The organism is Limnobaculum xujianqingii (assembly GCF_013394855.1).
Classification (GTDB): Bacteria; Pseudomonadota; Gammaproteobacteria; order Enterobacterales; family Enterobacteriaceae; genus Limnobaculum; species Limnobaculum xujianqingii.
Window position 1 is genome coordinate 1 of the sequence record NZ_JABMLK010000001.1, and the last position, 230,686, is coordinate 230,686.

Sequence of the window (230,686 nt, forward strand, 5' to 3'; positions counted from 1 at the left end):
AAAACAAAGAAGTTCGTTGTAAGCGGTAGAGGAAAAAGCGTTAACATCGTTTATATTTCTCTACCTTTGTTATTGATTTTTTGTTCGAGTGGAGTTCGCCGTGTCACTTTCTCTTTGGCAGCAGTGCCTTGCCCGACTGCAAGATGAATTACCTGCCACCGAATTCAGTATGTGGATTCGTCCGTTACAGGCGGAACTGAGTGACGATACACTCGCCCTTTACGCACCTAACCGATTTGTTCTGGATTGGGTTCGCGATAAATACCTAAATAATATTAATGCATTACTGAATGACTTCTGTGGTAGTGATGTGCCTCAGTTGCGTTTTGAAGTGGGCACTAAACCACTGGCTCAGATCGATCGTCCGGCAAAAGTGAATACTAACGGAAACGGGCAGACAGGTGCCGCTCGCCCTGCTGCAGTGCGCCCAAGCTGGGAAAGCACGTCGGCACAGCCGGAGCTTTCTTATCGTTCAGGTGTGAATCCTAAACATCAGTTTGATAATTTCGTTGAGGGTAAATCTAACCAACTGGCGCGGGCTGCTGCTCGTCAGGTTGCAGATAATCCGGGCGGCGCTTATAACCCACTATTTCTGTATGGTGGAACCGGGCTGGGTAAAACTCACCTGTTACACGCGGTAGGCAACGGTATTATTGAGCGCAAGCCGAATGCCAAAGTGGTCTATATGCACTCTGAGCGCTTTGTTCAGGATATGGTAAAAGCATTACAAAACAACGCGATTGAAGAGTTTAAACGTTACTATCGTTCTGTTGATGCATTACTGATTGATGATATTCAATTTTTTGCTAATAAAGAGCGTTCACAGGAAGAATTCTTTCATACCTTTAATGCGTTACTGGAAGGTAACCAACAAATTATTCTTACCTCTGACCGTTACCCGAAAGAGATTAATGGCGTAGAAGATCGTCTGAAATCTCGCTTCGGCTGGGGGTTGACGGTGGCTATTGAGCCTCCGGAGCTGGAAACTCGAGTCGCTATATTAATGAAGAAGGCGGATGAGAACGATATTCGACTGCCAGCAGAAGTCGCTTTCTTTATTGCTAAGCGTTTGCGTTCTAATGTCCGGGAACTGGAAGGGGCATTAAACCGAGTGATTGCCAATGCTAATTTCACCGGGCGCGCCATTACCATTGACTTTGTGCGTGAGGCCCTGCGGGATTTATTGGCGCTGCAAGAAAAGCTGGTTACTATAGATAATATCCAAAAAACAGTAGCGGAATATTACAAAATTAAGATCGCTGATTTGTTGTCTAAACGGCGTTCCCGTTCCGTTGCCCGCCCGCGCCAGATGGCGATGGCATTGGCTAAAGAGTTGACCAACCACAGCTTACCGGAAATCGGTGATGCGTTTGGCGGCCGGGACCACACCACCGTGCTGCACGCCTGTCGTAAAATAGAACAGTTACGAGAGGAAAGCCACGACATCAAAGAAGATTTCTCTAACTTAATCAGAACATTATCATCATAACGCTTATGAAATTTATCATTGACCGTGAACATTTAATTAAGCCGCTGCAGCAAGTCAGCAGCCCGCTGGGTGGCCGCCCAACGCTGCCTATTCTTGGTAACCTTCTGATTCAAGTTACAGACGGTTATCTGTTACTTACCGGTACCGATCTTGAAATGGAGATGGTAGCCCGCATTACCTTGACTCAGCCTCATGAGCCGGGTGCGATTACTGTTCCAGCACGTAAATTCCTTGATATTTGTCGTGGGTTGCCCGACGGTGCTGAAATCAGCATCACTCAGGAAAACGATCGCATTCTGGTGCGCTCAGGCCGTAGTCGTTTCTCCCTTTCTACTCTGCCAGCGTCAGATTATCCGAATCTGGATGACTGGAAGAGTGAAGTGGAATTTACCCTGCCTCAGGCAACGCTGAAGCGCCTGATTGAAGCCACCCAATTTTCTATGGCACATCAGGATGTACGTTACTACCTGAACGGCATGATGTTTGAAACCGAAGGTGAAGAGTTGCGTACTGTCGCTACTGACGGCCATCGTCTGGCTGTGTGTTCAATGTCAGTAGGTCAGAAGCTACCACCTCACGATGTGATTGTGCCGCGTAAAGGGGTACTGGAGTTAGTTCGCCTGCTGGATAACAACAATGGCGATCTGCGTCTGCAAATTGGCAGCAATAACATTCGTGCTCACGTTGGTGACTATATTTTCACCTCCAAGTTGGTTGATGGTCGCTTTCCTGACTATCGCCGCGTGCTGCCAAAGAATCCGGATAAAACACTGGAAGCTAACTGTGATGAGCTTAAGCAGGCATTTTCTCGTGCAGCGATCCTCTCTAACGAGAAGTTCCGTGGCGTGCGTCTGCACCTGAATCAGAATCAACTGAAAATCACAGCCAATAACCCGGAGCAGGAAGAAGCAGAAGAGATTCTGGACGTGGTGTATGGCGGTACCGATCTGGAAATCGGTTTTAACGTCAGCTATGTATTGGATGTGCTGAATGCGCTTAAGTGCGAAGACGTGCGTTTATTGCTAACCGACTCAGTATCCAGCGTACAAATAGAGGACTGTGCTAATACCAGCGCAGCCTATGTTGTTATGCCAATGCGTCTGTAAACGGAGCTACTGTACCACTGAATGGCTTTAACCCGTTTACTGATAAATGACTTCCGCAATATCGAATCGGCGGATCTCGCACCGTCCGCCGGCTTCAATTTTTTTGTCGGCCCTAACGGCAGCGGCAAGACCAGCGTACTGGAAGCAGTATATACGCTCGGTCATGGTCGCGCTTTTCGCAGCCTGCAAACCGGACGAGTTGTTCGTCATGAGCAGCAAGAATTCGTATTACATGGTAGAATAGCCGGTAATGAACGGGAGTTATCGGTTGGGTTACGTAAAAGCCGTCTTGGTGATACCAAAGTTCGCATTGATGGCAGTGATGACCATAAAGTCTCTGAGCTGGCCCAACTCTTACCCATTCAGTTAATTACGCCGGAAGGGTTCACTTTACTCAACGGCGGCCCTAAATATCGGCGAGCATTTTTAGACTGGGGCTGTTTTCATAGTGAACCACACTTTTTTCATGGCTGGAGCAATCTCAGACGATTGCTGAAACAGCGAAACGCAGCGCTGCGTCAAACCCATCGCTATTCACAAATTCGCCCGTGGGATCAGGAACTCATTCCACTGGCGATGCGTATTAGTGAATGGCGAGCAGCGTATGCCGAAGCTATCGCACAGGATATTACCGCAACCTGTGCTGAGTTTTTACCGGAGTTCAACCTGTCATTCTCCTTCCAGCGCGGTTGGGATAAAGAGAGTGACTATGGTGAGCTTCTTGAGCGGCAGTTTGAGCGTGACCGGGCTTTGACCTATACGTCAGCGGGCCCACATAAAGCAGATTTTCGTATTCGTGCAGATGGAACGCCGGTGGAAGATTTGTTGTCGCGCGGCCAGCTCAAATTATTGATGTGTGCACTGCGTTTAGCTCAGGGGGAGTTTTTAACTCGTCAGAGCGGACGTCGTTGCCTCTATCTTATCGATGATTTTGCTTCCGAGCTTGATGTCCATCGCCGCAAATTGCTGGCGGATCGTTTAAAAGCTACCGGCGCTCAGGTTTTTGTTAGCGCCGTCAGCGCTGAACAGATCGCTGATATGATGGACAAAAAGGGCAAGATGTTCTCTGTAGAACATGGCAAAATAGAGCATCAACCACAGGATTAATAGTGAGCGAGAAACGCTAATGTCGAATACATATGATTCCTCAAGTATCAAGGTTTTAAAAGGTCTGGATGCGGTACGTAAACGCCCGGGCATGTATATCGGTGATACCGACGATGGTACCGGTCTGCACCACATGGTATTTGAGGTTGTCGATAACGCAATCGACGAAGCGCTGGCTGGCTACTGTAAAGACATCGTTGTAACCATTCACAGTGATAACTCCGTTTCCGTACAGGATGATGGCCGTGGTATTCCTACCGGCATTCACGAAGAGGAAGGTGTTTCTGCTGCAGAGGTTATCATGACCGTACTGCACGCAGGCGGTAAGTTTGATGATAACTCCTATAAAGTTTCCGGTGGTTTGCACGGCGTGGGTGTTTCAGTAGTCAATGCGCTGTCGGACAAACTGGAACTGGTTATCGATCGTGATGGTAAAACCCATAAGCAAATCTACCGCAGCGGTGTGCCGGAAGCGCCTCTGAAAGTGGTGAGTGATGCTGACAGAAGTGGTACTCGTATTCGTTTCTGGCCAAGCCCGGACACCTTTACCACTAACCTTGAGTTTCAATACGATATTCTGGCTAAACGTCTGCGTGAACTGTCGTTCCTGAACTCCGGCGTATCCATCAAATTAAATGATGAGCGTGACGATAAGCATGACCACTTCCATTATGAAGGTGGTATTAAGGCGTTCGTAGAATATCTGAACCGTAATAAAACCCCGATTCATCCATCGGTATTCTATTTCACGCATCAGAATGAAAAAGACGGTATCAATGTAGAAGTTTCTCTGCAGTGGAACGATGGCTTCCAGGAGAATATCTACTGTTTTACTAATAACATTCCACAGCGTGACGGTGGTACTCACCTGGCCGGTTTCCGCGCTGCAATGACCCGTACCCTGAATAACTATATGGAAAAAGAGGGTTACAGCAAAAAAGCTAAAGTCAGCGCCACCGGCGATGATGCTCGTGAAGGTTTGATTGCAGTAGTTTCAGTTAAAGTGCCGGATCCTAAATTCTCTTCACAGACTAAAGATAAGCTGGTTTCTTCAGAGGTTAAATCTGCCGTTGAATCCATCATGGCGGAAAAACTGTCTGAATACCTGCTGGAAAATCCGAGCGATGCCAAAATCGTAGTGGGCAAAATCATCGATGCGGCTCGTGCTCGTGAAGCGGCACGTAAAGCGCGTGAAATGACTCGCCGTAAAGGGGCTTTAGACTTAGGTGGCCTGCCGGGTAAACTGGCGGACTGCCAGGAACGTGACCCTGCGCTGTCTGAACTCTACTTAGTGGAAGGGGACTCAGCGGGCGGCTCTGCTAAGCAGGGGCGTAACCGTAAGAATCAGGCGATTCTGCCGTTGAAAGGAAAAATCCTCAACGTGGAGAAAGCGCGCTTCGACAAGATGCTATCTTCTCAGGAAGTAGCGACCCTGATCACCGCATTAGGTTGTGGTATCGGCCGCGATGAATACAACCCGGACAAACTGCGTTATCACAGTATCATTATCATGACCGATGCTGACGTGGATGGTTCGCACATCCGTACTCTGTTGCTGACTTTCTTTTACCGTCAAATGCCGGAAGTTATTGAGCGTGGCTATATCTATATTGCTCAGCCACCGCTGTATAAAGTGAAAAAAGGTAAGCAAGAGCAGTACATCAAAGATGATGAAGCGATGGATCAGTACCAGATCACCACAGCGTTAGACGGTGCATCACTGTTTGTGAACCCACAGGCACCGGCGCTGGCGGGTGAACCTCTGGAGCGTTTAGTCGCAGAGTTTTATAGCGTGCAGAAGATGCTCAAACGTATGGAGCGTCGTACTCCTCTGGCTCTGCTTAATCAGTTAGTCTATCAGTCAACGCTGACTGAAGAGATTCTGTCTGATAAAACTAAAACTCAGGAGTGGGTTGAATCACTGGTTAATACGCTTAATGAAAAAGAGCAGCATGGCAGTACTTATATTGCTCTGGTTCAGGAAAACAGCGAGCGTGCTATTTTCGAGCCGCAGATTCGCGTTCGTACCCATGGTGTTGATACTGATTACAACCTGAATATTGATTTTGTATTGGGCAGTGAATATCGCAAGATGTGTCATCTGGGTGAGCAACTGCGTGGTCTGATTGAAGATGAAGCCTTTATTGAGCGCGGCGAACGTCGTCAGCCAGTAGCCACCTTCGAACAGGCTCTTGACTGGTTAGTTAAAGAATCACGCCGTGGATTATCTATTCAGCGCTATAAAGGTCTGGGAGAGATGAACCCGGAGCAGCTGTGGGAAACTACTATGGATCCGGAAGGACGTCGTATGTTGCAGGTAACTATTAAAGATGCGATTGCCGCCGATCAGCTATTCACTACGCTGATGGGGGATGAAGTTGAACCTCGTCGTGCCTTTATCGAACAAAATGCGCTGAAGGTTGCTAATCTGGACGTGTAGTAACCTGAAATGTCGGATCTAGTCTAAAGTGAGATGAAATCCAGCAAAGATGAGATGACGTCTAATTAGAAATGAGATAGAGGGAGCCAATTGGCTCCTTCTATTTTTTTGGCTTTAAGTTCAGCGGCGATTTTCTTTTCATTTCTGTAAAAATTTTTTGAGCAGCCTCATGAGAAACTGATGGTCGACTATCTTCAATACTTTTGATAACACTCTCTTCTAACCATTTTCTATACTTATTGGCAGACTCTTGGGTAATTTCGGGTTCCTGCATAGAAATATCTACAAATTTTTTATTACAGTTATTTTTCATATTAATTCCAATGCTAAAAATATATTTTTAATTAAAACAAAACCTAATCTAATATTTAATTTCGTATGCAATCTATTATACGAAAAATAAAGAATAGAATATTAAACTTGATGACTCCAATCCATGAAATTAATATTTTAGTCATGATTAAAAAATGATAATTTATTATATGCAATCAATTTTTATTCCATTTAGTATCACGAAAATATAAAAATGACACCATTTAGTCACTTTTTAGAACAGATTAGAAGAGATAGAAAGCTGAGCCAAAAACAGCTTGCATATGCGCTTGATATCAATCCCAGCTATGTAAGTGCATTAGAAACAGGCAAGAAGAGCCCACCCACAGAAGTGATTTTACAAAAACTGATATCGAGCCTATCACTTGATAAGCAAGAACAAGATACGTTACGGGATGTTGTTGAGTTATCACAAACAACAAGGAAAGTACCTAATCGTGTTACATGTGATGAGTTAGTGTTTATTCGTCAATTATGGCAACACCTGGGAACATTAAGCCCAGAACAATTAGCAATCATGAATAACACGTTAAAACTCAGTAAATATATTAATGATGGTAATAAATAAAATAGGAAAACTAATTATGTAAAAAACAAAACGGGACACAGTGATTAGCTGGCCCCGAAATGTGATAAATAATACTTTGATTCGCAGTTAAAGTATCACTCTTCATATTTCATCCGTCAAGCCAGCCATATCAATACCTACTCAGAATGTAATAAATATTACCTATTTTGGTAAGGGATTTTTATGACTTTAAAAAAGGTTGTCGGAGATAAAATCCTGACACAAAGGGCACACTCATGCCTAAATTTAGCCCCCAAAGAAATACATCATCGGGTTCGAGAGCCGATTACCCGCTCTCGAGGCAAAGTGAGGGGCCAGTTCCCATCTCATAAAATGGGCAGAATGATAGCGTGGGAATCACAGCTTGAACGTCGAGCTTGTTACCTGTTTGAGTTCTCATCGGCGATTCAGAAATACCATGAGCAACCTGCTAGATTTGATATTCCTTATGAAGGAAAGATACGACGCTATACACCAGATTTTGAACTTTTATTTTATTCAGGCGAGGTCTGGTATGTCGAAATAAAACCATTCACGATCCTTTTTCAGCCCGAAAACTCCAGGTTTTACTCCGCAGTATCAGGAACATTAAACAATGGCGACTATCCATTCATTGTTATTACCAATAATGAGCTGCTGAATCCAGTTAAAGAACGCAATCTAACGCTGCTTCGTACCTACCAACGCGTAAACCTAACACCACAACTAATTCTCAGAGCCCAACAAGGGCGCTTTATCACATTAGAACAACTTATAGAGGATATAGATTCCCTAGCTCATGCGTATGGACTCATTGCTCAGGGTTATCTCTATATCGATTTAGAACAGCCAATTACCAACAATTCACTTATTCATAAGGATAACCACAATGAAGACATCTTATTTACATACCGGACTGCGCCTGACTTTAGATAATGAGCAATACCGTATTATCCGAATAATCGAAAATGGGATAGTCACTTTAGAACGAAGTAATGATCTGGCATTAATACAACGAACAAAAACTGAGCTTTTAAGCCTTTTAACTACAGGAAAATTATCCTTTATTGATGGAAGCTCTCACCCCAACAATAAACAGAAAGAAACAATCTCAGGGGGATTACTTAGGTTCTCGGAGAAAGAACAATCATTAATTCTTAAACGATACCACTATATCCAGCATGTGATCAGCCAACTTGGAGATAAACCAACCAGAAAAAACCTGAAAGAAGCTATTAGTCAATTACCGGAAGCCGTTCACCAGGGTAAGCCGCCTTCTGATATGACGCTCTACCGATGGTGGAAAAGATGGGTTGATTCAGGAAATGATATAAATTCACTGGCACTACGCAATCATTCTCCCGACAGAATAAAAATATCAAAATTTGGTCCATCATTTGAAAAATTATATCTTCAAGTTATTGATAATATTTATCTCACTCGTGAAGGTAACAGCATTCAAAATACCTATGATGAGCTATGTAGCCAAATAACACGCTTCAATCAAATTAACCTTGAACAGATAAACATTCCTTGTCGGGCAACGTTTTATGCAATGTTACGTCAGTTTGATCAATATGAAGTTATGTCAGCTAGAGAAGGAAAGAGAGCGGCGGAAAATCACTTTCGAGCGGTTGGTAACGGTGTTATCACAAAATTCATATTAGAAAGAGCTGAAATAGACCATACAATCCTAGACATTATGGTCATTAATGAAAAGACCGGACTTGCTGAAGGGCGCCCTACACTAACATTTATACTGGATGTTCAGTCGCGAATGCCACTAGGTGTTTATATCGGTTTTGAGCCCCCGTCAGAACTCTCGGTTATGAGAGCCCTTCGTAGTGCTATATTGCCAAAAGACTTTATTAAACAGGATTATCCCGACATCGAAAATGGCTGGCCAGCTTATGGAATACCGTCAACATTGGTTTGTGATAACGGTCTTGAGTTTCACTCCAAGCAGCTACGTCGTATGTGCGCTGAATTAAATATTGAACTGATATTCTGTCCCAAACAACAACCCCACTATAAAGGACATGTTGAGCGCTTTTTTGGTACTTTAAACAGACAAGTCTGTCATCGTCTCTCGGGAACGACCTTCTCTAACATACGTGCCAGAGGCGATTATGAATCAGAAAAATTAGCCAGCATTACGCTGACGGAATTACAAGGAATTATCTATCACTGGCTTATTGATATTTATTGTCAGTCACCACACAAAGGGTTAGAAAGTATCCCCGCCATAGAATGGCAAAATGGTTTAAAGCAAATCGAACCGTTACTCCCTGAAAGTAAAAAAATCTTGATATCATTCTGACGCGAGAATACGAGCGAACATTAAGCCATGAAGGCATTCAGTTCAAAAATCTCTTCTATAACTCCCCAGAAATCAGGTTATTAAGAATACGGCAAGGTAATCGGACAACGGCAAGTATTAGGGTTGATTTAGAAGATTTAAGTCATATTTGGCTATACAACCAACATAGCCATGCTTACGTTAAAATCCCCTGCGTACAGTCTGAATATGCCGCTAATCTATCATTACGCCAACATGAGAAAATTATCGCCTTGCTTAAGGAAAAGAAAAAACTCTTAATAAATACACATTCCCTTCTCGAAGCCAAAAGTAAATTGCAGGTATTAATATCGAAAGCTAACCACAATAAATCACTACGTAAAAGGACTAAAGCCGCCAGAATTAGCGATATCAAAAACACTCCCAAAGGACCATTATTACCGCCAATCCTGACTGATATATCCTTTGATGAATTAGATGAAATTCCTGTTTTTAAAGTGAGCAACAAAGATGAAAAGTAGAGACCTAATCTTTGCCACTACAGCTCGCCTGAAAGACTTAATTATTCATCATCCTCAGTTTGATATAGCCTATCAACGCATTATTGATGCCTATGAAATGAAGAGGCTGGCTGATGTTGCACAAAACCTGATTTGTGTCAGTGAGTCAGGAACGGGTAAATCAACCCTTAATGCTGCGTTAGCGCGTAATTTTCCGGCTTATGATGCCGATGAGAGGAGGATTATTCCTGTTCTTGTCGTCAGTACACCGCCCTTTCCGACGATAAAAAATATGGCCGAAGAAGTATTGGTCAAATTAGGTGACCCTTTGTTCTACAAGGGGTCTGCCGTTGAGAAAACCAATCGAATACTCACCTATCTTATAAAATGTGATGTTAAATTAGTCATTTTTGATGAGCTTCAGCACTTTATCGACCAGGGAAAGCACTCTTCTCCTCTTCAGGTTTCAGACTGGTTAAAGACCATTATTGATAAAGCCAACATTGCTACTGTCTTAATGGGGCTGGAACGAAGTGAACAAATTCTGCAAATTAATGAGCAGCTACGCCGTCGTTTTAGTCACCGGATAGATTTAAAAGCCTTTTCCCTTGCTTCAAAAGAGGAATATACAAGTTTTTTAAGCGTGTTGTGTACATTACAAGATGCCTTAAGGCTACCGGTTTTAATGAATTTAAAAAATGAAACAGTAATTCAACGGTTTCACTTCGCCACTAATGGCATTATCGACTACATGGTCAAGTTGTTTATTGGTGCCTACGAAATAGCTATCAATAACCAACTTAGCTCACTCAACATGGAATGTCTGGAAGAAGCATTTACCCAATATATTTGGAACAATGCTATTGGTGACTTAAATCCATTTAATAATAAATTCAGATGGATAAGGTTAGACAAAGAAGGTATGCCATTTCATCGGTTCTATTTCGTCAGGAGCTCATTGAATGCCCATTCAAGATAACGAACGGATGAAGCTCTGCAAACCGCTGATATACCCTAAAGCCTATTCTGATGAATCACCACTGGGTTATCTCAACAGATTAGCCTACCTCAACCATTATGCGTCAGTAAATTGGCTGATAAGAAACAATAAACAATCAATTTATCCTCGAAAAATAACCCATATGTTGGCTTATGATCTGGTTACCGAACAACCCTGGAGTAGCTTTTCATTGCTAGATAATTGGACTAAAACGATTAGCGTATTACCTCAACAATACTTGTTAGTGAAACACGCCCGAGTTTGCCCGCAATGCTTAGGCGAAAATAAGTATTATCGTAGGTGGTGGGGTTTAAAGATTACCGCGATTTGCTTAAAGCATAAGGTATGGCTGCAGGATATATGCCCTCAGTGCAACACCCCACTTAATACATTATTCGCGTTATCTGGTACTTGTAATTGCGGGGCTGCGATTAAGTTTTTACCAGCAGAGCCAGTATCAAAACCTGCTTATAATGTTCAGCTATTTATACAAGGATTGTGGCCATCATGTAGCGAGAAACAGTTAAATCCATTATCTATCTATGCTCTACAAGAGCGCCTTAGCGTCTTAAAGTTCCTAACCCAAAAACAACGTATTCTTTTGAATAATAATAAAAAATCCATACAGCTAATAGATATGGCTGATTTAAAACCATTTGTAGAATCAATAGGTAAAACATTTTTCTCAGGGAAAAAGGGGTTCATTCATTTTTTAGAGCAGATACATAAACCAGATAACTCAACTGGGGATTTGATGTTGTTCTATCGTGAGTTCCATAGACACATTAGAAGCCCCCTTTTTTCAGAATATCGACGTCTTTTAGAAGATTACATTAAAGAAAACTGGAAGAGACCAATCACTGGAAAAAATACGCTGTTCTCTCAAGCGGTCATACTTGAGCATCGTTGGATCCCTTTTACTCAAGCAAGCAAAGAGTATGCTCTATCAGAATCAATACTAAAAAAGGCAGTTAGCCAGGGCCTGATTAAAGCAGAAAGAAAATTTGTAGGGCAGCGAACATTCACGCTCCTGTACAGAACTGACATTGAAAATAACTTACTAATACTGAAGGATATCATAAGCTTTCTTGATGTAACCAAACTGCTTGGAGTAACAAAATCTCAGCTTAAGCAACTCGTGGACGGACAACAATTTAACTATGTGATAAGCCCTGAGCAGGTATATCAAAATAGCTCTTATCATGCAGAACAGAAGTCCGGCAGCTCGTGGCAGTTTTTACGCGCTGAAGTTAATAATTATCTATCCAATATTTTAAACAAACAGGCTAAAAGTAAGAACGAATGCATTCCTATTCCGAACCTTTTAAAAATGGTAAATAATCGAATTGAAACGCCCCTTTTAGCCGTTATAAATGCCATTATTAACGATGAGCTTACTGTAGTCCTTCCAAATGGTAGTGAGCCTAAAATCCGCTCTTTAAGGATTCCTATCAGTGAATTTATGAGTTGGTTAAACAGAAAGATACCGACAGTTAATTACATGACAATACCGGAGGCAGCGAAGAACTTAAAAATCAATCAAGAGTTTGCCTACCAGTTGGTTAATTATGGTTTTCTATCTCACACTACTTTGGAAAGTTCAGCGACACGGTGGATAACCGCGGAGGATTTAGAGGCATTTAATGAAAGGTATCTGTTGCTTTCAAGGCTTTCAGAACGATTGGGGATTAACTCAAGGACATTGGCTCGACAGTTAGCGGAGAAAGGGCTTTTTTCTGTCGACTATCGAACAGAATTTAAATTACGTCAGAAGTTATATGAGATTTCTATACTGAACCTGAATATTGAATGATTACGTATTACCTTTGATTTTACTGTGTTTTTATTAATATACCTTTTTGATTAAGTACATAGAGAATTGAGGTTATTATCGAAGTAAAACAATATTATTTACCAACTATCCAGGTCATCGTCTAAGCCAGTAAGGTGTTCACACCAGTAGAAGGTTTCGACTGTTAATTTTACCAGCTTACATTGCAGGATTGCTAAGTTTAATATTGCTGTAGTAAAAAACTCAACTGTGATCAATGTCCTAAATTAGTTTTCCTTATTAAATGAATACTAATGAATATGATAACGTTTGAAAGCTAAACAATATATGTTAATAACTACATGTAATATGAGGTATCTATGTCAGGCTCTGGTGGGGGTAGTTATGGCGGCCAGTTCGGCCAAGCTGATTTTGAAGTTACCTGTGAAAAACTTACGATTGATACTCAATTGAGCTCACCGGACCCACAGGTCGTGACTCAGTTAACAGTCGGCGACATCCTGAATATTGCTCAAATCAATTCTCAGGGTTCTTTGCTTACAGTCGCGATATATAACGGTAAACAAGCCGGTGGTATTGCGTCACCCTATATTCAGCGCCTGCGTGACTGCATTATCCACGGGACAACCTACGTTGCTAGGGTGACAGCCATCAATGGTGGCCAGGTCAGGGTCAGCGTGTATGCGGTATGAGTAACAATCAAATGTTAACTGAGAATACCATTACGATTGCAGGGGGGACTTATCATGAGATCTGCCTCCATCCGGGAAATCACCAGGTTTATGGTTCTGCCGGAAGAGCTGCATCAGCATTAGCAACGCTTAGTGTAAGCGTCGATCTTCATACCTATGCTGATGATGTTGTCAGTTCAGTACTTCGGGATCGCGCTCATTTTGAAAACCTCACATTAAATACTCATCTGGTACAGGAATCAGTCATGTTTCACTACGAACATGGCCTGGTAGAACCTCGCATATTCAACTATCCAGATACACCTTACCCATCAATGACAGTAACAGCGCCCTTTGCTCTGCGTTATGGAATGCTTGAAGGCTCTGCTATCGTCGATGCTGATTATGCAGTATATGATCCCCAGAATGTGGTCAATCCAGAGCCATTCACAGCTAATGGATCCAAAGCGAAGCATCTAGCGCTGATACTGAATCGCTATGAAGCAAAAGCGCTTAGCGGTCAGAACGAGTTATCCGACCAACAGCAGGCGGAATTTCTTTATAATAACGGTCATGCTGAAGTTATTATCATTAAACAGGGGCCAGCCGGAGCACTCATTTGCGATAACGGTAATATCTCATATGTTCCTGCATATGAGACAAGCTTTGTGCACAAGATTGGCTCAGGTGATGCGTTCGTTGCTTATTTTGCCTATGAATGGATGCTTAATAAAAAAACAGCTCATGACGCAGCAAACCAAGCCTCGCTTGCCACCGCTTGCTATTGCGAAAGTGGGCTTTTTCCATCATCCGAAGGGCTGGCAGCTTTCCATCCCAACCCCATAAGGCTCTCACAAAAATTCATCGATGGTGGCAATAGAAAGGTTTATCTGGCTGGCCCTTTTTTTACACTTGCACAGCTGTGGCTTGTTGAGCAGGTACAACGTAACTTGAGTGATCTGGGACTGGACGTTTTTTCTCCCTATCACAGGATTGGCCACGGAACCGCAGAAGAAGTGGTTAAAAAAGATCTTGACGCGATACGGCAGGCTGACATTGTTTTTGCGATAGGTGATGCACTGGATTCTGGCACAATCTATGAGGTCGGTTACGCTCGAGCAAGGGACATTCCAGTGGTATTTTATGCAGAGAACGAATCGGAAGAAGACCTAAAAATGATGGAGGGATCGGGATGTATTCTCTGTACTGATTACGTCACCGCAATCTATAAAACACTCTGGGTGGCAGCTCAAAAATGAAAACCGCACTTTTGCTTTCTGGTGGAATGGACTCTATTGCCATCGCATGGTGGAAACGTCCAGATATCGCTCTGACTCTCGACTATGGTCAGCATGCTGCTGAGGCTGAAATCAAAGCGGCTTCTGTCACCTGCCAGACACTCGGGATTGAGCATCACGTAATCCGTATTGATTGTCGTTCTCTGGGGTCAGGGGATATGGCTGGTACCGAAGCGGATCCGAATGCGCCATCCAGTGACTGGTGGCCGTACCGTAACCAGATGCTTATCTCACTGGCGGCCATGAAGGCTATCACTCTTGGCGTTACCCATCTGTGGATAGGCACAGTAAAATCGGATGAAACTCATCTTGATGGCACTTCGGGCTTTGTCAGCAGAATAAGTGATCTTATGGCGTTCCAGGAAAGCGGTATGGTTGTAGAAGCTCCGGCAATTGAGTTATCAACATCTGAGCTTATCAGGATTTCAGATGTCACGCCGGGCGGGCTAGCTTGGGCACACAATTGCCATAAGGCAAACATCCCGTGCGGCAGCTGTCGGGGATGCAATAAGTATTTTCAAGTTCTGGATGATATTGGATATGATCTGGACCGATCTCGGTAGTCCCGTGCCTCGGGAACAGTCGCTCAGTTATCAGCCCGTCAGTTGGCCTGTTGGAGAACCATTTTTTCTGACATCACCTCCTGAAATTGTAGCACTGCCCGTACTAAGTGATGTGATCGAAGGCCGCAGAACCCGGCGTAGTTTCGGCCATGTCAGTCTGGCCCAATTATCTCAATGGCTCTGGCTGACCGGCAGGGTCATGGCTGTAGGGCATTCAAATTACGGGTTTCCGCTTACACAACGCCCCGTGCCTTCTGCCGGAGCCATACATCCCATTCATATCGTTCTTTCCAGGTCTGATCAGGATGGCTGGCAACTTTACCTGCCTGATATGCACGCGTTGACGCCGCTGCTTATTCCGGAACAGACTCGGTCTGAAGTTCGTGACGAGTTATTACCGGTTATTGATATTCAGAACGGTATTGTTGTCAGGTTTATCGCCGAGCAGGGAAAAACGTCGGCGAAATATGTGAATGCAGATAGCCTAATCTGGCGGGATGTCGGTGCCCTAGTTGGTCAGATGGCGCTTGTTGCTGAAGCGCTAGCCTGTAATTTCTGCCCGATGGGCATTACTGGTCATGACTGGTGTGCCAGATTAAAATTGGAAGGTCGTCTGGTGGGTACGGGGCTGGCGGTCTTTGGCTCGCGATGAGCGGGGGCGTAGTTTAGCAAGAGGCTGATGACGCAGGTTTTCGATCAGGCTGAATACGGTACTGGAAGAGGCCTGCATTTCGTACCAGATCAGTGCATCCAATTCTGACGCTTTAACGCCCATTGCTTCACTGAACTCAAGGAAGAGCTGCTCCAGCTTAAGGTAATCACGCTCAACCGTCAGATTACTTGGGAAAAATCCGGCCAGCAGTCCAGCCCGCAGAATATGAATATCCAGAATGGCTACATCATCGGCACTGAGCCAGTTGCGTGCCACCCATGAAGCCGTTTTATGTCCGATGCCAGGTATTGAGATCAGCCAATCTCGAAGAACGCGCCCTGAATCCGTTGGAGGTACTTCCACGTTGAGTTTGTTCAGCGCTGCCGAGAGATAGCGGGATTTCTGTCTGGCAAAGCGGTAATGCACTGATTTACTGCCGGTTTTAATTGGTTGTGAAAGCCATTCATAAATAAGTTCTTCTGGTGGAGGCTCAGCGTTGAACACACCATAATCTTTTAGCTTATTGAATGCGGCAAGACCTACTGCAGCCGGAATACCATGTCCGCCCAGCAGACATGCACCCACTTCTTCTTTGAGCGTTCGTCCGAGCTTGTAATTAACAGCATTAACCTTCAGGCGGCGGGCCAGCACCTGATAGGCCCAGTAGGCCGGGGATGGGAATGCCTCAATTCTACCCCACGAAACGCCCGGGAGAATATCCTGTTCTGGAGCTGGAAAATCCAAATTGATAACTGCAGGTCCAATGAAGACCGCTCCCCGCTGTGTCATACTACCTCCAGACCATATTTGGCATTCAGCCAGTGGATAAGTTCGTTACGCTCTGTAAGTTCCATTCGTTCGATGCGCTCATAAAGTCGGGTGCGGCGACGGATCAGCGTCTGCCTTTCTCGGTAGTTGCTACCCATGTAGCGGGCATCATGCAACCTATCAGGTATATCAAAATTCATCCAGACACATTCTTCGCGAACACCCGTATGCGTCTTGGCGTTGAACCGCTCACAACGCCAGCTGTTGAGTATTTCGTTATAAATTGAATTTTCATAACCGGATACCATTACCATGCAGGGCAGCGTGACGAGCAGTTGCAGCAACTGGCGATGGTTGTCATCTGTATATTCATGACGATAAATCTTGCTGCGTTTACGTGTGCTCTGAACATAGGGCGGATCGGCGTAAATCAGCTCATTGCCTTGGTAAGGGAATGAGCTGAGATAGGCCACGGCGTCATCTTGGATAAGTTCGCAGGAAACCTCATTGTTGCCATGCCAGAGGTTAATAACCTGCTGATCAAGATCAATACCAATATTACGGTTTGCGGGCAGCTTGTTGCGCATTACAGCCCCCCCGCCAAGGTGGGTTTCAATATATGTTTCGTGCACTGGCATCAGGTTGATGAGTCGCTGATAGCACTTGCCTTTACCACCGGGATATCTCATATACTCATCATCGTCATTTTTGACGATGATGTCAATTCCAATCAATACCGAATATGTCAGAACTTATTTCAAATCACATAAACAATCAGCGAGTAGTTTACGTTTAATAAACACAATTACAATATTTCTGCTTTACTAACATGGTAATGAGATGATTTTATATAATAAAAATGTTTGCCTTGTTATGGGAATAGATGCGATAGATAATGGATACGAACTTTCATGAAACATGTGAAAACGCATAAAAGCATTGTGTAGATGTTTATCGAAGGGATACCCGGTGAGGTTATGTTGTTCAAGCATCCGTCCACGAAAGATATGAAACATGCGGGCTTTCCAGTAATCCGGAATATCTTTAAAAAAGTTGACGTGAAAGCCAGCATGTAACCATGCATCCATCGTTTACCGAACGCCGGTGTCATTCTTATTCCACGTTTGAAATTAAGCAGGCAGGCCATACTCTGCAAATAGGGGATGCTATGACACACTTCACCAAAAGGATCTGGTCTGAACGTCTGGGTAACAATAACAGGCGGCCTAATGAAATAAGATCTGAATATGATCGTGACCTTTCCCGGCTGATCCATTCCTCTGCCTTCAGGCGTTTGCAGTCAAAGACGCAGGTGCTGGGTCTGGGGGAGAGCGACTTCTATCGGACACGATTGACCCATTCGATGGAGGTCGCGCAGATTGGTGCAGGGATCTTGTCGCAGTTAAATAAACGCTATGAAAGCGGTAAAACGGTTGAGTCTGAATTTCTGCCCGAACAGAGCCTGATACAGGCTATCTGTCTTGCACACGATATCGGCCATCCACCCTTCGGACATGGTGGAGAGGTTGCGCTAAACTACTGTATGAGGGCACATGGTGGATTTGAAGGTAACGGGCAGACGTTGCGAATTCTTACCCGACTTGATAAATATACTGAGTCCAATGGACTGGATCCCACTCGACGACTTATCTTAGGCGTGCTGAAATACCCAGTGAGCTACTCTGAGGCTGTTAACGAAAATATTTACGGTCAGTCACAAGCAGACAGCCGTGAATGGCTGTTCAAGTCATCCCAATATAAGCCTCCCAAATGCTATTTCGATTCCGAAACGGACATTGTCGGTTTTGCTCTCAGCCCCTTTGATGGCAAAGACACGGCGCTATTGAAATCCTTTAGTGAAACCAAGGGGCCGGGCAAGCACAAAAAAACGGAATACAAGGCGTTGGATACAACGATCATGGATTTAGCAGATGAGGTTTCTTATTCACTCCATGACCTTGAAGATGCGATATCACTGAGAATGATCGACAGAAACATGTGGATGGAGCATTTTAGTGACAAGGCTCATCTATTTGAAGACTGCCATTGCAGTTCGTTTGATCTGACAGTTGATGTCGTGGCTGATAAACTGTTCGGCAAGAGCTACCTTCGCAAGGAGTGTATTGGAACACTAGTCCATCTGATGATCACTAGCGTCACGCTCCAGGTGCAGCATCAAAATTTTAAATGTGGGGTGCTTCGCTACAAAGTGGCTTTACCTAAAGAAGTGAATGCCCTACGCAAGGCAATCTTTAAACTGGTCGAAGATAAAGTTATCCGGCATGAAAACGTTCAGCTATTGGAGTTTAAAGGGCAGAAGCTGATTGTGGAACTGTTTAATGTGCTAGCAAATGATCCTGAGCGTTTTCTTCCGTCACAGACCCGCAGCACCTATATAAAAGAAGCTGAAAAAGGCGATGACCAAAAAATGAGGGTCATCAGCGATTATGTTTCAGGTATGACGGATGATTATGCTACTCGCCTGTATGAAAAGATCTTTGTTCCGCGCAAAGGCTCTATTTTTGACAGGCTCTGATTTTTATCTCAGAGTAGAAAAGGTGTTTCGAATGAAAATCAAATTCTGGTACATCGTATAACCGTGAACCAGTTCAACTGACGGCGGATATTTACCAACGCTTCTATTAAGTCGCACTAAAGAGGTGTCGGCTTAATAGGGGTGTTAGTTTTCAAGCTGTGAGTCATCAATAGTAATATTGAAGTCCTTTCCAGAAATATTCAGGGTAACATTATCTCCGTTAACTGATATAAAATCTGCATAGTTAGATAAAAGACACTCCTCAGAATCCCTTGCTCCCTTAATTGTTCCGTAGGCTGTATTGAAGGCAAATCCCTCAGCGATTGAGTATGAGTACCCATCATAGCCCTGTTCGTATAGCCCATCAGTCCCTTTTGGGTAGTTTAAATAAAGCTGTTTGTTGTACTTGGGTTTGAATGCATTAATAACAGCTTTCTCCGCGTCGGCTATTATCCTGTGATAATCAAAAGAGAAATTGAGATCTTCATCGTCTAGCTCACCTGTCCCGCTAAAAGATGTTAGGATGAGTGGCTCTACTTCAAATAGAAGCAGGTAAGTCTCATCGCTAACCCTAGCACCAGGTGAACGTTGATCCTCTGCGGCTAAAATATCCATGCGTGCTTTATGGCCTTTTTCTATTAACCTACTGTAGCTATCCTGATTTTTCTTAGCGATTCCAACGTAAAGCAAGTCGAATGTCATCATTTCACGATAGTTATCAAATCCAGTGACTAGGCTCTGCTTCCTTCCGCGCCTCATTAGCAAGCCATCGGGCGTAGCCTTGAATACCTGATCTCTTTCAAGATATACATACAAGGAGTCTTTATTGGCTTGAACCTGAAGTTTGAACTCATCCGGTGCACGCTTAAAGAAGTCCATTCTTTCGATATGAAGGAAACCACTAGATGATGCGCCTGAGTCAAGTTTGATTTCAATCTCAAGTAACCCTTCCTTCGATTCTTCAATTTTGCTAAAGCTAGCTTTGGGTCTACCGCAAATCATATAGAAATGACTGCGTCGCAATCTATCAATGACATTTTGGTCGTCGTCAGTAATGCCTGCCGCTTGAGTATTTGAGATTGGCGGAGCTACGAGCACAAGATGTGCACTGCATGCTTTTCTATCGTGGGTTGCCATAGAATTTCCCTAAAGATAAGTAGCTAATAGCCAAAGTCTGAGAGTGCGGTTTATTTCCAGTCTTGAACACTATCTCAATGATCTATAGATATATTATAGCCTCTTAGTATTGTTAGTAAACTGGCGTAGACTGAATCCAGCACTCACACAAGTCACATAACATTTACTTCATGATACAAAAAGTGCAATAATTAAAAAAATGAATCAAATTGAAATCAAATAGAGGTCAAATTAAAGGTGGCAAAAATTCAGGTTAGAAATTTTCCAGACGAGATCTATTCTCGTATCGAAGCAGCTGCTGGCCGTGCTGAACGGTCAATTGAATCAGAGTGTCGGTTGGCTTTGCTAGAACGTTACCGCCCGGAGCTTGAGAAAGTACTATCACAGCGTGAAACCTGGCAGAAAGAATCCGGCCAACGGCTGCAATGGCTTTTCAATCGCTTAGAGAGTGATCGTTTCTTTAGAGATGGGTATAAGCCTGAAACATTTAGTATGACTCGTTTGGCTCGTATGCTGGGTGAAATATCTCCCAGTAGGCTTATGGAATGCATTGAGGGGCAGCAGGAAATAACATTTGATTTAGCTGACCGCATTGCAGGGAAATTTGACGCTAGCGCAGACTGGTTGCTGTCCGGCGAAGGTTCTCCATTTCCTGTTATACGGATAGGTAATAAGGGCTATAAAGACTTTTTCTTACCGACAGATGGTCAAACTGGTTATACATTTGAGTTAATTAGGATCAGCCATGGGCGCCATGAAGGAACCTTGATCTGTTTACGCTATCACCCTGACACACACCGCTATGTATTAGGCGTTGTAACAGAAGCATTCCATCTAGCTAGTGGTATGGGAAGTGGTGGCCATTCGGAGCTGAAAAAATTTCTGATTTTTCTCAAAACTGAATGTGCCTCTTTGCCTCTCAATACTTATGAATGGGAACCACAAAATGGGGAGGATAATTTCTGGGAAATCTTTGGCCAGCACCATCCAGTGTATTTTCAAAATCCTAATTGCCGCACCACAGCTCGTTGGCTTCAACAACTACTTCAAGGTGAAGATCCTGAAGACTGGTTTAATGGCTGGTCATCAACTCTGCAAGAAATAAAGGATACACCTTTTGGTGGTTGATATCATTTCTAACTAGATTTCTTACATTTGATATCATCAATCATTGGATTTTTGCTTCATTCTAAAATCCAATGATCAATATAACCAATTGATATTGTAAGAAGCCTAATTTCACTGAACGCTGGATCCGACATGAAATGTCGGATCCTGTCATTGAGTAAATGGCGTCCAACATTAGAAAAATACATCCAGTGATTGAAGAAATAAAAGGAGCCAATTGGCTCCTTTTATTTTTCCATTTGGCTATTTTAGCCGAACGTCCCGGCTACCATCTTTTGTCGGAACGGTGAGCTAAGCTAAGTCCGCTATTTACAATTCAAGGCTAAACCTACACCTACACCTACACCTACACCACCAGCCACACCAGCCAGGTAAACGCGAACCCGCACAGCCCGAGTATCGTCGTCAGTACGGTCCAGGTTTTCAGGCCGTCGGAGACAGAAAGGCCCAGATACTTAGTGACAATCCAGAATCCGGAATCGTTGACGTGGGACAGGCCCAGTCCTCCGAAGCACATAGACAGAGTGACCAATACCAGCTGAAGGCTGCTTAATCCCACGGCGGCTTCAGACAGCAGCCCGCCAGTCGTCAGAATAGCTACCGTCGCCGAGCCCTGTGACGCGCGCAACGCCAGAGAAATGATAAAGGCGGCGGGAACTAACGGTAGCCCGATAGTCATCAGCACGTCGGCCAATGCCTTGCCCACGCCGGATTCCACCAGCACTTTGCCAAATACGCCACCTGCACCGGTAACCATAATAACCATAGCCACTGTTGGCAGCGCACCGCCCATGACATCACTGGTATGCTGTAGGGTCCAGCCGCGGCGAATCGCCAGGAAGTAGAACGCCAGCACCAGCGCAATCATCAGCGCTATGCCCGGAGAGCCCAGCAGAGAAAACAGATCTCTGACAGGCGAACCGGCCTCCATCACCGTGGCGGACACCGTACCCATCATGATGATAGCGATAGGAATGATGATCAGGGCTGAAATAAGAAACGCGCTGGGAGGATTCATACGATCGGTCAGCGGCACCCTGTCCGCTGGTGCGGGTTCCGGCTTGGCCAACTGAAGCTGTTCCAAAACGTCTATCGACATCATGTAATTTCTGCGGTTAAGACTCCGGGCAACGAAGTAGCCGATCACGCCCACAGGAATAGAAATCAGCAGCCCGATAATCGTAAGCCAACCCACGTCAGCATTCAAAAGCCCTGCGGCGGCGACCGGCCCCGGATGCGGCGGTAGTGCAACGTGTACGGTTAACATCACACCGGCCATCGGCAAACCAAACTTAATTGGTGATACTTTAGCTACCTTAGCAAAGCCATAAATAATCGGTACCAGAATGATAAATCCAACGTCAAAAAATACCGGAATACCGAGAATAAAAGCGGCGATAGTTAATGCAGCCACAGTTCGCGTTGGCCCCAGCTTTTTACTAAATGATTCTGCCAGAGATTCCGCGCCACCAGAGTGTTCAATCATCCTGCCAAACATCGCACCCAGGCCAATAATGATGGTAACCGAGCCAAGAACGCTGCCCATACCAGCAGTCATGACTTTCATGACGTCACCGGTCGGAATGCCGCTGGCCAGTGCCACAAACAGGCTGGCTATCAGTAGTGCCACAAACGGCTGAACTTTCGCTTTTATCACCAGCAACAGGAGCAATAACACGCCCAAGGCCGCTATCGTTAACAGTGCAAATGTCGACATGGTTAGACCCTTTAATAGGTAAAAGTAGGGTACCGCATCGATAATTACATCGACGCGGTTGGTTTATTTTTTTTATAAATTCGTTTCTATACCGTCTTTACGAACTTTATTTCAGTGCTACATTTCGGTACTACTATTGGGTACTATAAATAGGGTTTCACCCAGCCAAGCCCCGCCGTCGTTTCACCGCGTGGCTTATACTCACAGCCCACCCATCCCTGGTAGCCAATTTCATCCAACTTGTTGAAAATCCAGTCATAGTCAAGCTCTCCGCTGTCCGGTTCATGACGTTCGGGTACGGAGGCTATCTGGATGTGTGCATAGCGTCCCGCCATTGACTGAATAATGTTGGTCACGTTGCCATCCACCAACTGGGCGTGAAAAAAGTCCAACTGAACAAAAGCGTTGGGCTTATTTATTTCCTCAATTAATGCCAGCGCCTGATGCTGGCTGCTGAATAAATAGTTGGGTTTAATCGGCGGGCTAAGTGCTTCAATCAGCACCTTAATGCCGTGTGGTGCAAAGCGATCCGCCGCGTAGCGAATGTTTTCAATAAATGTTTGACGACAAGCCTGGCGATCGGCTCCTTCGGGAATCACGCCCGCCATCACGTGCACGTTAGGGCAGTCGAGCGCAATGGCGTATTCCAGCGCCCTGTCGATATCCTCACGCGCTTCGCGCTCACGACCGGGCAGCGCGGTTAATCCCCACTCTCCCGCGGCAACGTTGCCGGGAGCTGTATTGAACAGCACCTGCTTTAGCCCGTTTTGCTTAAGCTTTTCGGCAAGTTGGTCCGCCGGATACTCATAGGGAAACAGAAACTCGACCGCCTTGAAACCGGCCTTGGCCGCCGCTTCAAATCTTTCCAGAAACGGCCATTCGTTAAACATCATTGATAAATTGGCAGCAAACTTCGGCATAGTTTATCTCCGTAACTCAGCAAGTTGCTCTTCAGACAAATAGCGGATGCGACGATCGCCCAGCGTAAATATCAGCTTTGCCGTCTCTTCCAGCTCTTCATAGTTATCTGAGGCGTCGCGCAGTGAGCGCCCCAGCGTGACCGCACCGTGGTTGGCTAACAGGAAGGCCCTGTTGCCGTTGGCAAGTTTGGCGAGATCTTCACCGATCCGCCGGTCGCCGGGGCGGTAGTAAGGAACCACGGGGACTTTTCCCATCCTCATCACTACATAGGGGGTAAACGGACGGATCGCGTTTTCCATATTGAGATCTTCCAGGCAGGAAAGCGCCGTCAAATAGGTGCTGTGCAAGTGGACGACTGCTTTACACTCTGGATTGTTGTGATACAGCGACAGGTGAAAGCTGACCTCTTTTGACGGCTTGTCGCCGGAAATCAGCTCACCGTCCAGACCCACCTTAGAAAGTCGCTCGGCGTCAAGCTCGCCCAGGCAGGAGCCGGTCGGCGTCGCCAGCAGTGTGTCATCAGGCAGTAGCAGAGAAAGATTGCCAGCAGAACCCGTCGCGTAGCCGCGCTGAAACAAGGAGGCGCCCAGGCGAACCATCGCTTCACGTGCCTCAAGTTCCGCCTGAACTAACGTCTTTTCAGTCATACAGGAAACTCCGACTGTGCTCTGGCAAAGAAGTTTTCATCACCGAAATTGCCTGACTTAAGCGCCAGAGAGACAGGCCGCTCTGTCGCTCGCACCCACGGCACTCCGGGGGAAATGCAGGGGCCGATGTGAAAACCGTGAATGTCTAACGATTGGGTGATGACCCCCGACGTTTCTCCGCCAGCCACGATAAAGCGGTTAAAGCCAGCTTTGTGAAGCAAAGAGACAACTTCGGAGAACAGGCGCTCAACCGCGTGGCTCGACGTCTGCGAGCCATATTTCTGTTGGATAAGCTTGAGCGTCTCTGGTTCAGCCGTGGCGTAGAGCATCGGCGCAAGGCCGTCGCCGGCATTTTCTTCTACCCAGCGGGCCAGCTCTGCGGCATAGGCTGCGTGCTCGGAATCGGATGCAACACAGCGTTCCACGTCAATCGCTTTTGACGCAGCCTGCTGACGATAGCGCTCTACTTGAAGGTTGGTCATGGTTGAGCAGGAGCCGGAAAGTACCACGGCTTTTTTCCCCTGCGGTGCGCCGGCAAGCTTGGCGTTGTTTTTGCTCTGTCCTGACTCTTGATCCACAACGGCCCACTGCCTGGCGATACCGATAGCCAGGCCGGATCCACCTGTCACCAACTTCATCGACTTGACCGCTTCGCCCTGCACCAACAGGTGCTGCTCGCTCAGGGCGTCCAGCACCACATAGCGTTTTCCTTCTTTAGCAAGCGCGGACAGCTTCTGCTTTACTGCCTGAGCACCGAGATCGAGTTCTGACGCAGTAACTAAACCACATTTCCCTTCCGCCTGTGCTTCCATCAGACGCAGCAGGCTGCTGTCAGTCATTGGCGTTACCGGATGGTTACGCATGCCGGATTCCGATAGCAGTTGCCCCATCACGAACAGGTAACCCTGGTACACGGTACGCCCGTTAACCGGCAGCGCGGGAGAAATAACGGTCTGTGATTCGCCCAGTGCGTTCAGCAGCGCGTCCGTCACCGGTCCAATGTTGCCTTTCGGCGTACTGTCGAAGGTTGAACAATATTTGAAGTAAAACTGACGGCAACCCTGACGCTGAAGCCACGACAGCGCGGCCAGCGATTGCTCCTTAGCCTCTTCTACCGGGCAGGACCGGGACTTCAGGCTGATAACGACCGCCTGCGTGTTGACGATAATGTCGTCAGCGGGAACGCCGTTTAGCTGAACGGTGGAAAGGCCATTTTCCACCAGGAAGCTGGCGATGTCAGTTGCCCCCGTAAAGTCGTCTGCAATAACGCCTAGCAACATTATGTGTTCTCCTTACCCTTCGGCAGCTCGATACCGGAGAAAATCTTGATAACCGCGCTGTCGTCTTCTCTGCCAAAACCGGCGTTGCTGGCCTCTGTAAACATGTTCAGTGCGGTGGATGCTAAAGGAAGTGGGAAATGAAGGGACTTGGCTGTATCCGCCACCAGACCCAGATCTTTAACAAAAATGTCTACCGCCGACTTGGGCGTATAGTCACCGTCGACCACGTGACGCATGCGGTTCTCAAACATCCAGGAGTTACCGGCGGCGTTAGTGACCACATCGTACATAACGTCCAGCGGAATGCCCGCCCGTGCGGCCAGCGCCATCGCTTCAGCACCAGCAGCGATGTGAACTCCGGCCAACAGTTGGTGAACGATTTTCACCGTAGCACCGAGGCCAATTTCTTTACCGATGCGATAAACCTTGCCCGCAACGGCGTCTAACACCGGAGCCAACTGGCTGAAAGTATGTTCGCTACCGGACGCCATCACGGTCATTTCGCCCGCAGCGGCCTTCACCGCACCACCGGAAACCGGTGCATCCAGCATATTCAGACTGAATTCGGCCAGGCCCTTCTCTATTTCCTTTGCGTCGGCAGCGGAAATCGTGGAAGACACCATGACTGGCGTACCGGCCTTCAGGTGCTGAGCCAGTCCGCTTTCACCAAACAGGATCTTTTTCACCTGTATAGCGTTAACCACCAGCAGCAGTACCGCATCCAGCTTATCGGCAAACGCCTGGGCACTGGTCGCCGTTTCTTTCGCACCCTGCTGCTTCAGCGACGCCAGCGCGGTTGGGTTAATATCGGCGCCGTACGTCGTCAGCCCCGCGCGAGTACAGGACTGCGCCGCGCCCATACCCATTGAGCCCAGCCCTACGATGCAAACGGAATAGTCTTTCTTCTGCATACCTGTCTCCAAGTTCAAATTGTAATGTTAAAATTAGTTAATCTTTGTTCTCTTGTGTTAATTATAGGGAATCGTAAAAACAATATCGCGATCGAATTCACAAATGTTAACATTTATCTTCGTTTCAACATTTGCATGAAAATCATAGTGATTTTATTTTTTCATTTATTTTTAATAAGTTATATCATCATTAAGATGCTTCACACTTCATGGCTCACTGTGATAACTTATAACAAAAATTAACGCCATATTGTTCACCCATAGCGAGAAGCATTGTGATACCCGTAGAACGACATCAACAGATATTGGAACTGGTTGCCGAGCGCGGCGTTGTCAGTATTGCCGAGCTGACGGAGCGCTTCGGCGTGTCCCATATGACTATTCGAAGGGATCTCCATAAGCTTGAGCAGCAGGGTACCGTTATTCCAGTATCAGGAGGCGTTCAGGCGCAGGAAAGGCTTATTAGCGAGCCTTCGCATATGGATAAAGAAACGATGTTCAGCCAGCAGAAGGCCAGCATTGGCCAGCTGGCTGCGGACATCATTCCCCCCGACAGTTGCATTTATCTGGACGCAGGTACCACTACGCTGGCGCTGGCCAGGAAAATTGGCGAGCGCAGCGATCTGACCGTCGTTACTAATGATTTCGTCATCGCCAGCTACCTGATTGAATTCGGCCTATGTGAACTTATTCACACCGGCGGCACTGTCTGTCGGGAAAACCGCTCCTGTGTAGGAGAAGCCGCCGCTCACGCCCTGCGTAATCTGCTTATCGATATCGCGTTTATCTCCGCATCATCATGGAGCATGCGCGGACTGTCGACCCCCAGTGAAAATAAGGTTTCGGTAAAAAGGGCTATCGTTGACGCCAGCCACCGCTGCATTCTCCTGAGTGACACCTCAAAGTACGGCAAAATAGCCACTTACATGGCGCTGCCCATCTCGGTATTCGATACCATCATTACTGATAGCGCTCTGCCGGAAGCGGCTAAAGAGGCCATTCGTCTGGCGGAAATCAAGCTGATGCTGGCTAACGCCGAGGCATAAAAAAGTCCCGGCGTTTACGTCAGAATTCGGCGCTGAAAAATTGCTGATTTTTCTAAAAACTGAAAAAGATGAAATAAGAGGAGCCGTTTGGCTCCTCTTATTTTTTGTCTGAAACACCTGTCATTCCACTAAGTTATGTTCGATGCAAAAGTACTCATCGTTTTACTTACCGCTCAGATAATCGATGGCATAAGGTTTTGTCAGGACGCAGTACCATAATCAGACAGATCGATAGTCACAATATTGATAATATAATTTGATAAAATTACCTCATTAAATGACCGGCCAAATCAAAAAAGGATTTTCTGTGAAAACTCGGTATTTATCAGGCTCTCTGATGTGGGTCTTATTAGTTGGAAGTGCATGGTCCGGAGAGCAAGTAACGACTGCGGAAAAAAAAGAAAGCTGTCTGGAAGTAAACGGGCAGTGGAGTGTGGAGAATCAGGCAACTTTGCGTGATGGCTGGTTACTGGAAATTGCTAATGCTAATCGCTGCAAGCGCACAGGTGAAATGACCAGTGCGATGGATGCCGCGATGCGTGCACTGTCCATTGCAAAATCAACTAAAGACTTTTCCACTGACGAGTTAGATACCAGTGCGCGGCTGGTTGCCCGGTTGTTACAGGAGCAGAACAATTTTTCCCAACTGAGCCAGTTTGCCAGTCAAATGGTAAAAGAAGAAGGAAGCAAGCTGTCTGAAAGCGATATCAAAGCGTGGAAGATGAGGGCTATTCATAGCGCCAGTTTGGCAAAAAATCCCGATATGGTGGCTAACCTTCAGCAGGCTCTTTTTTCTGATGCAAAACCGTATGGCAAACTCTGGTCTCTGGATCTGGCTCATAATCAACTTCATTACGACCTGGCATCACTCAATTTTCCTTTGGTTTCCGGCAACTGGGTACTGGCTGGATTTATTCCCGCCGCAGCTCGCGGAGAGGCTGCTGAAATCATTTATGTCACCGGGGATACGCCAGAAAAGTCGATCGAACTGACATTTAAGGTCACCTATAGTGAACCGGATATCATGATGTCATTAGATAAAACTGTGAAGATTTCCCCTGAGCAGGCCCACATCGATAAGTGGTTAAATCGTCTACCAGTAAGGCGCGATCTGCCTTTGCCACCAGGAAAATTGCCAGATTTTGATTTTACTCAGGCAAAATCGGCGAATTTTATGGAAACAAAAGAGGTTTATCAGTTAGGTATGAAGGAACTGATAACGCATGCCAACTGGGTAGTTGCGAAAGGTGACTGGGTTATTGAGGTACAAACCCATTTTAATCAACAAATGCAAAAAGAGAGCGGAGATGCTGTTGCCTCGCTGTTTTCTGCTATTACATGGCCAGTTGCACCAAATCTATATCAGACAAAAATGATGAGCTCTCAGCTTTTCAGCGTAGAGACAAAGTTTAATGACTATCGTGATTATTCTCAGGTAATGAAACTTGCTGACGATGCGCTGAAAGATGCAGTATTTCCACATGAACTGTCAGAGCTGTATGCCGCTATGGGAATGGCGCAATATCATCTGAATAATCGATCTGAGGCGAAAAAATTGCTGCATCAGGCAATAGTACTGGATGCATTCGGTGGTTCTTCACGCAATAGTCTATATAGTCAGGCAATACAATATATGGCCGATATCGCCTGGCATGAAGGACGTATTGCAGAGGGAGAGAAATTGAATCAACGCGTGCTCCTTGCCCGACCTTTGCCCGATAAATGGGCAATAAGCAGTGATGGTAAGGATGTTATAAGTCAGGAATACGATATCGTTTTACCTGTTCGATTAGATGATTATTATCTGGAGTCTGCACAAAAAGGTCGTTTGAACGGTGCATGGTTTGATTATCACAATATCAATACCCGACGTAAAATCACGCTTTATATACTGAAAGCTGCCGACTTCCCTGCTGAAGAACGGGAAAAAATGTTTAGCTATGTTTTTGCCGAAGAGGGAAGTGCAAGGCTGGATAATGCGACGCACTCAACGATTACCTATGCTGATACATCAAAGGTGAAAGAAGGAACGATATGGCGCTTTAATGCATTCCCCGAGTTTGATGAAACTGATGAAGTGGTTCTATCAACAGCAGTAAGCAATGATAATTTGATGGTTTTTTACACCCGAGTACATAAAGACAATCAGCAAGAAATGAAGGAAGTTGACACCTTTATGCGCAAGTTTATCTGGAAGACCCCATCAGAATTGCAGAAAAAGGGAAATAATAGATAGATACCTGAGAGCGGGAATGCCAGTAGAGATTAGCCATTAATATATTATTGGGAGTGTATGAGGTAATAAAAATAACACCATAGTTTTTCACCTGAATAAATAATACTTAGCTCTTTTTTTTGGCTGATAATGTCATCGTATACAAGCAGAGATAATCATATGATTATCTCTGCTTTTTTTATCTATTTATGATTCCTGCGATTAAGGAAGGATATCTTCTTTCCTGCCTGATGGTTACTCACTGGTGATTTATTGGCATCCATCGTTGTCGTTGTTTTGCGGAAATGTAGATTTTTTGTTTTCATTTGTTGTTTTTAATTAATTCAATAAATATTGAATATAAATATTGAAAGTTTATATAAAATCTGACTGTTGTAAATAATGTGGTTCATTACTCAATGATATCCGGGTAGTACTCTCTTTATTACGATTAAACTGTGGATTATCAGAAAAGAATGCATATGCCAAAGAAATGATTAAAAAGTTATTTTCACGGGGCATAATCCTAATGATGATTAATTTATTGATTTTATTTACTAATTTATTGTTCTTTATTTATTGGAATAGGATTCAGGTTAGCAACTCAATATCTGGTGATATGCCTGGAGTTTGCTGTGGATAAGCTGAGAGTAAATTCTGATATGATAAAAAATGACGGATACATTTTGTTACTTAATCCATTTATCTAAATTATCCTTTCTCTTATATACCTTCTCGATATTTCTTTGATTTATTTATCTTTGTTTTTTAATTTTGAAAATGTTTTTAATAATGAAAAAAGCGTTGGTGCAACGCTTTTTTTTGGTTTATTAATTTTTTTTAAGTTAATGCCTATTACTAATAAGCTGAATCACTATGGTCAATTCAGTCTTTTTGACCAATTCATTGTGATTTATTCAGAATAAAAATCTGATTCATGTTCGTTGTTACATTACTTAGTTCGCATAGTCCTTTTCTTATAGGTTAATATGTAAGTTGCTTATTCACTGTGCCATATTTTCTAAAATGTGGCCTTAAATAACAGAAATTCAGCGTACTAAAGGGTCGTTATTACGCAGGAATGCTTATTTTTAATTTAAAAAATTAGCAATACTTAAGGATATTAAAGGAGCTATTCAAGTATGAATACGAATGCCAGCTTATTGGTTAATTCAGGAAGTGGTGCCTCTCAGGTTGTTTCCATTGACTCAGGCAAACCTATTAAAATTAAAATCCAGCCCGGTAGTAAATATCTTCTTAAAAATAATGATAATAATTTTGCACCAGAGAACGTAACACTTTTACGTAATGGTGACGATTTGTGCATTATTCTGGAAGGTGATTCAACACCTGCTGTCATTATTGAAGATTATTATGTCTCCGGTAATAGCGAACCATTACTGGGGATGGCAGAGGATGGTCAGCTTTATGCCTATATGGTGACTGACGGTTCTGTATTGGGTGAAGGCTATCTGCTTGAAAATGGTGCATTCGCTCCGGCAGCATTGGGTGGAATGCCATTAGGTGATGGCGCCTATCTATTTGAAAATACTGATCATGATATGGGCCTGCTTGCTCTGTGGCCATGGTTCCTGGGCGCTGCGGCTGTGGCTGGTATTATCGGAAATGCTATTTATGAGCATAACAAGGATGATGACCATCATTCTGATCCTATTCCGGCTCCAACACCAAAAGTTGCGTCAATACCAACATTAGATGGAGCTATGGATGCGACCGGCAGTATCACTGGCCCTATCGCTTATGGTTCTTCTACTGACGAAAAGAACCCAATTATTTATGGTACTGGCGATGCGGGTAATACCATCACCATTTATGACAATGGTCAGGTAATTGGTTCTGCTACTGTTGATGCTAATGGTCAGTGGAGCTTTAAGCCAGAAACTTCACTAAACGATGGTTCTCATAGCATTACAATTACTCAAACTAACTCAGACGGCTCTACAAGTAAGCAGTCTGACGATTTATCATTTATCGTTGATACTGTTGCTCCGACCAGACCGCTGTTTGGTGACATTATTGATAATGTTGGTCTGGTTACCGGTCCTATTGCTAATGGTGCGACCACCGATGATGCGCGCCCTGAAGTAACAGGTACCGGTGAAGCGGGCAACACGATTACTATTTATGTCAATGGTGTGGAAGCAGGTAAAGCGATTATCGATAGTACCGGGCACTGGACCTGGACACCGGAAACAGATTTAGCTGATGGTCATTATCAGCTAATTATTACTGAAACGGATAAAGCGGGTAACATTAGTCCACAATCGCCAACGTTTGACTTTAATGTGGATACTGCTGGTCCGGTTAAACCAGCCGTACCAGAAATTATTGATAATGAGGGCGATATTACGGGTCCGCTGAAGCCGGGCGATCAGACCGATGATACTACTCCAACCTTTAACGGCGGCGGTGAGCCAGGTGACACCATCATCATCAAAGATGGTGATGACATTATTGGTTCAACCGTGGTTGATGATGATGGTAAGTGGGACTGGACGCCAACCGATCCACTACCGGATGGCCCACACGATATTACTATTATTGAAGTTGATCCTGATGGTAAAGAAAGCGAACCATCCGATCCAATCAATATTATTATTGATACTATTCCACCGACTAAACCTGTTGTACCAGAGGTCATTGATAATGTGGGAGATATTACTGGTCCGCTGAAGCCAGGCGATCAGACCGATGACTCTACTCCAACCTTTAACGGTGGTGGTGAACCGGGTGATACCATCATTATCAAAGACGGTGATGACATTATTGGTTCAACCGTGGTTAATGATGACGGTGAGTGGGCGTGGACTCCGACCGAGCCACTGCCAGATGGGCCACACGATATTACCATTATTGAAGTTGATCCTGCTGGCAACGAGAGTGAGCCATCCGATCCGATCAATATTATTATTGATACTATTCCACCAACGACACCAATAGCTCCAACCATTAATGACAACGTAGGTGATAAAACCAGCGCTATTAATCCGGGCGACCAGACTGATGATACTAAACCGGAATTCAGCGGTGAAGGTGAACCAGGCGACGTGATTAAGATCATCGATAATGGCGAAGTGATTGGTTCAGTCACCATTGGTGACGACGGCAAGTGGGACTGGACGCCGGAAGAACCGATGGCGGAAGGTGACCACAGCATTACTATTATCGAAGTCGATCCGGCAGGCAATGAAAGTACGCCGACCGCTCCAATCGAATTTGAAATTGATATCACTCCACCGGTAAAACCGGAAGTACCAACTGCCACCGATAATACTGGTGATAAAACCGGCGCCATTAATCCTGGCGATCAGACTGACGAAACCAAACCGGAATTCAACGGTGAAGGTACGCCAGGCGACACCATCATCATCAAAGATGGTGATGAAATCATCGGTTCAGTAGTTATTCCTGAAGACGGTAAGTGGGACTGGACGCCGGAAGAATCACTGGCAGACGGTGACCACAGCATTACTATTATTGAAGTTGATCCGGCAGGTAACGAGAGTGAGCCATCCGATCCGATTGAGTTTGTGGTGGATACCACGGCACCGGATGCACCGACCAGCCCAACCATTACCGATAATACCGGTGATAAAACCGGCGCCATCAATCCGGGCGATCAGACTGATGAAACCAAACCGGAATTCAGCGGCGAAGGTGAACCGGGCGATGTGATTAACATCATCGATAACGGTGAAGTGATTGGCTCAGTCACCATTGGTGATGACGGCAAGTGGGACTGGACGCCGGAAGAATCACTGGCAGACGGTGACCACAGCATTACCATCACCGAAACCGATCCGGCTGGCAACGAAAGCCAGCCATCTGCACCAATTGAGTTTGTGGTGGATACCACGGCACCGGATGCACCGGCCGTGCCGTCCATTATGGATAATACCGGTGATAAAACCGGGGCCATCAATCCGGGTGACCAGACCGATGAAACCAAACCGGAATTCAGCGGTGAAGGTGAACCGGGCGACGTGATTAAGATCATCGATAACGGCGAAGTGATTGGCTCAGTCACCATTGGTGATGACGGCAAGTGGGACTGGACGCCGGAAGAATCACTGGCGGAAGGGGATCACAGCATCACCATCACTGAAACCGATCCGGCTGGCAACGAAAGTGTGCCATCCGCACCAATTGAGTTTGTGGTGGATACCACGGCACCGGATGCACCGACCAGTCCAACCATTACCGATAATACCGGCGCCAAAACCGGCGCCATTAATCCGGGCGACCAGACCGACGAAACCAAACCGGAATTCAGCGGTGAAGGCGAACCGGGCGACGTGATTAACATCATCGATAACGGTGAAGTGATTGGCTCAGTCACCATTGGTGACGACGGTAAGTGGGACTGGACGCCGGAAGAATCACTGGCGGAAGGGGATCACAGCATTACCATCACTGAAACCGATCCGGCAGGCAACGAAAGCCAGCCATCTGCACCAATTGAGTTTGTGGTGGATACCACGGCACCGGATGCACCGGCCGTGCCGTCCATTATGGATAATACCGGTGATAAAACCGGGGCCATCAATCCGGGCGACCAGACTGATGAAACCAAACCGGAATTCAGCGGCGAAGGCGAACCGGGCGATGTGATTAACATCATCGATAATGGTGAAGTGATTGGTTCAGTCACCATTGGTGATGACGGCAAGTGGGACTGGGTACCGGAAGAGCCACTGGCAGACGGTGACCACAGCATTACCATCACCGAAACCGATCCGGCAGGTAACGAAAGTGCGCCATCCGCGCCAATTGAGTTTGTGGTGGATACCACGGCACCGGATGCACCGGCAGTACCGTCCATTATGGATAATACCGGTGATAAAACCGGGGCCATCAATCCGGGCGACCAGACCGATGAAACTAAACCGGAATTCAGCGGTGAAGGCGAACCGGGCGACGTGATTAACATCATCGATAACGGTGAAGTGATTGGCTCAGTCACCATTGGTGATGATGGCAAGTGGGACTGGACGCCGGAAACTGAGTTGGCGGAAGGTGATCACAGCATTACCATCACCGAAACCGATCCGGCGGGTAATGAAAGCCAGCCATCCACACCAATTGAGTTTGTAGTGGATACCACGGCACCGGATGTACCGGTAGTGCCGTCCATTATGGATAATACCGGTGATAAAACCGGCCCTATTAATGCCGGGGATTCTACTGACGAGACTAAACCGGAATTCAGCGGAGAAGGTACCGCGGGCGACGTTATCAAGATTATTGATAATGGTACGGTGATTGGTTCCACCACCATCGGTGAAGATGGTAAGTGGGACTGGACGCCAGAAACCGCCTTACCAGAAGGTCCGCACAGTATTACCATCACCGAAACCGACCCGGCAGGTAATGAAAGTGCACCAACGGCACCAATTGCATTTGACGTAGACACCACAGCACCAGCTACTCCGGCAGTACCGGCCATTATGGATAATACCGGTGATAAAACCGGCCCTATTAATGCCGGGGATTCTACTGACGAAACCAAACCGGAGTTCAGCGGAGAAGGTACCGCGGGCGACGTTATCAAGATTATTGATAATGGTACGGTGATTGGTTCCACCACCATCGGTGAAGATGGTAAGTGGGACTGGACGCCGGAAACCGCCTTACCAGAAGGTCCGCACAGTATTACCATCACCGAAACCGACCCGGCAGGTAATGAAAGTGCACCAACGGCACCAATTGCATTTGACGTAGACACCACAGCACCAGCTACTCCGGCAGTACCGGCCATTATGGATAATACCGGTGATAAAACCGGCCCTATTAATGCCGGGGATTCTACTGACGAAACCAAACCGGAGTTCAGCGGAGAAGGTACCGAGGGCGACGTTATCAAGATCATTGATAACGGCACGGTGATTGGTTCCACCACCATTGGTGAAGATGGCAAGTGGGACTGGACGCCGGAAACGGCGTTACCGGAAGGTCCACACAGTATCACCATTACCGAAACCGATCCGGCAGGTAATGAAAGTGCACCAACGGCACCAATTGCATTTGACGTAGACACCACCGCTCCGGCTACTCCGGCTGTTCCGGTGATCACCGATAATACTGGCAGTGTTACTGGTCCAATCAATGCGGGTGACTATACTGACGAAACCAAACCGGAATTCAGCGGTGAAGGTACGGCGGGTGATGTTATCAAGATCATTGATAACGGTGCGGTAATTGGTTCCACCACCATTGGTGAAGATGGCAAGTGGGACTGGACGCCGGAAACGGCGTTACCGGAAGGTCCACACAGTATTACCATTACTGAAACCGATCCGGCTGGCAATGAAAGCGCGCCAACTGCGCCAGTTGCGTTTGACGTGGATACTACTGCACCAGCTAAGCCTGAAATCGGATCTATCACCGATAATACCGGCAGCATAACGGGTGAAATTAAACCGGATGGTGTAACCGACGAAACCAAACCTGAATTTAAAGGCGACGCTGAACCAGGCAGTACTATTACCGTTAAAGATGGCGATAATGTGATTGGTTCTGTGGTTGTCGGTGATGATGGTAAGTGGTCATTTACACCGGATACTCCGTTAGCTGAAGGCGAACACAGTATTACGATTACTGAAACCGACAAAGCAGGTAACACCAGTGTGCCATCTGACGCGGTTAAGTTTGAGGTAGATACCACAGCACCAAATAAACCTGCGATAGATTCAGTTATCGATAATGAAGGCTTGATTACCGGCCCTATTGTTAACGGTGGTCAAACTGACGATACGACTCCAACCTTCTCCGGCGAAGGTGCACCGGGCGATGTCATCAAGTTTACTGACAATGGCAAAGTTATTGGTAGTGTAACTGTTGATGAAAACGGTAGCTGGACATTTACACCAGAAACCGCATTGGTTGAAGGCGACCATAGTATTACCATTACTGAAACCGATCCGGCTGGTAATGAGAGTGAAGCATCTACACCGTTTGAGTTTAAAGTAGATACTACTGCACCGAATCAAGCCAATCTGGCTATTACCAGTGTTAACGATAACGTTGGTGAAATCACGGGTAATATCACGAATGGTGGTTCAACCGATGATGCCAGCCCAACCATTAGTGGTACTGGTACTAAAGGCGACACCATTATTGTGTACGCAAAAGATGGTACAGGTAACCACGAAATTGGCCGCGCTACTGTAGGTGATGATGGTAAATGGAGCATGGATCCAACGACGCCATTACTGCCTGGTAGCAACGTATTAACCGCGGTTGAAATGGATCCGGCAGGTAATGCAACTGAACCAAGCGCTTCTTATACCATTACGCTGGATATCTCTAAGCCAACAGAGCCAGTCATTGTTAACGTACTGGATGATGCCGGCCCTATTACTGGCGCATTGCAAAAAGGTGATGTGACAGACGATAACAAGCCAATTATTACCGGCACGGCAGAAGCGGGTTATACCGTACGTGTTTATGATGGAGCAACATTATTAGGTTCTGTTACTACTGATAGTAAAGGTGTATGGACATTTACGCCAACCACCGCTTTAGCTGATGGTCAACACAATATTACCGCTACAGCGACCAGCACTATTGGCCAAACCAGTAAGCCAACCGGTATCTTCAACTTTGAAGTAGATACCAAGGCACCACTGGCGGCAGATAGCTTGAAGATCACCGACGATGTAGGTGCTTATCAGGGGCCGCTGAAAGATGGCGATACTACTGATGATGCAACCCCGACCTTCAGCGGTAAGGCAGAAGCGAACAGTACCGTAACTATCTATAACGGTGAGGACATACTTGGTACGGCGAAAGTTGATGCCAACGGTAACTGGTCATTTACACCAAATACGGCACTGGCAGACGGCGACTATGCATTCAGCACCGTTGTGACGGATAAAGCTGGTAACTCAAGTCCTGCAACACCAGACGTTCATATTTCTATTGATACCAGCAATGTAGTAATCAGCATTACTCACCTGGTAGACGATGTGGGCGCGATCACTGGTGATATTACTCCAAATGGCGTAACCGACGATACTAAACCAGAAATTATTGGTACCGGTAAAGCTGGTAGTACCGTTAAGATTTATGATGGTCTGGTTAAGCTAGGTGAAACAACGGTTAAGGCCAATGGCACCTGGAGCTTTACACCAACAACTGCCTTAATTGAAGGTAAACATAGTATCACAGCAACGGCAACAGATAAGGCGGGCAACACTAGTCCGGCAACGTCTGCGTTTGAATTTACTGTTGATACTTCCGCACCATCTATTCCAACCATTGATTCAGCAAAAGACGATGTGGGTACCATTCAGGGATTACTACCTAGCGGTGGTTTGACGGATGACTCCACGCCAACGCTGATTGGTAAAGCAGAGAAAGGCAGTATTGTCACCGTGTATGACGGAAGCGCAGTTCTGGGCTCTGCAATTGCGGATAGCAATGGTGACTGGAACTTTACGCCGGCTACACCAATTCTGGAGGGGGAACATAAGTTCCACGTCACGGCAACGGATGCGGCCGGTAATGTAAGCCAGCCATCGGTTGACTTTGTGCTGACTACTGACTACAGCGCACCGGATGCCAGCAAACTGGCTATTACCGGGGTGGACGATCAGGTCGGTGGACTGACCGGTAACGTGGTGTCCGGTGGCCAGACTGATGACAGTCGTCCGACCATCAGTGGTACCGGAACTAAGGGCGACCTGGTAACGGTATACAGCAAAGACAGTACTGGTAACCATGTGATTGGTTCGGCGATAGTGGATGCGAACGGCAAGTGGTCCATGCAACCGGCTTCACCATTGCTGGGTGGCTTAAACGAGCTGACCGCAGTGGAATCAGATCCGGTAGGTAACACCACCAGCCCGAGTACGGCTTACAGCATTACGTTGTTAACCAGTGGTCCGGCGGTCCCGGTGATTGTCAGCGTGGTGGATGATGTAGGTATCGTCACCGGTACGCTGCAAAAAGGCGAAGTGACCGATGACAGCAAACCAACTCTGAACGGTACGGCGGATAAAGGCAGCACCGTGAAAGTGTACGACGGCGCGACTCTGTTAGGCTCCGTCATTGCGAATACCGACGGAGAGTGGAGCTTTACGCCGGCGATAGCGCTGACAGACGGCACTCATAACCTGACGGCTACGGCTACCGATGCCATCGGCCAGACCAGTAAGCCAACGGGTATCTTCGATATCATCGTGGACACCACCGCTCCGGGCAAGGTAAGCAATCTGGTGGTGACGGATGATGTGGGAGCGGTCACCGGCCCACTGAAGAGCGGGGATATTACTGATGACAGTATGCCAACCTTCAGCGGTAAGGCGGAAGCCAACAGTAAAGTCACCATCTATGATGGCAGCACCGTAATTGGTACCGCCACGGCTAACGCCAGTGGTGACTGGGTCTTCACACCGGCCACCGTATTGCCGGATGGTTCACACGCGTTCACTATCACGGTAACGGATAAGGCGGGTAATGAGGGAGAGTCTACGGCCTTTAACCTGACCATTGATACATCCAGCGTGACCGTATCGATTACGGCGCTGATTGATGATGTGGGTACTGTTACTGGCAATATTGCTCAAAATGGCGTGACCGATGATACACGTCCGGAAATTACCGGTACGGGTAAGGAAGGTAGCACCATTAAGCTGTATGACGGTGCAATCTTATTGGGTAGCACCACGGTAGGCAGCGACGGTAAGTGGAGCTTTCCGCCAGTTGTAGATATGGGACAGGGAGCGCACAGTATTACCGCCACCGCTACCGATTTGACGGGTAACACCAGTCCGGCTACTTCAGCATTCGTGTTCAGCATTGATACAGTAGCACCATCAGTTCCGACTATTGATAAAGCTATTGATGATGTAGGCGCTATTCAGGGCGATCTGGCAAGCGGTGCGATGACCGATGACTCCACGCCAACGCTGGTCGGTAAGGCCGAAGCAGGTAGCCTGGTGAAAGTGTATGACGGCTCCGTCCTGCTGGGCTCAGTGACGGCGGCGGCAGATGGCAAGTGGTCCTATACGCCAACCACCGCCATTTCAGAAGGTGAGCACAAGTTCCATGTTACTGCCACCGATGCGGCCGGTAATGTCAGTGTCCCATCAGCGGACTTCGTGCTGACCACTGATTACACCGCACCGGATGCCAGTAAACTGGCTATTACCGGGGTGGACGATCAGGTAGGTGGACTGACCGGTAATGTGGTGTCTGGTGGTACTACAGACGACAGCCGTCCGACCATCAGCGGTACCGGTACTAAGGGCGACCTGGTAACGGTATACAGCAAAGACAGCTCCGGTAACCATGTGATTGGTTCCGCGGTGGTGGATGCGAACGGCAAATGGTCCATGCAGCCGGCTTCACCATTGCTGGGTGGCTTAAACGAGCTGACCGCAGTGGAATCGGATCTGGTCGGTAACACTACCAGTCCGAGTGCCGCGTATAACATCACCCTGTCAACCAGTGGTCCTGCGGCCCCGGTGATTGTCAGCGTGGTGGACGATGTGGGTATCGTCACCGGTACACTGCAAAAAGGTGATGTAACCGATGACAGCAAACCAACCCTGAACGGGACGGCAGACAAGAACAGCATCGTTAAGGTATATGACGGCGCGACTCTGTTAGGCTCGGTTGTGGCAGATAGTCAGGGTGAGTGGAGCTTTACGCCGGCAACAGCGCTGACGGATGGCACGCATAACCTGACGGCTACGGCTACCGATACCATCGGCCAAACCAGTAAGCCAACAGGTATCTTCGATATCATCGTGGACACCACGGCTCCGGGCAAGGTAAGCAATCTGGTGGTGACGGATGACGTGGGAGCAGTAACTGGTCCACTGACCAGCGGTGCTACCACAGATGACGCCACGCCAACCTTCAGCGGTAAGGCAGAAGCCAACAGTAAAGTCACCATCTATGATGGCAGCACAGTGATTGGTACCGCTACGGCTAACGCAACTGGTGACTGGGTCTTCACACCGGCCACGGCGCTGCCGGAGGGTTCTCATTCATTCACTATCACGGCAACAGATAAGGCAGGTAATGAAGGTGAGGCCACGGCCTTTAACCTGATCATTGACACTTCAACCGTGACCGTGTCCATTACGGCACTGATTGATGATGTAGGCACCATCACCGGTAATATTGCCCAGAATGGTGTGACCGATGATACCAAACCGGAAATTACCGGTAAGGGTAAGGAAGGTAGCACTATTAAGGTGTATGACGGTGCGACCCTGTTAGGTAGTACCACCGTGGATAGCAGCGGCAAGTGGAGCTTTACACCGGCCACGGCACTGACTAATGGTGAACACAGTATTACTGCCACCGCTACCGATTTGACGGGTAACACCAGTCCGGCTACTTCAGCATTCGTGTTCAGCATTGATACTGTGGCACCGTCTGTTCCGACTATTGATAAAGCTATTGATGACGTAGGCGCTATTCAGGGCGATTTGGCAAGCGGGGCGATGACCGATGACTCCACGCCAACACTGGTTGGTAAGGCTGAAGCTGGCAGTCTGGTTATTATCTATGATGGCAGTGTGGCGCTGGGCTCGGTAATGACGGCGGCGGACGGCAAGTGGTCCTACACGCCATCCACTGCAATTTCAGAAGGTGAGCATAAGTTCCACGTGACCGCTACCGATAAGGCGGGCAACGCCAGCCTGCCATCCGCAGACTTCGTACTGACCACTGACTACACCGCACCGGATGCCAGCAAGCTGGCTATCACCGGGGTGAATGATGCGGTAGGTGAAATCACCGGCAACGTCACTTCCGGCGGCACTACCGACGATACCCGTCCGACCATCAGCGGTACCGGCACCAAGGGCGATCTGATCACCGTGTACAGTGAAGACGGCGCCAGCAAGCATGTGATTGGTACGGCAATAGTGGATGCGAACGGTAAGTGGTCATTACAACCGGCGTCTCCGCTGATGGATGGTGAGAATAAACTGACGGCAGTGGAATCGGATGCGGTGGGCAATGCCACCAGCCCGAGTGCAGCTTACACCATTACCGTGACGACCAGTGGACCGGCTGCACCGGTGATTGTGACCGTGGTGGACGATGTGGGAACCGTGACCGGCACGCTGCAAAAAGGTGACGTGACCGATGACAGCAAACCGACTCTGAACGGGACGGCAGATAAGGGCTGTACGGTGAAAGTGTATGACGGCGCGACCCTGCTGGGCAGCACTACGGCAGACAGCGACGGCAAGTGGACCTTTACCCCGACCACGGCACTGACAGACGGCACCCATAACCTGACGGCCACGGCGACTGACACCATCGGTCAGACCAGCCCGTCAACGGGTATCTTCAATATTATTGTGGATACCACGGCACCGGGTAAGGTGAGCAATCTGGTGGTGACGGATGATGTGGGCACGGTCACCGGCCCGCTGAGCAGCGGTGCTACCACTGATGACGCCACGCCAACCTTCAGCGGTAAGGCGGAAGCCAACAGTAAGATCACCATTTATGACGGCAGCACAGTGGTAGGCACCGCCACCACCAATGCCAGCGGTGACTGGACATTCACACCGGCAGCTGAGCTGGATGACGGCGCACATGCATTTACCATCACCGCCACCGATAAGGCGGGCAATGAGGGTGAGGCGACCGCCTTTAATCTGACCATTGATACTTCAACCGTGACCGTATCGATTACGGCGCTGATTGACGACGTAGGAGCCATCACGGGCAATATTGCCCAGAATGGCGTGACCGACGATACCAAACCGGAAATCACCGGTAAGGGTAAAGAAGGCAGCGTGGTGAAAGTGTACGACGGCGCCACTCTGCTGGGCAGCGCGACGGTGGGCAGCGACGGTAAGTGGACGTTTACCCCGGCGACAGCACTGGCGGAAGGCGAGCACAGCATCACCGCCACGGCGACGGATAAGGCGGGTAATACCAGCCCGGCCACCTCGGCGTTCGTGTTTACCGTGGATATCACGGCACCAACAGTACCGACCATTGAGAAGGCGGTTGATGATGTGGGCACTATCCAGGGCGACCTGGCAAGCGGGGCACTGACGGATGACTCCACGCCGACGCTGGTTGGTAAGGCGGAAGCGAACAGTGTGGTGATGGTATATGACGGTTCAGTACTTCTGGGCTCAGTGACGGCAGCGGCGGACGGTAAATGGTCCTACACGCCAACCACGGCGATTTCGGAAGGAGAGCACAAGTTCCACGTGACCGCTACCGATAAGGCGGGCAACATCAGCCTGCCATCAGCGGACTTCGTACTGACCACTGATTACACGGCACCGGACTTCAGCAAGCTGGCTATCACTGGGGTGAATGATGCAGTAGGAGTAGTCACTGGCAATGTGACCTCCGGCGGTACCACTGACGATAATCGCCCAACTATCAGTGGTACTGGTACTAAGGGTGACATTATTACCGTGTCTACTGAAGACAGTACCGGTAAACATGTGATTGGCAGCACTATCGTCGATGCTGACGGTAAGTGGAGCCTGCAACCTGCAACGGCATTGAATTCAGGTGAGAATAAATTCACTGCGGTTGAATCGGATCCGGTAGGTAATGCGACCAGTCCAAGTGCACCATATACCGTTACATTGGTTACTGATGTACCAAATGCACCTGTGATTGAGAAAGCTGTAGATGATGTGGGTTCTGTCACCGGAGATATCACTAAAGGTGGTGTAACCGATGATAATAAACCGGCCATCTCTGGTACGGCTGCGGCTAACGGCACAGTTACTATCTATGATAACGATGTGAAGATTGGTACCGCTAAGGTAGATGCTGACGGTAAGTGGACGTTCACTCCGACAACAGCACTGTCTGAAGGCGCGCATACAATCACTGCAGATGTTACTACTACGGTAGGCCAGGTCAGCGGTAAGAGCGATATCTTTAACTTTAGTGTTGATACTATCGCACCTTCGGCGGTGACCAATTTGGTGATCACCGATGATGTAGGCTCTTCTCAAGGCCCACTGAAGAATAATGATACTACCGATGATAATAAGCCAACCTTTACTGGTGATGCGGAAACCAACGGTATTGTCACTATTTATAATGATGGTACTGCTATTGGCTCAACTACTGCGGGTGCAGACGGTAAGTGGTCATTCACTCCTGCTACAGCATGGGAAGATGGTGATTACAAATTTACCACTACAGTGACGGATAAAGCAGGTAACACAGGCGTAGCAACGCCAGTAGTGAATATCACCATTGATACCAAGGCAGTTACAATTAGCATTACTGAACTGCTGGATAATGTGGGCACTATCACTGGCCCTATTACGGCAAATGGTGTAACTGACGATACCACGCCAGAAATTATTGGTACCGGTAAGTCAGGCAGCATTATCAAGGTGTATGACGGTGTTACTTTGTTAGGTTCAACTACTGTTGATACCAATGGTGACTGGACATTTACACCAACTGCATTGTCTCAGGGCGATCACAGTATTACTGCGACCGCCACCGATAAAGCAGGTACAACAAGTGCTCCTACAAGTGCGTTTAAGTTTACCGTTGACAATGTGCCTCCAGCTAAACCGACGATTGAATCAGCTGAAGATAATGTGGGCTCTATTACTGGTCCTCTGGCCAGTGGAGCTTCTACAGATGATCCAACGCCAACGCTGACGGGTAAGGCCGAAAAAGGTAGTACTGTTAGTGTGTATGACGGTGAGACCTTGCTGGGTACAGCGATCGCAAATAATGACGGTGAATGGACTTTCACTACCGCAACGATGTCCGAAGCAACACACACGTTCCATATTACGGCGACCGATACGGCAGGTAACCTCAGTCCGAAATCAGATAATTTTGTGCTGACTATGGACTTTACTAAACCTGATATCAGCAAGTTAGCTATTACTGGTGTGAACGATCAGGTTGGTATTGTCACGGGGAATGTGGCGTCTGGCGGAACTACCGATGATAAGCGTCCAACCATTAGTGGTACGGGTACTAAGGGTGACGTTATTACAGTATCTACGACTGACAGTACTGGTAAACATGTGATTGGTAGTACTACCGTTGGTGATGATGGTAAGTGGAGCATGAAACCAGCAGCCGATCTGGCTGAGGGTGAAAACAAGTTTACCGCCGTGGAAACGGATTCCGTGGGCAATTCAACCGACCCAAGTACTCCGTATATCATTACCTTAGACACCTATGTCTCAGATGCGAAGATCGCGATTACAGCAATTACTGATGATACTGGCACCTCCAGTACTGACTTTATCACCAACGATAATACGTTGTTGATTAGCGGTACTCTGGATAAGGCTCTGCAATCTGATGAGACCGTAGAAGTAAGTCTGGATAACGGTACGACCTGGACACGTGCAGCAACCATAACAGCTACAAGCTGGACTGTTGATCTGCAAAGTAAGGTACTGGCTGATGGTGACTACACTATCAAAGCCCGCGTGGTGGATACTGCCGGTAATATTGGTAGCACTGACTCTCATGCACTGACTATTCTCACAGAAGGTCGTGATATGGAAGGTCTGAGTACTACCGCGAAGATCACCACCGATACCAGCAATGGTTTAGTGGCTGGTGACTTGTTCAGCCACAGTGCAACACTGACTAACACCGATATGGTCACCCGTGACCGTCACGTGACGGTCACGGGTACCCTGAGTGCGGCGCTGCTAGCTGGTGAAAAACTACAGATTTCACTGGATGATGGTGCAACCTGGAAGTCGCTCACTATGAGCGGAAATAACTGGAGCTATGTATTACCTGAAGTTTCAGCGGACACTACCTATAAGTTCAAGCTGCAGGTAGTAGATAATGCGGGCAATACCGGTAGAAACACTACATTCGATGATGTCTACAAGGTAGTGATCGATCTGACAGTACCGAATGCGCTTGAAACTGCTCCGGATATTGCTACGCATGTTAGCACTAAAGACTCGTTCACCTTCGACAGCAGCCGTTATGGTGCGGTAGAAGCAGGGACCATTGTAGCGCTGGTCAGCGATGAAAATGGTAACGGTAACTACCAGGAGGGGCTGGATCAGGTGCTGGGCTTTGCTACGGCGAATGCGGACGGTTCCTGGAGTCTGACGACTAAGCTGCCAGCAGGAGCACACAACCTGGCATTTATGGTATGGGATGCGGCGGGTAACCATTCAAGCATGGGTGCTTCTACTAGCGTAGGGGTAACTGACGGTGAAGGTAGTTTGTTAGTTACGCAGACGTGGGGAGGAACTACTGATGGCGAGGGTCTTGGCCTTAACTCGGCAGCAGTAACCATTAGTCAAAATGGTTCATGGTCGTTCTTCCAGAGCGTACGTGGTACTTCCGGTAGTAACACTGCTAACGCCGGTCGCGTATATACCGCTACCGATCGTGAAACTTATGAGTCTACCTATCTGGCTCAGCCGTCCACTTCTAACGGTGCCGCTTATAACCTTGATAGTTCAGCTTATGGCCGTTATGTGAACTCTGCAGTGTTTGCGGATATTAACCGCGATGGTTACACCGATGTAATGTCGCAAATCAGTGCATACCAGAACGATGGTCGAACTGCTTACTGGATGCAAAATGCCGATGGCACCTTCTCACCGAAGGTGGTGAATCAGGGAACGCTGAATCACCTGGGAGGTGTGATCGCCTATGACCGTGAAGGTGATGGTTATCTGGACTTCGTTCTGGCTGACTCTGAGTCAGACTCCATCTCATTCCTTAAGAATGCTAATGGCGTACTGTCTTACGAGCAGGCATCTGGTTTCCCTGCAGGCCATCCGGGAGGCGCTATTCCATCGGCGCTGAGTATCATGCATGAAGTAGGTGCGGTGGATATCGATAACAACGGTACTGTGGATATTACTGCGCACATTGACTACAACGGCGCAGGTAGTTATGTCGGTAACGCTTCTCGTGGCTTTGGTATTCTGTATAACCAGACGACTGGCACATCGAAGACTAACTTTGGCAGTGTCAGTTACTATGCCAACGTGTTCAGAGATGACGGCCATGTAGATTATGGCAACCTGTCTATCTCCATGACCTATGCCGACTACAATGGCGATGGCTGGCTGGATCTGTTCCTGAGCCGCGGTTCGAAGAGCGGTTCTAACAGTAATGAAAGCCGTATTTATCTGAACGATGGTACAGGTAAATTGTTGGCGACGGATGGTGCAGCCCTATGGTTTGGTGACACTCTGGATGGCGGGACATCACTGGCTGTGGACTGGAACCATGACGGTAAGGTAGACATTATCGAAGTTCCACGCTCCGATGTGGCTGGTAGCCCTATGTTGTATACCAACACAGGTACTAATACCTGGGGCACGAATGCCGTCAAACTGACCAGCCAGACGTTCAACAACCTTACCGGTGCGGTGGCTCTGGACTACGACTGGGATGGTTCGATGGACCTGGTGTTGTATCGTTCCGGCAGTGATGGTGACGTGGTTTCTAAGGTCGATTCCGCCCCGACGTTGTTGGTGAAAAATACCAATATCGCAGCAGATGGTACCAGCCTGCAGATCCGTATTGTTGACGGTAACGGCATCAATACCTTCTACAGTAATACCGTTAAGTTATATAACTCTGCCGGTGTTTGTGTGGCGACACAGTTAATTAACCCGCAAGCGTCTGGTTCCAGCAACAGTATGGGCCTGGTCAGCTTCTTCGGATTAGATCCTAATGAAGTGTATTCGGTACAAATGCTACGTATTACTAACGGCGTAGTAGACCATGTGGGAGCGACTTCCAGTATCGGCGGTTATACCAACAATACCGTTAATGTTAACTGGGGTGGGTTGACTACTAGTAAATCACATGATGCTTATGTCTTGACGGCTGAAAGCACGGATGCTGTCAACAATACCACAGGGGCTGGGGGTATTATCGGTACCGGTTATAACGATACCTTCTTCGGCTCCGCCGGGGATGATACCTACACTGGTGGTGGTGGCTGGAACTTGATCATGAGTGGTCAGCAAGTCTGGAGTGAAACGGCAGGTCTGGATATTGTTGACTACAGCCGTTCTGCTTCCGCTATTACGGCCAACCTGGCTACCGGTATTGCAACCGGTCAGGGTAATGACAAATTGGTCAGCATCGAAGGTCTGATTGGTTCTGCTCAGGGTGATACTTTCACGGATAACGCCGCCAATAACCTGTTCGAAGGTCGCGGTGGCAATGACTCTTTCTATCTGACAAATGGTGGTAACGATGTACTGATGTACAAAGTGTTGCCAGGTAAGAGTAGTGATGCAACTGGTGGTAACGGTCATGACACGGTATATGGTTTCACCGTGGGTAACCTGCTGACCAATGCCAATGCCAATGCCAATGCTGATCTGATCGATCTGAGCGATCTGCTGGATTACTCCGGTCCGTTATCCTGCTTTATGGATGAAGGCAAGATGACGCTGGACTTTGCTTCTCAGGGTATCTTGAAATTCCTGAAAGTTGAGCAGTCAGGTAGCGACACTATCATCAGTATTGACCGTGATGGTACAGGCGGTGCGTATGGCTTCCAGGAACTGATAACGCTGAAAGGGGTAAGTACCGATCTGGTGACATTACTGTCTAACAATCAGATAGAAGTCGGTGATGACAGCCTGATGCATAAGGCTGCTGGTACACAAACGCTGTTATCGACAACACATGAGTCATTGTTATCGATTTCTCAAATGTTTACCGCCGGTGATGACATTCTGTTCGGAACGGATAAGGCAGACATCCTGATGGGTGGTCTGGGCAATGATACCTTTATCCACATCGGCACAGGGGATCAGGTCATGGGTGGCGCGGGTAACGATGTTATCAAGCTGGCCTCAACAGACTTCGACTTTATTTCTGGTGATGAAGGTATTGATACCTTAATTCTGGAAGGCAAAAACGAGCTGTTAGATCTGGGAGCGTTGAAAGACAAGCTGGAATCAATCGAGATATTCGACATGGGTGATGGTAACAACACCATGAAGGTTTCTCTGGATGATGTTCTGCGTCTGGGTTCAGAAGAACTGGCAATTAAGAGTGGTGATAAAGCGATTATTGTTAATGGTGAAGAGGGCAGCACCCTGCAGTTAGAAAGTGGTGATGGCCAATGGACCATGTCGCAAAGCAATTACCAACATGACGGTAATACTTATAACGTCTGGACTGTTAGTACCTCAGGTATTGAAGTCCTGGTCGAGAATACAGTGAACCCGATCATTATGTAATTGAGTGACTGAAGCGACCGTCAGTATTGGCGGTCGCCTTCAGGACACACTGTTTGATTTACCAGTAACGAAATAACTCAGGAGTAAATATGTTTAGGGAAAATAAGAGGTCTGAAGTGAATAAACTGTCAGCATGGTTACATACATCTGCAATTGGGGTGATTCCGGCATTGTTGGCTTTCAACGTCGCGGCCAAAGATATGTCTGGCAATGATGTTATGGAAATTAATCCGGTGAATGATGCGGAAGATACCTCAGTGGTAATCACGCCAGGACCGGCAGTAACCATGACTCATACCGGTACGCAGTATGTACCAGTAGGCCGTATTAGTGACTCATTGTCTCAGGTAGTTTTTTATAATCCTAAGAAAGCGGGTGATAACACTACAGGCGTTGCCAATATCTATGTGGATCGTGAATTTCAGGGAGCATTGAAGAGCGGCGAGTTTAGTGTGTTCTGTGTAGAACCGGGTAAACATACTATTGAAGCCTATCAGAATGATGCGCCTAACTACGCTAACAAAGCTGTACCAAGAACCATGGCTAAATTGGTTGGCGGGAAAACTTACTTTGTTGAAACGAACTCAGACCAAAGTGTGGGTACGCCAGTATCAGTAAACCGTACTCAGGCTGAAAATCAACTGTTTGGTTATAACAGTAGTGCCACCATTAACCGCGCTTCAGCAGTGAAAGCCTGTGAATACGTAGGCGGTATGTCACAACTGGGTAACGTGTTGTTCAGCTTTGCCGGTCATAAGGTATCGGATGTTGAAACCGGCGGTAAAGAAATCGCTAAAAACATGGCTGACTATATCAAGGGGCAACCTCAGATTCAGCGTGTAGACATTGTTGGTCATGCGGACCCGGTAGGTAATGCAGCATTTAACCAGAAACTATCTGTGCAACGTGCAGAAACAGTTAAGAAAATGCTGATTTCTTATGGCGTCCCCGCCTCACTCTTGTTTACCAGTGGTGAAGGTGCCAATAATCCAACGGTAGATTGCAGTGATATGTCAGGTAAAGAACGTAATTTCTGTAACCGCGCTAATCGTCGTGTGGATGCGTTGATCCAGACAAACAGTAGCGCTGAATAATCGCATGTTGTAATCAGTAAACAGCCGGCCTGACTAACAGGCCGGTTAATGATACCGCCAGTGGGTTTACAGCAAGCCTGCTGACGGTATCAACCGTTCTGCAGCAAGAAAGTTGCTATACGTTATATTTAATGCAGCATGTAATTATTAATACAGGAATAACTATGAGTCAGGATTTTAATCCTAAAGCTGATGCCCAACAGGACAGTTTGCTATGGTCTGTCCAATGGTTAGCGTCTTATTACAATAAGCCGGCCAGTGCAGCAGTTTTGTATGCAGGATTGCCGAGAGAAAGGAAACTCACTCCCCAGTTAGCGTTACGTATGCTCGATCAGATAGGTATGGGAGTTGGCTGGGTTGAAAGAGACTTAAATCAGTTATTTTCTTATTTGTTTCCGGTAGCGATAACACGTAAAGATGGTACTCACTGTATTGTCACCGAACGAACGGGTAAAGGAGCAAATACCTCATATCGAGTCGTACTGCCGGAGAACGGTGGTGGGGAAGTGACACTTTCTGCCAACGCATTACAGGAGGTTTATTCCGGATTTGCCTTGTTATGTAACCCCAAACCAAAGTTGGATGAGCGCAGTAACGACTGTCTGCCAGAGCCAAACAAAGAAGGCCATTGGCTGTTTTCTACCTTATGGCGCTATCGCCACTATTTTGCCAGTGCGGCATTAGCTGCTCTGCTGGCAAACGTTCTGACGCTGGCTTCTACCTTTTTCACCATGAACGTTTACGATCGGGTGGTTCCAACTCAGGCCTATGTGACTTTATGGTCTTTAGCAATAGGTGTTGGTATAGCGATTATCTTTGAGTTTATCTCACGGTTGGTGAGGGCTCACTTAATTGATATTGCAGGTAAAAAAGCTGATTTGCTTCTGGGCACCATGTTGTTTCGTCAGGTGATGTCCATTCGTATGGAGAATAAACCGCAGTCATCGGGTTCTTTTGCCAACCAGTTACGTGAGTTTGAATCCGTTCGGGATTTCGTCACTTCAGCTACGCTATCAACGCTATCCGACCTGCCATTCTGTCTTTTGTTTCTATTTATTATTTATTTGGTTGCCGGGCCGCTAGCGCTGGTTACGTTGGGTGCGATCCCGGTCATTCTGATTGTCAGTATTTACATTCAGTGGCCATTGTCAAAAAACATGAAAGAAAATATGAGAGAAATTTCTCTCAAACAGGGATTGCTGATTGAAACCATTGATGGAATGGAATCTCTGAAAGCGGCTCGTGGTGAAGGCGTTATGCAAAAACGCTGGGAAGATTTCAGTGCATTAGCTGCTGCGTCTTCTATGAAATCAAAAGCGCTATCGAGCTTTATGACTACTTTCGTTTCTTTTGTTCAGCAACTGACAACTGTGGTGCTAGTGGTATGGGGTGTTTATCTGATTCATGCCGGTGAGTTAACCATGGGCTCAATGATCGGTGCGGTGATCCTGTCCGGGCGCACATTGTCGCCATTGGGTTCTGTGGTTGGTTTAGCGATTCATTTCCAGCAGGCTAAGGCGGCACTGGGCTCGCTGAACCAACTGATGAAAATGCCAAGAGAGCGGGATGAAAAAATTAACTACCTGTCAGCACCAAGTTTCACCGGCAATTTACGTTTAAGAAACGTTAACTTCAGCTATCCAAGCAGCAACATGATGATGGCAGCACCAGTGGTGCTACAGAAAATTAACTTCGCTATTCGCCAGGGTGAGCGGGTTGCTATTCTTGGCAGTATCGGCAGCGGTAAATCAACATTATTGAAAGTGATGGCGAGACTATTCCAGCCAAGCAATGGGCAATTGATGATTGATAATGTGGATGCGACTCAGGTGGATCCGGCGGACTGGCGTACCTCGGTGGGCTATGTGGGGCAAGACAGCCGGTTATTCTTTGGCACCTTGAGAGAAAACGTGGTTATCGGCAACCCATCGGCAACCACCGAAGAAATTCTGGCGGTAGCCCGTATGACAGGATTAGACAAAGTCGCTTCCCGTCACCCATTAGGTTTTGAAATGCCAATTGGTGAGATGGGACAGGGTATTTCAGGCGGTCAGAAACAGTTGGTCTCACTGGCCCGTTGTCTGTTGTTAAAGCCAAAAATCTTGTTGATGGACGAGCCTACCAGTTCCATGGATGCCATGACCGAACTGCAATTTATTCAGCAGCTAAAAGCGGCTGTTAGCGAACAAACGTTGATATTGGTGACACATCGTTTCTCTCTGCTGGAACTGGTCGATCGTCTGATTGTGCTGGATGAGGGCAAGGTCGTGGCTGATGGACCAAAAGAGGAAGTCATTGCTGCTCTAAAAGCCAATGGTAAAGCACAGTAGCGGGTAGTTTTCAGGCTGTTTCGGGCATCAAGTTATATAGAAATTAACGGAGCCGAAAGTGACAGATAGCAATAACGGTGTGGGGAAGCAGGTTCCATGACAGACAAAAAACCAAAAGTGAGTGGGGGATTACCTTCACCAACAGGCAAAGTGAAATCAGGTGATTTGCCTTATATGCGCGATCTACAGGAAGCGTTGATCGAACAAAAAACGCCGTTCAGTATGATCATGCTCTATTTAATTGCTGCCGTATTGGTAGTGGCTATTGTTTGGGCAAAATTTGCCCGGGTAGAAGAGGTCACTCTGGGAGAAGGACGAATTATTCCAGCCAGCCGTGAGCAGGTTATTCAGAGTCTGGAAGGTGGGATTCTGGAAGAACTGAATGTGCATGAAGGAGACATTGTAGAAAAAGGTCAGGTACTACTTAAAATTGACCCAACGCGGGTAGGTGCAGTGTACCGTGAAGGTGTTTCCAAAGTGATTGGTTTGAAAGCAGCTATTGCCCGGCTGCGTGCTGAGGCCTACGGTACTCCATTGGAATTCCCGCCAGATGTGATGGCAGTGCCGTCGGTAGTAAAAGATGAAACTCAGGCTTATAACGCCCGTAAACAAACGCTGGATGAGAGTGTTAAAACGCTGAAAACCAGTCTGCAATTGGCCCAGAGTGAGATTAATCTGTCTGAGCCACTGATGAAAAAAGGGCTGATGTCAGAAGTAGAACTATTAAGAATGCGCCGTCAGGCCAATGAATTTAGTCTGCAAATTGCCGAGAGACAAAACCGATTCCGTTCTGAAGCTAACGCCGAACTTACCAAGTTTGAAAGTGAACTGGCCCAGACCATTGAAAACGTAGCGGCGCGGGAGGATGTCATGAATCGCACCACCATTGTTGCACCGGTACGGGGTACGGTAAATAACATCAGGGTGACAACAGTTGGTGGGGTTATTCAACAGGGAGCGGAAATCATGGCGATTATTCCGCTGGAAGACCAGTTGTTGGTGGAGGCTAAAATTAAACCTTCCGATGTAGCGTTTTTACACCCGGGCCTTCGCGCAACGGTAAAAATTACCGCTTATGACTATTCCATTTATGGTGGACTCAGCGGCACGCTGGAGCATATCAGTCCGGATACCCTGAAAGATGAAGATAAAATGCGTCAGGGTCGTGGTGATAGTACCTATTACCGGGTGCTGGTACGTACTGATAAGGCGGCGTTGACGGCTAAGGATAAAGTCTTCCCTATTATGCCAGGGATGATAGCGACGGTAGAAATCAGAACAGGAGAAAAAACCATACTGGATTACATCCTGAAGCCTGTCTTGAAAGCCAGAGAAGCGTTCCGGGAACGGTAAGGTTATATTATGAAAATCAAACAACTTGCCCTGCTAACGTTATCGTTGTCAGTGTCTTTAACCACAGCGACATCAGCCCGGGTAGATGACAGCCTGATGCAGTCACTGCAGCCGGGTCGCCGGGCGGGGGTAGTTAACCCGCCACCACCGGCAATGAAAAAGTCTGTAGAGCCATCAGTAGTAGTGGAACAGGCCAGTTCATCAGAACCAGTAATTATTATGCCGACACCGGTTTCTGCCACTCCAGCTCGTTCAGTTCAGCCCGCAATCGAGGTGCCTCCGCCAGTGCCTCCGCCAGTGGCGGTTGCAACCATTGGTCGGGATGGTAAAGGGTGGGTAGCCGATCCACCAAAGGCTCAACCAACTATTCAACCGGAGCCAGTTAGCCACCCCTCACCCACAACGGCGACAGCCAGTCATGATAACCAGGTGCTGGAGCTGATGGACATTGATACGGTACAGGCTCCTGTGGAACCAGTAGTTAAAAGTGTTAATACACCGGTTATGGAACCCCAGCCAGTCAGTACAGTACAAAATGCGGTATCAACCGCGCCAATTACCACCGTTGGTCGTGATGGTAAGCAATGGCAGGTAACCAATACGCCAGTTAAGTCTGGTTCAGCAGTCGCTTCATCCCATGATTCTCAGGCGATAGAATTTGTTGCCATTGAAAATACAGAAAATGCACCAGAAAAGGCATCAGAAAAAGTAGAAAACACCCTATTGTCTAATGAACCGGAGCCAAAACGGAGTTCACAAAATCCGGCACCGGTTGTGGCAATGGCACCTGCATCTAAAATCGAAAGTCCGGTTGATGTGGCTTCGCAGAATATCAATCAGACGGTTACACCAACACCAGTAACAGTTTCTCCTCCGTCTACCGTTGCCAGTAAAGGTCATGATACAGAGCAGTTAAGTTTTACTGAGCTGGCATTGGAATCTAATGAGCCAATGACGGAATCTATGCCAATCGCATCTCAAGCGACGTCAGGTAGTTCAGTAACGACGTTGACCCGGCCTGCTATTCAACCAGCATCCGGCAAAAGTAAGACAGTACAAAATAATGATGTTGTGGATACCTCAGCAATGCCACCTAAGGCAGATCGAGGGGTTCAGCAGGATATTCTGAACTGGACAGTTACTGACACCTCATTGGCACCGGTGAGTACTACCAGCAGTGCTGATTTATATAAGTCAGCGCCAAAGCTTTCGTCTTCCGGTAGTAATAAAGCCTCGGTTGATTTTATTAAGAATACTGTACGTCAGGCTTTGGTATTTAGTCCTGAAATTCGTAATGCTGAAGCATCATCAACGGCATCCAGATATGACATTGATGAAATTAAAGGAAAGCGCTGGCCTCAAGTGAAAGTGGGTGCTAACTCGCCAATATCCAATTTTGGTGGGGGGAAAAGCGTTAATAACTCAACGGATGTCAGTGATACCAGTGGTTCGGTTTCTATGACTACCACGGTTTATGATTTTGGTAAAACCAGTAGCGGTATTCAGAGCGCAGAAGAAACCTCTAAGGCATCGCTGGAATTGGAAAAGCTGACCCGTAATCAGATCGCTTTCCAGACTATATCCGGTTTACTGGAACTGGATAAATATCAGAAAGATATCAAAGTTGCCAAGTTGTATCAGAGCCGAATGTCCGATCTGGTAAAAATGCTGTCGCAAATTACTGAAACGGATAAGGGCCGGGGAAGCGAATTGGTTCAGGCGCGTTCCAAACTGCTACAGGCTCAAACTAACGTTCAGCAGTTGGAAAGCAAATGGCGGGAAACCCAAATCAAAATGACCCGACTGGTTGGTCATGAAGTGGAGGTACCGGAAAACCTGAAGTGGGAAGGTTCCGATCTGTCTACTCAAACCATATTGACTGCGTTGGATCACCATCCGCAGATCCTTAAGGCGAAGGCAGAAGTGCAGGCCAGTTTGCACAAAGCTGATGCTATCAAGTCATCCAGCTATCCAAATATCAACTGGGTGGTATCTAAAAGCAGCGCCAAGGATATTAACGGTGATGAGCAAGCCTGGTATACCGGAGTAAACGTTGAGTGGGATCTGTTTACTGGTGGTTCAGCGTCGGCATCACAGCAGGCTGCCGTTCAACGGGCTCAGGCGACCCAAATGCAGTTTGAAACCACGGTGCTGGAGCTAAAGTACAAGATTCGCAGCATGATCCAGACCAAGGATTCCTCATTCGAACGGGCACAAGAGTATCGTAATTTATCAGCCGATACTGACAGGGTAAGAACCATGTTCTATGAGCAGTGGTATTACCTGGGTAAGCGTTCATTGCTGGATGTTCTTACTGCGGAAAACGATCATTTCAACAACCAAATTTCAGCCATTAACAATCAGTATGACGGTTATACCGCAAATGTCAGCATTATGTCGGAGTCATCTATGCTACTGAATTGGTTAGGAATGCCGGTTTATTAATCCGCTATTAAATCCAGAGCATAGCAGTCGTTATTGTATCAATAACGATTGTTATGCTGCATAGCGCCGCTCAGGGTTGTTGTAATGGACTACAGTGGTAATTTTCATGGAGGATTTGCAGTGAAAAAGGATGTACCCATTTGCCATCACTGTGATGAAAGCAGTGGAATAAAAAAGCATGGTATTACTGCGGCGGGGTTTCAACGTTATTTTTGTATGTTGTGTAAACGGTCGTTTCAAACGGGCTACACCTATAAAGGGCGAGAACAACACATTGCCGGGCAGATTGAAAGACTGTTGCTTGATGGTTTAACCCCTGAACAAATTAGTGAAGAAATTCAGGTTGAATTTAATACCGTAAAACAACACGTTAAGAAATTATCACTCCTGGCAGATTGATTAGTATTTTATTGATTTATATGAATTATTATTAAGGCCACTATTCGCGTAGTGGCTTTTTTTATAGGTGTTTGTTCCTGCCATTATTCCCCTTTTAATCACCATATATAGTAATTTCGTGGTCAATTATCCATTAATTGTGTTGTTTTTTTTATAGCGATCGTGTTGTTATTATTTATTAGCGTTACTATTTTCACTGGATTTATTTTATTAATCTGTTCGCTTTGTCGCTTGTTTTCTTATTGATGGATAGGACTGTTTTATATTGTTTATTTCAAATGTGGGGATTTAAATAGACACCTTTTGTTCAATAAATGGTCCTTTTGTTGTTTTTTATAAGATTGGCTATTTTAAATGTTAATGTAACAGATGTTATTATTTTTTATTGCACTGTTTTTTATGTTTTCAATTGGGTTGTTTATTTATATTTAATTGATAAATAACTCATGGTCATAAGATTTTTGTCTTGTTGTTTTGTTTGTTCAATCATTTGATTGTAAAGAGTATTTAAGTTTTCTATCTGTGTTGTTTTTAAATTGCGTTGCTTTTTAAAATATTCTATTAAACTATCATTGGTTTACGTGTTGATTTTATCTTGATTAAGTGGATTTTTTTATTCAAATAATAATATGAATATTTATTGATTATATGAAATTCATTTGTTTTTTTTATTCAATATAACCTTTAAATAAAACTGCTCAGAATTGCCCATTCAGATTTCCTGCCTGAAAAACACACCAGCAAAAGAATAAAGAACTGAAATATGTTTTATAAAAAAATCATTCGATCGCGCAATGTGTTGCAGGTGGGGTAATATAACGCGTGAATGTGTGTTATTTGTGCAGACTTAATGTGTGGATTTTGTTTTAGTGTTTAGCGCGGAACGCGAGAGACTTTCAGGAAATATGTAAGGATAAAGGAGTTATTCTAGTATGAATACGAATGCCAGTTTATTGGTAAACACAGGAAGCGGCCCTTCTCAGGTAGTATCCCTCAACTCAGGTAAGCCCATCAAGATTAAGATTCAGCCGGGCAATAAATACCTTCTCAAGAATCAAGATGATAACTATGCGCCAGAGAACGTAACTCTGCAGCGTAATGGTGACGATCTGTACGTGATTCTGGAAGGGGATTCAGCTCCTGCAATCGTTATTGAGGATTACTATGTATCCGGCGATAACACGCCGTTACTGGGTATGGCAGAGGATGGCCAGGTTTATGCCTATGTAATCACGGATGGTTCGGGTTTGGGTGATGGCTACCTGTTTAACGACGGTAGCTTTGCACCCGCTGCCCTTGGCGGAATGCCAATGGGTGACGGTACTTATCTGTTTGAAAATACAGAAAGCAATGACTTTGGACTACTGGCTTTATGGCCTTGGTTTCTGGGCGCAGCCGTTATCGGTGGTATTGTCGGCAATGCCATTTACGAGCACAACAAAGATGATGGTTCCTCCCCGGCACCAACCCCGGCTTCTGTACCAACGCTGAGCGGCGCAACGGATGCGACCGGCGATATTACAGGGCCAATTTCTTATGGCTCCTCCACGGATGAAACTAAACCAACCCTTTTTGGTACCGGTGACGCAGGTAACACCATTACCATTTACGACAATGGCAAAGCCATTGGTTCTGCCGTTGTTGGTGCGGATGGTAACTGGAGTTTCACACCAGAAACCGCGTTAAGTGAAGGTTCTCATAAAATTACCATCACCCAGACCAATCCTGAGGGCCAAACCAGCAGCGAGTCTGACGATTTTACTTTTATCGTTGATACCGTAGCGCCGAACAAGCCAATGTTTGAAGCGCTGGATGATGTGGGCGCCATTCAGGGCCCAATCGCCAACGGTGCAACTACCGATGACGCCCGTCCTGAATTCACTGGCAAAGGCGAAGCGGGTAGCACCATCACGATTTATATCGATGGCAAAGAAGCGGGTAAAACCACCATTGGTTCAGATGGCACCTGGAGCTGGACACCAACTGAAGATCTGGCAGATGGTCACTATCAGGTTACCGTAACGGAAACCGACACCGCCGGTAATACCAGCGCAACCTCTCCAACCTTTGATTTTAATGTCGACACCACTGCACCAGATAAGCCACCGCGCATGGAAGCCTACGATGATGTGGGTGATAAAACCGGGCTTATTGAAAACGGTGATATTACCGATGATGCTCAACCTGAGCTGAAAGGCTGGGGTGAAGCCGGTAACACCGTTATTATTTATGATAATGGCAATGAAATTGGGCGTGCCACCATTGGTGACGACGGTACCTGGAGCTTTACGCCAGAAACGGCATTAAGTGAAGGCAGCCACAGCATTACTTATACCCAAACGGACAAAGCCGGTAACGTCAGTGAACCTTCTGACTCCCGCGATTTCACCGTTGATACTTCAGGCGTTAATGCGCCAGATTCTATCACCATCATGGATAACACCGGCGACATTACCGGTCCAATCAAATCTGGTGATAAGACGGATGAAACAACACCAGAATTCTCTGGTAAAGGCACTCCGGGCGGCATCATCACCATTTATGACAATGATGAGCCTATCGGCAGCGTAGTGATTGATGAAGATGGCACCTGGAGCCTGATCCCGGATGTTGCTCTGGAAGAGGGTAGTCACAGTATTACTACCACTGAAACCAGCAAATCCGGTAACGAAAGTGAGCCTTCCGCACCAATCGATTTTGTGGTGGATACGACCCCTCCTGCTAAACCTGAAATTGGTGGCGTGATCGATAACACCGGAGATAAGACCGGCCCAATCACCTCTGGTGAACCAACGGATGAAAAACAGCCGGAGTTCAGCGGTGAAGGCGAACCGGGCAGCACCATTGTTATCAAAGACAAAGATGGCGAAATCATCGGTAGCTCTATCGTCGACGAAGATGGCAACTGGACCGTGAAGCCAGAGCAGCCGCTGGAAGAAGGTTCTAACGAACTGGTGATCGTGGAGATCGACGAAGCGGGCAACGAAAGTGATCCATCCGATCCGTTTGAAGTGGTGGTGGATACCACACCTCCAGCCAAACCAGAAATCGGTGGTGTGACGGATAACACCGGAGATAAGACCGGCCCTATCACCTCCGGTGAACCAACGGATGAAAAACAGCCGGAGTTCAGCGGCGAAGGCGAACCGGGCAGCACCATCGTTATCAAAGACAAAGATGGTGAAATCATCGGTAGTTCCATTGTTGATGAAGACGGCAACTGGACCGTGAAGCCAGAGCAACCGCTGGAAGAAGGTTCTAACGAACTGGTGATCGTAGAAATCGACGAAGCCGGTAACGAAAGTGACCCGTCCGATCCGTTTGAAGTGGTGGTGGATACGACCCCTCCTGCTAAACCTGAAATTGGTGGCGTGATCGATAACACCGGAGATAAGACCGGCCCAATCACCTCTGGTGAACCAACGGATGAAAAACAGCCGGAGTTCAGCGGTGAAGGCGAACCGGGCAGCACCATTGTTATCAAAGACAAAGATGGCGAAATCATCGGTAGCTCTATCGTCGACGAAGATGGCAACTGGACCGTGAAGCCAGAGCAGCCGCTGGAAGAAGGTTCTAACGAACTGGTGATCGTTGAGATCGACGAAGCGGGCAACGAAAGTGATCCATCCGATCCGTTTGAAGTGGTGGTGGATACGACCCCTCCAGCCAAACCAGAAATCGGTGGTGTCATCGATAACACCGGTGATAAGACCGGCCCAATCACCTCTGGTGAACCAACGGATGAAAAACAGCCGGAGTTCAACGGTGAAGGCGAACCGGGCAGCACCATCGTTATCAAAGACAAAGATGGCGAAATCATCGGTAGCTCTATCGTTGATGAAGACGGCAACTGGACAGTAAAACCAGACCAGCCGTTGGAAGAAGGTTCTAACGAACTGGTGATCGTAGAAATCGACACTGCGGGCAACGAAAGTGATCCATCTGACGTGTTTGACGTGGTGGTGGATACCATTGCACCAGAAAAACCAACCATTGGTGGCGTAACGGATAACACCGGTAGCATCACTGGCCCAATTAATTCAGGCGACGTGACTGATGAAACCCGTCCTGAATTCAATGGTAAAGGTGAACCTGGCAGCACTATCACTATCAAAGATGCAGAAACTGGCGAAGTGCTGGGAACTGCAACCGTTGATGAAGATGGCAACTGGACCGTTCAGCCAGAAACCGACCTGGGTGAAGGCAATCATAGCCTGGTGGTTACTGAAACTGACAAAGCGGGTAACGAAAGTGAGCCGTCCGATCCAATCGAGTTTGAAGTGGATACCACTGCGCCAGCTAAGCCGGAGCTAGGTGGTGTATACGATAACGAAGGTGATATCACCGGTATGATTAAACCGGGTGATGAAACCGACGATAAGACCCCAACCTTCACCGGTGAAGGCGAGCCGGGTAACACTATTACCGTTAAGGACGGCGATAAGGTTATTGGTACCGCTATCGTTGATGAAAACGGTGCCTGGACTTATACCCCTGAAACTGAGCTGGGTGATGGACCGCACAGCATTACTGTGACCGAAACCGATAAAGCGGGTAACGAAAGCGATCCGTCTGACAGCTTTGATTTTGTGGTGGACACTACACCTCCAGACGCAAAAGATCTGTCTATTACTGGTGTAATGGATAACTACGGTGAAATTACCGGTAATATCACCAATGGTGGTGCTACCGACGACAGCCGCCCGGTTATCAGCGGTACCGGTACCGCTGGCGATACCATCATCCTGTATGTGAACGATGGCACCGGCAACCATGAAATTGGTCGCGGTACTGTGGGTTCTGACGGCAAGTGGAGCATTCAACCAGAAGCGCCATTACTGCCGGGCAGCAACCAGTTCACTGCGGTTGAAATGGATACTGCAGGCAACAAAACTGATCCAAGTAATCAGTACACCGTGACGCTGGACGTTTCCCGTCCAAGCGAGCCGGTAATTGTTAACGTGCTGGATAACGCGGGTGATATTGTGGGTCCATTGCAGAAAGGCGATGTGACTGATGATAACCAACCAACCATCACCGGTACTGCTGAAGCAGGCTACACCATCCGTATTTATGATGGTGCTACCCTGTTAGGTACAGCGACGGCTGACAGCAAAGGCGTCTGGACATTTATTCCGGATACCGTACTGGCTGACGGCAAGCACAATATCACAGCGACTGCCACCAGTCCGGTTGGTCAAACCAGCGATAAGACCGGTATCTTCAACTTTGAAGTGGATACCAAAGCGCCAGATGCAGTTGAAAATCTGGTGGTGAGCGATAACGTTGGTGATTATCAGGATCCACTGAAAGATGGTGATACCACTGATGACAACACCCCAACCTTCAGCGGTAAAGCGGAAGCGGGCAGCACGGTAACTATCTATGCGGATGGTAAAGTGCTGGGTACAGCTAAAGTTGATGGCGAAGGTAAGTGGACGTTTACACCAGACTCCAAACTGGAAGATGGTACTTATAACTTCACCACCACCGTGACCGACAAAGCGGGTAACATCAATCCGGATGGCCCGGGCCTGTCCCTGACGGTTGATACCTCAACCGATCCGGTCAGCATTACTGCATTGATCGATGATGTAGGTACCGTGACCGGCAATATCACTGCCAATGGTGTGACTGACGATACCAAACCGGAAATTACCGGTGAAGGTAAGCCAGGGGCGACCATCAAGGTCTATGACGGTACAACCCTGCTGGGTGAAACCACGGTGAAAGCCAACGGTAGCTGGAGCTTCACGCCATCCACTGAACTGAAAGAAGGTGCTCACAGCATTACGGTCACTATGACTGATAAAGCGGGCAACCTGACTGGTCCAACGGCGGCGTTTGACTTCACTGTTGATACCACTGCACCAACAGTACCAACTATTGAGTTTGCAGACGATGACGTGGGTAGCAAACAAGGTTTGTTAACCAGCGGCAGCATGACCGATGACTCCACGCCAACCCTGAAAGGTACGGCAGAGAAAGGCAGCCTGGTCACCATTTATGACAATGGTCAGTTCCTGGGCACCGCAACAGCCGATGAGACTACCGGCGAGTGGAGCTTCACGCCATCGACCCCAATCAGTGAAGGCGAGCACAAGTTCCATGTGACCGCGACTGATGCTGCGGGTAACGTGAGTGATCCTTCTACAGACTTCCTGTTGACGACCGACTATACCGGTCCGGATGCAGCTAATCTGAAGATCACCGGCGTGGCTGATAACTACGGTGAAATTACCGGCAATATCGAAAACGGTAAAGCCACCGATGACAGCCGTCCAACCATTCAGGGTACCGGTACTGCTGGCGATACCATCATTGTGTACGCAGAAGATGCCACCGGTAAGCATGAAATCGGTAGCACCACTGTCGGTTCTGACGGTAAGTGGAGCCTGCAACCTGAAGCGCCATTACTGCCGGGTGAGAACAAGTTCACTGCGGTAGAAATCGATCCAGTGGGTAACTTCACCGATCCAAGCGCTGAGTACGTCATCACGCTGGATATGTCACGTCCAACCGAGCCAGTAATTGTTAACGTGCTGGATAACGAAGGTTCAGTGACCGGTCCATTACAAAAAGGTGATGTGACGGATGATACCAAACCGGTTATCACAGGTACCTCCGAAGCAGGTTATCTGGTACGCATCTATGACGGTGCAACGCTGATTGGTTCCACCACCGCTGATAGCAAAGGCGTCTGGACATTTACTCCAGATACCGCGCTGGCGGACGGTAAACACAACATCACCGCAACGGCGACCAGCCCGCTGGGACAAACCAGTAACCCAACCGGTATCTTCAACTTTGAAGTCGATACCAAGGCTCCGGACTCGGTTGAAAACCTGCAAGTGTTCGATAACGTGGGTGACAAGCAGGGTTACATTCTGGATGGTGATACCACCGATGACGCTACGCCAACCTTTAGTGGTAAAGCAGAACCGGGCAGTACGGTCACTATCTATGATAACGGTAATGCCATTGGTACTGCCAAAGTCGATAGTGAAGGTAACTGGTCATATACGCCGGACAGCAACCTGCCGGACGGTGAGCATATCTTTACCACTTCTGTCACCGATAAAGCCGGTAATATCAATACCGATGGCCCATCGCTGACTATTACTATCGATACCAGCGGTGTTGAAGTTAGCATTAGCGCGTTGGTTGATAACGTCGGCGATATTACCGGCAATATCACACCAAACGGCGTGACTGACGATACTAAACCGGAAATCACCGGTGAAGGTAAAGCGGGCAGCACCATCACTATTTATGATGGCTCAACCAAACTGGGTGAAACCACGGTGAAAGCCGATGGTACCTGGAGCTTTACGCCAGAAACTGCGCTGAAAGAAGGCTCACACAGCATCACTGTCATTGCTCAGGATAAAGCGGGTAATACCAGCGATCGCTCTTCTGCGTTTGAATTCACCGTAGATACCACTGCACCAACGGTACCAACTATTGAGTTTGCAGACGATGATGTGGGTAGTAAACAAGGGTTGTTAACCAGCGGCAGTATGACCGATGACTCTACGCCAACCCTGAAAGGTACAGCAGAGAAAGGCAGCCTGGTCACCATTTATGACAATGGTCAGTTCCTGGGCACTGCAACTGCTGATGAAACTACCGGCGAGTGGAGCTTCACGCCATCTACCCCAATCAGTGAAGGCGAGCACAAGTTCCATGTGACCGCGACTGATGCCGCGGGTAACGTGAGTGATCCTTCTACAGACTTCCTGTTGACGACCGACTATACCGGTCCGGATGCAGCTAATCTGAAGATCACCGGCGTGGAAGATAATTACGGTCTGGTGACCGGAAATATCGAAAACGGTAAAGCCACCGATGACAGCCGTCCAACCATTCACGGTACCGGTACTGCTGGCGATACCATCATCGTGTACGCAGAAGATGCGACAGGTAAACATGAAATCGGCAGCACCACTGTTGGCGCTGACGGTAAGTGGAGCCTGGAACCAACTGCGCCATTACTGCCGGGTGAGAACAAGTTCACTGCGGTAGAAATTGACCCGGTAGGTAACTTCACCGATCCAAGCGCTGAGTACGTCATCACGCTGGATATGTCACGTCCAACTGAGCCAGTGATTGTAAACATTCTGGATAATGAAGGTTCAGTGACCGGTCCATTACAAAAAGGTGATGTGACTGACGACACCAAACCAGTTATTACCGGTACCTCTGAAGCAGGCTATCTGGTTCGTATTTACGACAACGGTAAAGAAATTGGTTCTGTCACTGCGAATGACAAAGGCGTCTGGACGTTTGAGCCATCAACAGCATTAGCTGAAGGTAAGCACAACATCACCGCAACGGCGACCAGTCCGCTGGGACAAGTCAGTGAACCAACCGGTATCTTCAACTTTGAAGTGGATACCAAGGCACCGAACTCGGTTGAAAACCTGCAAATCTACGATAACGTGGGTGATAAACAGGGTTACATCCTGGATGGTGATACCACCGATGACGCTACGCCAACCTTCAGCGGCAAAGCGGAAGCAGGCAGCACGGTTACTATCTATGACAACGGTAATGCCATTGGTTCTGCCAAGGCAGACAGTAACGGTAACTGGTCATTTACTCCGGACAGCAATCTGCCGGACGGTGAGCATATCTTCACTTCTTCCGTGACAGATAAAGCGGGTAACGTCAGCACGGATAACCCATCTCTGACTATCACTATTGATACCAGCGGTGTTGAAGTTAGTATTAGTGCATTGGTTGATAACGTCGGCGATATTACCGACAATATCACACCAAACGGCGTGACCGACGATACTAAACCGGAAATTACCGGTGAAGGTAAAGCGGGCAGCACCATCACTATTTATGATGGTTCTGTAAAACTGGGTGAAACCACGGTGAAAGCCGACGGTACCTGGAGCTTTACGCCAGAAACTGCGCTGAAAGAAGGCTCTCACAGCATTACCGTGATTGCTAAAGATAAAGCGGGTAATACCAGCGATCGCACCTCTGCGTTTGAATTCACTGTGGATACTACCGCACCAACCAGGCCAACTATTGACTGGGCTGACGATGATGTGGGCAGTAAAAAGGGTGAGTTACTCACGGGTAGCATGACTGATGACTCTACACCAACTCTGCACGGTACTGCTGAAGCAAACAGCACTGTGACCATTTACGATAATAAACAGTATCTGGGTACAGCGATCACCGACAGCGAAGGTAAGTGGAGCTATACGCCATCCACCCCAATTGAGGAAGGTGCGCATAACTTCCATGTGACGGCAACGGATAAGGCGGGTAACGTTAGTACTCCTTCAGCCGATTTCGTGCTGACTACTGACTATACTGCACCAAATGCTGATGCACTGAAAATCACCGGTGTTGAAGATAACTTTGGTTTAGTCACCGGTAATATCGAAGCCGGTAAAGTGACTGACGATCAGCGTCCAACTATCCACGGTACCGGTACTGCCGGTGACACCATTGTGGTTTCTGTGAAAGATGCACAGGGTGAGCGTGAGTTGGGTACTGCCATTGTTAAAGACGACGGCACCTGGAGCCTGCGTCCGGATACTATTCTGAACAGCGGTAATAATGAGTTTACTGCGGTGGAATACGACCCGGTAGGCAACAACGTTGGTCCAAGCAACAGTTATGACATCAACGTATCTGTGACTCCACCACAGCCGCCAACCATTGTTAACATCGTTGACAATGAAGGTCCGTACACCGGCCCGTTACAGAAAGGCGATGTGATTGATGATAACCAGCCAGTCATCACCGGTACTGCGGTGCCAAATGGTAAAGTCACCATCTATAACAACGGTAAAGTGCTGGGTACTGCTGACGTTGATAACGAAGGTAACTGGACATTTATTCCAGAGCCACCGCTGGCTGACGGTAAGTACAATATTACTGCTGATGCGACCAACACTATCGGTCAGGTGAGTAACCCAACCGGTATCTGGAACTTTGAAGTGGATACCACGCCTCCGGATGCCATCAAAGATCTGGTTATTCTGGATAACGTGGGCCAGGTACAGGATCCGCTGACCGACGGTATGACTACCGATGATGATACGCCAACCTTCAGCGGTACTGCTGAATCGGCAGGCAGTCTGGTCACCATCTACGACGACGGCGTAGCCATTGGCTCCGTGGTTGCCGGTGAAGGCGGCAAGTGGTCCTACACCCCAAGCACTCCGCTGGATAATGGTGATTATAAGTTTAGCACCACGGTAACCGATAAAGCAGGTAACACCGGCGATCACAGCCCGGTCGTTAACATCACCATTGATACCACTAACGTACCGGTATCACTGGACAAGATTGTTGATGACTACGGTAACGAAGGCAACCTGCCGGAAAATATCAGCAAAGGTGGCGTGACCAACGACACCCAGCCTGAGTTTATCGGTCGCGGTAAGCCGGACAGCACTATCTCTATCTTTAACGGTAGCGAGAAGCTGGGCGAAACCACGGTGAAAGCTGATGGTAGCTGGACCTTTACACCTTCCACGCCGTTGCCGGAAGGCACCTACAACATCGTTGTTTACCAGAAAGATCCGGCGGGTAATGATGCAGATACCGGTGCAGCATGGCAGTTCACGGTAGATACCACCCCACCAGCCAAGCCAACCATTGAGTGGGCGGAAGATGATGTGGGCGATGTCACCGCACCTCTGTATAACAACGGCGCTACCGATGACCAGACGCCAACCCTGCACGGTAAAGCCGAGCCGGGCAGCATCGTTAAGATTTATCTGGACGGTAATGTCTATCTGGGTGATGCCAAGATGGAAAGCGACGGTAGCTGGAGCTTTACACCGACCACGCAAATTCCTGAAGGTCAGCATCAGTTCCATGTCACGGCTACCGATGCAGCCGGTAACGTCAGTGAACCTTCAGACAACTTCAATCTGGAAGTGGATATCACTCCTCCGGATGCGGATGCGCTGAAGATCACCGGTGTGGAAGATAACTACGGCTCTGTCACCGGTAATATCGAAGCCGGTAAAGACACCGACGACCAGCGTCCAACCATTCACGGTACCGGTACTGCCGGTGACAAGATTGTGGTGACGGTAAAAGATGCACAGGGCGAGCGTACCCTGGGTACCGCCATTGTTAAAGACGACGGCACCTGGAGCCTGCGTCCGGAGACGGTGCTGAACAGCGGTAACAATGAGTTTACTGCTACAGAATACGATCCGGTCGGCAACAAGGTTGGCCCAAGCAATGCCTATGATGTGAACGTGTCGGTGACACCGCCACAGCCGCCAACCATTGTTAATATCGTTGATAATGAAGGCCCGTACACCGGCCCGTTACAGAAAGGCGATGTGATTGATGATAACCAGCCAGTCATCACCGGTACTGCGGTGGCGAACGGTAAAGTGACCATCTATAACAACGGTAAAGTATTGGGTACGGCGGACGTTGACAGCAAAGGTAACTGGACATTTATTCCGGAGCCACCGCTGGCTGACGGCAAGTACAACATTACGGCGGATGCCACCAACACTATTGGTCAGGTCAGTAGTCCAACCGGTATCTGGAACTTTGAAGTGGATACCACGCCTCCGGCCGCCATCGACGACCTGTTGATCCTGGATAACGTAGGTAAGGTACAGGATCCACTGACCGACGGCATGACCACCGATGACGACACGCCAACCTTCAGCGGCACCGCTGAATCGGCAGGTTGTCTGGTGACCATCTATAACGACGGCGTAGCCATTGGCTCCGTGGTTGCCGGTGAAGACGGTAAGTGGTCCTACACCCCAAGTACACCGCTGGATGATGGCGACTATAAGTTTAGCACCACGGTAAGGGATAAAGCGGGTAACACCGGCGATCACAGCCCGGTTGTTAACATCACCATCGATACCAAAGAAGTGCCGGTATCACTGGACAAGATTGTTGATGACTACGGTAACGAAGGCAATCTGCCGGAAAACATCAGCAAAGGTGGCGTGACCAACGACACCCAGCCTGAGTTTATCGGTCGCGGTAAGCCGGACAGCACTATCTCTATCTTTAACGGTAGTGAGAAACTGGGTGAAACCACGGTGAAAGCCGACGGTAGCTGGAGCTTTACGCCATCCACACCACTGCCGGAAGGTACCTACAATATTGTTGTCTACCAGAAAGACCCGGCAGGTAACGAAGATGATACCGGTACCGCATGGCAGTTTACGGTAGATACCACCCCACCAGCCAAGCCAACCATTGACTGGGCAGAAGACGATGTGGGCGATGTCACCGATCCGCTGTATAACAACGGCGCCACCGATGACCAGACGCCAACCCTGCACGGTAAAGCCGAGCCGGGCAGCATCGTTAAAGTCTATGTGGATGGTGGCTATCTGGGTACCGCCAAGATGGAAAGCGATGGTAACTGGACCTTCACGCCAAGCACTCAGTTGCCGGAAGGTCAGCATTACTTCCATGTCACGGCCACCGATGCAGCCGGTAACACCAGTCTGCCTTCAGACAACTTCAATCTGGAAGTGGATATCACCCCTCCGGATGCGGATGCGCTGAAGATCACCGGTGTGGAAGATAACTTCGGTTCAGTCACCGGTAATATCGAGTCCGGTAAAGTGACCGATGATACCCGTCCGACCATTCACGGTACCGGTACTGCCGGTGACAAGATTGTGGTGACGGTGAAAGATGCGCTGGGTGAGCGTACGCTGGGTACTGCCATTGTTCAGGAAGATGGCACCTGGAGCCTGCGTCCGGAAGGTGTTCTGAGCAGCGGTAACAATGAGTTTACTGCGACAGAATATGACCCGGTAGGCAACAAAGTTGGCCCAAGCAATGCCTATGAGGTAACGGTCTCTACTACACCACCGCAACAACCAACTATCGAACGTGTAGTTGATAACGAAGGTGATGGTAAAACATCGTTTACCGGCGCACTGCAAAAAGGTGACCTGACCGATGACAGCACACCAACTATTGAGGGTACTGCTGAGCCGCACACCACGGTAACCATCTATAACAATGGTCAGGAAATTGGTACGGCGATCACCGATGAAAACGGTAAGTGGACGTTTACACCAGAAAGCGCACTGCCGGACGGTAAGTACAACATTACCGCCGATGCCACCAACGCTATCGGTCAAACCAGTGAGAAGACTGGTATCTGGAACTTTGAAATTGATACCAAAGCACCGGATGCCGTGAAGAACCTGGAGATCATTGATAACGAGGGTGCTGTCACCGGACCATTGAAAAATGGCGATACCACCGATGACTCAACGCCAACCTTCAACGGTACGGCAGAGTCTGAAGGTTGTCTGGTTATCGTTTATGACGATGGCAAGGTAATTGGTTCTGTGGTTGCTGGTGAAAACGGCAAGTGGTCTTATACCCCGTCTTCATTACCGGATGGTAGCTATAAGTTCACCACCACGGTAACCGACCCGGCGGGTAATACCAGTGAGCACAGCCCGGTAGTAAACATCATCATCGATACTTCAAAAGTAGAGGTGAAGATTGAATACCTGTACGACGATCAGGGCACGATCACCGGTAAGATCGCTGAAGGCGGCTTCACCGACGATACTCGTCCGGATATTCACGGTACCGGTAAAGCGGGCAGCACTATTGTCATCTATGACGGTGAAAATGAGCTGGGCAGAACTACCGTGAAAACGGATGGTACCTGGACTTATACACCGGGTAGTGATTTAGGACAGGGCAAACACGCTATCAGCGTAGAAGCTATCGATAAGGCGGGTAACACCTCCGATCGTACTGCTGCGTTTGAGTTCAGTGTTGATACTGTTCCTCCTGGCCGTCCGACCATTGACTGGGCTGACGATGACGTGGGCACGGTGACCGATCCGTTATATCACGGCAGCAAAACCGATGACCCAACGCCAACCCTGCATGGCACCGCCGATAAGGGCAGTATCGTCCATGTCTATATGGATAATGATACCTACTTAGGTACGGCGAAGATGGATAACACTGCCGGTACCTGGAGCTTCACGCCGTCTTCTAACCTGGAAGAAGGTAGCCATACCTTCTACGTGATTGCAAAAGATACTGCGGGTAACGAAAGTAACCGCTCCACCAACTTTACGCTGGAACTGGATCTGACGCCGCCGGATATTACCAAGCTGAAGATCACCGAAGTTATCGACAATGTCGGTGTTACCATTGGTGATGTAGGCGACGGTAATTTCACCGATGACAGCCGTCCAACCATTAAGGGTACCGGTACTGCCGGCGACACCATCTATGTTTATGTCTCCTATGAAGGAGGCAAAGAAACACTGGTGGGAACCGCAACCGTTGACACCAATGGCAACTGGAGTCTGCGTCCGGATGAAGCCCATGCACTGTTGGAAGGTAACAACGTTCTGACCGCGAAAGAGCGCGATCCGGTAGGTAACGAAGTGGGACCAAATGGCTCGTACACCATTATTCTGGACGGTACGCCAATTACCCCACCAGTACTGGAAAGAGTTCTGGATGATGTGGGTACAGTGACAGCCGATCTGAAGAGCGGTGACTCTACCGATGATACCCAACCGGTATTTGAAGGTAAGGCAGCGGCCAACAGCATCGTTAAGATGTATGACGGTACCACTCTGCTGGGTAGTGCGAAGGCCGATGCTTCCGGTAACTGGAGCCTGACGCCGGATCAGCCAATGAAGAACGGTGAAAGTTATAATCTGACCTTTACTGCGACTTCAACCATTGGTCAGGTGAGTGAACCTACCAGTCCGGCATTTGTGCTGAACATCGATACCACAGCACCAGCGCCGGTGGAAAACCTGCTGATTACCGATAACGTCGGCGATTATCAGGGTCCGTTGAAAAATGGTGATACCACCGATGACGCAACGCCAACCTTCGAAGGTAAGGCTGAGCCGGGTAGCGTGGTAACCATCTACAATGATGGCGTAGCGATTGGCTCGGCTAAAGTGGGCGATAACGGAACCTGGGCATTTACACCAGAGACCGATTTACCGGATGGTAAATACAAGTTCACTACCACCGTTACCGACAAAGCCGGCAACATGGGCGATGCAACTCCGGTAGTCAATATCACCATTGATACCAGTACTCTGAGCGTCAAGATTGACAAGTTGATTGATGATGTGGGTGCGGTAACAGGCGATATTCAGGCCAATGGCTTTACTGACGATCTGCGTCCGGAAATCGTGGGTACCGTCAGCAAACCTGGCAGCACCGTAACGGTTTACATCGATGGTGTGGATCAGGGTACCGCAACGGTTGATGCTGATGGCAATTGGAGCTATACGCCAACCACCGATCTGGGTCAGGGTGAGCATAAGGTAACGGTTATTGCCAAAGATCCATCTGGCAATGTCACCGATATGAGTCCGGAATTTATCTTCACTATCGATAATATTCCACCGGCTCTGCCAACCATTGAGAAAGCCGTGGATAACGTCGGCGATATCACTGGCGATATGAAGTCTGGTGCGTTTACTGATGACAGCACGCCAACGCTGGAAGGTACAGCAGAGAAAGGCAGTACTGTTACTGTTTACGATAAAAACACCGGCTTGCCGATCGGTAGCGTAGTCGCCAACGATCAAGGTCAGTGGAGCTACGAATTACCAGAGCAGGCTGATGGTCGTCACGACTACTATGTCATTGCCTCTGATAAAGCGGGCAACACCAGTCAGCCAACCCCTGACTTTACGTTGAATATCGATACGCAAGGTCCGGTAGGCGATAACCTGAAGTTGCTTCATGTCATTGATAACGTAGGTAACATTACCGGTGAACTGACTTCCGGCAGTGGTACAGACGATAGTCGTCCTGAGCTGAAAGGTACGGCTAACGAAGTGGGTAACACCATTATCATCTATGCAACGGATGAAAGTGGCGTCACTCGCGAAGTGGGTCGCACTACGGTAGACGTGAATCGTGAATGGTCTCATGAGTTAGTGAATGCGCTGGCTGACGGTAGCTACAAGCTGAAAGTTGTTGAGATGGATGCAGCCGGTAACAAGACTGCGCCAACACCAGACTTTGAGCTGCTTATCGACACCACGATCCCGACGGCCATAGCGACCATCAATAATATGACCGATGACGTGGGACCGATTACCGGTAACCTGCCAACCGACTCTTATACTGATGACAGCACGCCTCGCCTGAACGGTTCTATTGCCGGAACGTTGGGTGCTAACGATAAGGTGACGATTTACGAGAAAGCGACTAATGGTGTACTGACCGAGATCGGTACTGCCACCATGCTTGACAGTAACCGTTGGCAGTTCGACATTCCACCGGGAACATTAGTGGGTGGTAACAAGCACACTTATGTTGCTGCAGTGACTAACAAAGTCGGTACATCCAGTACGCCATCGTCTGACTTTGTGATGACCAGCGTTGTGGAAATCAACAGTGATACCACGCTGGATACCACACCGGTTATCAGTGGTCGTATTCCGTACGCGCTGGAGTCTGGTTCATAAATGACAGTGACCGTTAACGGTAAGACCTACAGCTCCTTAACCGGCGCAGTCGTAGTGGATGCGGTTAACCTGACCTGGTATGTGCAGATCCCTGACAGCGATGCACTGGCAGTGAAGACCTATGATGTTGACGCACGCATTATCAGTGAGCTGGGCGGTACTACCGATAAGACCAGCGGTGAACTGACAATTGCCCCAACGCCACCAGTAATTATCGAAGTTGACGGTGTTGACGGTAACAACAAAGGTACTTCCTACACCATGAACAACCAGGGTGGGTGGCAGCTGTTCACCAACCAGGCTGTACTGGATAGTAGTGCGACCGATAACAGTACCATTGGTCAGTTTGATAAGACTATTCTGACGCCTAACACCGGTGGTGCAGGTAACGGGTCTGGCAGTATGAACATGGTGCAGAACTCCACGTTCGTTGACTTTAACCGTGATGGTTATATGGATATTCTGGGTATTGATAGCCGTTATTCCAACGGTCAGCAGATGTTCATTAACAACGGTGATGGTACCTATACCGCTAAACAGATGGCTGATAGTTACGCCCCTGGTGATGACCTGGCTAACACCTATAGCTGGTTCGGTGGTATTGCCGCTATCGACCTGATGGGTGATGGTTATGTTGACGTCATTATTGGTGACCAGACACCAAACGATGCTAACGCAACGGGTGGTTATAACTCACAAATCGTTCTGAACAACGGTGGTGTGTTTATTAAAGATGACTGGTACACCGATTCTCGTTCAAACGGTGGCAAGAACACTGGTAACGCCACGTTTGGTCAGGAACTGTCAGGTGTCGACCTGGATAACAACGGTACAATTGACGTTGTATTCCACGAAAGGGCTGGTAGTAACAAGCTGGGTGCGGCAGATGGTAGCGGTACAACTAACAGTAGTAATAACCGTTTAGTTGTGGCGAAGAACGACGGAGACGGCAAACTGTGGACTTCACAGATGGTTACTGATGTCTTCCGCGACAATGGTGCTACTCCGAACCTTGCTAACGAACCGTCTATGACCTGGGCCGATTTCAACGGTGATGGTTATATGGACTTGTTCCTTGGCTCGGTAATGGGTAACTCGACAACATCTGTTAACAATACTATCTACTTTAACGATGGTAAGGGTAATCTGAGCTCAACCAACCCTACTGGCATTGGTACTTCTACTGGAACCTATCAGTTTAATGACAAGGTAATGGGTGGTGCTTCTGTAGCGGTGGACTGGAACGGCGACGGTAAGATGGACATCATCGAAGCGCCGCAAATTGGTGATGGAACGTCAAACTCCAGCCAGGTGTCCGGTACCGTTAATATGTACACCAATACTACGTCTGGTAGCTCGGTAAGCTTTGGTACTACCTATATGCAGGTGGACTCTAGCAACAACGGTAAGTTTGTTGCCAATGAATCTGCCGGCACGGTGTTCAAAGGCGGTATCGGCTCTACTGGTACCGTAGCAGGTAACCCAATTACCGGTATGATCAGTGTCGATCTGGACTACGATGGTGTGAAAGATCTGCTGGTCTTCACCTCGAAAGGTCAGACTACCTATGTCCATAACGATAACAAGGTTGCTCACGGAACCAGTCTGCATCTGCGCATTGTGGATGCTCAGGGCCTAACCATCTTCTACGGCAACACCGTACAGTTGGTTGACTCAAGCGGTAAGGTTGTAGCGACCCAGATAATCAACCCGCAGTCCGGTGGACAGACCAACGACAGTTCCAGCGTGGTGGACTTCTACGGCCTGAATCCAAACGAAACCTATAGCGTTGTGCTGTTACGCAATGTAATGGGCGTTTCTCAGGATGTGGGGGGTATTGCTCAGGTTGGTACTAACGTGATTGAGAACGTTAACCTGGGTTGGGCCAACATCAAGGCTGGCGCATCTAACGAAGCGCTAATCCTGACTGCTGAGTCCGGCACTAACTCTGCCGACACACTGAGTAGTGGCATTGTAGGTACCGGCTATAACGATACCTTTATCGCCACTCAGGGCACCAAAACCTATGAAGGTGGTGGTGGTACTACCGAAATGTCCAACTATAAGACCTGGACAGATACTGGTGGTATGGACATCGTTGACTTCAAACTGGCAGGAAGCACAGCTCTGAACATCAATATGATGAATAAGAGCTCGCAATTCACCGGCTGGAACTATGTCACGCTGAAAAACATTGAAGGCCTTGCTGGCGGTGCTGGTAATGACACCTTCACTGATGACGCAGGTGACAACGTGTTTGAAGGTCGCGGCGGCAACGACACCTTTAACTTGCTTAACGGTGGTCGTGACACCCTGCTGTATAAACCACAAGTAGGTTCTAACGGTGATAACCGTGGCGGCAACGGCACTGACGTGGTGAACGGCTTTACGCTGGGCGCCTGGGAAGCAACGCCGGATGCTGACCGTATCGACGTTAGCGAAATGCTGGTGGGTTATACCTTCGGTGGCGGTGCCAAGTGGATCAACGGCGTGGCAACCATGGAGTCAGGCGAAACCATCGGCGAATACCTGAAGGTGGTGATTTCTGGTAGCGATACCCTGATCTACATTGACCGTGATGGTAATGGAGGTGCTTACGGCTCCGAACTGTTACTAACGCTGAAAGATGTACAGACCGATCTGATAACGCTACTGGCTAACCATCAGTTAGAAGTGGATAACAGCGACACCGTCGGTATGTCTGCGACGACCAGCGAATTCCAGGCTCTTACGCAAATGTTTACTGCGGGTAACGACATTCTGTTCGGTACTGAGCAGGAAGACGTTCTGCTGGGCGGTCTGGGCAACGACACCTTTATCAATATCGGTAAAGGGGATCAGGTATCCGGTGGTGACGGTAACGACATCATCAAGATTATCTCTACAGACTTCGCTTCCATTTCCGGTGATGAGGGAATCGACACCCTGATCCTGGATACCACTGGCGAACTGTTAGACCTGAGTGCGTTGAAAGACAAGCTGAGCTCAGTGGAGATCTTCGATATGGGTAATGGTAACAACACCATGAACGTATCGCTGGAAGATGTCCTGCGCCTGGGATCAGAAGAACTGGCAATTAACAGTGGTAACAAAGCGATCGTGGTTAATGGTGAAGCTGGCAGTACCCTGCAGTTAGACGGTACTGACGGTCAGTGGACCATGTCGCAAAGCAATTACCAGTATCAAGGCAACACCTATAACGTCTGGACTTCAGGTACCTCAGGTATCGAAGTACTGGTCGAGAATACGGTGAACCCGGTCATCCTGTAATGGCTTAACCGAAGGACTGCCGTAAGGCAGTCCTTTCGGGACACTGCTTAATTTACCAATAACTGAATAACCCAGGAGTAAACATGTTTAGGGAAAACAAGAGGTCTGAAGTGAATAAGCTGACAACGCTATTACGCGTATCTGCTGCGAGTGTGGTGCCTGCATTACTGGCGTTTAACGTCATGGCTAACGCCAACGATGTTATGGAAATCAGCTCAACGGAAGAAGCCGCTACTGCTGCTGCACCGGTAGTACTGACTCATACCGGCACTCAGTACGTACCGGTAGCCAGAGTGAGTGAGAATCTGGCGCAGGTCGTGTTCTACCGTACAACGGGTGGTGCAGACGTAGGTGTATCTAACGTTTACATCGACCGTGAATTTCAGGGCGCATTAAGAAACGGTGAGTTCACCGTATTCTGCGTGGAGCCTGGCAAACACATTATCGAAGCCTACGCGGACGATGCACCGAACTACGGCGGTAAAGAAACGCCAAAATCGATTGCTCGTTTAAATGGTGGCAAGACTTACTTTATCGAAGCCAGTCAGGTACCGGGCGCGGGCACACCAATCGCAGTGACCCGTAGTCAGGCGGAAAGCAAACTGTTTGGCTATAAAGGTGGTGCGACCATTAACCGCGCTTCCGCAGTACGCGCCTGTGACTACGTGGGTGGTTCACAGTTAGGTAACGTACTGTTCAGCTTCGCCGGTAAAAAAGTATCGGATATCGAAGCAGGCGGCGTGGAAATCGTACAAAACATGGCAAACCACATCAACGGATTACCAAACGTAACCCGCGTAAATCTGGTTGGTCATGCAGACCCGGTAGGTAATGCCACCTTTAACCAGAAGCTGTCAGTACAACGTGCAGAAACCGTGAAGAAAATGCTGGTCTCCTACGGCGTATCACCATCAGTACTGTTCACCAGCGGTCAGGGCGCCAACAACCCAACGGTTGATTGCACCGGCCTGCCAAACAACGAACGCAACTTCTGTAACCGAGCTAACCGCCGCGTCGACACCATGATCCAAACCGACGCAGGTTATTAATAGTAATAAAGCAAACCAAACCGGTTTGGTATCTGAATTTGTACCAACCGGTTTGATAGTTAAAAAGAAATAGTTTCAACGTTAGTAAAACGAATGGTCTTGAATTTTGAAGTTATCAAAGCCAATCGGAGGGAGAGATTGCCGTTGGGGTCGACTTGGCGCAAGCCAACGAAGCGCCCCTAGGGAATCCAGGCCCGACGCCCACAAGGGCTAAGAACAACCGGTCTTCCGGCCGAATATAAAGGCGATATAAGCACATTGCCTTTACGGCCGGAATATCCAAAAAAGCCGAATGGTTTTGAATTTTGAACTAACCAAAGCCAATCGGAGGGAGAGGCCGCCGTTGGGGTCGACTTGGCGTAAGCCAACGAAGTGCCCCTAGGCGGACTAGGCCCGACGCCCACAAGGGCTAAGTACAGCGGTCTTCCGGCCGAATATAAAGGCGATATAAGCACATTACCTTTACGGCCGGAATATCCACAAAAGCTAATTTAATAATTTAAAACAACACATTAACCCAATGATACGGCCAGCAGATTCCAGCGAGTCTGCTACCCATATCAACAGATAAAAGTAACAACAACAGGAATAACCAAAACTATGAGTCAGGATTTCGCCCCCGCAACGGACGCTCAACAAGACAGTTTGCTCTGGTCCGTTCAGTGGCTGGCCGCATACTACAATAAACCGGCCAGCGCAGCGGTATTGTATGCCGGGCTGCCTAAAGAGCCGAAACTCACCTCCCAGCTTGCCCTGCGCATGCTGGACCAGATAGGTATGGGCGTTGCCTGGGTGGAGCGGGATTTAGATCAGCTATTCTCCTATCTGTTCCCGGTGGTGCTAACTCGCAAAGACGGCAGCCACTGCATCGTCACCGAACGCAGCAGCGGCAAGGGTGCCGGTTCATCTTACCGCGTGATCCTGCCGGAAAACGGCGGTGAAGTGACGCTGTCGGCCCGCGCGCTGGAAGAGATGTACTCCGGTTACGCCCTGTTGTGTAACCCCAAGCCGAAACTGGATGAACGCAGCAACGACTGTCTGCCGGAGCCAAATAAAGAAGGTCACTGGCTGTTTTCTACTCTGTGGCGCTACCGCCACTATTTTGCCAGTGCGGCAATGGCGGCACTGCTGGCTAACATCCTGACACTGGCCTCCACCTTCTTCACCATGAACGTGTATGACCGGGTGGTGCCAACCCAGGCTTATGTCACCTTATGGTCACTGGGTATTGGCGTGTTCATCGCCATCATCTTCGAGTTTGTCTCCCGGTTAGTCAGGGCTCACCTGTTTGATATTGCGGGTAAAAAAGCCGACTTACTATTGGGTACCATGCTGTTCAGACAGGTACTGGGGATCCGCATGGAGAGCAAACCGCAGTCCTCCGGGGCTTTTGCTAACCAGCTGCGTGAATTTGAATCGGTGCGTGATTTCGTCACCTCGGCAACCCTGTCGACCCTGTCGGATCTGCCGTTCTGTGCCCTGTTTCTGTTCATTATCTATCTGGAAGACCAACTGCTGGTAGAAGCGAAGATTAAACCGTCCGATGTGGCATTCCTGCATCCCGGTCTGAAGGCTACCGTCAAAATTACCGCTTATGACTACGCCATTTACGGTGGATTAAGCGGTACGCTGGAACATATCAGTGCCGATACCCTGAAAGATGAAGACAAGATGCGTCAGGGTCGTGGTGATACAACCTACTACCGGGTGTTAGTACGTACGGACAAAGCGGCGTTAACCGCTAAAGACAAGGTGTTCCCGATTATGCCGGGCATGATAGCCACGGTAGAAATCAGAACGGGGGAGAAAACCATACTGGATTACATCCTGAAACCAGTCTTGAAAGCCAGAGAAGCGTTCCGGGAGCGTTAATAAATATATGAAGATGAAACAACTGGCCCTGCTGACATTATCTTTGTCCGTAACGGTGACAACCGCCATGTCAGCACAGGTGGACGATAAATTATTGCAGGCGTTACAGCCGGGGCGTCGTGCAGGTGCGGTAAATCAGCCCCCTCCACCGGCGGTAAAACCGAAAGCGGTTGCCATGCCTGTGGCACAGACTGAACCGGTGATTATCACGCCAACACCGGTTTCTGCAACGGCTGCCCGTGAGGTGACTCCGGCGATTATTGTGCCACCACCCGCACCGGTATCTACGGTAGGTCGCGATGGTAATCGTTGGTCTGTGACAGAGAAACCAACAACCAACCAACAAGGTTGGGTAGAGGAAGCCCCGATCCAGTCCAGGCCGGAACCCGTACGTCAGCCAACAGTATCTATAGCTAAATCAGATCATGATGATCGAGCTGATGGACATTGAATCTGCGGATACCATGCCCGAAGCTGCTACCAGTAGCGCACCTGTTGCTATCGCAGAACCGCAACCGGTCAGAACCGCACAAAATCCGGCACCGATTGTCCCAATAGTCACTGCACCGATCGCTACGGTAGGGCGTGATGGTAAAAGTTGGGTGGTAAAAGACAGTTCATCTCAACAGGTTAAACCATCAACAGCAGTGGTGTCAGCGTCAGATAATGATGCGCTGGAGTTTACCGCTATTGATGCAGCGGATAACAAAGTAGAAACCATCGCCAATACCACACCAGTTCAGGTAACGGAGCCTGAACCAAAGCGTAATGCACGGAACCCTGCGCCTATCGCAGCCAGTCAGCCGTCCAGTGTTAAAACTACGGTGGCAACGGCCAGCAGTCATGATACGGAGCAACTTGCCTTTAGCGATCTGGCATCGGATAGCGAACCGATGACGGTATCCACGCCGGTGAAACCGGATGAAAGCAAACAGGCGACGTTACTGGCAGATACCCGGCCGCTGGTTCAGCCAGCAGCAGCTAATAATAGCGACTTTACTAAAACAGATGACAAGGTTCAGCAGGATATTCTGAACTGGGTGGTTACGGATACTTCACTGACCCCACCAGATAATAGTCAAAATACGGGTATTACGGTGAAATCCTCCGGTTACGCAACTAAGCCACCGGTGGCTGGCAAGGGTATTCCCTCTATTGAGTTTGTGAAAACCACCGTGCGTCAGGCATTGAACTTCAGCCCGGAAATTCGTAATGCCCAGGCTGCATTTACCGCCGCTAAATATGATGTGGATGAAATCAAAGGTACCCGCTGGCCGCAGGTAAAAGTAGGCGCTAACTCGCCTGTTTCTAACTTTGGTAGCGGTACCCGCAACAATAACTCTTCCGATGTGAGTGATACCAGTGGTTCAGTCTCGGTAACCACAACGGTGTTTGATTTTGGCAAAACTGGCAGCGGTATTCAGAGTGCGGAAGAACTGTCTAAGTCATCGTTACAGGCGGTGAAGTTAACCCGTAACCAGATTGCCTATCAGACCATTGAGGGCCTGTTAACGTTGGATAAGTTTCAAAAAGACATCAAAGTGGCAAAGGCTTACGAAAAGCGAATGTCGGATCTGGTGAATATGCTGTCACAAATTACCCAGACCGACAAAGGCCGCGGCAGCGAACTGGTACAGGCCCGCGCCAAACTATTGCAAGCCCAGACTAACGTGCAGCAGCTGGAAAGCAGCTGGCGCGATACCCAGATTAAGATGACCCGTCTGCTGGGGCGTGAAGCTCAGTTGCCAGAAAATCTGGCGTGGGATGAGTCTAATATCAGTTCGGGCAGCATTTTAGCCTCGCTGGATAACCATCCACAAATCCAACGGGCGAAAGCGGAAGTTCAGGCCAGCCTGCATAAAGCGGATGCCATCAAATCCTCTGCTTATCCTAATATCAATTGGGTGGTGTCAAAAAGCACCGCCAAAGACACCTACGGTGACGAACAATCCTGGTATACGGGCATCAATGTGGAGTGGGATCTGTTTACCGGTGGTTCAGCGTCAGCATCTCAGGCTGCAGCAGTACAACGTGCACAGGCCACCCAGATGCAGTTTGAAACCACAGTATTGGAACTGAAATACAAAATCCGCAGCATGATCCAGGTGCGTGATTCCGCTTTTGAAAGGGCGAAAGAGTATCGGGCACTGTCGTCGGAAACCGATCGGGTCAGAACCATGTTCTATGAGCAGTGGTACTACCTGGGTAAGCGCTCACTGCTAGATGTGCTTACCGCAGAGAACGACCACTTTAATAACCAGATTTCAGCCATCAATAATGAGTTCGATGGTTATACCGCCAACATCAACATCATGGCGGAGTCCGCCATGTTATTGGGTTGGTTGAATATGCCGGTTTACTGAACGGCCAAACTCGTGCAGTTCGTGTAGATGTAGCCGGGTTTAAATCAATAAAAGTTATTTATATCAATGTATTACAAGGAGGTATCTTATGTTGGCCAGTTTGGAGCAGAGTATGAATATTAACTTAAAAAGAACAACACCCATATGCCATTACTGTGGCAGAGGTGATTGTACCAAGAGGCATGGAACCGGTAGAACGGGTCTTCAACGTTATTACTGTATGAATTGCCGTAGAACTTTTCAGACCACTTATGTGTATAAGGGCAAAGAACAGAATATAGCTGCTCAAATAGAACGTTTGTGGGCACAAAATCACACCCCGGAGCAGATAAGTTTTGAAATGCAGGTCCGTTTAGCAACAGTGCAGGCTCATATCAAGTTACTGGAGGGTATCTGACAAATAAATTTTCACTAAAATATCTTTATCTTATTAATTATATTGAAAAAAGAGCAGCCGGGTGGTTGCTCTTTTTACGTTTAAGTAGACAGTGATTCTGTCACAACGCTTTTCTTACACCCTGGTCATATTGTTCGGCCTGTTCGGGTATTCAGGTCAGTTGTTATCGGTTTGAGAGCGTAAGATAAGCATTGTTAGCCGTTACCCCAAAACACCACTCCCTATTTTATAGCGTAGTATCATTGCTCAATATCAATAAATGGTGAGCACAAGAATCCCCCCTTTCAGCACCTTTAAAAGCCCTTGCAGCCCCACAATGAGAGGTGTAAGAGTTCATATCGAACGTTACTATCTTTTTTTGAAAGGCCTTTCAGTAACGCATTCGAAGTGTGATTTATACCGTGATGTTATTTTCAAAACATTAACGTGTTGTTGCTATTTATGTTTGTCTAATTAAGTGGTAATGGTTTTTGTTTTCTTTATTTTATCCATATAAAATAAAGAATTATATTTAATTTGATAATTTTTATTATAAATAATCTAACTATTCATTTTTGAACAAATGTTAATTAACTTGTTGTTATTTTATTTTATTTTATTTTATTTTATTTTATTTTATTTTAATTAAATATTTATGTTGCTTTTTTGTTATTTTTATTTTAATTTAATTACGTTGTTAATTTTAATTAAAGTGTTTTTTTGTGATTCTGTATTTATTATTTTCTTTATCTAATTCTGTGTCTTTAATATTGGTATGGTAGTCTACTTGTTGGGTTAGTTAATGTGTGCGAATTAAAATATCTACTTGATTTTTATTATTTTTATGTTTTGATGTGCGGATTGAAATTAGAACTTGTTTGAAATATATCTAATATGTGTTTGCGAATTAAATTACTATGTGTAATTATTGCGTCTGTAAATAGTTACCCTGATTTGTAATTTATTGATTTTTGTTTATATATCATTGTTTTTAAATGATTTATTTTTTGTTGTCTGATTTTTTGTTTACTTTAAGGTGTTGTTATCATTATTAATAACAACACCTTAAAAATGTGTATTGCGTCAATTGATTTATTAGAAATTATTACATTATGTCTTTTTTTCTTTATTTTGGTTTCAGTTTGTCTGCCATTCATACACATTTTGGAATTTATTGCCAAAATCTCAAAAATTAACAGAACATAACTTCTATATTAATCATATTGCAGATCATTAGATCGCATATATTTTGCGATCTGGGTTAATATGTTGCATAAGTCGAATATTGTTTCACCTGTCAAAGGTGTTGTGTTCGCTTTTTGAGAAGGTTCGGTTAAGGGTAATAAATATGCCTGGCTGAGTGCTTCTTTTGGGAATAGTTATAAGGATAAAGGAGTTATTCTAGTATGAATACGAATGCCAGTTTATTGGTTAATTCAGGAAGTGGCGCCTCTCAAGTGGTTGCTGTTAGTTCAGGCAAGCCCATCAAAATAAAAATCCAACCGGGTAATAAGTATCTCCTAAAGAATAAAGATGACAACTATGCGCCAGAGAACGTAACTCTGCAGCGCAATGGTGACGATCTGTACGTTATTCTGGAAGGGGATTCAGCTCCCGCAATCGTTATTGAAGATTACTATGTATCCGGCGATAACACGCCGTTACTGGGTATGGCAGAGGATGGCCAGGTTTACGCCTATGTAATCACCGATGGTTCGGCTTTGGGCGATGGCTACCTGTTTAACGATGGTAGCTTTGCACCTGCTGCTCTTGGTGGTATGCCAATGGGTGACGGTGCTTATCTGTTTGAAAATACCGAAAACAATGACTTTGGACTGCTGGCTTTATGGCCATGGTTCCTGGGTGCAGCCGTTATCGGTGGTATTGTCGGTAATGCCATTTATGAGCATAACAAAGACGATGGCTCTTCTCCGGGACCAACTCCGGCTTCTGTACCAACGCTGAGCGGCGCAACGGATGCGACCGGCGATATTACCGGACCAATCTCTTACGGTTCAACCACCGATGAAACCAAACCGACTATTTTCGGTACTGGTGACGCGGGTAACATCATTACTATTTACGATAACGGCAAAGTCATTGGTTCTGCCGTTGTTGGCGCGGATGGTAACTGGAGCTTTACACCAGAGACGGCGTTAAGCGAAGGTGCTCATAAAATCATCATCACGCAAACTAATCCTGAAGGTCAGATCAGCAGCCCGTCTGATGACTTTATTTTCGTTGTTGATACCGTAGCGCCAAACAAACCAATGTTTGAAGCGCTGGATGATGTGGGAGCGATCCAAGGCCCAATCGCCAACGGTGCAACCACCGATGATGCTCGCCCTGAATTCACCGGCAAAGGTGAAACCGGTAGCACCATCACGATTTATATCGATGGCAAAGAAGCAGGTAAAACTACTGTTGGTTCCGATGGCACCTGGAGCTGGACGCCAACCGCCGATCTGGCAGATGGTCACTATCAGGTTACCGTAACGGAAACCGACACCGCCGGTAATACCAGCGAAACCTCTCCAACCTTTGATTTTAACGTTGATACTACTGCGCCAGAAAAACCAACCATTGGCGGCGTAACGGATAACACTGGCAGCATCACTGGCCCAATTAATTCAGGCGACGTAACCGATGAAACTCGTCCGGAGTTCAGCGGTGAAGGCGAACCGGGCAGCACCATTACTCTGAAAGACGAAGACGGTAATGTACTGGGCACCGCAACCGTGGACGAAGACGGTAAGTGGACCGTTCAACCAGAACAGCCGTTAGGTGAAGGTGAACACAGTTTAGTGGTCACCGAAACCGATAAAGCGGGTAATGAAAGCGATCCGTCTGATCCAATCGACTTTGAAGTGGATACTACCGCACCGGCCAAACCGGAGTTAGGTAGTGTCATTGATAACGAAGGTGATATCACCGGCGCTATCAAACCGGGTGATGAAACTGACGATAAGACCCCAACCTTCACTGGTGAAGGCGAGCCGGGTAACACCATCACGGTTAAAGACGGCGAGAACGTTATTGGTACTGCTATCGTTGATGAAAACGGTGCATGGAGCTTCACACCAGAAGAAGATCTGGTTGATGGTCCGCACAGCATTACTGTGACCGAAACCGATAAAGCGGGTAATGAAAGCGATCCGTCTGATCCAATCGACTTTGAAGTGGATACTACCGCACCGGCCAAACCGGAGTTAGGTAGTGTCATTGATAACGAAGGTGATATCACCGGCGCTATCAAACCGGGTGATGAAACTGACGATAAGACCCCAACCTTCACTGGTGAAGGCGAGCCGGGTAACACCATCACGGTTAAAGACGGCGAGAACGTTATTGGTACTGCTATTGTTGATGAAAACGGTGCATGGAGCTTCACACCAGAAGAAGATCTGGTTGATGGTCCGCACAGCATTACTGTGACCGAAACCGATAAAGCGGGTAATGAAAGCGATCCGTCTGATCCAATCGACTTTGAAGTGGATACTACCGCACCGGCCAAACCGGAGTTAGGTAGTGTCATTGATAACGAAGGTGATATCACCGGCGCTATCAAACCGGGTGATGAAACTGACGATAAGACCCCAACCTTCACTGGTGAAGGCGAGCCGGGTAACACCATCACGGTTAAAGACGGCGAGAACGTTATTGGTACTGCTATCGTTGATGAAAACGGTGCATGGAGCTTCACACCAGAAGAAGATCTGGTTGATGGTCCGCACAGCATTACTGTGACCGAAACCGATAAAGCGGGTAATGAAAGCGATCCGTCTGATCCAATCGACTTTGAAGTGGATACTACCGCACCGGCCAAACCGGAGTTAGGTAGTGTCATTGATAACGAAGGTGATATCACCGGCGCTATCAAACCGGGTGATGAAACTGACGATAAGACCCCAACCTTCACTGGTGAAGGCGAGCCGGGTAACACCATCACGGTTAAAGACGGCGAGAACGTTATTGGTACTGCTATCGTTGATGAAAACGGTGCATGGAGCTTCACACCAGAAGAAGATCTGGTTGATGGTCCGCACAGCATTACTGTGACCGAAACCGATAAAGCGGGTAATGAAAGCGATCCGTCTGATCCAATCGACTTTGAAGTGGATACTACCGCACCGGCCAAACCGGAGTTAGGTAGTGTCATTGATAACGAAGGTGATATCACCGGCGCTATCAAACCGGGTGATGAAACTGACGATAAGACCCCAACCTTCACTGGTGAAGGCGAGCCGGGTAACACCATCACGGTTAAAGACGGCGAGAACGTTATTGGTACTGCTATCGTTGATGAAAACGGTGCATGGAGCTTCACACCAGAAGAAGATCTGGTTGATGGTCCGCACAGCATTACTGTGACCGAAACCGATAAAGCGGGTAACGAAAGCGATCCGTCTGACAGTTTCGATTTCGTGGTAGATACCACTCCACCAAATCCAGCCAACCTGTCTATCACTGGCGTGATGGATAACTACGGTGAAATCACTGGCAACATCACCAATGGTGGTGCTACCGATGACAGCCGTCCGGTTATCAGCGGTACAGGTACTACTGGCGATACCATCATCCTGTATGTGAACGATGGCACCGGCAACCATGAAATTGGTCGCGGCACTGTGGGTTCTGACGGTAAGTGGAGCATTCAGCCAGAAACCCCATTACTGCCGGGCAGCAACCAGTTTACAGCGGTTGAAATGGACCCGGCAGGCAACAAAACTGACCCAAGTAACCAATATACCGTGACGCTGGATGTTTCCCGTCCAAGTGAGCCGGTGATTGTTAACGTACTGGATAACGTGGGTGATATTGTGGGTCCATTGCAGAAAGGCGATGTGACTGATGACAATAAACCAACCATCACCGGTACTGCTGAAGCAGGCTACACCATTCGTATTTATGATGGCGCGACCCTGTTAGGTACAGCGACGGCTGACAGCAAAGGCGTCTGGACATTTATTCCGGATACTGCACTGGCTGACGGCAAACACAATATCACTGCGACTGCCACCAGTCCGGTTGGTCAAACCAGCGATAAGACCGGTATCTTCAACTTTGAAGTGGATACCAAAGCACCAGACGCGGTTGAAAATCTGGTGGTGACTGATAATGTTGGTGATTATCAGGGTCCTCTGAGCAACGGTGATACCACCGATGACAACACGCCAACCTTCAGCGGTAAAGCGGAACCGGGTAGCACCGTGACCATCTATGACGATGGTAAAGTGCTGGGTACGGCGAAAGTTGACGGTGAAGGTAAGTGGACGTTTACTCCTGACTCGGCACTGACTGATGGTGATCATAACTTCACCACCACCGTGACCGACAAAGCGGGTAACGTGAATCCAAATGGTCCGGGCCTGTCCCTGACGGTTGATACTTCAAACGATCCGGTCAGCATCACTGCGTTAATCGATGATGTGGGTACCGTGACCGGCAATATCACCGCCAATGGTGTGACTGACGATACTAAACCGGAAATTACCGGCGAAGGTAAGCCAGGCGCAACTATCAAGGTCTATGACGGCTCAACCCTGCTGGGTGAAACCACGGTGAAAGCCAACGGTAGCTGGAGCTTCACGCCATCCACCGAACTGAAAGAAGGTGCGCACAGCATTACGGTCACTATGACCGATAAAGCAGGCAACCTGACTGGCCCAACGGCGGCATTTGACTTCACTGTTGATACCACTGCGCCAAACACGCCAACCATTGATTCTGCATTTGATGATGTAGGTTCTAAGCAAGGTTCAATGGCCAGCGGTAGTTTCACCGATGACTCCACGCCAACCCTGAAAGGTAGCGCAGAGAAAGGCAGCATCGTAACCATTTATGACGGAAGCAACGTACTGGGCTCGGTCACTGCGGATAACATCACTGGTGAGTGGAGCTTTACGCCATCTACCCCAATCAGTGAAGGTGAGCACAAGTTCCATGTGACTGCGACTGATGCGGCGGGTAATACCAGCTCTCTATCTGCTGACTTTATCCTGACCACCGACTATACCGGTCCGGATGCAGCTAATCTGAAGATCACCGGTGTGGCTGATAACTACGGTGAAATCACCGGCAATATCGAAAACGGTAAAGCCACCGATGACAGCCGTCCAACCATTCAGGGTACCGGTACTGCTGGCGACACTATCATTGTGTACGCAGAAGATGCCACCGGCAACCATGTGATTGGTAGCACCACTGTCGGTTCTGACGGTAAGTGGAGCCTGCAACCTGAATCGCCATTACTGCCGGGTGAGAACAAATTCACTGCGGTAGAAATCGATCCGGTAGGTAACTTCACCGATCCAAGCGCTGAGTACGTAGTAACGCTGGATATGTCTCGTCCAACCGAACCAGTGATTGTGAACGTGCTGGATAACGTGGGTGAAATCACCGGTGCATTGCAAAAAGGCGATGTGACAGATGATACTAAACCAGTTATCACCGGTACTTCTGAAGCGGGCTATCTGGTACGCATCTATGACGGTGCAACACTGATTGGTTCCGCCACCGCTGATAGCAAAGGTGTATGGACGTTTGAGCCAACCACGGCACTGGCAGACGGTAAGCACAACATTACTGCGACTGCTACCAGCCCGCTGGGACAAACCAGTAACCCAACCGGTATCTTCAACTTTGAAGTCGATACCAAAGCGCCGAACTCCGTTGAAAACCTGCAGGTATTCGATAACGTGGGTGACAAGCAGGGTTACATTCTGGATGGTGATACCACCGATGACGCAACGCCAACCTTTAGCGGCAAAGCGGAACCGGGCAGCACGGTTACTATCTATGACAACGGTGATGCTATTGGCTCTGCGACAGTAGACAGCAACGGTAACTGGTCATTCACTCCAGACAGCAACCTGCCTGACGGTGAGCATACCTTTACCACAACCGTTACTGATAAGGCCGGTAACACCAACACTGATGGTCCATCTCTGACTATCACTATCGATACTACTGATGTTGTCGTTAGCATTAGTGCGCTAATCGATGATGTGGGTGCTAAACAGGGCAATATCGCACCAAACGGCGTGACCGACGATACTCAACCGGAAATCACCGGTGAAGGTAAAGCGGGCAGCACCGTGACTATCTATGATGGTTCAGTGAAACTGGGTGAAACCACGGTGAAAGCCGACGGCACCTGGAGCTTTACGCCATCCACCCCACTGAAAGAAGGCTCACACAGCATCACCGTGATTGCCAAAGATCAGGCGGGTAACACCAGCGATCGTACTTCTGCGTTCGAGTTCACCGTGGATACCACTGCGCCAAACCAGCCGACCATTGAGTCAGCTCAGGATGACGTGGGTAGCAAGCAGGGCACTCTGTACAACAACGATAAGACGGACGATTCCACACCAACCCTGACCGGTACTGCCGAGAAGGGCAGCGTGGTGAATATCTATGATAATGGCGCTCTGTTAGGTTCTGTCGTTGCTGATAGCACTACCGGCAAGTGGACCTTTACACCGTCAACACCTGTACCGGAAGGTGAGAACAAGTTCCATGTAACTGCCACCGATGCAGCAGGTAATACCAGCTCTCCATCAGCTGACTTTATTCTGACTACTGATTATACCCGTCCGGATCTGGACTCACTGAAGATCACTGAAGTGATTGATAACGTGGGTAAAGTCACCGGTAATATCGAGTCAGGTAAAGAAACCGATGACAACCGTCCAACCATTAAAGGGGAAGGTACGGCTGGCGACACCATCTTTGTCTACGTGAAAGACGATTTAGGCGATCGCCTGCTGGGCTCAACCACCGTGGGTGATGACGGCAAGTGGAGCCTGCGTCCGGATACCGTTCTGAACACCGGTAAGAACGAATTTACCGCTGTAGAAATGGATCCAGTGGGCAACCAGGTTGGCCCAAGTGCTGGCTATGAGATAGTGCTGGCCGGTAACCCGCCACAGCCACCAACCATCGACCGCGTGGAAGATAACGTCGGGCCGACCACCGGTGCGCTGCAAAAAGGTGACGTGACGGATGACGCCACGCCAACCCTGAAGGGTACTGCAGTGGCCAACGGCACGGTAACCATCTACAACAACGGTAACGTACTGGGTACCGCGAAAGTGGACGACAAGGGCAACTGGAGCTTTACGCCAGAGCCTGCGCTGAAAGACGGCACCTATAACATCACGGCGGACGCCACCAACACGGTTGGTCAGGTCAGTGATAAGACCGGTATCTTTGACTTTACAGTGGATACTACCCCTCCGGGTGCGGTAGAAAACCTGCTGATCAGCGATAACGAAGGGGCTTATCAGGGACCACTGAAAGACGGTGACGTGACCGATGACAGTACCCCGACCTTCAGCGGCAAAGCGGAAGCGGGCAGTACCGTATCGGTCTACAATGACGGCAACCTGTTGGGTACGGCGAAAGTCGGTAGTGACGGTAACTGGAGCTTCACCCCAAGTTCACCACTGCCGGATGGCGACTACAAGTTCACCACCACGGTAACCGACAAAGCGGGTAACACCGGCGATGCCACTCCGGTTGTGAACATTACGGTTGATACTTCAGGCGTTGAAGTTCGTCTGGATAAGCTGGTGGATAACGTTGGCGATATTACCGGTGATATCACACCGAACGGCGTGACCGATGATACGCGTCCGGAAATCGTGGGTACCGGTAAGCCGGGCAGCATCATCAAGATTTACGATGGCGCGACCCTGCTGGGCTCCACCACCGTGAATGCGGATAAGAGCTGGAGCTTCACCCCGACCACCGATTTAGGTCAGGGCAGCCACAGCATTACCGTGACGGCCACCGACCTGTCCGGCAACACCACCGATCCAACCTCGGCATTTGTGTTCACTATCGACACCGTGGCACCAACTCAACCAACTATTGAATCGGCGAAGGATGATGTGGGGGCTATCCAGGGCACGCTGACCAACGGCGCGGCCACCGATGACCCAACACCAACCCTGACCGGTAAGGCCGAGAAGGGCAGTATCGTTAAGGTATACGATGGCGGTGCGCTGTTAGGCTCTGTGGTAGCGGATGATATCACCGGCCAGTGGACCTTTACGCCAACCTCGCCATTAGTGGAAGGTGAGCATAAGTTCCATGTAACCTCAACGGATAAAGCCGGCAACGTGAGTCTGCCATCTGCTGACTTCGTGCTGACCATGGACTTTACTGGTCCGGATCCGGATGCGCTGAAGATCACCGAAGTGATCGACAACGTGGGTACCATCACCGGTAACGTGGAATCAGGTAAAGAGACCGATGACAACCGTCCGACCATTAAAGGGGAAGGTACGGCTGGCGACACCATCTTTGTTTATGTCAAAGACGATATGGGCGATCGCCTGCTGGGCTCAACCACTGTGGGTGGTGATGGCAAGTGGAGTCTGCGTCCTGACGTGGTGCTAAACACCGGTAAGAACGAACTGACAGCCGTGGAAATGGATCCAGTGGGCAACAAGGTCGGTCCAAGCGACGCCTATGAAATCCTGCTGGCCGGTAACCCGCCACAGCCACCAACCATCGACCGCGTGGAAGATAACGTCGGGCCGACCACCGGTGCACTGCAAAAAGGCGATGTGACCGATGACGCCACGCCAACCCTGAAGGGTACGGCGGTAGCCAACGGCACGGTAACCATCTACAACAACGGTAACGTACTGGGTACTGCCAAGGTGGATGACAAGGGTAACTGGAGCTTTACGCCAGAGCCTGCGCTGAAAGACGGCACCTATAACATCACGGCGGACGCCACCAACACGGTTGGTCAGGTCAGTGATAAGACCGGTATCTTTGACTTTACAGTGGATACTACCCCTCCGGGTGCGGTAGAAAACCTGCTGATCAGCGATAACGAAGGGGCTTATCAGGGACCACTGAAAGACGGTGACGTGACCGATGACAGTACCCCGACCTTCAGCGGCAAAGCGGAAGCGGGCAGTACCGTATCGGTCTACAATGACGGCAACCTGTTGGGTACGGCGAAAGTCGGTAGTGACGGTAACTGGAGCTTCACCCCAAGTTCACCACTGCCGGATGGCGACTACAAGTTCACCACCACGGTAACCGACAAAGCGGGTAACACCGGCGATGCCACTCCGGTTGTGAACATTACGGTTGATACTTCAGGCGTTGAAGTTCGTCTGGATAAGCTGGTGGATAACGTTGGCGATATTACCGGTGATATCACACCGAACGGCGTGACCGATGATACGCGTCCGGAAATCGTGGGTACCGGTAAGCCGGGCAGCATCATCAAGATTTACGATGGCGCGACCCTGCTGGGCTCCACCACCGTGAATGCGGATAAGAGCTGGAGCTTCACCCCGACCACCGATTTAGGTCAGGGCAGCCACAGCATTACCGTGACGGCCACCGACCTGTCCGGCAACACCACCGATCCAACCTCGGCATTTGTGTTCACTATCGACACCGTGGCACCAACTCAACCAACTATTGAATCGGCGAAGGATGATGTGGGGGCTATCCAGGGCACGCTGACCAACGGCGCGGCCACCGATGACCCAACACCAACCCTGACCGGTAAAGCCGAGAAGGGCAGCATCGTTAAAGTGTACGACGATGGCGCATTACTGGGCTCCGTGGTAGCAGATGATATCACCGGCCAGTGGACCTTTACGCAAACCTCACCATTAGTGGAAGGTGAGCATAAGTTCCATGTGACTTCAACGGATAAAGCGGGCAACGTGAGTCTGCCATCTGCTGACTTCGTGTTGAATATGGACTTTACCGGTCCGGATCCGGACAAGCTGAAGATCACCGGCGTGGACGACCAGGTGGGTACCATCACCGGTAACGTTGGCTCATGGTGATCCTACCGACGATAACCGTCCAACCATTCAGGGTGAAGGTACGGCTGGCGACACCATCTTTGTCTACGTGAAAGACGATATGGGCGATCGCCTGCTGGGCTCAACCACCGTGGGTGGTGATGGCAAGTGGGCCCTGCGTCCGGATACCGCTCTGTCCACCGGTAAGAACGAATTTACCGCCGTGGAATGGATCCAGTGGGCAACAAGGCCGGTCCAAGCGCTGGCTATGAAATCCTGCTGGCCGGTAACCCGCCACAGCCACCAACCATTGACCGCGTGGAAGATAACGTCGGGCCAACCACCGTGCACTGCAAAAAGGCGATGTGACCGATGACGCCACGCCAACCTGAAGGGTACGGCGGTGGCTAACGGCACGGTAACCATCTACAACAACGGTAACGTACTGGGTACGGCTAAAGTGGATGACAAGGGTAACTGGAGCTTTACGCCAGAGCCTGCACTGAAAGACGGCACCTATAACATCACGGCGAACGCCACCAACACGGTTGGCCAGGTCAGTGATAAGACCGGTATCTTTGACTTTACGGTCGATACTACACCTCCGGGTGCGGTAGAAAACCTGCTGATCAGCGATAACGAAGGGGCCTATCAGGGACCGCTGAAAGACGGTGATACCACCGATGACAGTACGCCAACCTTCAGCGGTAAAGCGGAAGCGGGCAGTACCGTATCGGTCTACAATGACGGTAACCTGTTGGGTACGGCGAAAGTCGGTAGTGACGGTAACTGGAGCTTCACCCCAAGTTCACCGCTGCCGGATGGCGACTACAAGTTCACCACCACGGTAACGGATAAGGCGGGTAACACCGGCGATGCCACTCCGGTTGTGAACATTACGGTTGATACTTCAGGCGTTGAAGTTCGTCTGGATAAGCTGGTGGATAACGTTGGCGATATTACCGGTGATATCACACCGAACGGCGTGACCGATGATACGCGTCCGGAAATCGTGGGTACCGGTAAGCCGGGCAGCATCATCAAGATTTACGATGGCGCGACCCTGCTGGGCTCCACCACCGTGAATGCGGATAAGAGCTGGAGCTTCACCCCGACCACCGATTTAGGTCAGCGGCAGCCACAGCATTACCGTGACGGCACCGACCGTACCTGTCCGGCAACACCACGATCCAACCTCGGCATTTGTGTTCACTATCGACACCGTGGCACCAACTCAACCAACTATTGAATCGGCGAAGGATGATGTGGGGGCTATCCAGGGCACGCTGACCAACGGCGCGGCCACCGATGACCCAACACCAACCCTGACCGGTAAAGCCGAGAAGGGCAGCATCGTTAAAGTGTACGACGATGGCGCATTACTGGGCTCCGTGGTAGCAGATGATATCACCGGCCAGTGGACCTTTACGCCAACCTCACCATTAGTGGAAGGTGAGCATAAGTTCCATGTGACTTCAACGGATAAAGCGGGCAACGTGAGTCTGCCATCTGCTGACTTCGTGTTGAATATGGACTTTACCGGTCCGGATCCGGACAAGCTGAAGATCACCGGCGTGGACGACCAGGTGGGTACCATCACCGGTAACGTTGCTCATGGTGATCCTACCGACGATAACCGTCCAACCATTCAGGGTGAAGGTACGGCTGGCGACACCATCTTGTCTACGTGAAGACGATATGGGCGATCGCCTGCTGGGCTCAACCACCGTGGGTGGTGATGGCAAGTGGGCCCTGCGTCCGGATACCGCTCTGTCCACCGGTAAGAACGAATTTACCGCCGTGGAAATGGATCCAGTGGGCAACAAGGCCGGTCCAAGCGCTGGCTATGAAATCCTGCTGGCCGGTAACCCGCCACAGCCACCAACCATTGACCGCGTGGAAGATAACGTCGGGCCAACCACCGGTGCACTGCAAAAGGCGATGTGACCGATGACGCCACGCCAACCCTGAAGGGTACGGCGGTGGCTAACGGCACGGTAACCATCTACAACAACGGTAACGTACTGGGTACGGCTAAAGTGGATGACAAGGGTAACTGGAGCTTTACGCCAGAGCCTGCACTGAAAGACGGCACCTATAACATCACGGCGAACGCCACCAACACGGTTGGCCAGGTCAGTGATAAGACCGGTATCTTTGACTTTACGGTCGATACTACACCTCCGGGTGCGGTAGAAAACCTGCTGATCAGCGATAACGAAGGGGCCTATCAGGGACCACTGAAAGACGGTGACGTGACCGATGACAGTACCCCGACCTTCAGCGGCAAAGCGGAAGCGGGCAGTACCGTATCGGTCTACAATGACGGCAACCTGTTGGGTACGGCGAAAGTCGGTAGTGACGGTAACTGGAGCTTCACCCCAAGTTCACCACTGCCGGATGGCGACTACAAGTTCACCACCACGGTAACCGACAAAGCGGGTAACACCGGCGATGCCACTCCGGTTGTGAACATTACGGTTGATACTTCAGGCGTTGAAGTTCGTCTGGATAAGCTGGTGGATAACGTTGGCGATATTACCGGTGATATCACACCGAACGGCGTGACCGATGATACGCGTCCGGAAATCGTGGGTACCGGTAAGCCGGGCAGCATCATCAAGATTTACGATGGCGCGACCCTGCTGGGCTCCACCACCGTGAATGCGGATAAGAGCTGGAGCTTCACCCCGACCACCGATTTAGGTCAGGGCAGCCACAGCATTACCGTGACGGCCACCGACCTGTCCGGCAACACCACCGATCCAACCTCGGCATTTGTGTTCACTATCGACACCGTGGCACCAACTCAACCAACTATTGAATCGGCGAAGGATGATGTGGGGGCTATCCAGGGCACGCTGACCAACGGCGCGGCCACCGATGATCCAACACCAACCCTGACCGGTAAGGCCGAGAAGGGCAGTATCGTTAAGGTATACGATGGCGGTGCGCTGTTAGGCTCTGTGGTAGCGGATGATATCACTGGCCAGTGGACCTTTACGCCAACCTCGCCATTAGTGGAAGGTGAGCATAAGTTCCATGTAACCTCAACGGATAAAGCCGGCAACGTGAGTCTGCCATCTGCTGACTTCGTGCTGACCATGGACTTTACTGGTCCGGATCCGGATGCGCTGAAGATCACCGAAGTGATCGACAACGTGGGTACCATCACCGGTAACGTGGAATCAGGTAAAGAGACCGATGACAACCGTCCGACCATTAAAGGGGAAGGTACGGCTGGCGACACCATCTTTGTTTATGTCAAAGACGATATGGGCGATCGCCTGCTGGGCTCAACCACTGTGGGTGGTGATGGCAAGTGGAGTCTGCGTCCTGACGTGGTGCTAAACACCGGTAAGAACGAACTGACAGCCGTGGAAATGGATCCAGTGGGCAACAAGGTCGGTCCAAGCGACGCCTATGAAATCCTGCTGGCCGGTAACCCGCCACAGCCACCAACCATCGACCGCGTGGAAGATAACGTCGGGCCGACCACCGGTGCACTGCAAAAAGGCGATGTGACCGATGACGCCACGCCAACCCTGAAGGGTACGGCGGTAGCCAACGGCACGGTAACCATCTACAACAACGGTAACGTACTGGGTACTGCCAAGGTGGATGACAAGGGTAACTGGAGCTTTACGCCAGAGCCTGCGCTGAAAGACGGCACCTATAACATCACGGCGGACGCCACCAACACGGTTGGTCAGGTCAGTGATAAGACCGGTATCTTTGACTTTACAGTGGATACTACCCCTCCGGGTGCGGTAGAAAACCTGCTGATCAGCGATAACGAAGGGGCTTATCAGGGACCACTGAAAGACGGTGACGTGACCGATGACAGTACCCCGACCTTCAGCGGCAAAGCGGAAGCGGGCAGTACCGTATCGGTCTACAATGACGGCAACCTGTTGGGTACGGCGAAAGTCGGTAGTGACGGTAACTGGAGCTTCACCCCAAGTTCACCACTGCCGGATGGCGACTACAAGTTCACCACCACGGTAACCGACAAAGCGGGTAACACCGGCGATGCCACTCCGGTTGTGAACATTACGGTTGATACTTCAGGCGTTGAAGTTCGTCTGGATAAGCTGGTGGATAACGTTGGCGATATTACCGGTGATATCACACCGAACGGCGTGACCGATGATACGCGTCCGGAAATCGTGGGTACCGGTAAGCCGGGCAGCATCATCAAGATTTACGATGGCGCGACCCTGCTGGGCTCCACCACCGTGAATGCGGATAAGAGCTGGAGCTTCACCCCGACCACCGATTTAGGTCAGGGCAGCCACAGCATTACCGTGACGGCCACCGACCTGTCCGGCAACACCACCGATCCAACCTCGGCATTTGTGTTCACTATCGACACCGTGGCACCAACTCAACCAACTATTGAATCGGCGAAGGATGATGTGGGGGCTATCCAGGGCACGCTGACCAACGGCGCGGCCACCGATGACCCAACACCAACCCTGACCGGTAAAGCCGAGAAGGGCAGCATCGTTAAAGTGTACGACGATGGCGCATTACTGGGCTCCGTGGTAGCAGATGATATCACCGGCCAGTGGACCTTTACGCCAACCTCACCATTAGTGGAAGGTGAGCATAAGTTCCATGTGACTTCAACGGATAAAGCGGGCAACGTGAGTCTGCCATCTGCTGACTTCGTGTTGAATATGGACTTTACCGGTCCGGATCCGGACAAGCTGAAGATCACCGGCGTGGACGACCAGGTGGGTACCATCACCGGTAACGTTGCTCATGGTGATCCTACCGACGATAACCGTCCAACCATTCAGGGTGAAGGTACGGCTGGCGACACCATCTTTGTCTACGTGAAAGACGATATGGGCGATCGCCTGCTGGGCTCAACCACCGTGGGTGGTGATGGCAAGTGGGCCCTGCGTCCGGATACCGCTCTGTCCACCGGTAAGAACGAATTTACCGCCGTGGAAATGGATCCAGTGGGCAACAAGGCCGGTCCAAGCGCTGGCTATGAAATCCTGCTGGCCGGTAACCCGCCACAGCCACCAACCATTGACCGCGTGGAAGATAACGTCGGGCCAACCACCGGTGCACTGCAAAAAGGCGATGTGACCGATGACGCCACGCCAACCCTGAAGGGTACGGCGGTGGCTAACGGCACGGTAACCATCTACAACAACGGTAACGTACTGGGTACGGCTAAAGTGGATGACAAGGGTAACTGGAGCTTTACGCCAGAGCCTGCACTGAAAGACGGCACCTATAACATCACGGCGAACGCCACCAACACGGTTGGCCAGGTCAGTGATAAGACCGGTATCTTTGACTTTACGGTCGATACTACACCTCCGGGTGCGGTAGAAAACCTGCTGATCAGCGATAACGAAGGGGCTTATCAGGGACCACTGAAAGACGGTGACGTGACCGATGACAGTACCCCGACCTTCAGCGGCAAAGCGGAAGCGGGCAGTACCGTATCGGTCTACAATGACGGCAACCTGTTGGGTACGGCGAAAGTCGGTAGTGACGGTAACTGGAGCTTCACCCCAAGTTCACCACTGCCGGATGGCGACTACAAGTTCACCACCACGGTAACCGACAAAGCGGGTAACACCGGCGATGCCACTCCGGTTGTGAACATTACGGTTGATACTTCAGGCGTTGAAGTTCGTCTGGATAAGCTGGTGGATAACGTTGGCGATATTACCGGTGATATCACACCGAACGGCGTGACCGATGATACGCGTCCGGAAATCGTGGGTACCGGTAAGCCGGGCAGCATCATCAAGATTTACGATGGCGCGACCCTGCTGGGCTCCACCACCGTGAATGCGGATAAGAGCTGGAGCTTCACCCCGACCACCGATTTGGGTCAGGGCAGCCACAGCATTACCGTGACGGCGACGGATCTGTCCGGCAACACCACCGATCCAACCTCGGCGTTTGTGTTCACTATTGATACCGTGGCACCGACTCAGCCAACCATCGAATCGGCCGAAGATGATGTGGGTTCTGTTCAGGGTACCCTGACTAACGGTATGGCAACGGATGACCCGACACCAACACTGACTGGTAAAGCCGAGAAGGGTAGCGTCGTTAAGGTGTACGACGGTTCAACGCTGTTAGGCTCTGTGGTTGCCGATGAAACCAGCGGCCAGTGGACCTTTACGCCAACCTCGCCATTAGTGGAAGGTGAGCATAAGTTCCATGTGACTTCAACGGATAAAGCGGGCAACGTGAGCCTGCCATCCGCTGACTTCGTGCTGGAAATGGACTTCACCGGTCCGGATATCGACAAGCTGAAGATCACCGGTGTGGACGATCAGGTTGGTAGCGTAACAGGTAACGTTGACAGCGGTGATTTCACCGATGACAGCCGTCCAACCATCAGCGGTACTGGTACTGCCGGTGACACGATTTATATTCACGTGTCGCACGAGTCAGGTGCTGATGTGTTGTTGGGTACCGCCAAGGTCAATGACCAGGGTACCTGGACCTTCCGTCCGGAGAATGCGCTGGCAGAAGGCAACAACAAGTTCACTGCTTACGAACGCGATCCGGTCGGCAACGAAGTTGGGCCAAGTAACGATTACACCGTGATTCTGGATGGCACTCCGATGGTTATTCCAACATTGGATAAAGTTATCGATGATGTCGGTACAATAACCGGCGAACTGAAGAGCGGCGATGTGACTGACGATACGAAACCAACCTTCGAAGGTTCGGCATCGGCAGGCAGCACCATTCATGTGTACGACGGCACAACACTGTTGGGTACGGCTAAGGCTGATGCCAGCGGTAAGTGGACGTTCGAACCACCAACGGCGCTGAAAGACGGTACGCACGACATTACCTTTACCGCTACTTCACCAATCGGTCAGGTGAGCGATCCAAGTGATGTGTTTGTTATTGAAGTGGATACCAAGGTACCAGCTCCGGTAGAAAGCCTGATGATTACCGATAACGTTGGCGATTATCAGGGTGAGCTGAAAGACGGCGATACCACTGATGATGCAACACCAACCTTCAGCGGTCAGGCAGAAGCGGGCAGTATTGTCACCATCTACAACGATGGCGTGGCGATTGGTTCGGCTAAAGTGACTGAAGGCGGCACCTGGACATTTACGCCAGAAGCTGATTTACCGGATGGTGACTACAAGTTCACTACCACAGTAACCGATAAAGCGGGTAATAAGGGCGATCCAACGCCGGTGGTCAATATCACTATTGATACCAGCACATTGACTGTCCAGATTGACAAGCTGATCGATGATGTGGGTGCAATAACCGGCGATATTCTGCCAAATGGTTTCACTGACGACCTGCGTCCGGAAATCGTGGGTATCGGCAGCAAGCCTGGCAGCATCGTTACTGTGTACATTGATGGTGTAAATCAGGGTACTACCACGGTGAAAGCTGACGGTAGCTGGAGCTATACGCCAGCCACTGACCTGGGTCAGGGCGAGCATAAAGTCACAGTTACGGCCAAAGATTCATCAGGTAACGTCACCGAAATGAGTCCGGAATTTATCTTCACTATCGATAATATTCCACCGACTCTGCCAACCATTGATAAAGCCGTAGATAACTTCGGCGATGTCACTGGTGATATGAACTCTGGTGCGTTTACCGATGACAATACACCAACCCTGCACGGTACTGGCGAGAAAGGCAGCTTAATCACCATCTATGATGAAAATGATAAAGCGCTGGGTAGCGTATTGGTTAACGATCAAGGCAAGTGGAGCTACGAGTTACCAGAGCAGGCTGAGGGTCGTCATGACTACTACGTGATTTCCTCTGATAAAGCGGGTAACGCCAGTGCACCATCTGCTGATTTCATTCTGAATATTGACCATACCCCACCAGTTGCAGCGGTGGAAATTGAAGGATACCACGATGATGTTGGCACCAATAAGGGGCTGATACTGGGTAGTGGAACCTTCACCGATGACACCTCTCCGATACTGAAAGGTACCTGGAGTGGCGATTTGGACAGTACAGATGTCATTCAGGTTTATCAGAATGGCGTACTGCTGGGTATCGCAATAGTCGATATGGCGAATCGTTCCTGGACATTTGCGGTAACCGGGTTGGTTAATGCAACCACCTATAACTTTACCGCGGTTGCGGTTGATGTTGCCGGAAACAAGGCTACTGTTTCACCAGACTTCTTGTTAACCGTCGATTTAGATGCGCCAACGCAGACCGTTGCCATTATCAACTACACCGATGATGTTGGTCTGGCGCAGGGTGATTTTAATACCGGTACCACAACGGATGACCGTACTCCAACGCTGAACGGAACTATCAGTTCTGCGCTGGAAGCGGGCGATGAAGTGCGTATTTACGATGTTGCCACCAATACCCTGTTGGGTACGGCAACGGTACATGCGGACAACACCTGGAGTTTCGACCCGTCGGCGTTGAAAGATGATATGACCTATACCTTCCGTGCAGTTGTGGCGGACAGTGCAGGTAACGAAGGGAAGGTATCCAATAACTTCGTCATCTCTATCGACCTGACTGTGGTGATTAACGTTCAGGATACGCTGGATACCACACCAATTATCACGGGTTCTACCGGCTTTGATATTCTGCCGGGTGAGTACCTTGAGGTAACGGTGAACGGTAAGACATACAGCTCGCAAGATGGCGGCGTGGTGATCGATTTCCGTAACAACACATGGTATGTCCAGATCCCGGACAGCGATGCGTTGCCTGTCGGAAAATATGATGTGAAAGCGGTGCTGTTCGATTCTTACGGTGCAAGTATTACCACCGATGATACTCAAAATGAGATTACTATATCGGCAACACCTGTCGTTACAGTAGGTGCAGGCGGCGGCGATCCTAACCAGAAAGCAACAGCGGTAACGCTGGGTGAAAATGGTGTATGGCGTATCCATAGTAACCAGTCCATGTTGGAATCGAAGGCAACTTCATCGTCAACATTGGGTGATTTCTCAACCACGAAACTGGTTAGTAACACGGGTACCGGGTACGACGCGCAGAACTACGTACAGAACGCTACGTTCATGGACTATAACCGTGATGGTCTGATGGACCTGTTCGCTATAGATAGTAACTATAACGACGGTCAGCAGATGTTCTTCTACAACGGTTCTACCTATGTGGCATACCAGGTGGGGGCAAATACCAACACCGCTCAGTCCGGAGATTTTGCCGGTGATGCGGGTACCGATGGTAGTGCCAACACATGGAGCTGGTACGGCGGCATCATCGCTATTGATAAAGATGGCGATGGTTATGTTGATATGGTTAACGGTGACCAGACGCCTAACGACAGTGCTATTCGTGGTGGTTATGGTTCGCAGATCGTACTGAATAATGACGGTACGATCACCGGTATGAGCAAAGATGGTACGTTTGCAACCGACTATGCGGCTAACTCCTCGCACCAACCAATCGGGCTGGATCAGTCACAACCGGATATGGAACTGTCCGGCGTGGACATTAACAACGATGGTATTGTTGACTTTGTGATGCACAGTCAGAACATCGTTGCGGATGGGTCTCGTATCGATAAGGACGGGGCTACCAATAGCTCGGCAGCGCGTAGTACGGATAACGGTCGTCTGGTGGTGGTTAACGGCACCAACAATGGTAACTGGAAGGTTACTCAGATTGTTGAGCACGTGTTCCAGCGCGGTACGGATGATGACCCGGGTATCGGTAACGGCGTGGCCATGACTTGGGCCGACTTTAACGGCGACGGCATGATGGACCTGTTCATGGGTCGTGGAAGTGCCAGCACCACTGCCTCTGCGGGAGCTTCGGGTTCCAACGCGGCACAGCACGCTAGTCGGATCTACTTCAACGACGGTACCGGTAAACTGGTATTCGATGATCCAAACAACGACGGTATTGGTAACCCAACAGCCGCAGGTATGTATACCTTTAACTATACGTTAGCGGGTGGTGCATCCCTTGCGCTGGACTGGAACCACGACGGTAAGATGGACGTTATCGAACTGCCGGGTATGGGGAATACCGGGGGGATGTCTAACGCAGCAGCGTCCGGACCAGTCAACCTGTACACCAACACGTCAACTGATGGAGTAGTAAGCTTCAACACCAGCAACCTGCTTACCCAGGTGGGTAAAACGACGATTGGTGGCACAAGTACCTCGCAGCAAGTCACCGGTGCTATTGCCATTGACATTGACTGGGACGGCGATCGCGACCTGTTAGTTTTCACCAACGGTGGTGTTACTACCTACATTGAAAACAAAAATCAGGTTGAGTACGGCACGGCTATCCACTTGCGTATTCTGGATGCGGGCGGTATCAACTCCCTGTATGGCAATACGGTACAGCTGATTGATGAGGCCACTGGCCAAGTGGTTTCCACTCAAATCATCAACCCGCAGTCTGGTAACCAGACTAACGACAGTACAGCGATTGTGGACTTCTACAATCTGGATGCCAGTAAGTCATACAGTGCGGTCATCCTGCGTTCAGAGAAGGGTGCAGTAGCTAACGTTGGCGGCGTAGCCAAAGTAGGCGAAACCACCGTTCAGAACGTCAACAAAGCATGGGCAGGGTTGAAGGCAGAAGAGGCTAACCACGCCTATGTGCTGACCACCGAGTCTGAAACCAACGTTGCGAATGCCAGCATCAACGGCGGCACCAACAAGACGGGTATTGTGGGAACCGGCTACAACGATACATTCTTTGCCACCCAAGGCAACGATTTGTATAACGGCGGTGGCGGTACCTCAACGATATCTGGCGTGAAGAGCTGGAGTGATACCGGTGGTCTGGACATCGTTGACTACAAACTGGCGGGCAATACACCGCTGGTGATCGACTTGAGTAAGACGACAATGCAAAGTACTGGCTTCGGTAATGCACAGTTTGTGAATATCGAAGGGCTGGCTGGTGGTGGCGGTAACGACATCTTTACCGGCAATAACCAGAATAACTACTTTGATGGTCGTGGTGGCAATGACACCTTCTACTTGGGTGCTGCCGGCCAGGATACGCTGATGTATAAGTCTCTGAATGCATCAGCCAACGATGGCGGTAACGGTCACGATACAGTGTATGGCTTCTTCGTTGGTACGATGGAAGCGACGCCAAATGCTGACATCATCGATGTGAGCGATCTGCTGGTAGGTTATCAGGCGGATGCTGACGGTGCGGCTCACTATATCAACGGTGTTGCAACCATTGATGCTGGTGACCGGATTGCTCAGTACCTCTCGGTTTCCTATAGCGGTAATGACACCATTCTGTCCATTGACCGTGATGGTGACGGCGGTGCTTACGGGGCGACGGAATTAGTCACCCTGAAAGATACCAAGGCAACCCTGGAAGAGCTGTTGGCGAACCACCAGATCGTTATCGACGACGAGGGTCATGGTGCGGCAGTTACTGCAGCGATTGAGTCTGCAAGCGCTAAATCGTTAGCGGCTATCACTCAGATATTTACTGCCGGTGACGACATTCTGTTCGCTACCGAGCACGAAGATATTCTGTTAGGTGGTCAGGGTAACGACACCTTTATCGGCATCGGTAAAGGGGATCAGGTATCTGGTGGTGAAGGTAACGACATCATCAAGATTATCTCTACAGACTTCGCTTCCATTTCCGGTGATGAGGGAATCGACACCCTGATCCTGGATACCACTGGCGAACTGTTAGACCTGAGTGCGTTGAAAGACAAACTGAGCTCAGTGGAGATCTTCGATATGGGCAACGGTGGCAACACCATGAACGTATCGCTGGAAGATGTCCTGCGCCTGGGATCAGAAGAACTGGCAATTAACAGTGGTAACAAAGCGATCATCGTCAACGGTGAAGCTGGCAGCACCCTGCAGTTAGAGGGTAATGACAGTCAGTGGACTATGTCGCAAAGCGATTACCAGTATCAAGGTAACACCTATAACGTCTGGACTTCAGGTACCTCCGGTATCGAAGTACTGGTCGAGAATACGGTGAACCCGGTCATCCTGTAATAGCTTAACCGAAAGGACTGCCGCAAGGCAGTCCTTTCGGGACACTGATTAATTTACCAATAACTGAATAACCCAGGAGTAAACATGTTTAGGGAAAACAAGGGGTCTAAAGTGAATAAGCTGACAACGCTATTACGCGTATCCGCTGCGGGTGCAATTCCTGCTTTACTGGCCTTTAGCGTAACGGCTGCTGGTGTACCGGCAAATGACGTGATGGAAATCAGCTCAACGGAAGAAGCCGCTACTGCTGCTGCACCGGTAGTACTGACCCATACCGGCACTCAATATGTACCGGTTTCCAGAGTGAGCGAAAGTCTGGCACAGGTCGTGTTCTACCGTACAACGGGTGGTGCAGACGTAGGCGTATCTAACGTTTACATCGACCGTGAATTCCAGGGCGCGCTGAGAAACGGTGAATTCACCGTGTTCTGCGTGGAGCCTGGCAAACACATCATCGAAGCCTATGCGGATGATGCGCCGAACTATGGCGGTAAAGAAACGCCAAAATCCATCGCTCGTCTGAATGGTGGTAAAACTTACTTTATCGAAACCAACAGTGTACCGGGCGTGGGAACACCAATCGCGGTGACCCGTACCCAAGCCGAAAGCAAACTGTTTGGCTACAAAGGTGGTGCGACCATCAACCGCGCTTCCGCAGTACGCGCCTGTGACTACATTGGTGGTTCACCATTAGGCAACGTACTGTTCAGCTTCGCCGGTAAAAACGTATCGGATATCGAAGCGGGCGGCGTAGAAATCGTACAAAACATGGCAAACCACATCAACGGCCTGCCAGCAGGTTCGAATGTAAACATCGTTGGTCATGCTGACCCGGTGGGTAACGCATCGTTTAACCAGAAGCTGTCAGTACAGCGTGCAGAAACCGTGAAGAAGATGTTGATCTCCTACGGCGTATCACCATCAGTACTGTCCGTTAGCGGCCAGGGCGCCAACAACCCAACGGTTGACTGTACCGGCCTGCCAAACAACGAACGCAACTTCTGTAACCGCGCTAACCGCCGCGTCGACACCATGATCCAAACCGGCAACGGTTATTAAGAGTAAAACACCGGCCCAATATATACCGGGCCGGTTTGAATATTTCTGAAAGGTTTTGAAATTATCAAAGCCAATCGGAGGGAGAGGCCGCCGTTGGGGTCGACTTGGCGCAAGCCAACGAAGCGCCCCTAGGCGGACTAGGCCCGGCGCCCACAAGGGCTAAGTACAACCGGTCTTCCGGCCGAATATAAAGGCGATATAAGCACATTATCTTTACGGCCGGAATATCCACAAAAGCTAATTTAATAATTTAAAACAACACATTAACCCAATGATACGGCCAGCAGATTCCAGCGAGTCTCCTGCCCGTATCAACAAATAGAAGCTAAAAGCACCAACAACAGGAATAACGATAACTATGAGTCAGGATTTCGCCCCCGCAACGGACGCTCAACAAGACAGCTTACTCTGGTCCGTTCAGTGGCTGGCCGCATACTACAATAAACCAGCCAGTGCAGCGGTACTGTACGCCGGGCTGCCTAAAGAGCCGAAGCTCACCTCCCAGCTTGCCCTGCGCATGCTGGACCAGATCGGCATGGGCGTCGCCTGGGTCGAACGGGATCTGGACCAGTTATTCTCCTACCTGTTCCCGGTGGTGCTCACCCGTAAAGACGGCAGCCACTGCATAGTTACTGAGCGCAGCAGCGGCAAAGGGGCTGGTTCATCCTACCGGGTGATCCTGCCGGAAAACGGCGGTGAAGTGACGCTGTCAGCCCGCGCGCTGGAAGAGATGTACTCCGGTTACGCCCTGTTGTGTAACCCCAAACCGAAACTGGATGAACGCAGCAACGACTGCCTGCCGGAGCCAAATAAAGAAGGCCACTGGCTGTTCTCCACCCTGTGGCGCTACCGCCACTACTTCGCCAGCGCAGCCCTTGCGGCATTACTGGCTAACGTCCTGACGCTGGCCTCCACCTTCTTCACCATGAACGTGTATGACCGGGTGGTACCAACTCAGGCCTATGTCACCTTATGGTCACTGGGTATTGGCGTGTTCATCGCTATCATCTTCGAATTTGTCTCAAGGCTAGTAAGAGCTCATCTGTTTGATATTGCAGGTAAAAAGGCCGACTTACTGCTGGGTACCATGCTGTTCAGACAGGTACTGGGGATCCGCATGGAGAGCAAACCGCAGTCCTCCGGGGCCTTTGCTAACCAGCTGCGTGAATTTGAATCGGTGCGGGATTTTGTCACCTCGGCAACCCTGTCGACCCTGTCGGATCTGCCGTTCTGTGCCCTGTTCCTGTTCATCATCTATCTGGTGGCGGGTCCGCTGGTACTGGTTCCGCTGTGTGCCGTACCGATTATCCTGATAGTCAGCCTGTGTGTGCAGTGGCCGCTGGCGAAAAACATGAAGGAAAACCTGCGGGAAATCTCCCTTAAGCAGGGTCTGTTGATTGAAACCATCGATGGTCTGGAATCACTGAAAGCCGCTCAGGGTGAAGGCGTGATGCAAAAGCGCTGGGAAGACTTCAGTGCATTAGCCGCTGCTACTTCAATGAAGTCCAAGGCGCTGTCCAGCACCACTACCACTTTCGTCAGCTTTATGCAGCAACTGACCACGGTAGCCATCGTTATCTGGGGTGTGTACTTAATTCACGCCGGTGAACTGACCATGGGTTCAATGATTGGTGCGGTGATCTTATCCGGCCGTACCCTGTCGCCTCTGGGTTCAGTGGTGGGGCTGACCCTGCGCTTCCAGCAGGCGAAAGCAGCGCTGAGTTCCCTGAATCAACTGATGAAAATGCCGACCGAGCGCGACGAGAATATTCACTATCTGTCAGCGCCTAATTTCACCGGCAACCTGCGCTTAAAGGGTGTCAACTTCAGCTACCCGAGCGGCAATATGATGATGGCGGCACCGGTAGTGCTGCAAAAAATCAATATCTCCATTCGTCGGGGTGAGCGTGTGGCGATCCTCGGCAGTATCGGCAGTGGTAAATCCACCCTGCTGAAAGTAATGGCGCGGCTGTTCCAGCCGGGCGGTGGTCAGCTGATGATCGATAACGTGGATGCCACTCAGGTGGATCCGGCGGACTGGCGTACCTCGGTGGGCTATGTGGGACAAGACAGTCGTCTGTTCTTCGGCACCCTGCGGGAAAACGTCACCATCGGAAATCCATCGGTAGCGACTGAAGAGCTGCTACAGGTAGCCCGTATGACCGGGCTGGATAAAGTAGCTTCCCGCCATCCACTGGGCTTTGAAATGCCAATCGGTGAAATGGGACAGGGGATTTCCGGCGGTCAGAAACAGCTGGTGTCGCTGGCGCGCTGCCTGCTGCTAAAACCAAAAATTCTGCTGATGGATGAACCGACCAGTTCGATGGATGCCATGACCGAACTGCAATTTATCAATAAATTAAAAACCTCCATTACTGACCAGACGGTGGTGCTGGTAACACATCGCTTCTCACTACTGGAGCTGGTAGACCGGCTGATCGTGCTGGATGACGGCAAGGTAGTGGCAGATGGGCCGAAAGATGAGGTTATCGCCGCATTAAAGGCCAACGGTAAGGCGCAGTAATCGATATTTTTGGCGATCGGAAGTGTGGAGTAAAAACGATCGCCAACAGGGAAGTTAGTTACAGATAGCATTAGATGGCGCAGATAGCGCTAGGGAAGACAGGCTTTATGACAGACAAGATACAAAAAGTGGGTGGCGCTTCGCTTTCAGTAGCAAAAGCACCGGCACCGACAGGAAAAGTAAAAAGCAGCGATCTGCCGTTTATGCGTGACTTACAGGAAGCATTAATCGAGCAGAAGACGCCGTTCAGCCTGATCATGCTGTATTTGATCGGTGCAATTTTAATTATCGCCATTGTCTGGGCGAAGTTTGCACGAGTGGAAGAAATTACCCTGGGAGAGGGGCGGATTATTCCTGCCAGCCGCGAGCAGATAATCCAGAGCCTGGAAGGCGGGATCCTGGAAGAGCTGAACGTGCGTGAAGGGGATATCGTCGAAAAAGGTCAGGTGCTGTTGAAAATTGACCCGACCCGTGCCGGAGCGGTCTATCGCGAAGGGGTTTCCAAGGTCATTGGCCTGAAAGGTACCATCACCCGTTTACGGGCCGAAGCCTACGGCACCCCGCTGGTGTTCCCGGCGGACGTGATGGCGGTGCCATCAGTAGTGAAAGATGAAACTCAGGCCTATGGCGCCCGTAAGCAGACGTTGGACGAGAGTGTTAAAACTCTGCAAACCAGCCTGAAGCTGGCGGAAGACGAAATCAATTTGTCCGAACCACTGATGCAGAAGGGGTTAATGTCAGAAGTGGAACTGCTGAGAATGCGCCGTCAGGCCAACGAGTTCCGCCTGCAAATTGCCGAGCGTCAGAACCGCTTCCGCTCTGAGGCTAACGCCGAGCTGAACAAATTTGAGAGCGAGCTGGCCCAGAGCGTGGAGAACGTGGCAGCCCGTGAAGACGTAATGAATCGTACCACCATCGTGGCACCGGTGCGCGGCACGGTGAATAACATCAAAGTAACCACCGTTGGCGGGGTTATCCAGCAGGGCGGTGAGATCATGGCGATTATTCCGCTGGAAGATCAACTGCTGGTGGAAGCGAAGATTAAACCGTCGGATGTGGCATTCCTGCATCCCGGCCTGAAGGCTACCGTCAAAATTACCGCTTATGACTACGCTATTTACGGCGGCCTGAGCGGCACGCTGGAACACATCAGTGCCGACACCCTGAAAGATGAAGACAAGATGCGTCAGGGACGTGGCGATACTACCTATTACCGGGTGTTAGTACGTACTGACAAAGCGGCGTTAACCGCCAAAGACAAAGTGTTCCCGATTATGCCGGGCATGATAGCCACGGTGGAAATCAGAACGGGAGAGAAAACCATACTGGATTACATCCTGAAACCAGTGTTAAAGGCCAGAGAAGCGTTCCGGGAGCGTTAATAAATATATGAAGATGAAACAACTGGCCCTGCTGACGCTATCCTTATCGGTGACGGTGACAACCGCCATGTCAGCACAGGTGGACGATAAATTATTACAGGCGTTACAGCCAGGGCGTCGTGCGGGTGCGGTAAATCAGCCTCCTCCACCGGCAGTAAAACCAAAAGCGGTTGCCATACCTGTGGCACAGGCCGAACCGGTGATTATCACGCCAACACCGGTTTCTGCAACGGCGGCCCGTGAGGTGACTCCGGCGATTATTGTGCCACCACCCGCACCGGTATCTACAGTAGGTCGTGATGGTAATAGCTGGTCGACAGGCACTAAGCCTGCCGCTGTGCCAGTTGCTACTGCCAGCAGTAATAGTAATAAAGGTTGGATACAGGATACTCTTGCTCAGCCAGCGCCTGAACCAGTCCGCCAGCCAGCAGACAATGATAGTCAGATGACTGAGCTGATGGATATTGACGTGACAGAGACTGCGCCAACAAAAGCAGTGGCAAATAGTACGCCGGCTCCAGTAACTGTGTCAGAGCCGCAACCGGTCAGAACCGCACAAAATCCGGCACCGATTGTCCCGATGGTCACTGCACCGATCGCTACGGTAGGGCGTGATGGTAAAAGTTGGGTGGTAAAAGACAGTTCATCTCAACAGGTTAAACCATCAGCAGTCGTGGCATCAGCGTCAGATAATGATGCAATGGAATTTACCGCCCTTGATGCGGCAGATAGCAAAGCAGAAACCATTGCTAATACCACACCAGTTCAGGTTGTGGAGCCGGAACCAAAGCGTAATGCACAGAACCCTGCGCCTATCGCAGCCAGTCAGCCGTCCAGTGTTAAAACCACTGTGGCAACGGCCAGCAGTCATGATACGGAGCAACTTGCCTTTAGCGATCTGGCATCGGATAGCGAACCGATGACGGTATCCACGCCGGTGAAACCGGATGAAAGCAAACAGGCAACGCTGCTGGCAGATACCCGGCCGCTGGTTCAGCCAGCCGGAGCTAATAATAACGACTTTACTAAAACAGATGACAAAGTTCAGCAGGATATTCTGAACTGGGTGGTAACTGATACCTCGCTAGCCGCACCAGAAGATGGGCAACAGGCAGGTATCTCTGTAAATACCGGAGGTTATGCCACTAAACCGCCAGTTGCTGGTAAAGGCATTCCGTCCATTGAGTTTGTGAAAACTACTGTGCGTCAGGCATTGAACTTTAGTCCGGAAATTCGTAACGCCCAGGCTGCATTTACCGCGGCTAAATATGATGTGGATGAAATCAAAGGTACCCGCTGGCCGCAGGTGAAAGTAGGCGCTAACTCGCCTGTTTCTAACTTTGGTAGCGGTACGCGCAACAATAACTCTTCTGATGTGAGTGATACCAGTGGTTCAGTCTCGGTAACCACAACGGTGTTTGATTTTGGCAAAACTGGCAGCGGTATTCAGAGTGCGGAAGAACTGTCTAAGTCATCGTTACAGGCGGTGAAGTTAACCCGTAACCAGATTGCCTATCAGACCATTGAGGGCCTGTTAACGTTGGATAAGTTTCAAAAAGACATCAAAGTGGCAAAGGCTTACGAAAAGCGGATGTCGGATCTGGTGAGTATGCTGTCGCAAATTACCCAGACCGATAAAGGCCGCGGCAGCGAACTGGTACAGGCCCGCGCCAAACTATTGCAAGCCCAGACTAACGTGCAGCAGCTGGAAAGCAGCTGGCGCGATACCCAGATTATGATGACCCGTCTGCTGGGGCGTGAAGCGCAACTACCAGAAAATCTGGCGTGGAATGAATCCAATATCAGTTCGGGCAGTATTCTGGCCTCGCTGGATAACCATCCACAAATCCAGCGTGCAAAAGCGGAAGTTCAGGCCAGCCTGCATAAAGCGGATGCCATCAAATCCTCTGCTTATCCCAACATCAATTGGGTGGTGTCAAAAAGCACCGCTAAAGATACCTACGGTGACGAGCAGTCCTGGTATACGGGCATCAATGTGGAGTGGGATCTGTTTACCGGCGGTTCGGCGTCGGCATCTCAGGCCGCAGCAGTACAACGTGCTCAGGCCACCCAGATGCAGTTTGAAACCACAGTATTGGAACTGAAATACAAAATCCGCAGCATGATCCAGGTGCGTGATTCCGCTTTTGAAAGGGCGAAAGAGTATCGGGCACTGTCGTCGGAAACCGATCGGGTCAGAACCATGTTCTATGAGCAGTGGTACTACCTGGGTAAGCGCTCACTGCTAGATGTGCTTACCGCAGAGAACGACCACTTTAATAACCAGATTTCAGCCATCAATAATGAGTTCGATGGTTATACCGCCAATATCAATATCATGGCGGAATCGGCCATGCTATTGGGCTGGCTAGGAATGCCAGTTTATTAAGCTGTTATATGTTCGTTTTATTTGAAATTGATTGTTTTAACCAATTTGGATAGCGCGATGATAACTTGTTATGGAGAATAATTTATGAAAAAGGATACACCAATTTGCCATTACTGCGGCAGAGCCGATCGTATTAAGAGGCATGGTATAGGTAGAACAGGGCGGCAGCGTTATTACTGCGCGGAGTGCAAGAAGACATTCCAAACTTATTATATATATAAAGGGAAAGAGCAGAATATTGCTCATCAAATTGAACGCCTGCTGGCTGAAAATTATACGCCTGAGAGAATAAGCAACGAAATGCATGTTCGTTTAGCAACGATAGAGGCGCATATCCGGCAGCTTGAAGGGGTAAATCCATAAATTACTACAATGGATTTTTATATTGTGAATGTGAGCATGGAATAATACGAAGAGCAGCCATCAGGCTGCTCTTTTGTTTTTTATAAACAGGACGATTCTGGCATTAAAAATTGATTCTATTTTGTTATTAACGAGTTGATTTTATTTTTTGTTTAAGGGGTTTGGCAATATTTTTGGTATTTTTTAGATTTTTATTACCGTTGGTAAATTATTTTTAATTGTAATTATTTGCGTTTTTTATATTCCTTTTTTATCTTTTTATAATATTTTTTGTGTTTTTATATCAACCAAAATTATTTAACTTATTGTTTTTATTTTAAATTTATATAACAACGATGGTGTTGAATGTTGATTTCAAATTAAACTATTCTACTGCCAGATGACCATTTTCATTGACTAACTCACCAAAATAAAACAACGCATCAGTGTTTAAATCTAATTTGTTTTATCTCATCACTATTTTTATTGCGAGGTATGGTCATTAATAAACTTATTGGCTGACTTAATGTTCATATTGGGACAATTAATTCGAATGCTGGTATTGGATGCTCATTAAATGGAATGATGCTTGCGTTGTAAGATAAGATGTCTGAATAAGGATAAAATTCACTATAAACATTTAATTAAATAGTTACCAACAAACAAGTTGTCAATCTATTTTGTTACGGGTAATGAATAAAGGAGCTATTCTAATATGAGTAATAACGCCAGTTTATTAGTCAATTCAGGCAGCGGTTCTTCTCAGGTCATCTCTCTTGATACAGGCAAACCAATAAAAATAAAATTCCAACCTGGTAGCCAATATCTGCTAAAAAATGCCGATGATAACTATGCACCGAAGAAGGTAACGCTTCAGCGCAATGGTGACGATCTGTATGTCATTTTGGATGGGGAAGAGAATCCGGTTATCGTTGCTGAAGATTATTATGTTTCTGGTAACAACCAACCTTTCCTCGGAATGGGGGATGATGGACAGCTTTATGCATACCCGGCAGCGAATGAGGATGGTTCATTAACTTCGGTTTCTCTTAGTGGTGCACCGCAAGGGGATGCCTCCTATCTGTTTGAAAGTGCGGAATACGCTGATAGTAGTGTTATGTCGTCATGGCCATGGTTTTTAGGCGCTGCTATTGTTGGGGGCGCAGGTATTGGCTATGCGATCTATGATCATAATAAAGATGATGGTGGTAACTCGTCTTCTTTCTCTCCTTTAGGATCTCAACCTGAAACTCAGCCAGAGGCTCAACCAGAGTCTGAAGCTGGGCCAGAACCTCAACCCGAGCCAGAACCGGAGCCTTTACCGAATCCGGGTGGTGCAATAGATGATACTCTCGCAACCCCTGTGGTTGGCGATATGAGTTCAGATCAAAGCTAAACAATGATTCAGGGCACGGGAGAAGCGGGTTGTACTATTACTATTTATGACAATGGTGAAGCCATTGGCTCAACGATTGTCAGTGCAGAAGGCAACTGGGTTTTTACTGCTGATACCGTTTTAATCGATGGTTCACACAATATTTCTCTTATCCAAACCAGTCCATCAGGGGTAACTAACGGCTCTGCGGAAGATTTTCCGTTTATTGTTGATACCGTGCCGCCAGCGACACCGGTAATTAACGATATTGCTGGCGATAGTTCATTACCAACCTTCTCTGGCGAAGGTGAGCCAGGCAGTACCATTACTATTTTTGATAACAATACCGAGATTAGCCCGGCATTTATGGGTAGAAATACCGCCGGAAACGGCAATGTTATTGGACAAGTGATTGTAGGTGAAGATGGTAAATGGAGCTTTACGCCAGACAGTCCTTTGCCTGCTGGCGAACACCATATCACCGTTATTGCAACCGATAAGGCCGGAAATCAGAGCTCGCCATCAGAAGAATGGGTTCTTACCATCCATCCTACGGCGTTGGAAGTACCTACTATTGAGTCCGTAATCGATGATGTTGGCGGTTATCAGGGCATGTTACAAAATGGCGATAACACCGATGACTATACGCCAACCTTTAGCGGTAAAGCTGAAGCCGGTGGTATGGTTATTCTTTATGGCAACGGTCAAATTATTGGCTCTACCGTAGTTGATACCAACGGTAACTGGACATTTACCCCAGCAACACCATTAGCCATGGGTGAGTATGACTTCACCGTCGCAGCAATGGATGCAGCGGGTAATATTAGTGACCAAAGCGGATCGATTCATCTGATTCTTGATGGTGTGGTGATACCGAATTTTGTTGAAATCACCCATATTATCGATGATGTGGGAGCCGTAACCGGTTCACTTGCCTCTAACGATGTCACTGACGATGCTCGCCCGCAGATTAGCGGGACGGCAACCCCAGGCCATGCGATCAATATTTATGACGGCGCAGTACTGCTGGGTTCTACGGTTACTGATGAAAATGGTAATTGGAGCTTTACACCAGAAGTTGATTTAGCCGATGGCCGACACAGTTTTAGCGCGGTTGCAGTTGATGCTGCCGGTAATGCCAGCAGCCCAACGGCCGAGTTTGTAGTAACGATTGATACTGCTGTGACTCCAAATCCGGAAGAACCAGCTTCACCAACGATTGACCTGGTACAGGATGACGTAGGTGCAGTACAGGGCAATTTGAGCAATGGCAGTATCACTGACGACAATCGACCCACTCTGGTAGGTAGTGCTAACCCTGGCCACATTGTGAACCTGTATGACGGCGATATGTTACTGGGATCTACCGTGGCAGACGCTCAGGGTAACTGGAGTTTCACGCCGGTTGCATTGCCTGACGGCCCGCACTCTTTCTATGTCACAGGTACCAACAGTGCGGGCGAGACTAGCTAGCCATCACCAGAGTTTTCCTTATCCATTGATACAACGTCATTTATGACCTTTATCGAGCGGGTGGAGGATAACGTGGGTGCTGTCACTGGTAATGTCGCTTATGGCGATTCAACGGATGACGCGCGTCCGGTAATCAGTGGAACGGGTCATTCCGGCGAGACGGTAATTATTTACGCGAACGGTAGTGAATTGGGTCGTACCACAGTGGCGGCAGATGGCAGTTGGAGCTTTCAGCCAGAGTCACCGTTAATGGACGGTCACCATGAGTTAACCGTAGCAGTCATAGATGCATATGGTAACACCAGTGCTCCTGGTGCCTCATTTGATATTGTTATTGATACGATTGCACCTGCATCACCAACTATTGAGTCAGTCATTGATGACGTTGGTGGTTATCAGGGCATGTTACAAAATGGCGATGAAACCGACGACTATACGCCAACCTTCAGCGGTAAAGCTGAAGCCGGTAGTATGGTTATTCTTTATGGCAACGGCCAAATTATTGGTTCTGCCGCAGTTGATGCCAACGGTAACTGGACATTTACTCCAACAACACCATTAGCTATGGGTGAGTATGACTTTACCGTCGCGGCAATGGATGCAGTGGGTAACCTGAGCGACCAGAGCGGAGCGATTCATCTGATTCTTGATGGTGTGGTGATACCGAATTTTGTTGAAATCACTCAGGTCGTTGACGATGTGGGTGCGGTAACCGGTTTAGTTTTCTTTAATGGTGTCACTGATGATGCTCGTCCGCAGATTAACGGGACGGCTACACCAGGCGATATCATTAATCTTTATGATGGTGAGGTACTGTTAGGTTCCACTGTTACTGATGAAAACGGCCAGTGGAGCTTTACACCAGCAGTTGATTTAGCTGATGGACAACACAACTTTACCGCGGCAGCGGTTGATGTGGCCGGTAACATTGGCAAGCCAACCGATGAGTTTGTGGTATTTGTGGATACAGTGGCACCCGAATCACCGACTATCGAGTCAGTTATCGATAATGTTGGTGGTTATCAGGGCATGCTGCAAAATGGCGATGAAACCGACGACTATACGCCAACCTTCAGCGGTAAAGCTGAAGCCGGTGGTATGGTTATTCTTTATGGCAACGGCCAAATTATTGGTTCTGCCGCAGTTGATGCCAACGGTAACTGGACATTTACTCCAACAACACCATTAGCTATGGGTGAGTATGACTTTACCGTCGCGGTAATGGATGCAGTGGGTAACCTGAGCGACCAGAGCGGAGCGATTCATCTGATTCTTGATGGTGTGGTGATACCGAATTTTGTTGAAATCACTCAGGTCGTTGACGATGTGGGTGCGGTAACCGGTTTAGTTTTCTTTAATGGTGTCACTGATGATGCTCGTCCGCAGATTAACGGGACGGCTACACCAGGCGATATCATTAATCTTTATGATGGTGAGGTACTGTTAGGTTCCACTGTTACTGATGAAAACGGCCAGTGGAGCTTTACACCAGCAGTTGATTTAGCTGATGGACAACACAACTTTACCGCGGCAGCGGTTGATGTGGCCGGTAACATTGGCAAGCCAACCGATGAGTTTGTGGTATTTGTGGATACAGTGGCACCCGAATCACCGACTATCGAGTCAGTTATCGATAATGTTGGTGGTTATCAGGGCATGCTGCAAAATGGCGATGAAACCGACGACTATACGCCAACCTTCAGCGGTAAAGCTGAAGCCGGTGGTATGGTTATTCTTTATGGCAACGGCCAAATTATTGGTTCTGCCGCAGTTGATGCCAACGGTAACTGGACATTTACTCCAACAACACCATTAGCTATGGGTGAGTATGACTTTACCGTCGCGGCAATGGATGCAGTGGGTAACCTGAGCGACCAGAGCGGAGCGATTCATCTGATCCTGGATGGCGTAGTGGTTCTGAATTTTGTTGAAATCACTCATATCATTGACGACGTAGGGGCAGTAACCGGCTCACTTGCCTCTAATGATGTTACCGACGATGCTCGTCCACAGATTAGCGGGACGGCTACCCCAGGTCATGTCATCAATATTTATGATGGTGAAATACTGTTAGGTTCCACAGTTGCTGCTGCTAACGGTGAGTGGAGCTTTACGCCAGCAATGGATCTGGCGGATGGCCGACACAGTTTTACCGCGGTTGCGGTCGATGCTGCCGGTAATGCCAGCACTCCAACGGCTGAATTTGTAGTGACTATTGATACTGTTGTAACTCCAAATCCGGAAGAACCAGCTTCACCAACGATTGACCTGGTGCAGGATGACGTGGGTGCAGTACAGGGCGATTTGAGCAGTGGTAGTATTACTGACGACAATCGACCTACTCTGGTAGGTAGCGCTAACCCTGGTTACATTGTGAACGTATATGACGGCGATATGTTACTGGGATCTGCCGTGGCAGACGCTCAGGGTAAATGGAGCTTCACGCCGATTGCATTGCCTGATGGTCCGCACTCTTTCTATGTCACAGGTACCACTAGTACTGGCGAGACCAGCCAGCCATCTCCGGAGTTTTCTCTATCCATTGATACGATGCCATTTATGGCATTTATCGATCGAGTGGAAGATAACGTGGGGGCTGTCACCGGTAATGTCGTGAATGGTGGTGCAACGGATGATGCGCGTCCGCTAATCAGTGGAACGGGTCAGGCTGGTGAGACGGTAATTATTTACGCGAATGGTAGTGAATTGGGTCGTACCACAGTGGCGGCGGATGGCAGTTGGAGCTTCCAGCCAGAGTCACCGCTAATGGACGGTCACCATGATTTAACCGTAGCAGTCATAGATGCACAGGGTAACACCAGCGCTCCTGGTGCCTCATTTGAGATTGTTATTGATACGATGGCACCAGTCCCGGTTAGCGATCTGGTGATTACCGATGATGTTGGTATCTATCAGGGCGTGCTGCAACACGGTGATGTGACCGATGACTATACGCCAACCTTTAGCGGTAAAGCTGAAGCGGGCAATACAGTATTTATTTTTGCTAATGACCAGCTTATGGGTTCTGCAGGGGTAGATGCTAACGGCAACTGGACATTTACGCCAGCCATGCCATTGCCGATGGGTGACTATGACTTTACTACTGTAGTGGAAGATCCGGCTGGTAACCGTAGCGAAATCAGTGAGCCTGTTCATCTGACGCTGAATAGTGATGTGATACAAGACTTTGTTGAAATTACTCAGGTTATCGACGATGTGGGTATGGTGACTGGTTCTGTTCCGCATAATGGTGTTACTGATGATGCACGTCCGCAGGTTAGCGGGATTGGCTCTGCTGGTCAGCAGGTGATTGTTTACGCTATCGCTCATGAGGGAATGCGTGAAATAGGTCGTGCAACGGTAGATGCTGATGGTAAATGGAGCCTGAAATCAAACATCGCATTAGCTGAAGGTAGAAATGAGCTGATAGCGGATCTGATGGACTCCGATGGCAATCTATTACTGGTATCGTCAGTTTATGCCATTACGGTTGATATTACAGCGCCAATGCCAGTCACCGATTTGGTGATTACAGATAATGTGGGTGACTATCAAGGCGTACTGAAAAACGGTGATAATACCGACGACTATCAGCCAACCTTTAGCGGTAAGGCTGAAGCAGGCAACACGGTATTTATTTTTGCTAATGACCAACTGATGGGCTCTGTCAGAGTCGATGCTAATGGCGACTGGACGTTTACGCCAGCCATGCCGTTACCGATGGGCGACTATCAGTTTACCACTATGGTGGCAGATCAGGCTGGTAACCGTAGCGAAATCAGCGAGCCTGTTCATCTGATTCTGGATGGCGTGGTGATACCGAACTTCGTTGAAATCACTGAGGCTATTGACAATGTGGGTATGATAACCGGTTCTCTTGCCTCTAATGATATCACTGATGATGCTCGCCCTCAGATTGCCGGGAACGCTATGCCAGGCGATATCATCAATATTTATGATAGTAAGATACTGCTGGGTTCCACAGCGGCTAGTGAAAGTGGTTATTGGAGCTTTATACCAACAGTTGATTTAGCCGATGGTCAACACAGCTTTACTGCTGCGGTAGTTAATGCTGCGGGTAACGTTGGCAAGCCAAGCGCCGAGTTTGTGGTCATCATTGATACTGTGGCTCCGGCATCACCGATTATCGAGTCTGTCATCGATAATGTTGGTAGTTATCAGGGTATATTGAAAAATGGTGATGTGACCGACGATGCTACTCCAACCTTTACTGGTAAGGGAGAAGCGGGCAATATTATTGTCATTTATGCTAACGACCAAATGATCGCTACCGCTCTGGTGAATGCTGGTGGTAACTGGACGTTCACGCCAGCCACCCCATTACCATTAGGCGAGTATCATTTTACTGTTGCAGCGATAGATCCTGCGGGTAACCAGAGTGCCCAAAGTGGATCGATTAATTTGATAATTGATAATTCTGGAACACCACCGGTTATTCAGATCACTCAACTGATTGATGATGTGGGTTCTGTGACCGGTGAACTGGCTGCCAATAGCGTTACTGATGATGCTCGTCCACAGATTATGGGTGTGGCAATGGCCGGTAATGTGGTCAAAATTTACGATGGCGAAATTGAAATAGGTTCTACCATTGCAAATGAGAGCGGACAGTGGAGCTTTACGCCAGCATTTAATCTGGCTGATGGTGAGCACCGTCTGACTGCATCAGAAGTTGATGTTGTGGGTAACTATAGTCCACGAAGCCCTGAGTTTGTCTTTACCGTGGATACTATTCCATCAGCTACTCCGACCATTGAGTCCGTATCTGCTGATTTCCGTGGCGATCTGACTAGCGGTACTGCCATTAATAATGGTACACCGACGTTGAAGGGCACGGCAGAGCAGGGTAGCGTGGTGAACATTTTTGATAATGGTATCCTTCTGGGCTCGACCATTGCCGACAGCGACGGTAAGTGGAGCTTTACGCCAACAGCAGAGTTGTCAGAAGGCGAACATGCCTTTACGGTGGCGGGTAATACGGGTTCTCCGTCAGGCGAGTTTACGGTGATCGTGGATTATGATCTCCATATTCATCCACCGGTACCAGAAGAGCCATCGGTGCCGACCATTGATGTGGTGATCAACGACGCTCAGGAAGTGGTGAGCAATGGTGGTGTCAGCGATGACTTTACGCCAACGCTACTCGGTAAAGGCGAATTGGGAGATATCATCCATGTGTATGACCGTGGTGTTCTGCTGGGTAGTGCGGTAGTTAATGATGATTATAACTGGAGCTTTACCCCTGAGTTGCCATTATCAGATGGAAATCATGTTTTCTTTGTTACTGCAACCAATGCTGCGGAAGTAGTAAGTCAGCAGTCAGCGGATTATGTGGTTATCCTTGATTATCCAGTGAGTTATCCAGACCTGGCGATTACCGAGGTACTTGATCAAGTTGGCGCTATCACTGGTAACCTTAGTATTGGTGATATAACGGATGATCCTCGTCCGGTTATTAAGGGGACGGGTACTGCTGGTGATATGGTCATTGTCTATACTACTGGTCAGCATGAACTAGGGCGGACCATGGTTGATGCCGATGGTTTATGGAGTTTACGTCCGGTTAATCCACTACCAGAAGGTGACAATGCGCTGACTGCTGTCGGAGTTAATGCCGACGGTGAGATGACTATGCCAACGCCTTCGTTCACTATTAATATCTCATGTGGTATGCCTTTGTTCCCTGCACTGATTGAAAGCGTATTGGATGATGTGGGTGCGATACAAGGCATGCTACAAAAAGGTGATATTACCGATGACAACCTTCCAACGCTGAAGGGAGTTGCCAATAGCGGCAACATTGTCTCTCTTTATGACCATGATGTATTAATTGGTTCAACACAGGCTGATGCAAGCGGCAAGTGGTCATTTACACCAATCTATTCATTGGCAGATGGTGAGCATAAGATCACGGTTACTGCGACGGATACTCTGCATGGTAGAGTTAGTGAACCATCTGGCGTGTATAACTTCACTGTTGATACAACGGCTGATGTCGGAGAAGGCGTAATGGCTGTTGCTCTGGGCGATGTTCTGCGTGTCGGTTCTGATGAGCTAACGTTTACCGCTGACAGTGAGAAACAAAGCTCGCTACAGACAGAAAATGTAGCAGTAGCGCAGAATCACTACCAATCAGAAGGCAGTAGTTATAACGTTTGGACGATGGGGGCTTCAACGGTTGAGGTTCCGGTTGAGAACGTGGTGAATCCGGTCATTCTGTAATTAGTTGTCAGCACTGAACGAGCGTCAAACAGTGATTGTTCTGATAAAAAACCGGCCTGTTGTTCAGGCCGGTTTTATTTTATGACTTACCTGAAAGTCATAGCTAATTGAAAACCCCTTGCAGAATAGTGTTCACAATCAAGGTGGTTGCGGCAACCAGCACCAGATCATCACCCACCGCGTACCATTCATAACCAGAATAGCGTGGCAGGCCGTTTAGCATGGTCACCGGTACCATTTTTTTAGCAATTCCAGGAGGCAGCGGTTTACCCCGGGCTAAATTTTTGGCAATACCCGGTGGTAGAGGCTTATAACCAATAATGCCATAGTTAACCGCCATTCCTCTGGCCTGATCGAACGTAATGGTGACGCTGATATTATCGTGGTCATCTTTCCCATTTCCCTTGTTTTTATTTCCTTTGTTGCCTTTGTCTTTATGGTCATGTTGTTTCTGGCTATTACCTTTGCCATTACCGCCAGGATCGGCATTTACTGGCGCAGTGCCCATCACTAAAGGTATTAATGCTGCAAATATGAGAGCGGTGAATTTTTTGCTCATAGTGTGGAGCCTTCTCTGAATGATTTATTGTCTGAATTAATATTAGCAGCGGTTGATGAGGGCTTCCGTCAGTATGGATGAGCTAACTGTAAAAGAAGTGATAATGGTTGTAACTACAGATAAGATCGGATGATGTGGTGAATAAGTAAAAAAGCCCGGAAATAAAGCTATTTCCGGGCTTTCAGTTTAAGGCAAACGTGGCCAAAACGACCACGTTTTACCGACTACAGCAATTGAGTTCGTACCCCAACCCCATATTCAGAATATGCATCCACTTAGAAATCCCCATCAGCACCAGATTTACAGTTACATCTTCCTGAGAAGAAACCTTCAACAGGTAATAACTGGCCCTATTTTTGGTTTAATCAAAATGTGATCTGTCTTTTATTTATAAATAATATTATTTCAAAGTTAATTATTTATAAGTGGATAATTAGCTGTGTTTTGTGATTTTTTATAAAGCCTCAAGGGTTATGTCCGGGTTGCTTGTCTTTCATGATTATTCGATTAATCGATTGTTTATAAAAGGTAGTTTTGGTTGTTTGCGGCAATGCTAATTATGGCGTAGCCGTAAAAAATCGTCGAGTAAGTACGCTTACTTGCTCGGCGTCGGCTTGGGATAAGGAGGAACCCTGGCTGATTAGTAAGGACATGGAGACATTAAAAATTAGTCCTTTTCATTCAGGCCGTTTTTATTTTTTTAGATGTATCAACTAATAGAAATAGAAATAGAAAGGAATCCCAGTTTCAGAATGTACCCCTGAAAGGCATTCAGTTAAGAGTGATGCGCTCAACTGGCGATCAAAAATTAGTCATGGATAAGGAGTTTGTTCTCTCATGGGAAAAAATATTAATTTGTTGGTTAATTCCGGGGGCGCTAGTTCTCAATCGATTGCTCTTGATGCAAATAAGCCGGTTAAAATTCAACTCCAGGATGGAAATAAATACATCCTGAAGAATCAGGATAATGATTATGCCCCGGAACATGTGACACTAAAACGTCATGGTAACGATCTGAACGTTATTTTAGACGGTGATACCAACCCCGCCATTGTTATTGATGATTATTATGTTTCAGGAAACCAGCAACCATTATTGGGCGTGGCTGAAGATGGCCAGTTATATTCCTATATTGCTACCGATGCGGCGGGTAACGGCTATACGTTGGTTGATGAAGGGGTTACATCGGTTGCATTAGGTGGCTCTTCATTAGGTGACAGTAGCTATTTGTTTGAAAGCGTAGAATATAATAATGGTTTGATGGCATCCTGGCCGTGGTTTTTAGGTGCTGCCGCGATTGGCGGTATCGGATATGCCATTTATGATAATAATAAAGATGATGATAGCCACTCTTCATCACAGCCAGCAACCCAGACAGAATCGCAACCAATCTCCCCGCCTGATCCACAGTCAGAATCTCAACCGGAACCTTTACCGACTCCCGATAATGGCATTGATGATGTCAGTAATATAGCTATCCCAGCGGTTTCCGGTACCAGTACAGCTGAAAATAAAACCACTATTTATGGTGTTGGAGAAGCAGGGGAGACAATTACCCTTTTCGATAATGGTCAGGCAATTGGTTCTGCTGTGGTCAAAGGCGATGGTCAGTGGCAATTTATAGCCGAAGTGACTTTGGACCAAGGGCTACACAACATTACCCTGACTCAAACGGGGATATCCGGTTCAACCAGTAGTTCGTCAGGGGCTTTCTCATTTACCGTTGATACTGTTGCTCCAGCCCAGCCAGTAGCCAGCAACATTGTGATTGATAGTTTGTCAGGTTCTGTTTTATCGGGAAAAAATATTGCCAGTACTTTGCCAACCTTCTCCGGAGAAGGTGAGCCGGGCAGCATCATTACTTTTATGGATGACACCTCGGCCAGTAAACAAAGCGTTATGGGTAAAAGTGGTAAGCACTTGCTTATGGCGGGTGATCCTATCCTGATGTCTGACGGTAGCCAGATCATTGGTCAGGTGACAGTTGGTACAGACGGTAAGTGGAGTTTCACGCCGGATAAACCTTTGGCTGAAGGCCCGCATCATATCACTATGGTAGCTATGGATAGCGCCGGCAATAAAAGTGCCCTGTCGGAATTGATGTCGTTTGAAGTAGATATCACGGTGCCTGAAGTACCAACCATTGAGTTTGCCCAGAGTGATATTGGTGCTGTACGAAATACCCAACATAACGGTGAGAGTTCATATGATTTCACTCCAACGCTAAACGGTAAAGCTGAGGCTAACAGTGTAGTGAAACTGTATGATGGCTCAGTACTATTAGGCTTCACTCAGGCAGATTCAAGTGGACAATGGAGTTTTACGCCAAGCTTTGTGCTGACAAAGGGATCACATCGATTTACCGCAACCGCAACGGATAAAGCGGGTAACACCAGTACTTCCGGTGAGGTATTTAATCTTGTCATTAAAGACCTTCCTGATTCAACAGATCCATATCCAACGGCGATTGTGGCAGTTCTTGATAACGCTGATGATATGAGTAGTTACATATTCTCAGGTGGTACCAGCCATACTGCTCGTCCGTATATCTCGGGTGTTGGTGCCGTTGGCGATACCATCATTATTTATACGCAGGATAGCAATGGTAAGCATGAGGTTGGTCGTACCGTTGTTGAACTTGGTAGTGAGTGGTGGACAGTTATTGATGTGCCCCTGTTGCCCGGGGTAAATGTCTTTACCGCGATAGCAATTGATCCGTCAGGTAACCCTTCTAAACCAAGTGAACCTTACATTATCAATACATCTGTTGTTTCTTATTCTGTAGCGGTGATTGAAGAAGTTGTGGATGATGTTGGCGCTATTTCAGGTGCGGTGATGAGAGGTGAGATTACCAATGATAATCAACCAACAATCTCAGGTGTGGCACCGGCTGATATTATCGTCAATGTTTATTGCAACGATGTAATCATTGGCAGTACTCAGGCAGATGCCAAAGGTCACTGGTCATTTACTCCGGAAACTACATTAGCTGATGGTATATGTAATATCTCGGTGAATACCACGGATATTTTGGGGCAGTCGACCCAGAAAATGGGCGTCTTCAGCTTTGAAATTGATACCACAATACCCGCACATCCCCGAATTCTTGGGTTGATTGATAATGAGAACTCTATCACCGGTAAGTTGCCACTTAATGGTGATACTGAAATGGTGGTGACTAATGATACCAGCCCTCAAATATTTGGTGTTGCCAAACCGGGTAGCGTCATTGAGGTTCACAGTCTTGGGCATACGGTAGGAACAACCGTTACATTATCTGATGGTAGCTGGAGTTTTACGTTAGATAGCAATTTAACATCAGATAAATATACGGTGATGGTATGTCAGCTAAATGACTGGGGAGGCGTCGCGTTTGAAAGCCCGGCGTTTGAATTCATTGTGGATTCTGGTGTTCCAGATATTCCTGTTATTGAGTTTGCAACTTACTATACCGGTTCAGGGGATGGGGTCTTAAACAATGGTGACACTACGAGTAAAAGTTCACCAAAACTGGTTGGTAAAGCTGAAAGTGGCAGCCTGGTCAAAATCTATGATGGCATCATAGCCAGTGATGATGGTGGTGTATTGTTGGGCATGGTCAAGGCTGATGATACAGGGCAGTGGAGTTTTTATGTAAATATGTGGGGAAGTAGCGGTGAGCATTTATTCACGGCAACTGCTACGGATAAAGCTGGTAACGTTAGTGAGGGGGCTGTTCCATTTGGCCTGAATTATGTGTCTAATTATTCATTGCTGGCGACTAATCTGGCGGTGTCTTATGAGAATCATAGTGTTGGGAATGATGTCGTAATACTAAAAAGCCAAAGCTTACCGTCAGACGAGGGAATATCTCAGCCGCCGCAGGCTTCAGCAAAAGCTTCTGAAGCGACCAGCACTATGACGGTTAGTTTGAATGATGTCTTACGTTTGGGATCCGAAGAATTAACTATGGGAACAGGTAACAAATCACCAGTTGTTAATAGTGATGAAAGTAATCTATCGCGCTTAGACGAAACGGGTGCTCAGTTAAGCGTATCGCAAAATAATCCGTATAACCTCGGGATTATAGCCGCTTTAAACGTTGAGGCTTTAACGGAAAATACAGTGCATGTCATTATGTAATCCACTAATCAAACAGCGATTGTTCTGATAAAAAACCGGCCAGTTATTCAGGCCGGTTTTGTTTTCTATGGTCAAATTTTACTGACTACAGCAACTGAGTCTGTGCTTCAGCCGCCGCCAGCGCGACCATATTCACGATACGTCTGACGGAAGCGATCGGCGTCAGAATATGTACCGGCTTGGAAATACCCATCAGTACCGGACCCACGGTCACACCTTCCGAAGAAGAAACGCGCAGCAGGTTATAGCTGATACGAGCTGATTCCATATTTGGCATAATCAGAATGTTCGCTGCACCTTTCAGCGGGCTGTCTGGCATTACATCGTTACGGATGCTTTCTACCAGAGCTGCGTCACCGTGCATTTCACCGTCAATTTCCAGCTCCGGAGAGGCCAGTTTTACCAGCTCCAGTACCCGGCGCATTTTACGAGCGCTTGGGCTGTCAGAAGTACCAAAACTGGAGTGAGACAACAGAGCGACTTTTGGCACGATACCAAAACGGCTTACGGTTTCTGCTGCCATTAGCGTGATTTCTGCCAGCTGTTCTGGCGTTGGATCATCATTGACATAGGTGTCAGCAATAAAGGTATTGCCGCTTGGCAGGATAATGGCGTTCATGGCACAGGCGGTATTAACTCCGTCACGATAGCCAAATACTCCTTTAAGCACCTCATAATGCTCATGATAGCTGCCGATAGTGCCGCAAATCAGGCCATCAGCTTCACCACGTTGAACCATAATGGTGCCAATCAGCGTTGGGTTACCAATCACTGCGCGCTGAGCCTGTTCGCGAGAGACCCCTTTACGCTTCATCAACTGATAGTACTCATTCCAGTATTCATTGAAACGTGGGTCGGACTCGTTATTCACAATCTCAAAATCTTTACCTGCAACAATCTGCAGACCCAATTTTTTGATGCGCATTTCAATCACGCTTGGGCGACCAATCAGAATTGGATATGCCAGCCCCTGAGAGACGATATCCTGAGTGGCATGAAGTACGCGTTCTTCTTCCCCTTCAGCCATCACAATCCGCTTCAGCGCTTTCTTCGCCTGAGAGAAGATTGGCTTCATAAACAGATTGGTTTTGTAGATGAACTGGGTCAGATGCTCAACGTAGGCATCCATATCGGTAATTGGGCGCTCTGCAACCCCGGAGTCCATCGCTGCCTGAGCTACAGCTGGCGCGATTTTTACAATCAAACGCGGGTCAAATGGTTTTGGAATCAGGTATTCTGGTCCAAAAGAGAGTTCCTGATCGCCATAGGCGGAAGAAACCACATCACTCTGTTCAGCCAGCGCCAGATCGGCAATAGCCCGCACCGCGGCCAGTTTCATTTCTTCGTTGATCACGGTAGCGCCAACATCCAGAGCGCCACGGAACAGGAATGGGAAGCACAGAACGTTGTTGACCTGATTTGGATAATCCGAACGGCCGGTGCAGACGATAGCATCCGGACGCACCGCTTTCGCCAGTGGCGGCAGAATTTCTGGTTCCGGGTTAGCCAGCGCCAGAATCAATGGATTCTTCGCCATGCCTTTCACCATGTCCTGAGTTAATACGCCAGGACCTGAACAGCCAAGGAAGATATCTGCACCATCAATGACTTCAGCCAGACTGCGTTTACCGCTGTCTTTTACTGCGTAAAGTGCTTTGTTCTCTTCCATGTTCTCGTCGCGGCCCTGATAGATAACGCCGCGTGAGTCACAAACGGTAATATTCTCTTTGGTCATGCCCAGCGCAACCAGTAGGTTCAGACAGGCAATCGCCGCCGCACCAGCACCGGATACCACCAGCGTGACATCGCTGATTTTTTTATCCACTACCCGCAGGCCGTTTAATACCGCGGAGGCACAGATAATGGCAGTACCGTGCTGATCGTCGTGGAATACAGGAATTTTCATGCGCTTGCGCAGCGCTTTCTCAATATGGAAACACTCTGGCGCTTTAATATCTTCCAGGTTGATACCGCCAAAGGTTGGCTCCAGAGAAGCAATAATCTCAATCAGCTTATCCGGGTCAGATTCGTCAACTTCAATATCAAATACGTCAATACCGGCGAATTTTTTGAACAGTACGCCTTTACCTTCCATGACGGGTTTTCCGGCCAGGGCTCCAATGTTGCCCAAACCGAGTACGGCTGTGCCGTTAGAGATTACCGCTACCAGATTGCCACGGGCAGTATATTTGTAAGATGCCTGAGGGTCGGCGGCAATTTCTAAGCAGGGCGCAGCAACGCCCGGCGAGTAAGCCAGTGCCAGATCGCGCTGGGTAGCCAGTGGTTTGGTTGGCGTTATTTTAATTTTTCCTGGTACAGGAAACTGGTGGAAATCAAGAGCGCTTTGTTTTAATTGTTCGTCCATTATCGTGTCCTTTTCAGGGTGGTACAGGGCGACGCCGTGATACCCCGGAATAGATATAGGGTAATTATTAAAGACTGATGAGATGCAGCATCGTTATTGTTCATCTTCCACTATAACTGTTTCTTTACGTACTTATTCATTATAAAGCACAGTTAGACAGCAATCTTAACATTAAATTAATAATTGGCTACGCAAACATCAGTGGTGTTGTCGCTTATTGTGACAGGGAATAACTATTAAAGCCTTTCCCCCACGCGTCTGAATTATTTATATGCCCTGAACCGGCTAAATTGTCATCATTGATTGATTATTTTTTATAAATATCATTTGGTTGAAAAAAATAATTATTTTTCTTTTCGTATTAATCACCAGAGCTAATACCATCAACTATGCTTACTGTGTATCGGTTAGAAAGCGCTTTTCTTCAGTTTTAGTTTAGGTTAACGCTTTTTAAGGAACTTATCCGATCTCAGCATGAGGATATGTAGTCGCTATCAATAAGATGGATTAACTAAAAGGTGAGTCGACAATGAGTGCAAAATTCGAAATTTTTCTGAGTAAAAATAATGAATTCTATTTCCGCTTAAAAGCGGGTAATGGACAGATCATTCTGGGTAGTGAAGGTTATACCACCAAAGCTAACTGCCAGAATGGTATCAAGTCGGTTAAAACCCACTCTCAGGACAGCAAATATTTTGAAAAGAAAGTGACGTCTAACGACAAGTTCTCTTTCAATTTAAAAGCATCGAATGGTCAGGTTATTGGTACCAGCCAGACTTATACCTCTGAGCAGTCACGGGATGCGGGCATTGCTTCCGTTACCAATAATGCACCAGATGCAACTGTAGTAGATTTAACCGTAGAAGCCTGATTGCTTCTACCAACAGGATTTTTACACCCTGTAGTGCTTCGTCCGTTAGTGCCTTACATGGCTAACGGACTTTTTTCTTTATTACGCCAGCTTCAACTGGTTGCTGAGCGCTGGCGTAATATCTATGATTTTGCCGATATGCGGTACAGACAGTGTTGCAGTAGTGGGTGGTCTTTAGCGAGTGCCGGGTGATCAAAATAGTCCGGAGATAGTATCATTCCCAGCCTTTCCATCACCGCTCTGGAACGCTGATTAGTTATGGTAGTAAAGGCAACAATCTCTGGCAGTTCAAGCTGCTCAAAGCTGACTTGCAGTGCGCGTTTTGCTGCCTCAGTGGCGTATCCTTGTCCCCAAAAATCCTTTGCCAGCCGCCAGCCAATTTCCACACAGGGAGAAAAGGGAAGCTCATAGGCTGGAATATGCAGGCCTACATAACCAATAAATTGACCGGTGGCTTTTAATTCAACCGCCCATAAACCCCATCCACGTTCAGCAATTAGCGACTGACAGCGATCGGCCATACTATCGCTGGTGGTTCTGTCTAAGGTTGAAGGAAAATATTTCATCACCTCTGGATCGGCGTTTAGCTCAGCAAACGGTGCACGATCTTCACTACGCCACTGTCGTAGCCGCAAGCGTTCGGTTTCAGGTTCAATTAGTGTAGACATTAGATATTCCAGATTGATAGCAGAGTTTAATAATTCATTACGATAGTCAATCGTTGAGAGGGACGGGTGTTGGGGTCGTAGCAGCTTTAGCTGCCGGAGCGCCCCTAACCCGGCCAGGCCCAACGCACTCTGTAGCTGAGTACTGATGGTTTACCGACCGCTTTCGGTGCAGATATAAGCACATTGCTTTTACGGTCGGAATATTTTGCGGAAGCTGATTTATTAGGTTTATCAGCAACCTGTGCCCCCCTCATTAAATATTCACCTATACCAGCGTGTAAGCCTTCTCCAACCCGTCATCTTTATCGTCCTTATCCTGTTTATCATCCTGCTCATGGTGCTCACGAATGATAATCACAGGAGGCTCGATATCCTCATCGGCAACAGAAGCCGTTTCTGCCAGGTCGTCGCCTGAACTGTCCGTCTCCACAACCTCCTGCTGACTAATGATGTCTGGTGCTGGCATGCTGTCCTGAATCATCTGTTCATCAAAGCTGGGGTTCAGTGCCGGAGAAAGCGGGGAACTCATCAGGCTGTCCGGCATAGCAATATGTGGCAATGGGGCATCTTCCACAAAATGTACTTCCTGCTTTTTCGCCGTACGGCTGAGCAATACCAACACCAAACTACACAGTGCAAAGAAAGCATACAGAATATTGCCCCCCATCGGTTGCATCAGGGCTCCGACAATCAGAGGTCCAATACTGGCACCCACACCAAAAGACATCAGTAAACAGGCGGCCAGCGAGACTCGACGATCGGATTCGATCAGGTCATTAGCCAGCGCCACTACCAAAGGATAAAGGGTAAATTGCAGCATACCGACAACAAACCCGATCCCCAGCAAAAGTGTAAAAGAGATATGGGGCAATATGGCTAATGGCAAGGCGGCTAATGCCAGCAGCAGGGCGATAATACGCAGTAAAACCAGTCGATTATAGCGGTCAGATAGCCAGCTAAAAGGCAGTTGAGCAATCAGACCAGCACAAATGGAAACCGCCATAAACATCCCGGTTTGCTCAGTAGAAAGGGATTGCAGGCTGGTATAAACCGGAGCCAGACCATAAAAAGATCCAACCACCATACCGATAACCACGATAGAAGCCAGCACCTTGGGAATCGAACCAATAAAATAACGCAGTTCCATCGGAGCGGGTGAAATTTGCTGTACGTGACTGCGGGTGGTCAGGGCAATAGGAACCAGACAAAGTGAGAAACACAGAGCGATAATTAACAGGGTTTGAATGCCTAAATCTGGCTGCAGGATTAAAACGATCTGCCCCAGGGCCGTTCCCAGATAAGAGGCCGCCATATAAAAGCCGAACACCACGCCTCGTTGATTAGGTTCTGCCTGATCGTTAAACCAGCTTTCTAACACCATATACTGGCACATCAGACACAGGCCAATAATCAGTCTCAGGGCCACCCACACCACCAGAATTTCAGTGATACCGTGCATCAGTACCGCAGCAGTAATAATCCCGGCACAGGCCACATAGGTTCGGATATGCCCTACCCGAATAATCAATGAGTAGCCGACCTTACCCCCAATCACCAGACCAATATAGTTTGCGGCAATAATTGCCCCAATAAAGGCACCGCTCACATTGGTTGATGCTAATCGCAGGGAGATATAGGTGGTCAGCAGCCCGGAACCCAACAGCATAATCATGGTTGTGGTATACAGGGGAAAAAACACGCCAAGGGCTTTTCTCACGGATCCTCCGGTGGAGTTTTTTTAACCAGCGTCCGATGGTAACAAAATATATCCACAAGAAATAGTGACGGGCGGTTTTAGGGTAGGATCTGCCTGAATAACATAAAGCGTTCTCAGAGGTTTGATTGATCGCTTTTCCCCCGATATGATGCAGCACTAAGGAATTGGAACGAGGTGAAGGTCATGAATGGAGAACAGGCGTCTGTACCAGCAATCGGTATTGATTTAGGGACAACCAACAGTCTTATTAGCGTTTGGCAAGATGGCAAAGCCCATCTGATCCCTAATGCACTGGGGGAATACCTGACCCCTTCCGCCATCAGCGTTGATGAGGATGACTCTATTCTGATTGGCCGGGCGGCATTGTCTCGCCTGACAACTCACCCGACTAAAACCGCTTCACTGTTTAAACGCTATATGGGCAGTAATCGCCAGTACAAACTGGGCGATAAGACTTTTACCGCCCCTGAACTTTCAGCGCTGGTACTAAAATCCCTTAAAGCCGATGCCGAGGCCTGGCTAGGTCAACCGATTACCGATGTCGTCATCTCTGTTCCGGCCTATTTTAGCGATGAGCAGCGTAAACAAACGCGCTTTGCTGCTGAACTGGCAGGATTAAATGCAGTACGTTTAATCAATGAACCGACCGCCGCCGCCATGGCTTATGGGCTGCATACTCAGGAGTTTGGGCGTACGCTGGTGTTTGATCTGGGAGGCGGAACATTTGACGTTACCGTACTGGAATACGCACTGCCTCTGATTGAAGTTCACTCCTCAGCCGGTGATAACTACCTTGGTGGCGAAGATTTTACTCATGCCTTGGTGAAAGCCTGCCTGAAAGAGTGGAAGCTGGACGAAAGTACTATTACTCCGAAAGCGATGGCTCGCCTCAATGACAGTGCTGAAGAGATCAAATGTGGCCTGAACAATCAGGAGAGCGTGCTGACCTGGCACTGGCAGGACAAAGAATGGCACTACTATCTTGACGACCAACAGGCTGAAAAGCTGTGGTTACCATTGCTAAATCGTCTTCGTGCGCCTATTGAGCAGGCGCTGAGTGATGCGCGCTTACAGCCAAGCCAACTGGATAATCTGGTGCTGGTGGGTGGAGCTTCCCGCCTGAGCGTTATCCAGCGCATGGTAGTACGACTGTTTGGCAAAATGCCCCATCAGCACCTGGATCCCAGCACTATTGTGGCGTTAGGTGCTGCTGTACAGGCTGCCTGCCGCTTGCGCAATGAAGACATTGATGAAGTTATCCTGACGGACGTTTGCCCTTACACACTGGGAATTGCCACCAGTAACGATAAAACTTCAGGTATCTTCTCACCGATTATTGAACGTAATACCGTAGTACCCACCTCCCGGGTTGAGACTTTCTATACCAACCATCCGGAGCAAAAATTCATTCGGGTGGCGGTCTATCAGGGGGAAAGCCCTCGGGTGGATAACAATATTCTGGTGGAATCGTTCGAAGTTCCGGTAGAACCCAATGGCCGTATCCAATCGCTGGATATCCGCTTTAGCTACGACATCAACGGACTGCTGGAAGTGGATGTCAACATGCTGGAAACCGGCAGCAGCTACTCCAAAGTCATCGACCATAGCCCGATAGGACTAAGCGAAAGCCAAAAACAAGCCAGTCACGACCGGCTTAAAGCGCTGAAAATCCACCCGCGAGATGCCATCCCAAACCGCGCACTACTGGCCCGACTCGAACGTGCCTGGTCCCAATCCCTCGGCGACCAACGCATGCAAATCGGCATCTGGCTTCAGGAGTTCGACCAAACCCTGGCCGAACACAAAGAAGAACTGATAACTCAGGTAAGAGAAAGACTAATCGACTACCTGAACTCAATGAAGCTTTAATGATTAATTCAATGAATTATTAAGTAGTTTGATAGGTTTTGTCTGTTAACAAAGTCAATCGTCGGGAGGGACGGGCGTGGGGGTCGACTTGGCGTCAGCCAACGAAGTGCCCGTAGCCCGGCCAGGCCCGACGCACTCCAAACTCAAGTACAGATTGTTCCCCGGCCGAGCACAAACTCAATATAAGCACTTTGCTATCACGGCCGGAATACCCTCAAATGCCAATTTAAAAACCACAACAGCGCTACAACCCCCCCTGACACATATACTTCAGCTCCAAATAATCATCAATCCCATACTCAGAACCTTCACGCCCCAGCCCCGACTGCTTCACACCGCCAAACGGCGCCACTTCATTAGACAGCAAACCGGTATTAATACCGACCATGCCATATTCCAGCGCTTCACTGACGCGCCAGATACGGGCACTGTCTTTACTGTAGAAGTAGGCTGCCAGCCCATAAATGGTGTTATTGGCCAGACGGATAGCCTCTTTCTCATCGTCAAAAATCACCAATGGGGCCACCGGGCCAAAGATCTCTTCATCCAGTAACTTTGCACCCTCAGGAACATCACCTAACACGATGGGATTAACAAAGTTACCCCCCAATGGATGAGCCTTATCGCCGGTGAGCATTTTGGCCCCATGGGAAACAGCGTCATCAACCAGTGACTGTACTTTCTCCACCGCTTTCTGATTAATCATTGGGCCAATATTTACCCCTTCATCCAATCCGTTTCCTACCTTCAGTTCGTTCACCCGACGAGTAAATTGCTCGGCAAAAGTGGAATAAACCTCACGGTGAATATAAAAACGGTTAGCACAAACGCAAGTCTGCCCGGCATTGCGGTATTTTGCCGCAATGGCACCCTCAACGGCGGCAGGAATATCCGCATCATCAAAAACAATAAAAGGCGCATTGCCCCCCAATTCCAGCGATACTTTCTTAATCGTCTCGGCACTTTGTCGCATCAACAAACGGCCTACTTCAGTGGAACCGGTAAAGGTCAGTTTACGGATATCCGGATGAGCAGTGAGTACCCCGCCAATTGGGCCAGATTTCCCGGTTACCACATTAAAGACTCCGGGAGGAATACCTGCGCGTCGGGCCAGTTCTGCCATTGCCAGTGCGGAATAGGGCGTTTCACTGGCGGGTCTTAACACCATGGTACAGCCCGCAGCCAGTGCCGGAGCCGCTTTACGGGTGATCATTGCCGCCGGAAAGTTCCACGGTGTAATTGCAGCGCAAACGCCGATGGGTTGTTTTATCACCATCAGGCGTTTATCCGCCGTTGGCGAGGGAATCACGTCACCATTGGTTCGTTTACACTGTTCGGCAAACCATTCGATAAAAGATGCGGCATAGCGAATTTCGCCTTCGGCTTCTGCCAGTGGTTTTCCCTGCTCACGGGTCATGATCATGGCTAAGTCTTTGCGGTTCTCGATCATTAAATCGAACCATTTACGTAGCAGTATTGATCGCTGGTGAGCCGGTAACGCTTTCCAGCCGTTTAGCGCTAAACGAGCGGCTTCTACGGCAATCAGCGTATCGTTTTCGTTCATATCGGGTATCTGACCTAAACGTTCGCCGGTTGCCGGGTCGAATACCTCGAGGTGATTTTTACTACCGGCATCCAGCCAGATACCGTTAATAAATGCCTGCTGTTTAAACAACGTTGGATCATTAAGTTTCATCAGATTGACCTCCGGAAATAGTTTTCAGGGTAGCCTTTAAGGATAGACCATCGAATATGGACATTTTGTGATGAATTATCGACATCCGAATGAATACCGGATGCCGATAACAGATAATTATCAGAGTTAACTACAGTAGTTCAGCGATTGCTTTGCCGACTTCCTGAGTTGAAGCGTTGCCACCCAGATCGCGGGTTTTAGGACCTTGGGCGATAGCCTGTTCAATGGCATGCAGAATGCCATCGTGCGCCTGTTGATAGCGGCTATCTCCTTCACCGAGGAAGCCCAGCATCATGGCACCGGTCCAGATCATAGCAATGGGATTGGCAATGTTCTGACCGTAAATGTCTGGTGCAGAGCCATGTACCGGTTCAAACATCGACGGAAAATTACGCTCCGGATTAATATTGGCTGATGGAGCGATACCAATGGTGCCGGCACAGGCCGGGCCGAGGTCTGACAGAATATCGCCAAACAGGTTAGAGGCCACCACCACATCAAAACGTTCAGGGGTAAGCACGAAGCGAGCACAAAGAATATCAATATGCTGCTTGTCCCAGGCAATTTGCGGATAGTTTTCTGCCATCAGCGCCAGACGCTCATCCCAGTAAGGCATACTGATAGCCATACCGTTGGATTTAGTGGCCGAGGTCAGTTTTTTGCGTGGGCGAGTCTGGGCCAGTTCAAAAGCATACTTCAGGATGCGGTCAACACCGTGGCGAGAGAAGATTGACTCTTGCACCACAAACTCCCTGTCAGTACCTTCAAACATACGACCACCAAGGGAAGAGTATTCCCCTTCGGTGTTTTCCCTCACCACGTAAAAATCGATATCGCCAGGTTTTTTATTGGCCAGCGGGCAAGGAACCCCTGGAAACAGGCGTACCGGGCGCAGGTTAACATATTGGTCAAACTCACGGCGAAACTTAAGCAGTGAACCCCACAGGGATATGTGGTCAGGCACTTTGTCCGGCCAGCCAACGGCACCAAAATAGATGGCATCAAACGACTGAAGTTGTTTAAACCAGTCGTCCGGCATCATGCTGCCATGCTCAAGATAATAATCACAGCTGGCCCAGTCGAAGGTATGAAACTCAAGATTAAGATCCCAACGTCGGGCTGCGGCTTCCAGCACGCGGACCCCTTCTGGTAATACTTCTTTGCCGATACCGTCGCCGGGAATGGCGGCAATTCTGTAAGTCTTATTCATCAGGGGCCTCTCTTGTGTGATTAAATTAACTCAATGGGCATCTTGTCTGTTTTATGGCTGGTTAAACCATCCATTAGCCGGAGGTCCGGCTTTATTGGCAAAAGGAACACCCGGTGCCAGTAACAGGTAAATAATGCTTAAGGTCATGGTGACAGGAAATATCGTGGATACTACCGCCATGATGATGATGGCGGTATTACTCAAATTCAGGTCATTTGCCCGTCTGATCATGGCACCAAGACTGCTGGTCAGAAACAACGCCACTAAAACCAGTGGACCTATAGCGCTGTCTGACATTTTGATCATAATGACACCGATAATAAAACTCAGCAGCGTACCCAGCAGCAACTGGGCGGCAAAACCGGTACGATTCAGGCGGGATTTAAAGCGCCAGAACTCCCAGAATTTGCTGGGCTGTTGATTTGTCTGCACCGGATTTTTGCCACGGTAGCGGGATTCCTGCAACAACAGTTTAGCCACCAGACGCAACGTAATATCTTCATTGGGGTTTTGCTGACAATCCCATAGCGATTTCTGACTATTTTCAGAAAGAACCCGGTGAGGATTACGACGCATATCCAGCGTTTCGCTAATCAGTTCTTTCAGTCGTGGATTACGTACTTCATTGATTTGCGCATAAGGTGTCGCGTTAAGCAACGCTTCTCTTAGCGCTTGTTCAGCTTCGTTGCTGAGTTGCATCTCTTCTATCAGGGTGGTGAAACGTTTTTCCCGGCCATTGAGGCCAAACCAGGCGCAGGCGGCATAGAACACCATTTGATTAATATTCGAGGATTTCTCAATACGACCTCGCCATTCCAGACTGCTGATATAAAAATGGTCGATGGAATAGGAACGGGTAGTTTGCTGATTTTCCAGATAGTCTTCCGGCGTAATCGGTAGTCTGGTCCATGAGTGATGCTGAAGAATATAGCTCAGCGTTAACTTATCCCGATATTGCTCAACGATATTATCCTGCTGCACATCCAACTGGTTAATTAACTGGCAGAATTCATACAGCGGGTGCTGCTCTTCTGGCGTTATATTTTTCGCCTGTATCAGCATCGGCAATGATTCTGCCGGTCTTTCCAATAGCAAAACTAATGCATAGCACTGGCGGCACCATTGCCAGTAATCCTGATTATTGTCAGGTTCCGGCAGTGAGGCACTGTTATTCAGGGCAATAAAGCTGATCCAGTCAGTGATGGTTTCCAGATTGCCGCCAAACGTCTCACTGTTGGCTAAACGCTCTAACTGTTCATTGGCCAACCAGCGCCGTTGCAACAACCAATGCAGGCACTGCAAATGTGCTTCGGAATCGCGCTGAGCCAGTTCTGCCGGTAGCGCTTCAGGTTGTGGGGCATATAACCAATGGGTAAAGGCTTGAATAACCATGGATGTTTTCAGCCAGTCCAGACGTTGCTGAGCCTGTAGCTTGAATCGGCTCAGAATCAGGTCGTCTAACGGATCGCCACTTTCTGGCTCATCAATAATTTGCTGTAACAGGGTTTCATTTCCCAACCGCAGCATGCTGGCATGGCGATAGAGATGCACTACCGGATCGCTGCCGTCATCCAGAATCAGATGGCGAATCATAGTGATTGGCGTCTCTTTATGCAGTCGCCATTTAGCAAAATCCTCGGCTATCAGCGGCATAGGACTTTGTAATACTTCACCCCAGCGCAACAAGGTTTTGGTAGTTTGGGTTGGGGTAATATAACGCTGTTCTGGTGCATCAATGGCTACGCCATCGGCCGGGAGATATTGTGCATTATCCAACGCCTGAATCAGCAGCGGCGTACGTTCAGGGGAATGATTAACGCACCAGGTTAATAGCCAGGCCTCGGCGGTGGCATGGCGTTCAGCCTGATACAAACGGATCCAAAACGGTAATGCCCAGTCGTCATGACCGGACATGGAACACTGAGAAGCGTACAAATAAAGCCAGTCGCTATTCTCCGGATCTTTGGTCAGCTGTTGCAGGCAATAGTCGCTGAGATGTTCAGAACCGATCCCTGCCAGCGTGTACCAGCGGCAGCGTAGTTCCATGACTTCCGGGGAATCAGGCCAGTAGACCACCATTGATTGCAGCAGATATTCTCGCAGCATCCAGGCTGGTCTTTCCCAAAACAGGAAATTAATTGAATTGATATGATCTACGCTGGCGTTTTGTGCCGCCAGCGGCAGGCCCGCAAGCAGCGTCATATCAAAGATGTCGCCTTTGGCAATATAGTCGAGATAGTCGTCCAGATGTTCGACGCTTTCGCCTCTTAGTTCGGTAATCCGCTGTTTCCAGCGCATACGCTCGGCCAGAATCTGAACGCAGTCTCTGGAGACATAGCTGGTGTTATACAACATCATCAGCAATGACCAGCGCAACTGGTTAGTCACTTCGATGGAGTGACTATCAATTTTCTGAATGTATTGATGCCATGCATCCGGCTGATAGCGCTGATTCGCATCGTTTAACAGGGTTTCGAGATCCTCAGTTAGCTGGTCAATGACCTGCTGCTCAGGATGCAGTTCCTTGATTTCGGGCTCTGGTTCCGTCTCAACGACGGGCTCGATGGGCTCATTATCCAGCGCAGAGATTGGTCGGAAGTCTGACTGAATCCCTTTTTTGGCCTGTTCATAAGCCTGACGCAGGTTTTGGAAACCCTGAGGGTCGTTTTCCGGATGATGTTCGGGTAGTTTTTTTCGGTAAGCGTTACGGATGATTTCCTGATCGTCCGTGGGCTCAATGCCTAATATTTGCCAACAGCTCAGATTCATGACCAGTCAACCTCCTGTAGTGACTGAGGCTTTTCCATCTCCAGCTCGGCTGGATCCATTTCCCATATCAGATGCCGATAAGGACTGTCTGGCTCGGTAAACAGATAGCGGGAAATGGTCATATTTGAATCCAGCGTACCTTTACTGTTCAGGGCATAGCCTTTAAGTTCGGGCTGCTCTTCACTGATGGATAGCCAGAAGGTTCTGCCAATCAGAAAACCAGAGGCGTACTCCTGCCAACTGGCATAGTAGTGGCGGGCTCGATGGGCAATACGGCAGTGAAACCACAGGCTTTCCTGTTCGGTTATCCACTGGTTTAACACACCAACACGGCACAGGAAGCTCATCCGGCACAGATCCCAGGAACGGATGCCTCCCGATCCGCACATTAATGCAGTATCGGCTACAAACTCCAGTAATACCTGACGTGACTCTTCCTGATGGGCTGAGTATTCCCGCCAACGGTTTGGTGTTAGCTGGTGCCATAAATAGTAAGGATAGGAGAGTTCGTCAGCATGTCCGTGGTCGATCATGCGGGTAACGGTATCGAATAATGATTCTCTGGAATCGATGTCCCAACTCTCTCTTAAATCCAGAGAGGAATCGTTTGGATAAAAGTTCGGTGCGGTGTAAGACGCCCCGTATTCAATGTTTAGCGCGACCATTGGGGCCGATAGGGCGTATAGCCAGTGTTGATATTGTTGGTCCATCAATAAGCTCAACGGGGGTGAAAAAATGGTTATTCAGGATACTACTACAGAAAGAAAACGCCTTCAAAGATGGAAAAATGTGTTGTGAGACACCTCAGATACTGTTATCACTTTGTTTCTGGAAAAACTGCAACTACACATTGTGATATGCCAAAAGGGATATCCGGAGGTGTGCCTTTGTTTATCAATCTGCGGGTTGATAAAAATTGTTCTATGCTCAATCCGCTCTGATATTTTCTGCCTGTTATAACAGGCGCTGAAACTCTACTTTATGAGGATAACTCAGGTGTCACAAGCTACGACTTCACAAAAGACGCTGGTTCAAAAAGGGGTGTCTAAGCATAAGCTGTTGACGATTGCCGGTCTGGGGTGGATGTTTGATGCTTTGGACGTCGGGCTGCTGTCGTTTTTATTAGCAGCGCTGAAACAAGACTGGGGACTAACGGCTCAACAAATGGGCTGGATTGGCAGCATTAACTCTATCGGCATGGCGGTAGGGGCGTTTGTATTTGGCGTAATGGCGGATCGTACCGGGCGCAAATCAGCGTTTATTGTCACATTGTTGTTGTTTAGCGTTGGTAGTGGGCTGACAGCACTGGTGTCTACTCTGGCTGCTTTGCTGGTGCTGCGTTTTATTATTGGTATGGGGCTGGGTGGAGAATTACCTGTCGCCTCAACGCTGGTATCCGAGAGTGTTGAATCTCACGAACGTGGTCGTATTGTGGTACTGCTGGAGAGCTTCTGGGCGTTTGGCTGGCTGGCGGCGGCCCTGATTGCTTACTTTATCATTCCAAACTATGGCTGGCGTGTGGCGATGTTAATCAGTGCATTACCTGCATTCTATGCCATTTATCTGCGTTTGAATTTGCCAGACTCACCGCGCTTTAAACGGGCGGAAACCAAAGAGGCTAAGCCTTCAATTATCAGCAATATCACTGCCGTCTGGTCCAGTGATTATCGTAAAGCGACGCTGATGCTGTGGATTCTGTGGTTCTGCGTGGTGTTTTCTTACTATGGTATGTTCCTGTGGCTGCCGAGCGTAGTGATGCTGAAGGGCTTTAGTCTAGTGAAAAGCTTCCAGTATGTCCTGATTATGACGCTGGCCCAACTTCCGGGTTACTTCACTGCTGCATGGCTGATTGAGCGCTACGGGCGTAAGTTTGTGTTGGCGACCTATCTGACAGGAACCGCGGTTTCAGCCTATTTCTTTGGCGCTTCTGATACCGTTGCTCAACTGTTGATCTTTGGCATGCTGTTGTCATTTTTCAATCTGGGGGCATGGGGTGCTTTATATGCCTATACGCCGGAACAATATCCCACCGCGATCCGCGGTACGGGTGCCGGAATGGCGGCCTCCATTGGTCGGATTGGTGGTATTTTAGGGCCACTGATGGTGGGTTATCTGGTGGCAATGAATAGCTCGATCACGCTGATTTTTAGTCTGTTTTGTGCGTCGATAATGGTGGCGGTGGTAGCGGTTATTTGGTTGGGGAGGGAGACTAAGCAGATGGATTTGATACCGTAACGGTCTGTTTAGCTCTTGAGTCATTTCGGCCGCTAATGATGTAGCGTTTAGTTCAACTATCGGGAGGCGGCCGAGCAGGGGGCGTTGGGGCGAACGTCCCCTGCACCCCCGCGCCTTCGCACCCGAATCCAGGTCGCCTTGCGGCGACTTCCCTCCGCCTTCACTCGGGCTTACGCACTGACACTGATTCGGTTTATTCGCCTCATCCATGAGGCTCACCCCTGTTGGGCGTGCTACCCTCTTTCAGTTGTCGGCTGAATTCCAGTGCTCCTTAAGGTCAACGGTTTTAAGGTCAAAAGCTTAAGAGAGAAGGGCAAGGGCTTTCATAGCGGGAATGCATTTTGTTGAAGGGATTTATATGACTGGTGAGATAGCTAATTATTCGATTGGTTTGGCGGCGGTGGCGGATATTCCGTTTATTGCTTCGATTGAAGCGGCGGCTGCGACGATGTTTCCGGAGTCTGTTTTGCCGGCAGCGCAGCGGCAGGAGACGACTCCTATTGGTTTATTGCAGCAGGCTCAGGCAGAGAAACGATTATGGGTGGCGCAGCAGGATGGCCAGCCGGTTGGTTTTCTTCTGGCAGATCGGGTAGGGGAATGGGGTTGGGTTCAGGAGGTGAGTGTACATCCTGATGCGGGCGGTCGGGGTATTGGTAAGCAGCTGATTATGCAAGTACTTGAATGGTCATGTCAGCAGCAGTGCCAGTATGTCGGGCTGACGACGTTTCGTGATGTGGCCTGGAATGGTCCTTTTTACCAACGTCTGGGTTTTATGGCATTTGACCGACTGCCAACACCTGAGTTTTTACAGCAGGCATTGGCAGGTGAACGGGAATGGAGCCGTTTTTGTCGGGTGGCAATGTATTATCCCCTGAAACCGCAGTGAGATGGTTCAGAGGATAGCTGACAGGGGAATTACTCTCCGCTTACGGCATTAATGTACTTTTCCAGTACGATATTTTTACCACACAACACCACAGCGACTTTCTTGCTTTGAAATTCGGGGGCCAGCCGTAGTGCTGTGGCAAGGGCTACGCCAGCGGCTCCTTCAATCATCCAGCGATCGGTGCGGGCGATCAAACGCATGGCGTCGCGGATCTCTTGTTCACTGACTAATTCGCAACGATCGATGACCTGTTGACAAACAGGAAAAGTTATCGCTCCGGGTTCTACGCCGCCAGCAGTGCCGTCTGACAGGGTTTCCTGCTCTTCTACCTCGATAATTTTACCCGCCTTGAGGCTGGCATACATACTGGGTGCATTGGCAGGCCAGCAACCAATAATTTGAGTTTTAGGGGATAAATGCTTGAGGGCAGTGCCAATACCCGATATCAAACCTCCACCGCCAACGGCAATAAATACCGCATCCAGACCCTCTATTTGTTCTGCTATCTCTATGCCAGCAGTGCCCTGCCCGGCAATAATATATTTATCGTTATAAGGAGAAACAAAGGGCTTGCCCTGTAATCCAGCCTGCCTTGATGCCTCCAGCTCAGCCGCCAGCGCATCGCCTTCAACCAGTTCAATATCTGCGCCAAATGCGCGAATAGCATCCAGCTTTACCTGTGCCGCTGTAGCGGGAGCATACACGGTAACGGCTACGCCAGCTTCGCGTGCGGCCAATGCTAATGCCTGTCCATGGTTACCGGTTGAAGCGGTGATTACGCCGCTCTGGCGTGATGTTTCATTGAGTAAGCGTATCTTATTGACAGCTCCCCGAAACTTAAATGACCCCGTATGCTGCAGGTGTTCGCATTTCAGATAGATCTGGCAGCCGCTGATTAATGATAACAATGGGCTATAGTCCAGCGGTGTGGTTCTGACCTGAGGACGAATTGCCATATGGGCTTCGGTAATCAATGGATAGAGGGAATTCATACGCGCTCCTTTAGGTTAGCAAACTTAGTTTTATCCTCTGGTTGATGGGTTGTCGAGCGGCAAGTTAATTGAAAGTGAAAAGGGAGACTATTTTTAGTGAAATTATGCGAGATATCGCGAAGAATTTGTTCTGAAATAGACCGCGTTAATCAATATACTGAGCTCAAATGACAGGCAGTAAAGTAACAAAAATCTTCAGGGAGAGGGCCGTGTTCAGAGTTATTTTTATATTACTGGCAGCAATATTTTCACCCATGCTGCTGGCACAAACCGAAGGCGGTATGACCTTTGCCCATAAAGACTGGGAAATTGCCTGTGATAATACCCGTACCTGCCGTGCTGCGGGCTATGGCATCAACGAAGGGGAACTTTCAGTGTTGCTGATGCGCCATGCGGGAGTCGGCCAAAAGGTCAGTGGGACCTTAGTTTTTGCTAGTTTTAACGATGATGAACAAACGCCTCAAAAGCAGAATACGGCGAAACTGTGGATTGACAGTAAGTCACAGGGCGCGCTGGCACTGGGTGAAAATACCCGTTTTCAATTATCTGATGCTCAGATTGAGACGCTGATTACTGCGCTGATTCGCGATAAGAAGGTTGAGTTTGAATACGATAAAAAGCGCTGGCAGCTTTCTGGTGCAGGTTTTAATGCCGTTATATTAAAAATGGATGAGTATCAGGGACGACTGAACACGCCGGGGGCTATCCTTCGTAAAGGAAACCGAAGTGAAAGTGAGGTATTGCCTGCTCTTGCTCGCCCTGAAATTATTGCGGCGGACGTTAATAAGAAAGCAACGCCGGTTGATTTAACGCCGGATCAAGTTAATAAAGTGAGTCACTGGTTAAAGCCAACGATTGAGGCGGAATGTCCCGGTGTTGATGATGCTAGTGACGGTAAAAATAACTGGAAAGCTATTAATGTTGACGCTAAACACTCACTGATTCAGGTGTTGTGCTGGCGTGGGGCTTATAACGAAGGTCTGGCTTATTGGCTGGTGGATAATAATTTCAGCACTGAGCCTAAATTCATCACGTCTTCGGCCAGTGATTATGGCGATGGCATTATTTATTTGTCTCAGAAAGGTCGTGGGCTTGGCGACTGCTGGTGGGTAAAAAACTGGGTGTGGGATGGCAAAAACTTTGTTGTCAGCGAAGAGCTTTCTACCGGCGCCTGTAATGGCATAGAAGCCGGTGGTCCGTGGCAATTATATACCGTAGTCAGCACGGTGAAATCACTACAGGATATTGATGATGATAATGCAGCGGTAAAAGAGTTGTATCAGGCGCTGGAGGAAGAGCGTAAAAAGGACAATCAGTTACCGGTGGATAAAGTCATGGAGCGTTATTCACATATCAGCGATAACCAGACTGAGTTTACCCTTCAATATATTGAACAAAATGGTGAATATCGTCTGCCAACAGAAAAATCATCAGCCGATATTAGCGATGATGAATGGCAAGCGTTTGTGAAGTCTGATGTGATAGCCGAAGAGACCGAACAGCGCGGAGCTTCTTATACGCTGGTGGATTTGGATGGCGACGGTCAGCGAGATTTGATTATCGATGCTTATATTGGTGGTACGGGGCTATTTAGCGATATTAGTGTATTAAAAAGACATAAAACTGAGTTTAATCCGGCAGGACCCAGCGCGCAAAACGGTGAGTTTGTTCCGGTAACCATGTATTCGTTGAACGGTCGTGGTGCTAATCAGGCTGACTATTGGATAAAACTCAATGGGCAAGTCTATGTTGCTTATCGCAACAGTACTTTTGGTACAGATAATATCTATTTGTTAAAGCCGTTTAGTCAGTCAGCAAAAATACCAAAGATTACGATTCGTTATGAATATGCTCTGGCGTTGAGGAAAGAAAATGAACAGCCAAAAGAGGTGGTTCTGGATGCTGCCGAGCAGAGTGAACTGGAAAAAAGCTTAGCCAGAATGTCTAATCAAATGTTGCATGATGGCCTTCCTGTATGGAGTTTTGATAATCCAATTTGTCCTATTCCAGCTTCAGTCAGCAAAGAAAAGGCGCAGTTTTACTATACCGGTGACCATCTGCATTACACCGTTGAACGGGTGGCTGATATCCCGGTGTGGTTAAAAGGGAAATGCTATGTTGGTAGCGTAGGTAGTCTTTTTGGTTCTTACTCCCCCAAGGAGGGGGTTGAGGCGTTTATGGTGATTACATCACCCGAAGAAAACGAGTCATTCCATACTTCAGTTGATTTAACCGGCTCAAGAAAAGTGCTGTCGATTAACCATTCCCGAGTGGATGTGGCAGAAAGCCACGGTATTTACGCTCGATAACACATATACAGGGCGCATTGAGCTTGCGCCCTGTCTGCCTTTTTTCTGCTATTTCAAACAGATCTGCTACTTTTTCAGCTCCGGGTATCCCTGTCCATCATTTAAATAGTCCTCTGGTGAAATAATCGAATTGTACGTTTTGCGATCCAGATCGTAGTACAATTTAATTAAATTGAATTACAATCTCGTCATCGCAGTAGAAATACTCGCCATTTTTAACATCGTGTACAAGACAGGTGAGGGTCAGACAGATAAAGTTGGTAAAAACCGAAACTGATGTTGTAACGGCACAGTTTTCAGTACAACAACGACACTTATCACTCTGGAGTTATGGATGCCACAGTCTGAAATGAGCAAAACCGATCGCATTATTATCGAGCTGGGTAAGCAGATCGTACACGGTAAATATATTCCCGGTTCTGCGTTACCGGCAGAAACCGATCTTTGTGAAGAATTTAATACCTCACGCAACATTATTCGTGAGGTGCTGCGCGCACTGGCAGCAAAGCGTTTAGTGGAGGTGCAGCGTTATCGGGGAGCATTTGTCACTTTTCGCAATCAGTGGAGCTATCTCGACAGTGACGTTTTGCAATGGATTCTTGAGCATGATTATGACCCCCGGTTAATTGCCTCAATGAATGAAGTGCGTCACCTGGTCGAGCCAAGCATGGCCCGTTGGGCTGCGGAACGAGCAACACCCACCGAGCTGGTACAAATTGAAAGCGCGCTAAATGACATGATTATTCACAGTCAGGATCTCGATGCGTTTAACCGGGCAGATATTCGTTTTCATCAGGCTATTTTGGTGGCGACCCACAATCCAATATTACAGCAGTTAGGGGTTGCGATTAGTTCGCTACAACATGCGGTGTTTGAACGCACTTATATGCCAGATGAAGATAATATGCCTCGCACACTGCGGGAGCATAAGGACTTGTACGATGCGATTCGTCATCAGGATATTGAGGCCGCAGAGAAGGCCGCTCTGGCGATGATTGCCAGTTCCACTCAGCGTTTGAAGGAGTCTACATGATTGAGCAATTTATCGGCGTTGATTGGGGTTCAACCAATCTGAGAGCCTGGTTATTTGATGGCGATCTTTGCGTCGATACTCTGCGTTCTGAACGGGGTGTTACCCGTTTTGACGGGCAGCAGCCGGAAGCGATTTTTCATCAGCTGTTTGATAACTGGCTGGCTCAGTATCCTGACGGTATTCCCGTTGTTATGGCCGGCATGATTGGTAGCAATGCCGGATGGATTCCTACTCCTTATCAAATGTGTCCGGCAAATTTAAGTCAGATCTCTCATCACTTAATGCCGGTGACTCAGCTAGCGCCAATGCGCGCCTGGATTGTGCCAGGCCTTGCCATTAATCAGGATGGCAACTGTAACGTCATGCGTGGTGAAGAGACTCAGTTAGTGGGTGCTCATGCACAAAAGTCAGCCGCTTATTATGTGATGCCAGGCACCCATTGCAAATGGGTGCAAATGGATGGCGATACGGTAGCTGATTTTCGGACGGTTATGACCGGTGAATTGCATCATTTGCTGATTAACCATTCTCTGGTTGGTGCGGGTATAGGGGTTCAACGCGAATCGCAACAGGCATTCAGACAAGGAATGGAAGTTGGCTTTAATGAAACCCATATTATTCGTCGCCTGTTTGAAACCCGGGCGTCTCATGTTCTTGGGCAGTTAGATCCTTCGGTGGTTCAGGAGTGGTTATCCGGGCTGCTTATTGGTAACGAAGTGGCGCAAATGCAGCGGCAATATGTCGATGTGAATCAGCGCGGTATCACGATTATCGGTAACCAGAGTTTGACGGCGCGTTATCGTGAAGCGCTGGCTTTAGCCGGTATTCCACATCAGGCCATTGATGGAGATGATGCCTTTAAATCCGGTATAAGGAGTCTGGTTTATGAGCTGGAAAACTAATTTTCCGCTAATTGCTATTTTGCGCGGTATTAAGCCTCAGGAAGTGGAGGCCCACGTTTCCGCCCTGATTGAGTCTGGTTTTGATGCCATTGAAATCCCCCTGAACTCACCGCCGTGGGAAATCAGTATTCCAAAGATGGTAGAGCAGTTTGGCTCTCAGGCGCTGATTGGTGCAGGTACGGTATTAACGGTTGCTAACGTGGAACGGTTAGCCTCAATGGGCTGCCAAATGATTGTGACACCGAATACCAATCCTGCGGTTATTCGACGCTCTGTGGAGTTTGGTATGACGGTATGTGCTGGCTGTGCCACGGCAACAGAAGCATTTACCGCACTGGAGGCCGGGGCTCAAACGCTAAAAATATTCCCTTCTTCATCTTTTGGTCCTGACTATATTAAAGCGCTGAAAGCCGTTTTACCGCCAGAGGTACCGGTGTTTGCCGTGGGAGGCGTGACGCCGGAAAACCTCCATCAATATATGCGGGCGGGTTGCGTTGGTGCAGGGCTGGGAAGCGACTTATATCGTGCTGGCCAGTCACCAGAGCAGACTCGCCAGCAAGCGCAACGTTTTGTTAAAGCCTATAAGGAAGTGCAGTTATGAAAATTACTAAACTCACCACTTACCGTTTAGCTCCACGCTGGATGTTTCTTAAAGTAGAAACCGATGAAGGCGTGACTGGCTGGGGGGAACCGGTGATTGAAGGCCGTGCTCGTAGCGTTGAAGCAGCGGTACATGAACTGTCAGAGATGATTATTGGTCAGGATCCTGCCCGTATTAATGATATCTGGCAAACCCTGTATCGCGGCGGATTTTATCGCGGCGGTCCTATTCTGATGAGTGCTATCTCTGGTATCGATCAGGCATTGTGGGATATCAAAGGTAAAGTGTTAGGGGTTCCGGTTTACCAACTGTTGGGTGGACTGGTGCGCGATAAAATTAAAGCCTATAGCTGGGTAGGCGGCGATCGCCCATCGGATGTAATCTCTGGTATTAACAAACTGAAAAATATCGGTTTTGATACCTTCAAGCTAAATGGCTGTGAAGAGATGGGGATCATTGATAATTCACGTAAAGTGGATGAAGCCGTAGCGGTAGTGGCTGAAATTCGTGAGGCTTTTGGTAATAGCATTGAGTTTGGTCTGGATTTCCACGGCCGTGTTGATGCACCAATGGCAAAAATTCTGATTAAAGAACTGGAGCCTTATCGCCCGCTGTTTATTGAAGAGCCAGTGTTGGCGGAACAGGCGGAATACTATGTTCGTCTGGCGGCGCAAACCCATATCCCTATTGCAGCCGGTGAGCGCATGTTCTCCCGCTTTGATTTTAAACGCGTACTGGCGGATGGCGGCCTGGGTATTGTTCAGCCCGATCTTTCCCATGCGGGTGGTATTACCGAGTGTTATAAGATTGCAGCAATGGCGGAATCTTATGATGTGGCGTTTGCTCCACATTGCCCACTGGGGCCGATTGCGCTGGCTTCCTGCCTGCATATTGATTTCGTGGCGCGTAATGCCGTGCTTCAGGAACAGAGTATGGGCATTCACTATAATCAGGGCGCAGAACTACTGGATTACGTGCTGAACAAAGAAGACTTCTCAATGGAAGATGGCCATTTCTATCCACCAACCAAACCAGGGTTAGGGGTGGAAGTGAATGAAGAGTTGGTGATTGAACGTAGTAAGCAAGCTCCTGACTGGCGTAACCCAATTTGGCGTTATCCGGATGGTGCTGTTGCCGAGTGGTAATAATGGCATTGTGAAAGCATCGCGTTTATTTAAAACGTAATTAACCGGTCAGTTTAATCATTAAAGCAATAAAAAGGCGTAATTACCCGCCGGGGTTCCCTTACGCCTGAATCTGACCAGCGCTGTTTTGACTACGTTGATAAATAAGGCAATAGAGCAATTTTTATTATTTTCCGGCAGTATAAAAACAATTAAACAGGATACTCTACAATGGATAAAACAATCGATTCGGTAGAGGTAATAAAGCCCACCAAGCGTCGCTATATTACCTTACTGATGATTTTTGTTACGGTGGTGATTTGCTATGTCGACAGGGCAAACCTGGCCGTAGCATCCGCTAAAATTCAACAGGAGTTTGGTATTACTAAAACGGAGATGGGGTATGTTTTCTCTGCCTTCGCCTGGACTTACACCGCCTGCCAGATTCCGGGTGGTTGGTTTTTAGATCGGGTTGGTTCCAAGCTTACCTATTTTATCGCCATTATGGGCTGGTCAGTTGCCACGCTGCTGCAAGGCTTTGCCGGTGGCTTAGCGTCTCTTATTGGTTTACGGGCTGTGACCGGTCTGTTTGAAGCGCCAGCGTTTCCGGTGAATAACCGGGTTGTTACCAGCTGGTTCCCTGAGCAGGAACGCGCCGGTGCGGTAGGCTTTTATACCTCAGGACAGTTTGTTGGCCTGGCGTTTTTAACGCCAATGCTGATTTGGGTTCAGGAAATTCTGAGCTGGCACTGGGTGTTCTTTATTACGGGTGGTATCGGTATTATTTGGGCACTGATTTGGCATTTCAATTACCAAAACCCGAGAAAAAGCCAAGGGATAAATAAAGCTGAGCTTGAGTATATCGAGCAAGGCGGCGGTATGGTTGATGGTGATGCGCTGGTTGAGAAAAAAGAGAAAGTGCCATTTACTCGCGCTGACTGGAAACTGATTTTCCACCGTAAGCTGATCGGCGTCTATTTAGGTCAGTTCGCTATTACTTCTATGTTGTGGTTCTTTCTGACCTGGTTCCCTAACTATTTGACTCAGGAGAAAGGGATTGCAGCGTTAACCGCGGGCTTTATGACCACAGTTCCTTTTCTGGCGGCTTTCTTTGGTGTATTACTTTCTGGTCAACTGGCCGATAAATTAACCCGCAGTGGTAAATCTATTGGTTTTGCCCGTAAGACTCCAATTATCTGCGGTTTATTGCTTTCTTCCTGCATTATGGGCGCTAACTACACCAACGATCCAATTTGGATTATGGTGCTGATGGCCGTAGCGTTTTTTGGTAATGGCTTTGCGTCGATTACCTGGTCACTGGTTTCATCGCTGGCTCCGGTTCGCCTGATTGGTTTAACCGGTGGGGTATTTAACTTTATCGGCGGTTTGGGTGGTATCACGGTACCGCTGGTGGTGGGATATCTGGCACAAAACTACGGTTTTGCACCTTCGCTGATTTATATCTCTGTTGTAGCAGTGATTGGGGCGTTCTCGTATATCTTGTTGGTTGGGGAAGTGAAGCGGATAGCTTGATTTTCCGGGGCTATGACTGATAGGTTATAGCCCTTGAGTTTTGTGTAAATTATTCTTATTAACTATTGTGTATATTCCGGCCGTAAGGGCGATGTGCTCATATCATCCCGGTGCCCGGCCGGAAGATCGTCTGCCCTCAACTGTGGAGCGCGTCGGGCCTAAGCTGCCTACGGGCCGTTACAAAACACCTTTGGTGTTTTGCCCTTCGGGCCAGCGCGAGCGCTGTTCAAACAGGCTGTGCCTGTTTGTCGTTGGCTTACGCCAAGTCGACCCCCACGGCACCTTCTCCCTCCGATTAGCTATGCTAAAACATAAAACTGAATCATCTGACTTTGTCAGCCATCTGAGCTAGCCCATGACGACTTCCCTCCGCTTTCATTTGCGTTACCCTCTCTCAACTGAATTTCAGTACTCACTAAGAAGGTCAACAGCCAGTTACCTTATGTCTGGTATTAACAGATCTTTTATCTCTTCTCCCCTTGCTGTAACTCCAATTCCCTCCTATATCTATTTAACATCATTATGTTATTAATTTTCCTGGTAGTGAGGAAATCGCGATAACGGTGGAATTTTTTATAACCTTTCAGTGACAGTTGAAAATTTATCTTGCAACATAAAGATTCGTACAGGCGACAAGGTAGGAGCACATCGATGCGTGATACAGAAAAACAAATTACCTATACGCCCTGCAACCACCAGTTAACTAACGTTAACGTATGGACACCGGACAGTCAGTGGCTGGTTTATGATGTCCGGCCCGATGGTTCGTCGTTTACCGGCGAGACTATCGAACGGGTGAACATTGATAGCTGTGAAGTCGAAATTATTTATCAGGCAGAGCCGCAGAGCTATGTCGGCGTAGTGACGACCAGCCCGGTTGAACCGGTACGTTATGCCTTTATCCACAGCCCTGAAAAACCGGATAAGCAGTGGCACTATGACTTCCATCACCGTCGCGGTGTGATAGTGACTGAGCCAGAGCGAAAGCGTGCCGTTACGCTGGATGCATTAGATATTACCCCTCCTTTTACTAGTGGCGCACTACGCGGCGGCTCTCATGTACATGTATTTAGTCCGGACGGCAGTCGGCTGAGTTTTACCTATAACGACCATGTGATGCATGAGAAAGGGCCACAGTTCGATCAGCGCAATATCGGTGTCGCAGTGCCGCTGCATTCCGTTCAGGTGGAAAAACAACATGTTCGGGAATATGACGGTAGCCATTTTTGTGTTCTGGTGAGCTCAACGGTGTTGGTTCCTGAAGCTGGCAGCGATGAAATCAGTCGGGCTTATGAAGAGGGATGGGTAGGAAAAGAAGGTTATATTACCGCGCAGGGTACGGCTCAGCGTTGGGCGCTGGCGTTTATTGGCGATACCCGGGCAGAAGATGGCAGCAAACTTTCGGAAGTGTTTATTGTTGATTTACCGGAACATTTGGATGACTACGCCAAACCCGGTGAGTACCCACTAACCGGGACAACTGAGCTGATGCCGGCACCTCCCGCCGGTGTGAATCAACGCCGTTTAACCTATACCAGCGATCGTCGCTTTCCAGGGGTAGTCTCTTCCCCACGTCACTGGATTCGCAGTTCGCCGGACGGCAGCAAAATTGCCTTTCTGATGAAAGATGATTTTGATGTGGTTCAGGTTTGGCTGGTTTCTCCGCTGGGCGGTGAGTTAAAACAGGTGACGGACGGTGGTTATGGTGTGGATTCCGCCTTTAGCTGGAGCCCGGATGGTCGCAGTTTAGCCTTCGTTATGGACGGTAGCATTGTGCTGTGTGATGTTAACAGCGGTGTGGTTAAACGATTAACGGAAAAGAGTGTAAACCACCTTTGTGCAGATGCCGTGGTGTTTTCACCCAATGGTGAATATATTGCTTATATGCGAAAAGTAGACGGTTTTTCTCAGTTATTTATTACTGCCACTGAACTGGATTAACACAAAATTAGTGTGTGAGCGGTTCGTGGGATATACTATATACAGCGCTTATCTCACGCTGATGTGGTGATTTGCCACGAGTTTAGTTGGGATAAGTGGTGTCTAAACATTTTAACTGTTGTTGGAGAATATAATGGGAATGTTATTCAATTTTGTTAAGGAAGCAGGCGAAAAGCTTTGGGATAGTGTCTCTAGCAAACCAGAAGATAAAGCAGCAAAACTGAAGGCGCACTTAGACAAAATGGGTCTGCCTGGTTCAGATAAAGTTGATATTAAAGTAGAAAACGACACCGTTATTGTTGGTGGCGAAGCTGCGGATCAGGAGCTGAAAGAGAAACTGATGGTTATTCTGGGTAACGTTGCATCTATCGGTAACGTTCAGGATCAAGTTTCTGTTATTCAACCTTCAGAAGAAGGTAACTTCTATACCGTTAAGAAAGGCGACACTCTGGGTGCAATTGCTAAATCTCAGTATGGTGATGCCAACAAATACCAGAAAATTTTTGAAGCTAACAAACCAATGTTAAGTCATCCGGATAAGATTTATCCAGGACAAGTTCTGCGTATTCCTAAATTATAATCAGTTATTAATTAATTGATTTAAAAGCCCTCGAACTTTAATCAGTTCGGGGGCTTTTTTATTTATTTCTATTTATTAATTATGCGTCTTTTATGTTATTGAAATTAATTCTTATTTATTTTTGGCATTAAATAAAATAAACAGACTAAAATTTAGATTGATATTTCATTTCTTTCCGACTTATTGAGTTTTAATAATATCTTTTTGGCTGTTTTATATTATTTTTCATTTAGTTAGTGTAAGTTTGGCTTATGTAGTATTTATCTTATATCAACAGGTTACATATTATTACACTTTGCGTGGGGTTAATTACAGCTCGGTTGATTCATGTGGTTTTGAACAAATATATAATTGCCCGACACGGGAGTTTATTTTTCCGATGCGTTCAGGGATGTTAGCAATATTGAATTCGATTGATATTTGTCATATCCCTCTAATATTGTGCTGGTTAATTATTGAAAGGAAATCATGTGAAAACGTTTATTGCCGTTTGTGGTCTGGCATTGTCTTTTAGTGCGCTTGCATCCCCTCATTGGGAATATAGTGGTGAAGCCGGGCCAGAGCATTGGGCGGATTTATCTCCAGAGTTTTCGGCTTGTCACGCTCAAAACCAGTCGCCGGTTAACCTGACCGGTACCGTTAAATCCGATCTGAAGCCTTTCCATATTACCTACGCTGCGGGCGCAGAAAATATGGTGAATAATGGTCATACATTACAGGTTAATTATGCGCCAGGTAGCAAAATTGATGTGGATGGCATGTCATTTGAACTGAAACAGTTCCATTTCCATACTCCGGGTGAAAACCAAATCGAAGGTAAATCTTTCCCAATGGAAATTCACTTTGTTCACGCCAACAGTAAGGGTGAACTGACAGTATTAGCCGTTATGGTGAAAGAGGGTAAGGCTAACCCAACACTGGCTAAACTGTGGAAAGAAATGCCTAAGACTGGTGAAACAGTAACCTACGATCAAAAGATCAATGCTAAAGATCTGCTGCCAGCTAACCTGCACTACTATCGTTTTAGCGGTTCATTAACCACTCCTCCTTGTACTGAAGGGGTTCGTTGGTTAGTGCTGAAAAATCAGATTACTGCCAGTCATGAACAAATTCAGGCATTTACTACACTAATGGGCCATCCGAACAACCGTCCGGTTCAGCCAATTAATGCACGTGAAGTTCTGAAAGACTAAGTAAACGGTGTCCTGCCGGCGTTAATAATATTTGATTAGCGCTGGCTGGATTATCCTGTTTATCCCCCATCATATTGCTCAAAATATTATCTATTTCATTTCAGTTGGTTATCTTTTTCACTTCGATCAATATCACATAATTTAAACAATTTGATTGTTTTTTACCCTCCGCTTTCATAAGTTGCTAACTCGACGCAGCATTGAGTTTGGAGGCATTGTGGAGCAGTTTTTTATCGGTGTTGATGTAGGTTCTGCCAGTGTCAGGGCGGGTGTTTTTACCTCTCAGGGGGAACGTCTGGCATTTTCAGTTCGGGCAATTCAGCAATTTCACCCCCGAGCGAATGTGGTTGAGCAGTCGTCAACAGATATCTGGCAGCAGGTATGTGCGGTAGTGAAAGAGGCTGTTGAGTTATCTCAGGTTGATATTCACTCCATTTGCTCCATTGGTTTCGATGCTACCTGTTCTCTGGTGGCTGTTGCGCGAGATGGGTTATCAGTTTCGGTTGCTGAGGATGGTAATACAGAGCGGGATATCATTATGTGGATGGACCATCGAGCTACTGATGAAGCGATGGACATAAACCTGACCAATGATCCTGCATTGCAATATGTTGGTGGTGAAGTTAGCGTTGAAATGGAATTGCCAAAAATCCTTTGGCTAAAAAGGCATTACCCACAGCGCTATCATCAGGTCTGGCGTTTCTTTGATTTAGCCGATTATCTGGTCTGGCGTGCCAGCGCTGCGGATGTTGCCAGCATTTGTACTCTAAGCTGTAAATGGAACTACCTTTCTCATGAAGGGCGCTTTAGTCACAGTTTGTTAGAGGCTATAGGGCTGACAGAATTAACCGATAAAGTACCTACAACGGTTTTAAATCTGGGCGACAAAGTCGGTGTGCTCTGCCCGGAAGTGGCCCTACAGTTTGGCTTACATACCGCTGTGACTATCGCCAGCGGCATTATTGATGCTCACGCCGGTGGATTAGCGTTGGTCGCCGCTCAACCACAAGCAAGTCTGGCGATTATCAGCGGTACGTCTAACTGCCATATGGTTGTCAGCCCGCAGGCAGTTATGGTTCCCGGTGTCTGGGGACCTTACTTTAGTGCCATGATCCCGGACTGGTGGCTAAACGAAGGTGGGCAAAGTGCCGCAGGTGCACTGGTTGAGTGGACATTACGTCAGAGCGACGCCTGGCCAGAACTGGAAGAGATGGCTAAACGCCAGCAGTGCAGTTATTACCACATTTTAAATCAGCGGGTTGCTCAACTTGAGCAACAGCATCCTTTCCCTACTTATCATTTTCATATTCTGGCGGATCACCACGGTAACCGCTCTCCCCGGGCTAATCCTGATGCAAGAGGCATGGAGTCTGGCTTATCGCTGGAAACGGGATTGGATGCACTGGCCCGGCGCTATTTAGCAACCCTGCAGGCTATCGCCTATGGCACTCGCCACATCATTGACGTATTGGAAGAGTCAGGACATCAGATCGATCGCCTTATTTTGTGTGGCGGTGCGACTAAAAATCCGCTGTGGCTCCGGGAGTATGCCAATGCTACTCAGCGCACGATTCATCTGGCGAAGGAAGAAGATGCGGTCACGCTGGGAGCCGCTTTGCTGGGCGCTGTGGCATGTGGTGTTTTCTCTGACTTTTCTCAAGCCGCCGGAGCGATGGTTCGTTATGGAAACAGTATCAAACCCGACGATTCAACCGCTTCATTCCATCAGGCTAAGTATCAGGTTTATTTACAGATGTATCAGGACCAGCAGCGTTACCACCAGATGATGAGTAACGCCGAATTGCCAGTGTAAATTTTCTCAGAACAGGAATATCAACGTGTTAAAACTTAATTTGCCACCGTCACCGGCGAAAATAGGGGCGAAAAGTAAGCAAATATTGATGGTCACTAATGCAGATTTACGAGAGCCAGCAAACATTACTTGCTGGCCGGTACAGAAGAAATTTGAAGATAAACTGGAACAGGCGTTGGAACAACTGGGTTACTCCATGAAGCGAGCACATCCGGTAAGCCAAAATCGTGGACATGGATTTATCAGCAGCCAGCGTGAAGGGAGTGATTTATTCGCTGCTATTGAGCCTGATGCGCCGGTGATTGTGCTATTAACTGCCTGGCAGTATTCACACCATATTGCTCCATCGCTTGCCCATCACCGTGGCCCGGTGTTGCTGTTAGCTAATTTTGACGGCACCTGGCCGGGACTGGTAGGCATGCTTTGTCTGGCAGGAACCTTAACCAGTCTGGATAAATCCTATTCTCGACTATGGTCAGAAAGTTTTGACGATGAGTTCTTTATGCAGGGTCTGCAGACCTGGCTGCGCTATGGCTCATTGCAGCATAAGAATAACTATTTGCACGATGTGGCACCAACGCACCCGGTAATGGCAACCTCAGAGGGTGCCACAGGTCGCAAAGTCGGCGAATATATTTTGCAGCATAAAGAGATTTTGGGATTATTCGATACTTTCTGTATGGGGATGATTAACGGCGTATTTCCTCAGCAGGCGTTAGTCAATATAGGTATGCCGCTGGAATCACTGTCGCAGTCTGCCTTACTGGTTGAAATGGCTAAAGTGCCCGATGAATTAAGAGAAGCTTGCCTGAGTTGGTATGAAGAGCGCGGGATGAAATTCCAGTTTGGTCAGGATAGCGCCATCGAGCTGACTCGTGAACAGGTTAAAGAGCAGTGTGCCATGATGATTGCCATGGCGCGTTTTGTGAAGCGTTTTGGCTTATCCGCGGTGGGCGTTCAGTATCAGCAAGGGCTGAAGGATAGCTGTGCTGCTTCAGACTTTGCTGAAGGTGCGATTGGCTCAACGGAACGTTTTCCTATCCCTGATGAACAGGGTGAGATTATCTGCCCAAATCAGGCCATTCCCTGCATTAATGAAGTGGATATGGGCACGGCTATTCCTCAAACCATGCTATGGCGTTTGCTGAGTTCATTGGGATTACCGGCAGAAACTACGTTGCATGATATTCGTTGGGGGAGTGAATATCGGGGCACGTTCTATTGGGATATGGAAATCTCTGGTGCGGTACCGTTTGAACACCTGAAAGGTGGTATTGCTGGGGCGACGGGATATCGCCAACCACCGATGTTCTTCCCTTATGGCGGTTCAACCATTTGTGGACAGGGCAAAGCCGGGCGCTTTATCTGGGCGCGGGCCCACTATGAAGGAACTAATGTGGTGATGCATATTGGTACCGGCCATGCAGTTGAGTTACCTGACGATGAGTTTGAACGTCGCCGCCGGGCCACTAACTATGAATGGCCGCTGCTCAACTGTGTACTGGATGGCGTGCAGCGAGATGACCTGATGTCAGGACATCAAAGTAACCATATCACTATTGCTTATGTGGAGCAGGCTAAGCTGCGCAGCGTATTGCGGGCATTTGTTGCTCAATCGCTGACCCAGGGGATTCAGGTAAAAGTGGCGGGCGATGCACTGCATGCGCTGCAAAAGGAAGCATAACGTGAACCAACAAAAATATACCGGCGTTTGGCCAGTGATGCTGACGCCTTTTGATGAACGTAAAGAGATTGACTGGCAGTCGCTGGAAAAGCTGATTGAGTGGTATCTGGCTGCCGGTGTTCACGGGCTATTTGCCGATTGCCAGTCAAGTGAGATGTTCTTTTTAAGCGATGAGGAAGCCAGAAAACTGGTGCGCTTTATTGTAGAAAAAGTCGATGGACGGGTGCCCGTAGTAGCATCCGGCCATACGGCCAATGCGTTCAGCCATCAAAGCGAGCAATTGATCAGTATGTCTGAAACCGGCGTTGATGGCGTAATTATGATCAGCAACCGGCTGGCTCTGGCGGGTGAAAATAATGACAAGGCGCTGGAAACTTTACAGCGTTTGACGGCTCAGGTGCCAGTATCGGTGGACTTAGGTATTTATGAATGTCCTTACCCTTATAAACGTTTGCTGTCAGAAGAGACGGTGGCCTGGTGTGCCCAAAGTGGTCGTTACACTTTTATTAAGGATACCTGCTGCGATTTGACCATGATTAAACGTCGCCTTGAGCTGGCCAAAGGTAGTCGTTTACATCTGGCGAATGCTAACAGTCAGACATTGCTGGCCTCTTTTCAGGCGGGATGTCAGGCCTTTAGCGGCATTATGGCTAACTTCCATCCCGATCTGTATGTCTGGCTATATGAAAATTGGCAGGCGGAGCCGGAAAAAGCGCAGAAATTATCTGACTACCTTTCCACTGCGGCATTAGTCGAGAGCCTGGACTACCCGGTTTGTGCGAAAAATTTTCAACAGTCCATTGGGAATTTTCATACTATTGCCTGCCGGGTGAGGGACAGCAGCGGATATCTGCAAACATTCTATCCGGAGGCCATTAATAGCATGGTGCGTTTAGGGCAGGATATTCGTCGCTATCTCGAGCTATAAGGAAAAATTACAAGATGCATTTTATTAAGCAGTCTTCGCAGTTTTTACTGGATGTGAATCATCAGCTTTTTAATAACTGTCATGCATCGACATTAGTGGCGCTACCAGAAAGCGAACAACTACTGGTAGCCTACTTTGCCGGACAAAAAGAGGCCAGTGGGGATACGGCGATTTGGTTGTCTCGTTGTGTGAAGGGCGAATGGCAGCCGGCTCAAAGAACCATTGCTCAGGATGGTCTGGCGCACTGGAATCCGGTTTTGCACTATCAGTGCGGCACGCTATGGCTGTTTTATAAAGTAGGGCCGGATGTGCATCACTGGATAACGCGCTACGTTACATCCGGCGATGGCGGTTATAGCTGGAGCAAACCTCAGGAATTGGTGACAGGAGACTCGTTCCCCCGCGGGCCGGTTAAAAACAAGCTGTTGGTGATGTCCAATGGTGAGTGGCTGGCGCCTTCTTCCATCGAAAACGATCGCTACTGGGATGCTTTTGTTGATATCTCTGCCGATTTGGGGGAACGCTGGCAGCGGGTAGATATTCCTATTGCTCATATTGATCCGGTATCGGCAAATGAGCGTGATATCTGGCAAGGTTTAAAAGATGACGCATTGTGGGAAACCGATCTGCAACGCGTATTTGAATGGGATGGCGTTATTCAGCCAACGTTATGGGAGTCCGAATCCGGTCAGGTACATGCCATGATGCGCAGCACCCGTGGGCGTATTTATCGCAGTGATTCAATGGATTATGGTCGTAGCTGGTGTCCGGCTTATGAAACAGCACTGCCAAATAATAACAGTGGTATTGATGTGGTCAGGCTGGAAAATGGCACCCTGGTACTGGCCTGTAACCCAATCGAAGGCAACTGGAATCGTCGTTATCCCGTATCAATCAGTGTGTCGCAGGACAACGGCAAGACCTGGTCGATTCCGTTAGATCTGGAAAATGGTGAAGGAGAATTTTCCTACCCGGCGATTATCGCCGATGGTGAAACACTCCATGTGACCTACACATGGAATCGTAAGAACATCGTGTACCAAAAAATAACTTCTGATAATGATAATAATGGAGTGTCCTCATGAAAAAAAATCTGCTTCCTCTGCTCGCACTGATACTGCCCTTCGGGATGGTTCAGGCGGAGCAAACGCTCACTTACCCTACCAAGAACATTGAAGTCGTCATTCCTAAAAATCCGGGTGGGGGTACTGATACTTCAGCCCGTACCGTGATTGAGTTCGCCCGCGATCGCATGCCAAAAGGAACCATGTTTGTACCAGTAAATAAGCCAGCGGGTAACGGTCTGACCGGGTTGATTGAAGTGGCAAAAGCCAAGCCCGATGGCTATAAGCTGGTGATGACCACCGTTGAACTGGCGATGTTCCCGCATCAGGGCAAATCACCGGTGACCTACAAAGATTTTACTCCGCTGGTGACAACCATCGCCGACCCGGTTGCGGTAGTGGTCAATGCTAAATCGCCCTATAACACGCTACAAGAGTTTATCGATGCAGCAAAAGCCAATCCGGGTAAGCTAAAAGTGGGTAACTCCGGTATGGGAGCAATTTACCATTTGGCAGCGGTAAACATGGAAAAAACCATGGATGTGAAGTTTAACCATATCCCTTATAACGAAGGAACCGGACCTTCTATTGCCGCGCTGGTTGGTGGTCACATCGATTCAGTATTAACCACGCCGGGCTCGGTAAAATCTCAGGTTGATGCCGGTATTCTGAAAGTGCTGGGTGTGATGGACGAAAAACGTTTTGAACTGTTCCCGGATGTACCGACCTTTAAAGAAGCGTTAGGTCTGGATGTTAACGTTAAAATGCGTGCCTGGGCCGTGCTGGCAACGACCGCTAAAGTGCCGGATAACGTGAAGCAGGAACTGGTAAACACCTTTACTGAAGTGGTAAAAACGCCAGCCTATCAGGAAGCGTTGAAGAAGCAGGGCATTATGCCAGTAGTCATTGCCGGTGATGATGCTTACAACATGATGAAAGAAGATGATGAGATGTATAAAACGCTGATCGACGAAACCATGAAAAAATAAATAACGGTATCTCCTGTCGGTTCGCCGGCAGGAGGGAGACGATGTCATGCGGAAATTAAATATTCTTGTCGGTTTACTCTCGGTTCTGTTGGGGGGTGCAATTATGTATCTCTCCCGGGATATGAGCATGTTTGATCAATATGGCGTGCCCGGGGAGCGTTTCTGGCCTTATGGTCTGGCCTGGTTATTTATTGGATTAGGCGTATTGCAGTGGATTGAAGTAGTGGTTCAGCACGCAAAAACGGCTGGTGTTTCGGTTGACCTGGCCTCTCTACCGGTGCGTAGAGCCTATGTACTGGCAATCGTGATGGTGCTGTATGGCGTATTGCTTAACTATACCGGCTTTATTGTGGCTTCAATGCTGTTGAGCCCGGTGGTGATGTGGATGATGGGTGAGCGACGGGCGTGGTTTCTGGCACTGATTTCAGTGGTTATTGTGGCCACTATTTATGTCTCATTTACCCTGATTTTTAATTCCCCTCTGCCTGTATCTGAATTCTTAGAATAAAAGGATAAAGGGATCGCTATGAATGAAGTTTTAGAAGCCCTGTTTATCGTATTCAGCCTCGAAACCGTATCAATGATTCTGTTGGGGGTGCTGGCCGGCATTATTATTGGTGCGCTGCCGGGATTAACCGTCAATATGGGGATCGCCTTACTGTTGCCACTGACCTATTCCTTTCAGGGCATGACCGGGATCCTTTTACTGTTGGGGGTCTATTGTGGAGCGGTATATGGCGGTTCGATTACTGCTATTTTAATTAGTACGCCGGGTACACCTGCTTCCGCAGCTACCGTGCTGGACGGCTATCCCATGGCTAAAAAAGGGGAAGCAGGTCGTGCATTGGGACTGTCGACCATGGGCTCCATGTTTGGCGGCCTGTTCAGTACCATTGCTCTGGTGCTGATTGCCCCTCTGTTGGCAAAAGTAGCCACCGGTTTCTCAGCGGCAGAGTATTTTGCTCTGGCGGTATTTGGTATCAGTATTATCACCAGCGTTTCATCTAATTCGATTATTAAAGGATTGATCGGCGGTGGAATTGGTTTGTTTATTGCTACTATTGGTCTGGACCCGATGACCAGCGGAATGCGTTTTACTTTTGACTCTATTTACTTAATGGGTGGCGTTTCGTTTATACCAGTACTGGTTGGGCTGTTTGCTTTTTCTCAGGGATTGTTAAGTTTTGAAGAGGATTATCGTGAGCGTATTGCCGGACAGGTGAAGATTATTCGGGCTAATATCACGCGTATCTTACCAACCTGGCTCGATTTTAAACGCGTACTACCTACCTATGTTCGTTCTTCAGTCATCGGTACCGGTATTGGCGCAGTGCCTGGCGTTGGTGGTGATATCGCCTCTTTTATTGCTTATAACGAAGCGAAACGTTGGTCTAAACATCCTGAAGAGTTTGGTCATGGTTCTCCTGAAGGGGTATCTGCTCCGGAAGCTGGCGCTAACTCGGTAGCCGGTGGTGCGATGGTTCCGTTAATGACGCTGGGTATTCCTGGTGATGGCGCAACAGCTATCATTATGGGGGCCTTTATGGTGCAAGGGCTGGCATTAGGTCCTCAGTTATTTACCGATCATCCGGTGGAAGTGAACTCTATCTTTATTGGCCTGTTTGCTGCCAACGTATTTATGGGCATCATGGGTTTTATGGGCATGCGTCTGTTTGCCAAAGTGATGGATATTCCTCGTCGTGTGCTGGTACCGATTATTCTGATGTTGTGTTCTGTAGGTGCCTACTCGGTTAACCACAGTATGACCGATGTATTTGTGATGATGGGGTCTGGATTCCTGGCTTATATTTTGATTAAGCTGGATTTTTCTATGTCGCCTATCGTGATCGGTATTATTCTTGGCCCAATGGCAGAATCTAACCTGCGTCGGGCACTGATGATGTCTGAAGGCGATCCGATGGTATTACTGACGCGTCCAATATGTGCAACATTTTTGGCCATTGCAGTGCTAACATTACTTCTGCCTGTATTCGGACCTAAAATCAAATCACTGATGAGAGTCCGTCGGGGATAAGATTGTGATACCCGCAGGATATGGCGTGCGATAGCAGAAAATATGCCATATCCTGCACTATCAATATTCACCATGTTTAATCAGTTAAGGGAACCGACGAGACGCCATGGCTAAAACGGTAGAGCAGATTGCGAACGATTTAAACTTATCCATTACTACGGTTCGTTTAGTATTAAATGGTAAGGCTGAACAGTATCGCATCAGCGTAAAAACGCAGGAAAAAATAGCCCAATATGTAGAGTTGCATGGCTATACCGTTAACCATACTGCGCGAAGCCTTAAACTGAACAAGACTGAAACCTTTGGTCTGGTTATCCCTCGTTTATCAAACCCTTTCTTTGCTGCATTGGCTGAATTACTGGAAATTCGTTGTCGGGAAGCCGGTTATCAGTTGATGATTTGTTGTACCTATGGCGATCCCAAATATGAAAATAAGCTGGTGAAATCGCTGGAAGAGCGCAACGTAGACGGCATCTTTATTGTGTCAGTAGATGCTAAAAGTCAGGTTCATCACGTTAAGCACCGTAATAAGCCGCTGATTTTTCTCGATCGGGATTTTGGTATTAAAGGGGCTTCCTGTGTCATTACTGATAACTGTAAAAGCGGTTATCGTTTGACTCGCGCCATGCTGGATAAAATTCAACAGCCCATTCACTTCTTTGTGGGTGATGCCGGGCTGCCAACTATCGCTGAACGTTTGAAAGGGTATGTCAGAGCCAGCGATGAATCAGGCTTTTCGCAAGAGAAATCCCAGCTCTCTTATGCAGATCATAACCGGGTTGAAGATGGTGAGCTGATGATGAATCAGTTTATTGAACAGCACGGTGAGTTTCCGGTGAACTTTATCTCTTCTTCATTACCGATTCTGGAAGGAGGATTAAGCGTATTGCGTGAGCGATATGGCTATATTCCCAGCCAGATTAATATCGGTACCTTTGACGAACACGTCATGCTGAGCTTTTTACCTAATAATATCTGGTCGATGAGACAGGATGAAAAGACGCTGGTGGAACAAGCCTGCGAAATGATGCGTAAAAAGATCGATGGTTTAACCGATAGTCAGCTTTTTGTTGCTGATGCAGAACTGATTTCCCGTATTACTTCTTCTCGCTAGCTTTGTCCTGAGAGGGGGGAGTATAGCCAGAACCTTTCATCAGACCTTTGTTTTGCTTCTCTTTATCTGAATCTGAAATGGTTTTCCGTGGCGAAGAACGGCCTTCGGTATCGCTGGCGCGATAGAGATCGTAAGGTAGTAAAACGGTATCTAACATTGCAGAGAAAGGCAGATCGACAATTAACAGGCTGCGCATCAGCCATCCATGATTGTCATCACCAATCATATCAATATCATGAGCAGTGCCAGGATAATACCTTTCATAAGGCGCAACGTGAGCCATCAGGCTGGAGCAACCAGAAAGTGCAAACATGGTTGTACTGACACAAATGGGCAGTAAAAAACCTTTAACACTAGTCATCATTGTTTGCTATCCACAAAACGCATAAGACGCTCTGACAGTTAATGATATTAAGTTGAAGAGCAACGTTATAGCACTCAACTATCTAAATTTGAATAAGTAACATTCAGATAATCGTGTGTCGCTATAAAATTTAGCTTAGAAATGAATTTTTGCCGTTGAAAAATGAATTTATGCCACCATTTTGTTAAGTGTGATCGATAAAGCAATGCCAATAGGGTTGCTGGTCGCAGAAAGTTCATCTGTCCTGTAAGGAAGATGATGTTATTCAACCTCGCTGATTTATTTAGGAGGCGTTTTTTATGCGTAATTTTGATCTTTCCCCACTGTATCGTTCAGCCATTGGTTTTGACCGGATGCTGAACACCCTTGAGTCAGGCCAGAGCCAAAGCAATGGCGGCTACCCTCCCTATAACGTTGAGCTGGTTGATGAACACCATTACCGTATTGCTATTGCGGTTGCCGGGTTCGCTGAAACCGAACTGGAGATTACCGCTCAGCCAAACCTGTTAGTGGTACGCGGTGCTAAACAGAGTCAGGAACCGGCAAAAACTTACCTTTATCAAGGTATTGCCGAGCGCAATTTCGAACGCAAATTCCAACTGGCTGAACATATTCAGGTAGAAGGTGCTCATTTAGAGAATGGTTTGCTGTATATCGAGTTGGCACGGGTTATTCCTGAGGCATCAAAGCCACGCCGTATCGAAATCAAGTAATAAAATTTTGAGGCGCTAAGCGCCAGAACAGTTATGTGCCTGCCGTAATGGGGGCAGACCTCACTCGCTTCAAAGAAGGAGTTATATTATGCGTAATTATGATTTATCACCGTTATTTCGTCAGTGGATTGGATTCGATAAACTGGCCAGCACCATGCAAGGGAATACAGATTCTGGTTTCCCTCCTTACAATATTGAAAAAAGTGACGATAACCACTATCGCATCACATTAGCCTTAGCCGGATTTAAACAAGAAAATCTGGAAATAGAATCAGAAGGCCAGCGCCTGACGGTAAAAGGCAATCCAACCCAAATAGAAAAAGAGGTGCAGTATCTGCATCAGGGATTGTCCTGCAAGGCGTTTGAACTGAGCTTTACCCTTGCCGACCATATGGTGGTCACCGAAGCTAAGTTCGAACTGGGGCTGCTGCATATTGATATTGAGCGTAGAGTGCCGGAAGCGTTGCAGGCGCAGAAGATTACTATTGGTAAGCAGGGTGTAATTGAGCATCAACAATAATGAGATAAATAAAAGCGGGGCATTAAGCCCCGCTTTCAATCTTTCACGATAGATAATCGGAGGGAGAGACCGCCGTTGGGGTCGACTTGGCGTAAGCCAACGAAGCGCCCCTAGGCGGGCTAGGCCCGACGCACTCTATGGTTAAGTACAGATGGTTTTCCGGCCGGGCACAATTGTCATATAGATACTATGTGATTACGGCCAGAATATTCTCAAGAGCAGAATTGAGCAATTATTATCCTTCTCTATGCGCCCTCTCAATCTCTTCCGCCAATACAATAATTCCCTTCTCTATTAACTCCGGCTCCGGCACATAGTTCATCCGCATACACTGTTGAGTATGAGGCCACTCTTGCTCCAGACCGGGGAAGAAGTAATGCCCTGGCACCATCAGTACACCACGGGCCTTTAACCGCTGGTACAGCGTTTGGCTGCTGATAGGTAAATCTTTAAACCACAGCCACAGGAAGATAGCACCTTCAGGCTTGTGAATAAGACAACGTTCTGCCGGAATATAACGGCGGATAATTGCCAGCGTTTGCTCTACACGCTGTTGATAGAAGGGGCGGATCACTTGTTCAGAAAGACGAAGCAGGTCACCACGTTCAATCATCTCTAAAGCCAGTGCCGGGCCAATACTGCCCGGTGCCAGACTGATAATGCCATTCATATTACCCATCGCCTGAATAGTCTCTTCATTAGCGATGATAATACCGCAGCGGGTGCCGGGCAGGCCCAGCTTGGACAGGCTCATGCACAGAATGGTATTCAGATTCCAAAGCGGCGTGGCCTGGCTAAAGATAATGCCGGGGAAAGGAACACCGTAGGCATTATCAATAATCAGCGGAATTCCTTTCTGATGGGCGATTGCATCCAGACGCATCACTTCTTCGTCGGTTAATACATTACCGGTTGGATTGGTTGGGCGAGAAACACAGATAGCGCCAATATCATCGCCAATATGCAGATGATCAAAATCGACATGATATTTAAACATGCCTTCAGGCAGCAGCTCGATGGTTGGTTTATAGGAAACCAGAAGATCCTCTTCTAACCCAACATCTGCATAGCCGATATATTCTGGTGCCAGCGGAAACAGAACTTTCTTCACCTGACCATCCGGCTGATGACCGGCAAACAGATTAAACAGATAAAAAAATGCACTTTGACTGCCATTGGTCAGGGCGATGTTTTTCGCTTCGATCGGCCAACCCAGCTCTTCGCTCAACATTTCTGCCAGTGCGGTCAGAAAAGTATTCTTGCCCTGTGGGCCATCATAATTACAGATTGATTCGGTGAGCTTTCCTTCCGCCAGTAGATCGGCACAAAGCTGAGTAAAGTAGTCTTGCATCTCCGGAATTTTTGCAGGATTACCGCCTCCGAGCATAATTGCTCCGGGAGTGCGTAAACCATCATTTAAATCGCTCATTAACTGAGTAATACCGGAAAAACGAGTAAATTTTTTACCAAAAGATGAAAATGTCATGTTAATACATTGATGTTATGGGCTGAGGGGGATAACCATTAACCATACCGACAGACCTTAGCTGGCGCAACGGGTGAATATGCGGCTGATATTTATCTTAAGTTCTGTGGTTATTGCCACGCATGGTGAGATGTGTGGTTCCTGTGGTCATTGAATGCGGTTTTCAACAGGTCTATTCCATTAATTCTGAGGGATTGTGCTAAAGAATAAACTGCATTTTTACCGTGACTACATCAAAAAAGTGTGTGATTTGATGCAGACACGGTAACAGGAAGGCCAGATTTGTGTGCTAGCGGATAACCTGAGGATTAACGCAGTTGCCTTCGATACTGTCCGTCATGGCAGCAATTAAATTGTCGACGGCACTGGCAGCCATGGCATAGCGAGCCTCAAAGGTTGCTGAACCAATATGTGGAATGGCAACGACATTCGGCATCGACAGCAGTGGAGAGTTGGTTGGCAGCGGCTCTTTTTCAAACACATCCAGACCCGCACCGGCAATAGTGCCTTGCTGTAGAGCTTCGATTAATGCGGCTTCGTCCACCACCGGACCACGTCCGGCATTAATAAAAAACGCCGATGGCTTCATCAGCGCAAGTCGCTCTGCATTAATCAGATGGCGAGTTTGTGGGTTCAACGGCAATATCAGACAAACATAATCGGCTACGGACAACAGCTTATCTAACTCCATATGAATGGCATCGAAGCGGTTTTCTGCCTCCGGGTTTCGGTTGCGGGTGTTATAAACAATTTTCATCCCAAAACCAAAATGTGCGCGTTGGGCCAGTGCGGTACCAATACGACCCATACCGATGATCCCCATGGTTTTATGATGAATATCGGTACCAAACCAGTTTTCGCCTACGCTGCCTTTCCATTCTCCGGCTTTTACCCGTTCGGCCACATCCACGATGCGTCGGCCAGTGGCTAATACCAGCGCCATAATGGTATCTGCAACCGTCTCCGTCAGAGCTCCCGGGGTATGCATTAAAGGAATTTTTCTTTCGGTCAGAGCGTCAACGTCAAAGTTGTCATAGCCTGCTGAAATGGTGGAAACAGCTCTGAGTACCGGTGCCTGATCTAACAGCTTTCGGTCAATATTTTGGTTAGCACCAATAATGCCTTCGGCTTTACCAAGAGCTTTAATAAAGTCGGCGCGATTCTCATCAGTAATGGAGTCAAAAGCGGTAACGGAAAAACGTTGTTCCAGTTTGTCCTGTAAATCTGCGGGCAGCTGTTTATAGGAGACGATCGATGGCTTCATGTCCTGTCCTCTGCGATAGGATAGATTATCAGTGACCAAACATTACCATAACTGATAAATAAATCATGACCGGTTTTTGGTTTATTTATTGCCTGATTGTTCTGCCTTTATTTTGAACTGTTTTCGATAGGATGAAGGGGAAATATTTAACGCTTTGGTAAAATGCTGGCGTAGAGATGCCACGGTATTAAAACCAGATTCTTCTGCAACCTTCTCCATGGAGTGAGTACCGGATTCCAGCATACGCTGCGCTTTAGCGATGCGCTGATTCAACAACCATTGCATCACGGTGGTGCCGGTCGTTTGTCGCACATGTCGGGTAAACGTTCGACGACTTAGTGCTCCTTTCTGTGCCAGTGAATCGATAGAGTGCGGTAGCTCCGGATGTTGTGCTGCCCAGTTAAGTACCTGAGATATACGGTCATCCTGCCGTGATACCGGTAGTGGAATTTCAATAAATTGAGCCTGTCCACCCTGACGATGGGGTGCTACCACCATTTGGCGAGCCACCTGATTGGCAATTTCTGCGCCACAAATCTGTCGTAGCATATGCAAGCAGCAATCAATAGCAGCGGCCATACCGGCAGAGGTAAGCAGATTTCCTTCATCAATATAAAGTTCTGCCGCGCGCAGCTCTACTTCCGGATAACGCAGGCTAAAAGCATTGGCCCATTTCCAGTGGGTGGTTGCCGCCTTACCGTTTAATAGCCCGACTTTAGCCAGCACAAAAGCTCCCAGACATAAGCCGACAATTTTTACACCACGCCGGTTAGCCTGTTTCAGTACATCAATAAACTCTTCGGGAGGGGCGATATCGATACGGTGCCAGGAGGGCACAATAATGATATCTGCTTGTTGAAAACCTTCAAGACCGTATTGAGTGGTGATGGTAAATCCCATCGAAGTTTCTATCTGGTTTTCTTCCAGTGCACAGGTAATCACCCGAAAACGGGGGGAACCATCCTGATTCAGTACATTACTGAATACCGTATGAGGAATAGAGAGATGAAACGGGTTAATGCCCTGATAAGCGGCAACGGCAATGGTGATTGGGTTAGTCAGCGGTTCCATGCATATTCCTGAGCTTCAGGCAAAGATAATTGGCCTGATTCTATCGATATCTGTCATTCAGGTCACTATCTGAACGGTGAGGATGCCAGCAAAATAGCAGAAGTGTTAACAGGCTACGAGGAAGCTATTGATGAACAATCCAGTAAGAGCATTGGTGGTCATTGACGTGCAAAACGAGTATTTCACCGGGGAATTACCTATTGAATATCCACCGGTGGAAACATCATTAAACAACATTATTCGCACTATGGAGATGGCAAAAAAATCGGAAATTCCAATCGTTGTAGTGCAAAACAGCGCAGCGGAAAACTCGCCTGCCTTTGCCAAGGGCAGCAAAGGGTGGGAGCTGCACCCGAAAATTCAACGTCAGCACTACGACTTATTAATTGAAAAACGCTTACCCGACGCTTTTGCCGGAACAGAACTCATGACCTGGCTAAAAGACCGTCAGATAAATACCCTAACCATTGTTGGCTACATGACCCATAACTGTGATGCCTCCACCATTTACCACGCCAGCCACGCAGGATTTAACGTTGAATTCCTGTCCGATGCCACAGGAAGCCTCCCTTACGAAAATCAGGCCGGAAAAGCGACCGCCGAAGAAATCCACCGGGTATTCAGCGTAGTATTCCATTCACGATTTGCCGCAGTAACATCAACGGCAGAGTGGCTAAAAGCAGTGGAGAATAAACAAGGGATAGCCAGTGGGAATATTCTGGCATCTAACCGTTTAGCTCGGCGAGTTTAAGAAAGAATAAGAAATATAGAGATAGTAGTTAGATGATAAAGCCTAAAAAAGTTAATCGGAGGGAGAGCTTTCCGTGGGGGTCGACTTGGCGTAAGCCAACGAAGTGCCCGTAGGAAAGGTAGGCCCGACGCACTCGAAAGCTGAGTATATGGCCCTTCCGGCCGAGCACTAAGGTGATATAAGCAACATCATTTTTACGGACGGAACATTCTCATCAGTCAATTTAGCCAATCTACCAACCATAAAAAAACCGGCGCATAGCACCGGTTTCCCACAAAAAAATCAAACCCCAATCACAATGGACTCAACGTAATCGTTACACGACGATTCTGCGCTTTACCATCCTCAGTACTGTTAGAGGCAATTGGTTGATCCGGGCCCACACCCTGAGTGTGAATACGGTTAGCGGCAACACCCTGAGTAATTAACGAACTGGCTACGCTCTCAGCACGTTGTTGAGACAGATTCACGTTCAACTGACGAGAACCTGTACTGTCAGTATGGCCTACAACATTGACGGCGGTTTTGTTGTACTCTTTTAATACCATTGCAACACCGGTCAGAGTGTTAGCACCCGCAGGCTTAAGCGTACTGCTGCTGGTATCAAAAGTAACATTATTTGGCATATTCAGAATGATCTGATCGCCGGAACGAGTAACGCTCACGCCAGTACCAGCCATTTTCTCACGCAGCTTAGCTTCCTGAACGTCCATATAATAACCAACACTACCACCAAAAGCAGCACCGGCAGCGGCACCAATCAGGGCACCTTTACCGCGATCTTTCTTGGATGATGACAATGCACCTACGCCTGCGCCAACAACAGCACCAATACCTGCACCGATGCCAGAATCGCCAACTTGTGATTCACCGGTATAAGGGTTAGTCGTACAACCCGAAACGGCTAATGTTCCGCTGAGCGCAATAACCGTGGCAATCATAAACTTTTTCATACATATACCTTAAACAGAATTACTGACCTGAGCTATTGCCCAGAATGGCTCCGGAAGCAGCACCAACCGCAGCACCTGCGGCAGCACCAATCAGGGCTCCCTTAGTATTATCTTTGTGCGAAGAAGATAATGCACCGATGCCTGCACCAACACCTACGTTTGCTGCCTGATTGTTATTGGGATTACTTCCACCATACGGATTTGCACAACCTGCCAATGACAGCACAGATGTAACTACGACAACTGCTGCAATAAACTTTTTCATAACCTGTACCTCGTTGAATCAACATCCTGATACAGCAGATTAAAGCCTAATTTTTGCGGAAAGAAAGTTTCTTTACGCAAATTTTTCAATTGCAGGACACTTCTTTAACAACCATGAAAAGGCTGTTATACGGGGAAATGGCGTAATTTGTGTCACTGGTATCAGGCCCGTATCTTTACAATTATAGCAGGCTGATAACAGGTAAAAGGGTAATTAAGTGCGGTAGTTACACAGGGTTCACTGCAGCAGAGTTTACCCTGTGTGAGAATAAGCCAGTATCATGCAGCAATCAGCGGAGCCTGCCATTGCATGATTAATGTTACCTGTTGTGTTTCCGGGTGGGGCTGTTCACTGACAATATGAAAATCCATGGCCAGGTAAAATTGAAGTGCATGAGTGTTTTCCCGATAGACCTCAAGTAGCAACCGGGGATAATGAGTTTTAGCCAGTTCAATCAGCGCTTTGCCAATCCCTTTTCCCTGCTGGTTAAAATCAACAAACAGTGCTCCGATAAACTGCTGCTCCATCACGCTGATAAAACCAATGATTTTATCATTTTCACAACTCACCCAAGTGGTGGCATCAGGAATATAAACGTTGCGAACCAATGGTTCACTTTCCAGCCAGTACGATTGCTCAATAAAAGGATGCGCATGAATGGTGGTGGTTAACCACAGCGCCATTAGCGCATCCAGATCCTGTTCCTGATAGCGGCGAATCACGCGTGATTATCCGGATGGCAGAAACATTCAATCATATGGTCGTTAACCAACCCCATTGATTGCATAAAAGCATAACAAGTGGTGGCACCGAAAAATTTAAAACCACGCTTTTTCAGCGCTTTCGCCATAGCAACAGAAATCGGGGTGGAAGCAGGAAGTTCCTCAGGTTTTTTCATCGAAAGGTGATTGAGGATTGGCTGATTCTCCACAAACGACCAGATAAAGGTGGCGAAGTCTTCTCCGGCTGCCTGCATAGCCATATAGGCTTTAGCGTTATGCACGATGGCTTCCAGTTTGCCGCGATGGCGAATTAACCCCGGATTTTCCATCAGTTTATCAATGTCTTTTTCCGTCATGGCTGCGACTTTTGCCGGATCAAAGTGGTGAAAACATTGACGATAAGCTTCACGTTTTTTCAGTACAGTAATCCACGAGAGTCCGGCTTGTTGTCCTTCCAGACAAATTTTCTCAAACAGTTTTTGGTTATCCCGAACGGGTTTGCCCCATTCGTTGTCATGGTACTCAATGTAAAGCGGATCCTGATTGACCCAACTACAACGTTGCATATATTTCCCCTGAAATTTAACAAAATCCTGTGTCCGGTATGGATTAGAGCTGCACATCTGGTCGTCTATAGGTATACTTATCAGCTACATTAATTAAACTCTATCGCGCGCGGATCCAACATGCAGAAGTTCGATAATAAAACCTTTCAGGGATTAATCCTAACATTACAGGATTATTGGTCGCGTCAGGGCTGCACCATTGTCCAACCATTGGACATGGAAGTCGGTGCTGGTACGTCGCATCCAATAACCTGCCTGCGGGCTTTAGGGCCTGAGCCAATAGCCGCTGCCTATGTGCAGCCTTCCCGTCGCCCGACGGATGGTCGCTATGGTGAAAACCCGAACCGCTTACAGCACTACTACCAGTTTCAGGTCATTATCAAACCCTCTCCGGACAATATTCAGGAGCTGTATCTTGGCTCGCTGAAAGAGCTGGGAGTGGATCCGACCGTGCACGATATCCGTTTTGTTGAAGATAACTGGGAAAACCCAACGCTGGGTGCCTGGGGTCTTGGCTGGGAAGTCTGGTTAAACGGAATGGAAGTGACTCAGTTTACCTATTTCCAACAGGTCGGTGGTCTGGAGTGTAAGCCAGTCACAGGTGAAATCACTTACGGACTTGAGCGTCTGGCCATGTATATTCAGGGCGTGGACAGCGTTTACGACTTAGTCTGGAGCGATGGTCCTTTCGGTAAGACTACCTATGGTGATATTTATCATCAAAACGAAGTGGAACAGTCTACCTATAACTTTGAATATGCCGATACTGACTTCCTGTTCAGCTGCTTTGAGCAGTATGAAAAAGAGGCGCAGAAGCTACTGGCATTAGAAACGCCGCTGCCGTTACCGGCCTACGAGCGTATTCTGAAAGCGGCCCATAGCTTTAACCTGCTGGATGCCCGCAAAGCGATCTCTGTGACCGAGCGCCAACGCTATATTCTGCGTATTCGTACGCTGACCAAAGCGGTTGCTGAGGCTTATTATGCTTCTCGCGAGGCATTAGGTTTCCCTATGTGTGATAAGAAAAAGGTTTAAGAGAACGCCATGACTCAACAAACTTTCCTTGTGGAAATCGGCACGGAAGAGTTGCCACCGAAGGCGCTTCGCTCTCTTGCTGAATCTTTTGCTGCAAATTTTAAAGCGGAACTGGACAACGCTAATTTGTCCTACAGTGCGGTTGAGTGGTTCGCTGCTCCGCGTCGTTTGGCTCTGAAAGTCATTGAACTGCAAGCCTCACAGCCCGATCGTGAAGTTGAAAAACGTGGACCGGCAATCTCTCAGGCATTTGATGCTGAAGGTAAACCAAGCAAAGCTGCAGAAGGCTGGGCTCGTGGTTGCGGTATCACCGTTGAGCAGGCTGAACGTCTGACAACAGACAAAGGCGAATGGCTGATGTATCGCGCTCAGGTTAAAGGCCTGCCGGTACAAGCGCTGTTAGCCGATCTGGTTGCTCAGTCGCTGGCTAAATTGCCTATTCCTAAACCGATGCGTTGGGGTGATAAAGAGACTCAGTTTATCCGCCCGGTTCATACTGTAACTATGCTGTACGGCAGTGAACTGATTGACGGAACTATTCTGGGTATTAAATCCGATCGCATCATTCGCGGCCATCGCTTTATGGGTGAACCTGAGTTCTCCATTGGCAGTGCCGATCAGTATCCTCAAATTCTGATCGAACGCGGTAAAGTGATCGCCGATTATGATTCCCGTAAGCTATTGATTAAGCGTGATGCTGAAGCCGCTGCTGATAAACTTGGCGGTATTGCTGATATCAGTGAAAGCCTGCTGGAAGAGGTTACTTCGCTGGTTGAGTGGCCAGTGGTGTTAACCGCTAAATTTGAAGAGAAGTTTCTGGCGGTTCCATCAGAAGCCTTAGTGCACACCATGAAGGGCGACCAAAAATACTTCCCGGTGTACGACCATCAGGGTCGTTTAATGCCAAACTTTATCTTCGTTACCAATATTGTATCTAAAGATCCGCAACAGATTATCTCTGGTAATGAGAAAGTTGTTCGCCCACGTCTGGCAGATGCAGAGTTCTTCTTTAATACCGACCGTAAGCATCGTCTGGAAGATCGTTTGCCGCGTCTGGAAACCGTGCTGTTCCAGCAACAGCTCGGTACCGTACGTGATAAAACCGATCGTATTCAGGCGCTGGCCGGTTGGATTGCCAGCCAGATTGGCGCGGATGTTAACAAAGCGACTCGCGCAGGTTTACTGTCTAAATGTGACCTGATGACCAACATGGTGTTTGAATTTACCGACACGCAGGGCGTGATGGGAATGCACTATGCCCGCTTTGATGGCGAAGACGAAGAAGTGGCGGTTGCTCTAAATGAGCAGTATATGCCACGTTTTGCCGGTGACGATCTGCCTAATTCGCTGGTTGCCTGTGCAGTAGCGATTGCCGATAAGATGGATACCTTAGCGGGTATTTTTGGTATCGGCCAAAACCCTAAAGGGGATAAAGACCCCTTTGCACTGCGTCGTGCAGCGCTGGGTGTATTACGTATTATCGTTGAGAAGAATTTGCCGTTAGATCTGGCAACATTAACCGAAGAAGCCGTGCGTTTATACGGTGATAAGCTGACCAACGCTAACGTTACCGATGATGTGGTTGAGTTTATGCTGGGCCGTTTCCGCGCCTGGTATCTGGATGTCGGTTATAGCATTGACGTGATTCTGGCGGTACTGGCTCGTCGCCCAACTAAGCCGGCTGATTTTGATGCGCGGGTTAAAGCGGTTTCGCACTTCCGTTCGTTAGATGCTGCTGCTTCATTGGCGGAAGCCAATAAGCGGGTATCAAATATCCTGTCTAAGGCAACGGATACGCTGCATGAAAGAACCAACGTAGCAATATTAAAAGAGCCGGAAGAGATCCATCTGGCAACTCATCTGGCGGTATTGCGCGATAAACTGGAACCACTGTTTGAAGCAGGACGTTATCAAGAAGCGCTGGTTGAACTGGCGGATCTTCGCGAATACGTTGATGCTTTCTTCGATAAAGTCATGGTAATGGTTGATGATGAAACTATTCGAGTTAACCGTCTGACAATGCTGAGTAAATTACGCGAACAGTTCCTGAAAGTCGCGGATATCTCTCTGCTGCACAGTTAATTTATCCTGCTAATTACCAACAGGCTGTTTTGGCATACATTGCTGAAATAGCCTGTTGGTCAATTCAATACTCCACCGTTGTTAAAATTTTGTAGTCACTCGACTTTTTTAAACAATATGTCTGTTCTGGTTGTATAAAATCAGTATAATGAGTTTTGTTTAAATTATGTGAAATGAAATGATTTTGTATTACATGATATCAAAGCGTTATTTATCAAAAACGCTCGAATCTCCGATCTCAAAATCAGGCCATTTAATGATGTGAAAAAGGTGCTGTTTTTGCCTGAATTTGTCTCGGTTCTTTTCCTGAGATACCCACTCTATATGAATAAGTGGACAATATTATGGATAAAATGACTCCGCTAAGACCTGTTCCTTCCCTTGTTGCGATTGCGATTACTCTGATCATCTGGTTTGTTATTCCGGTACCAGAGGGTGTAACACCCAATGCCTGGCACCTGCTGGCGCTGTTTGTTGGAACCATTGCCGCGATTATTGGTAAAGCCATGCCTATTGGCGCACTCTCAATCGTTGCTATTGCGCTGGTAGCATTGACGGGGGTTACTAACCCGGGCAAACCAGGTGCTGCGCTAAATGATGCGTTAAGTGGTTTTTCTAATCAGCTTATCTGGTTGATTGGTATTTCCATTATGGTTTCGCAAAGTTTGAATAAAACCGGTTTAGGTGCACGTATCGGTTATTACTTTATTTCTCTGTTTGGCAAAAGAACGCTTGGTATCGCCTATGCGCTGGCAATTGCTGAAACTACGCTGGCACCGGTTACCCCGAGTAACACAGCCCGGGGTGGCGGCATCATCCACCCGATTATGCGCTCGATTGCCGACAGTTTTAACTCTAAGCCAGAACCCGGATCGACGGAGAAAATTGGACGTTACCTTTCTCTGGTGAACTACAATATTAACCCTATTACATCAGCAATGTTTATTACGGCGACTGCGCCTAACCCGCTGATTGTAGCTCTGATTATTAAGGGTACCGATCCAAGTATTGAATTCACCTGGGGTATGTGGGCGATTGCCGCACTGATTCCTGCCATTGTTTCATTGATTGTGGTGCCACTGGTGATTTACTGGCTGTATCCACCTGAAATTAAAAGCACCCCGAATGCCCCGGTATTTGCTAAAGACAAACTGCGTGAGTTAGGTCCTGTATCGCTGTCTGAGAAGATTACTCTGGCAGTATTTGCCTTGCTGCTGGTGATGTGGGCTGGTATTCCGGCATTCTTTTTAGGTGAGGGCTGGGTGGTAAATCCCACCACGGCTGCATTTATTGGCCTGTCTATTTTGCTGATGACTGGAGTTCTTAGCTGGGAAGATTTGCTGAAGAATAAAGGTGCCTGGGATACCGTAGTATGGTTCTCTGCGCTGGTGATGATGGCGACCTTCCTCGGCAAGCTCGGCCTTATTAGTTGGCTTTCACAGACGGTTGGTGGTGCCATTGATAATCTGGGTATCGGCTGGATTGGCGGCACCATTCTGTTGACGCTGGTTTATGTCTATTCTCATTATTTCTTTGCCAGTACCACCGCCCACATTACCGCCATGTTTGCTGCTTTCTTTGCTGCGGGCCTGGCGCTTGGTGCACCTCCAGCGTTGCTGGGGCTGATCCTTGCTTTTGCATCGTCATTGATGATGTCTCTGACCCATTATGGCACGGGGACTGCTCCAATCATCTTTGGTTCCGGTTATGTGACGCTAACTGAATGGTGGAAAACCGGGTTTATTCTGAGTGTGGTTAACCTGATCATATGGATAACCGTCGGTGGTGCATGGTGGAAGTGGTTAGGATATTGGTAACAGACAGGCCTACCGCTGAAATTAACTGAGATCTAAAGGCCCGCAGAAATGCGGGCCTTTGTGATTTTTAAACATGCTGAAATGCAAATGCAGATTTATTACAGCGACTTATTAAATTGCGATTTTAGCTGGTCCAGCAGCAAATCTTTTCTCTGCCAAACCTCATGCAACCACTGCTGGAACTGACGTTTAAACATCTTATCGTTCAGATAATCGCCGCGAATATTGTCATCTACCGGCAGGGTTTCGATACGTATCACAATACGCTTCATCTGGCCGCTCAGCAGGTCAACAAATGGCTTATCTTCGTTTTCGGGATAATAGAGAGTTACGTTTAGAATACGATCGAACTGTGCGCCCAGCACGTTGAGTGCCAGTGCGATACCAGCTGATTTTGGTGGCAGAAGGTTTTGGTAAGGGGAGTTGAGCTGCTCTCTTTTTTGTTTGGTAAAACGCGATCCCTCCACGAAGTTAACAATGGTCGTGGGATGGTCACGAAACTTTTCGCAGGAACGGCGCGTGGTTTCAATGTCTTTGCCGCGCTTCTCCGGGTGTTTAAGCAAATAAGTTCGCGAGTAACGGCGCATAAACGGCATATCCAGCGCCCAACAAGCGATACCAATAAAGGGAACCCAGGCCAGCTGTTGCTTGAGAAAATATTTATTCATTGGAATGCGGTTACGCATTACTACACAAAGGGAGACGATATCCGTCCAGCTTTTGTGATTGCTAATCAACAGGTACCAGTTTTGTTTACTGAGATCTTCAGCACCCTCAATATCCCATTCAATACGATTGGTGATTTTTAAAATCAGCGCCAGAGAAACGCACCAGCACCACATCATAAAATTACAAAATGCAGATACGCCAAGGCTGACTACTTTAAAAGGCAGTAAAAGTTTCAATATGCCAGCGATTACCATAGGTACAGAGCAAAGCATGGTAAAAACGATGGTTAATATTGTCGTGATGACAAAGATAATTGGGGCTAATAGTTTTGGCATGTCTGTTTTTCGTTACGGGTCTACTGGCATCCAATGCAATGAATACTCATCATTATTTAAATTTTGACTAATTCTAACAGAAAGCCAAAACTAAAATAACTTATTGCAATAAGTTAGGGTGAAGCAATCACGCGGCGTAAGGCTACCATATTACTAAATTGGCTAATGAACAAAATCTGCGAAGGACAGAAAAGCATATCAGAGGATATTAGCAGTGACTTCCTCCCGACCTTTTGGTCTGCAGATTATACATATGTCAGTGATAAGCTCAGAATGAATGTGTTGCTTTAACGGTTTTTATAACGCGATCTTTTGAGGTGTTGGGGAGCATTCAGATGAACTCTCTTTCATCCCATTTTTTACTAAAATTATTTGGTTAATTATCAGAAAAGGGAAGCATAGCCCTTGACAGATATGAATCACTAATAAATCAAATATCCACAGTTGAAGATCGTGCCATGTTTAGAATGTAAACTTGACTTTTATATATATCTCTTTGATTTATTAATGTTTATTTTCACTTTTTAGTCGGCTATCTCGTTGTTGTATAAAATATACTTACTTTTACCCACCGAGTTATCCACAGGTTTCGTGGGTGATTTGACGGCTTTTTTTCCTGCCTGCATCGCTAAAGTTAAATAAGCTATTCGTTTCCTGGCCTCAGCTATGGCATGCTTACCACTATTGATGAATCAAACAGCAAAGAATCATTTTATGGCTAAGATTGCAGAAAACCCACTGGTGCTCGTTGACGGCTCCTCTTATCTTTATCGCGCATTCCACGCATTTCCACCGCTGACCAACCGTGAAGGGGTTCCTACAGGGGCAATGTATGGCGTACTGAATATGCTACGCAGCCTGATAGCTCAATGTCAGCCCAGTCATATAGTGGTGGTATTTGATGCCAAGGGAAAAACCTTTCGTGATGAACTGTTTGCTGAATATAAATCTCACCGCCCACCGATGCCGGACGATCTGCGCGCTCAGATAGAGCCATTACATCAAATGGTGAAAGCGATGGGGATTCCATTATTAGTTATTCCTGGTGTGGAAGCCGATGATGTTATCGGTACTTTAGCGCTGAGCGCTTCTGCAAAAGGGCGTGATGTGCTAATCAGTACCGGCGATAAAGATATGGCACAGTTGGTAACGCCGCAGGTTACTCTGATTAATACCATGAACAACACCATTCTTGGTCCGGAAGAGGTATGCGAAAAATATGGTGTACCGCCTGAGCTGATTATCGATTTTCTGGCATTAATGGGTGATTCTTCCGATAACATCCCAGGTGTTCCCGGTGTTGGTGAAAAAACGGCTCAGGCATTGCTGCAAGGGCTGGGTGGATTAGATACTTTATATAGCCAACTGGATAAAATTGCTGATTTGAGTTTTCGCGGTGCGAAAACCATGGCGGCAAAGCTGGAACAGCATAAAGATGCTGCTTATCTCTCTTATAAACTGGCCACCATTAAAACCGATGTGGAGCTGGAGGTTAATGAACAGGATCTGGCGCTACGCGAACCTGAAGTGGATGAATTACGTGAACTGTTTGCCCGCTATGAGTTTAAGCGCTGGCTGGCTGAGCTGGAAAGCACAGGCACTCTGAAGGCTGGTAACAAGAGCAGCGCCGCAGGGAAACCGGCTCCGGTTGCCTATCAGGCCGCGGCCGCTGCGCCGGAAGTTTCCGCCACCTTATCTCAGGAAGGTTATGAAGTTATCCTCGACTGGGATAGCTTTAACCGTTGGTTAAAGCAGTTGGAGCAAGCTGAGCTGTTCGCTTTTGATACCGAGACCGATGGTCTGGATTATATGAGTTCTAATCTGGTAGGTGTCTCTTTTGCCATTGAGGCAGGTAAAGCCGCCTATGTTCCTTTAGGCCATGATTATATTGGTGCGCCAGATCAACTGAGTGCCGAAGAAGTATTGAAAGCCCTGAAGCCGCTGTTAGAAAGTGAAAAAGCGTTAATCATTGGCCAGAACCTGAAGTTTGACCAAAGTATGCTGGCCCGTTACGACATTAATTTACGCGGTATTGAGTTTGATACCATGCTGGAGTCCTACGTGCTGGACAGCGTCGCCGGACGCCACGATATGGATAGTCTGGCAGGTCGCTACCTGAATCATAAAACCATCAGTTTTGATGAATTGGCGGGCAAAGGCAAAAATCAGCTGACGTTTAATCAGTTGGCCATCGAACACGCCGGTCCTTACGCCGCAGAAGATGCGGATGTGACTTTACAGTTACATCTGGCCATGTGGCCGAAGCTACAGCAAGAGTCGAGTCTGGAGCGAGTTTTCCGCAAAATTGAGATGCCATTAGTTCCTGTTCTGTCTCGTATGGAACGTACCGGCGTATTGATTGATGCTCAGATTTTAAATCATCATTCGGCTGAATTAGCTCAACGCTTAAAAGAGCTGGAAGATCAGGCACATGAGTTGGCAGGTGAGTCGTTTAATCTCTCTTCTACCAAGCAACTACAGGCGATTTTCTATGAAAAACAGAAATTGCCAGTACTGAAGAAAACGCCGGGAGGCGCGCCTTCTACCAATGAAGAAGTGCTGGCCGAGCTGGCGTTGGATTATCCACTGCCGAAAGTGATTCTGGAGCATCGTGGTTTGGCCAAGCTGAAAACTACCTATACGGATAAGCTACCGCTTATGGTAAATGCGGTTTCTGGCCGGGTGCATACCTCTTATCATCAGGCAGTGACGGCAACCGGGCGTCTCTCTTCAAGCGATCCTAACCTGCAGAATATCCCGGTGCGTAATGAAGAAGGGCGTCGTATTCGTCAGGCATTTATTGCACCTGAAGGTTACCGGATTATGGCAGCTGACTATTCTCAAATTGAGTTGAGAATTATGGCTGACTTGTCAGGTGATAAAGGGCTACTGGATGCTTTCGCACAGGGCAAAGACATCCACCGGGCAACGGCTGCGGAAGTATTTGGTACCCCACTTGAACAGGTTAGCGGTGAACAGCGCCGAAGCGCGAAAGCCATTAACTTTGGTTTGATCTACGGTATGAGCGCGTTTGGTCTGGCTCGTCAGTTGGGGATCCAACGGGGTGAAGCCCAGCGTTATATGGACCTGTATTTTGAGCGCTATCCGGGCGTGCTGGAGTATATGGAACGTACTCGCGTGCAGGCTTCTGAACAAGGCTACGTTGAGACGCTGTTTGGTCGTCGCTTATATCTGCCAGATATTAAAGCCAGCAACGGTATGCGTCGTAAAGGAGCTGAACGGGCAGCAATCAACGCGCCAATGCAGGGCACTGCGGCAGACATCATTAAAACCGCCATGATAGAAGTGGATAACTGGCTGCAACAGCAAGACAAACCACTGGTGAAAATGATTATGCAGGTACACGATGAACTGGTGTTTGAGGTTCATGAGTCAGTGCTGGATGCTTCAGAACAAACTATCCGTCAGCTTATGGAGCAGTGTGTAAAACTCTCTGTGCCAATGAAAGTCGATGTTGGGGTTGGAATGAACTGGGACGAAGCGCACTAATCACACACTGAATACTCTATAACTGACCGCTTAAACAGGCTCCAATGTGATAAACGTTGGAGCTTTTTTTATTTTTGAACATCTTCATAGATAATCACTTTTGATATCACTGGTGCGGATATCTATGTAACTAAACTACATAAACTCTATTTTTTTGTGATAACAGTCTCGGTATGTAATCAAATTGCTTGTAATTTTTTTACAAAAATTGCTTTTCCCTGTGTGAGAAATGGAGTAGAGTTAGCGCTGTAGGGTACAGAGGTAAGATGTTCTATTTTTCAACCCTGTAATAGGGTTGGCTTTATATTAGCCGCCCCATTCGTTTGAATGGGGCGTTTTTTTATCTGAAATTCAGGAAATAAGAAGGCAGGGTTTACTCTGCTGGCTGGTCATCAGACTCTTCATCGTTACGATCAAAATCCAGATTAAACCATTCATCCAGTTTCAAACGTAGTTTATCAACGCCCAGTTTCTTCAGAGATGAGAACATCTCAACCTGAATGTCTCCCTGAAACGGTAAAATCGCTTCACGTACCATATTGAGTTGAGCTTTACGGGCTCCGGAGGCCAACTTATCGGCTTTGGTGAGTAAAATCATGACCGGCAGTTCTACGTCTACTGCCCACTGAATCATCTGCTGGTCCAGATCTTTTAGGGGATGACGAATATCCATCAGCACCACCAGACCCCTGAGACATTCACGCTTTTGCAGGTATTCGCCCAGCGCGCGTTGCCATTTACGTTTCATCTCTTCCGGCACTTCGGCATAGCCGTATCCCGGTAAATCCACTAAATGAAGATTCTCTTCAACCTGAAACAGGTTAATTAGCTGGGTCCGTCCCGGTGTTTTACTGGTACGAGCAAGGTTCTTTTGATTGGTCAGCGTATTCAGGGCGCTGGACTTACCCGCATTAGAACGACCTGCAAAGGCGATCTCAATACCAAAATCAGCAGGCAAATGGGTAATGTCCGGGGCGCTGGTGACGAAATGTGTCTTATGATAGTTAAAGTTTTTCAGTGTCAAAACGTTCGTCTCCGCGAATAGCAAATTTGGCTGGCAATTATACTGTCTTCCGTAAGAAAGGGTGAGTTTATTGTCAATTTTCCCTGTAGCTAGCAGATATTGATGCAATAGCCAGCTAACCCTTGTGAGACATTTGCCATAGAAAAGTAGGGCAATGTCCTCTTTTTTAATTAGCCCTACAATTTAACACGTTTATTATCAGCTAGTTATTTTGTAGGACAGAAAATACCTAGTATTAATACCAGTTGGTTACTTGTTTAGCCGCCGCAGCATAGTAAAGTACACATCAAGCAAGGGGATGCACCAGGACAGAAATTCACAGGATGTGAATCTCACGGAAACATCAGGATGATGTTTACAGAGTAAGAAGGAAATACCTGACGGAATCAGGTAGCGTGATGCAGGATAGTAACACGGATAAGGAAGTCAGGATACGCAGAAGCGTAGTTCAGGAAGAACAAGAGCTAAGGATAGCACCAGGGATGAGCGTGTTTCTCCAGGAAGAGAACAAGGGCAATTACCAGGGAATGGAAAATAACAAAAGGATAGACCGGGACGTTGTTTGTTCACAGGGATGAGATTAGGAAATAATTTTTCCTTTAATGGTTCGAGACTAAGGCGACAGATAACTCTGTCGCCTTTTTTCTTGGTTTCTGCTAGATTCCGACCCAATATCTCCACTTTAGAGAATTCGCTATGAAGCAGCCTCAAAATACCGCGAAAGGCAACAATAAAGTTGTCAAAGCAAAGCGTAAAAGTCGTGAAGAAGTTGATGCCGAGGCTCGGGCGCGCAAGCGTGCGAAAAAACATCGGGGAAATTCAGCGGGCGCACGTACTAATGTTGATTCCCAATCCGGGAAAAATCAGAAATCTACCGGTGCTTTTAAAGATCCGCGTATTGGCAGCAAAACGCCAGTTCCGTTGATTGTTGAAGGTAATCAGTCAGTGGTGGCTAAACCTAAGGCACCTAAACCGCCAAAAGCTGCCAGTATTCCGCCAGAGCAAGAATTAGCCCTGTTGGAAAATGACGATCGCCTGAATGAGCTACTCGATGCTATTGATGATGGCAAAAAGCTGTCGGCAGAAGAACAACGTTATGTGGACAATACTCTCGATCGTATCGATGAACTGATGTCTGTTTTAGGCATTGATTTAGGTGACGACGAAGACGATCTGCTGGATGAACCAGAAGAGCAGAAAGAAGATATTGTTAAATTACTCAAAAGAAACAATCCTCAAGAGTAAATAATCGACTATGCAGTTAGTATTCCTGTTACCAGGTTTGATACTGGCATGTTATCTGGTCTGGTTATTAGGTAGACTATTATGGCTGAACCAACTGAAACACAGTTGGCGTTCAGCCAAAACCCCCGGTATTAGAAAAAGCAGTACTATAAAAAATATGAATAGACGACCGGGGAGACAAAAAAATAAGACGGAGTGAGCAAATGTCGACGCAGATGATTGATTGGGATCTGGCCCTTATTCAGAAATATAACTATTCCGGGCCCAGATATACTTCTTATCCAACGGCGCTTGAGTTTAGTGAGCAGTACGGAGAAAGTGATTTTCTGTCAGCGGTTGCCCGATATCCTGAGCGCCCGTTATCCCTCTATATACATATTCCTTTCTGCCACAAGCTTTGCTATTTCTGCGGCTGCAACAAGATAGTGACTCGTCAGGGGCATAAAGTTGAGCAGTACCTCGACGTACTGGAGCAAGAGATTCGTCATCGTGCTCCATTATTTACTAACCGTCAGGTTTCACAGATGCACTGGGGCGGCGGTACGCCAACCTATTTAAATCAACAGCAAATCAGCCGACTGATGGGAATGCTGCGCCAGCATTTTAACTTCCAGCCGGATGCTGAAATTTCTATTGAGATTGATCCACGAGAAATCGAACTGGATATTCTGGACCACCTGCGTTCAGAAGGTTTTAACCGTATGAGTATGGGCGTGCAAGACTTCAATAAAGAAGTGCAACGTCTGGTAAACCGCGAGCAGGATGAAGAGTTTATTTTCTCCCTGATTAACCGCGCCAAAGCTCTGGGTTTCCGCTCCACCAATATCGATCTGATTTATGGTTTGCCAAAACAGACAGCAGAAAGCTTTGCCTTTACGCTACAGCGCGTGGCTGAACTGAGCCCGGATCGCCTGAGCGTCTTTAACTACGCGCACTTACCAAGCCGTTTTGCTGCTCAGATTAAAATTAAAGATCATGATTTACCTTCGGCTAATGAAAAGCTGGATATTCTTCAGGAAACCATCAGTTCATTAACTAACGACGGCTATCAGTTTATTGGCATGGACCATTTTGCTCGTCCGGATGATGAACTGGCTATTGCTCAACGCGAAGGGCATTTGCATCGCAACTTCCAGGGATATACCACCCACGGTGACAGCGACTTGTTAGGCATGGGCGTCTCTTCCATCAGTATGATTGGCGATACCTACGCCCAGAATCAGAAAGATTTAAAAGCTTACTACGCCAGCGTTGAAGAAAAAGGCAATGGGCTGTGGAAAGGCCTGGCAATGACTGAAGACGACTGCATTCGTCGTGATGTGATTAAAACCCTGATTTGCAACTTTAGCCTGGACTTTGCCCCAATCGAGAAAGAACACAATATCCGCTTTGCCGAATATTTTGCAGAAGACCTGAAATTGCTAATCCCGTTGGAAAAAGATGGGCTAGTCACCATTGATGACAAACGTATCGACGTAACCGGCAAAGGTCGCTTATTGATCCGTAATATCTGCATGTGTTTTGACGTCTATTTACGCCAACAAGCACGGCGACAACAGTTCTCAAGGGTTATATAGAGGTTTTTTGTAGCTTAACAAAGCTAATCGTCGGGAGAGACGGGCGTGGGGGTCGACTTGGCGTAAGCCAACGAAGTGCCCGTAGCCCGGCTAGGCCCGACGCTCTCCGAATTAAAGTACAGATGGTCTTCCGGCCGACCACAAAGGTAAGATGAGCAGTATCGCCTTTACGGCCGGAATATCCTCAAAAGCTGACTAACTATAACCAACACCGATACCCGATAATCATCCAGAGAAACTTCAAATTTCACGCTGCCGCACACGCATGTTGCGTTGACCTTTCCCATTATTCTTATCTTTAGTTGACCCTGCTTCCCTTCAGATATAGAAGGGAAAAATCAGGAGAATAGAACAAACATAATCACACACAGGATAGCTGCAAAAGCGGTTTGAGGTGACTGCCCTGTCATTGCACCGACTTCGGTGCTGAAATTAAATAAATTAGCTAAATTTTCCAGCATGATCCTGCTCCGTACTGATCTGGAGAAATAATATTGTCGTCATAATACGCAGGTGATGAAATCTGTAAAGTACAAAATTTCACCAACCGTATCTAAAACGAGATTTGATGATTTGCGCCAAGAATATCAGAATTTGATGGAAAAAATGCGGACTGGATTACATTAAAAAAACTTTTTAATCCGGCATCCGTGCCGGTTAGAAACGATTATTCAATATCCAGCTCTTTCAATTTTCGAGTCAGGGTATTCCTGCCCCAGCCAAGTAACTGAGCGGCTTCTTGTTTGTGACCGTGAGTATGACGTAAAGCAACGGATAACAGCACACGCTCCATATCCGGCAAGGCTTCAGACAATAAATCTTCTTTGCCGGAAGACAGCGCCTGTTCCGCCCATTTCTCCAGTAATATTGTCCAGTGACCATCAAATGTGGCGGCAGAGGAGTGGGATTCCGGGGCTTGATCGTCATAAACAAACAACTCTTCCGGCAAGTCCTGGGGCAATACTTCTTTGCCAGCGGCCATTACCGTTAACCAGCGGCAGGTATTTTCCAGCTGACGAACGTTACCCGACCAGGTCATCTGGCTTAGCGCCAGTTCAGTATCCGGATGTAGAATCTTAGCTTCAACCCCCAGTTCCTGTGCGGTAATCAACAGGAAATGGCGTGCCAGACGGGGAATGTCTTCTCTGCGCTCACGCAGCGGAGGTAAATGAATACGAATAACATTAAGACGGTGAAACAAGTCTTCACGGAAATTGTGTTCTTTTACCAACAGTTCCAGATTTTGGTGGGTGGCGGCAATAATGCGCACATCAACTTTGATGGGCTCATAGCCACCAACGCGATAAAACTGTCCGTCAGCCAAAACCCGCAACAGACGAGTCTGAACTTCCAGCGGCATATCACCAATTTCATCTAAAAACAGCGTACCGCCATCGGCTTGCTCAAAGCGCCCCTGACGTACCTGACCCGCACCGGTAAATGCCCCTTTCTCATGGCCGAACAGCTCTGATTCAATCAGATCCTTGGGAATTGCAGCCATATTCAGAGCAATAAATTTGCCGTTGGCGCGAGGGCTGTGGCGGTGCAATGCATGGGCTACCAACTCTTTACCGGTACCGGATTCACCGTTGATTAATACACTAATAGATGACAAAGAAAGGCGACCAATAATACGATATACATCCTGCATGGCAGGGGCTTCGCCAATAATATCGGTAGTTGGTCGGCTATTTTGAGTTTCTTTTTCCGGCTGGCGAGTCTCCCGATAGTGACTGATTGCTCGTTCGGTTAATGCAACGGCTTCATCAATATCAAAAGGCTTAGGTAAATAGTCGAAGGCACCAAACTGATAGGCGCTGACAGCCGCATCTAGATCAGAATGAGCCGTCATAATGATAACCGGCAGTAAAGGGTGCTTCTGCTTGATAGTTTGCAGCAGCGCCAGCCCATCAATACCTGGCATACGAATATCGGATATTAATACGTCTGGAGAGCTCTTCTCCAGCGCGATTAAAACCTCGTCAGCAGAATCAAAGCTGGTGCACTGCATGTTGGCGCCAGTCAGTGCTCGCTCCAATACCCAGCGAATAGCGCTGTCATCATCAACAATCCAGGCTGTAGCTTGACTCATAGTAACCCTCACTGACGAATAGGCAGGAATACCGAAAATTCGGTGTGGCCTGGCCAACTGTTAAATTCAATTCTTCCCCGATGCTGGTCAATCAGACTACGGGCAATGGATAAGCCAAGGCCGGTACCGCCTTCGCGTCCGCTAACCATTGGATAGAAGATGGTGTCCTGTAGCTGTGGGGGAATTCCGGGGCCGTTATCTTCAATATCAATTCGGGCACATAAGCGATAGCGAATCCCATGCAGTGTCATTTGTGAGGCAGTGCGGGTTCTTAAAATAATAGAACCACCCGATTGTCCCAGCGCCTGCATGGCGTTTCTGGCGATATTTAACAGCACCTGTTCAACCTGTTCCGGATCGTGGATTAATTCCGGCATACTCGGGTCATAATCGCGAACAATAGTGACATTATCCGGCTTTTCCAGCACCAGCAACTGATAGACCCGCTCGGAGACCTGATGAATATTTTGTACCACCCGCTGGCCCGGATGCTGAGGCCCGAGTAATCGGTCCACCAGATTACGTAGCCGATCAGCTTGTTCAATAATCACTTTGGTATATTCAACCAGCCCGGGATCGGGTAACGCTTTAGCCAGCAGTTGCGCGGCTCCACGTAGCCCGCCTAGCGGGTTTTTAATCTCATGAGCCAATCCACGTACCAGTTCTCTTGCTGCGATCTGTTGTGAATGCTGTAACTGCTCCTGACTCAAACGTCGATGATTATCCAGCGCCGACAGCTCCATCAGAATATGCTCATCCGCCAGCAGTTGAGCGCTGAGGGTCAGCACATGGAGATGGCTATCCACCACCATAGTGACTTCGTTATCAGTAAATCCCTGGCCTTCGCGCAGGCTTGACCACATCAGATCAACATCTAACGACAGATAATCAACCAGATTAGGCAGTGGAGTACCAAACAGCTTACGAGAACTTTGCACCAGTAACTGCTGAGCAGCAGGGTTGGCGTATTGAATGGCTAATGAAAAATCCAGAATTAACACACAGGTAATCTGTGAGTTAAGAATTTGCTCGGTATCCGGCAGCGCTGGGTTTTCCATTAGTGGCTCCTTTGCACTAAATTGGGGCATCATCTGATAAGGCGTATTAAACCCTCAAAAAAGCCCCGCAATGTGGTCAGGTGAAAAAAGCCCATCAAGTGATGGGCTCAAACCCTAACGTAGATAACACCAATATGATGTTTTGCTCTTACATGCTGCTGTTACACACTGTAGTACAGTTCGAACTCCAGTGGGTGTGGAGCCATACGAACGCGGTTCATCTCTTCTTGCTTCAGTTCGATATAAGCATCGATAGCATCATTAGTGAACACGCCACCACGGGTTAAGAATTCACGGTCAGCATCCAGCGCGTTCAGGGCTTCTTCCAGAGAGCCTGCAACAGTAGGGATGTTTTTCGCTTCTTCTGCCGGTAAGTCATACAGGTTCTTATCCATTGCTTCGCCCGGATGGATTTTATTGATGATACCGTCAAGACCGGCCATCAGCAGTGCAGCAAACGCCAGATATGGGTTAGCAGCAGGGTCCGGGAAACGTACTTCAATACGGCGTGCTTTCGGGCTGGCAACTACCGGGATACGGATTGATGCAGAGCGGTTACGCGCTGAGTAAGCCAGCATAACTGGCGCTTCGAACCCTGGAACCAGACGCTTATAAGAGTTGGTAGTTGGGTTCGCCAGTGCGTTAATCGCTTTAGCATGTTTGATAACACCACCGATATAATACAGAGCCATTTCAGACAGGCCGCCGTACTTGTCGCCAGCAAACAGGTTAGTACCGTTTTTAGCCAGTGACATATGGCAGTGCATACCAGAACCATTATCGCCCACTAATGGCTTAGGCATAAAGGTGGCTGTTTTACCAAACGCGTGAGCAACGTTGTGCACCACATATTTGTAGATTTGGGTTTCGTCAGCTTTTTTAGTCATAGTATTGAAGCGGGTAGCCACTTCGTTCTGACCTGCGGTAGCCACTTCGTGGTGGTGAGCTTCAACAACCAGACCCATCTCTTCCATGGTCAGACACATGGCAGAACGCAGATCTTGTGATGAATCAACCGGTGGAACCGGAAAGTAACCGCCTTTAACCATAGGACGATGGCCTTTGTTGCCACCTTCGTATTTGGTGCCGGTGTTCCATGCCGCTTCGATATCATCGATATGGTAATAAGCACCTGCGATAGAGTTGCCGAAACGAATGTCGTCAAACAGGAAGAACTCTGGCTCTGGCCCGAACAGTACGGTGTCGGCAATACCAGAAGAACGCAGGAAATCTTCAGCACGTTTAGAGATAGAACGCGGGTCACGCTCGTAGCCTTGCATGGTGCCTGGCTCAAGCACGTCACAGCGAATAATAAGAGTGGTATCGTCAAAGAATGGGTCGATAAGCGCAGTGCTTGGATCTGGCATTAACACCATGTCAGATTCGTTGATACCTTTCCAGCCGCCAATGGATGAACCATCGAACATTTTTCCGTCTTCGAAAAAGTCTGCATCAACCTGATGAGCAGGGATAGTAATATGTTGCTCTTTACCTTTAGTATCGGTAAAACGCAAATCGACAAACTTCACTTCGTGCTCATTAAGCATCGTCAAAACATGTTCTGTGGACATTGGTGTTCTCCCGCTGGCTGTTATTTTCGAGTCATAATTTGGCATCGGTGCCATGGGCTAAAGTTATGCTATAATCGTGCCAGTTTTTATTCCGGTCCATTAAATAGCAGTCTGTAGCAGCTATGACTTCAGAGTATGAACGAAAAACAAATTTTTGCACTAAATTAGTGCATAGGCTATGGTCAGTGACTTAATTTGGTGCAAATCGCTTTTTATATAGACATTTTCTACCGTGAATGAGATCACAAACTGTCCAGCCGTTGGTTGTTTTTGACAGATCTTTGTGATCTTGTTTAGTAGTTCGTCTAAAGTGTGTACAATAACGCGCTATTTCTAATGCCTGAGGCAAATCTGTGATTGAGAATCTACGTAACATCGCTATTATCGCGCATGTAGACCACGGTAAAACGACCCTGGTTGATAAGCTACTACAAATGTCAGGAACTTTAGGGGAACAACGTAACGAAGCTACTGAGCGCGTTATGGACTCCGGTGACCTCGAAAAAGAACGTGGGATCACCATTCTGGCTAAAAACACCGCCATTACCTGGAACGGTTATCGCATCAATATCGTTGATACTCCGGGACACGCCGACTTCGGTGGCGAAGTAGAGCGCGTAATGTCAATGGTTGACTCGGTGTTGCTGGTTGTCGATGCAATGGACGGCCCAATGCCGCAAACTCGTTTCGTGACCAAAAAAGCGTTTGCTAACGGTCTGAAACCTATCGTGGTAATTAACAAAGTTGACCGTCCTGGCGCGCGTCCTGACTGGGTTGTTGATCAGGTATTTGACCTGTTCGTTAACCTGGATGCCATCGACGAGCAACTCGATTTCCCAATTATTTATGCTTCTGCATTAATGGGAATCGCAGGTAACGACCATAACGAAATGACTGATAACATGGATCCCCTGTTTGAAGCCATCGTTAAGCACGTTGCTCCACCAGACGTCGATAGTGACGGTTCGTTCCAGATGCAAATCTCCCAATTAGACTACAACAACTACGTTGGCGTTATTGGCATCGGTCGTATCAAGCGCGGTAAGGTTAAACCTAACCAGCAGGTCACTGTTATCGACAGTGAAGGTAAAACTCGTAACGGTAAAATCGGTAAAGTATTGGGCCATATGGGCCTGGAGCGTATCGAATCACAAGTTGCTGAAGCGGGCGATATTATTGCTATTACCGGTCTGGGTGAACTGAATATTTCTGACACCGTTTGTGATGTACAAAGCGTTGAAGCTTTGCCAGCACTGTCTGTTGATGAACCAACCGTAACCATGTACTTCTGTGTAAACACCTCTCCGTTCTGTGGTAAAGAAGGTAAATACGTGACTTCACGTCAAATCCTCGACCGCTTAAACAAAGAGTTGGTACACAACGTAGCGCTGCGCGTTGAAGAAACTGAAGATGCCGATGCATTCCGTGTATCTGGCCGTGGTGAACTTCACCTGTCAGTTCTGATCGAAAATATGCGTCGTGAAGGTTTCGAAATTGCCGTTTCTCGTCCTAAAGTTATCAACAAGGTAATTGATGGCCGTAAACAAGAGCCGTTCGAAAACGTTACGCTGGATATTGAAGAACAGCATCAGGGTTCAGTCATGCAAGCCATGGGTGAGCGTAAGGGCGATGTGAAGAACATGGTCCCGGATGGCAAAGGCCGTATTCGTCTGGATTACATGATCCCGGCTCGTGGTCTGATTGGCTTCCGTACTGAATTCATGACTATGACTTCAGGTACTGGCTTACTGTACTCAACTTTCAGTCATTATGATGATGTGCGTCCGGGTGAAATCGGTCAGCGCCAGAATGGCGTACTGATCTCTAACGGTCAGGGTAAAGCCGTTGCGTTCGCACTGTTCAGCTTACAAGATCGCGGTAAGTTATTCCTGGGCCATGGCGCAGAAGTGTATGAAGGCCAAATCATCGGTATTCACTCACGTTCTAACGACCTGACAGTGAACTGCTTAACCGGTAAAAAACTGACCAACATGCGTGCGTCAGGTACTGATGAAGCAACCATTTTAGTTCCTCCAGTTAAGATGTCTCTGGAGCAAGCTCTGGAATTCATCGATGATGATGAACTGGTTGAAGTAACGCCAACTTCTATACGTATTCGTAAACGTCATCTGACGGAAAACGACCGTAAACGTGCTAACCGTGGCCCGAAAGAAGACTAATTCTCGGTTGTTAAAATAGCGGCAATGAATATTGCCCAGAGTATTAAATTTGAAGGGGCAATGTTTATTGCCCTTTTCTTTTTTGTTTTTTTCTTTCACGAATGCTAAAAACCACTCTTGAGCTGACTTGATCCAGACGTTGCAGAGTGACGTTATGATTTTTGTGAAATGATGGTGATGTCGTGAGCGGAGGGATTCCGTTGCGGCAAGTATAACCCTATGCCGCAACGATGATTCAATTCAGTAGTATTAACCGAATAGTTTACCTTTCAGCAGACTCATTCCCAGAGACATTAAGTCCGGGTTAACCGGCTCTTCGCCTTTTGGAGACAGCTTATCAACGATATCAGGTAAGAATTGAGCAATAAGGCCGGAAGTTTCCTGGCTGCCCATACCTAATTTAGAGGATAACTGCTGTAAAGCGACTTTGCTGATAATATCCTGAACTTGTTGTCCAGAGATAGGCAGGTTAGCGCCAGTGCCGATCCATGACTGAACGATTTCAGTCAGACCACCCTGACGGAATTTGTCTAACAGGCCGGAAATGCCGCCTTGCTGTTCAACCCACTGAAGAATTGCCATGTAATCAACGGAACCGCTATTGTTGTTGCTGTTACCGCCCAGCATACCGCCTAATTGATCTAACAAACCCATTACCTTGTTACTCCTGAATTATATGAAACCGTGGGTATAGACTTACGCGAGTTATACCCTAATCATCCTTAATTTGTCCGTGTGGTGCCCGTATTACACTCAAATTAACCGATCTTGAGCCACCGCGCGGAGTGAGAATGAATTATATCCTAACCGACCAATATGCATTAATTTTTATCGCTAAATAATTAATCCGGATGATTTACTCCTGCCTGATTAACCAACTAATATGAATGAAAAGATGACTGATTTTTATTTAGTTTTTAGTGACTTTGTGATGCTCAGATAAGGATAACTGTGGTAGCGTAGTGTTGGGACAAACCATCAAATCATGCAGGTGCACATCATGTTGTATATCTTTGATTTAGGGAATGTGATTGTCGATATAGATTTTAAACGCGTACTGGGAGTCTGGAGTAACTTAAGCGGTGTGCCTTTAGCCACATTGAGCGAGCGTTTTACCATGGGTAAACCGTTTGAGTTGCACGAACGTGGTGAAATCAGCGATGAAGAGTTTGCATCACAACTGTGCGAAGAGATGGGGCTAACGTTGAGCTTCGAACAGTTTGAAGCGGGTTGGCAAGCTATCTTTATTGGTCAGCGTGATGAAGTGCTGGAAATTATGCGTCGCTTGCGTAAAGAGGGGAATCGGGTCGTCGTCTTGTCTAACACCAATGCGTTGCATTGCCGTTATTGGCCACAACAGTATCCAAAAGTGAGTGAATCTGCCGATCGCGTCTATTTATCTCAGGAATTAGGCATGCGTAAACCTGAGGTTGATATTTATCGCCATGTTTTACAGCAGGAAGGCGTTGATCCTCAACATGCTATTTTCTTTGATGATAATTACGACAATATTATAGCTGCCGAAGCGCTGGGAATTAATGCTGTGCATGTGGTTGATAAGACAGTTATCCCGGATTATTTTGGTGCAAATTAAGTTAATTTTTTGAATGCTAAACAGGCTGGTTCCTTTGCCTTACAGGTGAAGTAAGCTGGCCTGTATCGTCATTATCCGACTATCTTAAAGGAAAGGGCGATTCGATAGAAAGCGAGTATCTTATGTCACATCTATCCCATGTCCGGGGACCAAAGAGAATTAAACCGATAGTTGCTTATGCACAACTGCTTTGGGCCAGGGCCAATGAAGATCGCCTGCAAATGATGGCGGGTAATTTAGCATATGTCTCCCTGCTGTCGCTGGTGCCGCTGATTACCGTGGTGTTTTCTCTGTTTGCTTTATTTCCGATGTTTGCTGAAGTGAGCATTCAACTTAAAGCCTTTGTGTTTAATAACTTTGTTCCAGCCGCCAGCGAGACAATCCAGGCCTATCTGGAGCAGTTTGTGGCTAACTCCAATAAAATGACGGCAATTGGTATTTGTGGGTTGATTGTCACCTCGCTGCTATTGATTGGCTCGGTGGATACGGCACTCAATGCGATTTGGCACAGTGAACGCCAACGACCGATGGTCTATTCTTTCGCCGTGTACTGGATGGTGCTTACCCTCGGGCCTTTAATGGCGGGGGCCAGCATGGCTATCAGCTCTTACTTCCTTTCTCTGAGCTGGTTTCACGACGGTGATATGGGCAGTATCGTCGATCGGATATTGCGCATTTTTCCGCTGATTCTCTCTTTTGTTTCATTCTGGATACTGTACTGCATTGTGCCAACGGAGCGGGTTCCTGGCAGAGATGCCGCTATTGGCGCCCTGGTAGCCGCACTACTGTTTGAACTGGGGAAGAAAGGGTTTGGTATGTATGTCACCATGTTCCCGGCTTACCAGTTGATCTATGGTGTGCTGGCAGTGATTCCGATTTTATTTGTCTGGGTATATCTTAGTTGGTGTATTGTACTTTTTGGCGCAGAAGTGACAGTTACGCTCGGGGTGTACCGCAAACTGCGTGAAGAATATGAAGCCAATAACAATGCGGATAATGATTCAGGAACAACAGAGCAATGATTGCATTAATTCAACGGGTAAGTCGTGCTGATGTAGTGGTCGCTGGCGAGATGGTTGGCGCAATAGATAAAGGGTTACTGATATTACTGGGCGTAGAAAAAGACGATACCAATGAAAAAGCGGAGCGCTTGTGCGAACGTGTATTGGGCTATCGTATTTTCAGTGACGACCAAGGCAAAATGAATCTTAATGTACAACAGGCTGGTGGTAGCGTACTGGTGGTTTCTCAGTTTACGCTGGTGGCCGATACCCAGAAAGGCATGCGCCCCAGTTTCTCTCGCGGAGCGACTCCGCAGGATGCTGAACGACTATATGATTACTTCTCAGACTGCTGTCGTCGAATTATCACTACCGAAACCGGTATTTTCGCCGCAGATATGCAGGTATCGTTAGTCAATGATGGACCGGTCACCTTCAGCCTGCAGGTTTAGTACCGACAGCGGTTGATGAAATAAAGCGTTTCACTATAAAACAGATAAAACTAAGAGAGCTTTTATGTACCACCTGCGAGTACCGCTAACGGAACAGGAATTAAATGACTACTATCAGTTTCGCTGGGAGATGCTGCGTAAGCCGCTGAATCAACCAGTCGGCTCTGAAAAAGATGGCTACGATATGATAGCTCACCATCAAATGGTGGTGGATACTCAGGGCAAAGTGGTGGCCGTTGGTCGTTTATACATTAATGCCGATAATGAAGGCTCTATTCGCTTTCTGGCCGTGGCGGCCAATGTGCGGGGTAAAGGGCTGGGTACTCTGATTGCCATGACCCTGGAGTCTATTGCGCGTCAGGAAGGGGTAAAACGGATCATTTGTAGCGCCCGGGAAGAGACGGTGACCTTTTTTGATAAGCTGGGATTTACCAATCAGGGTGAGATCACCACACCTCAGACCACTCCCGTACGCCATTTTCTGATGAGAAAACCGATAGCAACGCTGGATGATATTCTCCATCGCCCTGACTGGTGTGCCCAACTGCAAAATGCCTGGTATCAAAACATTCCCCTGAGCGAAAAGATGGGGGTACGTATCAGCCAGTACACCGGCCAGCGCTTTATTACCACTATGCCGGAAGGGGTGAACACCAATCCTCACCATACTATTTTTGCCGGTAGTCAGTTCTCCTTAGCTACATTAACCGGCTGGGGGCTAATTTGGTTGCTGTTGCAGGAGCGTCAGTTAGGCGGTTCTATCGTGCTGGTAGATGCTCATATTCGCTATCAGAAACCGGTAGTTGGCCGACCAACGGCAGTAGCCAGTATGGACTCAATGAAAGGCGATTTGGATCGCCTTGCCCGTGGTCGTAAAGCTCGGGTTCAGTTAGAGGTGACCGTCTCTGGTGAGCAAGATGTAGGCTGTGTGTTTGAAGGAACCTATATGGTTCTGCCTGAGGGGCATGAGTAATTTATGCCCATAGACTCCCCAGATGGTAGCGAGTTCTACAGGCTATCAGTGGAAGTTGGTCGCCAACAGGAAGGCATCGGCAGTTACCTGCTATTACGACAGATTAAATACAAAATTCTGAGTCAGCTTATTCACTGAAAATCTTTCTGGCTTACTTGCGAAATGATGAAGTCGGCCCGTTCATCGGCAGGAATACGCGGAATTTCAATTAGTTGATATCCATATGCCTGATACGTCTTGCTCAGAGTCCAATACGTCTGTTCTGCTTCCTCAATTGACTGTTTACGTTCAGAGTCCTGTACATAAATTTCTTTCCATGGTGGTGCAATAAACACTGTGCCAGCATATCTGAAATTATTGATAGCTTTTTCAACATGTGCCGGAACAGGGAATCCGCAGAGACTCAAATATCCGGCCACGTCAGGAATACCACGATCAAAAAAACATAGCTCATGGCATCCATTTGCCGCGTGCCATGAGTGAATTTCCCAACTTAACATAAGCTCGGAAAATGCAATACGATCACCCCAAGGTAGCGCGTTTCCGCCAATACTTATCTGATCCTGAATAATGGACCTTCCTGCTTCGACTGAACATAAATAGCCTCTTTGGGTCAGTGCATCAATCAGAGTACTCTTTCCTGAGCCAGGGCCACCTGTAATTACAATACGTTTATGAAAGTTAAGCATAAGAGTCTCCTCTACGGCAGAGTTAAAAGATAAGTTAAGAAGAATAAGTTAGAAAGTTTGAATCGGGGGAAGACCGGGGAAGAGTAGTTTTAGCATTAACCTATCATGCCAGAGGACAATTTATTTTGTTTCAGCAAATAGGCTAATTATATTTGTATGATGCCCATATTGTCATACACACATAACAATATGGGCTCAGTAGCCAGCTTTATTATCCAAATGGTGATGCTTCAGGAGCATCCTGCTTTGATGGCGGTGCAGGTGCTACCGGTGGGTCAATAATCGGCTCTGGAGTTATAGCCTGAGGTTCTTCGGGAATAGCTTTCTGTCCTGCCGGATATTGGGTTAGCTGTTGCCCGGTATCACTGGTCATTTTCAGACTGCCTTTCAGTTCGGGTTTTCCACTTTGTTTATCAATCAAATCGCCATTGAGCTGTAGGGCGATAGTACCGTTGCCCTGTAGTGGAATTGCTTGCCATCCCCAACTTTGCAGAATATCAACCGGTACAGAGCGGCCATTAAGGGTCAGGTTCAGAGCTCTTTCAGGTTGTTGGCCCAGCGTGGCATTTGCCTCGATTAACCCTTCTTTAGTGAAAGCACTTATATCGCTGATAGTAATGGTTTCTGGCATAGCGTTAAGGGTAAAGGACGGGTGGCGCAGGTCAATTTTATTTAACGTAGCATCAGAGGCGTTAAAACTTAATGTGCCTCCCCACAATCCAACCTGACGGTTTTTCACCAGATACAGATTGTTGCCGTTGCTGTCGATAGAGGTGAACTGGAACGGAAAGTCAGGAGTAATATCAATCAGAATATTGCGGTTTGCCGCCAGCTTGGTGATATGCAATTCACGCAACCATTCAGGCTGAACCTGTTTTAACTGGGCCAACCAGTCTTTAGGTAAGGTATAAAGCAATGCGGTGAATGCTACGTCATCCAGCGTCAGAGTTTGGGTATCCCGCTGCCAGTTACCGGTTGCTCGTACTAAACCATCCTGCCAGCGGCTGCTGAACTGTTTGATTTTGATGCTGTTATTTTCCAGCTCAAGGCTTAGTACCGGACTAACCAGATGATTATCGTTATAAATCATATCAGAAGCATTCATCAGAGCACTGCCGGATGTTGCCTGCCAACGGCCTTTAATAAACTCCAGATCTTTCATCGACAGTGTGAAGTCACTAAATGCCCATTCAGGCCCCTGAATATTGGTATTAATCAGGTCTAAACGGTTCAGGCTAATATCGGTATTGCTGATGCGTTGATTAAGCTGATCCAGTAATTGATCTAACTCGAGAGGGCTCTGATATTTCACTTCACTAAGGCGCAGGCTTTCTATCTGCCATTTGCCATCGGCGGTACGTTTACCGTTTCCGGTGAGTTGTCCATTGGCTAAATCAGCACCAACATTGTTAAACAGAATCTGATGATCTTTTACTTCGCCCTGAACCAGAACTTTATGGGTATCAATTCCGTTAACTACCAACTTATCGGCGCTAAATTCAAAACGATTGTCTTTCTCTGGTAGAAAATTATTGGTTAATGTCCATGGAATAATGCCGCCGTTGACCTTTTCCCCTTGCAGGCTGAGCTCCGGACTGTCGACATTTAATGTCATATTTCTTAGCTGGAAGCGGTCGCTACCGGGTGCCAGCTCTATCGTATTTTTGGACGACAAGTTAAGGGTGCCGTCTTCCAGCTCCAGCGCTGAAAAGTACATTGGTGTTTGCCAAAATGATGAAGTCAGTTCCAGCGTTACTTTTTTTGCTTTTAGTAGTGGCGACTGTTTTTGTTGGCTGAATTCAACATCATTAAGCACTAACTGATAGGGAGAGGTAATACTGTAATCCAGATGGTCCAGCGAGAGTTGGTAAGGAGTATTGTCGGTTACCCACTGGCTAACCCATCTGGCGGCATAAGAGGTTTGGGCAATAAAATAAACAGCAATTGCCAGCACCAGAATCAGGGCCAGTAGGGTATACAGTGATTTCCGAATAAATCTCATGGTCTGAATCCGTATGACAAAATTAAGCAAGGTCTCTTTATGCCGTATTTACTCTACAATCTCAATGAAAATAGTAAGAAATATACGTTAAGACATATTATGAATCATGCGACTCAATAAGCAAAAAGCCCACCGTAAAGGTGGGCTTCATGCAACACATATCATCGGTTATTTCTCGTGAGGAAATACCAGATTCAGCACAATTGCAGTAATACCACCGGCAGCGATACCGGAAGATAACAACGTTTTTAACCACTCAGGGGCAAATTGCAGAATCTGTGGTTGCTGAGAAACACCAAGGCCAACGGCCAGCGAGAGCGCCATAATCATAATTGCCCGGCGGTTCAGGGTTTCGCGGGAAACAATACGTACCCCGGAAGCAGCAATGGTACCAAACATCACAATGGTGGCTCCGCCTAATACGGGCTCCGGAATGCTTAATACAAAGCTACTGACAATCGGGAAAAGGCCTAACAGCACCAGCATCAGGGAAACCACATAACCCACATAGCGGCTGGCAACACCGGTTAATTGAATAACACCGTTGTTCTGACCAAAGCAGGAGTTAGGGAAGGTATTAAACACCGCAGACAGCATGGAGTTCAGACCATTCGCCAGCACGCCGCCTTTCAGACGCTTCATATATACAGGACCTGCCACCGGCTGCTCTGAAACATCAGAGGTTGCGGTAATATCACCAATGGTTTCCAGTGAGGTGATCATAAACACCAACATTAAAGGAATAAGCAGCGTCCAGTCAATACCAAGGCCATAGTAAAGCGGAGTTGGCACCATAATCAATTCGCTCTCTACACTGGCACGCTCTGGCAGCATACCCATAGCCCAGGCCAACAGATATCCAATCGCCATAGCAATGACCAGTGAAGAAACACGCAGATAAGGATTACGTTGGCGGTTAAGTAAAATAATCGTCGCTAGTACCACGCCAGCCAGCAGCAGGTTGCTTGGGGAACCAAAGGTATTATTGGTTTCTGACATGGCGCTGTAGCCACCGCCAATAGAGATTAAACCAACCTGAATCAGCGACAGACCAATAATCATCACCACAATACCGGAAACCAGCGGCGTAATAACTCGTTGAGCTAAATGCAGCACGCGCGACAGGAAAATCTCGGTACAGGAGGCCAGCATCAGAGTGCCAAACAGGGTTGCCATCATGGTCGGCACATCGGCACCGCCATTTTTCAACGCGGTTCCACCCATAATCAGTGGCGCAACAAAGTTAAAGCTGGTGCCCTGAATAGATAATAAGCCAGAACCTACCGGTCCCCAGGTGCGAATTTGTAATAACGACGCCAAACCGGAGGCAAATAGCGACATACTGATAATGTGCTGAGTATCCTGTGCCGGCAGTCCAAGCGCCTGACAAATCAACATCGCTGGAGTGATAACGGCAACGAACATCGCCAGCAAGTGTTGAAGCGCGGCAAACAGCGTTTGCGGTAGCGGTGGGCGATCTTCAAGATGATAAATCAGTTCACTATTGGAAGCAGGGGCTGGCGTACTGATTTTTTCGACATTACTGACAGCATCGTGTGCGGGATGTAGGCTGGTCATGATAAAAGTGAAGAACCTCTGAAGCTGCAAAGAGCGCATTTTAATGATTTTAAAATTTATCGCAACCGTTTGCGTTATCGTTTGCTAATGATTATTTATCCAAACTGTAATCTTGATTACCTACAATACATTGAAAGACAGGTATAGTGCAGCCTGTAAAGCGCCTCCATCGGTATTGAAACAAAGCGAGTTCCCCAATGAAAAAAATAATGATGATTGGTTTTGGCGCCATGGCTCATGAAGTTATGGCTCGTTTACCTCAGGGAGTTAGTGTGGGTTGGATTGTGGCTCGCCCCCATCACCATCAGGCCATTTCACAGCTGTGTGATGGTCAATTAATACCGTTAACTCATCCCGATGAGTGTCAGGGGCAACCGGATCTGGTGCTGGAGTGTGCCAGCCAGAAAGCGGTCAATGAATATGGCGAATCAGTATTGAATCGAGGTTGGAAGCTGGCGCTGATTTCTACTGGTGCACTGGCGGATGCCGGGTTATTTTACCGAGTACGTCAGGCTGCTCTTCAGGGTAAAGGTGAGTTAATTATCTTATCCGGCGCTGTAGCCGGTATGGATGGCCTGTCTGCTGCACGTGAAGGTGGATTAGATAACGTAACCTATATTTCTCGTAAAAGTCCCGCCAGTTGGCGTGGAAGCCCGGCAGAACAGCGGGTTGATTTGGATAACGTCTCTCAGGCAACGATATTTTTTGAAGGGAGTGCCCGCGAAGCGGCCAGTTCTTTTCCGGCGAACGCCAATGTTGCAGCGACTATTGCGCTGATGGGTATCGGTATGGATAAAACCCGGGTGAAAATGATTGTCGACCCTCATACTCAAAAGAATACTCATAAAATTCATGTTGCAGGACGCTTTGGTGAATTTGATATTGAACTGAATGGTCAGCCTTTGGCGACAAATCCAAAAACTTCCACGCTGGCGGCGTTAAGTGCGGTACAGATTTGCCGACGCTTGGTTAGCGATGGTTTGGCGGATGAATAATCAGGCGTGAGTGTATCTTGAGCTTTCCGGCAGCCAGCGTTCAATAAGTGCCTGAGCATGCTGCGGGTGTTTTTGATGGATATAGCGGGCGGTGCGTTGTACTTCCGGGATCATGCTTTGATCCCGCATCAGGTCAGCCACTTTAAACTCAGTAATACCGGTCTGGCGGGTGCCTAATAACTCACCTGGCCCGCGGATCTCTAAATCTTTCTGGGCAATAACAAATCCATCATTGCTGTCGCGCAGTACCTGAAGGCGCTTCTGAGCCGTTTTACTCAGGGGAGCTTTATACAACAATACGCAGTGAGAGGCGACGGCACTGCGACCAACACGGCCACGTAGCTGGTGGAGTTGGGCTAAACCTAAACGCTCCGGGTTTTCAATGATCATCAGGCTGGCGTTTGGTACGTCAACCCCAACTTCAATGACGGTAGTGGCTACCAGTAGTTGAACCTCACCTCGCTTGAAGGCGTCCATCATATCCTGCTTTTCTTGCGCTTTCATACGGCCATGAACTAAACCAATATTCAGTTCCGGCAGCGCTATTTTGAGTTCTTCGGTTGTCGCCTCGGCAGCCTGAGCCTCCAGCACTTCTGATTCTTCAATCAGGGTACAAACCCAGTAAGCCTGACGACCTTCCTGCTTACAGGCATCTCTCACCCGGCTGATAATATCTTCCCGTCGTGAATCAGGGATAGCAACGGTAGTGACCGGAGTACGACCCGGCGGTAGTTCATCAATCACCGAGGTATCCATATCCGCATAGGCCGTCATCGCCAGCGTGCGGGGAATAGGCGTTGCTGTCATTACCAACTGATGAGGGTGAAAACCCTGTTCTTCGCCTTTCTCCCACAGAGCCAATCGCTGATGCACACCAAATCGGTGTTGTTCATCAATAATGACCAGCGCCAGACCGGAGAATTTTACCTGTTCCTGAAAAATCGCGTGAGTACCGACAATCATGGAGACTTCACCGGCAGCAATAGCCTCCATTTGTTGCTGTCGTGCCTTACCTTTTTGCTTACCGGCTAACCAACCTACATTAATACCCAACGGTTCAAACCACTGGCGAAAATTACTGGCATGTTGTTCTGCCAGCAATTCGGTTGGTGCCATCAGAGCAACCTGCTTACCGTTTTCAATGGCAATTAGCGCTGCCAGTGCGGCAATCAGCGTTTTACCGGAACCAACATCCCCCTGTACCAGACGCATCATCGGTACCGGTTTTGCCATATCCTGCTCAATATCAGTCACTACCCGACTTTGTGCGCCGGTAGGCTTAAACGGCAGGGAAGCCAGCATGTTTGATTTTAGCGTACCATTGTCGGTGAGCGGCCAGGCGTTATAGCTTTGTGCTCCGGCACGTGCGGCCAGCATACTCAGATTATGAGCTAGTAGCTCTTCCATAATCAGACGGCGCTGAGCAGGGTGTCTTCCTTGTTCCAGATCGGTAAGCTGAGTGTCCGGCGGTGGGCGATGCAATATGCTTAACGCCTCCGGCAGGCTCATCAATTTACCGCTTAATTCTGAAGGCAATAACTCACTGATAGCACAGGTCTCCAGCAATTTTAATGCCTGATCTGTCAGCTTACGCAGCGTTGCCTGACGTACGCCTTCGGTAGTGGAGTAGACCGGTGTTAGCGTCTCTTCCAGTTGAATAGCACCATAATCACCCTGAATACTGTATTCCGGATGGATTATCTCTGCGTTATGACTACCACGTTTCACCTCGCCATAGGCTTTCACCCGTTTGCCTGCGGACAGGCTATTTTTCATGGCAGCGTTGAAGTTAAAGAAACGCAGGGTCAGCACTCCCGTACCATCGGTAATCTGGCAGGTTAGCATTCGACGGCGGCCAAAGGCGATATCACTGCGGATGACTTCCCCTTCCACGGTTACGTGTAAGCCGGGTAGCAAGTCGCCGATAGGGTAGAGTTTGGTACGATCTTCATAGCGAAGTGGAAGGTGGAATAGCAGGTCCTGAATGGTAAACAGACCGATTTTGGCCAGTTTAGCGGCTTGACTGGCGCCAACCCCCGAAAGGGTATTCAGCGGGATGGCATCCAACAGGCGGCCTTTCATATCAGGCCTCTTGAGCTTTAGGTTTCAGCGCTTGCATCGCAGTCCACCAGGCTTCATCGGCAACGATTTCACCGTTGTCATCAATATGAGGGCGTGGCAGGTTTTTGCGTTTGGCAACGTTAGCCAGCACCGGATAACCGCCTTCAAACAGAAAACGCTGTTGTTCCTGATAGCTTAGAGGGCTACCTTCCCGCTGATACATACCGGCAGCCTGACGCTGACGTTGTGCTTCATATAATATCAGGGCGGAGGCCACAGAAACGTTTAGCGACTGAACCATGCCGATCATTGGAATAATAATATCGCTATCGGCCAGTGCCAGCGCTTCAGCAGTAATGCCGGTTTTTTCCTGCCCCAACAGAATACAGGTTGGCAGGGTATAGTCGATCTCGCGAAAGTCTACCGCCTTCTCTGACAGATTAGTGGCCAGAATTTGCATGCCTTGTTGCTTCAGATGGCTAACGGCAGAATGAATATCGCGATGGGTTTTGACCTGCACCCAGCTGTTGCTGCCGGCGGCGCTGGCGACCTGAGTTCTCATTCTCTCATGAGGCCAGACGGCGTGAACTTCATGCACACCAACGGCATCCGCAGTGCGGATGATGGCGGAAACATTATGAGGTTTATGTACCTGCTCCAGACAGACGGTTAAATCAATCTGTCTGGTAGCAAGCATATGGCGGATCCGGGCGTAACGTTCGGGCGACATAGCAATTAATTTCGGTTGCGGGTGACTTTAATCACATCCGGCATAATGCGAATTTTGCGCATAATATTAGCCAGATGAACGCGGTTGTGCGTGGTTAAGCGAATGTAGGCGATATAAACCCGGCCATCTTTTTCTTCCGTATTCAGGCTTTGAATATTGGATTTTGCCGAGTTAATTTCAGCGGTCAGATTGGCCAGTACGCCCTGATGGTTAAACATCTCGACTTTGATCTCAGCAATAAATTCTTGCTCAGTATCTTCTGCCCACTCAACGGCCATGAATTTTTCTGGTTCTTTCTGGTAACCGCGAATATTGCGGCAGGATTCGTGGTGAATAACCAGACCTTTCCCCGGACTGACGTGGGCAATTATTGGGTCACCAGGAATCGGGCGACAACACTTGGCGAAGGTCAACAGAATACCGTCCGCGCCGCGAATCGCCAGTTTACGGCCATTAACCGCTGGTTCATCATCGTTATTGGAGCCGTCATTAAGCAGGTTTTTAGCAATCATCACGCTCATGACGTTGCCCAAGCCCACTTCCGCCAGCAAATCATCAAGGGTTGCCAGTTTCAGGCGTTTCAGTTCCCGGCTCAGGTTCTTTGGATCGATATCGGTGACTTTACGTCCCTGACCCAGCGCATGGTTCAACAGACGACGGCCCAGTCCGATAGAATCATCGCGCTTCAGGTTTTTCAGCATCTGACGAATTTTAGTACGAGCTTTGGAACTGACCACAAAGTTCAGCCAGGCAGCGTTTGGACGGGCGCCCGGCGCAGTAATAATCTCAACGGTTTGACCGTTATGCAGCTCTTGCGAGAGCGGATAAGGCTGGCGATCAACTCGCGCCCCAACGCAGGCATGGCCGATATCGGTGTGTACCGCATAGGCAAAATCGACCGGCGTTGCCCCAGCCTGAAGTTCTACAATGCGGCCTTTTGGCGTAAACACGTAGATTTCATCCGGGAACAGGTCGGATTTCACACTTTCAATAAATTCAAACGAGCTTCCGGCGCTTTGCTGTAGCTCAAGCAGGCTTTGCATCCAGCGCTGAGCGCGGATTTGTGCTGCGGTTCCGGACTCACCCTGCTCTTTATAAGCCCAGTGAGCCGCGACCCCCATTTCTGCCATTTGGTCCATGTCTTCAGTACGAATTTGTACTTCAACGGGTACTCCGTGTGGCCCAATCAGAGAGGTGTGCAGCGACTGATAGCCGTTAGCTTTTGGAATGGCAATATAGTCTTTTACTCTGCCGGGACGAGGTTTATACAGGCTGTGCGCCTGACCCAGTGCCCGATAGCAGGTATCGACTTCATTGACGATAATCCGGAACGCATAGATATCCATAATCGAGTGAAAACGCTGCTCTTTATGGTGCATTTTCCGATAGATGGAATAGAGATGTTTTTCCCGACCGCTAACGCGACAGGGAATACCAGCCTCTTTCAGACGACCATCGATTTCCGACAGGATCTTCTGAATCATCTCTTTACGGTTACCGCGGGCGGCTTTCACCACTTCTTTGAGTACGCGATAGCGGTTAGGATAGAGCGCTTCAAAACCAAGCTCTTCCAGCTCGATTTTTAAATGATGGATACCGAGACGGTGGGCCAGAGGGCTGTATATCTCAAGCGTTTCGCGGGCAATACGTCGACGTTTGTCGGGACGTAACGAACCGAGAGTACGCATATTGTGCGTACGGTCGGCCAGCTTGATCAAAATGACGCGGATGTCTTGCACCATCGCCATGATCATTTTGCGAAAGTTTTCTGCCTGAGCTTCTTTCTTGTCGCGAAACTTAAGCTTATCCAGTTTGGATACGCCATCCACCAGTTCGGCAACGCTTTTTCCAAAGCGTTGTTCCACATCCTGATAGGTAACGGATGTGTCTTCAATAACATCGTGTAGCAGCGCGGCTATCAGCGTTTCGTAATCCAGCCGCATGCCTGCCAGAATGCAGGCCACAGCAACGGGATGAGTGATGTAAGGTTCACCACTGGAACGTGATTGCCCTTCATGGGCATCGCGAGCAACAACGTACGCCTGTTTGAGGCACTCAATTTGCTCATCCGGCAAGTATTGTTTAGCCAGTATATTAAGGCTTTCAAACAGGTACAAAATAGGCAGCCTTGATTAACGACGACCTTCAGCAATCGCGGTGACAGCGTGCATTTCTGCGGCATCCTGCTCTTGCTGTTCTTGACGAGCGTGAGAATCCAGAATCTGAGAGTTGATCAGACCTTCTTCAATTTCACGCAGTGCGATAACGGTATATTTGTCGTTCTCTTCAGGAACCAGAGGATCTTTACCCTGAGTCTGGATTTGACGAGCCCGACGTGCTGCGACCAGAACCAGGTCAAAGCGGTTACCAATTTTTTCAACAGCGTCTTGTACGGTTACGCGTGCCATAAGTGTGTAGCTCCACAGATAAAGAAAAGACTGGGCATAATACTGAAACCTGCTTCAGTCTGCCAATAATTTGCTGATTAATGCTTCATTTCGCATTTTTTGGCGGTCTAAACGCAAACGTTCAGTACGAATGATTGCTTTCAGGTCGTGTAATGCCAAATCAAAGTCATCATTAATGATCAGATAATCATATTCATCATAGTGAGAAATTTCCTGTACTGCTTTATTCATACGTTTAGCAATAATTTCATCACTATCTTGTCCACGCCCCTGAAGGCGACGAACTAATTCATCTTTCGATGGGGGTAAAATAAAAATGCTGCGGCTTTGCGGCATTTTTTCCCGAATCTGACGGGCTCCCTGCCAGTCAATATCGAGAAAAACGTCAATTCCCTGAGAGAGAACCCGTTCAATCATTGGCCGGGATGTGCCGTAATAGTTACCAAAAACTTCGGCGTACTCTAAAAAAGCATCTTCTGCGATTAAACGCTGAAATTCTTCGACAGAGACATAATAGTAGTGCTCACCTTCTGCTTCACCAGGGCGTTTCTCTCTGGTGGTATGAGAGATAGACACTTGCATATCGTAAGTCGGTTGCGTTTTTAACAGTGCCTGAATAAGGCTGGATTTTCCCGCACCGCTGGGTGCCGAAATAATATAAAGAGTACCTTTAACCATTATGATGTCTGTTTACTGTCGTTGAATTATCAGAAAAGAAGTGTGCAAAATCCCTGCATAGTATACACCGCTGCCGTCTGGCTTACATCCTTGTCACACCATAACGTATCAATTTTATTTATTGCTGGGCTAATTAAAGGTATTTCGAGCCTTCTCACAAAATAATAATCCGTTGCAGAAAGAATAAATTCTTTTTTCGTAGCGGCTTCCAGAGTGTACGTTTGGCGCTGTTTTTGATTTTCGTTTCCCATTGAAATAGGCCCTCTTACATAGAGGGAGAACGGAATGCTTTTTCTTATCAAACTGTTAGTTGGCTGGCTGCTGCTCTATTTGAGTGGAGGTGTAGCCTGGGGGCAACCTTTAACCGAATGCCCAAAATGGAATAAAGCTCAGACAATACGAGAGATCAGGGCATTAGATGCCGAATTACAACGATGGAATGAGGCGTATTACTTTCAGGGCATTTCATTGATTGATGACGATATTTATGACCATTTGCTGGCTCAGCGGCGGCTGTGGGCCAGCTGTTTCCCTAATGTCATTGCAGAACCAAGTGTATTTGGCGAAGAGGAACGAAATTTGCCGATGCTTCACCCGATTGTACAAACCGGGTTGATAAAACTGGCTAACAGGCAAGCCGTTGCGGACTGGATGAAACCTCGCTCGAACCTTTGGATACAGCCAAAGATTGATGGTGTGGCGATTACGCTGGTGTATCAAAACGGCCATCTGGTTTCCGCCATCAGTAGAGGGGATGGTATTAAAGGCGAAGACTGGACTGCCCATGCCCTGAAGATTAACGGTATTCCCCGACAAATTAGTACTGACTTACCACGAGTAGTGGTGCAGGGGGAACTGTTCTGGTATCTGGCAGATCATATTCAACATCGCGATGGTGGGCAAAATGCCAGAGCCAAAGTTGCCGGAGCCATGATGGCAAAAGAGTTGTCACCACAGGCAGCGGCGAATATTGCTTTCTGGGCCTGGGATTGGCCTGATGGTCCGGAAGACATGGTATTTCGTCTGCAACAGTTAAAACTAATGGGGTTTGAGTATGGATCGGACGATACCCATCAGGTGGCAAATGTCGATGAAGTGGAAAGCTGGTATCAGTATTGGTTTGATAATCCATTGCCGTTTGCCCGTGATGGTGTAGTTATTCGTCAGGGTCTTCGCCCATCGGGTAGTTATTGGAGTGCACAACCGCCACTTTGGGCGGCTGCATGGAAGTATCCGACAGAAAAGGTCATTGCCGAGGTGCAGGCCATCAATTTCAACATTGGACGTACTGGTCGAATTTCAGCGGTAGCACAGTTAAAACCAGTCAAAATTGATGATAAAACAGTACGCCGCATCTCTTTAGGGTCGATAGCGCGCTGGAAAGCATGGGATATTGTTCCCGGCGATAGGGTAGCGGTAACCCTGGCGGGACAGGGGATTCCAAAAATGACAGAGGTGGTCTGGCGTACCGCAGAGAGAACTCTGCCGGAAATTCCGGATCAAGCACAGCATCATTCTTTAAGCTGTTGGAATACCGAGGCAGAGTGTGAGCAACAGTTTATAGCCCGACTGGTATGGCTTAGCGGCAAGAAAGGTTTGGATCTGAAAGGCATCAGCCAGAAAACATGGCAGCGGTTACTGGTTGCTGAAAAGGTAACTGATTTAGCATCCTGGCTCTGGTTATCTGAAGCTGACCTGTTATCCATATCCGGTTTTGGTAAGGTCAGTTCTCAACGAGTGCTACAGCAAATTACTGTTGCCCGCCAGCGTGATGCTGCTCAATGGCTAACCGGATTGGGGATGACGCTTATTTCTCCGGAAATCATGCGAAAAGCTGGCTGGGATAACTTGCTTAGCTGGACAGAAGCTGACTGGGATAACTTGCTTAGCTGGACAGAAGCTGACTGGCAGCAGCACGGTGGATTAGGCGAAAAAGGTGCCAAACAGGCAGTCGCATTTGTTCACTACCCGCCGCTGTTAGCTTTGGTTGAACAGCTTAAAGCAGCAGGTGTTCAGGGTTTTTAACCTGAGATATGGCTAATCAGGATTACTCACTTCCTGATACATATAGCAGGCATTCTCACCATAAGCGGCAAGCTTTTCGTTAAGTTGCGGAGTCTGGTCAACGGGCAGATAGCCCTGACTGCGCCAGTAGCTGTTTGCCTGAGCCAGTGACACCAGACTGGTGTGCTGAAAGCCTTGCTCTTGTGCATTCTCTTTTGCGGAGGTAAACAGCGTCTTACCAACACCTAATCCTTGAGCAACAGGAGAGATAGCGCAATCGTGTACAAACCAACTGTCTGCTTCCACAGGCAGGTTATTCAGCATGCCATCGAGAGCTGGGGGGAAAGTACGAATCCATGGATAAGAGATCAGATAACCTAATAAACGATCTGGTGTAGCAGCAACCCAGCAGGTCTCTGCGGACAATTCCAGACGGTTTTCAAAGAACTCAGGGCTTTCCAGAATATCAGAGGGATAAACCGATGCCTGAATATCAAGAATCGCGTCCAAATCAGACGGATTCATGCTGCGAATATGGTAAAACACGAAAAAGCCTTTATAAATTAATCTGATGAATAAACACAGAAGCCAGTATACCTGATTATGGCGGTAGTTTGGACAGGGAGTTTCTCTTTAGATCGTCATAAAGAATATTTTGCAGCTAAATATGGTTTTTTCCCGACGGTATCAGGGTAGGTTTTAGCACCTTGCTTTTGAGGTTGAAGTTACTGTAGATGCCAATATATTCGCTTTTTTATCAATCTGAATCAAAACCTGATAATTCAGTTTCGTATCCTAAAATAGCCAATCGTCGGGAGAGACGGGTGTTGGGGTCGACTTGGCGTAAGCCAACGAAGTGCCCCTAACCCGGCTAGGCCCGACGCACGCTATAGTTAAGTACGGATGGTTTACCGACCGTACTCGGCGTTGGTTTAAGCACATTACTGTTACGGTCGGAATATTCACAAGTGCTGATTTGTCTGGTTTTATGAAGTACCTTCCAAATCATCACCCTCTATACCATCACCCCAAAACCCCATTACTCTTCAGCAATAGCTTTCTTTCCCGGAAATCTTTTCCGTACCAGAACAAAGAACACCGGCACAAAGAATATTGCCAGGAATGTGGCGGTTACCATACCGCCCAGTACACCAGTACCAACGGCGTGCTGGCTGCCGGAACCGGCACCGTTGCTGATAGCCATTGGCAGAACACCGAACATAAAGGCCAGCGACGTCATAAGAATAGGGCGTAACCGATAGCGACAGGCTTCAAGGGTTGCTGAGATGAGATCTTTACCATTACGATTCAGATCGTTGGCAAATTCTACTATCAGGATGGCATTTTTCGCCGATAGCCCAATGATGGTGAGAATCCCCACCTGGAAGTAAACATCGTTCTCCAGTCCTCGCAACCAGGTGGCACAAATAGCACCGAGCACCCCGAGTGGGACCACCAGCATAACAGAGAACGGAATTGACCAGCTTTCATATAAAGCGGCTAGACAAAGGAATACCACTAACAGAGAAATGGCATACAGTGCCGGAGCCTGAGAGCCGGATAAGCGTTCCTGATAGGACATGCCGGTCCACTCCAGGCCAAAACCTTCAGGTAGTTGAGCTACCAGTTTTTCCATGGTGTCCATTGCTGTACCAGTACTGATACCCGGCGATGCTTCACCAACAATTTCTACTGCGGAACTACCGTTATAGCGTTCTAATCGCGGTGATCCATATGTCCAGGTAGAAGATGCAAACGCTGAGAAAGGAACCATGGCACCATTACTATTATTCACATACCAATGGTTGATATCTCCCGGTTGCATACGGTAGGGAGCATCACTCTGAACGTAGACTTTTTTCACCCGACCACGGTCGATAAAATCGTTAACGTAGGTAGAACCCCAGGCGGTTCTCAGGGTGCTGTTGATATCATCAATTTTAACCCCCAGAGCCTGAGCTTTTCGCTGATCGATATTAACCTGTAGCTGCGGACTGTCATCCAGACCATTATGGCGAACCCGAGTCAGACTGGGTTCTTTCGCCGCTAATTGCAGCAGAGTGTCACGAGCCTTCATCAGAGCATCATGGCCCAGACCGGCATGGTCTTCCAGCTCCATATCAAAGCCGGATGAGCTACCCAATCCGGAGATGGCCGGGGGGCTACTGGCGAAAACACGCGCTTCGGTAATTTGGCTAAATGCTTTAGTTGCACGCTCAATAATGGCAAAAGAGCTGTCTTCTGACGCAGTACGTTCTTTCCAGTCCTGCAGGCGAACAAACATTCGTGCCACGTTTTGCCCGTTACCTCCCGGGCCTGCACCAACGATGGAAAACACCGAACGAACGTTTTTCTTCTCGTCTTCCATCAAATATTTTTCAACTTTTTCTACTACTTTCAGCGTTTGTTGCTGGGTAGAACCCACCGGTAGCTGAATTTGGGTCATAAATACGCCACGATCTTCCAACGGCAGGAAGGAGGTGGGGAGTTTCATAAACAGCCAGGCCATGCCAACAATAAGCAGGATATAAATCAGAATAGTACGGCTGCTGCGGCGAATAACTTTGGTAACTCCGCGCTCATATTTACTGGCGCTACGCTCAAAGGAGCGGTTAAACCAGCCGAAGAAACCGCGTTTAGCGTGGAGGTGGCCCTGAGGAATTGGTTTTAGCATGGTGGCGCAAAGCGCCGGTGTCAGAATCAGTGCTACCAGTACCGACAACACCATAGCGGAAACGATAGTGATAGAGAACTGCCGATAAATCGCCCCGGTGGTACCGCCCATAAAGGCCATCGGGACAAAAACAGCGGACAAAACCAGTGCGATACCAACTAACGCGCTCTGAATCTGACCCATTGATTTTCGGGTCGCTTCTCTGGGTGATAGTCCTTCAATCGCCATTACCCGCTCTACGTTTTCCACTACTACAATGGCATCGTCTACCAATAATCCAATGGCCAGCACCATGGCAAACATGGTTAGGGTATTTACGCTAAAGCCAAAAGCATACAGGATGGCAAAAGTACCCAGCAACACCACCGGCACGGCAATAGTCGGAATCAGTGTGGCACGGAAGTTTTGCAAAAACAGATACATCACCAGAAACACCAGGAAAATAGCTTCCAGCAGCGTTTTTACTACGTCTTTTATTGATGCCTGAACAAAGGGGGTGGTTTCATAAGCATATTCGGCTTTTAGCCCGTGAGGGAAATAAGGGGAGAGTTCCTCTATTTTCTGTTTTACCAGCTTATCGGTTTCTAATTCGTTGGCACCGGAAGCCAGTTTTATCCCCATACCAAAAGCAGGCATACCGTTATAACGGCTTAGGTAATCGTATCTTTCTGCTCCCAACTCTACGGTAGCAACGTCAGCCAGAGTGACAACGGAGCCATCCTGATTAACCCTTAACGTAATGGCACGGAATTGTTCCGGCGTTTCTAACTGTGCCTGAGCATTCATGGTGGCATTCAATGTCTGTCCGGGCACCGATGGCGTACCACCAACCTGACCTACGGCGATTTGTTGGTTCTGGGACGAAATAGCGTCAACCACGTTTTTGGTGGTCAGGCTGTAGTTAACCAGTTTGTTGGGATCAAGCCAGATACGCATAGCGTACTGCGAGCCATAAGCATCTACGCTGCCGACGCCGTTAATCCGGCTCAGTGGGTCTTGCAGATTACTGGCAACATAGTCGGAGATATCCTGCCGATCCATGCTGTGATCGGTAGAAACGAACGCAACGGTCATCAGGCTACTGTCGCCTGATTTTGATACGGTCACCCCCTGTTGTTGTACGTCCTGGGGGAGTTTTCGGGTAGCACTTTCTAACTTGTTCTGCACCTGCTGCATGGCTTCATTAGGGTCGGTCCCGGCCATAAAGGTCAGGGTTACAGAGGCGCTACCGGTACTGCTGCTTTGGGATGACATATACAGCAAATTGTCCAGCCCGGTCATGCTCTGTTCGATAATTTGCGTGACCGAGTTTTCCAGCGTTTGAGCAGAAGCACCGGGATAGCTGGCAGAGATTCTTACTGTAGGAGGTGCCAGATTAGGGTACTGCTCTACCGGTAGAGAATTGAGAGCAAGCAGTCCTGACAGGCTGAGAATAATCGCAATAACCCAGGCAAAAATTGGGCGATCGATAAAAAAGTTAGCCATAAACAGCGCCTCTCATACGTCTACTCTCTGTTTTTATTAGTTTGATGAGCCGTGGAGAAAAGAACGGCAATATTAATGCATTTTAACCTGTTAATGAGAGGGAAAGGTGGAGAAAAGATGAAGATACTGTAAAGAAGTGTTGGGTAACGGGCTTATGATGCGTGGAATTTACTAAATATAATTAAGAAAAAGTGAGATGAAGACAGGATAACGAATCAACCGGTGGAAAAAATATCTGCCAGAAAATGACCATCATCTCTGGCAGATAGAATAACAAAAACAGGGCTATTTAATAACCTGAGGATTAACACAGTTAACCGTGACTTTGCCGGTTAGCGCAGTAATCAGATTATCTACCGCGCAGGCGGCCATATTGTAGCGGGTCTCATGGGTCGCCGATCCGATATGGGGCAGGGCAACAACATTAGGCAAGCGAAACAGTTCAGAATCAGCAGAAAGTGGCTCTTTTTCAAATACGTCTAATCCTGCACCATAAATACGTTTTTGTTTTAGCGCATTAATCAGAGCGGCTTCATCGACCACCGGACCGCGACCGGTGTTGATCAAAATAGCGCTGGGTTTCATTTTGGCCAGTTGCTCATCGCTAATTAAGTGGTGAGTTTGCTCGGTAAGGGGCAGGCTAACGCAGACAAAGTCAGACTCTGCCAGTAGCGTATCTAAATCGCAGAAACGTGCATTAAAACGGCTATTGGCTTCCGGACTTGGCTGGCGATCGTTATACAACACAGGCATATTAAATCCGCCATGGGCGCGCTGGGCTAATGCCAGACCAATGCGGCCCATTCCCAGAATACCAATGGTTTTATGATGTACATCCAGCCCAAACAGGTCGCTGCCAACGCTACCTTTCCATTGACCAGACCTGGCCCATTCGGCAACTTCTGGCACCCGACGAGCAGTGGAAAGTATTAACGCCATGACTGTATCGGCAACGGTCTCAGTCAGTACTGTTGGGGTATGCATCATAATGATTCCCCGTTCGGTCATGGTCTGAACATCAAAATTATCGTATCCCACCGAGATGGTTGAGACCGCTTTTAGCTCAGGAGCACAATCCAGCACGCTTTTGTTAATTTGACCACCGGAGCCAATTAACCCTTGTGCTTGTCCCAGAGCTTGCAGAAAGTCCTGACGGTTCTCATTGGTCAGTCGATTGAATTGTAAAACAGTAAAGTGCTGCTCCAGACGAGCCAGCAAATCGTCGGGTAAAATTTTATACAGTACGATAGAGGGCGTCATAATGTTTTCCATAAGCTGAAACTATCAGGGAAACGCCCGCGTGTAAGGTTCCTGCGGGCGTATGAGATAACCATCAGGCCGTTTGATTTTGAGCCGGTTTAACAATCAATGTCAGGAAGACGGACACCAGTAATGCACCTCCCATAAAGATATAAGAGGCCGCTGGCGAACCGGTACTGCCATTCAGGTAACCAACAAACCATGCGCCAAAGAAGGAACCTAAAGCACCCATACTGTTGATCAGCGCCATGGCTCCACCGGCAACGTTGCGCGGCAGCATTTCCGGAATAATGGCAAAGAATGGTCCATAAGGGGCATACATAGCGGCACCGGCAATCACCAGTAAGGTATAAGAGAGCCAGAAGTTATCGCTACCTACCAAGTAAGAGCCTAAAAATGCCAGCGCGCCGATAAGCAACAGAGGCCAGACAAACAGCTTACGGTTTTGCATCTTGTCCGATGCCCATGAAACTAAAATCATCGCAATGGTTGCCGCCAGATAAGGAACCGCGGATAGCCAGCCGGCTTCCACCATGCCCATTTGGGAGCCACTGCGCAGAATGGACGGTAGCCATAATACGAAGCCGTATACCCCGATACTCCAGGCAAAATACTGACCACACAGAATGATTACGTTACGTGAACGGAAGGCTTCACCATAGTTTCGTACTGCCTTGATACCTTCCTGCTCTTTTGCCAGTTGGGCCTGTAATGCTTCTTTTTCATCCTCGCTCAGCCATTTAGCCTGCGAAGGTTTATCATGAACCAGAACCCACCAGCAGAATGCCCAGATAACGGCAGGGATCCCTTCGATGATAAACATTTCACGCCAGCCATAAGCATGAATCAGATAACCGGAAACAATGGACATCCAGAGTACCGTCACCGGGTTACCTAATATCAGAAAGGTATTGGCCCGGGATCGTTCCGACTTAGTAAACCAGTTACTGATATAGATAAGCATGGCGGGCATTACGGCTGCTTCCACTACCCCCAGCATAAAGCGAATACCAACCAGCATCGGGATATTACTCACCAGGCCAGTTAAGGTAGCGCAGCCGCCCCACAGAATCAGACACCAGAAAATCAGGCGTTTAACGCTGCGACGTTCGGCGTAGATAGCACCGGGGATCTGGAAAAAGAAGTAGCCAAGAAAGAACAGGGCACCCAACAGAGAGGACATCCCTTTGGTGATACCGAGGTCTTCGTTGATTCCTGCGGCAGAGGCGAAGCTAAAGTTTGCTCTGTCGAGATATGCCAGACTGTAAGTAATAAACACAATCGGCATGATGTACCACCAGCGTTTGCTGGAGAGTTTCTTCGTGCTCATAGACACATCCTTTGCAAATTCATAATTAAGCTAACTGTATCCCTCTTCCTGTATTTAGGATTTGGTGGAGGGATACAACATTATTGTTATTCTTCGCCCAGCGCGGCTCGGGTCGGTAACCCTTCGCTGTCGCCAATGGCTTGTATAGCTAATGAACCAATTTTGTTACCGCGAGCAACCGCCTGTGTCAGGGTTTTTCCTTCCAGCAGGGCACTGATAACACCAACGGCAAAGCCGTCACCAGCACCGACGGTATCAATCACTTTTTCTACTTTAATTGCCGGGATAGCGGCTTTGTCTCCATTCGCCGCTTTAAACCAGGCGCCGTCAGCACCGGTTTTAATCACTACGGCTTTTACACCTTGTTCTAAATAGAAGTCTGCGATGGCTTCTGGCGATGTTCTGCCGGTAAGCACTTGTCCCTCTTTCAGGCCGGGCAGTACCAGATCGGCCATAAAGGCCAGCTGGTTTAACTGGGTGGTCATCTCCTGCTGGCTGGACCATAAGGTCGGACGCAGATTGGGATCGAAAGAGATAGTTTTCCCCATTGCCCGCATCTCTTGTGCCGCATAACGGCTCAGTTCCAGCGAACTGGTGGAAATCGCTGCCGCCACACCGCTCAGATGCAGATGGCGGGCACTGGAAAAATAATCACGATTGAAGTCTTCAACGGATAAATGACTGGCTGCTGAACCTTTACGGAAATAATCCACAATGGGATCGGTTCCATTTTCGGCTTTAGATTTGAGCTGAAAGCCGGTTGGGTAACGGGCGTCGGTGGTGACCTGACGATGGTCTACGCCTTCTTTGTTTAACTGTTGCAGAGTAAAACGACCAAATGCATCATTGCCAACCCGGCTAACCCAACCTACTTTCAGACCAAGGCGCGCCAGACCAATAGAAACATTAAGTTCCGCACCAGCAATGCGTTTGGTGAAGGTTTCCACATCCACTAAATCACCGGTTTGGGTGGCGACAAACATAGCCATAGCTTCACCCAGAGTGACGACATCCAGGGGCGTGGCGGGAGAAGTAGTAATATTCGACATAAGCACCTAATCCTTTCTGACGATATCGACATAGTGGCGGGTGACAGCCAGCAAATCGTCACCTTCCAGTGGGAATTCAATGCCTCTTGGGGCATTAGCAGGAAGCTGTTGCATCAGACCAGACCACGAGCCATCGGACTGGTCCAGTGCCACAGCCTGCCAGCTATTGTTAGTGTATGTGGCGGCTTTAACGTGAATGTAGCCCACATAATGAGCCAGCTGTTCTACGGCCTGTTGTGGCGACTGATTAACCCAGTGCCAGTTGGCCATATCAAACGTCATCTTAATGGGTAACTGCTGAGCGGTAACATCGCGAAAGAAGGCCACTATCGGGGGGAGAATTCCACAGTCTGCGGTCTGGTCATTCTCTACCACCAGTTGAACTTGTTGGGATGAGAGAAAGATACGCAGGGCAGAAAGATCGCTGCCTGATTGATAATGTCCAAGAGAAAATTTAATTAATCGGGCGTTAAGCTGCTCAGCTTCGCTGAAACGCTGAGTAAGATTAGTGTTAATCTGGCCCTGACTATCGAACAGGCCTTCAGGCACAGAGTAGAAAGCGACTAAATTATGAGAGTTAATTGCACTGGCTAATTCAGTAAGCTGTTGTAATTCGGATGTAGTAAAAAGCTCCCGGCGGATTTCAACGCCGTCAGCTCCTGATTGGGCAATTACCGGCAGTAAGGCACGCTGGCCGCCGAGTTCTGCGACTTTATCCCTGCCATAAGCGGCGGTAACCACCATCACTTGTCTGTTCATTTTGTCTCCTTGTGATGAATGATTCATCATGTTGGCAGACTAAATGGAATCGGTTCCATAAAAAAGAACCAGAGGTCAAATTTATGATCTCAGTCACGTATATTTTTTAATCAGTGGGTAGTTGAGCCTCGAATAATCAGCTCACCGTGGAATTGCTGCTCTTGAACTGGCTGGTCATCTCCCTGAATACGTTTAAGCACTTGTTCCAGCGCAGCATAGCCAATTTGATAGGTGGGTTGTTTTAGCGTGGTGATGCCCACGCCAGCCAGTTCAGCCCACTCCAGCTCATCAAAACCTAACAGACCAATATCGCTACCCCACTGGAGGCCAATGTGGCGCAGCGCTCTGGCAATTTGTAGCGTTAATGCACCGTTGACCGAGATCACCGCTTTACGCATACCGCGATATTTATGGTTAAATTCCCGCAGAATAGTTTCCAGACCGCAGGTATCTTCCAGCGTGACCTCAGCATGTTCGGCAACGGCACCCTGATGCTGTTCCATCGTCTGCTTAAAGCCCTGCAAACGTTCCAGACGGGTATTCACCAGACCGAAAGGTTCACTGACAAACAAAATGGCCTCAAAACCCTGTTGTAGCAGGTGCTCTGTTACCTGAGTGCTCGCCTGTATGTTATCAAGCCCAACGGCATCGCAGGCAAAATCGGGAATTTTACGGTCGATTAACACCATCGGCAGCAGCGACTGCTGCATCTTGTTTAGTGCTTCTTCCCGCATACCAACGGCGTTAACTACGATGCCATCTACCTGATAGCTGTTCAGTAATTGCAGATAGTGTTCTTCCTGGTCAACTTCATTATTGGTATTACACATCAACAACGTATAGTTATTAGCACGGCAGGCAGCTTCAATACCTCGCAGTACATTAACTGAATAAGGGTTGGTGATATCGGCAATGATCAGGCCAATTAGCTGACTTTGTCCACCTTTCAGGCTGCGGGCCATTTGGCTGGGGCGATAATTTAGCTGGCGAATGGCATCTTCAATTCGTTGTCTGAGGTGGTCAGAAAGCAGGTGTTGTTCACCATTCAGATAGCGGGATATGCTGGTTTTACCCGTTTTGGCTGTTTTGGCGACATCGCTGATTGTCGCACGTCCGGATGATTTCCCTTCTGATTTGCTGCTCACAGTCCGCTAACCCTTGTTGGTATCAATGCCGAAAGATTAGCATAATCATCAGATAGCAGGGAGATGAGAATCAATAATCGGGAATGTTGTCCCGAGCTAAGGTTTGATTGATACCCGATGTTATCCCCTGATATTGATGAGTAAGCGCGGCATTTTTCTCCTCAATATAGATAGTTTTTAACGTGTTAATCAGCATCAGAGCGCTGGTGGACAGACTCTGGCCTTTTAAATGCATAATACCGATCGGTCTGAGAAGGTTAGGTATGGTTAATGGCAAAATACTGATAATACCTAAACTGGCATAGTAACCGGCCACTTCAAAAGGTAAGAAAGCCACGCTATTACCATGTTGCAGAATACCAATATTGGTCATGGTTGAGATTGATTCGATATAATCGATGGGCAGCGTCATGTTTTGCCGGCGAAATTCCTGCTCTATCGGTTCTCTGACGATGGAGCTGTGGGGTGGTAATATCCAGGGAATATCCTGCAGTTCGTGCCATTTAATGCGTTTTCTTTCTGCCAGCGGATGGTGACTGCCGGTTGCCAGTACCATCGGATCTTCATACAACAGTATGGTTTCCATATCATTGGCTTTTAGCTGAGAAGAAATTAAGCCAATGATAATTTCGATTTCTCCTTCCCGTAGCCGGGGCTTCAGGTGATCCATGGTGCCTTCAATGATTTCGATAGCAATTTCAGGCGAGTTATCTTTCAGGCGGGCAATACACTGGGGTAGCGTTGCCAACGCGGCCGCGGGTAGCGCTCCAACGGTGACTTTGCCCCGAACACCAGATGACAGGGAGTGTATTTCATCACGAACCTTTCCCAGTTCAGTGAGCACTTTTTTAGCATAATTAACCAGGCTGGTGCCGTAGATGGTGGGCGTCATGCCATGGGCCGTGCGCTGAAAGAGCTTCAGCCCCATATTTTTTTCCAGTTCACTCAGGGATTTGGAAATTGCCGGTTGTGATACATGCAGATAAGTCGCCACTTTACCCACGTTGCGAAAATCATCTAATGCGACCAGCAGCTGTAAGTGCCGAAGCTTAAGGTGAAAACGAATGCTCCAGTCCAGTGAAGAGGTTGTCATATCATTCCCCAACGGCAGCCAGAAATTACCTTCCGGCATCAATGAATAACCATCCTTAGTGAAGCGTTTTATTTCCGTATAGATATTCTGAGCAGATTTAATCGGTGCAATATAACTATTTTGCTGTATCTGGTTGCTCAATGATTTTCGTTGTCAGATGTGTCATGTTAAGAAAATATAAATAATATAAAACAATAGATTGGGTATTTTTAAACGGCTAATTTTAGTTTTATACCCTCCCATTATTTAGATCACATTATTACTACATAGTTATAAACATTTCCATAACATTCATTGGACGCTCCCTCACTTTCTTCCCAGAATCAGATCCGAAGCAATATTGAACTCCCCCATTTACAAGACCTGTTTTTATAGTGCGGCAAGTCAGTACCACGATGAATTTTAATAATAATTCTGTTACAGACCCGAATAAGAAGGAGTCAAGTTATGAGCAATCAGCCTGATAGTCAGCCAGCAATCCCGTTTACCGGCGCTGAATATCTGGAAAGCCTGAACGATGGGCGCGAGGTGTGGATTTACGGCGAGAAAGTTAAGGGCAATATTGCCGATCACCCGGCGTTTCGTAATTCAGCCCGCATGGTGGCCAGAATGTATGATGCGTTGCACGACCCGGCACGCAAAGAGATTCTGACCGTCCCAACGGAAAGGGGCGGTTTTACACAACGTTTCTTTCAGGCGGCCCATAGTGCAGCAGATCAGGTTGCCGCCCGTGATGCCATTGTAGAATGGCAACGTATTAGCTGGGGCTGGATGGGGCGTTCTCCAGACTACAAAGGGGCTTTTCTCGGAACCTTAGGGGCCAATTCACAGTTTTATAAGGGATTTGAGCAAAACGCCCTACGCTGGTATCACAAAGCACAGGAGCGTAACTGGTTTATTAACCACGCAGTGATGCATCCGCCGGTTGACCGGGAGCGCCCAACGGCTGACGGCAGCGATGTTTATGTTCATGTTACTAAAGAGACTGACGCGGGCATCTATGTTAGTGGCGCTAAGGTAGTCGCTACTAACTCGGTATTAACTCACTACGCCTTTGTTGGACATATTGCTCAGGTACCGATTGCCGATCCTAACTATGCCGCAGTGTTTATGGTACCGGTCAATGCGCCGGGGACTAAGCTGCTATGTCGCATTTCTAATGAGTATCGGGCCGCGGTACTGGGCTCTCCCTTTGATTATCCACTGTCATCCCGTATGGATGAGAATGACGCCATTCTGGTGCTGGATAACGTGTTTATCCCGTGGGAAGACGTGTTTATGCACGGCTCTGTGGAGCAGGCCAATAAGTTTAATGTAGGTTCCGATTTTCTGGAGCGTGCGTCATTGCATGGCTGTACTCGTTTCGCCGTCAAGATGGATTTCATGCTTGGCCTGCTGTCAAAAAGTCTGGATATCACCGGGACCAAAGTATTTCACGGCGTACAGGCGCAGTTGGGTGAAGTGGTGGCGTGGCGAAACACCTTCTGGGCCCTGTCTGATGCCATGTGCCACAGCACCGTAGAGTGGAACGGTATGGTGCGACCTAATCCTCACTTCGCCGGTGCTTACCGGGTTCTTAATCAACTGGCGATGCCCAAAATCAAAAATATCATCGAGCAGGTGCTGGGCAGTGCGCTGGTTTATCTCAACAGCCATACCTCCGATTTTAAGAATCCGGAAATTCGCGGCTATCTGGATAAGTACGTGCGCGGCTCGGGAGGTATCAGTGCAGAAGAGCGAGTCAAAGTGCTGAAACTGATGTGGGATTCCATCGGTACCGAGTTTGGCTCCCGTCATGAACTGTATGAAATCAATTATATCGGCAGTAACGATGTGACCCGCCTGACCAATCTCTGGACGGCTCAGGGTAGCGGCATGATGGATCAATACCGGCAGTTTGCTCAGTCATGTATGGATGAGTATGACCTGGACGGCTGGACTGCGCCGGATTTAATCAATCCGGATGATGTCAGCATTTTGAGCTAAAAGTTTCAGCTTATGTACTTGCCTTCCGTCACTGATGGAGGGCGGTCAGCGAGAACCCTGGAGATCATTCCATGAGCGAAAATACAGTTATTGATAGCAGTGCAACAGCGGCTCCGTTTGATGCAAAAACCTTCCGACACACTCTGGGGCAGTTCGCTACAGGAGTGGTGGTAATTGCCACTGAAGTTGATGGAGAAATTCACGGTATGACGGCCAATGCTTTTATGTCGGGTTCTATGTCACCTCCGCTGGTAGTGGTTTCCGTTGATAAACGTGCTCGCATGCATGCTCTGTTAGAGCAGAGCGGTGATTACAGCATCAGTATGCTGGCGGCGGATCAGGAGAGTTTCAGTCGGCATTTTGCCGGTCAGCCTGATGCACAGTGCAATGTCCACTTCGAACGACTGGATGGTCAGCCGGTGATATCCGGTGCTCTGGCCTGGATATCAACCCGGATCGTTTCCCGCAGTGACTGCGGCGACCATACGCTGTTTATTGGTGAGGTGAGCCATCTACGGTCATTTGTGGAGAAAAAAGCGCTGGCGTTTCATCAGGGCTGTTACGTCGATATTACTAAACCTTGAATATCCAAATCATGATGGCCGGGTAACCACCAACCGGTACACGGCACAGATGTAAAGAGGAAACGAATCATGACAGTAAAAGCGCAGGCATTGGCCTGGATCATGTATCAGGCGACCGACTTGTCATTAATGCAGAAGTTTATGACCGATTTTGGCCTGTTTCCGGTGACGGTAGCTAATCAGCGTGATGATATTCTTTATCTGCGGGGCAGCAGCAAAGCTCCGGTTATCCATGCTACGCGCAAGGGCGATGAAAATCGTTTTCTTGGATTAGGCGTGACGGTTGCCTCTGAAGATGATCTGCACCAGTTAACGGATCATCCGGGAGCATCCGGCGTGGAGCATAACCCGATGCCGGGAGGTGGGTTGCAGGTTCGTCTGCAAACGCCGGACGGTATTGAAATCTGTGCCATTTACGGTGCTGAGCCAGCTGTACTTCTGCCGTTTCGCGACCCTCATCTGTTTAATTCCGCTTTTGATAAACCCAGGGTAAATGCCTCTATCCGTGCCCGTCCTGAAATTGTGCCAGTGCTATCACTGGGCCACTGCGTGCTGCGCGTCAGCAGCTGTGAACAGTCAACCCGTTGGTTTGAGCAGACGCTGGGCATGATCGTTTCTGACTATATCTGTACGCCGGATGAGCGTCCGGTTGGGGCTTTCATGCGCTTTGACCACGGTGATGTACTGGTGGATCACCACTCCCTGCTGATTAACGAAGCGAAAGAGATTGGGGTGCACCACTGTGGGTTTGAAATGCAGGATATCGACTCAATACATGCGGCCCATGACTATCTGGTGAGTCAGGGTTATCAGTTGGAGTGTGGTGTAGGTCGGCATCTGCTGGGCAGTCAAATTTACGATTACTGGATGGACCCTTTTGGCAACCGGGTTGAGCACTATACCGATGGCGATGTGGTTAATCATCACCATCAGCCAACTCGCTTCTGCGGTAGCGCAGAAGGAACCACTCAGTGGGGAATGAAGGTTCCGCCATCATTTTTTGAATAACGGTTAGCTTTCTGAACCGAACTTATCTTTGCAGCCTATGGGAGAGTCCATGATGGATAATTCAAAAATACATATTCAAACCCCTGTGGGGGAAGTGCTGGTATCTAAAGCGGATCTGGATCCGGATAAATGGATGTTGTTTGAGAAGACCGGGTTACGTCAGTACGTGCTGTGGGTTAATCCGGAAACCGGTGCCAGCGTCGCATTGCTGGATTTCCCCGAAGGTTCCGGCGTACCGGAGAAGCATCGTCATGCTTCTAATCAGTTTATGTACTGTCTGGAAGGAGAATACGCCTATACCGGCAGCAATCTGACGCTAAAACCGGGTGACTTCTATATGAATCCGCTCGGCTCCTACCATGGCCCAACTAAAGCGGTAAAACGCAGTTTGCTGCTGGAGATTTACGACGGTCCACACTATTACGAAAAGCCGGAATATCACACCGAAGAGACCATTGGCAAAGTGGTTGCTGAACCAGAATAGGCGGGAGGCACAATGAAACTGGCAAGCTATTTGCTCGACGGTTATACCAGCTATGGCGCAGTGATAGGGGATCGCATTGTTGACTTGGGATCGCGTCTGGGTGGCAAGTACTACGACCTGCATGAGCTGATTAAAGCGGATGCATTAAATGAAGCACGGGAGATTGTAAAGCAGCACTGGGCCGATCTGGACTGCAATGGAGTGACTTTCCTTCCGGTTATCGTCAATCCGGGCAAGATTTTCTGCGTGGGCCTGAATTATGAGGCTCATCGGGTGGAGACCCGACGGGATGAAACTAATCATCCAACTATTTTCTTGCGGCTGGCTTCGTCACAACAGGGACATATGCAGCCGTTATTACTGCCTCCGGAGTCGACCCAGCTTGATTATGAAGGAGAAATTGCCCTGATTATTGGCAAAGGTGGACGGCGTATTCCCGTTGAACAGGCAATGGAACATATTGCTGGTTACGCCTGCTACAACGATGGTTCAGTGCGGGATTGGCAGTTCCATACCACTCAATGGGCCCCCGGTAAAAATTTCGATAAAACCGGGGCCTTTGGTCCATGGATGGTAACCAGTGATGAAATTGAACCGGGAAGTGTGATGACGCTGATTACCCGCCTTAACGGTCAGGAGGTGCAACGTACCTCAACTGACTTACTGACTCGGGGCTTTGCCGAACTGATCGCCTATATCTCAACTTTTGCCACCCTGGAGCCGGGGGACGTAATTATTACCGGTACGCCGGGTGGGATTGGCTCTAAACGAGTCCCTCCGCTGTTTATGAAAGATGGCGATGTGGTGGAAGTGGAAGTCGACAAAATAGGAATTTTGCGTAATCCGGTGGTGGCTGAGGCCCCACGGTATGTTGACCATTCGGCGCTCAAATAAGGAAAACGGTAATGACGATAAAAAAACGAATTTACAGCCCACAGGTGACCGAACCGGCAGAAGGAATGTGGTCGAATGCTCTGTTGGTTGACCAGATGCTGTTTATCTCCGGCCTGACTGCCAGAGGTAAGAATCTGGATGAAGTGATTGGGAAAGATGAGTACCAACAGGCAAAAGTAGTGTTTAGCAAAATACGCGATCTGGTGGAATCGGCTGGTGGGGTGATGGATGACATTGTGAAGATGACCATTTTTGTTACCCACATCAGTGAAAACAAACTGGTTTGGCAGGCTCGTCGTGAGTTTTTTAGTGGAGATTTTCCAGCCTGTACGCTGGTGGAAGTGAAGGGGTTAGCCAGGCCGGACATTTTGTTGGAAATAGAGGCTACGGCGATTGTTGGCTGCTCCGGCTAAAACCCGGCAGTTATTTTTAACCAGAGGAAAATCATATGGTTTCCGTTGAAAAAGTATTTAGCCATTTTGGCCTGAACAATCTGAACTCTGGTGCTTATTGCAGCACGCAGGGCTGGGCATCAACCGAAGAGAAAAATGCCTTTGAGGCGATTAATCCAGCTACGGAAGAAGTTATTGCCCGAATCTCACCGGCCAGCAGTCAGGATTATGAAGATATCGTTGAATGTGCACGCACTGCGGCGCTACGCTGGAGAATGGTTCCAGCCCCGAGCCGCGGTGAACTGATTGCCCGTATCGGCGCATTAGTGGCAGAAAATAAAGAACAGCTGGCGGTATTAGTCACGCTGGATACCGGTAAGTCACTGGCAGAAAGCCGTGGTGAAATTAAAGAAGTGATCGATATGGCTACGCTGGCCGCAGGCCAGTCACGGATGTTGTATGGTTATACCCAGCAGTCACAGCGGGCGAAGCACCGAATGTACGATCAGTGGTTGCCTTTGGGGGTAGTGGGCATTATCTCCGCCTATAACTTTCCGGCAGCGGTTTGGGCGCAAAATGGGTTTCTGTCAGCCATTGGCGGCAATACCGTTATCTGGAAGCCCAGTCCAAAAGTACCGCTAACGGCGCTGGCGATTCAGCGACTGGCTAATCTGGCGATGGAGGAGCTGGGACAACCAGGTGTCTTTTCCCTGTTTTTGCCAAATGATAATCAGGTAGCAGAAAAGCTGATTACCGACACTCGGGTGAATATGATCTCTTTTACCGGCTCGACCGGGGTTGGTAAAAAGGTTGCCAACATTGTGGGCAGTACCTTGGGGCGTCGCTATATGCTGGAGTGCTCTGGTAACAATGGCTGCATCGTGGATGAAACTGCCGATCTGGAGATGGCGGCGTCGGCACTGGCATTTGGTTCTGTTGGTACTACCGGACAGCGTTGTACCAGCACGCGGCGGGTGATAGTGCATAGATCTGTCTCCGCCCGTCTAATTGATCTGCTTAAACAGGCCTGGAAACAGATCAATGTTGGCGATCCGGCAAAAGCTGAAACCCTGGTGGGGCCGCTGGTAGATAAAACGGCGGTAGCGGATTTTGAAGCTGCGGTAACACAAGCCACTCAATTGGGCGGTAAGGTGGTGTCTGGTGGACATCGGATGCCGGGCAATGGTTACTTCGTTGAACCAACCATTATTGTTAATGCCAGTAATGACTGGCCCTGCGTTCAAAGTGAAACCTTTGCACCTATTCTGTACGTGATGGAGTACGAAAATCTGGAGCAGGCCATTGAAATGCATAACGCCGTGGCTCAGGGGCTGGCTTCCGGTATTCACAGTACCAACCTTTCTAATATTGAACTGTTCCTTTCCGCGGCGGGCAGCGATTGCGGCATTGTGCGGGTGAATATGGGCACCACCGGCGCTGATGTTGGTGCCGCTTTCGGCGGGGAAAAAGAGACGGGCGGAGGGCGAACCGCGGGTTCTGATGCCTGGCGTGAGTATATGCGACGTCAGAGTGTATGTGTGAATTGGGGCAAAGAGACCGCCTGGGATAGCAAATTCAGTTTTAAATCGTGAGTTAAATAACCGGGTAATTGCGCGACAGGACAGGGATGTCCACCTCTGTCGTTTTCTGACTATTTGTTGCGCTCAAACTAATTAACATCAGAGAGAGGCAATTATGTTATTTGTGGTATTCAATATCGATCGACCGGAAGGGGCTGAGGCAATTCGCAGTACTGTGCGCCCTGCCCATCTGGCATTTATGAAAGCGCTGGGAGATAAGGTTCAGGCCGGAGGGCCGGTGTTATCTACCAATGGTGAAAAGCCATTTGGCGGAATGTATATATTGCAGGCGGATAGCCATCAGGAAGCCGTCAATGTGGCACAGTCTGACCCTTACGTTAAAGCGGATCTGTTTTTGCAGCAGTATGTTCAGCCGTGGCGGTGGAATACCAATCGTCCGGAAGGGGTGGAAGTCTGGTAGTAATTAACGAATTACATTCGTTAATTCAGATTGCTGATAAACTTAATCAATCAGTAACGGCGTATATTCCGGCCGTAAAAATAATATTGCTCATATCACCTTGGTGCCCGGCCGGAAGACCATCTGTACTTAACTAAGGAGTGCTCCGGGCCTAGATTCCCTAGGGGCGCTTCGGCAGCTAAAGCTGCTACGACCCCAACGGCAATCTCTCCCTCCGATTGGCTATGTTAAAACATAAAATTAAATCATCTGACTTTGTCAGCAGTCTCAATTAACGAATTACATTCGTTAATTCTGGTTATCTGTAGATGAACAGCATTGAGATGTTTGGCGCTAGCTCGTTGCATTGAAATGCTTTTTTGTTCTTTTGACGCTACACTTACGATGATAAAGCGTCTTAAGGATGAGTGACGTTGCCCGTAAACCTGAATATATCCATCTCTTACAGATAACGTGACCATGATAGAACTCATCATCAGAATTGCTAAAAAATTCTCTACCCGAATTGAGTACCCAACCTCATTCAGTTGCCTTGATGATGAAAGAAGGACCCGGCACGTTATCGGCACCCATGCCTGTACCATCGCTGGTGCACTGATCTTTATTCCTATTCACCTTTTTGTCAGCGACCTGCCTTTGGGCGCGTTGTTTAACACTATCTGTATTGCGTTATGTTTGTTGTCGCTGGTTGATTTATGGTTTCGCGGCAATTTGAATCAGACACTATGGATTACGGTTTTATTGCCTTCTGTTCTGGTGATCTCGCTGTTCTGGCTGTTTCAGGGTCGGGCGCAAATAAGTGCTTTTCTGATTATTCCCCCCGGATTTGCTTTTTTGCTGTTGGGCCGTCGTCATGGAACGCTGTTTGGTCTGGGGTATGGCTTAACTATCGTTGCTATCGTGCTGTTTCACCTGAAAAGCTGGCCAGAGTTCGCCTATACCCCGGCAGCGATGATCAATATGATGGGGGCTCTGGTGCTGGCGCTGTTCTGGGGGTTTATTGGCGAACGGATTCGTGGTGAAACCTTCCAGACCATTGAAACTATAGCGGAAACTGACGTACTGACTGATTCTATCAATCGCCGCCATTTCTTTGAAGAGGTGTTGCGGGTGCATAAAATTACCCGTTATCAAAGTTCGTCATTTGCCATGATGATGATGGATATTGACTCATTCAAAAGCATCAATGACCAATATGGGCATGATATGGGGGATAAGGTACTAATAGAACTGGTACATATGCTGAAAGGGCAGATACGGTCCGGCGATATTATTGGCCGACTGGGGGGCGACGAGTTTGGTTTGCTTTTCCCTAATATCACGGTGCAGGAAGCGGTGGGACGGGCAAAGAACATTTGCCAGCAGGTAGATAACTATCAATTTATTAGCTCTGATGGTCAGCATGTTCCGGTGACCATCAGTATTGGTGTCGCGATGTTTTTGCCGGGTAACTCATTAACGGCAGAGCAAATCTATAAAACAGCGGATCAGCAGCTGTATCGCGCTAAACAGGCTGGAAAGAATCAGGTTGCGGTATCTGACGGAGTATAAGGGCCGTTTCTGTGTAAGATAAAAATTAGCCCTCCGGGTTCAAGCGACGGACTGAAAATGTATCAACAAGCTGTCAGCTTACTATCGGTTATCGTGCAGGCCAGCGTGCTGGTTAAGTGAATTTCAGTTTCGGTTCAGAACCGTGTCTGGAATGAAGGTTTATTGAGACTTACACCTGACAATAGATAGAATTTTAAACCGTTTATTATTTAAATAGTTATGCCATTTTAGGGGTTGTGATAGCCGGGTGAAATTAATCAAATCAGGCAGGGATATAGAA

143 protein-coding genes and 1 pseudogene are annotated in these 230,686 nt (G+C 48.1%); 93 read left to right on the forward strand and 51 right to left on the reverse strand.

The annotated features are described in order from the left end of the window. The first annotated feature begins 100 nt into the window (after positions 1-100). The 4 genes from dnaA to gyrB are packed head-to-tail and all read left to right on the forward strand — an operon-like array spanning position 101 to position 6,142. The gene (gene dnaA, locus GOL65_RS00005; RefSeq protein ID WP_140920589.1) at positions 101-1,489 is read left to right on the forward strand and encodes a chromosomal replication initiator protein DnaA; all 1,389 of its coding nucleotides are present in this window, start codon (positions 101-103) and stop codon (positions 1,487-1,489) included. Between the two features lie 5 nt (positions 1,490-1,494). Further along, complete coding sequence (dnaN, locus tag GOL65_RS00010) at positions 1,495-2,595, forward strand: DNA polymerase III subunit beta (protein ID WP_140920588.1); 1,101 nt, start codon at positions 1,495-1,497, stop codon at positions 2,593-2,595. Positions 2,596-2,616: 21 nt separating this feature from the next. After that, a complete protein-coding gene (gene recF / locus GOL65_RS00015; protein ID WP_140920587.1) occupies positions 2,617-3,702 on the forward strand; it encodes a DNA replication/repair protein RecF in 1,086 nt (361 codons plus the stop codon). Between the two features lie 19 nt (positions 3,703-3,721). Next, complete coding sequence (gene gyrB, locus GOL65_RS00020) at positions 3,722-6,142, forward strand: DNA topoisomerase (ATP-hydrolyzing) subunit B (protein WP_140920586.1); 2,421 nt, start codon at positions 3,722-3,724, stop codon at positions 6,140-6,142. Positions 6,143-6,242: 100 nt separating this feature from the next. Here gyrB and GOL65_RS00025 read toward each other — a convergent pair whose 3' ends face one another. Beyond that, positions 6,243-6,455, reverse strand: coding sequence for a hypothetical protein (locus GOL65_RS00025; protein ID WP_140920585.1), 213 nt, complete (start codon positions 6,453-6,455; stop codon positions 6,243-6,245). Positions 6,456-6,668: 213 nt separating this feature from the next. Between GOL65_RS00025 and GOL65_RS00030 the strand changes: the two genes are divergently transcribed. From GOL65_RS00030 to GOL65_RS00075, 11 genes and pseudogenes are all read left to right on the forward strand, one after another. Continuing rightward, positions 6,669-7,043, forward strand: a complete 375-nt coding sequence (locus GOL65_RS00030) for a helix-turn-helix domain-containing protein (protein WP_140920584.1) — start codon at positions 6,669-6,671, stop codon at positions 7,041-7,043. A gap of 183 nt (positions 7,044-7,226) precedes the next feature. After that, positions 7,227-7,958: a hypothetical protein gene (locus GOL65_RS00035; protein ID WP_140920583.1), complete on the forward strand. Its 732-nt coding sequence runs from the start codon at positions 7,227-7,229 to the stop codon at positions 7,956-7,958. Beyond that, positions 7,912-9,342: a DDE-type integrase/transposase/recombinase gene (locus GOL65_RS00040; RefSeq protein WP_140920582.1), complete on the forward strand. Its 1,431-nt coding sequence runs from the start codon at positions 7,912-7,914 to the stop codon at positions 9,340-9,342. The genes GOL65_RS00035 and GOL65_RS00040 overlap by 47 nt, the downstream gene beginning before the upstream one ends. A gap of 35 nt (positions 9,343-9,377) precedes the next feature. Then, positions 9,378-9,452, forward strand: a pseudogene (locus GOL65_RS22515) (hypothetical protein); the annotation flags it as partial. Between the two features lie 141 nt (positions 9,453-9,593). Then, positions 9,594-9,842: a hypothetical protein gene (locus GOL65_RS22100; protein WP_228723019.1), complete on the forward strand. Its 249-nt coding sequence runs from the start codon at positions 9,594-9,596 to the stop codon at positions 9,840-9,842. Continuing rightward, positions 9,832-10,800: a TniB family NTP-binding protein gene (locus tag GOL65_RS00050; RefSeq protein WP_140920581.1), complete on the forward strand. Its 969-nt coding sequence runs from the start codon at positions 9,832-9,834 to the stop codon at positions 10,798-10,800. Before GOL65_RS22100 ends, GOL65_RS00050 begins: the two co-directional genes overlap by 11 nt. After that, on the forward strand, positions 10,784-12,634 hold the full coding sequence (locus GOL65_RS00055) for a TniQ family protein (RefSeq protein WP_140920580.1): 1,851 nt from the start codon (positions 10,784-10,786) through the stop codon (positions 12,632-12,634). The genes GOL65_RS00050 and GOL65_RS00055 overlap by 17 nt, the downstream gene beginning before the upstream one ends. A 338-nt stretch (positions 12,635-12,972) precedes the next feature. After that, on the forward strand, positions 12,973-13,305 hold the full coding sequence (locus GOL65_RS00060; RefSeq protein ID WP_140920579.1) for a hypothetical protein: 333 nt from the start codon (positions 12,973-12,975) through the stop codon (positions 13,303-13,305). Next, positions 13,302-14,543, forward strand: a complete 1,242-nt coding sequence (locus tag GOL65_RS00065; RefSeq protein ID WP_140920578.1) for a PfkB family carbohydrate kinase — start codon at positions 13,302-13,304, stop codon at positions 14,541-14,543. Before GOL65_RS00060 ends, GOL65_RS00065 begins: the two co-directional genes overlap by 4 nt. Continuing rightward, positions 14,540-15,145, forward strand: a complete 606-nt coding sequence (locus GOL65_RS00070; RefSeq protein ID WP_140920577.1) for a 7-cyano-7-deazaguanine synthase — start codon at positions 14,540-14,542, stop codon at positions 15,143-15,145. The genes GOL65_RS00065 and GOL65_RS00070 overlap by 4 nt, the downstream gene beginning before the upstream one ends. Next, positions 15,123-15,797 (forward strand): nitroreductase family protein, encoded by a 675-nt coding sequence (locus GOL65_RS00075; protein ID WP_228350895.1) that lies wholly within the window; start codon positions 15,123-15,125, stop codon positions 15,795-15,797. The genes GOL65_RS00070 and GOL65_RS00075 overlap by 23 nt, the downstream gene beginning before the upstream one ends. Here the strand turns inward: GOL65_RS00075 and GOL65_RS00080 are convergent. Both GOL65_RS00080 and GOL65_RS00085 read right to left on the reverse strand, forming a co-directional pair. Further along, positions 15,741-16,586 (reverse strand): 8-oxoguanine DNA glycosylase, encoded by an 846-nt coding sequence (locus GOL65_RS00080; RefSeq protein ID WP_140920576.1) that lies wholly within the window; start codon positions 16,584-16,586, stop codon positions 15,741-15,743. The genes GOL65_RS00075 and GOL65_RS00080 overlap by 57 nt on opposite strands. Next, positions 16,583-17,299: a DNA adenine methylase gene (locus tag GOL65_RS00085; RefSeq protein ID WP_228723020.1), complete on the reverse strand. Its 717-nt coding sequence runs from the start codon at positions 17,297-17,299 to the stop codon at positions 16,583-16,585. Before GOL65_RS00085 ends, GOL65_RS00080 begins: the two co-directional genes overlap by 4 nt. Positions 17,300-17,733: 434 nt before the next feature. On the opposite strand from GOL65_RS00085, the gene GOL65_RS00090 reads away from it, so the two are divergent. Further along, positions 17,734-19,101: an anti-phage deoxyguanosine triphosphatase gene (locus GOL65_RS00090; RefSeq protein WP_140920574.1), complete on the forward strand. Its 1,368-nt coding sequence runs from the start codon at positions 17,734-17,736 to the stop codon at positions 19,099-19,101. Positions 19,102-19,245: 144 nt separating this feature from the next. Here the strand turns inward: GOL65_RS00090 and GOL65_RS00095 are convergent, their stop codons facing one another. Continuing rightward, positions 19,246-20,238, reverse strand: a complete 993-nt coding sequence (locus GOL65_RS00095; protein WP_228723021.1) for a hypothetical protein — start codon at positions 20,236-20,238, stop codon at positions 19,246-19,248. Between the two features lie 237 nt (positions 20,239-20,475). Between GOL65_RS00095 and GOL65_RS00100 the strand changes: the two genes are divergently transcribed. Beyond that, positions 20,476-21,366, forward strand: a complete 891-nt coding sequence (locus tag GOL65_RS00100; protein WP_140920573.1) for a FitA-like ribbon-helix-helix domain-containing protein — start codon at positions 20,476-20,478, stop codon at positions 21,364-21,366. A 346-nt stretch (positions 21,367-21,712) separates the two neighbouring features. Here the strand turns inward: GOL65_RS00100 and GOL65_RS00105 are convergent, their stop codons facing one another. From GOL65_RS00105 to ltnD, 5 genes are all read right to left on the reverse strand, one after another. Then, positions 21,713-23,083 carry a GntP family transporter gene (locus GOL65_RS00105; protein WP_140920572.1) on the reverse strand — a complete coding sequence of 457 codons (1,371 nt, stop codon included), beginning with the start codon at positions 23,081-23,083 and terminating at the stop codon, positions 21,713-21,715. Positions 23,084-23,226: 143 nt separating this feature from the next. Further along, a complete protein-coding gene (locus tag GOL65_RS00110) occupies positions 23,227-24,003 on the reverse strand; it encodes an HPr family phosphocarrier protein (RefSeq protein WP_140920571.1) in 777 nt (258 codons plus the stop codon). Between the two features lie 3 nt (positions 24,004-24,006). Next, positions 24,007-24,651, reverse strand: coding sequence for a 3-oxo-tetronate 4-phosphate decarboxylase (gene otnC / locus GOL65_RS00115; protein WP_140920570.1), 645 nt, complete (start codon positions 24,649-24,651; stop codon positions 24,007-24,009). After that, entirely contained in the window at positions 24,648-25,931 is a 1,284-nt protein-coding gene (gene otnK / locus GOL65_RS00120; RefSeq protein WP_322091095.1) for a 3-oxo-tetronate kinase, read from the reverse strand. The genes otnC and otnK overlap by 4 nt, the downstream gene beginning before the upstream one ends. Then, positions 25,931-26,842, reverse strand: a complete 912-nt coding sequence (gene ltnD, locus GOL65_RS00125) for an L-threonate dehydrogenase (protein WP_407657445.1) — start codon at positions 26,840-26,842, stop codon at positions 25,931-25,933. The genes otnK and ltnD overlap by 1 nt, the downstream gene beginning before the upstream one ends. Before the next feature lie 275 nt (positions 26,843-27,117). Here ltnD and ygbI point away from each other — a divergent pair, with 275 nt between their 5' ends. The 28 genes from ygbI to GOL65_RS00265 all read left to right on the forward strand — a co-directional run bounded on the left by ygbI (position 27,118) and on the right by GOL65_RS00265 (position 121,874). After that, the gene (gene ygbI / locus GOL65_RS00130; RefSeq protein ID WP_140920567.1) at positions 27,118-27,888 is read left to right on the forward strand and encodes a DNA-binding transcriptional repressor YgbI; all 771 of its coding nucleotides are present in this window, start codon (positions 27,118-27,120) and stop codon (positions 27,886-27,888) included. 337 nt (positions 27,889-28,225) lie between these two features. Then, positions 28,226-30,124: a hypothetical protein gene (locus GOL65_RS00135; RefSeq protein WP_140920566.1), complete on the forward strand. Its 1,899-nt coding sequence runs from the start codon at positions 28,226-28,228 to the stop codon at positions 30,122-30,124. 1,121 nt (positions 30,125-31,245) lie between these two features. Further along, a complete protein-coding gene (locus GOL65_RS00140; RefSeq protein ID WP_179038087.1) occupies positions 31,246-49,308 on the forward strand; it encodes an Ig-like domain-containing protein in 18,063 nt (6,020 codons plus the stop codon). A gap of 89 nt (positions 49,309-49,397) precedes the next feature. After that, the gene (locus GOL65_RS00145) at positions 49,398-50,402 is read left to right on the forward strand and encodes an OmpA family protein (RefSeq protein ID WP_179038088.1); all 1,005 of its coding nucleotides are present in this window, start codon (positions 49,398-49,400) and stop codon (positions 50,400-50,402) included. 164 nt (positions 50,403-50,566) lie between these two features. Then, a complete protein-coding gene (locus tag GOL65_RS00150; RefSeq protein ID WP_179038089.1) occupies positions 50,567-52,732 on the forward strand; it encodes a type I secretion system permease/ATPase in 2,166 nt (721 codons plus the stop codon). Positions 52,733-52,828: 96 nt separating this feature from the next. After that, positions 52,829-54,085, forward strand: coding sequence for an HlyD family type I secretion periplasmic adaptor subunit (locus tag GOL65_RS00155; protein WP_179038090.1), 1,257 nt, complete (start codon positions 52,829-52,831; stop codon positions 54,083-54,085). Between the two features lie 9 nt (positions 54,086-54,094). After that, entirely contained in the window at positions 54,095-56,530 is a 2,436-nt protein-coding gene (locus GOL65_RS00160) for a TolC family protein (RefSeq protein WP_179038091.1), read from the forward strand. Between the two features lie 84 nt (positions 56,531-56,614). Then, a complete protein-coding gene (locus GOL65_RS00165; RefSeq protein ID WP_179038092.1) occupies positions 56,615-56,929 on the forward strand; it encodes an IS1 family transposase in 315 nt (104 codons plus the stop codon). A 932-nt stretch (positions 56,930-57,861) separates the two neighbouring features. Next, positions 57,862-73,392 (forward strand): Ig-like domain-containing protein, encoded by a 15,531-nt coding sequence (locus GOL65_RS00170; protein WP_179038093.1) that lies wholly within the window; start codon positions 57,862-57,864, stop codon positions 73,390-73,392. Continuing rightward, complete coding sequence (locus tag GOL65_RS00175) at positions 73,393-76,662, forward strand: FG-GAP repeat domain-containing protein (RefSeq protein ID WP_179038094.1); 3,270 nt, start codon at positions 73,393-73,395, stop codon at positions 76,660-76,662. Between the two features lie 83 nt (positions 76,663-76,745). After that, positions 76,746-77,711 (forward strand): OmpA family protein, encoded by a 966-nt coding sequence (locus GOL65_RS00180; protein WP_140920563.1) that lies wholly within the window; start codon positions 76,746-76,748, stop codon positions 77,709-77,711. A 600-nt stretch (positions 77,712-78,311) separates the two neighbouring features. After that, positions 78,312-79,583: a cysteine peptidase family C39 domain-containing protein gene (locus GOL65_RS00185; protein ID WP_179038095.1), complete on the forward strand. Its 1,272-nt coding sequence runs from the start codon at positions 78,312-78,314 to the stop codon at positions 79,581-79,583. 7 nt (positions 79,584-79,590) lie between these two features. Further along, the gene (locus tag GOL65_RS00190; RefSeq protein WP_140920562.1) at positions 79,591-80,034 is read left to right on the forward strand and encodes a hypothetical protein; all 444 of its coding nucleotides are present in this window, start codon (positions 79,591-79,593) and stop codon (positions 80,032-80,034) included. Then, positions 80,024-81,946 (forward strand): TolC family protein, encoded by a 1,923-nt coding sequence (locus GOL65_RS00195; RefSeq protein WP_179038096.1) that lies wholly within the window; start codon positions 80,024-80,026, stop codon positions 81,944-81,946. Before GOL65_RS00190 ends, GOL65_RS00195 begins: the two co-directional genes overlap by 11 nt. Positions 81,947-83,728: 1,782 nt before the next feature. Continuing rightward, positions 83,729-93,154 carry an Ig-like domain-containing protein gene (locus GOL65_RS00200; protein ID WP_179038097.1) on the forward strand — a complete coding sequence of 3,142 codons (9,426 nt, stop codon included), beginning with the start codon at positions 83,729-83,731 and terminating at the stop codon, positions 93,152-93,154. Further along, positions 93,141-93,488: an Ig-like domain-containing protein gene (locus GOL65_RS00205; protein ID WP_179038098.1), complete on the forward strand. Its 348-nt coding sequence runs from the start codon at positions 93,141-93,143 to the stop codon at positions 93,486-93,488. Before GOL65_RS00200 ends, GOL65_RS00205 begins: the two co-directional genes overlap by 14 nt. 12 nt (positions 93,489-93,500) lie before the next feature. Continuing rightward, positions 93,501-94,361, forward strand: a complete 861-nt coding sequence (locus tag GOL65_RS00210; RefSeq protein ID WP_228723107.1) for an Ig-like domain-containing protein — start codon at positions 93,501-93,503, stop codon at positions 94,359-94,361. Next, positions 94,318-94,803: an Ig-like domain-containing protein gene (locus tag GOL65_RS00215; protein WP_179038100.1), complete on the forward strand. Its 486-nt coding sequence runs from the start codon at positions 94,318-94,320 to the stop codon at positions 94,801-94,803. The genes GOL65_RS00210 and GOL65_RS00215 overlap by 44 nt, the downstream gene beginning before the upstream one ends. Positions 94,804-94,810: 7 nt before the next feature. Beyond that, positions 94,811-95,059 (forward strand): Ig-like domain-containing protein, encoded by a 249-nt coding sequence (locus tag GOL65_RS00220; protein ID WP_179038101.1) that lies wholly within the window; start codon positions 94,811-94,813, stop codon positions 95,057-95,059. Beyond that, positions 95,056-105,087 (forward strand): Ig-like domain-containing protein, encoded by a 10,032-nt coding sequence (locus GOL65_RS00225; RefSeq protein ID WP_179038102.1) that lies wholly within the window; start codon positions 95,056-95,058, stop codon positions 105,085-105,087. The genes GOL65_RS00220 and GOL65_RS00225 overlap by 4 nt, the downstream gene beginning before the upstream one ends. 84 nt (positions 105,088-105,171) lie before the next feature. Then, positions 105,172-106,146, forward strand: coding sequence for an OmpA family protein (locus GOL65_RS00230; protein ID WP_140920426.1), 975 nt, complete (start codon positions 105,172-105,174; stop codon positions 106,144-106,146). A gap of 358 nt (positions 106,147-106,504) precedes the next feature. Continuing rightward, positions 106,505-108,670, forward strand: coding sequence for a type I secretion system permease/ATPase (locus GOL65_RS00235; protein WP_140920427.1), 2,166 nt, complete (start codon positions 106,505-106,507; stop codon positions 108,668-108,670). 107 nt (positions 108,671-108,777) lie between these two features. Then, entirely contained in the window at positions 108,778-110,052 is a 1,275-nt protein-coding gene (locus GOL65_RS00240) for an HlyD family type I secretion periplasmic adaptor subunit (RefSeq protein WP_140920428.1), read from the forward strand. A gap of 7 nt (positions 110,053-110,059) precedes the next feature. Then, on the forward strand, positions 110,060-112,441 hold the full coding sequence (locus GOL65_RS00245) for a TolC family protein (protein WP_140920429.1): 2,382 nt from the start codon (positions 110,060-110,062) through the stop codon (positions 112,439-112,441). Between the two features lie 84 nt (positions 112,442-112,525). Then, complete coding sequence (locus GOL65_RS00250) at positions 112,526-112,804, forward strand: IS1/IS1595 family N-terminal zinc-binding domain-containing protein (RefSeq protein ID WP_140920430.1); 279 nt, start codon at positions 112,526-112,528, stop codon at positions 112,802-112,804. Positions 112,805-113,498: 694 nt separating this feature from the next. Next, positions 113,499-114,179 carry a hypothetical protein gene (locus tag GOL65_RS00255; protein WP_140920431.1) on the forward strand — a complete coding sequence of 227 codons (681 nt, stop codon included), beginning with the start codon at positions 113,499-113,501 and terminating at the stop codon, positions 114,177-114,179. Positions 114,180-114,182: 3 nt separating this feature from the next. Further along, positions 114,183-115,631 (forward strand): Ig-like domain-containing protein, encoded by a 1,449-nt coding sequence (locus GOL65_RS00260; protein ID WP_140920432.1) that lies wholly within the window; start codon positions 114,183-114,185, stop codon positions 115,629-115,631. 72 nt (positions 115,632-115,703) lie between these two features. Continuing rightward, on the forward strand, positions 115,704-121,874 hold the full coding sequence (locus GOL65_RS00265) for an Ig-like domain-containing protein (protein ID WP_179038103.1): 6,171 nt from the start codon (positions 115,704-115,706) through the stop codon (positions 121,872-121,874). A 103-nt stretch (positions 121,875-121,977) separates the two neighbouring features. On the opposite strand, the gene GOL65_RS00270 is transcribed toward GOL65_RS00265, so the two are convergent. After that, on the reverse strand, positions 121,978-122,433 hold the full coding sequence (locus GOL65_RS00270; protein WP_140920434.1) for an anti-virulence regulator CigR family protein: 456 nt from the start codon (positions 122,431-122,433) through the stop codon (positions 121,978-121,980). 837 nt (positions 122,434-123,270) lie between these two features. Between GOL65_RS00270 and GOL65_RS00275 the strand changes: the two genes are divergently transcribed. After that, positions 123,271-126,555 (forward strand): Ig-like domain-containing protein, encoded by a 3,285-nt coding sequence (locus GOL65_RS00275; RefSeq protein WP_140920435.1) that lies wholly within the window; start codon positions 123,271-123,273, stop codon positions 126,553-126,555. A gap of 85 nt (positions 126,556-126,640) precedes the next feature. Here the strand turns inward: GOL65_RS00275 and maeB are convergent, their stop codons facing one another. Beyond that, entirely contained in the window at positions 126,641-128,920 is a 2,280-nt protein-coding gene (gene maeB / locus GOL65_RS00280) for an NADP-dependent oxaloacetate-decarboxylating malate dehydrogenase (protein ID WP_140920436.1), read from the reverse strand. 529 nt (positions 128,921-129,449) lie between these two features. Here maeB and GOL65_RS00285 point away from each other — a divergent pair. Beyond that, entirely contained in the window at positions 129,450-129,791 is a 342-nt protein-coding gene (locus GOL65_RS00285) for a YegP family protein (RefSeq protein WP_140920437.1), read from the forward strand. A gap of 122 nt (positions 129,792-129,913) precedes the next feature. On the opposite strand, the gene GOL65_RS00290 is transcribed toward GOL65_RS00285, so the two are convergent. Further along, a complete protein-coding gene (locus GOL65_RS00290; RefSeq protein ID WP_140920438.1) occupies positions 129,914-130,459 on the reverse strand; it encodes a GNAT family N-acetyltransferase in 546 nt (181 codons plus the stop codon). Positions 130,460-130,724: 265 nt separating this feature from the next. Beyond that, positions 130,725-132,176 carry an MFS transporter gene (locus GOL65_RS00295; RefSeq protein ID WP_140920439.1) on the reverse strand — a complete coding sequence of 484 codons (1,452 nt, stop codon included), beginning with the start codon at positions 132,174-132,176 and terminating at the stop codon, positions 130,725-130,727. 183 nt (positions 132,177-132,359) lie between these two features. On the opposite strand from GOL65_RS00295, the gene GOL65_RS00300 reads away from it, so the two are divergent. Next, complete coding sequence (locus GOL65_RS00300) at positions 132,360-134,045, forward strand: molecular chaperone HscC (protein WP_140920440.1); 1,686 nt, start codon at positions 132,360-132,362, stop codon at positions 134,043-134,045. Between the two features lie 244 nt (positions 134,046-134,289). Here GOL65_RS00300 and GOL65_RS00305 read toward each other — a convergent pair whose 3' ends face one another. From GOL65_RS00305 to GOL65_RS00320, 4 genes are all read right to left on the reverse strand, one after another. After that, positions 134,290-135,741, reverse strand: coding sequence for an NAD-dependent succinate-semialdehyde dehydrogenase (locus tag GOL65_RS00305; protein WP_140920441.1), 1,452 nt, complete (start codon positions 135,739-135,741; stop codon positions 134,290-134,292). 130 nt (positions 135,742-135,871) lie between these two features. Beyond that, positions 135,872-136,951 (reverse strand): tartrate dehydrogenase, encoded by a 1,080-nt coding sequence (locus GOL65_RS00310; protein ID WP_140920442.1) that lies wholly within the window; start codon positions 136,949-136,951, stop codon positions 135,872-135,874. 51 nt (positions 136,952-137,002) lie between these two features. Then, positions 137,003-139,720 carry a DUF805 domain-containing protein gene (locus GOL65_RS00315; RefSeq protein WP_140920443.1) on the reverse strand — a complete coding sequence of 906 codons (2,718 nt, stop codon included), beginning with the start codon at positions 139,718-139,720 and terminating at the stop codon, positions 137,003-137,005. Further along, positions 139,717-140,430 carry a DUF1266 domain-containing protein gene (locus GOL65_RS00320; RefSeq protein WP_140920444.1) on the reverse strand — a complete coding sequence of 238 codons (714 nt, stop codon included), beginning with the start codon at positions 140,428-140,430 and terminating at the stop codon, positions 139,717-139,719. Before GOL65_RS00320 ends, GOL65_RS00315 begins: the two co-directional genes overlap by 4 nt. 271 nt (positions 140,431-140,701) lie before the next feature. Here GOL65_RS00320 and GOL65_RS00325 point away from each other — a divergent pair, with 271 nt between their 5' ends. Together GOL65_RS00325 and GOL65_RS00330 are read left to right on the forward strand one after the other, a co-directional pair. After that, positions 140,702-141,955 carry an MFS transporter gene (locus GOL65_RS00325; RefSeq protein WP_140920445.1) on the forward strand — a complete coding sequence of 418 codons (1,254 nt, stop codon included), beginning with the start codon at positions 140,702-140,704 and terminating at the stop codon, positions 141,953-141,955. Between the two features lie 358 nt (positions 141,956-142,313). After that, the gene (locus tag GOL65_RS00330) at positions 142,314-142,841 is read left to right on the forward strand and encodes a GNAT family N-acetyltransferase (RefSeq protein ID WP_179038104.1); all 528 of its coding nucleotides are present in this window, start codon (positions 142,314-142,316) and stop codon (positions 142,839-142,841) included. 29 nt (positions 142,842-142,870) lie between these two features. Here the strand turns inward: GOL65_RS00330 and GOL65_RS00335 are convergent, their stop codons facing one another. Then, entirely contained in the window at positions 142,871-143,833 is a 963-nt protein-coding gene (locus GOL65_RS00335) for a threonine/serine dehydratase (protein ID WP_140920447.1), read from the reverse strand. Positions 143,834-144,042: 209 nt separating this feature from the next. Between GOL65_RS00335 and GOL65_RS00340 the strand changes: the two genes are divergently transcribed. The 17 genes from GOL65_RS00340 to GOL65_RS00420 all read left to right on the forward strand — a co-directional run bounded on the left by GOL65_RS00340 (position 144,043) and on the right by GOL65_RS00420 (position 164,676). Beyond that, the gene (locus GOL65_RS00340) at positions 144,043-146,142 is read left to right on the forward strand and encodes a DUF1176 domain-containing protein (protein WP_179038105.1); all 2,100 of its coding nucleotides are present in this window, start codon (positions 144,043-144,045) and stop codon (positions 146,140-146,142) included. A gap of 349 nt (positions 146,143-146,491) precedes the next feature. Further along, entirely contained in the window at positions 146,492-147,175 is a 684-nt protein-coding gene (locus tag GOL65_RS00345) for a FadR/GntR family transcriptional regulator (protein WP_228723109.1), read from the forward strand. Then, positions 147,172-148,077 carry a 2-dehydro-3-deoxygalactonokinase gene (locus GOL65_RS00350; protein WP_140920450.1) on the forward strand — a complete coding sequence of 302 codons (906 nt, stop codon included), beginning with the start codon at positions 147,172-147,174 and terminating at the stop codon, positions 148,075-148,077. The genes GOL65_RS00345 and GOL65_RS00350 overlap by 4 nt, the downstream gene beginning before the upstream one ends. After that, complete coding sequence (locus tag GOL65_RS00355) at positions 148,061-148,678, forward strand: 2-dehydro-3-deoxy-6-phosphogalactonate aldolase (RefSeq protein WP_140920451.1); 618 nt, start codon at positions 148,061-148,063, stop codon at positions 148,676-148,678. The genes GOL65_RS00350 and GOL65_RS00355 overlap by 17 nt, the downstream gene beginning before the upstream one ends. Further along, the gene (gene dgoD / locus GOL65_RS00360; RefSeq protein ID WP_140920452.1) at positions 148,675-149,823 is read left to right on the forward strand and encodes a galactonate dehydratase; all 1,149 of its coding nucleotides are present in this window, start codon (positions 148,675-148,677) and stop codon (positions 149,821-149,823) included. Before GOL65_RS00355 ends, dgoD begins: the two co-directional genes overlap by 4 nt. A gap of 210 nt (positions 149,824-150,033) precedes the next feature. Next, on the forward strand, positions 150,034-151,335 hold the full coding sequence (locus GOL65_RS00365; RefSeq protein ID WP_140920453.1) for an MFS transporter: 1,302 nt from the start codon (positions 150,034-150,036) through the stop codon (positions 151,333-151,335). Positions 151,336-151,986: 651 nt separating this feature from the next. Beyond that, on the forward strand, positions 151,987-153,276 hold the full coding sequence (locus GOL65_RS00370; protein ID WP_140920454.1) for a DUF3748 domain-containing protein: 1,290 nt from the start codon (positions 151,987-151,989) through the stop codon (positions 153,274-153,276). A 133-nt stretch (positions 153,277-153,409) separates the two neighbouring features. Beyond that, complete coding sequence (gene lysM / locus GOL65_RS00375) at positions 153,410-153,856, forward strand: peptidoglycan-binding protein LysM (RefSeq protein ID WP_130589974.1); 447 nt, start codon at positions 153,410-153,412, stop codon at positions 153,854-153,856. Between the two features lie 470 nt (positions 153,857-154,326). Beyond that, positions 154,327-155,049 (forward strand): carbonic anhydrase, encoded by a 723-nt coding sequence (locus tag GOL65_RS00380; protein ID WP_140920455.1) that lies wholly within the window; start codon positions 154,327-154,329, stop codon positions 155,047-155,049. A 214-nt stretch (positions 155,050-155,263) separates the two neighbouring features. Beyond that, complete coding sequence (locus GOL65_RS00385) at positions 155,264-156,862, forward strand: FGGY-family carbohydrate kinase (protein WP_140920558.1); 1,599 nt, start codon at positions 155,264-155,266, stop codon at positions 156,860-156,862. Between the two features lie 25 nt (positions 156,863-156,887). Next, positions 156,888-158,546 (forward strand): signal transduction protein, encoded by a 1,659-nt coding sequence (locus GOL65_RS00390; RefSeq protein WP_140920456.1) that lies wholly within the window; start codon positions 156,888-156,890, stop codon positions 158,544-158,546. Between the two features lies 1 nt (position 158,547). Continuing rightward, entirely contained in the window at positions 158,548-159,474 is a 927-nt protein-coding gene (locus GOL65_RS00395; protein WP_140920457.1) for a dihydrodipicolinate synthase family protein, read from the forward strand. 14 nt (positions 159,475-159,488) lie between these two features. Beyond that, on the forward strand, positions 159,489-160,559 hold the full coding sequence (locus GOL65_RS00400) for a sialidase family protein (RefSeq protein WP_140920458.1): 1,071 nt from the start codon (positions 159,489-159,491) through the stop codon (positions 160,557-160,559). Continuing rightward, the gene (locus GOL65_RS00405; protein WP_140920459.1) at positions 160,556-161,527 is read left to right on the forward strand and encodes a tripartite tricarboxylate transporter substrate binding protein; all 972 of its coding nucleotides are present in this window, start codon (positions 160,556-160,558) and stop codon (positions 161,525-161,527) included. Before GOL65_RS00400 ends, GOL65_RS00405 begins: the two co-directional genes overlap by 4 nt. Positions 161,528-161,573: 46 nt before the next feature. Beyond that, entirely contained in the window at positions 161,574-162,035 is a 462-nt protein-coding gene (locus tag GOL65_RS00410; protein WP_140920460.1) for a tripartite tricarboxylate transporter TctB family protein, read from the forward strand. Positions 162,036-162,053: 18 nt separating this feature from the next. Continuing rightward, complete coding sequence (locus tag GOL65_RS00415; RefSeq protein ID WP_140920461.1) at positions 162,054-163,562, forward strand: tripartite tricarboxylate transporter permease; 1,509 nt, start codon at positions 162,054-162,056, stop codon at positions 163,560-163,562. Positions 163,563-163,668: 106 nt separating this feature from the next. Beyond that, on the forward strand, positions 163,669-164,676 hold the full coding sequence (locus GOL65_RS00420; RefSeq protein ID WP_140920462.1) for a LacI family DNA-binding transcriptional regulator: 1,008 nt from the start codon (positions 163,669-163,671) through the stop codon (positions 164,674-164,676). Here the strand turns inward: GOL65_RS00420 and GOL65_RS00425 are convergent. Then, positions 164,660-165,040 carry a YceK/YidQ family lipoprotein gene (locus GOL65_RS00425; RefSeq protein WP_228723022.1) on the reverse strand — a complete coding sequence of 127 codons (381 nt, stop codon included), beginning with the start codon at positions 165,038-165,040 and terminating at the stop codon, positions 164,660-164,662. The genes GOL65_RS00420 and GOL65_RS00425 overlap by 17 nt on opposite strands. 299 nt (positions 165,041-165,339) lie before the next feature. On the opposite strand from GOL65_RS00425, the gene ibpA reads away from it, so the two are divergent. Further along, positions 165,340-165,753 carry a small heat shock chaperone IbpA gene (gene ibpA / locus GOL65_RS00430; RefSeq protein ID WP_140920463.1) on the forward strand — a complete coding sequence of 138 codons (414 nt, stop codon included), beginning with the start codon at positions 165,340-165,342 and terminating at the stop codon, positions 165,751-165,753. Positions 165,754-165,841: 88 nt separating this feature from the next. Then, positions 165,842-166,273 (forward strand): small heat shock chaperone IbpB, encoded by a 432-nt coding sequence (gene ibpB / locus GOL65_RS00435; RefSeq protein ID WP_140920464.1) that lies wholly within the window; start codon positions 165,842-165,844, stop codon positions 166,271-166,273. A 235-nt stretch (positions 166,274-166,508) separates the two neighbouring features. Here the strand turns inward: ibpB and GOL65_RS00440 are convergent, their stop codons facing one another. The 3 genes from GOL65_RS00440 to GOL65_RS00450 all read right to left on the reverse strand — a co-directional run bounded on the left by GOL65_RS00440 (position 166,509) and on the right by GOL65_RS00450 (position 170,094). Beyond that, positions 166,509-167,759, reverse strand: coding sequence for a valine--pyruvate transaminase (locus tag GOL65_RS00440; protein WP_140920465.1), 1,251 nt, complete (start codon positions 167,757-167,759; stop codon positions 166,509-166,511). A gap of 289 nt (positions 167,760-168,048) precedes the next feature. After that, positions 168,049-169,023, reverse strand: coding sequence for a glyoxylate/hydroxypyruvate reductase GhrB (ghrB, locus tag GOL65_RS00445; protein ID WP_140920466.1), 975 nt, complete (start codon positions 169,021-169,023; stop codon positions 168,049-168,051). Between the two features lie 81 nt (positions 169,024-169,104). Next, positions 169,105-170,094 carry a GlxA family transcriptional regulator gene (locus tag GOL65_RS00450; protein ID WP_140920467.1) on the reverse strand — a complete coding sequence of 330 codons (990 nt, stop codon included), beginning with the start codon at positions 170,092-170,094 and terminating at the stop codon, positions 169,105-169,107. A gap of 130 nt (positions 170,095-170,224) precedes the next feature. Between GOL65_RS00450 and GOL65_RS00455 the strand changes: the two genes are divergently transcribed. Beyond that, positions 170,225-170,845 carry a cysteine hydrolase family protein gene (locus GOL65_RS00455; RefSeq protein WP_140920468.1) on the forward strand — a complete coding sequence of 207 codons (621 nt, stop codon included), beginning with the start codon at positions 170,225-170,227 and terminating at the stop codon, positions 170,843-170,845. 293 nt (positions 170,846-171,138) lie between these two features. Here GOL65_RS00455 and GOL65_RS00460 read toward each other — a convergent pair whose 3' ends face one another. The 4 genes from GOL65_RS00460 to GOL65_RS00475 form a co-directional block, all read right to left on the reverse strand. After that, positions 171,139-171,798, reverse strand: a complete 660-nt coding sequence (locus GOL65_RS00460) for an OmpA family lipoprotein (RefSeq protein WP_140920469.1) — start codon at positions 171,796-171,798, stop codon at positions 171,139-171,141. Positions 171,799-171,817: 19 nt separating this feature from the next. Further along, the gene (locus tag GOL65_RS00465; protein ID WP_140920470.1) at positions 171,818-172,063 is read right to left on the reverse strand and encodes a glycine zipper 2TM domain-containing protein; all 246 of its coding nucleotides are present in this window, start codon (positions 172,061-172,063) and stop codon (positions 171,818-171,820) included. 278 nt (positions 172,064-172,341) lie between these two features. Further along, positions 172,342-172,785 (reverse strand): N-acetyltransferase, encoded by a 444-nt coding sequence (locus GOL65_RS00470; protein WP_140920471.1) that lies wholly within the window; start codon positions 172,783-172,785, stop codon positions 172,342-172,344. Beyond that, positions 172,782-173,351, reverse strand: coding sequence for a DNA-3-methyladenine glycosylase I (locus GOL65_RS00475; RefSeq protein WP_140920472.1), 570 nt, complete (start codon positions 173,349-173,351; stop codon positions 172,782-172,784). Before GOL65_RS00475 ends, GOL65_RS00470 begins: the two co-directional genes overlap by 4 nt. Positions 173,352-173,471: 120 nt before the next feature. Here GOL65_RS00475 and glyQ point away from each other — a divergent pair, with 120 nt between their 5' ends. From glyQ to GOL65_RS00490, 3 genes are all read left to right on the forward strand, one after another. After that, on the forward strand, positions 173,472-174,386 hold the full coding sequence (glyQ, locus tag GOL65_RS00480; RefSeq protein WP_130589993.1) for a glycine--tRNA ligase subunit alpha: 915 nt from the start codon (positions 173,472-173,474) through the stop codon (positions 174,384-174,386). A gap of 9 nt (positions 174,387-174,395) precedes the next feature. Further along, a complete protein-coding gene (gene glyS / locus GOL65_RS00485) occupies positions 174,396-176,468 on the forward strand; it encodes a glycine--tRNA ligase subunit beta (RefSeq protein WP_140920473.1) in 2,073 nt (690 codons plus the stop codon). A 344-nt stretch (positions 176,469-176,812) separates the two neighbouring features. Continuing rightward, positions 176,813-178,285, forward strand: a complete 1,473-nt coding sequence (locus GOL65_RS00490) for a DASS family sodium-coupled anion symporter (RefSeq protein ID WP_140920474.1) — start codon at positions 176,813-176,815, stop codon at positions 178,283-178,285. Between the two features lie 98 nt (positions 178,286-178,383). Here the strand turns inward: GOL65_RS00490 and GOL65_RS00495 are convergent, their stop codons facing one another. Next, positions 178,384-179,289 (reverse strand): acyltransferase, encoded by a 906-nt coding sequence (locus tag GOL65_RS00495; RefSeq protein ID WP_140920475.1) that lies wholly within the window; start codon positions 179,287-179,289, stop codon positions 178,384-178,386. A gap of 714 nt (positions 179,290-180,003) precedes the next feature. Here GOL65_RS00495 and polA point away from each other — a divergent pair. Further along, positions 180,004-182,799, forward strand: a complete 2,796-nt coding sequence (gene polA, locus GOL65_RS00500; protein WP_140920476.1) for a DNA polymerase I — start codon at positions 180,004-180,006, stop codon at positions 182,797-182,799. Positions 182,800-183,172: 373 nt separating this feature from the next. Here the strand turns inward: polA and yihA are convergent, their stop codons facing one another. Continuing rightward, on the reverse strand, positions 183,173-183,823 hold the full coding sequence (gene yihA, locus GOL65_RS00505) for a ribosome biogenesis GTP-binding protein YihA/YsxC (protein ID WP_140920477.1): 651 nt from the start codon (positions 183,821-183,823) through the stop codon (positions 183,173-183,175). A 696-nt stretch (positions 183,824-184,519) separates the two neighbouring features. Here yihA and yihI point away from each other — a divergent pair. Both yihI and hemN read left to right on the forward strand, forming a co-directional pair. Further along, positions 184,520-185,068 carry a Der GTPase-activating protein YihI gene (gene yihI, locus GOL65_RS00510; RefSeq protein WP_140920478.1) on the forward strand — a complete coding sequence of 183 codons (549 nt, stop codon included), beginning with the start codon at positions 184,520-184,522 and terminating at the stop codon, positions 185,066-185,068. A gap of 203 nt (positions 185,069-185,271) precedes the next feature. Beyond that, the gene (gene hemN, locus GOL65_RS00515; RefSeq protein WP_140920479.1) at positions 185,272-186,645 is read left to right on the forward strand and encodes an oxygen-independent coproporphyrinogen III oxidase; all 1,374 of its coding nucleotides are present in this window, start codon (positions 185,272-185,274) and stop codon (positions 186,643-186,645) included. 338 nt (positions 186,646-186,983) lie between these two features. Here hemN and GOL65_RS00520 read toward each other — a convergent pair whose 3' ends face one another. The 4 genes from GOL65_RS00520 to glnA form a co-directional block, all read right to left on the reverse strand. After that, complete coding sequence (locus GOL65_RS00520; RefSeq protein ID WP_140920480.1) at positions 186,984-187,106, reverse strand: YshB family small membrane protein; 123 nt, start codon at positions 187,104-187,106, stop codon at positions 186,984-186,986. Positions 187,107-187,312: 206 nt separating this feature from the next. Then, on the reverse strand, positions 187,313-188,737 hold the full coding sequence (gene glnG, locus GOL65_RS00525) for a nitrogen regulation protein NR(I) (RefSeq protein WP_140920481.1): 1,425 nt from the start codon (positions 188,735-188,737) through the stop codon (positions 187,313-187,315). Between the two features lie 8 nt (positions 188,738-188,745). Further along, the gene (glnL, locus tag GOL65_RS00530; protein WP_140920482.1) at positions 188,746-189,795 is read right to left on the reverse strand and encodes a nitrogen regulation protein NR(II); all 1,050 of its coding nucleotides are present in this window, start codon (positions 189,793-189,795) and stop codon (positions 188,746-188,748) included. 161 nt (positions 189,796-189,956) lie between these two features. After that, a complete protein-coding gene (glnA, locus tag GOL65_RS00535) occupies positions 189,957-191,366 on the reverse strand; it encodes a glutamate--ammonia ligase (protein WP_130590003.1) in 1,410 nt (469 codons plus the stop codon). Between the two features lie 353 nt (positions 191,367-191,719). Here glnA and typA point away from each other — a divergent pair, with 353 nt between their 5' ends. Next, on the forward strand, positions 191,720-193,546 hold the full coding sequence (typA, locus tag GOL65_RS00540) for a ribosome-dependent GTPase TypA (RefSeq protein ID WP_179038107.1): 1,827 nt from the start codon (positions 191,720-191,722) through the stop codon (positions 193,544-193,546). Between the two features lie 249 nt (positions 193,547-193,795). On the opposite strand, the gene GOL65_RS00545 is transcribed toward typA, so the two are convergent. Then, positions 193,796-194,200 carry a YidB family protein gene (locus tag GOL65_RS00545; protein ID WP_130590005.1) on the reverse strand — a complete coding sequence of 135 codons (405 nt, stop codon included), beginning with the start codon at positions 194,198-194,200 and terminating at the stop codon, positions 193,796-193,798. Positions 194,201-194,546: 346 nt separating this feature from the next. Between GOL65_RS00545 and yihX the strand changes: the two genes are divergently transcribed. From yihX to GOL65_RS22340, 5 genes are all read left to right on the forward strand, one after another. After that, entirely contained in the window at positions 194,547-195,140 is a 594-nt protein-coding gene (gene yihX, locus GOL65_RS00550) for a glucose-1-phosphatase (RefSeq protein ID WP_140920484.1), read from the forward strand. A gap of 122 nt (positions 195,141-195,262) precedes the next feature. Continuing rightward, positions 195,263-196,162: a virulence factor BrkB family protein gene (locus GOL65_RS00555; RefSeq protein WP_140920485.1), complete on the forward strand. Its 900-nt coding sequence runs from the start codon at positions 195,263-195,265 to the stop codon at positions 196,160-196,162. Continuing rightward, a complete protein-coding gene (dtd, locus tag GOL65_RS00560) occupies positions 196,159-196,593 on the forward strand; it encodes a D-aminoacyl-tRNA deacylase (protein ID WP_140920486.1) in 435 nt (144 codons plus the stop codon). Before GOL65_RS00555 ends, dtd begins: the two co-directional genes overlap by 4 nt. A gap of 64 nt (positions 196,594-196,657) precedes the next feature. Then, the gene (fabY, locus tag GOL65_RS00565; RefSeq protein WP_140920487.1) at positions 196,658-197,566 is read left to right on the forward strand and encodes a fatty acid biosynthesis protein FabY; all 909 of its coding nucleotides are present in this window, start codon (positions 196,658-196,660) and stop codon (positions 197,564-197,566) included. A 3-nt stretch (positions 197,567-197,569) separates the two neighbouring features. Beyond that, positions 197,570-197,704, forward strand: a complete 135-nt coding sequence (locus GOL65_RS22340) for a hypothetical protein (RefSeq protein ID WP_267313811.1) — start codon at positions 197,570-197,572, stop codon at positions 197,702-197,704. Here GOL65_RS22340 and GOL65_RS00570 read toward each other — a convergent pair. The 3 genes from GOL65_RS00570 to GOL65_RS00580 all read right to left on the reverse strand — a co-directional run bounded on the left by GOL65_RS00570 (position 197,698) and on the right by GOL65_RS00580 (position 201,835). After that, a complete protein-coding gene (locus GOL65_RS00570) occupies positions 197,698-198,255 on the reverse strand; it encodes an AAA family ATPase (RefSeq protein WP_140920488.1) in 558 nt (185 codons plus the stop codon). The genes GOL65_RS22340 and GOL65_RS00570 overlap by 7 nt on opposite strands. A 211-nt stretch (positions 198,256-198,466) precedes the next feature. Beyond that, positions 198,467-200,257, reverse strand: a complete 1,791-nt coding sequence (locus GOL65_RS00575) for an AsmA family protein (RefSeq protein ID WP_140920489.1) — start codon at positions 200,255-200,257, stop codon at positions 198,467-198,469. Between the two features lie 168 nt (positions 200,258-200,425). After that, on the reverse strand, positions 200,426-201,835 hold the full coding sequence (locus GOL65_RS00580) for a uracil-xanthine permease family protein (protein WP_140920490.1): 1,410 nt from the start codon (positions 201,833-201,835) through the stop codon (positions 200,426-200,428). Positions 201,836-202,032: 197 nt separating this feature from the next. Here GOL65_RS00580 and GOL65_RS00585 point away from each other — a divergent pair, with 197 nt between their 5' ends. Beyond that, entirely contained in the window at positions 202,033-202,830 is a 798-nt protein-coding gene (locus tag GOL65_RS00585; protein ID WP_179038108.1) for an aspartate dehydrogenase, read from the forward strand. Here GOL65_RS00585 and recG read toward each other — a convergent pair whose 3' ends face one another. The 6 genes from recG to GOL65_RS00615 are packed head-to-tail and all read right to left on the reverse strand — an operon-like array spanning position 202,831 to position 208,958. Further along, positions 202,831-204,912, reverse strand: coding sequence for an ATP-dependent DNA helicase RecG (gene recG / locus GOL65_RS00590; protein WP_140920492.1), 2,082 nt, complete (start codon positions 204,910-204,912; stop codon positions 202,831-202,833). Between the two features lies 1 nt (position 204,913). After that, on the reverse strand, positions 204,914-205,621 hold the full coding sequence (trmH, locus tag GOL65_RS00595; protein ID WP_140920493.1) for a tRNA (guanosine(18)-2'-O)-methyltransferase TrmH: 708 nt from the start codon (positions 205,619-205,621) through the stop codon (positions 204,914-204,916). 5 nt (positions 205,622-205,626) lie between these two features. Further along, entirely contained in the window at positions 205,627-207,738 is a 2,112-nt protein-coding gene (gene spoT / locus GOL65_RS00600; RefSeq protein WP_140920494.1) for a bifunctional GTP diphosphokinase/guanosine-3',5'-bis pyrophosphate 3'-pyrophosphohydrolase, read from the reverse strand. Between the two features lie 15 nt (positions 207,739-207,753). Continuing rightward, a complete protein-coding gene (gene rpoZ / locus GOL65_RS00605) occupies positions 207,754-208,029 on the reverse strand; it encodes a DNA-directed RNA polymerase subunit omega (protein ID WP_130590016.1) in 276 nt (91 codons plus the stop codon). Between the two features lie 54 nt (positions 208,030-208,083). Next, positions 208,084-208,707 (reverse strand): guanylate kinase, encoded by a 624-nt coding sequence (gmk, locus tag GOL65_RS00610; protein WP_140920495.1) that lies wholly within the window; start codon positions 208,705-208,707, stop codon positions 208,084-208,086. Positions 208,708-208,736: 29 nt separating this feature from the next. Next, positions 208,737-208,958, reverse strand: coding sequence for a hypothetical protein (locus tag GOL65_RS00615; protein WP_140920496.1), 222 nt, complete (start codon positions 208,956-208,958; stop codon positions 208,737-208,739). Between the two features lie 34 nt (positions 208,959-208,992). Here GOL65_RS00615 and ligB point away from each other — a divergent pair, with 34 nt between their 5' ends. Next, a complete protein-coding gene (gene ligB, locus GOL65_RS00620) occupies positions 208,993-210,732 on the forward strand; it encodes an NAD-dependent DNA ligase LigB (RefSeq protein ID WP_140920497.1) in 1,740 nt (579 codons plus the stop codon). 12 nt (positions 210,733-210,744) lie between these two features. Here the strand turns inward: ligB and GOL65_RS00625 are convergent, their stop codons facing one another. The 9 genes from GOL65_RS00625 to GOL65_RS00665 all read right to left on the reverse strand — a co-directional run bounded on the left by GOL65_RS00625 (position 210,745) and on the right by GOL65_RS00665 (position 221,647). Next, complete coding sequence (locus GOL65_RS00625) at positions 210,745-211,257, reverse strand: GNAT family N-acetyltransferase (protein WP_218651997.1); 513 nt, start codon at positions 211,255-211,257, stop codon at positions 210,745-210,747. A 325-nt stretch (positions 211,258-211,582) separates the two neighbouring features. Continuing rightward, entirely contained in the window at positions 211,583-211,723 is a 141-nt protein-coding gene (locus GOL65_RS00630; RefSeq protein WP_179038109.1) for a hypothetical protein, read from the reverse strand. Positions 211,724-211,750: 27 nt separating this feature from the next. After that, positions 211,751-214,870: a multidrug efflux RND transporter permease AcrD gene (gene acrD, locus GOL65_RS00635; protein WP_140920498.1), complete on the reverse strand. Its 3,120-nt coding sequence runs from the start codon at positions 214,868-214,870 to the stop codon at positions 211,751-211,753. Between the two features lie 285 nt (positions 214,871-215,155). Then, positions 215,156-216,130, reverse strand: coding sequence for a glyoxylate/hydroxypyruvate reductase GhrB (ghrB, locus tag GOL65_RS00640; RefSeq protein WP_140920499.1), 975 nt, complete (start codon positions 216,128-216,130; stop codon positions 215,156-215,158). 73 nt (positions 216,131-216,203) lie between these two features. Next, the gene (locus GOL65_RS00645; protein WP_140920500.1) at positions 216,204-217,460 is read right to left on the reverse strand and encodes an MFS transporter; all 1,257 of its coding nucleotides are present in this window, start codon (positions 217,458-217,460) and stop codon (positions 216,204-216,206) included. Between the two features lie 86 nt (positions 217,461-217,546). Continuing rightward, positions 217,547-218,509 carry a sugar kinase gene (locus tag GOL65_RS00650; protein ID WP_140920501.1) on the reverse strand — a complete coding sequence of 321 codons (963 nt, stop codon included), beginning with the start codon at positions 218,507-218,509 and terminating at the stop codon, positions 217,547-217,549. A 6-nt stretch (positions 218,510-218,515) separates the two neighbouring features. Beyond that, positions 218,516-219,268: a sugar phosphate isomerase/epimerase family protein gene (locus GOL65_RS00655; protein ID WP_140920502.1), complete on the reverse strand. Its 753-nt coding sequence runs from the start codon at positions 219,266-219,268 to the stop codon at positions 218,516-218,518. Between the two features lie 110 nt (positions 219,269-219,378). Further along, entirely contained in the window at positions 219,379-220,413 is a 1,035-nt protein-coding gene (locus GOL65_RS00660) for a LacI family DNA-binding transcriptional regulator (protein ID WP_140920503.1), read from the reverse strand. Between the two features lie 70 nt (positions 220,414-220,483). After that, positions 220,484-221,647, reverse strand: a complete 1,164-nt coding sequence (locus GOL65_RS00665) for a LysR family transcriptional regulator (protein WP_140920504.1) — start codon at positions 221,645-221,647, stop codon at positions 220,484-220,486. 306 nt (positions 221,648-221,953) lie between these two features. Between GOL65_RS00665 and GOL65_RS00670 the strand changes: the two genes are divergently transcribed. The 9 genes from GOL65_RS00670 to GOL65_RS00710 all read left to right on the forward strand — a co-directional run bounded on the left by GOL65_RS00670 (position 221,954) and on the right by GOL65_RS00710 (position 230,406). Then, positions 221,954-223,492 (forward strand): 4-hydroxyphenylacetate 3-hydroxylase N-terminal domain-containing protein, encoded by a 1,539-nt coding sequence (locus GOL65_RS00670; protein WP_140920505.1) that lies wholly within the window; start codon positions 221,954-221,956, stop codon positions 223,490-223,492. 71 nt (positions 223,493-223,563) lie between these two features. Beyond that, positions 223,564-224,076, forward strand: a complete 513-nt coding sequence (locus tag GOL65_RS00675) for a flavin reductase family protein (protein WP_140920506.1) — start codon at positions 223,564-223,566, stop codon at positions 224,074-224,076. 69 nt (positions 224,077-224,145) lie between these two features. After that, positions 224,146-225,084, forward strand: coding sequence for a VOC family protein (locus GOL65_RS00680; protein ID WP_140920507.1), 939 nt, complete (start codon positions 224,146-224,148; stop codon positions 225,082-225,084). Positions 225,085-225,133: 49 nt separating this feature from the next. Further along, positions 225,134-225,568: a cupin domain-containing protein gene (locus tag GOL65_RS00685; RefSeq protein WP_140920508.1), complete on the forward strand. Its 435-nt coding sequence runs from the start codon at positions 225,134-225,136 to the stop codon at positions 225,566-225,568. A gap of 12 nt (positions 225,569-225,580) precedes the next feature. Continuing rightward, a complete protein-coding gene (locus tag GOL65_RS00690) occupies positions 225,581-226,462 on the forward strand; it encodes a fumarylacetoacetate hydrolase family protein (protein WP_140920509.1) in 882 nt (293 codons plus the stop codon). Positions 226,463-226,473: 11 nt separating this feature from the next. Further along, entirely contained in the window at positions 226,474-226,875 is a 402-nt protein-coding gene (locus GOL65_RS00695; RefSeq protein ID WP_140920510.1) for a RidA family protein, read from the forward strand. A gap of 35 nt (positions 226,876-226,910) precedes the next feature. After that, the gene (locus GOL65_RS00700; RefSeq protein WP_140920511.1) at positions 226,911-228,446 is read left to right on the forward strand and encodes an aldehyde dehydrogenase family protein; all 1,536 of its coding nucleotides are present in this window, start codon (positions 226,911-226,913) and stop codon (positions 228,444-228,446) included. 103 nt (positions 228,447-228,549) lie between these two features. After that, positions 228,550-228,855, forward strand: coding sequence for a YciI family protein (locus GOL65_RS00705; RefSeq protein ID WP_140920512.1), 306 nt, complete (start codon positions 228,550-228,552; stop codon positions 228,853-228,855). 459 nt (positions 228,856-229,314) lie between these two features. Next, complete coding sequence (locus GOL65_RS00710; protein ID WP_140920513.1) at positions 229,315-230,406, forward strand: GGDEF domain-containing protein; 1,092 nt, start codon at positions 229,315-229,317, stop codon at positions 230,404-230,406. The last annotated feature ends 280 nt before the right edge of the window (positions 230,407-230,686 follow it).

Excerpts from the sequence above, each read along its gene's own strand:
- dnaN (WP_140920588.1), top strand. The coding sequence starts at position 1,495 with ATGAAATTTATCATTGACCGTGAACATTTAATTAAGCCGCTGCAGCAA.
- recF (WP_140920587.1), top strand. The coding sequence starts at position 2,617 with ATGGCTTTAACCCGTTTACTGATAAATGACTTCCGCAATATCGAATCG.
- gyrB (WP_140920586.1), top strand. The coding sequence starts at position 3,722 with ATGTCGAATACATATGATTCCTCAAGTATCAAGGTTTTAAAAGGTCTG.
- GOL65_RS00025 (WP_140920585.1), bottom strand. The coding sequence starts at position 6,455 with ATGAAAAATAACTGTAATAAAAAATTTGTAGATATTTCTATGCAGGAA.
- GOL65_RS00030 (WP_140920584.1), top strand. The coding sequence starts at position 6,669 with ATGACACCATTTAGTCACTTTTTAGAACAGATTAGAAGAGATAGAAAG.
- GOL65_RS00035 (WP_140920583.1), top strand. The coding sequence starts at position 7,227 with ATGACTTTAAAAAAGGTTGTCGGAGATAAAATCCTGACACAAAGGGCA.
- GOL65_RS00040 (WP_140920582.1), top strand. The coding sequence starts at position 7,912 with ATGAAGACATCTTATTTACATACCGGACTGCGCCTGACTTTAGATAAT.
- GOL65_RS00050 (WP_140920581.1), top strand. The coding sequence starts at position 9,832 with ATGAAAAGTAGAGACCTAATCTTTGCCACTACAGCTCGCCTGAAAGAC.
- GOL65_RS00055 (WP_140920580.1), top strand. The coding sequence starts at position 10,784 with ATGCCCATTCAAGATAACGAACGGATGAAGCTCTGCAAACCGCTGATA.
- GOL65_RS00060 (WP_140920579.1), top strand. The coding sequence starts at position 12,973 with ATGTCAGGCTCTGGTGGGGGTAGTTATGGCGGCCAGTTCGGCCAAGCT.
- GOL65_RS00065 (WP_140920578.1), top strand. The coding sequence starts at position 13,302 with ATGAGTAACAATCAAATGTTAACTGAGAATACCATTACGATTGCAGGG.
- GOL65_RS00070 (WP_140920577.1), top strand. The coding sequence starts at position 14,540 with ATGAAAACCGCACTTTTGCTTTCTGGTGGAATGGACTCTATTGCCATC.
- GOL65_RS00075 (WP_228350895.1), top strand. The coding sequence starts at position 15,123 with ATGATCTGGACCGATCTCGGTAGTCCCGTGCCTCGGGAACAGTCGCTC.
- GOL65_RS00080 (WP_140920576.1), bottom strand. The coding sequence starts at position 16,586 with ATGACACAGCGGGGAGCGGTCTTCATTGGACCTGCAGTTATCAATTTG.
- GOL65_RS00090 (WP_140920574.1), top strand. The coding sequence starts at position 17,734 with ATGACACACTTCACCAAAAGGATCTGGTCTGAACGTCTGGGTAACAAT.
- GOL65_RS00095 (WP_228723021.1), bottom strand. The coding sequence starts at position 20,238 with ATGGCAACCCACGATAGAAAAGCATGCAGTGCACATCTTGTGCTCGTA.
- GOL65_RS00105 (WP_140920572.1), bottom strand. The coding sequence starts at position 23,083 with ATGTCGACATTTGCACTGTTAACGATAGCGGCCTTGGGCGTGTTATTG.
- GOL65_RS00110 (WP_140920571.1), bottom strand. The coding sequence starts at position 24,003 with ATGCCGAAGTTTGCTGCCAATTTATCAATGATGTTTAACGAATGGCCG.
- otnC (WP_140920570.1), bottom strand. The coding sequence starts at position 24,651 with ATGACTGAAAAGACGTTAGTTCAGGCGGAACTTGAGGCACGTGAAGCG.
- otnK (WP_322091095.1), bottom strand. The coding sequence starts at position 25,931 with ATGTTGCTAGGCGTTATTGCAGACGACTTTACGGGGGCAACTGACATC.
- ltnD (WP_407657445.1), bottom strand. The coding sequence starts at position 26,842 with ATGCAGAAGAAAGACTATTCCGTTTGCATCGTAGGGCTGGGCTCAATG.
- GOL65_RS00135 (WP_140920566.1), top strand. The coding sequence starts at position 28,226 with ATGTGGGTCTTATTAGTTGGAAGTGCATGGTCCGGAGAGCAAGTAACG.
- GOL65_RS00140 (WP_179038087.1), top strand. The coding sequence starts at position 31,246 with ATGAATACGAATGCCAGCTTATTGGTTAATTCAGGAAGTGGTGCCTCT.
- GOL65_RS00145 (WP_179038088.1), top strand. The coding sequence starts at position 49,398 with ATGTTTAGGGAAAATAAGAGGTCTGAAGTGAATAAACTGTCAGCATGG.
- GOL65_RS00150 (WP_179038089.1), top strand. The coding sequence starts at position 50,567 with ATGAGTCAGGATTTTAATCCTAAAGCTGATGCCCAACAGGACAGTTTG.
- GOL65_RS00155 (WP_179038090.1), top strand. The coding sequence starts at position 52,829 with ATGACAGACAAAAAACCAAAAGTGAGTGGGGGATTACCTTCACCAACA.
- GOL65_RS00160 (WP_179038091.1), top strand. The coding sequence starts at position 54,095 with ATGAAAATCAAACAACTTGCCCTGCTAACGTTATCGTTGTCAGTGTCT.
- GOL65_RS00165 (WP_179038092.1), top strand. The coding sequence starts at position 56,615 with ATGGACTACAGTGGTAATTTTCATGGAGGATTTGCAGTGAAAAAGGAT.
- GOL65_RS00170 (WP_179038093.1), top strand. The coding sequence starts at position 57,862 with ATGAATACGAATGCCAGTTTATTGGTAAACACAGGAAGCGGCCCTTCT.
- GOL65_RS00175 (WP_179038094.1), top strand. The coding sequence starts at position 73,393 with ATGACAGTGACCGTTAACGGTAAGACCTACAGCTCCTTAACCGGCGCA.
- GOL65_RS00180 (WP_140920563.1), top strand. The coding sequence starts at position 76,746 with ATGTTTAGGGAAAACAAGAGGTCTGAAGTGAATAAGCTGACAACGCTA.
- GOL65_RS00185 (WP_179038095.1), top strand. The coding sequence starts at position 78,312 with ATGAGTCAGGATTTCGCCCCCGCAACGGACGCTCAACAAGACAGTTTG.
- GOL65_RS00190 (WP_140920562.1), top strand. The coding sequence starts at position 79,591 with ATGAAGATGAAACAACTGGCCCTGCTGACATTATCTTTGTCCGTAACG.
- GOL65_RS00195 (WP_179038096.1), top strand. The coding sequence starts at position 80,024 with ATGGACATTGAATCTGCGGATACCATGCCCGAAGCTGCTACCAGTAGC.
- GOL65_RS00200 (WP_179038097.1), top strand. The coding sequence starts at position 83,729 with ATGAATACGAATGCCAGTTTATTGGTTAATTCAGGAAGTGGCGCCTCT.
- GOL65_RS00220 (WP_179038101.1), top strand. The coding sequence starts at position 94,811 with ATGGGCGATCGCCTGCTGGGCTCAACCACCGTGGGTGGTGATGGCAAG.
- GOL65_RS00230 (WP_140920426.1), top strand. The coding sequence starts at position 105,172 with ATGTTTAGGGAAAACAAGGGGTCTAAAGTGAATAAGCTGACAACGCTA.
- GOL65_RS00235 (WP_140920427.1), top strand. The coding sequence starts at position 106,505 with ATGAGTCAGGATTTCGCCCCCGCAACGGACGCTCAACAAGACAGCTTA.
- GOL65_RS00240 (WP_140920428.1), top strand. The coding sequence starts at position 108,778 with ATGACAGACAAGATACAAAAAGTGGGTGGCGCTTCGCTTTCAGTAGCA.
- GOL65_RS00245 (WP_140920429.1), top strand. The coding sequence starts at position 110,060 with ATGAAGATGAAACAACTGGCCCTGCTGACGCTATCCTTATCGGTGACG.
- GOL65_RS00250 (WP_140920430.1), top strand. The coding sequence starts at position 112,526 with ATGAAAAAGGATACACCAATTTGCCATTACTGCGGCAGAGCCGATCGT.
- GOL65_RS00255 (WP_140920431.1), top strand. The coding sequence starts at position 113,499 with ATGAGTAATAACGCCAGTTTATTAGTCAATTCAGGCAGCGGTTCTTCT.
- GOL65_RS00260 (WP_140920432.1), top strand. The coding sequence starts at position 114,183 with ATGATTCAGGGCACGGGAGAAGCGGGTTGTACTATTACTATTTATGAC.
- GOL65_RS00270 (WP_140920434.1), bottom strand. The coding sequence starts at position 122,433 with ATGAGCAAAAAATTCACCGCTCTCATATTTGCAGCATTAATACCTTTA.
- GOL65_RS00275 (WP_140920435.1), top strand. The coding sequence starts at position 123,271 with ATGGGAAAAAATATTAATTTGTTGGTTAATTCCGGGGGCGCTAGTTCT.
- maeB (WP_140920436.1), bottom strand. The coding sequence starts at position 128,920 with ATGGACGAACAATTAAAACAAAGCGCTCTTGATTTCCACCAGTTTCCT.
- GOL65_RS00285 (WP_140920437.1), top strand. The coding sequence starts at position 129,450 with ATGAGTGCAAAATTCGAAATTTTTCTGAGTAAAAATAATGAATTCTAT.
- GOL65_RS00290 (WP_140920438.1), bottom strand. The coding sequence starts at position 130,459 with ATGTCTACACTAATTGAACCTGAAACCGAACGCTTGCGGCTACGACAG.
- GOL65_RS00300 (WP_140920440.1), top strand. The coding sequence starts at position 132,360 with ATGAATGGAGAACAGGCGTCTGTACCAGCAATCGGTATTGATTTAGGG.
- GOL65_RS00305 (WP_140920441.1), bottom strand. The coding sequence starts at position 135,741 with ATGAAACTTAATGATCCAACGTTGTTTAAACAGCAGGCATTTATTAAC.
- GOL65_RS00310 (WP_140920442.1), bottom strand. The coding sequence starts at position 136,951 with ATGAATAAGACTTACAGAATTGCCGCCATTCCCGGCGACGGTATCGGC.
- GOL65_RS00315 (WP_140920443.1), bottom strand. The coding sequence starts at position 139,720 with ATGAATCTGAGCTGTTGGCAAATATTAGGCATTGAGCCCACGGACGAT.
- GOL65_RS00320 (WP_140920444.1), bottom strand. The coding sequence starts at position 140,430 with ATGGACCAACAATATCAACACTGGCTATACGCCCTATCGGCCCCAATG.
- GOL65_RS00325 (WP_140920445.1), top strand. The coding sequence starts at position 140,702 with ATGAGGATAACTCAGGTGTCACAAGCTACGACTTCACAAAAGACGCTG.
- GOL65_RS00330 (WP_179038104.1), top strand. The coding sequence starts at position 142,314 with ATGACTGGTGAGATAGCTAATTATTCGATTGGTTTGGCGGCGGTGGCG.
- GOL65_RS00335 (WP_140920447.1), bottom strand. The coding sequence starts at position 143,833 with ATGAATTCCCTCTATCCATTGATTACCGAAGCCCATATGGCAATTCGT.
- GOL65_RS00345 (WP_228723109.1), top strand. The coding sequence starts at position 146,492 with ATGAGCAAAACCGATCGCATTATTATCGAGCTGGGTAAGCAGATCGTA.
- GOL65_RS00350 (WP_140920450.1), top strand. The coding sequence starts at position 147,172 with ATGATTGAGCAATTTATCGGCGTTGATTGGGGTTCAACCAATCTGAGA.
- GOL65_RS00355 (WP_140920451.1), top strand. The coding sequence starts at position 148,061 with ATGAGCTGGAAAACTAATTTTCCGCTAATTGCTATTTTGCGCGGTATT.
- dgoD (WP_140920452.1), top strand. The coding sequence starts at position 148,675 with ATGAAAATTACTAAACTCACCACTTACCGTTTAGCTCCACGCTGGATG.
- GOL65_RS00365 (WP_140920453.1), top strand. The coding sequence starts at position 150,034 with ATGGATAAAACAATCGATTCGGTAGAGGTAATAAAGCCCACCAAGCGT.
- GOL65_RS00370 (WP_140920454.1), top strand. The coding sequence starts at position 151,987 with ATGCGTGATACAGAAAAACAAATTACCTATACGCCCTGCAACCACCAG.
- lysM (WP_130589974.1), top strand. The coding sequence starts at position 153,410 with ATGGGAATGTTATTCAATTTTGTTAAGGAAGCAGGCGAAAAGCTTTGG.
- GOL65_RS00400 (WP_140920458.1), top strand. The coding sequence starts at position 159,489 with ATGCATTTTATTAAGCAGTCTTCGCAGTTTTTACTGGATGTGAATCAT.
- GOL65_RS00405 (WP_140920459.1), top strand. The coding sequence starts at position 160,556 with ATGAAAAAAAATCTGCTTCCTCTGCTCGCACTGATACTGCCCTTCGGG.
- GOL65_RS00410 (WP_140920460.1), top strand. The coding sequence starts at position 161,574 with ATGCGGAAATTAAATATTCTTGTCGGTTTACTCTCGGTTCTGTTGGGG.
- GOL65_RS00415 (WP_140920461.1), top strand. The coding sequence starts at position 162,054 with ATGAATGAAGTTTTAGAAGCCCTGTTTATCGTATTCAGCCTCGAAACC.
- GOL65_RS00420 (WP_140920462.1), top strand. The coding sequence starts at position 163,669 with ATGGCTAAAACGGTAGAGCAGATTGCGAACGATTTAAACTTATCCATT.
- GOL65_RS00425 (WP_228723022.1), bottom strand. The coding sequence starts at position 165,040 with ATGATGACTAGTGTTAAAGGTTTTTTACTGCCCATTTGTGTCAGTACA.
- ibpA (WP_140920463.1), top strand. The coding sequence starts at position 165,340 with ATGCGTAATTTTGATCTTTCCCCACTGTATCGTTCAGCCATTGGTTTT.
- ibpB (WP_140920464.1), top strand. The coding sequence starts at position 165,842 with ATGCGTAATTATGATTTATCACCGTTATTTCGTCAGTGGATTGGATTC.
- GOL65_RS00440 (WP_140920465.1), bottom strand. The coding sequence starts at position 167,759 with ATGACATTTTCATCTTTTGGTAAAAAATTTACTCGTTTTTCCGGTATT.
- ghrB (WP_140920466.1), bottom strand. The coding sequence starts at position 169,023 with ATGAAGCCATCGATCGTCTCCTATAAACAGCTGCCCGCAGATTTACAG.
- GOL65_RS00450 (WP_140920467.1), bottom strand. The coding sequence starts at position 170,094 with ATGGAACCGCTGACTAACCCAATCACCATTGCCGTTGCCGCTTATCAG.
- GOL65_RS00455 (WP_140920468.1), top strand. The coding sequence starts at position 170,225 with ATGAACAATCCAGTAAGAGCATTGGTGGTCATTGACGTGCAAAACGAG.
- GOL65_RS00460 (WP_140920469.1), bottom strand. The coding sequence starts at position 171,798 with ATGAAAAAGTTTATGATTGCCACGGTTATTGCGCTCAGCGGAACATTA.
- GOL65_RS00465 (WP_140920470.1), bottom strand. The coding sequence starts at position 172,063 with ATGAAAAAGTTTATTGCAGCAGTTGTCGTAGTTACATCTGTGCTGTCA.
- GOL65_RS00475 (WP_140920472.1), bottom strand. The coding sequence starts at position 173,351 with ATGCAACGTTGTAGTTGGGTCAATCAGGATCCGCTTTACATTGAGTAC.
- glyQ (WP_130589993.1), top strand. The coding sequence starts at position 173,472 with ATGCAGAAGTTCGATAATAAAACCTTTCAGGGATTAATCCTAACATTA.
- glyS (WP_140920473.1), top strand. The coding sequence starts at position 174,396 with ATGACTCAACAAACTTTCCTTGTGGAAATCGGCACGGAAGAGTTGCCA.
- GOL65_RS00490 (WP_140920474.1), top strand. The coding sequence starts at position 176,813 with ATGGATAAAATGACTCCGCTAAGACCTGTTCCTTCCCTTGTTGCGATT.
- GOL65_RS00495 (WP_140920475.1), bottom strand. The coding sequence starts at position 179,289 with ATGCCAAAACTATTAGCCCCAATTATCTTTGTCATCACGACAATATTA.
- polA (WP_140920476.1), top strand. The coding sequence starts at position 180,004 with ATGGCTAAGATTGCAGAAAACCCACTGGTGCTCGTTGACGGCTCCTCT.
- yihI (WP_140920478.1), top strand. The coding sequence starts at position 184,520 with ATGAAGCAGCCTCAAAATACCGCGAAAGGCAACAATAAAGTTGTCAAA.
- hemN (WP_140920479.1), top strand. The coding sequence starts at position 185,272 with ATGTCGACGCAGATGATTGATTGGGATCTGGCCCTTATTCAGAAATAT.
- GOL65_RS00520 (WP_140920480.1), bottom strand. The coding sequence starts at position 187,106 with ATGCTGGAAAATTTAGCTAATTTATTTAATTTCAGCACCGAAGTCGGT.
- glnG (WP_140920481.1), bottom strand. The coding sequence starts at position 188,737 with ATGAGTCAAGCTACAGCCTGGATTGTTGATGATGACAGCGCTATTCGC.
- glnL (WP_140920482.1), bottom strand. The coding sequence starts at position 189,795 with ATGGAAAACCCAGCGCTGCCGGATACCGAGCAAATTCTTAACTCACAG.
- glnA (WP_130590003.1), bottom strand. The coding sequence starts at position 191,366 with ATGTCCACAGAACATGTTTTGACGATGCTTAATGAGCACGAAGTGAAG.
- GOL65_RS00545 (WP_130590005.1), bottom strand. The coding sequence starts at position 194,200 with ATGGGTTTGTTAGATCAATTAGGCGGTATGCTGGGCGGTAACAGCAAC.
- yihX (WP_140920484.1), top strand. The coding sequence starts at position 194,547 with ATGTTGTATATCTTTGATTTAGGGAATGTGATTGTCGATATAGATTTT.
- GOL65_RS00555 (WP_140920485.1), top strand. The coding sequence starts at position 195,263 with ATGTCACATCTATCCCATGTCCGGGGACCAAAGAGAATTAAACCGATA.
- dtd (WP_140920486.1), top strand. The coding sequence starts at position 196,159 with ATGATTGCATTAATTCAACGGGTAAGTCGTGCTGATGTAGTGGTCGCT.
- fabY (WP_140920487.1), top strand. The coding sequence starts at position 196,658 with ATGTACCACCTGCGAGTACCGCTAACGGAACAGGAATTAAATGACTAC.
- GOL65_RS22340 (WP_267313811.1), top strand. The coding sequence starts at position 197,570 with ATGCCCATAGACTCCCCAGATGGTAGCGAGTTCTACAGGCTATCAGTG.
- GOL65_RS00570 (WP_140920488.1), bottom strand. The coding sequence starts at position 198,255 with ATGCTTAACTTTCATAAACGTATTGTAATTACAGGTGGCCCTGGCTCA.
- GOL65_RS00575 (WP_140920489.1), bottom strand. The coding sequence starts at position 200,257 with ATGAGATTTATTCGGAAATCACTGTATACCCTACTGGCCCTGATTCTG.
- GOL65_RS00580 (WP_140920490.1), bottom strand. The coding sequence starts at position 201,835 with ATGACCAGCCTACATCCCGCACACGATGCTGTCAGTAATGTCGAAAAA.
- GOL65_RS00585 (WP_179038108.1), top strand. The coding sequence starts at position 202,033 with ATGAAAAAAATAATGATGATTGGTTTTGGCGCCATGGCTCATGAAGTT.
- recG (WP_140920492.1), bottom strand. The coding sequence starts at position 204,912 with ATGAAAGGCCGCCTGTTGGATGCCATCCCGCTGAATACCCTTTCGGGG.
- trmH (WP_140920493.1), bottom strand. The coding sequence starts at position 205,621 with ATGTCGCCCGAACGTTACGCCCGGATCCGCCATATGCTTGCTACCAGA.
- rpoZ (WP_130590016.1), bottom strand. The coding sequence starts at position 208,029 with ATGGCACGCGTAACCGTACAAGACGCTGTTGAAAAAATTGGTAACCGC.
- gmk (WP_140920495.1), bottom strand. The coding sequence starts at position 208,707 with ATGGTTAAAGGTACTCTTTATATTATTTCGGCACCCAGCGGTGCGGGA.
- GOL65_RS00615 (WP_140920496.1), bottom strand. The coding sequence starts at position 208,958 with ATGGGAAACGAAAATCAAAAACAGCGCCAAACGTACACTCTGGAAGCC.
- ligB (WP_140920497.1), top strand. The coding sequence starts at position 208,993 with ATGCTTTTTCTTATCAAACTGTTAGTTGGCTGGCTGCTGCTCTATTTG.
- acrD (WP_140920498.1), bottom strand. The coding sequence starts at position 214,870 with ATGGCTAACTTTTTTATCGATCGCCCAATTTTTGCCTGGGTTATTGCG.
- ghrB (WP_140920499.1), bottom strand. The coding sequence starts at position 216,130 with ATGACGCCCTCTATCGTACTGTATAAAATTTTACCCGACGATTTGCTG.
- GOL65_RS00645 (WP_140920500.1), bottom strand. The coding sequence starts at position 217,460 with ATGAGCACGAAGAAACTCTCCAGCAAACGCTGGTGGTACATCATGCCG.
- GOL65_RS00650 (WP_140920501.1), bottom strand. The coding sequence starts at position 218,509 with ATGTCGAATATTACTACTTCTCCCGCCACGCCCCTGGATGTCGTCACT.
- GOL65_RS00655 (WP_140920502.1), bottom strand. The coding sequence starts at position 219,268 with ATGAACAGACAAGTGATGGTGGTTACCGCCGCTTATGGCAGGGATAAA.
- GOL65_RS00670 (WP_140920505.1), top strand. The coding sequence starts at position 221,954 with ATGAGCAATCAGCCTGATAGTCAGCCAGCAATCCCGTTTACCGGCGCT.
- GOL65_RS00675 (WP_140920506.1), top strand. The coding sequence starts at position 223,564 with ATGAGCGAAAATACAGTTATTGATAGCAGTGCAACAGCGGCTCCGTTT.
- GOL65_RS00680 (WP_140920507.1), top strand. The coding sequence starts at position 224,146 with ATGACAGTAAAAGCGCAGGCATTGGCCTGGATCATGTATCAGGCGACC.
- GOL65_RS00685 (WP_140920508.1), top strand. The coding sequence starts at position 225,134 with ATGATGGATAATTCAAAAATACATATTCAAACCCCTGTGGGGGAAGTG.
- GOL65_RS00690 (WP_140920509.1), top strand. The coding sequence starts at position 225,581 with ATGAAACTGGCAAGCTATTTGCTCGACGGTTATACCAGCTATGGCGCA.
- GOL65_RS00695 (WP_140920510.1), top strand. The coding sequence starts at position 226,474 with ATGACGATAAAAAAACGAATTTACAGCCCACAGGTGACCGAACCGGCA.
- GOL65_RS00700 (WP_140920511.1), top strand. The coding sequence starts at position 226,911 with ATGGTTTCCGTTGAAAAAGTATTTAGCCATTTTGGCCTGAACAATCTG.
- GOL65_RS00705 (WP_140920512.1), top strand. The coding sequence starts at position 228,550 with ATGTTATTTGTGGTATTCAATATCGATCGACCGGAAGGGGCTGAGGCA.
- GOL65_RS00710 (WP_140920513.1), top strand. The coding sequence starts at position 229,315 with ATGATAGAACTCATCATCAGAATTGCTAAAAAATTCTCTACCCGAATT.